The 230,686-nt window shown below is 34.7% G+C and carries 210 protein-coding genes, 7 tRNA genes, 3 rRNA genes, 1 other RNA gene and 2 pseudogenes (2 of these 223 cut by a window edge); 91 read left to right on the top strand and 132 right to left on the bottom strand.

What is annotated here, in order from left to right:
* The 4 genes from LNP04_RS15705 to LNP04_RS15690 form a co-directional block, all read right to left on the bottom strand.
* Window positions 1–287: the 5' end (the start) of an alpha/beta hydrolase gene (locus LNP04_RS15705; protein ID WP_229983847.1), read on the bottom strand. It extends 547 nt beyond the left edge of the window; only the first 287 of its 834 coding nucleotides appear in the window; its start codon is at window positions 285–287; its stop codon lies beyond the left edge, outside the window.
* Window positions 288–363: 76 nt separating this feature from the next.
* Window positions 364–2,694, bottom strand: coding sequence for an ATP-dependent helicase (locus LNP04_RS15700; protein ID WP_229983846.1), 2,331 nt, complete (start codon window positions 2,692–2,694; stop codon window positions 364–366).
* Window positions 2,695–3,114: 420 nt separating this feature from the next.
* Window positions 3,115–3,483, bottom strand: a complete 369-nt coding sequence (locus LNP04_RS15695; RefSeq protein ID WP_229983845.1) for a response regulator transcription factor — start codon at window positions 3,481–3,483, stop codon at window positions 3,115–3,117.
* Window positions 3,476–5,344 (bottom strand): ATP-binding protein, encoded by a 1,869-nt coding sequence (locus tag LNP04_RS15690; RefSeq protein WP_229983844.1) that lies wholly within the window; start codon window positions 5,342–5,344, stop codon window positions 3,476–3,478. Before LNP04_RS15690 ends, LNP04_RS15695 begins: the two co-directional genes overlap by 8 nt.
* 161 nt (window positions 5,345–5,505) lie before the next feature.
* Between LNP04_RS15690 and LNP04_RS15685 the strand changes: the two genes are divergently transcribed.
* From LNP04_RS15685 to secG, 3 genes are all read left to right on the top strand, one after another.
* Window positions 5,506–6,819 carry a pitrilysin family protein gene (locus tag LNP04_RS15685; protein ID WP_229983843.1) on the top strand — a complete coding sequence of 438 codons (1,314 nt, stop codon included), beginning with the start codon at window positions 5,506–5,508 and terminating at the stop codon, window positions 6,817–6,819.
* Window positions 6,820–6,871: 52 nt separating this feature from the next.
* A complete protein-coding gene (locus LNP04_RS15680) occupies window positions 6,872–8,905 on the top strand; it encodes a pitrilysin family protein (RefSeq protein WP_229983842.1) in 2,034 nt (677 codons plus the stop codon).
* A gap of 122 nt (window positions 8,906–9,027) precedes the next feature.
* The gene (gene secG / locus LNP04_RS15675) at window positions 9,028–9,375 is read left to right on the top strand and encodes a preprotein translocase subunit SecG (protein ID WP_229983841.1); all 348 of its coding nucleotides are present in this window, start codon (window positions 9,028–9,030) and stop codon (window positions 9,373–9,375) included.
* Between the two features lie 50 nt (window positions 9,376–9,425).
* On the opposite strand, the gene LNP04_RS15670 is transcribed toward secG, so the two are convergent.
* Window positions 9,426–10,265, bottom strand: a complete 840-nt coding sequence (locus LNP04_RS15670) for a glycosyltransferase family 2 protein (RefSeq protein ID WP_229983840.1) — start codon at window positions 10,263–10,265, stop codon at window positions 9,426–9,428.
* 1 nt (window position 10,266) lies between these two features.
* Window positions 10,267–10,878 (bottom strand): recombination mediator RecR, encoded by a 612-nt coding sequence (gene recR / locus LNP04_RS15665; RefSeq protein ID WP_229983839.1) that lies wholly within the window; start codon window positions 10,876–10,878, stop codon window positions 10,267–10,269.
* 177 nt (window positions 10,879–11,055) lie between these two features.
* Between recR and LNP04_RS15660 the strand changes: the two genes are divergently transcribed.
* The 5 genes from LNP04_RS15660 (at window position 11,056) to LNP04_RS15640 (ending at window position 15,208) form a co-directional block, all read left to right on the top strand.
* Entirely contained in the window at window positions 11,056–11,658 is a 603-nt protein-coding gene (locus LNP04_RS15660; protein ID WP_229983838.1) for a hypothetical protein, read from the top strand.
* Between the two features lie 89 nt (window positions 11,659–11,747).
* Window positions 11,748–12,239 (top strand): hypothetical protein, encoded by a 492-nt coding sequence (locus LNP04_RS15655; RefSeq protein WP_229983837.1) that lies wholly within the window; start codon window positions 11,748–11,750, stop codon window positions 12,237–12,239.
* Window positions 12,240–12,349: 110 nt separating this feature from the next.
* Window positions 12,350–13,795 carry an aminoacyl-histidine dipeptidase gene (locus LNP04_RS15650; RefSeq protein WP_229983836.1) on the top strand — a complete coding sequence of 482 codons (1,446 nt, stop codon included), beginning with the start codon at window positions 12,350–12,352 and terminating at the stop codon, window positions 13,793–13,795.
* Between the two features lie 197 nt (window positions 13,796–13,992).
* Window positions 13,993–14,574, top strand: a complete 582-nt coding sequence (locus LNP04_RS15645) for a TIGR00730 family Rossman fold protein (protein WP_229983835.1) — start codon at window positions 13,993–13,995, stop codon at window positions 14,572–14,574.
* Window positions 14,575–14,602: 28 nt separating this feature from the next.
* Window positions 14,603–15,208, top strand: a complete 606-nt coding sequence (locus LNP04_RS15640; protein WP_229983834.1) for a hypothetical protein — start codon at window positions 14,603–14,605, stop codon at window positions 15,206–15,208.
* A 58-nt stretch (window positions 15,209–15,266) separates the two neighbouring features.
* On the opposite strand, the gene LNP04_RS15635 is transcribed toward LNP04_RS15640, so the two are convergent.
* Window positions 15,267–15,596 carry a ferredoxin gene (locus LNP04_RS15635; RefSeq protein WP_229983833.1) on the bottom strand — a complete coding sequence of 110 codons (330 nt, stop codon included), beginning with the start codon at window positions 15,594–15,596 and terminating at the stop codon, window positions 15,267–15,269.
* Window positions 15,597–15,671: 75 nt separating this feature from the next.
* A complete protein-coding gene (locus LNP04_RS15630) occupies window positions 15,672–16,727 on the bottom strand; it encodes an NAD(P)/FAD-dependent oxidoreductase (protein WP_229983832.1) in 1,056 nt (351 codons plus the stop codon).
* 154 nt (window positions 16,728–16,881) lie between these two features.
* Here LNP04_RS15630 and LNP04_RS15625 point away from each other — a divergent pair, with 154 nt between their 5' ends.
* The gene (locus LNP04_RS15625) at window positions 16,882–17,652 is read left to right on the top strand and encodes a DUF3108 domain-containing protein (RefSeq protein WP_229983831.1); all 771 of its coding nucleotides are present in this window, start codon (window positions 16,882–16,884) and stop codon (window positions 17,650–17,652) included.
* Between the two features lie 570 nt (window positions 17,653–18,222).
* Here the strand turns inward: LNP04_RS15625 and LNP04_RS15620 are convergent.
* The 4 genes from LNP04_RS15620 to LNP04_RS15605 form a co-directional block, all read right to left on the bottom strand.
* Window positions 18,223–18,864 (bottom strand): response regulator transcription factor, encoded by a 642-nt coding sequence (locus LNP04_RS15620; protein WP_229983830.1) that lies wholly within the window; start codon window positions 18,862–18,864, stop codon window positions 18,223–18,225.
* Window positions 18,861–20,465, bottom strand: coding sequence for an ATP-binding protein (locus LNP04_RS15615; RefSeq protein WP_229983829.1), 1,605 nt, complete (start codon window positions 20,463–20,465; stop codon window positions 18,861–18,863). Before LNP04_RS15615 ends, LNP04_RS15620 begins: the two co-directional genes overlap by 4 nt.
* Window positions 20,466–20,679: 214 nt before the next feature.
* A complete protein-coding gene (locus LNP04_RS15610) occupies window positions 20,680–21,690 on the bottom strand; it encodes a phenylalanine--tRNA ligase subunit alpha (protein WP_229983828.1) in 1,011 nt (336 codons plus the stop codon).
* Between the two features lie 126 nt (window positions 21,691–21,816).
* On the bottom strand, window positions 21,817–22,476 hold the full coding sequence (locus LNP04_RS15605; RefSeq protein ID WP_229983827.1) for a YceI family protein: 660 nt from the start codon (window positions 22,474–22,476) through the stop codon (window positions 21,817–21,819).
* A 73-nt stretch (window positions 22,477–22,549) separates the two neighbouring features.
* Here LNP04_RS15605 and LNP04_RS15600 point away from each other — a divergent pair, with 73 nt between their 5' ends.
* A complete protein-coding gene (locus tag LNP04_RS15600) occupies window positions 22,550–23,485 on the top strand; it encodes a sulfate/molybdate ABC transporter ATP-binding protein (protein WP_229983826.1) in 936 nt (311 codons plus the stop codon).
* 266 nt (window positions 23,486–23,751) lie between these two features.
* Here LNP04_RS15600 and LNP04_RS15595 read toward each other — a convergent pair whose 3' ends face one another.
* Window positions 23,752–24,096 carry a zinc ribbon domain-containing protein YjdM gene (locus tag LNP04_RS15595; protein ID WP_229983825.1) on the bottom strand — a complete coding sequence of 115 codons (345 nt, stop codon included), beginning with the start codon at window positions 24,094–24,096 and terminating at the stop codon, window positions 23,752–23,754.
* Between the two features lie 205 nt (window positions 24,097–24,301).
* Here LNP04_RS15595 and LNP04_RS15590 point away from each other — a divergent pair, with 205 nt between their 5' ends.
* The 18 genes from LNP04_RS15590 to LNP04_RS15505 all read left to right on the top strand — a co-directional run bounded on the left by LNP04_RS15590 (window position 24,302) and on the right by LNP04_RS15505 (window position 42,017).
* A complete protein-coding gene (locus LNP04_RS15590) occupies window positions 24,302–25,507 on the top strand; it encodes an RsmB/NOP family class I SAM-dependent RNA methyltransferase (protein WP_229983824.1) in 1,206 nt (401 codons plus the stop codon).
* Between the two features lie 99 nt (window positions 25,508–25,606).
* Window positions 25,607–27,271, top strand: coding sequence for a GLPGLI family protein (locus LNP04_RS15585; protein WP_229983823.1), 1,665 nt, complete (start codon window positions 25,607–25,609; stop codon window positions 27,269–27,271).
* A gap of 320 nt (window positions 27,272–27,591) precedes the next feature.
* Window positions 27,592–29,259 (top strand): asparagine synthase B, encoded by a 1,668-nt coding sequence (gene asnB / locus LNP04_RS15580; RefSeq protein ID WP_229983822.1) that lies wholly within the window; start codon window positions 27,592–27,594, stop codon window positions 29,257–29,259.
* 143 nt (window positions 29,260–29,402) lie between these two features.
* Window positions 29,403–30,218 (top strand): hypothetical protein, encoded by an 816-nt coding sequence (locus LNP04_RS15575; protein WP_229983821.1) that lies wholly within the window; start codon window positions 29,403–29,405, stop codon window positions 30,216–30,218.
* An 84-nt stretch (window positions 30,219–30,302) separates the two neighbouring features.
* Window positions 30,303–31,706, top strand: a complete 1,404-nt coding sequence (locus tag LNP04_RS15570) for an MFS transporter (protein WP_229983820.1) — start codon at window positions 30,303–30,305, stop codon at window positions 31,704–31,706.
* Window positions 31,707–31,909: 203 nt separating this feature from the next.
* On the top strand, window positions 31,910–32,785 hold the full coding sequence (locus LNP04_RS15565; protein ID WP_229983819.1) for a pirin family protein: 876 nt from the start codon (window positions 31,910–31,912) through the stop codon (window positions 32,783–32,785).
* 219 nt (window positions 32,786–33,004) lie between these two features.
* Window positions 33,005–33,322: a GNAT family N-acetyltransferase gene (locus LNP04_RS15560; protein ID WP_229983818.1), complete on the top strand. Its 318-nt coding sequence runs from the start codon at window positions 33,005–33,007 to the stop codon at window positions 33,320–33,322.
* A 78-nt stretch (window positions 33,323–33,400) separates the two neighbouring features.
* Window positions 33,401–34,300, top strand: a complete 900-nt coding sequence (locus LNP04_RS15555) for a pirin family protein (RefSeq protein ID WP_229983817.1) — start codon at window positions 33,401–33,403, stop codon at window positions 34,298–34,300.
* A 33-nt stretch (window positions 34,301–34,333) separates the two neighbouring features.
* Window positions 34,334–35,209, top strand: a complete 876-nt coding sequence (bla, locus tag LNP04_RS15550) for a subclass B3 metallo-beta-lactamase (RefSeq protein ID WP_229983816.1) — start codon at window positions 34,334–34,336, stop codon at window positions 35,207–35,209.
* A gap of 44 nt (window positions 35,210–35,253) precedes the next feature.
* Window positions 35,254–35,787 carry an NADPH-dependent FMN reductase gene (locus LNP04_RS15545; protein ID WP_229983815.1) on the top strand — a complete coding sequence of 178 codons (534 nt, stop codon included), beginning with the start codon at window positions 35,254–35,256 and terminating at the stop codon, window positions 35,785–35,787.
* 3 nt (window positions 35,788–35,790) lie between these two features.
* Window positions 35,791–36,009 (top strand): (4Fe-4S)-binding protein, encoded by a 219-nt coding sequence (locus LNP04_RS15540; protein WP_229983814.1) that lies wholly within the window; start codon window positions 35,791–35,793, stop codon window positions 36,007–36,009.
* Window positions 36,009–36,407, top strand: coding sequence for an OsmC family protein (locus LNP04_RS15535; protein WP_229983813.1), 399 nt, complete (start codon window positions 36,009–36,011; stop codon window positions 36,405–36,407). The genes LNP04_RS15540 and LNP04_RS15535 overlap by 1 nt, the downstream gene beginning before the upstream one ends.
* Window positions 36,408–36,409: 2 nt before the next feature.
* Window positions 36,410–36,691: a GNAT family N-acetyltransferase gene (locus LNP04_RS15530; RefSeq protein ID WP_229983812.1), complete on the top strand. Its 282-nt coding sequence runs from the start codon at window positions 36,410–36,412 to the stop codon at window positions 36,689–36,691.
* A gap of 112 nt (window positions 36,692–36,803) precedes the next feature.
* Complete coding sequence (locus tag LNP04_RS15525; RefSeq protein ID WP_229983811.1) at window positions 36,804–38,378, top strand: sodium:solute symporter; 1,575 nt, start codon at window positions 36,804–36,806, stop codon at window positions 38,376–38,378.
* A gap of 131 nt (window positions 38,379–38,509) precedes the next feature.
* A complete protein-coding gene (locus LNP04_RS15520) occupies window positions 38,510–39,103 on the top strand; it encodes a transposase (protein WP_229983810.1) in 594 nt (197 codons plus the stop codon).
* 342 nt (window positions 39,104–39,445) lie between these two features.
* Window positions 39,446–40,297 carry a transketolase gene (locus LNP04_RS15515; RefSeq protein WP_229983809.1) on the top strand — a complete coding sequence of 284 codons (852 nt, stop codon included), beginning with the start codon at window positions 39,446–39,448 and terminating at the stop codon, window positions 40,295–40,297.
* Window positions 40,298–40,366: 69 nt separating this feature from the next.
* A complete protein-coding gene (locus LNP04_RS15510; protein WP_229983808.1) occupies window positions 40,367–41,314 on the top strand; it encodes a transketolase family protein in 948 nt (315 codons plus the stop codon).
* A gap of 148 nt (window positions 41,315–41,462) precedes the next feature.
* Window positions 41,463–42,017: a hypothetical protein gene (locus LNP04_RS15505; protein WP_229983807.1), complete on the top strand. Its 555-nt coding sequence runs from the start codon at window positions 41,463–41,465 to the stop codon at window positions 42,015–42,017.
* A gap of 71 nt (window positions 42,018–42,088) precedes the next feature.
* Here the strand turns inward: LNP04_RS15505 and LNP04_RS15500 are convergent, their stop codons facing one another.
* The 3 genes from LNP04_RS15500 to LNP04_RS15490 form a co-directional block, all read right to left on the bottom strand.
* Window positions 42,089–42,478: a hypothetical protein gene (locus LNP04_RS15500; protein WP_229983806.1), complete on the bottom strand. Its 390-nt coding sequence runs from the start codon at window positions 42,476–42,478 to the stop codon at window positions 42,089–42,091.
* 68 nt (window positions 42,479–42,546) lie between these two features.
* Window positions 42,547–43,017, bottom strand: coding sequence for an Lrp/AsnC family transcriptional regulator (locus LNP04_RS15495; protein ID WP_047446659.1), 471 nt, complete (start codon window positions 43,015–43,017; stop codon window positions 42,547–42,549).
* 134 nt (window positions 43,018–43,151) lie between these two features.
* A complete protein-coding gene (locus LNP04_RS15490; RefSeq protein WP_229983805.1) occupies window positions 43,152–47,939 on the bottom strand; it encodes a translocation/assembly module TamB in 4,788 nt (1,595 codons plus the stop codon).
* A gap of 4 nt (window positions 47,940–47,943) precedes the next feature.
* On the opposite strand from LNP04_RS15490, the gene tsaD reads away from it, so the two are divergent.
* The 3 genes from tsaD to LNP04_RS15475 all read left to right on the top strand — a co-directional run bounded on the left by tsaD (window position 47,944) and on the right by LNP04_RS15475 (window position 50,185).
* Window positions 47,944–48,960, top strand: a complete 1,017-nt coding sequence (gene tsaD, locus LNP04_RS15485) for a tRNA (adenosine(37)-N6)-threonylcarbamoyltransferase complex transferase subunit TsaD (RefSeq protein ID WP_229983804.1) — start codon at window positions 47,944–47,946, stop codon at window positions 48,958–48,960.
* A gap of 75 nt (window positions 48,961–49,035) precedes the next feature.
* On the top strand, window positions 49,036–49,446 hold the full coding sequence (locus LNP04_RS15480) for a hypothetical protein (RefSeq protein WP_229983803.1): 411 nt from the start codon (window positions 49,036–49,038) through the stop codon (window positions 49,444–49,446).
* Window positions 49,447–49,486: 40 nt separating this feature from the next.
* Window positions 49,487–50,185: a 16S rRNA (uracil(1498)-N(3))-methyltransferase gene (locus LNP04_RS15475; protein ID WP_229983802.1), complete on the top strand. Its 699-nt coding sequence runs from the start codon at window positions 49,487–49,489 to the stop codon at window positions 50,183–50,185.
* On the opposite strand, the gene LNP04_RS15470 is transcribed toward LNP04_RS15475, so the two are convergent.
* The 3 genes from LNP04_RS15470 to LNP04_RS15460 form a co-directional block, all read right to left on the bottom strand.
* On the bottom strand, window positions 50,178–50,627 hold the full coding sequence (locus LNP04_RS15470; protein ID WP_229983801.1) for a hypothetical protein: 450 nt from the start codon (window positions 50,625–50,627) through the stop codon (window positions 50,178–50,180). The genes LNP04_RS15475 and LNP04_RS15470 overlap by 8 nt on opposite strands.
* A 149-nt stretch (window positions 50,628–50,776) precedes the next feature.
* The gene (locus LNP04_RS15465) at window positions 50,777–51,436 is read right to left on the bottom strand and encodes an XAC2610-related protein (RefSeq protein ID WP_229983800.1); all 660 of its coding nucleotides are present in this window, start codon (window positions 51,434–51,436) and stop codon (window positions 50,777–50,779) included.
* Window positions 51,436–52,110, bottom strand: coding sequence for an RNA methyltransferase (locus tag LNP04_RS15460; RefSeq protein WP_229983799.1), 675 nt, complete (start codon window positions 52,108–52,110; stop codon window positions 51,436–51,438). Before LNP04_RS15460 ends, LNP04_RS15465 begins: the two co-directional genes overlap by 1 nt.
* 81 nt (window positions 52,111–52,191) lie before the next feature.
* Between LNP04_RS15460 and LNP04_RS15455 the strand changes: the two genes are divergently transcribed.
* From LNP04_RS15455 to LNP04_RS15445, 3 genes are all read left to right on the top strand, one after another.
* Window positions 52,192–53,208, top strand: coding sequence for an asparaginase (locus LNP04_RS15455; RefSeq protein ID WP_229983798.1), 1,017 nt, complete (start codon window positions 52,192–52,194; stop codon window positions 53,206–53,208).
* A 60-nt stretch (window positions 53,209–53,268) separates the two neighbouring features.
* Window positions 53,269–53,355, top strand: a tRNA-Ser gene (locus tag LNP04_RS15450).
* A 306-nt stretch (window positions 53,356–53,661) separates the two neighbouring features.
* Window positions 53,662–54,666, top strand: a complete 1,005-nt coding sequence (locus LNP04_RS15445) for a hypothetical protein (RefSeq protein ID WP_229983797.1) — start codon at window positions 53,662–53,664, stop codon at window positions 54,664–54,666.
* Window positions 54,667–55,191: 525 nt separating this feature from the next.
* Here the strand turns inward: LNP04_RS15445 and LNP04_RS15440 are convergent.
* From LNP04_RS15440 to LNP04_RS15420, 5 genes are all read right to left on the bottom strand, one after another.
* Complete coding sequence (locus LNP04_RS15440; RefSeq protein WP_229983796.1) at window positions 55,192–55,890, bottom strand: hypothetical protein; 699 nt, start codon at window positions 55,888–55,890, stop codon at window positions 55,192–55,194.
* A gap of 398 nt (window positions 55,891–56,288) precedes the next feature.
* Window positions 56,289–57,731, bottom strand: coding sequence for a TolC family protein (locus tag LNP04_RS15435; RefSeq protein ID WP_229983795.1), 1,443 nt, complete (start codon window positions 57,729–57,731; stop codon window positions 56,289–56,291).
* Window positions 57,718–60,912, bottom strand: a complete 3,195-nt coding sequence (locus LNP04_RS15430) for an efflux RND transporter permease subunit (protein ID WP_229983794.1) — start codon at window positions 60,910–60,912, stop codon at window positions 57,718–57,720. Before LNP04_RS15430 ends, LNP04_RS15435 begins: the two co-directional genes overlap by 14 nt.
* 74 nt (window positions 60,913–60,986) lie before the next feature.
* Window positions 60,987–62,069, bottom strand: coding sequence for an efflux RND transporter periplasmic adaptor subunit (locus LNP04_RS15425; protein WP_407928662.1), 1,083 nt, complete (start codon window positions 62,067–62,069; stop codon window positions 60,987–60,989).
* Window positions 62,070–62,216: 147 nt separating this feature from the next.
* Complete coding sequence (locus tag LNP04_RS15420; protein ID WP_229983792.1) at window positions 62,217–62,606, bottom strand: hypothetical protein; 390 nt, start codon at window positions 62,604–62,606, stop codon at window positions 62,217–62,219.
* Window positions 62,607–62,851: 245 nt separating this feature from the next.
* Here LNP04_RS15420 and LNP04_RS15415 point away from each other — a divergent pair, with 245 nt between their 5' ends.
* Window positions 62,852–63,229, top strand: a complete 378-nt coding sequence (locus LNP04_RS15415; RefSeq protein WP_229983791.1) for a hypothetical protein — start codon at window positions 62,852–62,854, stop codon at window positions 63,227–63,229.
* Window positions 63,230–63,268: 39 nt separating this feature from the next.
* On the opposite strand, the gene LNP04_RS15410 is transcribed toward LNP04_RS15415, so the two are convergent.
* The 8 genes from LNP04_RS15410 to LNP04_RS15375 form a co-directional block, all read right to left on the bottom strand.
* Window positions 63,269–64,300 carry an FAD-binding oxidoreductase gene (locus LNP04_RS15410; protein WP_229983790.1) on the bottom strand — a complete coding sequence of 344 codons (1,032 nt, stop codon included), beginning with the start codon at window positions 64,298–64,300 and terminating at the stop codon, window positions 63,269–63,271.
* Window positions 64,301–64,354: 54 nt separating this feature from the next.
* Complete coding sequence (gene gldN, locus LNP04_RS15405) at window positions 64,355–65,293, bottom strand: gliding motility protein GldN (protein ID WP_229983789.1); 939 nt, start codon at window positions 65,291–65,293, stop codon at window positions 64,355–64,357.
* Between the two features lie 22 nt (window positions 65,294–65,315).
* Window positions 65,316–66,908, bottom strand: a complete 1,593-nt coding sequence (locus LNP04_RS15400) for a GldM family protein (protein ID WP_229983788.1) — start codon at window positions 66,906–66,908, stop codon at window positions 65,316–65,318.
* Window positions 66,909–66,948: 40 nt separating this feature from the next.
* Window positions 66,949–67,641: a gliding motility protein GldL gene (gldL, locus tag LNP04_RS15395; RefSeq protein WP_129536209.1), complete on the bottom strand. Its 693-nt coding sequence runs from the start codon at window positions 67,639–67,641 to the stop codon at window positions 66,949–66,951.
* 64 nt (window positions 67,642–67,705) lie between these two features.
* The gene (gene gldK / locus LNP04_RS15390) at window positions 67,706–69,118 is read right to left on the bottom strand and encodes a gliding motility lipoprotein GldK (RefSeq protein WP_229983787.1); all 1,413 of its coding nucleotides are present in this window, start codon (window positions 69,116–69,118) and stop codon (window positions 67,706–67,708) included.
* 107 nt (window positions 69,119–69,225) lie between these two features.
* Window positions 69,226–71,079: a glutamine--fructose-6-phosphate transaminase (isomerizing) gene (gene glmS / locus LNP04_RS15385; protein WP_229983786.1), complete on the bottom strand. Its 1,854-nt coding sequence runs from the start codon at window positions 71,077–71,079 to the stop codon at window positions 69,226–69,228.
* A 25-nt stretch (window positions 71,080–71,104) separates the two neighbouring features.
* Complete coding sequence (locus LNP04_RS15380; RefSeq protein WP_229983785.1) at window positions 71,105–72,652, bottom strand: DUF4270 family protein; 1,548 nt, start codon at window positions 72,650–72,652, stop codon at window positions 71,105–71,107.
* A gap of 24 nt (window positions 72,653–72,676) precedes the next feature.
* Window positions 72,677–73,447, bottom strand: a complete 771-nt coding sequence (locus tag LNP04_RS15375; RefSeq protein WP_229983784.1) for a glycogen/starch synthase — start codon at window positions 73,445–73,447, stop codon at window positions 72,677–72,679.
* Window positions 73,448–73,616: 169 nt separating this feature from the next.
* Here LNP04_RS15375 and panC point away from each other — a divergent pair, with 169 nt between their 5' ends.
* Window positions 73,617–74,465 (top strand): pantoate--beta-alanine ligase, encoded by an 849-nt coding sequence (gene panC, locus LNP04_RS15370; RefSeq protein ID WP_229983783.1) that lies wholly within the window; start codon window positions 73,617–73,619, stop codon window positions 74,463–74,465.
* A gap of 98 nt (window positions 74,466–74,563) precedes the next feature.
* Here the strand turns inward: panC and LNP04_RS15365 are convergent.
* The 3 genes from LNP04_RS15365 to LNP04_RS15355 form a co-directional block, all read right to left on the bottom strand.
* Window positions 74,564–74,636: transfer RNA gene (locus LNP04_RS15365), tRNA-Lys, on the bottom strand.
* A 70-nt stretch (window positions 74,637–74,706) separates the two neighbouring features.
* Window positions 74,707–74,789: transfer RNA gene (locus LNP04_RS15360), tRNA-Leu, on the bottom strand.
* A gap of 35 nt (window positions 74,790–74,824) precedes the next feature.
* Window positions 74,825–74,897 (bottom strand) — tRNA-Lys (locus LNP04_RS15355).
* A 116-nt stretch (window positions 74,898–75,013) separates the two neighbouring features.
* Here LNP04_RS15355 and LNP04_RS15350 point away from each other — a divergent pair.
* The gene (locus LNP04_RS15350) at window positions 75,014–75,529 is read left to right on the top strand and encodes a shikimate kinase (RefSeq protein WP_229983782.1); all 516 of its coding nucleotides are present in this window, start codon (window positions 75,014–75,016) and stop codon (window positions 75,527–75,529) included.
* Here the strand turns inward: LNP04_RS15350 and LNP04_RS15345 are convergent.
* Window positions 75,524–75,967, bottom strand: coding sequence for an RNA-binding S4 domain-containing protein (locus tag LNP04_RS15345; RefSeq protein WP_229983781.1), 444 nt, complete (start codon window positions 75,965–75,967; stop codon window positions 75,524–75,526). The two genes, LNP04_RS15350 and LNP04_RS15345, sit on opposite strands and share 6 nt — an antisense overlap.
* Before the next feature lie 54 nt (window positions 75,968–76,021).
* Between LNP04_RS15345 and LNP04_RS15340 the strand changes: the two genes are divergently transcribed.
* The gene (locus tag LNP04_RS15340) at window positions 76,022–76,732 is read left to right on the top strand and encodes a hypothetical protein (RefSeq protein ID WP_229983780.1); all 711 of its coding nucleotides are present in this window, start codon (window positions 76,022–76,024) and stop codon (window positions 76,730–76,732) included.
* A 70-nt stretch (window positions 76,733–76,802) separates the two neighbouring features.
* Here LNP04_RS15340 and LNP04_RS15335 read toward each other — a convergent pair whose 3' ends face one another.
* From LNP04_RS15335 to LNP04_RS15320, 4 genes are all read right to left on the bottom strand, one after another.
* Complete coding sequence (locus LNP04_RS15335) at window positions 76,803–78,305, bottom strand: FMN-binding glutamate synthase family protein (protein ID WP_229983779.1); 1,503 nt, start codon at window positions 78,303–78,305, stop codon at window positions 76,803–76,805.
* Window positions 78,306–78,362: 57 nt separating this feature from the next.
* Window positions 78,363–79,709, bottom strand: coding sequence for a tRNA (N(6)-L-threonylcarbamoyladenosine(37)-C(2))-methylthiotransferase MtaB (gene mtaB, locus LNP04_RS15330; protein ID WP_229983778.1), 1,347 nt, complete (start codon window positions 79,707–79,709; stop codon window positions 78,363–78,365).
* Window positions 79,710–79,775: 66 nt separating this feature from the next.
* The gene (locus LNP04_RS15325; protein ID WP_229983777.1) at window positions 79,776–80,417 is read right to left on the bottom strand and encodes a hypothetical protein; all 642 of its coding nucleotides are present in this window, start codon (window positions 80,415–80,417) and stop codon (window positions 79,776–79,778) included.
* 4 nt (window positions 80,418–80,421) lie between these two features.
* Window positions 80,422–80,937, bottom strand: coding sequence for a DUF1572 family protein (locus tag LNP04_RS15320; protein ID WP_229983776.1), 516 nt, complete (start codon window positions 80,935–80,937; stop codon window positions 80,422–80,424).
* A 70-nt stretch (window positions 80,938–81,007) separates the two neighbouring features.
* On the opposite strand from LNP04_RS15320, the gene LNP04_RS15315 reads away from it, so the two are divergent.
* Complete coding sequence (locus LNP04_RS15315) at window positions 81,008–81,367, top strand: nuclear transport factor 2 family protein (protein ID WP_229983775.1); 360 nt, start codon at window positions 81,008–81,010, stop codon at window positions 81,365–81,367.
* A gap of 48 nt (window positions 81,368–81,415) precedes the next feature.
* On the opposite strand, the gene LNP04_RS15310 is transcribed toward LNP04_RS15315, so the two are convergent.
* A complete protein-coding gene (locus LNP04_RS15310; RefSeq protein WP_229983774.1) occupies window positions 81,416–83,518 on the bottom strand; it encodes a T9SS type B sorting domain-containing protein in 2,103 nt (700 codons plus the stop codon).
* Between the two features lie 136 nt (window positions 83,519–83,654).
* Complete coding sequence (locus LNP04_RS15305; RefSeq protein WP_229983773.1) at window positions 83,655–84,452, bottom strand: hypothetical protein; 798 nt, start codon at window positions 84,450–84,452, stop codon at window positions 83,655–83,657.
* 155 nt (window positions 84,453–84,607) lie between these two features.
* Here LNP04_RS15305 and glgP point away from each other — a divergent pair, with 155 nt between their 5' ends.
* Window positions 84,608–86,272: an alpha-glucan family phosphorylase gene (gene glgP, locus LNP04_RS15300; RefSeq protein WP_229983772.1), complete on the top strand. Its 1,665-nt coding sequence runs from the start codon at window positions 84,608–84,610 to the stop codon at window positions 86,270–86,272.
* A 72-nt stretch (window positions 86,273–86,344) separates the two neighbouring features.
* Here the strand turns inward: glgP and LNP04_RS15295 are convergent, their stop codons facing one another.
* A complete protein-coding gene (locus LNP04_RS15295) occupies window positions 86,345–86,818 on the bottom strand; it encodes a hypothetical protein (RefSeq protein ID WP_229983771.1) in 474 nt (157 codons plus the stop codon).
* A 117-nt stretch (window positions 86,819–86,935) separates the two neighbouring features.
* On the opposite strand from LNP04_RS15295, the gene LNP04_RS15290 reads away from it, so the two are divergent.
* Window positions 86,936–89,065: a S9 family peptidase gene (locus LNP04_RS15290; protein ID WP_229983770.1), complete on the top strand. Its 2,130-nt coding sequence runs from the start codon at window positions 86,936–86,938 to the stop codon at window positions 89,063–89,065.
* Between the two features lie 58 nt (window positions 89,066–89,123).
* On the opposite strand, the gene LNP04_RS15285 is transcribed toward LNP04_RS15290, so the two are convergent.
* Both LNP04_RS15285 and LNP04_RS15280 read right to left on the bottom strand, forming a co-directional pair.
* Window positions 89,124–89,426 carry a type II toxin-antitoxin system RelE/ParE family toxin gene (locus LNP04_RS15285; protein WP_229983769.1) on the bottom strand — a complete coding sequence of 101 codons (303 nt, stop codon included), beginning with the start codon at window positions 89,424–89,426 and terminating at the stop codon, window positions 89,124–89,126.
* Window positions 89,416–89,661, bottom strand: coding sequence for a hypothetical protein (locus LNP04_RS15280; RefSeq protein ID WP_229983768.1), 246 nt, complete (start codon window positions 89,659–89,661; stop codon window positions 89,416–89,418). The genes LNP04_RS15285 and LNP04_RS15280 overlap by 11 nt, the downstream gene beginning before the upstream one ends.
* A gap of 87 nt (window positions 89,662–89,748) precedes the next feature.
* On the opposite strand from LNP04_RS15280, the gene LNP04_RS15275 reads away from it, so the two are divergent.
* The 8 genes from LNP04_RS15275 to LNP04_RS15240 all read left to right on the top strand — a co-directional run bounded on the left by LNP04_RS15275 (window position 89,749) and on the right by LNP04_RS15240 (window position 99,550).
* A complete protein-coding gene (locus LNP04_RS15275) occupies window positions 89,749–91,401 on the top strand; it encodes a peptide MFS transporter (RefSeq protein WP_229983767.1) in 1,653 nt (550 codons plus the stop codon).
* Window positions 91,402–91,535: 134 nt separating this feature from the next.
* The gene (locus LNP04_RS15270; RefSeq protein WP_229983766.1) at window positions 91,536–93,254 is read left to right on the top strand and encodes a peptide MFS transporter; all 1,719 of its coding nucleotides are present in this window, start codon (window positions 91,536–91,538) and stop codon (window positions 93,252–93,254) included.
* A 138-nt stretch (window positions 93,255–93,392) separates the two neighbouring features.
* Window positions 93,393–94,904, top strand: coding sequence for a peptide MFS transporter (locus tag LNP04_RS15265; protein ID WP_229983765.1), 1,512 nt, complete (start codon window positions 93,393–93,395; stop codon window positions 94,902–94,904).
* Between the two features lie 31 nt (window positions 94,905–94,935).
* Window positions 94,936–95,469, top strand: coding sequence for a thioredoxin fold domain-containing protein (locus LNP04_RS15260; RefSeq protein ID WP_229983764.1), 534 nt, complete (start codon window positions 94,936–94,938; stop codon window positions 95,467–95,469).
* Window positions 95,470–95,599: 130 nt separating this feature from the next.
* Window positions 95,600–97,684 (top strand): ATP-dependent DNA helicase RecG, encoded by a 2,085-nt coding sequence (gene recG / locus LNP04_RS15255; protein WP_229983763.1) that lies wholly within the window; start codon window positions 95,600–95,602, stop codon window positions 97,682–97,684.
* A gap of 203 nt (window positions 97,685–97,887) precedes the next feature.
* Window positions 97,888–98,343 carry a hypothetical protein gene (locus LNP04_RS15250; protein ID WP_229983762.1) on the top strand — a complete coding sequence of 152 codons (456 nt, stop codon included), beginning with the start codon at window positions 97,888–97,890 and terminating at the stop codon, window positions 98,341–98,343.
* Complete coding sequence (locus LNP04_RS15245; protein ID WP_229983761.1) at window positions 98,340–98,540, top strand: helix-turn-helix transcriptional regulator; 201 nt, start codon at window positions 98,340–98,342, stop codon at window positions 98,538–98,540. The genes LNP04_RS15250 and LNP04_RS15245 overlap by 4 nt, the downstream gene beginning before the upstream one ends.
* A 119-nt stretch (window positions 98,541–98,659) precedes the next feature.
* Window positions 98,660–99,550, top strand: coding sequence for a DUF72 domain-containing protein (locus tag LNP04_RS15240; protein ID WP_229983760.1), 891 nt, complete (start codon window positions 98,660–98,662; stop codon window positions 99,548–99,550).
* Window positions 99,551–99,667: 117 nt separating this feature from the next.
* On the opposite strand, the gene LNP04_RS15235 is transcribed toward LNP04_RS15240, so the two are convergent.
* From LNP04_RS15235 to LNP04_RS15205, 7 genes are all read right to left on the bottom strand, one after another.
* A complete protein-coding gene (locus tag LNP04_RS15235; RefSeq protein WP_229983759.1) occupies window positions 99,668–100,273 on the bottom strand; it encodes a hypothetical protein in 606 nt (201 codons plus the stop codon).
* Window positions 100,274–100,311: 38 nt separating this feature from the next.
* A complete protein-coding gene (locus LNP04_RS15230) occupies window positions 100,312–100,956 on the bottom strand; it encodes an HD domain-containing protein (protein WP_229983758.1) in 645 nt (214 codons plus the stop codon).
* 97 nt (window positions 100,957–101,053) lie between these two features.
* Window positions 101,054–101,896: a serine aminopeptidase domain-containing protein gene (locus tag LNP04_RS15225; protein ID WP_229983757.1), complete on the bottom strand. Its 843-nt coding sequence runs from the start codon at window positions 101,894–101,896 to the stop codon at window positions 101,054–101,056.
* A 90-nt stretch (window positions 101,897–101,986) separates the two neighbouring features.
* A complete protein-coding gene (locus LNP04_RS15220; protein ID WP_229983756.1) occupies window positions 101,987–102,877 on the bottom strand; it encodes a ribokinase in 891 nt (296 codons plus the stop codon).
* Window positions 102,878–103,014: 137 nt separating this feature from the next.
* Window positions 103,015–103,656: a DUF4241 domain-containing protein gene (locus LNP04_RS15215; protein ID WP_229983755.1), complete on the bottom strand. Its 642-nt coding sequence runs from the start codon at window positions 103,654–103,656 to the stop codon at window positions 103,015–103,017.
* Between the two features lie 38 nt (window positions 103,657–103,694).
* Window positions 103,695–104,171, bottom strand: coding sequence for a hypothetical protein (locus tag LNP04_RS15210; RefSeq protein WP_229983754.1), 477 nt, complete (start codon window positions 104,169–104,171; stop codon window positions 103,695–103,697).
* Window positions 104,172–104,267: 96 nt separating this feature from the next.
* Entirely contained in the window at window positions 104,268–106,880 is a 2,613-nt protein-coding gene (locus LNP04_RS15205; RefSeq protein WP_229983753.1) for a valine--tRNA ligase, read from the bottom strand.
* A gap of 216 nt (window positions 106,881–107,096) precedes the next feature.
* On the opposite strand from LNP04_RS15205, the gene LNP04_RS15200 reads away from it, so the two are divergent.
* Window positions 107,097–107,564: a DUF1573 domain-containing protein gene (locus tag LNP04_RS15200; protein WP_229983752.1), complete on the top strand. Its 468-nt coding sequence runs from the start codon at window positions 107,097–107,099 to the stop codon at window positions 107,562–107,564.
* Window positions 107,565–107,693: 129 nt separating this feature from the next.
* Complete coding sequence (locus tag LNP04_RS15195) at window positions 107,694–108,563, top strand: polyphosphate kinase 2 family protein (protein WP_229983751.1); 870 nt, start codon at window positions 107,694–107,696, stop codon at window positions 108,561–108,563.
* Between the two features lie 12 nt (window positions 108,564–108,575).
* Here LNP04_RS15195 and LNP04_RS15190 read toward each other — a convergent pair whose 3' ends face one another.
* The 3 genes from LNP04_RS15190 to rnpB all read right to left on the bottom strand — a co-directional run bounded on the left by LNP04_RS15190 (window position 108,576) and on the right by rnpB (window position 110,368).
* Complete coding sequence (locus LNP04_RS15190) at window positions 108,576–109,166, bottom strand: hypothetical protein (RefSeq protein WP_229983750.1); 591 nt, start codon at window positions 109,164–109,166, stop codon at window positions 108,576–108,578.
* Window positions 109,167–109,228: 62 nt separating this feature from the next.
* Window positions 109,229–109,726, bottom strand: coding sequence for a hypothetical protein (locus LNP04_RS15185; protein ID WP_229983749.1), 498 nt, complete (start codon window positions 109,724–109,726; stop codon window positions 109,229–109,231).
* A 319-nt stretch (window positions 109,727–110,045) separates the two neighbouring features.
* Window positions 110,046–110,368, bottom strand: an RNA gene (rnpB, locus tag LNP04_RS15180) — RNase P RNA component class A.
* 176 nt (window positions 110,369–110,544) lie between these two features.
* Between rnpB and LNP04_RS15175 the strand changes: the two genes are divergently transcribed.
* Both LNP04_RS15175 and LNP04_RS15170 read left to right on the top strand, forming a co-directional pair.
* A complete protein-coding gene (locus LNP04_RS15175; protein WP_047442405.1) occupies window positions 110,545–111,036 on the top strand; it encodes an RNA polymerase sigma factor in 492 nt (163 codons plus the stop codon).
* Window positions 111,029–111,703 carry a beta-carotene 15,15'-monooxygenase gene (locus tag LNP04_RS15170; RefSeq protein WP_229983748.1) on the top strand — a complete coding sequence of 225 codons (675 nt, stop codon included), beginning with the start codon at window positions 111,029–111,031 and terminating at the stop codon, window positions 111,701–111,703. The genes LNP04_RS15175 and LNP04_RS15170 overlap by 8 nt, the downstream gene beginning before the upstream one ends.
* A gap of 61 nt (window positions 111,704–111,764) precedes the next feature.
* Here LNP04_RS15170 and rpoN read toward each other — a convergent pair whose 3' ends face one another.
* The 11 genes from rpoN to LNP04_RS15115 form a co-directional block, all read right to left on the bottom strand.
* On the bottom strand, window positions 111,765–113,228 hold the full coding sequence (gene rpoN, locus LNP04_RS15165; protein ID WP_229983747.1) for an RNA polymerase factor sigma-54: 1,464 nt from the start codon (window positions 113,226–113,228) through the stop codon (window positions 111,765–111,767).
* Window positions 113,229–113,416: 188 nt separating this feature from the next.
* Window positions 113,417–113,575 (bottom strand): hypothetical protein, encoded by a 159-nt coding sequence (locus LNP04_RS15160; RefSeq protein WP_229983746.1) that lies wholly within the window; start codon window positions 113,573–113,575, stop codon window positions 113,417–113,419.
* Between the two features lie 812 nt (window positions 113,576–114,387).
* Window positions 114,388–114,495: ribosomal RNA gene (gene rrf / locus LNP04_RS15155) — 5S ribosomal RNA — on the bottom strand.
* 142 nt (window positions 114,496–114,637) lie between these two features.
* Window positions 114,638–117,398: ribosomal RNA gene (locus LNP04_RS15150) — 23S ribosomal RNA — on the bottom strand.
* A 349-nt stretch (window positions 117,399–117,747) separates the two neighbouring features.
* Window positions 117,748–117,820: transfer RNA gene (locus LNP04_RS15145), tRNA-OTHER, on the bottom strand.
* A gap of 70 nt (window positions 117,821–117,890) precedes the next feature.
* Window positions 117,891–117,964, bottom strand: a tRNA-Ala gene (locus LNP04_RS15140).
* A gap of 89 nt (window positions 117,965–118,053) precedes the next feature.
* Window positions 118,054–118,127: transfer RNA gene (locus tag LNP04_RS15135), tRNA-Ile, on the bottom strand.
* A 222-nt stretch (window positions 118,128–118,349) separates the two neighbouring features.
* Window positions 118,350–119,866: ribosomal RNA gene (locus LNP04_RS15130) — 16S ribosomal RNA — on the bottom strand.
* The 16S, 23S and 5S rRNA genes sit together here with 3 tRNA genes alongside, the layout of an rRNA operon.
* 1,128 nt (window positions 119,867–120,994) lie before the next feature.
* A complete protein-coding gene (gene asnS / locus LNP04_RS15125) occupies window positions 120,995–122,443 on the bottom strand; it encodes an asparagine--tRNA ligase (protein ID WP_229983745.1) in 1,449 nt (482 codons plus the stop codon).
* A gap of 286 nt (window positions 122,444–122,729) precedes the next feature.
* Window positions 122,730–123,329, bottom strand: coding sequence for a CDP-alcohol phosphatidyltransferase family protein (locus LNP04_RS15120; RefSeq protein ID WP_229983744.1), 600 nt, complete (start codon window positions 123,327–123,329; stop codon window positions 122,730–122,732).
* A gap of 19 nt (window positions 123,330–123,348) precedes the next feature.
* Window positions 123,349–123,819 carry a hypothetical protein gene (locus LNP04_RS15115; protein ID WP_229983743.1) on the bottom strand — a complete coding sequence of 157 codons (471 nt, stop codon included), beginning with the start codon at window positions 123,817–123,819 and terminating at the stop codon, window positions 123,349–123,351.
* Window positions 123,820–123,927: 108 nt separating this feature from the next.
* Between LNP04_RS15115 and LNP04_RS15110 the strand changes: the two genes are divergently transcribed.
* The 3 genes from LNP04_RS15110 (at window position 123,928) to LNP04_RS15100 (ending at window position 127,368) form a co-directional block, all read left to right on the top strand.
* Window positions 123,928–124,857, top strand: coding sequence for a helix-turn-helix domain-containing protein (locus tag LNP04_RS15110; protein WP_229983742.1), 930 nt, complete (start codon window positions 123,928–123,930; stop codon window positions 124,855–124,857).
* Window positions 124,854–125,660, top strand: a complete 807-nt coding sequence (locus LNP04_RS15105; protein WP_229983741.1) for an AraC family transcriptional regulator — start codon at window positions 124,854–124,856, stop codon at window positions 125,658–125,660. Before LNP04_RS15110 ends, LNP04_RS15105 begins: the two co-directional genes overlap by 4 nt.
* Before the next feature lie 64 nt (window positions 125,661–125,724).
* Window positions 125,725–127,368 carry a serine hydrolase gene (locus tag LNP04_RS15100; RefSeq protein WP_229983740.1) on the top strand — a complete coding sequence of 548 codons (1,644 nt, stop codon included), beginning with the start codon at window positions 125,725–125,727 and terminating at the stop codon, window positions 127,366–127,368.
* Window positions 127,369–127,431: 63 nt separating this feature from the next.
* Here the strand turns inward: LNP04_RS15100 and rimM are convergent, their stop codons facing one another.
* The 5 genes from rimM to LNP04_RS15075 all read right to left on the bottom strand — a co-directional run bounded on the left by rimM (window position 127,432) and on the right by LNP04_RS15075 (window position 130,934).
* The gene (rimM, locus tag LNP04_RS15095) at window positions 127,432–127,974 is read right to left on the bottom strand and encodes a ribosome maturation factor RimM (RefSeq protein ID WP_229983739.1); all 543 of its coding nucleotides are present in this window, start codon (window positions 127,972–127,974) and stop codon (window positions 127,432–127,434) included.
* A 136-nt stretch (window positions 127,975–128,110) separates the two neighbouring features.
* On the bottom strand, window positions 128,111–128,677 hold the full coding sequence (locus LNP04_RS15090) for a 30S ribosomal protein S16 (RefSeq protein ID WP_229983738.1): 567 nt from the start codon (window positions 128,675–128,677) through the stop codon (window positions 128,111–128,113).
* Window positions 128,678–128,970: 293 nt separating this feature from the next.
* Window positions 128,971–129,483 carry a nitroreductase family protein gene (locus tag LNP04_RS15085; RefSeq protein ID WP_229983737.1) on the bottom strand — a complete coding sequence of 171 codons (513 nt, stop codon included), beginning with the start codon at window positions 129,481–129,483 and terminating at the stop codon, window positions 128,971–128,973.
* Between the two features lie 194 nt (window positions 129,484–129,677).
* Window positions 129,678–130,433: an ATP-grasp domain-containing protein gene (locus LNP04_RS15080; RefSeq protein ID WP_229983736.1), complete on the bottom strand. Its 756-nt coding sequence runs from the start codon at window positions 130,431–130,433 to the stop codon at window positions 129,678–129,680.
* Between the two features lie 51 nt (window positions 130,434–130,484).
* Window positions 130,485–130,934, bottom strand: coding sequence for a hypothetical protein (locus LNP04_RS15075; protein ID WP_229983735.1), 450 nt, complete (start codon window positions 130,932–130,934; stop codon window positions 130,485–130,487).
* A 75-nt stretch (window positions 130,935–131,009) separates the two neighbouring features.
* On the opposite strand from LNP04_RS15075, the gene LNP04_RS15070 reads away from it, so the two are divergent.
* The gene (locus LNP04_RS15070; RefSeq protein WP_229983734.1) at window positions 131,010–131,516 is read left to right on the top strand and encodes a hypothetical protein; all 507 of its coding nucleotides are present in this window, start codon (window positions 131,010–131,012) and stop codon (window positions 131,514–131,516) included.
* 30 nt (window positions 131,517–131,546) lie between these two features.
* Here LNP04_RS15070 and LNP04_RS15065 read toward each other — a convergent pair whose 3' ends face one another.
* On the bottom strand, window positions 131,547–132,077 hold the full coding sequence (locus LNP04_RS15065; protein WP_229983733.1) for an SRPBCC family protein: 531 nt from the start codon (window positions 132,075–132,077) through the stop codon (window positions 131,547–131,549).
* Window positions 132,078–132,096: 19 nt separating this feature from the next.
* On the bottom strand, window positions 132,097–132,447 hold the full coding sequence (locus LNP04_RS15060) for a nuclear transport factor 2 family protein (RefSeq protein WP_229983732.1): 351 nt from the start codon (window positions 132,445–132,447) through the stop codon (window positions 132,097–132,099).
* A 216-nt stretch (window positions 132,448–132,663) separates the two neighbouring features.
* Between LNP04_RS15060 and LNP04_RS15055 the strand changes: the two genes are divergently transcribed.
* On the top strand, window positions 132,664–134,721 hold the full coding sequence (locus LNP04_RS15055; protein ID WP_229983731.1) for a M3 family metallopeptidase: 2,058 nt from the start codon (window positions 132,664–132,666) through the stop codon (window positions 134,719–134,721).
* Window positions 134,722–134,955: 234 nt separating this feature from the next.
* Entirely contained in the window at window positions 134,956–135,162 is a 207-nt protein-coding gene (locus LNP04_RS15050) for a hypothetical protein (RefSeq protein ID WP_229983730.1), read from the top strand.
* Between the two features lie 156 nt (window positions 135,163–135,318).
* Here the strand turns inward: LNP04_RS15050 and LNP04_RS15045 are convergent, their stop codons facing one another.
* From LNP04_RS15045 to panD, 3 genes are all read right to left on the bottom strand, one after another.
* Window positions 135,319–135,894, bottom strand: coding sequence for a TerD family protein (locus LNP04_RS15045; protein WP_229983729.1), 576 nt, complete (start codon window positions 135,892–135,894; stop codon window positions 135,319–135,321).
* A gap of 124 nt (window positions 135,895–136,018) precedes the next feature.
* Window positions 136,019–137,050 carry a lysylphosphatidylglycerol synthase transmembrane domain-containing protein gene (locus LNP04_RS15040; protein WP_229983728.1) on the bottom strand — a complete coding sequence of 344 codons (1,032 nt, stop codon included), beginning with the start codon at window positions 137,048–137,050 and terminating at the stop codon, window positions 136,019–136,021.
* 3 nt (window positions 137,051–137,053) lie between these two features.
* Window positions 137,054–137,404 (bottom strand): aspartate 1-decarboxylase, encoded by a 351-nt coding sequence (gene panD, locus LNP04_RS15035; RefSeq protein ID WP_129536154.1) that lies wholly within the window; start codon window positions 137,402–137,404, stop codon window positions 137,054–137,056.
* 398 nt (window positions 137,405–137,802) lie between these two features.
* Between panD and LNP04_RS15030 the strand changes: the two genes are divergently transcribed.
* Window positions 137,803–138,093, top strand: a complete 291-nt coding sequence (locus LNP04_RS15030; protein WP_129536153.1) for an HU family DNA-binding protein — start codon at window positions 137,803–137,805, stop codon at window positions 138,091–138,093.
* Window positions 138,094–138,174: 81 nt separating this feature from the next.
* Here the strand turns inward: LNP04_RS15030 and pdxH are convergent, their stop codons facing one another.
* The gene (pdxH, locus tag LNP04_RS15025; RefSeq protein ID WP_229983727.1) at window positions 138,175–138,816 is read right to left on the bottom strand and encodes a pyridoxamine 5'-phosphate oxidase; all 642 of its coding nucleotides are present in this window, start codon (window positions 138,814–138,816) and stop codon (window positions 138,175–138,177) included.
* Window positions 138,817–138,840: 24 nt separating this feature from the next.
* Between pdxH and LNP04_RS15020 the strand changes: the two genes are divergently transcribed.
* Window positions 138,841–139,389, top strand: a complete 549-nt coding sequence (locus LNP04_RS15020; RefSeq protein WP_229983726.1) for a YqgE/AlgH family protein — start codon at window positions 138,841–138,843, stop codon at window positions 139,387–139,389.
* Window positions 139,390–139,492: 103 nt separating this feature from the next.
* Window positions 139,493–140,071, top strand: coding sequence for an N-acetylmuramoyl-L-alanine amidase (locus tag LNP04_RS15015; RefSeq protein WP_229983725.1), 579 nt, complete (start codon window positions 139,493–139,495; stop codon window positions 140,069–140,071).
* A 79-nt stretch (window positions 140,072–140,150) separates the two neighbouring features.
* Here the strand turns inward: LNP04_RS15015 and LNP04_RS15010 are convergent, their stop codons facing one another.
* The 11 genes from LNP04_RS15010 to LNP04_RS14960 form a co-directional block, all read right to left on the bottom strand.
* Entirely contained in the window at window positions 140,151–140,966 is an 816-nt protein-coding gene (locus tag LNP04_RS15010; RefSeq protein ID WP_229983724.1) for an aminotransferase class IV, read from the bottom strand.
* 77 nt (window positions 140,967–141,043) lie between these two features.
* A complete protein-coding gene (locus LNP04_RS15005; RefSeq protein WP_047444457.1) occupies window positions 141,044–141,430 on the bottom strand; it encodes an START-like domain-containing protein in 387 nt (128 codons plus the stop codon).
* A gap of 197 nt (window positions 141,431–141,627) precedes the next feature.
* A complete protein-coding gene (locus tag LNP04_RS15000; protein ID WP_229983723.1) occupies window positions 141,628–142,809 on the bottom strand; it encodes an aspartate aminotransferase family protein in 1,182 nt (393 codons plus the stop codon).
* 106 nt (window positions 142,810–142,915) lie between these two features.
* On the bottom strand, window positions 142,916–144,655 hold the full coding sequence (locus tag LNP04_RS14995; RefSeq protein WP_229983722.1) for an OstA-like protein: 1,740 nt from the start codon (window positions 144,653–144,655) through the stop codon (window positions 142,916–142,918).
* A gap of 3 nt (window positions 144,656–144,658) precedes the next feature.
* Window positions 144,659–145,132: a Fur family transcriptional regulator gene (locus tag LNP04_RS14990; protein ID WP_229983721.1), complete on the bottom strand. Its 474-nt coding sequence runs from the start codon at window positions 145,130–145,132 to the stop codon at window positions 144,659–144,661.
* Between the two features lie 89 nt (window positions 145,133–145,221).
* Window positions 145,222–147,204, bottom strand: a complete 1,983-nt coding sequence (locus LNP04_RS14985; RefSeq protein WP_229983720.1) for a KUP/HAK/KT family potassium transporter — start codon at window positions 147,202–147,204, stop codon at window positions 145,222–145,224.
* Between the two features lie 108 nt (window positions 147,205–147,312).
* Entirely contained in the window at window positions 147,313–148,296 is a 984-nt protein-coding gene (locus LNP04_RS14980; protein ID WP_129536145.1) for a pyruvate dehydrogenase complex E1 component subunit beta, read from the bottom strand.
* Between the two features lie 102 nt (window positions 148,297–148,398).
* On the bottom strand, window positions 148,399–148,992 hold the full coding sequence (locus LNP04_RS14975; protein ID WP_229983719.1) for a hypothetical protein: 594 nt from the start codon (window positions 148,990–148,992) through the stop codon (window positions 148,399–148,401).
* Between the two features lies 1 nt (window position 148,993).
* Window positions 148,994–149,491: an RNA polymerase sigma factor gene (locus LNP04_RS14970; protein ID WP_229983718.1), complete on the bottom strand. Its 498-nt coding sequence runs from the start codon at window positions 149,489–149,491 to the stop codon at window positions 148,994–148,996.
* A 100-nt stretch (window positions 149,492–149,591) separates the two neighbouring features.
* Window positions 149,592–150,008 (bottom strand): DUF2147 domain-containing protein, encoded by a 417-nt coding sequence (locus LNP04_RS14965; protein WP_229983717.1) that lies wholly within the window; start codon window positions 150,006–150,008, stop codon window positions 149,592–149,594.
* 150 nt (window positions 150,009–150,158) lie between these two features.
* On the bottom strand, window positions 150,159–152,087 hold the full coding sequence (locus LNP04_RS14960) for an LTA synthase family protein (protein ID WP_229983716.1): 1,929 nt from the start codon (window positions 152,085–152,087) through the stop codon (window positions 150,159–150,161).
* 163 nt (window positions 152,088–152,250) lie between these two features.
* Between LNP04_RS14960 and LNP04_RS14955 the strand changes: the two genes are divergently transcribed.
* The 5 genes from LNP04_RS14955 (at window position 152,251) to LNP04_RS14935 (ending at window position 155,737) form a co-directional block, all read left to right on the top strand.
* The gene (locus LNP04_RS14955; protein WP_229983715.1) at window positions 152,251–152,964 is read left to right on the top strand and encodes a phosphatidylcholine/phosphatidylserine synthase; all 714 of its coding nucleotides are present in this window, start codon (window positions 152,251–152,253) and stop codon (window positions 152,962–152,964) included.
* A gap of 94 nt (window positions 152,965–153,058) precedes the next feature.
* Entirely contained in the window at window positions 153,059–153,823 is a 765-nt protein-coding gene (locus tag LNP04_RS14950) for a 3'-5' exonuclease (protein ID WP_229983714.1), read from the top strand.
* A 126-nt stretch (window positions 153,824–153,949) separates the two neighbouring features.
* Window positions 153,950–154,351: a DUF2007 domain-containing protein gene (locus LNP04_RS14945; protein WP_229983713.1), complete on the top strand. Its 402-nt coding sequence runs from the start codon at window positions 153,950–153,952 to the stop codon at window positions 154,349–154,351.
* A gap of 278 nt (window positions 154,352–154,629) precedes the next feature.
* A complete protein-coding gene (locus LNP04_RS14940) occupies window positions 154,630–155,235 on the top strand; it encodes a fumarylacetoacetate hydrolase family protein (protein ID WP_229983712.1) in 606 nt (201 codons plus the stop codon).
* Between the two features lie 64 nt (window positions 155,236–155,299).
* Window positions 155,300–155,737, top strand: a complete 438-nt coding sequence (locus LNP04_RS14935; protein WP_129536136.1) for a universal stress protein — start codon at window positions 155,300–155,302, stop codon at window positions 155,735–155,737.
* Window positions 155,738–155,807: 70 nt separating this feature from the next.
* Here the strand turns inward: LNP04_RS14935 and LNP04_RS14930 are convergent, their stop codons facing one another.
* Window positions 155,808–156,041, bottom strand: a complete 234-nt coding sequence (locus LNP04_RS14930; RefSeq protein ID WP_129536135.1) for a DUF6341 family protein — start codon at window positions 156,039–156,041, stop codon at window positions 155,808–155,810.
* A gap of 42 nt (window positions 156,042–156,083) precedes the next feature.
* Here LNP04_RS14930 and LNP04_RS14925 point away from each other — a divergent pair, with 42 nt between their 5' ends.
* Window positions 156,084–156,989, top strand: coding sequence for a DUF6427 family protein (locus LNP04_RS14925; RefSeq protein ID WP_229983711.1), 906 nt, complete (start codon window positions 156,084–156,086; stop codon window positions 156,987–156,989).
* Between the two features lie 10 nt (window positions 156,990–156,999).
* Window positions 157,000–157,584, top strand: coding sequence for a DUF3109 family protein (locus LNP04_RS14920; protein WP_229983710.1), 585 nt, complete (start codon window positions 157,000–157,002; stop codon window positions 157,582–157,584).
* A gap of 122 nt (window positions 157,585–157,706) precedes the next feature.
* On the opposite strand, the gene LNP04_RS14915 is transcribed toward LNP04_RS14920, so the two are convergent.
* The 8 genes from LNP04_RS14915 to LNP04_RS14880 all read right to left on the bottom strand — a co-directional run bounded on the left by LNP04_RS14915 (window position 157,707) and on the right by LNP04_RS14880 (window position 170,298).
* Window positions 157,707–160,559 (bottom strand): pitrilysin family protein, encoded by a 2,853-nt coding sequence (locus LNP04_RS14915; protein ID WP_229983709.1) that lies wholly within the window; start codon window positions 160,557–160,559, stop codon window positions 157,707–157,709.
* A 316-nt stretch (window positions 160,560–160,875) separates the two neighbouring features.
* Complete coding sequence (locus LNP04_RS14910) at window positions 160,876–161,562, bottom strand: hypothetical protein (RefSeq protein ID WP_229983708.1); 687 nt, start codon at window positions 161,560–161,562, stop codon at window positions 160,876–160,878.
* A 542-nt stretch (window positions 161,563–162,104) separates the two neighbouring features.
* Window positions 162,105–163,439, bottom strand: coding sequence for a trigger factor (locus LNP04_RS14905; protein WP_229983707.1), 1,335 nt, complete (start codon window positions 163,437–163,439; stop codon window positions 162,105–162,107).
* A gap of 141 nt (window positions 163,440–163,580) precedes the next feature.
* Window positions 163,581–164,141 carry a hypothetical protein gene (locus LNP04_RS14900; protein WP_229983706.1) on the bottom strand — a complete coding sequence of 187 codons (561 nt, stop codon included), beginning with the start codon at window positions 164,139–164,141 and terminating at the stop codon, window positions 163,581–163,583.
* 27 nt (window positions 164,142–164,168) lie between these two features.
* Window positions 164,169–166,553 carry a TonB-dependent receptor gene (locus tag LNP04_RS14895; RefSeq protein WP_229983705.1) on the bottom strand — a complete coding sequence of 795 codons (2,385 nt, stop codon included), beginning with the start codon at window positions 166,551–166,553 and terminating at the stop codon, window positions 164,169–164,171.
* Window positions 166,554–166,986: 433 nt separating this feature from the next.
* Window positions 166,987–167,343 (bottom strand): hypothetical protein, encoded by a 357-nt coding sequence (locus LNP04_RS14890; protein ID WP_229983704.1) that lies wholly within the window; start codon window positions 167,341–167,343, stop codon window positions 166,987–166,989.
* A 322-nt stretch (window positions 167,344–167,665) separates the two neighbouring features.
* A complete protein-coding gene (locus LNP04_RS14885; RefSeq protein ID WP_229983703.1) occupies window positions 167,666–169,600 on the bottom strand; it encodes an ABC-F family ATP-binding cassette domain-containing protein in 1,935 nt (644 codons plus the stop codon).
* Window positions 169,601–169,680: 80 nt separating this feature from the next.
* Window positions 169,681–170,298: a DUF5715 family protein gene (locus LNP04_RS14880; protein ID WP_229983702.1), complete on the bottom strand. Its 618-nt coding sequence runs from the start codon at window positions 170,296–170,298 to the stop codon at window positions 169,681–169,683.
* Window positions 170,299–170,534: 236 nt separating this feature from the next.
* Between LNP04_RS14880 and aqpZ the strand changes: the two genes are divergently transcribed.
* Entirely contained in the window at window positions 170,535–171,251 is a 717-nt protein-coding gene (gene aqpZ / locus LNP04_RS14875; RefSeq protein WP_229983701.1) for an aquaporin Z, read from the top strand.
* A gap of 52 nt (window positions 171,252–171,303) precedes the next feature.
* On the opposite strand, the gene LNP04_RS14870 is transcribed toward aqpZ, so the two are convergent.
* From LNP04_RS14870 to LNP04_RS14855, 4 genes are all read right to left on the bottom strand, one after another.
* Entirely contained in the window at window positions 171,304–171,849 is a 546-nt protein-coding gene (locus LNP04_RS14870; RefSeq protein ID WP_229983700.1) for a hypothetical protein, read from the bottom strand.
* A 256-nt stretch (window positions 171,850–172,105) separates the two neighbouring features.
* Entirely contained in the window at window positions 172,106–173,101 is a 996-nt protein-coding gene (locus tag LNP04_RS14865) for an acyl transferase (RefSeq protein ID WP_229983699.1), read from the bottom strand.
* A 197-nt stretch (window positions 173,102–173,298) separates the two neighbouring features.
* Window positions 173,299–174,072 (bottom strand): UDP-2,3-diacylglucosamine diphosphatase, encoded by a 774-nt coding sequence (locus tag LNP04_RS14860; protein WP_229983698.1) that lies wholly within the window; start codon window positions 174,070–174,072, stop codon window positions 173,299–173,301.
* A 24-nt stretch (window positions 174,073–174,096) separates the two neighbouring features.
* A complete protein-coding gene (locus LNP04_RS14855) occupies window positions 174,097–174,543 on the bottom strand; it encodes a 6-carboxytetrahydropterin synthase (RefSeq protein WP_047445211.1) in 447 nt (148 codons plus the stop codon).
* Between LNP04_RS14855 and LNP04_RS19605 the strand changes: the two are divergent.
* The 3 genes and pseudogenes from LNP04_RS19605 to LNP04_RS14845 all read left to right on the top strand — a co-directional run.
* Window positions 174,457–174,696 (top strand): annotated as a pseudogene (locus tag LNP04_RS19605) (hypothetical protein); the annotation flags it as partial. The gene LNP04_RS14855 and the pseudogene LNP04_RS19605 overlap by 87 nt on opposite strands.
* A gap of 93 nt (window positions 174,697–174,789) precedes the next feature.
* Window positions 174,790–175,293: a phosphoribosyltransferase family protein gene (locus tag LNP04_RS14850; RefSeq protein WP_324292098.1), complete on the top strand. Its 504-nt coding sequence runs from the start codon at window positions 174,790–174,792 to the stop codon at window positions 175,291–175,293.
* Window positions 175,294–175,336: 43 nt separating this feature from the next.
* Window positions 175,337–176,026, top strand: a complete 690-nt coding sequence (locus tag LNP04_RS14845) for an alpha/beta fold hydrolase (RefSeq protein WP_229983697.1) — start codon at window positions 175,337–175,339, stop codon at window positions 176,024–176,026.
* On the opposite strand, the gene upp is transcribed toward LNP04_RS14845, so the two are convergent.
* Both upp and der read right to left on the bottom strand, forming a co-directional pair.
* A complete protein-coding gene (upp, locus tag LNP04_RS14840) occupies window positions 176,027–176,677 on the bottom strand; it encodes a uracil phosphoribosyltransferase (protein WP_229983696.1) in 651 nt (216 codons plus the stop codon).
* Window positions 176,678–176,782: 105 nt separating this feature from the next.
* A complete protein-coding gene (gene der / locus LNP04_RS14835; RefSeq protein ID WP_229983695.1) occupies window positions 176,783–178,093 on the bottom strand; it encodes a ribosome biogenesis GTPase Der in 1,311 nt (436 codons plus the stop codon).
* A 227-nt stretch (window positions 178,094–178,320) separates the two neighbouring features.
* On the opposite strand from der, the pseudogene LNP04_RS14830 reads away from it, so the two are divergent.
* From LNP04_RS14830 to murA, 4 genes and pseudogenes are all read left to right on the top strand, one after another.
* Window positions 178,321–178,785: pseudogene (locus LNP04_RS14830) on the top strand (heme-binding domain-containing protein).
* Window positions 178,786–178,793: 8 nt separating this feature from the next.
* Window positions 178,794–179,207 (top strand): thiol-disulfide oxidoreductase DCC family protein, encoded by a 414-nt coding sequence (locus tag LNP04_RS14825; protein WP_229983694.1) that lies wholly within the window; start codon window positions 178,794–178,796, stop codon window positions 179,205–179,207.
* A gap of 116 nt (window positions 179,208–179,323) precedes the next feature.
* The gene (locus LNP04_RS14820; RefSeq protein ID WP_229983693.1) at window positions 179,324–179,989 is read left to right on the top strand and encodes a DUF4290 domain-containing protein; all 666 of its coding nucleotides are present in this window, start codon (window positions 179,324–179,326) and stop codon (window positions 179,987–179,989) included.
* The gene (murA, locus tag LNP04_RS14815) at window positions 179,989–181,296 is read left to right on the top strand and encodes a UDP-N-acetylglucosamine 1-carboxyvinyltransferase (protein WP_229983692.1); all 1,308 of its coding nucleotides are present in this window, start codon (window positions 179,989–179,991) and stop codon (window positions 181,294–181,296) included. Before LNP04_RS14820 ends, murA begins: the two co-directional genes overlap by 1 nt.
* A gap of 165 nt (window positions 181,297–181,461) precedes the next feature.
* Here the strand turns inward: murA and LNP04_RS14810 are convergent, their stop codons facing one another.
* The 7 genes from LNP04_RS14810 to LNP04_RS14780 form a co-directional block, all read right to left on the bottom strand.
* Window positions 181,462–183,456, bottom strand: a complete 1,995-nt coding sequence (locus tag LNP04_RS14810; protein ID WP_229983691.1) for a DUF2207 domain-containing protein — start codon at window positions 183,454–183,456, stop codon at window positions 181,462–181,464.
* Window positions 183,457–183,466: 10 nt separating this feature from the next.
* The gene (locus tag LNP04_RS14805; protein ID WP_229983690.1) at window positions 183,467–185,404 is read right to left on the bottom strand and encodes a DUF2207 domain-containing protein; all 1,938 of its coding nucleotides are present in this window, start codon (window positions 185,402–185,404) and stop codon (window positions 183,467–183,469) included.
* Window positions 185,405–185,491: 87 nt separating this feature from the next.
* Window positions 185,492–186,043, bottom strand: coding sequence for a LemA family protein (locus LNP04_RS14800; protein WP_229983689.1), 552 nt, complete (start codon window positions 186,041–186,043; stop codon window positions 185,492–185,494).
* 107 nt (window positions 186,044–186,150) lie between these two features.
* Entirely contained in the window at window positions 186,151–186,456 is a 306-nt protein-coding gene (locus tag LNP04_RS14795) for an NIL domain-containing protein (RefSeq protein ID WP_229983688.1), read from the bottom strand.
* Between the two features lie 170 nt (window positions 186,457–186,626).
* Entirely contained in the window at window positions 186,627–187,280 is a 654-nt protein-coding gene (locus LNP04_RS14790; protein ID WP_229983687.1) for a YiiX/YebB-like N1pC/P60 family cysteine hydrolase, read from the bottom strand.
* Window positions 187,258–187,713 carry a DUF1801 domain-containing protein gene (locus LNP04_RS14785; RefSeq protein WP_229983686.1) on the bottom strand — a complete coding sequence of 152 codons (456 nt, stop codon included), beginning with the start codon at window positions 187,711–187,713 and terminating at the stop codon, window positions 187,258–187,260. Before LNP04_RS14785 ends, LNP04_RS14790 begins: the two co-directional genes overlap by 23 nt.
* A 99-nt stretch (window positions 187,714–187,812) precedes the next feature.
* Window positions 187,813–190,320 (bottom strand): fibronectin type III domain-containing protein, encoded by a 2,508-nt coding sequence (locus LNP04_RS14780; RefSeq protein WP_229983685.1) that lies wholly within the window; start codon window positions 190,318–190,320, stop codon window positions 187,813–187,815.
* 283 nt (window positions 190,321–190,603) lie between these two features.
* Here LNP04_RS14780 and LNP04_RS14775 point away from each other — a divergent pair, with 283 nt between their 5' ends.
* From LNP04_RS14775 to murB, 3 genes are read left to right on the top strand one after another with little or no spacing between them, the layout of a single operon-like run.
* Window positions 190,604–191,809 (top strand): pyridoxal phosphate-dependent aminotransferase, encoded by a 1,206-nt coding sequence (locus LNP04_RS14775; protein ID WP_229983684.1) that lies wholly within the window; start codon window positions 190,604–190,606, stop codon window positions 191,807–191,809.
* A 15-nt stretch (window positions 191,810–191,824) separates the two neighbouring features.
* A complete protein-coding gene (locus LNP04_RS14770) occupies window positions 191,825–192,304 on the top strand; it encodes a hypothetical protein (RefSeq protein WP_229983683.1) in 480 nt (159 codons plus the stop codon).
* A 50-nt stretch (window positions 192,305–192,354) separates the two neighbouring features.
* Window positions 192,355–193,368 (top strand): UDP-N-acetylmuramate dehydrogenase, encoded by a 1,014-nt coding sequence (murB, locus tag LNP04_RS14765; protein ID WP_229983682.1) that lies wholly within the window; start codon window positions 192,355–192,357, stop codon window positions 193,366–193,368.
* 37 nt (window positions 193,369–193,405) lie between these two features.
* On the opposite strand, the gene LNP04_RS14760 is transcribed toward murB, so the two are convergent.
* Window positions 193,406–193,882: a hypothetical protein gene (locus tag LNP04_RS14760; RefSeq protein WP_229983681.1), complete on the bottom strand. Its 477-nt coding sequence runs from the start codon at window positions 193,880–193,882 to the stop codon at window positions 193,406–193,408.
* 174 nt (window positions 193,883–194,056) lie between these two features.
* Here LNP04_RS14760 and proC point away from each other — a divergent pair, with 174 nt between their 5' ends.
* Window positions 194,057–194,860 (top strand): pyrroline-5-carboxylate reductase, encoded by an 804-nt coding sequence (proC, locus tag LNP04_RS14755; protein ID WP_229983680.1) that lies wholly within the window; start codon window positions 194,057–194,059, stop codon window positions 194,858–194,860.
* A 71-nt stretch (window positions 194,861–194,931) separates the two neighbouring features.
* Here the strand turns inward: proC and LNP04_RS14750 are convergent, their stop codons facing one another.
* On the bottom strand, window positions 194,932–195,357 hold the full coding sequence (locus tag LNP04_RS14750) for a VanZ family protein (RefSeq protein WP_324292097.1): 426 nt from the start codon (window positions 195,355–195,357) through the stop codon (window positions 194,932–194,934).
* A 52-nt stretch (window positions 195,358–195,409) separates the two neighbouring features.
* Between LNP04_RS14750 and lnt the strand changes: the two genes are divergently transcribed.
* A complete protein-coding gene (gene lnt / locus LNP04_RS14745; protein WP_229983679.1) occupies window positions 195,410–197,050 on the top strand; it encodes an apolipoprotein N-acyltransferase in 1,641 nt (546 codons plus the stop codon).
* A gap of 116 nt (window positions 197,051–197,166) precedes the next feature.
* Window positions 197,167–199,470 carry a GAF domain-containing protein gene (locus tag LNP04_RS14740; RefSeq protein WP_229983678.1) on the top strand — a complete coding sequence of 768 codons (2,304 nt, stop codon included), beginning with the start codon at window positions 197,167–197,169 and terminating at the stop codon, window positions 199,468–199,470.
* A gap of 76 nt (window positions 199,471–199,546) precedes the next feature.
* Here the strand turns inward: LNP04_RS14740 and LNP04_RS14735 are convergent, their stop codons facing one another.
* Window positions 199,547–200,719 carry a Pycsar system effector family protein gene (locus tag LNP04_RS14735; RefSeq protein ID WP_229983677.1) on the bottom strand — a complete coding sequence of 391 codons (1,173 nt, stop codon included), beginning with the start codon at window positions 200,717–200,719 and terminating at the stop codon, window positions 199,547–199,549.
* A gap of 26 nt (window positions 200,720–200,745) precedes the next feature.
* Here LNP04_RS14735 and LNP04_RS14730 point away from each other — a divergent pair, with 26 nt between their 5' ends.
* Window positions 200,746–204,459, top strand: coding sequence for a metallophosphoesterase (locus tag LNP04_RS14730; RefSeq protein WP_229983676.1), 3,714 nt, complete (start codon window positions 200,746–200,748; stop codon window positions 204,457–204,459).
* A gap of 66 nt (window positions 204,460–204,525) precedes the next feature.
* On the opposite strand, the gene LNP04_RS14725 is transcribed toward LNP04_RS14730, so the two are convergent.
* The 8 genes from LNP04_RS14725 to LNP04_RS14690 form a co-directional block, all read right to left on the bottom strand.
* Window positions 204,526–205,311 (bottom strand): hypothetical protein, encoded by a 786-nt coding sequence (locus tag LNP04_RS14725; RefSeq protein ID WP_229983675.1) that lies wholly within the window; start codon window positions 205,309–205,311, stop codon window positions 204,526–204,528.
* Between the two features lie 205 nt (window positions 205,312–205,516).
* Entirely contained in the window at window positions 205,517–206,389 is an 873-nt protein-coding gene (locus LNP04_RS14720) for a hypothetical protein (protein ID WP_229983674.1), read from the bottom strand.
* A 7-nt stretch (window positions 206,390–206,396) separates the two neighbouring features.
* Entirely contained in the window at window positions 206,397–207,170 is a 774-nt protein-coding gene (mazG, locus tag LNP04_RS14715; RefSeq protein ID WP_229983673.1) for a nucleoside triphosphate pyrophosphohydrolase, read from the bottom strand.
* A 234-nt stretch (window positions 207,171–207,404) separates the two neighbouring features.
* The gene (gene deoC, locus LNP04_RS14710) at window positions 207,405–208,145 is read right to left on the bottom strand and encodes a deoxyribose-phosphate aldolase (protein ID WP_229983672.1); all 741 of its coding nucleotides are present in this window, start codon (window positions 208,143–208,145) and stop codon (window positions 207,405–207,407) included.
* A gap of 5 nt (window positions 208,146–208,150) precedes the next feature.
* Window positions 208,151–208,621 (bottom strand): Lrp/AsnC ligand binding domain-containing protein, encoded by a 471-nt coding sequence (locus LNP04_RS14705; RefSeq protein WP_229983671.1) that lies wholly within the window; start codon window positions 208,619–208,621, stop codon window positions 208,151–208,153.
* A gap of 32 nt (window positions 208,622–208,653) precedes the next feature.
* Window positions 208,654–209,586, bottom strand: a complete 933-nt coding sequence (locus LNP04_RS14700) for an endonuclease (RefSeq protein ID WP_229983670.1) — start codon at window positions 209,584–209,586, stop codon at window positions 208,654–208,656.
* A gap of 286 nt (window positions 209,587–209,872) precedes the next feature.
* A complete protein-coding gene (gene trmD / locus LNP04_RS14695; RefSeq protein WP_229983669.1) occupies window positions 209,873–210,547 on the bottom strand; it encodes a tRNA (guanosine(37)-N1)-methyltransferase TrmD in 675 nt (224 codons plus the stop codon).
* Entirely contained in the window at window positions 210,544–211,806 is a 1,263-nt protein-coding gene (locus LNP04_RS14690; RefSeq protein ID WP_229983668.1) for an NAD(P)/FAD-dependent oxidoreductase, read from the bottom strand. Before LNP04_RS14690 ends, trmD begins: the two co-directional genes overlap by 4 nt.
* A 64-nt stretch (window positions 211,807–211,870) precedes the next feature.
* On the opposite strand from LNP04_RS14690, the gene LNP04_RS14685 reads away from it, so the two are divergent.
* A complete protein-coding gene (locus LNP04_RS14685) occupies window positions 211,871–212,734 on the top strand; it encodes a glycoside hydrolase family 25 protein (RefSeq protein ID WP_229983667.1) in 864 nt (287 codons plus the stop codon).
* A 1-nt stretch (window position 212,735) separates the two neighbouring features.
* On the opposite strand, the gene LNP04_RS14680 is transcribed toward LNP04_RS14685, so the two are convergent.
* The 3 genes from LNP04_RS14680 to LNP04_RS14670 form a co-directional block, all read right to left on the bottom strand.
* Window positions 212,736–214,382, bottom strand: coding sequence for an alpha/beta fold hydrolase (locus tag LNP04_RS14680; RefSeq protein WP_229983666.1), 1,647 nt, complete (start codon window positions 214,380–214,382; stop codon window positions 212,736–212,738).
* Between the two features lie 126 nt (window positions 214,383–214,508).
* Window positions 214,509–215,639 carry a peptidogalycan biosysnthesis protein gene (locus LNP04_RS14675; RefSeq protein WP_229983665.1) on the bottom strand — a complete coding sequence of 377 codons (1,131 nt, stop codon included), beginning with the start codon at window positions 215,637–215,639 and terminating at the stop codon, window positions 214,509–214,511.
* Window positions 215,640–215,682: 43 nt separating this feature from the next.
* Entirely contained in the window at window positions 215,683–216,201 is a 519-nt protein-coding gene (locus tag LNP04_RS14670; RefSeq protein WP_229983664.1) for a DUF1761 domain-containing protein, read from the bottom strand.
* A 113-nt stretch (window positions 216,202–216,314) separates the two neighbouring features.
* On the opposite strand from LNP04_RS14670, the gene LNP04_RS14665 reads away from it, so the two are divergent.
* Window positions 216,315–218,213: an ABC-F family ATP-binding cassette domain-containing protein gene (locus LNP04_RS14665; protein WP_229983663.1), complete on the top strand. Its 1,899-nt coding sequence runs from the start codon at window positions 216,315–216,317 to the stop codon at window positions 218,211–218,213.
* Between the two features lie 58 nt (window positions 218,214–218,271).
* Here LNP04_RS14665 and LNP04_RS14660 read toward each other — a convergent pair whose 3' ends face one another.
* Both LNP04_RS14660 and LNP04_RS14655 read right to left on the bottom strand, forming a co-directional pair.
* Window positions 218,272–218,430, bottom strand: coding sequence for a hypothetical protein (locus LNP04_RS14660; protein ID WP_229983662.1), 159 nt, complete (start codon window positions 218,428–218,430; stop codon window positions 218,272–218,274).
* Between the two features lie 7 nt (window positions 218,431–218,437).
* Complete coding sequence (locus LNP04_RS14655) at window positions 218,438–219,496, bottom strand: Gfo/Idh/MocA family oxidoreductase (RefSeq protein ID WP_229986310.1); 1,059 nt, start codon at window positions 219,494–219,496, stop codon at window positions 218,438–218,440.
* Window positions 219,497–219,677: 181 nt separating this feature from the next.
* Here LNP04_RS14655 and LNP04_RS14650 point away from each other — a divergent pair, with 181 nt between their 5' ends.
* From LNP04_RS14650 to LNP04_RS14640, 3 genes are all read left to right on the top strand, one after another.
* The gene (locus LNP04_RS14650; protein ID WP_229983661.1) at window positions 219,678–221,957 is read left to right on the top strand and encodes a TonB-dependent siderophore receptor; all 2,280 of its coding nucleotides are present in this window, start codon (window positions 219,678–219,680) and stop codon (window positions 221,955–221,957) included.
* Between the two features lie 98 nt (window positions 221,958–222,055).
* Entirely contained in the window at window positions 222,056–222,571 is a 516-nt protein-coding gene (locus LNP04_RS14645) for a PepSY domain-containing protein (RefSeq protein WP_229983660.1), read from the top strand.
* A 160-nt stretch (window positions 222,572–222,731) separates the two neighbouring features.
* The gene (locus LNP04_RS14640) at window positions 222,732–223,322 is read left to right on the top strand and encodes a hypothetical protein (RefSeq protein WP_229983659.1); all 591 of its coding nucleotides are present in this window, start codon (window positions 222,732–222,734) and stop codon (window positions 223,320–223,322) included.
* A 103-nt stretch (window positions 223,323–223,425) separates the two neighbouring features.
* Here the strand turns inward: LNP04_RS14640 and LNP04_RS14635 are convergent, their stop codons facing one another.
* Complete coding sequence (locus LNP04_RS14635; RefSeq protein WP_229983658.1) at window positions 223,426–224,061, bottom strand: peroxiredoxin; 636 nt, start codon at window positions 224,059–224,061, stop codon at window positions 223,426–223,428.
* A 99-nt stretch (window positions 224,062–224,160) separates the two neighbouring features.
* Here LNP04_RS14635 and LNP04_RS14630 point away from each other — a divergent pair, with 99 nt between their 5' ends.
* Window positions 224,161–225,048 (top strand): mechanosensitive ion channel family protein, encoded by an 888-nt coding sequence (locus tag LNP04_RS14630; RefSeq protein WP_229983657.1) that lies wholly within the window; start codon window positions 224,161–224,163, stop codon window positions 225,046–225,048.
* 245 nt (window positions 225,049–225,293) lie between these two features.
* Here LNP04_RS14630 and gap read toward each other — a convergent pair whose 3' ends face one another.
* The 5 genes from gap to LNP04_RS14605 form a co-directional block, all read right to left on the bottom strand.
* Window positions 225,294–226,304 (bottom strand): type I glyceraldehyde-3-phosphate dehydrogenase, encoded by a 1,011-nt coding sequence (gene gap / locus LNP04_RS14625; RefSeq protein WP_229983656.1) that lies wholly within the window; start codon window positions 226,302–226,304, stop codon window positions 225,294–225,296.
* 31 nt (window positions 226,305–226,335) lie between these two features.
* Window positions 226,336–227,322, bottom strand: coding sequence for a 6-phosphofructokinase (pfkA, locus tag LNP04_RS14620; protein ID WP_229983655.1), 987 nt, complete (start codon window positions 227,320–227,322; stop codon window positions 226,336–226,338).
* A 267-nt stretch (window positions 227,323–227,589) separates the two neighbouring features.
* Window positions 227,590–228,348, bottom strand: a complete 759-nt coding sequence (locus tag LNP04_RS14615; protein ID WP_229983654.1) for a TIGR03915 family putative DNA repair protein — start codon at window positions 228,346–228,348, stop codon at window positions 227,590–227,592.
* Window positions 228,349–228,448: 100 nt separating this feature from the next.
* On the bottom strand, window positions 228,449–228,880 hold the full coding sequence (locus LNP04_RS14610; RefSeq protein WP_229983653.1) for a hypothetical protein: 432 nt from the start codon (window positions 228,878–228,880) through the stop codon (window positions 228,449–228,451).
* Window positions 228,880–230,139, bottom strand: a complete 1,260-nt coding sequence (locus LNP04_RS14605; protein ID WP_229983652.1) for a putative DNA modification/repair radical SAM protein — start codon at window positions 230,137–230,139, stop codon at window positions 228,880–228,882. Before LNP04_RS14605 ends, LNP04_RS14610 begins: the two co-directional genes overlap by 1 nt.
* Before the next feature lie 357 nt (window positions 230,140–230,496).
* Here LNP04_RS14605 and LNP04_RS14600 point away from each other — a divergent pair, with 357 nt between their 5' ends.
* On the top strand, window positions 230,497–230,686 hold the start of the coding sequence (locus LNP04_RS14600; RefSeq protein WP_229983651.1) for a hydroxymethylglutaryl-CoA reductase, degradative. The gene runs 1,139 nt beyond the window's last position; 190 of the gene's 1,329 nt are visible here — the first part of the coding sequence; it begins with the start codon at window positions 230,497–230,499; its stop codon lies off the right edge, out of view.

Here is a 230,686-nt window from a genome sequence, read left to right as displayed (position 1 = left end):
GACAATCTGTAATTAACGGCAATGATAGCAACTCCTTTATTTTTCAGTTCTTCCGGAATATGTTTTTCTCCACCCGTGATTCCGCCACCATGAAACCAAATGATGGTGGGAAAATTTTTCACATTCTTTGGAAAATAGATATCTAAAACACATCTTTCATTGATATAAACATCGGACTTATTTGTCTGTTCATCATAATATTTAACATTAGTGATAGTTTGGTATTCTTGACAAAAAAACAGATTTAAAATAACTGTTATAAAGAGAAAGATGAGAAGTTTTTTCATTTTATTATTTTGGAATTTAAAGATATGAATTTATAAAAAAACAGACCTTCAAAGAAAGCCTGTTTAATTATTTTTTTTAAATCTTCGTCAGCTTAGCATACTTTAAGATCAAATTCTTCTCGCCTTCATGTAAGAAAACAACTTTAGCTTTGATATTCTGCGGATCGGTTCCATCCAAAAATTTCACTTCACCAATTCCGAAACGGTCATGTCTTACCTTGTCTCCAACTTCAATATCTTGCGAAGAAGCCCCACTTGGATTGATGATTTTCGCCGTAGCTACAGGTTTTAATTTTCTCGGTTCAGCAATTGGCTTATCATTTTCGGTTTTCGTGATGGTTTTCTTTTCTATTTTTCTGAAACTTTTCATTTCAGAAGGATGCTCATCAAAAATATTCGAAGTAATGCCTGCGTTGTTGATAAATCTCTTTTCAATTGCAGGATTTAAAAACTCAATATACTCTTCGTCAACTTCGCTCAAAAATCTCGAAGGTTCGGCATCGGTAATTTTCCCCCACTGAAAACGAGAAACTGCGTACGAGAAAAATGCCTGCTTTTCAGCTCTTGTTAAAGCAACATAAAACAAACGTCTTTCTTCTTCCAAATCTTCCCGGGTTGCCGAACTCATAAAACTAGGGAATAGATTTTCCTCTAACCCAACCAAGTGAACAACCGGAAATTCTAGACCTTTTGAAAGGTGAATCGTCATCAGAGAAACCATGTCTTCATTATCATCTTTCCTTTGAGTATCTGCAGAAAGTGCAATATTTTCAAGGAAATTTGGTAAACTAGGATCCCCATCCTCGATTTGCTGCTGTTCTTCAATAAAACCCTGCATCGAGTTCATTAATTCCTGAACGTTTTCTACACGGGAAATTCCTTCGGGAGTCTGATCGTCTTTTAAAAATTTAATCAAACCGCTTCGCTTTGCCACTTCCATTGCGACACTGTAGGCGGTTTCGGTTTTAAGCAAAACCTGAAACGCTTTGATCATTGACCAGAAATCGCTCAATTTTGTTAAAACTCCGTTATTGAATTTCAATTGTGGCGCATACATTCCCAAATTATCTAAAACTTTAGACACCGGAAGATTTTGTGAATCGGCAAAAACGATTAATTTATTCTGAGTTGTCTCACCAATTCCTCTTGTTGGATAATTGATGATTCTCATTAAAGCTTCAGAATCATTTTCGTTGACCAAAAGGCGTAGGTAACCGATCAAATCTTTCACCTCTTTCCTTTGGTAGAAAGACAAACCTCCATATACTTTATATGGAATATTTTTTCTTCTTAAAGAGTCTTCAAAAGCTCTTGTTTGAGAGTTGGTACGATATAAAATCGCAAAATCACTAAATTTCTTCTGTTCTCTGTTACTTAGTTCCCAAATATTTCCTGCCACGAAATTGGCTTCATCAGCATCAGAAAGCGAACGGTAAACCTTGATTTTTTCGCCTACTTCATTTTCACTGAAAACATTTTTCTTAAACTGCTGAAGGTTTTTGGCAATCACCACATTTGCGGCATTTACGATATTTTGTGTTGAACGGTAATTCTGTTCTAAAGAAACCGTAACTGCCTCCGGATAATCTTTTTTGAAATTTAAAATATTATAAATATTCGCACCACGGAAAGAGTAAATCGACTGTGCATCGTCTCCCACCACACAAATGTTTTCAAATTTAGAAGCTAAAGCTTTCACAATCAAATATTGAGAGTGGTTGGTATCTTGGTACTCATCTACCAAAATATATCTGAATCTGTCTTGGTATTTTGCTAAAACTTCCGGAAATCTTGTCAACAATTCATTGGTTTTCAATAGTAAATCATCAAAATCCATCGAGCCGTTTTTATAACAGGCTTCTACATATTTTTCATAAATTTTTCCGATAAATTTCATGTTGGCTTTTTCGTCAGCTTCCATTAATTCAGGATTATTGTAATATGCTTTTACCGTGATCAGGTTATTTTTGTAATTGGAAATTCTTGCCTGAACTTTTTTAGGTTTGTATAGATCGGCATCGATATTCATGTCTTTCAACACTTTTCTGATGACGTTCAGAGCATCCTGCTGATCGTAAATCGTAAAGTTTGATGGATACCCCAAATAATGCGCTTCACTTCTCAGAATTCTTGCGAAAACCGAGTGAAAAGTTCCCATCCAAAGGCTTCTCGCATTGCTTTGTCCTACAACTTTTGCAATACGCTCTTTCATTTCTTTTGCCGCCTTGTTGGTAAAGGTTAATGCCAGAATATTGAAAGGATCTACCCCATTGGTAATCAAATGGGCAATACGCATTGTCAATACACGTGTTTTGCCGGAACCTGCTCCTGCAAGCACCATCAAAGGCCCTTGTAAAGTGGTAACGGCTTCATATTGTGATTCGTTGAGTCCTTTCAGATAATCCATACAGCAAAAAAATTTGGGAACACAAAATTAGTGTATTATAAGGAGAATTCAAATTGTGAATTCGGAACTTGGAATTTTTTAAGTTTTTAATTGTTTTTCGCAACTAATTCGCAAATTTTAATTTTTAGAAATGATTTTGGTTTGTTATATTCTATAAAATTTTCAAAAAACTTCTTGAATGTCAGCTTTTAATTATAATGTCTTTTTTTTAACGCAAAGTCCGCAAAGATTTTTTATTACTAACTGCTTTTAAAGTTAGCAAAGGCGTTTCACTCAGAAAAGTACACAAAGCTTTTTAAATTCTGATAGATTATTGACAATCAGAACAAACTTAAATGATAGGACTGTTTTATTAAAATTAAACAAAAAAAAATCAGCAAAATAAAATTCCGCTGATTGATATCTATTTTAGCATTCAGTTTATTTAGCGTAAGTTTTCAATCTGTCAACCATATCACCTAAGTCGAAAGGTTTTGCAATAAAAGCATCCGCCCCCGCATCTAAAGCTGACTGTTCCAGACCACGACTCGCTGACATAATCAAAACCGGAATATCTTTTAAATTTTCATCGGCTTTGATTTCTTTGCAGATATCACGTCCGTCTTCGCCGGAAAGCCACATATCCATTAAAATTACGTTAGGTTTAGAATCTGCATTTAATGTCTTCAGCATATCTGAGCCTTTATAAAATTTTTCAATCTCAAATCCTTCAAAATCAAGCATCATCTCTATTGAATCTACGATTGCAGGACTGTCATCTACCACTAAAACTTTTGTCGCGTTAGGCATTTTGTTGTACGTTTTTACTTTTGGGGATTTCGAAGCAAAAATCAGACCCTTTTTCTTCTATTGACGACACATAAATACGACCGCCAGACCGTCTGATGATCTCAGATGAAATATAAAGCCCCAGCCCTAATCCCGGAAAAGTATGCTCTTTTGAGCCGCTCACTCTATAATATTGTTCAAAAACTTTCTTGTGTTTATCTGATGGAATTCCTATCCCGAAATCTTTCACGGTGAACGTTACTTTATTGTCTTTCACTTCTGTAGAAACAATCACTTGGTCTGCATCAGGAGAATATTTTATGGCGTTACTAATCAGATTACTCATCACTTGAGAAATGCGATGACGGTCTGCGTAAACAGTTCCTATTATGGAAGGATGTAGAATAATTTTGTGTCTTGAGGTCATCTGCTGTTCGGCAACAATTTCTTCAGTGAGCTGATCAAAATCAAACTCAGATTCATTCAGCTGTATTTTACCGTTTTGTATTTTGGTAACATCAAGCAAATCGCTGATTAAAATTGTCAGCAAATCGATTTGACCATCCATTTTTCTGGCAACTTCAGCATTCTTCAAATCATCTTTTTTAACGAGATTTTTCTCAATAAATTGGGTATAGATTTTTAAACTCGTTAACGGAGTTTTCAGTTCGTGGCTGGCTATTCCAAGAAAATTATCTTTTTGGGTCTGCAGTTGTTTAAAATCGTCAATATCAGTAAATGTTCCGATCCATTGTTTGATATCACCATTTTCGTCAAAAGCGGGAGCCGCTCTTCCTAAAAACCAGCGGTAAACATTGGGATTATCAGGATCTAAAAACTGATATTCCATTTCAAAAGAATTTCCGGTTTTCAAGCTTTCTTCCCATACTACCTCTACCTGCTCATAAACCTCAGGCTTAATAATCCTTTTTACTCCATCTGCAGGATCTTCATTTTTATCAAAACCTGTGTATCTGTACCAGTTTTCGTTCATGTAGGTCATTTTACCGTCTTTATCGCAAGTCCAGACAAATTGTGGCATCAAATCTGCCAAATCTCTGAATCTTTCTTCTCTTTTCTGAATTTCTTCACGGGCAATAACAAGATCTGTAACATCAACTGCCATATTATGAATGGCGTACACCTCACCATTGGCATTTTTCAGCGGTTTATAAGAAAAATTAAAATAATACGTCTGAAGTTTTCCGTCTACAACCAAATCTACCCGATCTTCAGTTGCCGTGTAAGTTTCACCAGTTTTAAAAATATCTTTGAGAATACCTATAAAGGGCTGACCTTCCAGTTCGGGCAAAGCATCTTCCAATTTAAGTCCGATGACCGAGGCATCTTTCCCCCAGGTTTTCAGCATTAAATCATTTGCTAACTCTATATATAATTCGTCTGAACGATAAATTGCCGTGGAGTAGTCTGAATTTTTAATTAAGTCTTCAAATCTGTACTCACTTTCTTTTAATTTCCTTTCTGAGATTACCTGATTGGTTACTTCTGTTGCGACAACACTTACTCCGATGATTTTCTTAACATCATTGTAAACGGGAGAATAGATAAAGTCAAAAAAATGCTCTTCAAAATTTCCAAATTTTTCTAAGAAAATGGAAAGTTTGTTTCCATTGAACACCTCTCCTTTTCTATATACATTATCAAAGATCTCAACGAAGCCCTGAGATTTTACTTCGGGCAAAGCTTCAAATAAAGGTTTTCCAATTACCGATAAATCTCTTCCCCATAGTTCTAAAATCTGCGGATTGGCATTTTGTATAATCAAATCGTCACCGATTAATAAACACATTGCAACCGGAGCTTGGCTAAAGAGTGTAATCAATGATTCCGGTGAAACATTTTGTTCTAAAAAACTTTTCATTGCAGGAGAGCTTTTACAGGCATCAAATTTAATATATAATAGCTGAAAACTATATGATTTCAGTCAAATCCTAATTCCAACTTTTAAAACTACAAAAATTTATTAAAAATTTGTAACAATTCATGTATTTTTGGCACTCATTGACAAAACAATTTCTATTTATGAAAAAACGACTTCTTAGTGTTGCAGCTGCTGCTTTTTTTGGAGTAATGCTGAATGCACAACAAATCAAATTCGAAGAGTATGATTTACCCAACGGTATGCACGTAATTCTTCACCAAGATAATTCTGCTCCCGTAGTTACTACAGCAGTAATGTACCACGTAGGTGCAAAAGACGAAGTTAAAGGAAGAACTGGTTTTGCCCACTTTTTCGAGCACCTTTTATTTGAGGGAACTCCCAACATCAAAAGAGGAGAATGGTTTAAAATCGTATCTTCAAACGGAGGACAAAACAATGCCAACACGAGCATGGACAGAACGTATTACTATGAAACTTTCCCTTCAAACAATGAGCAATTGGGTCTTTGGATGGAAGCTGAAAGACTTCGTCATGCAGAAATTAACCAAATAGGTGTAGACACTCAGAGAGAGGTTGTAAAAGAAGAGAAGAGATTAAGAATGGATAATTCACCTTATGGAAATCTTTTCAACACGATTCAGCAGAATCTTTTCACCAATCACCCATACCACGGTTCTGTAATTGGTTCTATTGAAGATTTGAACGGTGCTAAACTAGACGAGTTCAAGGCGTTCTATAAAAAATATTATGTTCCAAACAACGCTACTTTGGTGGTTGCAGGAGACATTAAGCCTGAACAAACTAAAAAGTGGATTCTTGAATATTACGGAAGCATTCCTAAAGGAACTGTTACCCCTAAAAACTTCCCTAAAGATGAGCCTATTACAAAGGAAAAAGAAGTAACTGCTACAGATGCGAACATTCAGCTTCCTGCGTATATTTTTGCTTACAGAACGCCAAGCAACAAAGAAAGAGATGCTTATGTTTTAGATATGCTTTCTTCTTATTTGAGTAACGGTAAATCTTCAGTTTTATACAAAAAATTGGTAGATCAGGACAAAAAAGCACTTCAGGTAGCAGCTTTCAACCAAGGTATGGAAGACTACAGCGTTTTTGCATTCTTTGCAATCCCAATGGGAGCTACAACGAAGCAGGTTTTACAAAATGACATCGATGCTGAAATTAAAAAAGTACAGACTACTTTGATTTCAGATGAAGATTATCAAAAACTTCAAAATCAATATGAAAATCAGTTTGTGAATACCAATTCTAGTATTCAGGGGATCGCTTCTTCATTGGCGACAAGCCACGTTTTGATGGGAGATACCAATTTAATCAACAAAGAAATAGACATCTACAAATCTATCACGAAGCAAGATTTGCAAAATGCTGCTAAAAAGTATCTTAATTCTAACCAAAGAGTAATCATCAATTACGTACCTGAAAAAAAATAATCTCTTTTAGACCTTACGTTTTAAAAGAATGATTACAATTAAATTTTTACAAATGAAAAAGCAATTAACCTATATAGCAGTAGCATTTTTATTCACAGGAATGCTTTCTGCACAAAAAATTGATCTTAACGCAATGCCAAAACCAGGACCAACTCCTGCGATTAACATTGCTCAGCCAAAAACTTTCCAGTTAAAGAACGGTTTAACGGTAATGGTAGTTGAAAACAACAAGCTGCCAAGAGTAAACATGAGTCTTTCTATGGACAGACAACCTTACTTCGAAGGCAATATTGCCGGAGTGAGCGAAATCATGGCTAGCCAGCTTGATAACGGAACAACAACTCTTAGCAAAGACGAATTTAACAAGAAAATAGATTATCTGGGAGCAAGTTTAAACTTCTCTTCTGCCGGAGCTTCTGCCAATTCTCTTTCAAAATATTTCCCGCAGGTATTGACTTTGATGTCTGATGCCATCATCAATCCTAAATTCTCTGCAGACGAAATTGAAACAGCAAAACAAAGAACCATCGAAGGATTAAAATCTGAAGAGAAAAACGCTTCTTCTATTGCTTCAAGAGTTTCTAATGCATTAGCTTACGGAAAAAACACTTCCAGAGGTGAGTTTGAGACGGAAGAATCTATCAAAAAAATCACATTGGCAGACGTACAAAACGTTTACAAAAAATACTATGCTCCAGACAACGCTTATTTGGTAATCGTTGGTGATGTAAAGTTAGATAAGATAAAGCCATTGGTTGAAAAAGCATTCAACAACTGGAAAAAAGCAAACACAACTTTCGCAGCTCTTGAGCCTGCTAATAATGTTGCTAAAACTGAAATCAATATCGTAGACGTACCTTCTGCTGTGCAGTCTGTAGTTTCTGTAGGAAACCTTACTACACTGAAGATGAGCGATCCTAATTACTTCCCTGCAACAATTGCCAACTATATCCTTGGTGGTGGTGGTGAAGCAAGACTTTTCATGAATCTTCGTGAGAAAAACGGTTTCACTTATGGTGCTTATTCAAGCATGAGCGCAAGCAAATACTCTCCTGATTTCTCAGCTGAAGCAAGCGTAAGAAACGAAGTTACAGATAAGGCTGTTAAAGAATTCATGAATGAATTAAATGGAATCTCTACGGTAAAACCTGAAGAATTGGCCAATGCTAAAGCTAAATTGAAAGGAAGCTTCATCATGGCTCTTGAGCAACCTGCAACTATCGCAAGATTTGCTGTAAATCAAAAGGTAAATAATCTTCCTGCAGATTTCTATACCAACTATCTGAAGTCAATCGATAAAGTAACAGCTGCTGATGTTTCAAATGCAGTTAAAGCGAATATTTTACCAAACCAAAGCAGAATTTTCATTGCTGGTAAAGCGTCTGACATTTCTGAAGGCTTAGAGAAATTAGGATATCCTGTAAAATATTTTGACACCAACGCAAATCCTGTAGGAAAACCAGTTGCTCAAAAAGTTGACGCAAGTGTGACATTATCTTCAGTTGCAGATAAATACATCAACGCAATAGGAGGCTTAGCGGCAATTCAAAAAATCAATACGATTACAAACAATTCTACGGCAAAAATCCAAGGTATGGAAATGACCATGAAATTGATCCAAGGAAAAGGAGGAAAAATGGCAATGGATATGAAGATGATGGGTAATACTGTACAAAAAATTGTATTTGACGGTAAAGATGGATACATGGAAGGCCAAGGACAAAAGGCTCCGTTAACTGCTAAGCAAAAAACCGAAATGGCAAAAGATACTGAGCTTTTTCCAGAAGTTAACTTTGCGAAGTCTACCGATTACAAATTGGCTGGAATTGAAAAATATAACAATGAAGACTCTTACGTAATAAAAGGCGCTGAAGACACTTATTATTATAGTGTAAAAACTGGTTTAAAAACAGGTGAAGTAAAGGCTAGTGAAGGTGGCTCAATACCTACATCTTATAGTGACTACAAAGATGTATCTGGTGTTAAATTACCATATACTATTTCGCAAAATATGGGAGGTATGGATGTAACTTTCAATGTAAAATCTTACGAAGTAAATCAGGCAAAAGACACTGATTTCAAATAAGATCATAGATATTATTAAAAAAGCGGCGACAATTGTTGCCGCTTTTTGTTTTTAGTGAAATCTTATTTTGCGGTTCTGTAAAAAAACATTAAATTTGCCCATTCAAAAAGATATTAGAATTAATGGATACTATATTTACACTATTGATGGTTCTTATTATGATTGCCAGCATTTTATTGGTAATCGTTGTTATGGCTCAAAACCCCAAAGGTGGAGGTCTTTCAAGTACATTCGGAGGTGCATCTTCTGCACAGTTCGGAGTACAAAGAACTAACGACTTTATGGAGAAGTCAACCTGGACTTTAGGAACGGTGATCATCGTTCTTATATTAATCAGCGTTGTTGTTACAGGGAAACCTAAACAATCAGCACCAGCAGTTCCACCTATGCCAAAAACTGAAGTTCCGGCTAAACAAACAGCACCAGCTTCTAAAACTACAGCTCCGGTAAGTGTTCCGGCAACTAAATAAGAAATATTTTCTTTAAGATAAAACAAAAGCAACTCCATTGAGTTGCTTTTTTATTTGAGTTTGATGAGTTCTATTTTGTGTCTTAATTTCAAGCCCGCTTTTAAAAACGAATATTGCAAAGGTTTACTTTCTCTGTAATATTTATCAATAAAAATCTGCATTGCACCGTAAAACCTTTCTAGATAAACCTCATCTTTTATTGTACTTTCGCCTTTGTGGTGAAGGATGGAAGCTTTTCCGTAGTAATAATTTTTGAATCCGTTTTTCAATAAAGTGTAGCACAAATCAATGTCTTCGCCGTACATAAAATACTTTTCATCAAGCCCTCCCACTCTTTCATAAATTTCTTTTTTAACAAGGAAAAATGCTCCGGTGATTACTTCTACTTCAGCATTTTCAAATTCTCCCACATCATTTCGGTAATAAGATTTTGAATTTTTCTTTTTAAAGCTGGTAAACAGTTTTTCAAAAGAATTGAACATATCAGGAACCGAACGTTTGCTTTCTGGCAGGAAATTTCCGTTAGCATCATGCATTCTTACCCCTAAACATCCGAAATTGCTTTTAGAATCAGCGAAATTTAAGATTTCATTTAAATAAAAACCTTCCAGCTCAGTATCCGGATTTAAAATTAAGAGATACTCTCCTTCGGCAGTTCTTATCGCTTTGTTATTCGCAATCGCAAAACCTTCGTTTTTTTCTGAAGGAATAAATTTCATCTTTGGAAATTCAGGAATGAGGTCGCCCCAAGAACTGTCGGTAGATTTGTTGTCAATCACAATAACTTCATAATCGACATCTTCCACATATTTTTCAATAGAAATGAGACAGTTTCTCAGAAGTTGAGTCACATTATAATTAACGATAATGATCGAAAGCTTTTTAGTCATTTTAATCTTTTTCGTTATATGGGAGTCGGTTAATAATTGATCTCCCCAAAGAAATTTCGTCAGCATATTCCAATTCATCTCCTACGGAAATCCCTCTGGCAATACTAGAAAACTGAATGCCTGAGTTTTTGAATTTTTTATAAATATAGTAAGCGGTCGTATCACCTTCCATCGTAGCACTCAAAGCAAAAATAAATTCTTTTGCCTGACCCTTCTGCAACTTCTTTTCAATACTCGGAATATTTAATTGATGAGGTCCTACACCTTCCATTGGAGAGATTTTTCCGCCAAGAATCAGGTATTTCCCTCTATACTTTCCGGTATTTTCTATAGCGATGACATCACGTACATCTTCTACAATACAAATCAGCTCGTCACTGCGTTTTTCATTGCTGCAGATTTCGCAAATATCAAAATCTGAAAAGTTGTGACATTCTTTGCAGTATTTAATTTCATTCACCAAATTGATGATTGAAGTTCCCAAACTTGTCGCTCTGGAATTAGGTTGTTTAAGCAAATGAAGCGCAAGACGCAAGGCGGTTTTCTTCCCAATACCCGGAAGTCCGGAAATTTCCTCAACCGCTTTTGCCAATACTTTACTTGGATAATCCATAAGACAAAAATAAGAATTATAGTTGTAAAATTTGAATAGTAAACAGTCAAATACTATGATAATTTATGAATTAAAATTCAGTTTTTTATCCAAATCAGAATTATCAACTTATCATTTAAAAATATGAAAAAACCATTATCTTTGATCATCAAAATATTAAACAGAAAAATAAACTAAATGGTACTCAACAACCTCAACTATCCGCTGGATTTTAAATTTAAAATCACAACTCTTGCCAGCGATTTCAACATCACAGATAAAAACGGAAGCTCTGTCGCTTACGTACGTCAAAAAATGTTTAAACTGAAAGAAGACGTGATCGTTTTCAATGACGAAAGCAAAACCAAAGAACTTTTCAGAATTCAGGCGAATCAGTGGATTGATTTTAATGCATCTTATTCTATCAAAGATACCATCGGGAAAAACTTTGGAAGATTGGCCAGAAAAGGAATGCGTTCTATCTGGAAGTCTTCGTACAATATTTTAGACGAAGCGGATCAGCAAAAATTTACCATTACAGAAGATAATGCTTGGGTTAAATTCTTCGACGGAATGGTTGGAGAAATCCCTATCATCGGAATGTTTACCGGATATTTCCTAAATCCATCTTATACAGTAAAAGGTATGGATGAAAAAGAATATTTTAAGCTAAAAAAAATGCCGTCGATGTTCGGAAGAAGATTTCAGCTTGACAGAATGGTTGATATTGACGACGAAGACGAAAGTTTAGTGGTTTTATCTTTATTGATGATGGTATTGCTTGAAAGAGCGAGGGGATAATTGTGCTTTTAGCAACTGACTTTTGGCTGCTGGCTTACATTTTGAAGTAATAATTATTCAAAAATATTATAATTAAATTATCTCAACAGATGAAATATCTAATCATTTTCTTTTCAGCAATCTTATTAGTTGCGTGTAAAAAGGAAAAAGAAACCGTTTCAAATTCGACACCTAAAGATTCTTTGAACATTGTTCAGGACTCTGCGAAAACAAATGCTAAACCAGCCAACATTATGGTTGATGTATTTCCGTTCCCGAAAGAAATAAAAGAATGCTCTTGCTACTTTGCAAAAAATAAAGCAGATTTCGAAAACGAAAAATATATCTACGCCGATGATGCGGGAAAAACGGCTTACATGAAACTCGACGGAAAAAGAATCGCTATGAATTTGATTTCTTCAAGCGATATGGAAGTTGATGAAGAGTTAACTAAGGAGATTGAAAATGAGAACTACAAAATCTCAGTAAAAGGTAAAAAAATAAAAAATGAAGAGGTTTTACTGTTTGAAGGTATTTTAACCATTGAAAAACCAGATGGAAGCATCACTACAATGCCAATTTATGGTGAGTGCGGATGCTAAAAGCTTCTAGCTTCTAGCTTCTAGCTTCTAGCTTCTAGCTTCTAGCAAAAATACTGCTCCTGAATTTCGGGAGCATTTTTAATTTCGTAATTTTGATAAAAATAAATTTTATGGAACTATCAAACATAGAACCGCAGATTATCTGGAAAAATTTTTCCAAATTGAATGCTGTTCCGAGACCGTCAAAAAAAGAAGAAAAAGTAATCGCTTTCATCAAAGAATTTGGTGAAAATTTAGGATTAGAAACCACGGTCGATGAAGTAGGAAATGTCATCATTAAAAAACCAGCCACTCCGGGAATGGAAAACCGTAAATCAATCGTGATGCAATCGCATCTGGATATGGTTTGCCAGAAAAACAACGATGTAAATTTTGATTTTGAAACCCAAGGAATTCAGATGGAAGTTGATGGAGACTGGGTAAAGGCAAAAGGAACGACTTTAGGTGCAGATAATGGTTTAGGAGTTGCAACGATCATGTCGATTCTTGAAAGTTCAGACATTCCGCATCCTGATTTGGAGGCGTTATTTACCATCGATGAAGAAACGGGAATGACAGGTGCTTTAGGTTTAAAACCAGGACAATTGACGGGTCAAATCCTTTTAAATTTAGATACAGAAGAAGATGACGAAATTGACATCGGATGTGCCGGTGGAATTGATGTAACAGTAAGCCAAAATTATTCTACAGAAGCATCTAACGGGCAAATTGTAAGAATTGAAATAAAAGGTTTGCAAGGCGGTCATTCAGGAATGGATATTCACAAAGGCTTCGGAAATGCCAATATCATTTTGGGCAGAATTCTTTACAAAGCTTTGGAAAATCAAAACGTTCAGTTGGTTTCTATCGACGGTGGAAGTTTGAGAAATGCGATCCCGAGAGAGGCTGTTGCTTTGATTTCAGTAAGAAATTCAGGAGAGTTTATTGAGAATGTGACAGAGGGAATTAAAAAAGAAATTTTAGAAGAATTTGCTTCCATCGAAGCCGGACTTCAGATCAATATTGAAAATTCTACAAGTTCTGACAAAGCACTTTCTGAAGAAGATTCAAAGAAAATTATTTTGGTTTTAAAGTCACTTCACAACGGCGTTTACAGAATGAGTCCTGATGTGCAGGATTTGGTGGAATCATCAAACAATGTAGCGAGAGTAGAGTTAAAAGAAGGAGGTTTGAAGATTTTAAATCTTTCAAGATCATCGGTCGATTCGTCTAAAGATTCTGTTGCCGAACAATTGAAGTCAGTGTCAGAATTGGCAGGAATGAATGTAGAATTCAGCGGATCTTATCCTGGCTGGAAACCAAAACCGGGTTCTGAAATCGTTCAGATGATGGAGAAAATCTACACTGAAAAATTTGCAGAAAAACCACACGTTGTCGCTTGTCACGCAGGTTTAGAATGCGGAATCATCGGTGCCAATTATCCTGAAATGGAAATGGTAAGCTATGGACCAACTATCAGAGGAGCACACTCACCTGATGAAAAAGCAAATATTTCTTCAACACAGAAATTCTGGAGCTTTACGAAAGATATTTTAGCGAATATTCCTTTGAAATAAGAAGATAAATTATCAAATTGAAATATCCAAAGTCTTTTGATTTTGGATATTTTTTATTTAAACCATTAAGGCGATTTAAGAAGTTAAGAAATATTAAGTTTGCTTCGCTTTAGATTGAAAAACTAAAAATCAGAATAATTATTCTTAACTTCAATTTAAATCTTTTAAAATTTTAGTAGTAAAAAAAATTAAAATTAATGAAAAGTATTACCGTATTCTGCGGATCGAGTTTCGGTTCAGATGAAAAATATAAAGAGCAGGCAACTTTGCTCGGACAGACTTTAGCACAACAAAACATTCAACTGATTTATGGTGGTGCCAATGTCGGATTGATGGGCGCAGTCGCTGACGGCGTTTTATCTAAAGGCGGAAAGGCCATCGGTGTTCTTCCCCACTTTTTGCAGTCAAAAGAAATTGCGCACAACAATCTAACCGAGTTGATTTTGGTAGAAAGTATGCACGAAAGAAAAACCAAAATGAATGACCTATGTAATGGCGTTATTGCACTTCCCGGAGGTTTTGGAACTTTGGAAGAATTATTTGAAATGATTACTTGGGCACAGCTCGGGCTTCATAGAAAACCCATTGCCGTTTTGAATATTGACGGATTTTATGATGATTTGATTAAGCTAGTTCAAACTATGGTTGCTAAAGGATTTTTAAAACAGATCAATCAGGAAATGCTTTTAGTAAGTGATAATATTGATGAACTTTTGGAAAAGATGAAAAACTATCAAGCTCCGACGGTTGGGAAATGGATTTCGAAGGAGGATGTTTAGTGCTATAAAATTTTTAAAACCTTTAATTATGAAATTTAAATATATTCTAATATTATATCTAATTATACCAACTTTTATCTTTAGCCAAAAAAATTATAAATATTCTTACAACGAGGGTTACTTATTTTTAAAGAAAGCACAAAAGCAGATCAATAAAAACAATATAAAAAATGCTAGAACTTTACTTAACAAAGCAAAAGATACAAATTATGGATTTTGTGGCAATGCTTGGGCGAGTGCAAATTCTGAGATAAAACTCATTGAAGCCCAAATCCTAAATATTAATAAAAACTATGATGAATCTTTAAAAATATTAGAATCAATAGATGGTTGTAGTTATGGTGGCAACTGCATTAAAAGAGATTCTTTAAAAGTAAAAACATTAATCCTTAAATTTGGAAAAGACAAAGTCAAAAATGCTTTTAAAAATGTTAATATGATCTCTAAAATTGAAAATGAAGACGATGATGAAATTTATTCGGCTTTCATTAAAGATCTTAATTATAAATTTAATTTTATAAGATTAGACATTTTAGTTTTAGACAAAAATGGTAAATCGCTTGTTAAAAACAATACTGATAATGAATTTTTAGATATTATTCAAAATCAAATTTTCTATACTTTATTAGAATAATCAAAACACCCCTCGAATCCAATTCAAGGGGTGAAATTATATGATCTTTGAAATTTCTTTAAGGATAAGGAGCAATCTCCACTTCAAGACCTTCCATCGCATCTGCAATGTGAAGCTGGCAACCCAATCTGCTGTTTGGCTCTACATGGAATGCTTCACCAAGCATCGCATCTTCTTCGTCGCCCATTGGCTCAAGTCCGGGATCTTTAATTACATAAACCTGACAGGAAGCACACATCGCCATTCCGCCACAAACTCCAATGGTTCCTTCTTCCGCCAATTCGTAAGAACGGATGATTTCCATTAAATTCATCGACATATCGGTAGGAGCTACAATATCGTGAGTTAATCCTTCCCTGTCTGTGATTCTTATATTTATATCGCTCATTTTGTTGATGCTTAATAATTGATGGTTGATGGTTGATGGTTTCTGTTTTAGTGATAACCAACAATTGACAATTGATTAATCTATTTTCTTCACAACCGCTTTCTCAGCTTCTTTACGGCTACCGTCAAACCCATCTACTCCACTTACCGTTGTATATTTCAAGACGAATTTTTTACCCGGATTTAATCTGTTATAAACGCTCTGGCACATTAAAGTTGCCTCGTGGAAACCACAAAGAATCAACTTTAATTTTCCCGGATAGGTGTTGATGTCGCCAATTGCGTAAATTCCTTCGATGTTGGTTTGGTAATCTAAAGCATTGTTGACTACGATGGCATTTTTCTCGATATTCAAACCCCACTGAGCAATTTCTCCCAACTTTGGTGTCAACCCAAAAAGTGGAATGAAATAATCTGTTTCGATGTCAAAAGCTTCTTCGCCATCTCTTACAACAGTGATGGCTTCTACTTTTCCGTCACCTTTGATGGCAGTAACCTCAGCTGGAGTAATTAATTTAATTTCACCTTGATTCTTTAAATCCTGAACTTTCTCTACAGAATCTAAAGCTCCACGGAACTCATTTCTTCTGTGAATCAACGTCACTTCACTTGCAACATTTGACAAGAAAACGCTCCAGTCTAAGGCAGAATCTCCACCTCCTGCGATCACTACTTTTTTATTTCTGAAATGTTCAGGTTCTTTTACGAAATATTCCAAACCTTTTTCTTCATAGTCAGCCACATTATCCATCGTTGGTTTTCTTGGTTCGAAAGTTCCTAAACCTCCAGCAATTGCGATAGCTTTACATCTGTGAATAGTTCCTTTGTTGGTTACAACTTCAAACCACTCTTCATCAACCTTAGTATAAGAAACAGCAGTTTCTCCCAAAGTAAACCCAGGTTGAAATTGCTTTATTTGTTCCATTAAATTATCTACCAATTCACCTGCATTTACAGACGGATAACCAGGAATATCAAAAATCGGTTTCTTAGGATACAACTCTGCCAATTGCCCTCCCGGCTGAGGAAGTGCATCGATAATGTGACATTTCATTTTAAGCAAACCAGCTTCAAATACAGCAAAAAGTCCGGTTGGTCCCGCTCCGATAATTAATATATCTGTAGTAATCATAATATGATGATAATTTAATTGTATGTAGCTGCAAATTTACTAATTTTAATGCGAAGCATATTTAATCGAACTTAAATAAAAAACTGAGATTTATCAAATCTCGTACTTAAGAAAACTGCAATTTATTTGGCAGTGTTTTTGTAAAATTTATAACATGAAGAAATTTTTTAATATTATAGCAATATTTGCTTTCTTTTTCAGCTATTCTCAAATCACTAATATTGCGAATGGCGAATCGATTACATTGCGAATTCATTATGGATTTTTAAATGCAGGAAGTGCTAATTTGTCTGCACGCACTGCCAATTTTCAGGGAGCACAACATCTCTATGTGAGAGGAACCGGACAAACCACAGGTGCTGTAAAAGCTTTCTTTAAAGTGGAAGACGTGTATGAGAGCTATATCAACATGGCAACTGAACTTCCTACTTACTATGTAAGAAATGTGAAAGAAGGTAGTTATTCTCAGCATTTGCAGACTGTTTTTAATCACGATAATCAAACGTTGCTATTAACAGATAAGAAAAATCCTGCTAATGGAGTAAAAACCATAAAATCAGTGAAAGGCGTACAAGATATGCTTTCATGTTTTTATTTTTTGAGAAGTAAAACTCCCGCAGAGTTAAAAACCGGAACTATTTTTAATATGAACGTGTGGATTGATGATGAAATGTTTCCGTTTCAGCTAAAAGTAGTCGGCACAGAAAACTTAAAGACAAAATTCGGAACAATCAATGCGCTGAAAATCATTCCGTCTGTAAAAAGCGGAAGAGTTTTTAAAGAAAAAGAAGGCGTGACGATGTGGGTTTCTAACGATAACAATCATATTCCTTTACTCCTGAAAGCGGAATTGGCGGTGGGATCGTTAAAAGCGAGTATTGATGATTACAAGAACGTGAAATATCCTCTGAAGTTTTCTAAGTAATAATTAAAAAAATAAACCAAAGCAATAATATTGCTTTGGCTTTTTCCTGTATCGGTAACAAAACTTTGTAGTTTGTAATTATACTAAGGATTCATCACTTGTGTCTAGAAACTTTTTCTCAATTTGTGTTTTTAGTATCTCACACAGAGCCTTTCGACTCTGCATGGCGATACTTTATTTTTTCATCGTTGGTGTTACTTGATATAAAAATCATCATTTGCGGCTTCTAAGCCATCATGAATTTGTGTTTCATTTTTTAGTATCTCATACAGAGCCTTTACGGCTCTGCATTTTGATACTTTTTTTTTATCACTTGTGTTTCATCTGAAGTTTTAAATCATCATTTGTGTTTTTTGAACCAAACCTCACATTATTTTTCGGATATGATTATATAATCGATTATCTTGGTACAAAAATACCAACATATTGAAATATTATTAGCATAAATAGCTTAGATATATATCGATAGGTTTGTAGATATTTATCTACAAAAAACAGAATCGTTGATGATTCTGTTGATTATTTATCGCAAAAATGAGCTGCAAATAGTAAATGTGACCTTAAAAATTATCAATTATTTTTGATCAATTCAATAAGCTCAACAATATTTTCAATTTCCAGCTTTTCAAACATTCTTTTTTTGATGGTGCTGATGGTATTTTGTTTTACATCTAATTTATTGGCAATTTCAAGATTCCCAAAACCTTCGGCGTACAATTCTGCAATCTGGAATTCTCTTTCCGTCAAACGTGACAATGGGTTTGCTCCTTTTGGATTACGCAAAGAATTCAACAATAAACTTTGCGTTAGCGGAGAAATATACTCCCCGTACTGTAGCATTTTTTGCAACGCATTTTCTATCTCATCCTCTTCACTCATTTTGCTAAGAAACCCATTAGCACCAGCATTAATGTATTTTAATGACTGCGTGCTTTCCTCAATTCCTGTAAAAATCAGAATTTTAATTTCTGGTCTTATCTTTTTTATCTCTGGTAAAATCGTAAGGCTGTTTCCGTCAGGAAAATGAGCATCGATGATTGCGATATCAATTTCATGAGTTTTTACCGATTCCAAAGCCTGCTGAAGATTAGATGCCTGAAAAATCTTGCTGCCTGGTGAAATATCTTCTATCACAAACAGAAGTCCCTGCCTAATCAGGCTATGATCGTCTGCAAGCAAAAAAGTAATTGGCTTTTGATCTGATTGACTCATTGATTCAGTTTTAAATTAACAACAAAAGACACCGTCGTTCCTTCGTTTTGCTCGCTGGTTACAGAAATATTTCCACCATACAATTCTACAATTTCCTTACACAAACTCAGTCCCAAACCAGCTCCGAGATTTTCTACCTCATTAGACAATACACCTTGATAATAAGGTTCAAATATTTTTTCTAAATCAGATTTTGAAATTCCTGCACCAGTGTCACTTATTTTAGTGGTTAAAGCCACGGTATTTTCATCTGTTTTTTCTGCGGAAGTATCAACACTGATTTGCCCGTTCTCTGTAAACTTATTAGCATTACCCAGAATATTCATAAAAACCTGATTGATTTTCGTATTATCAGAAAAAACGACAATATTCGAATCAATATTTTCCTGAACAATAAATCTGTTGTTTCTGGTTTCTATATAGGGTTCAATCGAAGTTAAGATAGATGTAATTTCATTTTTAAGATTAAAAACTACTGGAATCAGTTTATTTTCAACGTGCTGATTTTTTGTATACTCCAAAATTTGATTGGCCTGCATGAGTAAAGTATTATTGGTAAAGCTTATTGACTTTAAATATTCTTTAATGCTTTGGTCGGTTGTTTTTTTATTAATTCTGTTGATGAAAATTCCAATAATTTTCAAAGGAGATCTCAATTCATGACTGAGCATTCCTAGAATTCTGTTTTTAAAATTGAGATTTTCTTTAATTTGAACATTAGCCGCATTAAGCCTTCTTTCGTAAATGAAAGCAATTCGTGTAAAGTACATGATCAAAATAGAAACAATAAACATTAAAACCATCAGCCCTATCACAAGATTTTTTCTAATCTTGTTGCTGTTTGAGTTTTGAAGAGCATATTCTTTCTCAAGCTCTGTTTTAGAATCCCGTACCGCAAATTCATAGATATTCATCAACTCATTGCTGTAGATTAACAAGGAGTTGAAAGTTGTAAAGAATTTATTGCTTTCAATTTTACTGCTATTTTTGTTCTTGTTGACTTTCACGTGTATCCTCTGAACTTCTTTTATATAGTGATTATTGATAGAGTTTACAATGCTATCAAACTCATTTTTAACAGTAGGAACATCTAAAACCTTTCCGCCTTTCACTGTTACCACCACACTATCTTTTCGTACATTTTCTTTTCCAGAAATAGCATCTCCCAGACGGCCAAAAAGACCTTTCTTTTTGACGGTATCTGAGTATTTTTTTGTTTGTACTTCAAATTTATCGAAGTCATAATCAAATTTATATTTTGTAAGTTTAGGAAGCTCATCTGGAATTCTTACCGCAGAACTGGTAGAAAATTCATAGGTAGAATCTACCAGCTTTTTCAAATTTCTCGTTTCACCAGCTTCTTTTTGACGGGATGCCAAAATGCTTTCCAATCGTGGATTCTGATATTTAAAATGATTAATGCTGTCAATATTTTTGGTTAATTTATTAACAGAATTAAAATAAGATTTCAAATACTCATCATCCTGAGTAATCACATATTGTTGGAAAAAATTTTGTGCATTGTTCAGTTCTTTTCTAGAATCATCGGTAAGATTCTCAAGCTGGTGAACTTCTTTGATTTGTTTCTCAATGAAAGTCAAATTTTTATTATTAACAAACTCGTTATAAAAAAATCCAGCTATGATACACTGTATTAGCAAAATGCAAAAAATAAGAGAATATTGTACAACTTTTCTCAATCTGAAACTCATTGATTTTCTAATCATTCTTGTGTGTAATTATAGTATAAATTTAATAAAAAATCCTGTAAAAACTTAATTTACAGGATTTGAATTTATTTTAATTATAAATCGATTATAATGACTTAAATTGTTCTAGTGTTCTTATATCGTTTTCGAAGAACATCCTGATGTCGCTCATTTGATAAAGAAGCATGGTAATTCTTTCAATCCCCATTCCGAAAGCATAGCCTGAATATTTTTCAGAATCTATATTGACGTTCTTCAAAACGGCAGGGTCTACCATTCCGCAACCCATAATTTCCAGCCATCCTGTTCCTTTTGTGATTCTGTAATCTGTTTCAGAGTTTAATCCCCAATACACATCAATCTCTGCACTAGGCTCAGTAAAAGGAAAATATGAAGGCCTCATTCTGATTTTTGATTTTCCGAAAAGTTCTGTCGTGAAAAACTGAATCGTTTGTTTTAAATCTGCAAAACTCACTTTCTCATCAATATACAAACCTTCAATCTGATGGAAAATACAATGCGAACGTGAAGAAACAGCTTCATTTCTAAACACTCTTCCCGGAGATAAAATTCTGATCGGTGGCTGATTTTCTTCCATGTAACGAATCTGAACCGAAGAAGTATGCGTTCTTAACAAAATATCAGGATTTTGCTCAATGAAAAAAGTATCCTGCATATCTCTCGCCGGATGATATTCCGGTAAGTTTAATGCAGTGAAGTTATGCCAGTCATCTTCAATTTCCGGTCCGTCTGCTACAGCAAAACCGATCGATTTAAAAATATCGATAATTCTGTTCTTCACGATATTAATCGGATGTCTCGAACCCAGTTCTAAAGGAAAAGCAGGTCTTGTAAGGTCTTCTTTTTCAACAATTATAGAAGACTCAGAAGATGCTTTAAAATCTTCCAACTTGGCAGCCACAGCTTGTTTCAAAGAATTGATTTTTTGTCCAAAATCTTTTTTCTGGTCATTCGGAACAGTCTTTAATGATTCGTAAAAATCATTTAAGACTCCTTTTTTACCATTATACTTAATTCTGAAGTTCTCAATCTCATCTTTGGATGTTGCGCTGAAGCCGTTTACTTCGATTAGTAATTCTTCTATCTTTTCTGTCATTGTTTTAACCCTTTCAAAAATGTATCTGCAAAAATAAGGTTTTCCAATTAAAAAAGTTTTGAATTTATCATAAAAAAACTGTCTTTTTATAGAGACAGTTTTAATTGGTTTATTTAGTTTAAATAATTATTTCTTTTCCAGCGCTTTCACATTAATCTGAAGGCTTACCTCATCTTTAATCACGCCATTCTCAGCAGGACTTTGAAATTTCACCCCAAATTCTTCTCTCATAATATCTTTCGGCTCTGTCGCAATGCTTACAACACCTTCGTTTATCGAAACATTTGCTTTAAACTGAACAGGTTTTGAAATACCTTTTATGGTTAAATTACCATCTAAAATCGTATTGTAATCACCTTCTGCAGACGGAGTTACCTTTGTAATTTCATAAGAAGATGTTGGGAATTTTTCTGTTTCGAAAAAATCTCCGCTCTTTAAATGACCATTTAATTTACCTAATTGCTCTGCATCGTCTTTTAAATCAACAGATGTGAGAGAATTCATATCTGCTACGAATTTTCCGCTTTCAAGCTTTCCATCTTTTACCGTAACGTCACCACTTTCGAAAGTAATCGTTCCGAAATGGCTGGTATTTTCAGATTTAAAAACTTTATAACCCTTCCACTCTACTCTACTATTCAAAGTATCCAGCACATATTGATTACCATCTTTTGTTGTAGTAACTTCGGTTCCTTCACTTGTCACAGGTTTTTCCTTCTGACATGAAACAAAAACGACTGCAGCAAAAATTGCGGGAACTGCCAGGGAGAATAATTTTCTATGCATGATTATAAATTTTAAGTCACTGCAAAATTACTAAAAATATGCCAGTGTTTTCTAAAAACCGTATTTTTGCGTAATGCTATTAGAGATAAACAATTTATATTTTTCACACACAAAGGAAAAACCTTTGTTCCAAAACTTCAACCTCAAATTGGGCGAAGGAAAAATAATTGCATTGGCAGGTGAAAGCGGTTGCGGAAAGTCTACTTTATTGAGCCTTATCTACGGACTTCTCAATTGGGACCAAGGTGAAATTATTTTCGGAGGCACAAAATTGATGGGTCCAAAAGGAAATCTCGTTCCTGGTGAAGCAGAAATGAAATTCGTAGCACAGAATTTTGACCTGATGCCTTATGCAACCGTGGCTGATAATGTGGGAAAATTTCTTTCTAATATCAATTTAGCCAAGAAAAAAGAAACGGTCTATGAACTTTTAGAGGTTGTAGGATTGGTAGAATATGCCAATGTTTTACCTAAAAATTTAAGTGGCGGACAACAACAAAGGGTTGCTATCGCAAGAGCGCTTTCAGTTTTACCTAAATTACTTTTGCTGGATGAACCTTTCAGCCATCTCGATTATGCAAGAAAAATTGAACTTCGGGAAAAGCTTTTCAGATATGTAAAAGAAAAAAATATTTCGCTAATTGTTTCTACTCACGAGTTGCAGGATATTATTCCTTGGCTTGACCAGATTGTAATTTTGGAAAACGGAAGACTCATACAGAATGACCATCCGGAAGAAACCTACAAAAATCCTTACAACACTTACGTTGCAAAGCTTTTCGGAGAGGTCAATATTTTTACAGAATCTGAAATGAACGATTTTGGACTTTCAAGTTTAGCATATTACCCGCAGCAGTTACAAATTTCAGAAAATGGTTTTGATGCAAAAGTTGTAGAAAGTAGATTCGCCGGAAATCATTACTGGAATAAAATTATTTCAAAAAATAAAGAGCTCATCATCCAGACCAACGAAAAAATCGAAGGTTCATTGAAAATTTCATTCAAATAATTAACAATTCTTTAGCATCCTTAATGTTAGTTTGTGGATAAATTAAATAGATTTATCTATCTGATTTTCAATATTATTAATACATTTGAGTAAGCAACAACATAAGGAAACTTTTGGTTCAATTCTCTTCCGCCAAATAGACTGAAATTAGCTTTCTCCTGCAATGAAGTCTTGGAAGTTTACACTGTCCAATCTTTTCCTTTTTTTTATTGGCATTTCGCCTCTAGCTTTTAGCAACTTGCCAAAAGCTAAACGCCAGATGCTGATTACGCTTTTTTCACAAATTCAGATTTCAGAGCCATCGAACCAAAACCGTCAATTTTACAATCGATATTATGATCGCTGTCTGGTCTTAAACGGATATTTTTAACTTTAGTTCCAGCTTTTACTGGTTTCGGAGCACCTTTTACCGGCAAATCTTTTACAACCACTACCGAATCTCCGTCTTGCAACTCATTTCCGTTAGCATCTAAAATTTTTCCTGAATTGTCATTTTCTGCCGCCATTTCTTTAGGATTCCATTCGTAGAAACATTGCGAACAAACCATCAAATCATCCTGCTCGTAAGTAAATTCCGAACTACATTTCGGACAAATAACCGTATCACTCATATTTTTAAATTTTTGCAAAGGTAATTTTTTTGAATTACAAGTTTTAAATTGAAATTTAAGTAAAAAGAAATTCATTTTATAAAAGATGAATTGAATGAATGCTCAAATTAAATTCAAAAACTACACTAATATAACTCATACGTATAAACTCTTAACTCTCAACTTAAATTCGTATTTTTGCAAGTTCAAACAGCATACTGCAACAATGGAATTAATACACAGAAACTTGGCCATCGGAATTCACGATGCTTTACAAGAAACTTTTTTTGAGAAAAATAAATATGCCGATAAAGTAATCGAAAGACTTTTGAAAGCTCACAGAAAGTGGGGAAGCCAGGACAGAGCAGTTGTTTCGGAGATTTTCTACAACATCATCCGTTGGAAAAGACGCCTTGAATATTATATGGGTGAAAGTGTAAAACCTAACAATGTTTATAAATTAATTGTTGCTTACTGTCTTTATAGCAAAACCAATTACAAAAGATTTGAAGAATTTGAAGGAATCAAAATCGCTGATATTACCACCAAACTGAAAAAAGGAACCGTTCCTACAAAATCTATCGAACACTCAATTCCTGAATGGTTGGCAGAAACTTTAGAAAAAGAACTAGGTCCGATTTGGGAAAAAGAGATGAAAGCTTTGAACGAGCAGGCTCCGACAGTTTTAAGAGCAAATTCATTGAAAACCTCAGCAAAAGAATTGATTTCAGACCTTGCAGATGAAAATGTAGTAGCCTACACCGTAAAAAACTATCCCGATGCAGTGCAGTTGGAAGAGAAAAAGAACGTTTTTCTTACAAGTGCGTTTAAAGACGGATTATTTGAAGTTCAGGATGCAACGTCTCAAAAAATCGGTTATTTCCTTGATGTAAAAGAAGGTCAGAGAGTGGTTGACGTTTGTGCAGGAGCAGGTGGAAAAACTCTTCACCTAGCGGCATTGATGGGCAATAAAGGTCAGATTATCGCTTTAGATATTTACGAATGGAAATTGGCTGAATTGAAACGTCGTGCAAAAAGAGCCGGAGCTCACAATATCGAAACGCGTATGATTTCTGACAACAAAGTCATCAAACGTCTTCACGAAACAGCAGACAGATTGCTAATTGATGCGCCTTGTTCAGGTTTGGGAGTTTTAAAAAGAAACCCAGACAGCAAGTGGAAAATAGATCAGGCATTCATCGACAGAATTAAAAAAGAACAACAGCAAATTATCCAAGATTATTCTAAAATCCTTAAAAAGGGTGGAAAAATGGTATATGCTACATGCTCTATTCTTCCTTCTGAAAACAACGAACAGGTTGCTGAATTTTTGAAAAACAACCCTGATTATAAATTAATCAAAGACGAAAAAATAATGCCAAGTCAAGGCTACGACGGATTCTATATGGCTCTGATCGAAAGATTGGCTTAAATTTATTTTAAATACAATAATATCAACTACTCTATTTTCTGGAGTAGTTTTTTTATTATCTAAATCAAACATTATCTTTGTAAAAACCATCAACACATTATGTTTAAGACAATTTTAGCAAGTTTTTTTATTTTCTTATCTATTTTAAATTTCGCCCAGACTTACGAAATTCAATACGAAAGTTCTTACAACGGAAAAGTTCAGCCTAATCAAAATCCCACAATTGTTTGGGTCAACGAAAGTGAGAATTACATTTTAAATTCAAAAACAAAAGAACAGAAAAACGAATATCCATTTGAAATCAGCAAGATAGAAAAACCTTCCAATACGATTGTTTCTTATGGATTTTTAAAGCCCGGCGAAATCATTTCAACTTCCGATTCAGAAGCAATCGCCAAGCAAAGTTTTGAATTTACAGATAAAACCAAGAAAATATTAGGTTATACCTGCAAACAGGCGGTTACCAAGATCAATTCAAATACGATTGAAGTTTGGTACACGAATGATCTGAAACTGAAAGGTGGACCGTCAAGTCTCGGACAAAATCTAGGTTTAGTTTTAGAAATCGAACGAAACGGAAATTCTGCAACGACCGCAACGTCTCTGAAAAAAATTAAAAAATCAGGAATTGAAAATATTATCAACAAACCCATTACTACGACAGACCTTTTAAGCTACAAAGATTTACTTTGGAAGAGCAGATTTACCACATTAAAGGTTTTTGAAAATGAAATCATTAATTTTTCAGACCAGTCAAAATCTGACGAAAACATAAAACGCTTTGCTAACGGAACCATTATTTTAAAGAAAATCAAGTTTCCAAAAATTTTGCAAGGCGAAAATATTTTTGCGGAACTAAAACAACAATCGAACGGTGATGCTTATGACAGAACAGGAACCGTATTTTTTATTCCCGAAGATAAATCGCAATCTTTTTTTGACGGATTGGAAAAAGGAGTGAAAACACTCCCAGTTTATGAAAACGGAAACGGGAAACAATATTTTGGAGTTATTTCAAATGAAAATTATCAGCCGACAGTTGAACTGATGAGATTTTTCACCGCATTCGGAATCAATAAGTTTAATAATTTAGAATTAAAAGATAAAATCTGGCAAACGGTTAGTCCGTTTCGTCAGGATATCACTGAGTTGAAACCTGCTCTTTCTGAAAAAGAAATTTGGGTAGGAACTTTCATCGGAAATTATGATAAAGGCGGTCACAAGGTAAGTTTAGACATTACCATCCACAAGAGTGATCAGATCGTCAACAAAAACAATAAAGTAATTCCGCTTTTTAACACGACCAATATTATGGAAATGGCGGGACAGGATTATGCAACGATGTTTAATAATGACAAAGGTTTATTTGTAGAATTTACTTTGGAAAAAGATTTAAAAGATGCGCAATTAAGATATATCACAACGGGGCACGGTGGCTGGGAAAATGGTGATGAATTTATTCCGAAAGCCAATTCTATTTATTTGGATGGAAAAATGACCTTTTCATTTACTCCCTGGAGAACAGATTGCGGCTCTTACCGTTTGTACAATCCAGCATCGGGAAATTTTCCGGACGGACTATCGTCTTCAGACCTCAGCAGATCCAATTGGTGTCCGGGAACGATTACCAATCCTAACTACATCCAGCTTGGAAATTTAAAAGCCGGAAAACACACCATTCAGGTGAAAATCCCTCAGGGAGAACCAGAAGGAACAAGCTTCAGTGCATGGAATATTTCGGGCGCTTTACTTGGAGTTGAGTGAAAACAAAACCTCCTTGCAATATTATTACAAGGAGGTAAAAACACAAATGATGAAAAAAAATTATTTCGAGCAACAAAGGAATGAAAAATATTTGAATTATTAATTATCATACATCAAGATTTTATAACTTTTTTTAATATTCGTGAATTAATCATAAAAATCTGATCCGGAAAAAAATCAAGCATGAGTTCCAAAACCATGTTTTAATAATTATATTTTAAATCAAAATAGTAAAATTAATTTAAAATATTAACTTTAATTAAAATTTTATTTTATAATTTATTTATATTCTTTAGTTTTGATTTCAAATAAAAAATAATATGTGTGGAATTGTATGCTTGTTTGATGCCAAACAGCCAACTGAAATATTAAGGCCTCAGGTCTTGGAAATGTCTAAAAAAATCCGTCATAGAGGTCCCGACTGGAGCGGTGTTTTTCAAAACGAGAAAGTTTTATTTTCTCATGAAAGATTGGCTATTGTTGACCCGACTTCAGGAAAGCAGCCTTTGTTTTCTAAAGACGGCAAATTAGTTTTAGCTGTAAATGGCGAAATTTACAATCACAGAGAACTCAAGGAAGAATTTCCAGACTATGAGTTTCAAACTCAGTCTGACTGCGAAGTGATTTTGGCACTGTATGAAAAATACGGAAAAGATTTTATCGAAAAACTGAATGGAATTTTCGCTTTTGCACTGTACGATATAGAAAAAAACATTTATCTGATCGCTCGTGACCACATGGGAATCTGTCCGCTCTACCAAGGCTGGGATAAAAACGGAAATTATTATATCGCTTCTGAACTGAAAGCTTTGGAAGGTGTTTGCAAAAAAATAGACACTTTTCTTCCGGGACATTATGTGTACAGCGTTGAAGGCAGCGAACCTCAGCAATGGTACAAGAGAGATTGGGAGGATTTTGATGCTGTAAAAGATAACGTAACAGATATTCAGTCCATCAGAAAAGGCCTGGAAGATGCTGTTCACAGACAGTTGATGAGCGATGTACCGTACGGAGTTTTACTTTCAGGAGGTTTAGATTCATCCATTATTTCTGCGGTTACTGCAAAATATGCAAGACAGAGAGTTGAAAGTGGAGATACTCAGGAAGCCTGGTACCCAAGACTGCACAGCTTTGCGGTCGGATTGGTCGGTTCTCCGGATTTAGCTGCAGCGAAAAAAGCTGCTGAACATATCGGGTCTGTTCACCATGAGGTTAATTTTACCGTCCAAGAAGGTTTAGATGCCATTCGGGATGTGATTTATCATTTGGAAACTTATGATGTCACTACTATCAGAGCTTCAACGCCAATGTATCTTTTGGCAAGAGTGATTAAATCAATGGGAATCAAAATGGTGCTTTCAGGCGAAGGTGCGGACGAATTGTTTGGTGGATACCTGTATTTCCACAAAGCTCCGAATGCCAAAGAATTTCATGATGAAACGGTAAGAAAATTAGGAAAACTTCACCTATATGATTGCTTGAGAGCCAACAAAGCTTTGATGAGCTGGGGAATCGAAGGACGAGTTCCGTTTTTGGACAAAGAATTTATGGATGTTGCGATGAACGTAAATCCTCAGGATAAAATGATCAAAAAAGAAGAAGGGAAGATTGAAAAATGGGTTTTGAGAAAAGCTTTTGAAGATCTTTTGCCAGAATCTATCGCTTGGAGACAAAAAGAGCAGTTCTCAGATGGCGTCGGTTATTCATGGATTGATACCTTAAAAGATGTTGCAGAAAATTATGTAACTGATGAGATGATGACGAATGCAAAATTCAGATTTCCGTTAAATACTCCTCAAAACAAAGAAGAATACCGTTACCGAACGATTTTCGAAGAGCATTTCCCAAGCGAAACGGCGGCGGCAACTGTTCCTTCAGTACCTTCAGTAGCTTGTTCGACCCCCATTGCATTGGAATGGGATGAAGCATTTAAAAAAATGAACGACCCAAGCGGAAGAGCAGTAAAAGTACACGAAACCTCTTACTAAAATTAATAAATTTATCAATCCTGTATTCGTACAGGATTTTTTCTTGAATAAAATCAATAATATTTGCATAATTTAACTAAGTATTAAACTTATTATCTAATAAATAATTATATTTGAAAAATTAAAAAAATCTTTGCTGTAAAATGAAAAGAAACATTACTATTTTATTTGCTTTACTATCTGTAAGCTTCGCTTTTGGACAAGGTAAATATGGAAAATATCTTAATTCTAAAAAGCTGGCTCTTACCTATAAAAGTGTAAAACCTGTTGATAAAGATGATTACTATCAGCAATATTACTGGTTGGTAAAAGCTGAACAGCTGAAAACCTTCCCTCACCTTGCGGATATCAAGCCTGTAGTTCTTTACAACTTTGTGAAAAAAGTAAACCCTCAGAACCCGACAAAAAAACTGGATGACAGAGGTAAAGAGCTAAGAAAAACAGCAGAATTATCTTTAGATCAATACTTCAAAAACAAAAACTTCCAAAACAATCAGGTATTATTGTATAATTTGGAAACTTATGTTGATCCTTCTCAAGGTGAATACTTCACTAAAGTAGATGCAGAAAAAATCAAAGAATTGGTACCGAAAGAATTTTTCGGATTCGCTTCTCTGAACAAAAAGACGATGGAAGAAACCATCTATTATCTTTGGGTTGACAAGAAAAAAGACGAATTCAAAATTGTAGACATTGTTCCTAACGAAAAAGAAGACAAAAAGTTCTATGCTTCTTTAAAACAATATTTACCAAAATATAAATTCAACAGAAAATATATGCCAACGGTGAAAAAAGGAACTAAAGCTGATAAAACAGACAAAGAGTTCTTCTACATTATGCCGTTCGAGCAAAACTTAGATAACATCGAATACAAAACAGACGATTTTAAAACTTTCACACTAAGCCAAGTCAAAAGAGAAGGTGAAGCGTGGATAGGAGTAGAAAAGCCTAGAAAATAAACCCAAAAGTCCTGTGATTTCTCGCAGGACTTTTTTAATGTTATAAAATGGTTTTAAAATTGCTTTTAAAATCATTTCTTGATTATGCCCACAACAACATCACCACGCCAGACCGTAAAAAAAGTTCTTCCATTAATCTTAGCAACTGCCATTTTCATGCAGATGCTAGATTCAACCATTCTGAACACTTCCCTGCCATCTATTGCCAGAGATTTAAACGAATCTCCGTTGAATATGCAAAATGCCATCATCAGTTATGTTTTGACATTAGCTGTTTTCATGCCTGCAAGCGGATTTTTAGCAGACCGTTTCGGAACGAGGAGGGTTTTTATTTTTGCTTTGGTACTCTTCAGTTTGGGATCTGTATTTTGTGCGCTTTCGCAGAATTTGACACACTTGGTTATCTCAAGAGTTATTCAGGGAGTCGGTGGAAGTCTGATGACGCCTGTGGGAAAATTAGCTTTAATTAAAACTTTCAACAGAAACGAATTGCTCAAAGCCATGAATTTCGCAATTGTTCCAGCTTTGATTGGCCCTGTCTTAGGACCTTTGGTCGGAGGTTATATGGTAGATTATCTTTCTTGGCATTGGATTTTCCTCATTAATATTCCGATTGGTGTTTTAGGAATTTTTTTAGGCTTAAAATATATGCCGAATTACAATTCTCGAGAAACAGATTTTGATCTGAAAGGTTTTATGATTTTCGCAGCAGCCTCTCTTTTACTTTCAGTTTCATTGGAATTATTCGGAGATATGCAGAATATCACACCGGTTTTATTGGTTTTCATCTTAGGATTTTTATTTCTTTTCTATTATTACCGACATGCTAAAAGAGGCAACAATCCTATTTTTCCATTAAACTTATTTCAGGTTCGTACGTTTCGGGTAGGAATTGTCGGAAATCTTGCGACAAGATTAGGCATTAGCTCCGTTCCGCTCTTACTTCCTTTGATGATTCAGATTGCTTACGGTGAATCAGCTGTTATGTCAGGTTGGATTATTGCCCCGATGGCTTTAACTGCAATGTTTGGAAAATCTTCTGTCATCAGAATTTTAAATAAATACGGCTACAAAAAAACTTTGATGGTGAATACTTTTGTGATTGGAACTTTAATCTGCTGTTTAGCAATTCCCAATATTCATGATTCCATATTTTGGTTTGTTCCGGTGATTGCCATTTTAGGATTTTTCAATTCGATACAGTTTACATCGATGAATACGATTTCCATTGCAGATTTACGAAACTTTCAGACAAGCAGCGGAAATTCTCTAATTTCAGTTAATCAGCAACTAGCTATCGGTTTTGGGATTGCATTTGGTTTGATTGTTTTAAAAATTTATGAAAACAGCCCCGAACTTATTCAGCACGAAACCCACAACGCATTTCGTTACACCTTTTTAACGGTTGGAATTTTAACTATTTTATCAAGCTTAGTTTTCAGGAGACTTCATGTATCAGACGGAAGAAATATGAAATCCGAAGCGTAGTAGAGTATTAGAATATTAGAGTACTAGAGTACTAGAGTACTAGAGTACTAGAGTACTAGAGTACTAGAGTACAAAAATACTCCAACCTTAAAAGACTCCGACACGCCTACTCAAAAACTCTCCCACTCACTACTACTTACCACACATCAATGTAATTCTCTTCTTACTGTCCTAAATTTGTTCAAAATTAAAACAAACATATTATGACAACTAAAAAAGTAGAAATCGTAATTCCACCGAAGGCTGCACATTTCGTAGGCGATGGTTTTAGGGTGCATAATTTTATTCCGAGCATTCAAAAACTCGATATGAAAAGAATGGATCCGTTCATCATGCTCGATTATAATTCTAAATTTCATTTTAATTCTTCCGAAACCCCAAAAGGGGTCGGCGTTCATCCACACCGAGGTTTTGAAACTGTAACAATTGCTTATCAGGGAAAAGTAGAACATCATGATAGTGCAGGTGGCGGCGGAATTATTGGTGAAGGCGACGTTCAGTGGATGACCGCAGCGAGTGGCGTTCTTCATAAAGAATATCACGAAAAAGAATGGTCAAAGCAAGGTGGAATTTTTCAGATGGTTCAGCTTTGGGTAAATCTTCCGGCAAAAGATAAAATGAGCAAACCAAAATATCAGGCTATTTCTAATTCAGAAATGAAAAAAGTAGATCTGGGCGACAATGGTTTTATTGAAATAATTGCAGGAGAATACGATGAGAACAAGGGTCCTGCGTCTACCTTCACAACCATCAATTTGATGAATGCTAAATTAAAATCAGGCGGCAAGGCAGAATTTAACTTTCCAGCCAATTTCAACACAGCAGCTCTAGTCATTGAAGGAAATATTATTGTAAATGATGAAGAAAAAGCACCCACCAACAATTTTGTTTTGTTTAAAAATGAAGGCGAAAGCTTTACCATCGAAGCAACCGAAGATTCAATTGTATTAATCATCAGCGGCGAACCCATTAATGAACCAATCTTTCCACATGGCCCTTTTGTAATGAATTCAAGAGAAGAAATTATGCAGGCATTTGAAGATTTCAATACCGGAAAATTCGGCTATTTGGAAGATTAAATTAATTATATTTGGTTAAAATAAAGGCGCAATCTGATTACTATTGGTTCCTTTTTAAGACGCAAAGATTTCATCTGTGATAAAATTATCTTTATTATTAAATGAAAATCATTGATTTTCTTGCCCCTTAAAAACAGAGGTAATAAAAAATTGCGCCTTTGCGATTAATAAAAAAACGACTCATTAAGGTTAACAATCAAACTTTAAAATATAAAAATCATGAAACCAGAATTTGAAAACATTCCGTTAGTAAAAAACGAAGAAAAAAAGAGATTTGAAATTGAATACAACGGTCATTTTGCATTTATCGACTGCAAAGAAACCAGTCATCAGATTGCATTAATCCACACCGAAGCAGAGCCTGAATTAGCAGGAACCGGAGCAGCTGCAGCTGTCGTTGAAAAAACATTGATTTACATTGAAGAAAGCGGTAAAAAACTCCTTCCTTTCTGCCCGTACGTTTTCGCATTTATCAGAAAACATCCGGAATGGAAACGCATTGTTGATGAAAGATTTGAAAGTTACGACAAACTTTAATTTTACTTAAAGTACTGCAAATAGTAGAAATTTTTTAATTAAATTAGCTTTACACAAAAAGCTAAAATCACAATCATTATGTCAAATATCGGACTTATCATAGAAGAAAAATCAGCAGATATCGGAAATTTTTTAGTCGGAAGATTATTGCCTTTCCGTGAAAAAAGAGCAGTCGGACCTTTCGTTTTTATCGATCACATGGGACCTGCCGAGCTGAAAGATTATCAGAATCTTGATGTTGCTGCACACCCTCACATCGGTCTTTCCACACTAACTTATCTGCTTGAAGGATCAATTTTTCACAGAGACAGCATAGGAAGCGCACTTGAAATAAAACCCGGAGCCGTAAACTGGATGACCGCCGGAAAAGGCGTTGTACACTCAGAAAGAACTCCCGAATATTTAAGAACAACAGATAAAAAACTTCACGGATTTCAGATTTGGGTGGGACTTCCAAAACATTTGGAGCAAACAGAGCCTACTTTCCATCACATCGAAGCCACCGAACTTCCGGTTTGGGAGGAAGGTGAAGTTCAGTATAAACTCATAGCAGGGGAAGCTTTCGGAAAAAAATCTCCGGTTCCTGTGCACAGTAAATTATTTTTTATTGAAATTAAAACCAAGACTGCACAGAAAATCAGCATCGGACAAGATCTTTACGGAGAAGCTGCAATGTATGTTTTAGACGGAACAGTCAATATTGAAGATAATTCTTATGGTTCAAAACAGCTATTGATTGCCAAAAACACCAAGCTTTGTGAGTTTGAAATGAGTGAAAATGCCACCGTTTATCTTTTTGGAGGTGAACCTTTTGACGAAGAACGTTTCATTTTCTGGAATTTTGTCAATTCAGACAAAGAAGCAATAGACAAAGCAAAAGTAGACTGGAATGACCAGAATCACGAAGCTTTTCCGCTAATTCCAGGAGATGACAAAGAATATGTTCCGTTGCCGAAAGCAATTTTGAACAGAAAATAAACCTCATTTTAATAGCTAAACCAATCTTTATAAATGAAAAACCTTGTAGTTTTATTCTTATTATGTACATCTTTTTTTGGGATTGCACAGACAGCCGTCACAGAGCCTAAAAACAATCCTTCTGAATGGTCAAAAGACTATGAGTCTTTCAAAATCGTTGGAAATTTGTACTATGTAGGAACCTATGACCTTGCCTCATACTTTATTGTAACTGATAAAGGCAATATTCTTATCAACACAGGTTTGGCAGATTCTTATACTACTATTAAAAGAAATATCGAAAAGCTCGGTTTTAAATATAAAGACATTAAGATCCTGACCTTAACACAGGCTCATTTTGATCATATGGGTGCAATGGCTCAGATAAAAAAAGAAACCGGCGCAAAACTTTATGTAGACGAAAAAGATGCAACAGAGCTTAAAAGTGGCGGAAAATCTGACCATGAAATGGGAAAATACGGAGTCACTTTTGAACCTGTAAATCCTGATTTTCTCTTAAAAAACAAGGCTAAAATAAAATTAGGAAATACGGTGTTAACATTGCTTCACCATCCGGGTCACACAAAAGGATCATGCAGTTTTTTGCTTGAAACCAAAGATGGAAATAAAATTTACAAAGTTTTGATTGCCAATTTACCTTCGATCATTATTGACCATAAATTTTCGGATGTAAAGAACTACCCTACCATTCAAAAAGATTATGCACAGACTTTTGAAGACATGAAAAAAATAGATTTTGATCTATGGGTTACCTCACACGCAAGCCAGTTTGACCTTCATAAGAAACGAAAAGAAGGAGATCCCTACAATCCAAAATTGTTTATGGATAAAGAAAATTATTTTAAAAGGCTCAAAAATCTGGAAGAAGATTATTTAGAAAAGGTAAAAGAAGATTCAGTGAAGAAATAATCAATTCAGGAATATCCTTTTTGATAATTTAACAATAAATAAACATGAAAATACTCGCATTTGCAGGAAGTACATCTTCCACATCCATCAACAGAGAACTGGTAAAATTTGTTCTGAAAAGTTTTGAAGAAAACGAAATTAATTTAATTGACCTCAACGATTTCGATATGCCTGTTTTTTCCGTTGATCGTGAAAAGAAAGGTTTTCCTGACGGAGCACATAACTTTTTGAAGCAGATTGAAGATTGCGATGTGATCATCTGTTCTTTGGCAGAGCATAACCGCTCTTATTCTGCAGCTTTTAAGAATGTTTTCGATTGGGCATCAAGAATCAATGTGAAAGTTTTCCAGAATAAACCGATGCTTTTAATGAGCACTTCACCCGGTGGTTTCGGTGGTGGAAATGTAATGAATACAGCAAAAACTTTCTTCCCGCAATTTGCAGCAGACGTGAAAGAAACTTTCTCATTACCTAAATTTTATGAAAATTTTGATTTAGAAAGTGGTGTCATCAATCCTGAAATGCTGAAAGATCTTAATGATAAAATTGAAAACTTTAAAAATCAAACTAAATCCTAAGTCATGGAAACACATAAATATTCTAATGGTAACATTAATGTAATCTGGCAACCTAAGAAGTGTATTCACGCAGGAGTTTGTGTAAAAATGCTTCCAAAAGTTTATAATCCTAAAGATAGACCTTGGATAAAAGCAGAAAATGCAACTTCTGATGAACTACAAAATCAAATCAATCAATGTCCTTCCGGTGCATTGACTTACGAATTAAATATTGAAAAATAATGGCTGTAATCGTAAAAGCAAGTTTAGGCAAAACAAAATACTACACAGAAGTTGTCGCAGGTGAAAACACTCTGATTACTGATGAACCCGTTGATAAGGGCGGACAAAACAAAGGCTTTAATCCTTTTGAAATTCTGGCTACGTCTTTAGCAAGTTGTACTGCGGCGACTTTAAGAATGTACATTGACAGAAAAGAATGGAACGTTGAAAAAATCGACGTAGAAGTAGAACTGGAAAATTTCCCGCTGACAAAATTGGCTATTTTTAAAAGAAATGTTAGTTTTGAAGGAAGCAATCTGAGCGATGAGCAACTGAAAAGACTTCATACCATCGCAGACGCTTGTCCGGTACACAAAATATTACTTAACGAAATAGAAATTCAAACCAAATTTTCATAAATATGATAGAAGTAAAACAAAACAACGACGAAAAACACGGAAGCTTTGAAGCTGTAATCGACGGAAACAGAGCGGGATTAATGACCTACACCTGGGCTGGTGAAGACAGATTAATCATCGATCACACCGAAGTAGAAGATGCTTACAACGGAAAAGGTGTTGGAAAAGAAATGCTGATCAAAGCTGTAGAATTTGCAAGAGAAAACAACAAAAAAATCATTCCGCTTTGCCCGTTCGCAAAAGCTACTTTTCAAAAAAATGAAGATTTGAGAGACGTTTTGTAGTATTACAATCAGATTTAAAATCTTAAAAACCTTTCACGAAATCTCGCTGAAAGGTTTTTCTTTTTCAACAGAAACAAAAAAAACTATATTTGCTAAAATTTAAAATCTTAGCATGAATCCAGGAACTGTCCTTTTGCTGTTTGTATTTGTTTATTTCGTAGGCCTTTTGGTAATCTCGTATTTTACAAGCCGAAATTCTGACAATCAATCATTTTTCATCGGAAATAAAAAAAGTAAATGGTGGCTTGTAGCCTTCGGAATGATTGGTACCAGCTTGAGTGGCGTAACATTCATTTCTGTTCCGGGAACTGTGGGAAAAATGACCGGTAGCGAATATATTTTTGGAGGTTTTGAATATTACATGATGGTGATTGGTTTTTTCATCGGATATTTTATTGTGGCAGCGGTACTTCTTCCACTCTATTACAAGATGAATCTGACCTCGATTTATACCTATTTAGGCAGAAGATTCAATGTTGAAGCTCATAAAATCGGTTCGGTATTTTTCATTGTTTCACGAGCGATTGGCGCAACGGCAAGATTATATCTTGTTGTCAATGTTTTACAGATATTTTTATTGGAAGGTTTGGGCGTTCCGTTTTGGGTCACGGCTTTGGTACTTTTATTAATGGTACTTCTATACACTTTTGAAGGCGGAGTGAAAACAATTGTCATTACTGATACCTTGCAGACATCATTTATGATCATCAGTTTAATTGCATGTATCGTTTATATTTTATCTAATTTAAATCTATCTTTTGGCGAAGCCTACACGATATTAGAGCAGAAAAACTATACCCATTTTATCAATTTCGATCCGAATTCCAAGACATTTTTTCTGAAAACCATTTTGGGTGGAATCTTCATTACCATCGCTATGACAGGTTTGGATCAGGAAATGATGCAGAAAAATATTTCGGTTGATAACCTGAAAAACTCCAAGAAAAATATGTTGACTTTTGCAGGAACATTACTTTTTGTGAATCTTGCCTTCTTGTTTTTAGGAGGTTTGCTTTATCTTTTTGCCTTGCAAAATGGCGCAGGATATTCTGAAGTAACTAGCATTGTAGACGGAAAAGAATTTGTTTCTAATGTTTTCGGATTCAAAGATGCAGCAGGAAATGTGAAAAACATCATGGGAGACGATTTATTCCCGGCTTTATCATTGAATGGGTATTTTCCGATGACGATTTCTGTCATTTTTATTATCGGATTGATTTCAGCTCTATTCCCTTCTGCAGATGGCGCATTGACGGCAGTGACAAGTTCTTATTGTGTAGATTTATTAAATTTAAATGAAGACAAAACCAGAACAGAAAAGCAAAAGAAGCATCTTCGTATGAAAATTCACTTGACATTCACGGTGGTTTTCTTTATTTTAATTATGGTTTTCAAGGCGATGAATGACAAGTCGATTGTTTACCTTATCATGGAAATTGCAGGTTATACATACGGACCACTTTTAGGGCTTTTCGCTTTCGGAATATTTACCAAATTTAAAATTTCAAAAAAATATTCAATTCTTGCGGTGACGCTTTTAGCACCGGTTATTACTTATCTAATTAATTATTTTGTAACCACTTACTCCGATTACAGAATTGGTGTGGAACTGATTATTTTAAATGGTTTGCTGACGTTTATTGGGTTGTGGCTGGTGAAGAATAAGAATTATTTGAAGTTGGTTTAAGTTTGTACGATATTAAACTTTGCACTGTTCCTAACCATGTCAAGGTTTAAAACCTTGACATGGTTAATCAGAATCTGTAAAAAAATCACTAAAAAACTTAGTGTAATCAAAGTTAAAAAAATAAAAACACAATGGATATTAGAATTACTCCCATAGAGGCTGATTACTTTTATCACATTTACAACCGTGGAATTAATGGAGAAGTCATATTTAAAACTGAAAGAAACTATCAATTTTTTCTAAATAAACTTAAAGAAAATCTTTTGACTGTTTCTGACATTTATGCATACTGTTTAATGCCAAACCATTTTCATTTGCTAGTCAAAATTAAGGATGATAAAGATTTAAACGAAATTAAAATTCACAAAGAAAAACATTTTGAAAAAGGATTACATGCTTCTCAAAATTCATTTTCAAAACAGTTCGCAAAGATATTTAATTCTTATTCGCAGGCATTTAACAAAGAAAATAACCGTCACGGCTCATTGATTGAATCGCCTTTTAAAAGAAAACTGATTACTTCTGAAGATTATTTAAGACAATGTATTATTTATATCCATCAGAATCCCAATTCGGGAGGTTTTCAAAACTATAAGTATTCTTCTTACAAAACAATTCTAAGCAATTCCTTAACCTCATTAAAAAGAAATGAGGTTATTGAAATGTTTGAGGATAGAGAAAATTTCATAATATGCCATCAAAAAGAAACAGATTATCAGTTTTAATTTTGGGCGATATGAACCTTGTCAAGGTTTAAAACCTTGACAAGGTTGAGCACACACAAAACCATTCTCTTTATCAAAAAAAACAACAAACTATCAACTGAGAAATACCTAAGAAGTCTACATTGGAAAATAATTTCAATAGTAAAAAAATAATCGATCTTTTTAATTTTTTGGTTAAAGCAAATACATTATCACGATAATTCAAAACTTTGTCAAAAATTATAAATTTTGACAAAGTAAATAACAAAATCTAGAACTCAAACTCCGGATTTTTCCATTTCCGTAAGCCGACAAAAAATCGTAAATTCGCATGTATCAATTCTAATAAATAAATCCTAATATATGAGTAAAAGTATTGAAGAGCTGAAATCTCTTACAACACAAATCAGAAGAGACATTTTGAGAATGGTTCACGCTGTCAATTCAGGGCATCCCGGTGGAAGTTTAGGCTGTACAGAGTACTTCACTGCACTTTACGGTAAAGTTCTGAACTACAAACTGCCATTCACCATGGAAGGTAAGAACGAAGATCATTTCTACCTTTCAAACGGACATATTTCACCGGTTTTCTATTCTACTTTGGCAAGATTTGGTTTCTTTCCGGTAGATGAGTTGAAGACTTTCAGAAAATTAAATTCAAGATTACAAGGTCACCCAACCACTCATGAAGGTTTGGAAGGGATTAGAGTCGCTTCAGGATCTTTAGGTCAGGGACTTTCTGTGGCACTTGGTGTTGCTCAGGGTAAAAAATTAGACGGTGACAATTCTTTGGTATATACCCTTCATGGTGACGGAGAATTGCAGGAAGGTCAAGTTTGGGAAGCTTTGATGTATGCTGCAGCTAAAAAAGTAGATAATGTGATCTCTACAATTGATTATAACGGACAACAGATTGACGGAAGCACAGAAAATGTACTTTCATTAGGAAATCTTCATGCAAAATTAGAAGCTTTCGGATGGATCGTTTTGGAAGAGAAAAACGGTAACGACCTTGAGGCCGTAATTGCTATTCTTGAAAGAGCAAAAGCAGAAACAGGAAACGGAAAACCAGTTGCAATCATCCTTCACACAATTATGGGTAACGGTGTTGATTACATGATGGGAACTCACGCTTGGCATGGTAAAGCTCCAAATGACGAGCAGTTGGATACGGCTTTCAAACAATTATACTTAGAAGCTCCAGCTGACTATTAATTATTATTAATGAATAATTAGAAATAAGTAATTATTCAATCTTTAAATATTATAATCTTTAAATTCAAAATGAAATATACATATACAGAAAAAAAAGATACACGTTCAGGATTTGGGGCTGGATTAGCTGAATTGGCTGATAAAAATCCTAATGTTGTAGCACTTTGCGCAGACCTTATCGGTTCTTTGAAAATGGAAAAATTCATCGAAAAAGCTCCTGAAAGATTTTATCAGGTTGGTATCGCAGAAGCTAACATGATGGGATTGGCTGCAGGTTTGAGCATCACAGGAAAAATTCCTTTTACGGGAACTTTTGCTAACTTCTCTACTTCAAGAGTGTATGACCAAATTCGTCAGTCGATTGCATACTCCAATAAAAATGTAAAAATCTGTGCTTCTCACGCAGGTCTTACTTTGGGTGAAGACGGTGCAACACACCAGGTTTTGGAAGATATTGGAATGATGAAAATGCTTCCGGGAATGACCGTAATCAACACTTGTGACTACAATCAGACAAAAGCTGCAACTTTAGCGATTGCTGACTTTGAAGGTCCTGTTTACTTAAGATTCGGAAGACCGGTAGTGCCAGTTTTTATTCCTGAAGATATGCCTTTTGAAATCGGAAAAGGGATCCTCTTGCAAGAAGGAACAGATGTAACGATTGTTGCAACGGGTCACTTGGTTTGGGAATCTTTGGTTGCGGCAGAAGAGCTTGAAAAAGAAGGCATCTCTTGTGAAGTAATCAACATCCACACAATTAAACCATTGGATGAGGAAATTATCTTAAAATCTGTTGAAAAAACTGGTAAAATTGTTACTGCTGAAGAACATAATTACTTAGGTGGTTTAGGAGAATCAGTAGCAGGAATGTTGGCTAGAAAAAGACCTACAAGACAAGAATTTGTTGCAGTAAATGATACTTTCGGAGAATCTGCAACTCCTGCCGAATTAATGAAAAAATATAAAATCGATTCTGCAGCTGTCATTGATGCTGTGAAAAGAATTTTAGATAAATAAATTTCTTTGAAATCATATTTAAAACACGCTTTCGGGCGTGTTTTTTGTTTTGCATATACCGGAAGCTACAGATTGTAATGATGGAGAAATACTTGGTTTGGTAATTGCTGTTCTATTTTTAGTGAATAAAAATATTCAATACAAAAACATGAAAAAATTATTACCCGTACTACTTGGAATCATCTTTATCTTAATGGGAACGGATTCTGCCAAAGCTTGTTCACCGGTTCACACGCCGTTTAATCAACTTTTAGATAATTTTGACCCAACATTAAATACGGCAGTAGAAGGTTATTTTATTTCTCCAAATACTTTTAAAGTGACAAAATCATACAATCCAGCAATCAAAGTTGGGAGCGAAAATAAGGTTTTCGAATATGGACCGTTCGGAAGCCAATGCGAAATGTACGAAATGGAAAGCGGCATTGACCCAAGATTTATTGGAGCAAAAAACAGCAGAATATTATTTTCAAATAAAGACCGAAGCAAAAATGGAAAATTAGTAACCCCCATTTTCCATGGAGAAGGAGTAGCAATCAATGGCTCAAAAACAGTAACGTTTAATCATTATGTTTCCTCAGATAAAGCACCCTACTCTCAGGAATATCGCTTTTCTGCAACTTTAAATGAAGTAAGAAAACGTTTTATACAACAGAAAACAACAACTCATTTAAAATGGAATAAGAGTGTTATTAAAAGATAAAATTTCACTGTAAATAACTAATCCACCGAATATTCAGTGGATTTTTTTTGTAATAAATATTTTAAAATTAATTATCTAAAAAACTTCCACTTCGGAATAATGGCCAGCATTCCAAAACCTGTAAAAAGGAAAAGATTGGTAACGTCTGAATACAAGAACGTAGACAAATAATAATTGTGCATAAAGAAATGCAGAACAAGCATCACCGGAAAAAGAATGATGCCTATTTTTCTGTAAAAAAACATGAGCACAATTCCTGCAATCATTAAAATATCGATTGAGAAAATAAAATAAAAATATCCTGAAGGAATATTCAGGGTTTCGTGTTGCAGATACTCGTCAAAATCGAGCCCGATTCCCATGAAAGTAAATAAAAGCAGAGACGCCAATGCCAAAATAAAACCCCATCCTTTTTTCGGATCTTCATCAAAATAACTGTATTCTTTATATTCCTTTTCCATAGTGCAAAAATAAAGAACTTATGAATTACTTCATAAGTTCTTTGGTATTTATATCGTCTAAAATTTGATTAAATCGAGATCGCATTGATCAATCTGTTTTTATCGCTCAAAAACTCTTCCATTGAGATCATACTCTCAGTTCTCATCACATCCTGGATGTCGTCGATCTGATAAATAATCTTTTTAGCGTCTTCAGTATTTTTAGCTTTTACCTTACAGAAAATGTTGTATTTTCCAGAGATTACGCTTGCTTCTACTACGTTTGGAATGGTTCCTAACTCCTTCAAAACCTCTTGAGTGCGGTTTGATTTTGTTAAAAGGATTCCGATAAAAGCTGTAAAGTGGTAATCTAACTTACCATAATCTAAATTAAGAGATGATCCTAAAATAATACCTGCATCTTCCATTTTCTTCACTCTTACATGAATTGTTCCTGCAGATACGTCCATCTGTTTTGCAATTTCTGTAAAAGGCATTCTTGTGTTTTCTACTAAGAAATCAAGAATTTTCTTGTCTATTTCGTCCAGTTGATAGTTCATATTAGTGAAATTATATTTTTCCTAAAAAATCGATAAATTTTTTACAAAATTAAGAAAAATATATTAACTAAAAAAAATATATCAAACATTAACAATAATTAACACGGATGATAAAAATCATTCAAGGATTCAGATTATTTAACCGTTGATTTTACGGAATCTGTTTTTATTTCCTTACTAGCAGGAGGCTGTTTTTTATCTTTTCTCTTCTTTTTAAAGAAAGAATTGAAGCTTTTACTCCATACAATACCACCACCATACGCCTGATTTGCAGAACCGTTGGTGCCAACCGTCCCAACACCCATTCCGATATTGGTTGGTTTAGAGTACCCTCTTAGAAGTAAAGTCCCGTCATTCTTTTTAGAAATATCATACTCTATACTTCCTTCTCCGGAGAGATAGTTGGTTTCTGTAGCATCTGTTTTATTTAAAGGAATACCCAATCCGGTTTTCACGGTAACTCTTGGTGAAAGATCAAAACTCACTCCAGCATTAGCACGGTCACCCAAATTTGAATTCTGATCAGCTTTTACATAATTTAAATCAATCTGAAATTCATTACTCATTGTATTAAGCACTGACCCTAATTGTTTAAGCAACATATTGTAACCCGAAGATTCTGCTACGCCAGCCGCATCAAAATTTAAATTCCCTGTATTGGAAACATTAAAACTGTTTAATAGTAAGATAGAACCAAACTGCAAAACATTCTCTCCTTCTGTCTGGTTTATCCTTGCTGCTAAAGTTTCTTTTACCTGACTCGATACATCAAGCGCAGTAACATTCAGTGCTATTTTAGGATCACTTAAAGTATTGGTGATATTTGCCTGCAGAAGAATACTGATTGGCTGCAACTGACCCATGTTCAGATACTCCCCTGCATTAGAAACCATTCTCACATAATTTGCTGTAATATCTAGCATCGGCTTCATCGCATCACCGTCCCAGCGTATGCTGCTGTTTTTCTGAATCTGGAAAGTCCTGTTTAAGATTGCTTTAGACACAAACGTTCCACTATCCACCATATAAGATCCGTTCATTGCAATGGCACCCTGTCTTCCCATCTGGAATCTCAAATCATCAGCAATCCCTTTTACCGTAATATTTCCGACATCATCACCCACCAGAACGTTTACCGTAGTTCCTTTATCAACATCAAGACTGAAATCGATATTCATATTGGCTCCGGATTTTTTCTTCTCTTCTAAAGTTACCAGACCGTCTTTTCCCTCTTTCAGGAACCTCAGCATTTTAAATTCTTCAACATTTGAAGTTGAACTTGAATTGAAAGTAAATGTACTTCCGTTCAATGCTTTCATATTTGGAGTTGATAAATTTAATGCAGAAACCGGACCGTCGACGTATAAATCTCCCTGACCATAAACTCTTCCCCAGAAAAGATCATATTCTTTCTGAGTGGTATTCAGCATTAATAAATTATCGGCTCTCATTACCAGGTTGACCCCCATCGATGATAAAGTTTCAAACTGAATCGCCCCGGAAATTGTTCCTTGTGAATTGGTTCTTCCGTCATGTACTCCAATATTGTTCAAAATCGCCAAACCTTTAGAAAGCGGAATCACTGTATCGTCAAAAGAATAATCAACTCCCGTGAACAATAGTTTTAAACCAAATTCCTTTAAAGCAATGTCGCCACTATAATCAAGATTTTTAAGCGTTCCGTTTATTTTTAAATCTCCGGTTGCTTTTCCTCTTAAATTTCCAAAAATGGTTTGTACAAACTGTTGGGTAAATGCTAAATCGAAATCTCTCAATTCAGTAACCAAATCGATTGTTGGAGATGGTGTATTGTTATTAACCGTACCCGTTAGGTGAAGATTATTATTTCCAATCACACCTGCTGATGTTACTTTTACATCGACATCATATACATTTAAAGAAAATCCGTTGACCGCAGAAATGGTAAGGTCACCCATATCATTTCCGTTCATCATAATATCATCAACCGTTAAATCAACCAATGGCTGCAACGTGCTTTTATCCATTTTGATTTTCACACTTCCGTTGGCCAAACCTTTAATATCCATCGGGTTTCCGCCTGCCTGCATCTCCAAAAGCTTTTCTATCGCAAAATCCTGAACTTCAGCATCCACATAGAAATCTTTCGCAGATTTAAATATCGATTCATTAATCAATAAAGAACTGTTATCTGAATAAATCTTAAGATTTCTGACTTCAAAATCTTGTGTTTTCTTACGATAACTAATGTAATGATCAAGCTCAGGACTCGTATCAATCGACCATTTTACATTATTGAAATTAACTTCAGTCGGCTCAAATCTGAAGATATAATCTCCCGCCGGATTTGTTGACTGATTAAAATTAATTGCATAATTCTTCAGATTATCATCCAACTCATCTTCCGGACTTCCATGTTGGAAGCTGGTTGCGATTCTGAGCGTCGAGTTATTTTCGTTTTTCCCTGTAAGAAGGATATCTTTGAGGATATTTTTATTGTATTCTACCCTTTTAATTTTTGCATATAACTGCTGGTCAAGATTTGCAGTATTGATTCTCACGATGACACTATCGACTAAGGCACTGTCTCTGGTAATCACCTCTCTTGGATTGACCGTATAAGCTGGGTTTGCATCTGCCAAAGCCATGTCCGCATCGGTGATTTCCTCTTTTTTGGTCATCACATATTTCAGAGAAGCGGCATCAAGATTTAGAATTAAATTATTTGAATTCCCATCATACTCGCCTTCCACCGTTGCGCCTTGAGGAAGTTTTAAATCTGGCATAAAATAGCTCACCAAACCTTGCTGAACATCGAAGTTCATCATAAAATTCTGTCCGCGGTACAGTTTTCTTGGTGGCGGACCGACTAAAATTTTACCTAAGCCGTTTTCTACCATTCCAGCTAAATCAGCAAGATTATATCGTCCTGAAATTTTACCATCCACTGCGCCCGGAGCATTGACATCGATCACCCGATTTCCGCTTTCAATGAAAGTTTTCACTTTAGCATTCGGAATCTGATAGCGTTGAGCTGCCGTTGCAAAATTGATATTATTGGCTTCAACATCAAGATTTAAATCGTTCAGATTCGTCATCGACATTTTCCCATTGACTTGACCGCTTATAATCTGACTTCCCGGTTTATCGGTGAAATAATTCATATTCAGATGCGTAACATTGGCATCAACATTTGCGGAAATTCTTTTTGTGCTGAAATCAATCAAACCTTTTACGGTAGCTTTTGCCTGTTCATCATTTACGGTAATTAAACCATTGTATTTTCTATGATCAAGCAGACCGTCCAGATTCAGATTATTGATTTCTTTGTTCATGATCTCAATGCTCGAAATCTGAGATTTTGTTCTGATTTTCATCGTATTGACATCAAAACTTTGCCCGTCAATATTGAATTTTCCTGAAATAAGACCCACTGTTTTACTTTTGGTAATCACCGAGGTATTTAAATCTCGTACTTCTGCATAGCCTTTATATTTAGGCATCGTCGTGCTGAAATCTGTCAGTGAAAAATTGGTAATTTTTGCCTGTCCGATTCCCGTCATCAGGTTTCCTGAAGATACATAAACTTGTTTTGGAGTAACTTTTACGTCTCCGTTGTATTTTAATTTTCCGAAATCATCTGCGAAGTTTTTCATTTTGATTGAAATGAAATTCGGCATCATCGCTTTCAGATCTTTGTAGGTGAAATCTGCGGAAAGATTATTGGTTTCAATTAAGAAATTACCTTTCAACAGATTGGTAATGTTCATTTTTTGCGTGGCAATATTTACCGAAGGATTTCTAATCAGGAAATTATCTAACCTAAATTGATTTAACGGACCTGTCATTTTTCCGCTGATATTGAACGGAACAAAATTATCCCAATTGGTGACAAAATAAGAGATATCATAACCGCTCAACTGACTTCCCAGCTTAAGATTCATATCCCATTTCACCTTATTGGTAAAATCTGCCCACGAACCTTTATTTAAATTAAATTTAATATCACCCTGAAGAAGTGAATGATCGGTATTTAAGGTTAAATCTTTCAGAAAAAGATAATCTTCAGTCATGGAGAAATCAGTAGAAAAAGTATCTACAAAATGCGCTTTTCCCCATCTTTTAGTCGTGAATGTAAAATTATTGATGGTCGCATTAATATTCACACCGTTAACTTTCAATTTTGGAGCTATCAGATTGACATTGGTTGCTGTAAGCCATTTTCCGGGCTCACCGGGCGAATTCTGATTAACGATAGAAACTTTTGAATTTAAAATCTCCAATCTTGAATTTAGCTGAAACGGCGGTTTCGTCGGATCTTTTTTCTTCCCACTGTCAAATAATTGAGTAAAACGGATGAAGTTTGAAATACTGTCACCTTTATAGGTAATCACTTTTATATCCGCATCGATAAGGCGTAAGCCGTTAAAACTTAATGAATTGTTTTTGCCAACATTCGTAGCCAAAGAAAACCAATCTGAATTGGCTTTGAACTCTCTTGCCTTAATGAAGTCTAAATCTTTATAATCCTTAATTCTTAAACCTTTGATCGTAACGTCTCCAAAGAAATCTACTTCTACACTTTCGGTAGACATTTTTGCTTTGAAATCTCTGTTGACAATCTGCAAAGCCTGATCTGCAGCCCATCTTTTAGTTACCGGAAGATTAATCGCAATAAAAACAAAAGCTACAATACCAAGAACTGTCCAAAAAAGAATCAGTAAAAGTTTTGCCCACCAAGAGTAACTGACAACATCTTTTGCAGCCTGTTTTCCGAATTCCTGAGCGGTATCTATCGGATGATGAATGGCATCAGAAGCAAGCTCAGAAGCCTCTTTCACAGTCTCCTGAACATTATCAACCGTCTTCTGCACCTGATCACCTAAGTTTTCAGCTACCGATTTTTTATGCTCATTTTCGTTATTATTCTCTAACTTTGCCATTACTATGAGTGACTCTATAATTTTAGGTATCGAATCGTCTTGTGACGATACTTCAGCAGCCATTATCAAAGGAAATTCTATTCTTTCAAATATTGCCGCAAACCAGGAAATCCATAAAGAATATGGAGGCGTGGTTCCTGAGCTTGCGTCACGAGCTCATCAGCAGAATATTATTCCCGTAGTAGAAAAATCCTTTACCAAAGCAAATATACAACAAAATGCAATCTCTGCCATAGGCTTTACCCGTGGCCCAGGACTTTTGGGTTCTCTCCTCGTAGGAACCTCTTTTGCTAAGTCTCTGGCTATGAGTTTAGATGTTCCTTTGATTGAAGTAAATCACCTTCAGGCGCATATTTTGGCGCACTTCATCGACGATGCAAATCCTGTGCCGCCTAAATTCCCTTTTTTGTGTCTTACGGTAAGCGGCGGACATACCATGATTGTCCTGGTGAAAGATTATTTTGACATGGAAATTATCGGAAAAACCATCGATGATGCGGCCGGTGAAGCATTCGATAAAATCGGCAAAATTTTAGATTTGGATTATCCGGCGGGACCGATTATCGACCGTTTGGCAAAAGAAGGAAATCCTGATGCATTTAAATTCAATAAACCAAGATTAGAAAATTACGATTATTCTTTCAGCGGAATTAAAACTTCAGTTCTTTATTTTATTCAAAAAGAAGTAAAGAAAAATCCTGATTTCATTAAAGAAAATATGAATGATCTTTGTGCTTCTGTACAAAAGTGCATCATTGAAATTTTAATGAATAAACTGGAAAAAGCTGCGAAAGATTTAGATATAAAAGAAGTTGCGATTGCGGGTGGAGTTTCTGCCAATTCCGCTTTAAGACAAGTGATGCAGGACAATCACAAAAAATTAGGCTGGAACATTTACATTCCGAAATTTGAATATACAACGGATAATGCCGCAATGATTGCAATGGTAGCCCAACTGAAATTTGAAAGAGGGGAATTTACAGATCTGAGAACTACAGCAACATCAAAATATGATTTATAAAAGATATTTTCTTTCCCCAACTCTAAAAGGATAGAAAATCTCCTAAAAAATAACGACTTAAATAAACATCTACAGATGAAAGTATTATTAGAAGAAAAAGTACTGGGAACGCAATCTAAAAAAAACTCAAAATATTATTGGGTTTTGGAAACCATTACTGGAAAAAATGAAGTGACAGAAAAATCTGAAGACGACGATTATTTGATGGCGAGTTCAGAAATAGGATATGTTCAAAATGTAAAGGATGAGATTATTGAGAAAATCAATTCAGAAAATGTGTTTAGTTTTGCTTACGAACCCAAAGAAGGAGATTATTTATCGATCAAAAATAATTTAAGAAAAAACGAATATCTGAATTTGATTTTTATGAATAATAAGTGGATTGAAGAAATTTACACTTGTTCGTACAGAGATTGTGAAGGCGATATTTATACGACGATAAAAACCGGAGTGGCTTTTTTGAGCGATAATGAAATTACGTTTTAAAAATCACATAATTGTCTAATTTTCTTTTTAAAGTATAAAAATGAAACTTTTTTTTGGAGAAATCAATAACGGAAAATCAATCATTAACGACGAAGAGCAGCAACACATCGTGAAAGTTCTCCGCATGAAAAACGGTGAAGAAATTCATGTAACTGATGGAAAAGGAAATCTTGCTTTCGGAACATTGATTATTGAAGGTAAAAAAGCAGGAATTGAGGTTTTAGAAATTAAAACGGAAACTCCAGATTTCAGTCCGAAACTTCATATTGCGATTGCTCCAACAAAAAATATTGACAGAATTGAGTTTTTTGTTGAAAAAGCTGTTGAAATGGGAATTTCTGAAATTACGATTCTTCAAACCGAAAAAACAGAACGTAAAAACCTGAATATTGATAAATTAAGAAAACAGGCAATTTCAGCCTCAAAGCAAAGTCTTAGATTTCATTTTCCTGTTATCAATGATTTAATTAAAATTCAGGACTTTCTTAAAACGGTTGATCATGAAACCACTTTTGTTGCGCATTGCAATGAAAATTTAGAAAGAATAAATTTAAATCAAATTCCAAAATTAGAAAACTACACTTTTCTGATTGGTCCGGAAGGAGATTTTTCAGATAAAGAAATTTTGTTTTTAGCAGAGAAAGGAATTAAAGCAGTTTCTCTTGGAAATCAGCGCTTAAGAACAGAAACCGCGGGAGTTTTTGTTGCAGCCTGGAATTATAACAAGATGATTAAATAGATTTTTCTTTAAATCTTTTTATTGGCCAGGTTATTCCAATTTGAAGAGTATTGATTGGAAAATTTTCGACTTTCAACAGTCTAAAATTATATCCAACAGTGAGTTTTCCACCACCGCCGCCAAATCCAAAATAAGGCATTATTCGTGGAATTACTTTTTCAAAATTGGTCTGAAATTGCACTTCTGCACCCAAAGACATTCCAGCATTGGAACTTACTCCTACTTTTGGTGCCATAAAAAATCCATGACGGTTATTGATAATGAAATCACTTCCTGCATAATACACTTTTGCGGCGCCGTGATTTCCACCATAACTAATGATTTTAGCAAGAACAACTTCGATGATATGCATTTGTGATGCCCTAAAAGTTTCCGTATTATCTTTTGCATCACCTGCATAATGATAGCCAACTAATATTGCTGGAGTAACTGTTGTTTTCAATTTTCTTTGAGATAGTGTATCAAATTTCAGTTGCGAAAACAAACAGGCTGATAAAAACAAAAACAAAACAGGCAATAATCTCACCATGATGATTTAAAATTTTAATTATAACTTTAAAAAGCTGAATTTATTATTTAGTCAATCTTTTTTTAATCACCCTCACCCTCTACTTCAGAGTGTGTTTGGATATATTTTCCTTTTTTGAATTGATAAGGTGAATAATAATAGGTTGAAGGACCGGCATGATAACTTGATGTAATTTCTTTACTCTTTTTATGAGCAACAGGATTTATAATTTCACCAAAAGAAGGTGAAAATTTATACTTTCCTGACTTTTTATCATAAAGCCATAAATAATACGATTGATCAACCATTCCCACCCACTTGATCAGTTTAAAATCATTATAGCCATCAAAATTCCAGTCTTCGTCAGAAGAAAAATCGACTTCGTAGTCATGAAATACAATTGTAGAATCTTTATCGATTTTTAATTGTTGAAACAACTTGCCGGATTTCAAAACGTTTACTTTTGTGAAATTGATCATCCCACTTTTCTCTTCTTCGCAAAAAACCTTGTATTCAAAACCGTTTCCTTTTTTTGAAAGTGTATATTTTCTTACAATTTGCGATCTTTCTTTCTCTTCTTCTTCCTGAATCTTTAAAATTTCTTCGTCAGTCAGTTTAACTTCTTTCTCCTTTGAAATTACTGAAGAATCTTGTGGCATTTTAGGAGCAACAAATTTTGATTTATTCTCTTTTTTACAAGAAAAAATCAAAAGTAAAACAATCAAGAAAAAGATGTTTTTCATCAGCTTAAACTAATATTATTTTCTCTTAAATATTTAGCTAAAATCTGCTCACCGCTTTTTATAGAATTTACAGTCCAGCGAATTTTCATTCTCATTAGCTTTTCTTCATTTAATTTATAATCAATATTAGATTTTATCAGTTTTTGTTTTAATTCATACATACAAATGGAAGCCGCAACAGAAACATTAAAACTTCTCGTAAAACCATACATCGGAATCGCCAAAGTTTCATCAGCAAAATCTAAAATTTCTTGAGAAACACCTTCCATTTCAGTTCCAAAAACAAGAGCAATAGGTCCTGTAATTTCGTAATCTGGTAAAAATTTCGCATTTTTTTCGAGCGAAACTGCCACCATTTTATAACCTCTGTCTTTGATATTTTGAAAAGATTCCATATTCCGAGGAAGTCTTTCTACTTCAACCCAAGTATCTGCGCCTTTTGTCACTCTTAAATTGGGCTCAAAACTATGTTCTTCCTGTAAAGCAACAACTTTATGAAAACCACAAGCTTCAACGGAACGCACAATTGCCGCTGCATTTCTGAACTGATAAATATCTTCAATCACCGGAAGGATAAAATCTGAACTTTCAGGGGCAAAATGCTCAATTTTTCTTAATCTTTCTTCCGTCAAAAACTGCTGTAAATACTCGTAAGTTTGCTCTAAATCTTTCATCTTCTTTCAAATCTTTGCAAATTAACGTAATTTTGAAATTCTGAATCTGAAAATGATTTAAATCTTTTAAGAAAAGTTCACATGAAAAGAAAAGTCCTGCTTATTTATACCGGTGGAACGATTGGTATGGAAAAAGATTACGAAACCGGAAGTCTCCGTGCCTTTGATTTCGGAAATATTTTTGAAAAAATGCCAGAAATGAAGCTAATGGAATGTGAAGTTTTCGTTCATCCTTTCGCACAGCCGCTCGACTCATCCGATATGGGACCTGAAGAATGGAGAATGATTGCTAATTTGGTATTCGATAATTATAAAAAATACGACGGATTTTTAATTCTTCATGGAACAGATACCATGTCTTACACCGCTTCTGCATTGAGTTTTATGTTGAAAGGTTTGACAAAACCAGTTATTTTAACAGGTTCACAGCTTCCAATCGGTGATTTAAGAACGGATGCGAAAGAAAATCTTTTGACAAGCTTATATTATGCAAGTCTGTATGAATTTAATGATGCGGTGATTCAGGAGGTTGCGATTTACTTTGAGTATAAATTATTGAGAGGAAACCGTACTTTGAAATATTCTGCAGAGTATTTTGATGCTTACGCAAGTCCGAACTACCCGATTTTGGGGCAATCCGGAGTTCATTTAAAAATTAAAAAGGATAATCTTTTCCGTTGTGATGGGAGAATCGAGTTTCATGTAGACGAACATATTTCTGAAGATGTTTTGTTTTGGCGAATTTTTCCGGGAATGAAACTTAATCATTTTAAAGAAATTCCAAAAATGAAAGTTTTGATTTTGCAGGTTTTCGGTTCTGGAACAATTTTTAGCAGTGAAAAAACTTTGGAAACTTTACAGCAAATCAGAAATAACGGAACTGAAATCGTAGTGGTAAGTCAGTGTATTTCAGGCGGAATTTCTTTTGGAAAATATGAAAATAGTAATATTTTCTCAAGAATCGGAGCCATCAGCGGAAGAGATATGACTGCTGAAGCTGCGATTACCAAAGCAATGCATTTGATTGACAACCCTAATTACAGCGGAAGTTTTGCTGATAATTTCTCGTGGAATCTTTGCGGAGAAATAAGCGGGTAATTTTAAATTAAGAATTTGTTAATTCAATAAAATAGCCTATTTTTGCAGTCTTCAAAACATAGAGAGGTGTCCGAGTGGTTGAAGGAGCTACCCTGGAAAGGTAGTATGCGGGTAACTGTATCGAGGGTTCGAATCCCTTCCTCTCTGCAAAAGCGTTGATTTTCAACGCTTTTTTTATTTTTAAAAATTCTAGTCTTTTCCCGTCTGCATGACTTATGTCGGAATATATAAATTGCTCTATCAGTTTTTCATTTATCATTGTTGCGTTTATCCACATATAAATAAAATTAATGAACTAATTTACAAATCATTATATAAAATCCACACAAGATAAGCGCAATAATACATATTTTATATTGGCTTAATGCGTAAATTTAGATGTTGGCAGAAATGCTGCAAAGCTGTATGAATAACTAAACAAATTAATAACAACCAATAAAATTATTTTAAATTATGAAATTTACAAAGGTATTATTTTTAACTTTTGGACTATTTGTTTCAGTCTGTAATGCACAGGATGTAAAAGAAATTGAAAAACAAAAATCAAAATTAAAATTATTTGAAGGAGAAAAACTTGAAGGAGATTATGCAAATCTTCACAATAAATATGCAGGGAAAGTTGTATTCTCGAATTCTGAAATCGAAAAATCAGATACTGATTCAAAATTCATTACATCCTACACATTCGGAGACAAACTATACATTAAAGGTTTCTTTTCTCAATCCATGATGAATAGTATGTTCTTGCAGATGACGGAAAATGGCGTAAAAGCAAAAGATATTAATGCTGGTACTGATTCCAGAATATGGGATTCCGGATACAAATTATATTTATATTTAGATGGAAAAGGGATTGCAATTGATGATGATTCTAAATCTGAAATTAAAACATCTTTGTCTCTAAAAGCTACTCTATATAGTGGTGATAATAACAGTGAAAATTTCGGTGAAAGACTTTTTAAAACATTAAAATCAAAATCTAATTTGTTGACACCTGGAGGACATAAACTAAAATTAGTTTATATTCCTTATATAACAAATTCTATTGCGAATAATATAGATTTCAAACCAATTTCAGTGGGAGAAATAGATATGGTAATTAAAGATCTAAAGTTTGATAAAAATGACCCTGTTTTTTGTATGCCCGCTGCAAAAATGAATGAAAAAGGCTTGGAAGCTAAAATTATTAATTTTATTAAATCAAAAGGATATAATATTGAGCCAAAAATAGTACGAGTAACCTCGGATAAATGGACTATCAAAAGAAATAATTACGGAATAATAACTAAAAGATATATTGAAACATATGTTGGGTATACGCAGGATGGAAAGTGTAAATATCTGTATTTAGATATTAATCAAGATTATGATGGAGCAGGCTATCAAGATGACATTTACTTTACTACAGGAATTGATTTTACAAAAGATAAAGTAATAAGCTGTGAATGTTTAAAATAATAAAACTAGCATAATAATTCTATTTTATTATATTTTATACAACAAACAATATAATTGAATAGATCTCTAATGGAAATTATTATTTTAGATTGTTAAAAAGCACATCTGCCAACAGGGGTTTACAAAAAACGGGGATGAAGTTCTTCGATTGAACATTTGTGCAAGGTTCAACAGCAGTATTTTTATTGAACTTTTGCGCTAAAAACCCCTGCCTTCGGCAAGCCCCAAAAAGTTAGATAGAATAACGAGCTTAGTCCGAGTAAAAACACCATAGTTAATAATTTCATTTTTATAAATTTATAAAAAACAAAAACCAGATCAATCGATCTGGTTTTTTGCTTGAAATGCAGTTTCAAAAATGCACTTCGACAATATAATGAAGTATGAATGTTGGTGTTTACTTGGTTGAATTACAGACTTCCTTCCTAGCCCGGATTGCAACGACATCCTTTTTCTGGATTAGCTTTGCAAAAAAAGCGTGGGCGAAAAAGATACAGCGGAAAGCCGGATTAAGCTCCTAAAAAATCAATTGCAAACCGTGAGAAAATTCTGATTTCTCATATGAATTTTCATCATTGCTTCAGAGCGGAGTTCGCTGTAAATACTTTGTTCGAAATTTTCAACCGCTTTCAGTTTGTAATCGATGAAATCTGCAATTCTCACGACTGAAAAATAGAAATTTCTGTACAAAGCCATATCGACTGTACTTCCAAAATGAGGCAGAAAAGCCTTTAAAAACGGAAGTTTTTTCTGATGTAAATTATAGTCCAGGCAATATCCTGTCTTCTCTTTTGCAGTGATGATTTCGTAATGATTGATATAGTTTAAAATTGTCTCATTTTCTTTCATTGAAATTTTATTTTTCTGAAAGTAATGATGAATTCTGTCTAAAATATGTTGGGCATATTCCATCATGCTGATGGTTTTCAACTCAGAAATGTTGTTGATTCCCGTTTTGAAACTTTTTGCATTGGCATGATTCATATTAAATGAAATTCCAAAGTTTTCATGATATGGAAAAAAACAGTTTTTCACTTCAATCACAGCATCTGCCTGTAACTTGTCTTCTGAAAAATTATAACACAAATAAGGTTTGTACATCTCTTTTACATGAAGTAAAAAATCTGTTTCACTCGTATTTTTGGCATTTTCAAACCACTTTTCAAGATTGTTATAATATTGATTTTCGAATTCTCTGAAACTTAAATAAAACGGAATTTCCATAGCTCTTAATATTTTATAGAGCAAAGCTATAGGTGTAAAGCGTCAAAACTTGACGTGTTTTATTTTGGATTAAACTATTTTTAGAAAAATCTTCGACTGAAAAAACTCAAAAAGTTGATTTGTTACAAACAAAGTGTTGGAGACTTTCTACGAACGCATGAGGTTTCCCGCAAGTTGCAGGAGACTTCCTGCGTTTGCAGTTGGTCGTAAACAGGGTTGTTTTAAATAAAATGCGAATGCAGGAAGTTACAAACAAGGTTGTTTTAAACCTCCGTCGCTCGAAGAAATTTACAAACAGAATTGTTTTTCAATTACGATATTATTTATAAAAAAGTTCGGCTCTGAAAACAGAGCCGAACCCAACGATTGAAATAATGATATATGAATATAAAAAAAAATTATTTCCAGCCGCCGCCTAAGCTTTTGTAAATGTCGACAACGGTGCTTAACTGTTTTTGCTTTGCTTCGATAAGTTCCATTTTTGCATCTAAAGCATCTCTTTGGTTTAACAAAACTTCCAGATAATCCGCCCTTGAGTTTTTGAAAAGCTGATTCGCAATATCAATCGATTGGTCTAAAGCCTGAGTTTCCTGAGATTTCAACTGATAATACTGATCGATGTTTTTCACTTTCGACATCAGATTTGAAATATCTAAATAGGCATTCAAGATCGTTTTGTCATATTCGTACAATGCCTGAATCTGTTTTGCATCTGCTGTTTGAAAATTAGCTTTGATAGCACTTTTGTTAATCAGCGGTCCTGCCAATTCTCCAATCAAATTGTAAGCAATGGATTCCGGCATCTTAATTAAATAAGATGGTTTAAAAGCTTCCAATCCTAAAGTTGCAGAGATTTCCAAGCTTGGATAAAACTCTTTTCTTGCGGCTTCAACATCTAATTTTGCTGCTTTTAATTCTAATTCTGCCTGCTTAATATCAGGACGATTAGCCAATAATTGAGACGGAATTCCCGTATAAACCGTTTGCGGAATGGTAGACATAAAACTCTCTTTCGTTCTCACAATGGGTTGCGGATAACGACCACAAAGTGCATTGATCTGATTTTCTTTTTCAGTAATCTGCTGACGAATTGTGTATTCTGTAGCTTTAGATTTTGCCAATTCAGCTTCAAATTTTTTCACCGCCAATTCCGTTGCTGCAGCTGCCTGTTTCTGGATTTTTGAAATTTCTAAAGCTCTTTTCTGCAATGTGATGTACTGCTGTATAATATCCAACTGATTATCCAGCGCCAATAATTCGTAATAATTATCAGCAACTTCCTCAATCAGATTTGAAAGAACAAAATTCTTTCCTTCAACTGTCGAAAGATAATGTGCAACTGCGGCATCTTTCTCATTTCTAAGTTTTTTCCAGATATCGATTTCCCAGTTTGCCATCAAACCGCCTTCAAAATTTCCAAGCGGATCAGGCATTTCTTTTCCTGGCTCAATTTCTGTGGAAGCATCACCTGCTCCTTCACTTGTGTAACGACCTGCTTTTTTTACTCCTGCTCCTAAACCAGCTCTCACATTGGGAGAAAGTTTTCCTTTTTTGGCAACGACTCCACTTTTGGCAATTTCAATTTCCTGCAGCGTAATCATCAACTCCTGATTATTTTTAAGAGAAGTTTCAATTAAACTTACCAGATTCGGATCGGTAAAAAATTGTCTCCAGGGAGTTGTTCCGCTGTTATTATTTACATCCTGTTGTTCATCTTGCTTAAAATTCTCAGGAATATTATTTTTCACTTCGTCTTGAATGACAGTTGCCATCGGCGCTTTACAACTTGCCAATACAAGCGATACAGCTATAGCTACAATATATTTATTATAAATCTTCATGTTTATCATCGTGTTGGTAAGGTTCTGTTTGTTCTGTTAAAGGATTTTCTTCTTCGTATTTTGCTAATCTTGTTTTGTCGGCAATAGTTCCGAAAATGTAGTATAATCCAGGAATAATCATCAGTCCGAAAACGGTTCCCAAAAGCATTCCTCCAGCTGCAGCCGTTCCGATGGTTCTGTTACCAACAGCTCCTGGTCCGGTTGCCATTACTAGTGGAATTAATCCTGCTACAAATGCAAATGAAGTCATCAAAATGGGTCTGAAACGCACTGCAGCTCCTTCAACTGCCGCTTTCGCCACAGAAATTCCTTCTTCTGCTTTTTTCTGAACGGCAAATTCAATAATTAATACGGCATTTTTACCTAAAAGTCCGATCAACATAACCATTGCAACCTGTGCGTAGATGTTGTTTTCTAAACCTAAAAGTTTTAAACATAAAAACGCTCCGAAAATCCCTGTTGGCAATGAAAGAATTACCGGTAAAGGAAGAATAAAGCTTTCATATTGCGCAGAAAGAATTAAATAAACAAATCCTAAACAGATTAAGAAAATATAAACTGCTTCGTTTCCACGACCTACTTCATCTTTTGAAATTCCCGCCCAGTCGATTCCGAAACCTCTCGGTAAAGTTTTATCTGCCACTTCCTGAATAGCTTTAATCGCCTGTCCGGAACTGTAACCAGGAGCCGGAGTTCCACTCACTTCAGAAGAATTATACATATTATGTCTCGTGATTTCCGAAAGACCATATACCTTTTCTAAATGCATAAAATCTGAATACGGAACCATCTGATCTTTATCATTTTTCACGTACAATTTCAACAAATCACTTGGTAAAGCACGATACTGCGGACCTGCCTGAACAATTACTTTATAAGGTCTGTCGAAACGAATGAAACTTGTTTCGTAGTTTGAACCAATCAAAGTAGAAAGATTGTCCATTGCTTTCTCGATACTTACGCCTTTTTGTTCGGCTAAATCATTATCTATTTTAAGCATATATTGAGGGAAACTTGCCGAGTAGAATGTAAATGCAGAACCTAATTCGGGACGCTTTTTTAATTCTTTTACAAAATCCGTACTCACCTGTTCCATTTTCTGGTAATCACCACTTCCTGCTTTATCGAGAAGTCTTAATTCAAAACCACCTGCAGCTCCATAACCAGGAATAGAAGGCGGCTGGAAAAATTCAATATTCGCTCCCGGAATATTTTTGGCTTTTTCTTCTAGCTTTTCTATAATTTCGGCAGCAGATTCAGAACGCTCTTCCCAACTTTTAAGGTTTATCAGACATGTTCCAGAGTTTGAACCTGTTCCTTCCGTTAAAATTTCGTAACCTGCCAATGAAGAAACAGACTGTACCCCATCAATATCTTCAGATTCTTTCAATAATTCTTTTGCAATCTGATTAGTACGTTCCAACGTTGAACCCGGTGGCGTCTGAATAATCGCATAAATCATTCCCTGATCTTCACTCGGAATAAATCCTGAAGGCAATGAGTTGCTTAAAAAGTAAGTACAGGCACAGAAGATCAATAACAAAGGAAGTGTAATGAATTTTTTAGTTACTGTTTTATTCAATAACTTTTCATATTTCCCAGCTCCTTTGTTGAATAGACCGTTGAATTTATCTAAAAGGATAGTGATAGGACCTCTCTTTTTCGCTTTTCCATGGTTATTTTTCAGAATTAAAGCACATAAAGCCGGAGTTAAAGTTAATGCAACAATCCCAGAAAGAATAATCGCAGAAGCCATTGTAATCGAAAACTGACGGTAGAAAACTCCAACCGGTCCCGACATAAATGCCACAGGAATAAATACAGCCGCCATTACCAAAGTGATTGCGATAATTGCTCCACTGATTTCATGCATTGCTTCTTCAGTTGCTTTTAATGCTGAAAGTCCTTTTTCTTCCATCTTGGCGTGAACTGCTTCAATCACAACAATCGCATCATCGACGACGACCCCAATTGCCATTACCAAAGCGAAGAGCGAAATCATATTTAAAGTAATTCCAAATGCGGACATGACAGCAAAAGTTCCTACCAAAGAAACAGGAACTGCAATGGCAGGAATCAATGTTGAACGCCAATCTCCCAAGAATAAAAATACTACGATTGCCACCAAAATAAAGGCCTCGAATAAAGTATGAACTACTTTTTCTATTGATGCATCCAGGAATCTTGAAACGTCATAACTGATGTCGTAATGCATTCCTTTCGGAAAGTTGGTTTTCTCCAACTGAGCCATTAAGGTTTTTACATTTTTGATAACATCACTTGCGTTTGATCCGTAAGATTGTTTTACGGTAATTGCTGCGGAAGGTTTTCCGTTTAATGTAGAATAAATATCGTACATCGAAGAACCAAACTCAATATCGGCAACATCTTTTAATCTTACAAATTCACCGGCAGATTTGGCTTTAAGAATAATATTTCCGTAATCTTTTTCATTATTAAAACGTCCGGAATATTTCAAAATATATTCAAAAGACTGAGAACGTTTACCCGAACTTTCACCTGTTTTTCCAGGAGAAGCTTCTAAACTTTGTTGGTTTAAAGCTTCCATTACTTCATCAGCTGAAATATTGTAAGCCGTTAATCGATCCGGTTTCAACCAAATACGCATTGCATATTCACGAGTTCCCAAAATATCGGCAAAACCAACTCCGCTCACCCTTCTCAATTCAGACATTACATTGATATCTGCATAGTTGAAAAGGAATTTCTGGTCAGCTTTAGGATCGTCACTGTATAAATTGATGTACATCAACATATTCGGTTCTTCACGGGTGATTTTCACCCCTTCTCGAACTACCAAAGGTGGAAGTTTATTTACCGCAGAAGAAACACGGTTTTGGACATTTACCGCTGCAACATTGGGATCAGTTCCCAAATCGAAAACTACCTGAATAGAAGTTTCACCGTCATTTCCTGCATCGGAAGTCATATATTTCATTCCAGGAACACCATTTAATGAGCGTTCCAAAGGAATTACTACTGCTTTTACCAACAATTCGTTGTTCGCTCCGGGATACGTTGCCGTAATATTTACTTTTGGCGGAGAAATCGCAGGAAATTGTGTGATTGGAAGTTTCATTAACGATAGAACTCCCATAAAAACGATAATCAAAGAGATTACAATCGACAGAACAGGTCTGCGTATGAATTTTTTAAACATAAAAAAATTATAAATGATAAATTATTAATGATGAATGATGGATCAATGATCGCTTATCAATTATCATTTATTTTTTACTCTGCTTTTAATTTTAAAGACTGAAGAACTTTCTTCGGATCCTGGAATTTCACTTTTACTTTTTGGTCGTCTTTCACTTTCTGAACTCCTTCCAACAAGATTTTATCACCACCTGAAAGACCAGATGCAACAACGTAAATATCCGGAAGTTCATAGGCAACTTTAATATTTCTAGATTTTGCTACCCCATTTTTATCAACAACAAAAACATATTTCTGATCCTGAATTTCGTACGTTGCTTTCTGAGGAATAATTAAAGCATTCTTCAGAGGTAAAGTCATACGTACTTTTCCGGTTTCACCATTTCTCAACAGTTTTTCAGGATTTGGAAATTTAGCTCTGAAAGCAATATTTCCTGTTTCGTTGTCAAACTGACCTTCAATGGTTTGAATTTCACCTTGCTGATTAAACATCTCGCCATTTGCCATCATTAAGCTTACATTCTGGCTTCCGCGGTCTGCAATATGGGTTTGATAATTCAAATATTCAGGTTCGGAAACGTTGAAATAACTGTAGATGTTGGTATTATCTGAAAGTGTTGTCAAAAGATCACCTTCATCAACCAAACTTCCTAATTTCAATGGAATTCTATCGATAATCCCTGAGAATGGTGCTTTAATATCCGTAAATGAGAGATGAATCTGTGCTAGTTTCATTTCAGCATTTGCTGCATCTAACTTAGCTTTTGCCATTAATCTTTCATTTTTTGAAACAATGTTGTTGCTGGCAAGAGTGCTTGCATTTTTAAGTTCGATAGAAGCCTGTTCAACTTCAGCTCTTGCTTTTAGTAATTCTGCCTGATAAATCTGCGGCATAATTCTGAACAAAGTTTGTCCAGCTCTTACATATTGACCTTCATCAACGTAGATTTTCTCAAGGAAACCTTTTTCCTGCGCACGAACTTCAATATTTTTCACAGACTGAATCTGGGCGACATAATCTTTGTTAATAATCGTATCCATTTTCACAGGTGACGTCACCGGATACACTGAATCTTCCTGTTTTTCTTCTTTTTTCCCATTGCAGCTTGCAAGCAAAAGGACAGCGCTTAAGACAACGCCTGGGAGAACTCTTTTCATCATAATCTAGAGTATTATTAAAATCGTTAAATGTTAGTTTGAATAAATAATTCTGGGGAGTATTTACATTATGAAATCAGAATAGACACAATGCAAGGCTTTTTCGTTCCTGTTTTGGAACAAAAAAGATAATCGGAAAATGAAATTTTAGATTCTGATTGAACGAATCAGAATGAATGTTTTTACAGAATGAACATGCTGTAAAAATTCAGAAATAGAAGGTTTAAATCTTTTCTTAAATAATAATCCAAATGAATAAATCAATCCAAAAACACTCGCAAAAAAGATAATTGCCTGTACAGTATCAGATAACTGAAAATCATCTTCTGTCAATTCTAAAGTAAAATTATCAGCAGTATCAGTAATCTGCTGAACAGAAAACTTCGCAGCAGACAGATTCGATTGTTCAGCTTTATTTGGATAATTGTGAGAAATATGACCAGAAAAGTCGCTTCGCAAAGTTTTGACATTAAGCTTGCTTTCCACTACAAAAAGCAGAAAAAGGCTAGTCAAAAAGTATACGATGTAGTTTCTCATTTGAAGAGGCAAAGGTAAGTTTAGATTTTAATACTCAATTCACTATTAACAAAATTTAACTCTTCTTGAATTTCGCTGAAAACTGAATGACAGAAACAATAAATTACACATACCCTTAAAAAAAATCCATAAATAGACTCCAAATTCTTTAAATTATTAAAAATTAACATATTTTAAAGAAAAATAATTGTAATTTTACACAACCAAATCAATATTATTGAAAACCATAAAAATCACAATTACAAATGAAAAAATTACTACTTGGATTCTTTATAATCCTCACATTAGCAGCATGTAAGCATTCTGCAAAAGACCCTGATTTAGCCGTAGTAAATACCGAAGCGGAGTCTCAAGACGATATTACAAAAGAAACTATTTCTGATCGTCATGGCGATGAAATGGAAGTCATTACCAACAATACAAGAGATATTATCACAGTACATCTTAACGGAAAGACGTATGAATTGAAGAAAAATCACTCTACTCCCGGATTTTCTACTGAGGATAATAAATATTTGTACACTGAAACTAAAAATGAAGTAACCTTTCTAAAAAAAGAAATGGATATGGTTTTATTCCATGGGAAAAGAAATCAGGCTGAAACCAAAATGGCCTCACAATAAAAATACAAAAGACGCTCGAATTGAACGTCTTTTTTTTATTTAAAACCTATCTAAAGAAATTTCCGCAGGCAAATCAATCTTGTTTTCAATAAAATCATAAATACTTTTGGAGAAATAGCAACCATTCAAAATTCCTCTTGCACCCAAACCGTTGAAAACATAAAAATTCTGATGTTCAGGGTGTCTCCCAACAATTGGTCTTCGGTCTTTTACAGTGGGCCTAAAACCAAAGTGAACTTCTTCTGTATCAAAATCATTTGGATAAAATTCAGACAATCCTTTTTGTAATTGCTCTACTGCAGACTGATCAATATGCTCATGCAACTGCTCCCGGTCGTATGTTCCGCCATAGAAGTACAGTTCATTATTTAACGGAAATAAAAAGTGTTTCTTTTTGATAGTAATATCTTCCGGAATTGGCTCAGAAAGCTTTACTCTGATGTGATGTCCTTTATTTGGGATTACCGGAATGTCTGAAAAAAAAGGATTATTTTTTACACCCATTCCTTCGCAGAAAATAATATTTCTAAAGTGGAAATCCTGATACGTCGAGTTTTCAGCATTCACTTCATTATAATTAAATTTTTCTTTGATTAATTGAGCATTACTCTCATGAAATCTTAGTAAATCATTAAAAAATCCATGAACGTTTAATCTGGCAGACTGATTAACCATTCCTGAACTAAAATCGTTTTTAACGCCCTCCAAATGCTTAAAATTCTCGTCTAAAAATTCGGCAAGTTCTTCCGATTGCGACTTTTTAAGCCATAGTTTCTGTTCGTTCTCATCATGAAAAATTCTGTGAATGGAAGCGTCAATTAGATAATTTGTTCCGGTATATTTTTCTATTTCATTGAGTGAGGTTTTGAGAAAATCTAGCTGTTGCTGAGCGAGCCAAAATGTAGTAAATTTCTTAAGCACAACAGGATTGATGATTCCTGCGGATATTTGAGATGCGCTTTTCCTTCCCTCAGAAAAAATAACGAATGACTTTTTGTTTTTTGTCAATTGATGGGCAAAAAATAATGCGGCATAACCGTCACCAACAATAATATAATCTACATTTTGCATAATAAAAAAACCTGAGTAAAAGTACTCAGGTTTTTTATAAATATCAAGTGAAATTTAGTAATTCCACATATCATTTTCCATTTGAAGAATTTGTTCTTTGATTCTGTCACTTTCTTCTAATTGCTCCTCAGCATTTCTAGGAATGTAGTCTTTAATAATACCATCACCTAAACCAGTTGAAGATTTATAAATAATTGAAGAAAATCTTCTTGCATTAATTATATCGTCAAAAGATAAGTCTGCAGATGAATTATTTCTGTTGAAAACATAGTTGTTTGCTAAGATCTCTCTAGCTTTTGGATAGTAAATCCAAAATAAATCAACTAATTCATCAGCTCCAGCCATAGGTTGTCCATCTGGACCAATTCTTCCTACAGAAGTTGGATCTGGACCCATTGCTGCAATACCTAATGGTCTGTATTTCATTTGACCATCTCTCTTGTCAACGAACCACATCCCCATGATTTTCAAAACCTTAACCTTATCAGTTGTCGTTCTAATTAAATCAATATATTGCTTTTTTTGAGCTTCTGTTGGAGTTACACCAGAATTTATAATTTCAATTAATTCATCATCAATTCTTTCACTTTCCAACTTCTTTTTAATTCCTTCAGGAGTTGATCTAGTCGCAAAATTTTCATCTTCATATACTTCCTCGATTTTCCCTTCCAAAGCTGCGTCTAACAAAATTTGATATAATGATCTTGTAGTCTTTGAAAGTAAACCGTCTGGATTATCATAATAGAATGGCTGATTAATTTTATCATTCATGTCTATTATCTCCCATACCATCATACTTTTTGCGATGTCTTTATCATCTACAAAACCGTACTCAAGTGGTTTTACTTTATTGCTAATAACAGTATCTCCCACTTTTCTCATATTTTCAGCTCTCATCTGTCTGAACTCTTCCGGAGAAGAAGCATTTAGAATAGTCTGGGAGAATGCAAACCCAGTAACTAAAACTAAAACACTGCTAATATATTTTTTCATAATATGAATTTACAAATTAATCTTATTGAACATTGATAATAACTGGTGAAATCTCTTTTAACCTCTGATTACCAAGTCCTGTAGCTGTAGCTTGGATATCATAAATTTGAACAACATCACCTGGTCTAAGACCTCTTAAAACTCCCTCAGCAGCAGATAAAGAACTACCTTGAATCATTGTTCCTGCTCTTCCTGGAATTTTTAATATAAAGCTGTTAACAGTAAATGACACAGGGAAATCAAAGTCTGGTAATGTAGCAGCTACAACCTGATTAGGAATTGATGCAGCCGGCATAAAGTTAACTGCTTTTCCTCTAATCTGACCTTGTGGTCTCGGAACACCTTTAATTCTATATTCAAATACCTGAGAAACAGATTTACCTGTAGGATCAGTTCCAGAAAGCGTTAATTTCACAACATTCCCTGTAGAAGGAATAACATTCCATTTACCTTTTCCTGTGCTCTTAACAACAGCTCCCGGAGCAGATAGAGATAATTTAGCATTGTCTGCACCAAGGATAGATCCTGTCACAGGGTTTTCTAAACCTCTATACATTACATTCATCTTATCAGCTGAAAGTAATAAACCTTGTTCAAGTTTTACTTGTTGAGGACCCGCAATTACGTTATAAGTATGCGTGAAAGGATATTGCGTAGCTTTTCCTGTAGCATCTGTTAATGTAATAGTTCCACCGATTTTTCTTTCACCAAGACCTCCGGTGTTTAAAGGAAGATATCCTTTACCGTTTTCTTGTCTGCTTACACCACTAATGCTGATTTTATTGCTGTTAGAATAAGTTCCTAACATAATCACTGCTTCAGCTTTCTTTCCAGATTGGATATCAGCAGGAGCAGAAACAATTGCCTCATATTGGTTAAATTTGATGCTCGCATCTACTTTTTCCTGAAGCATTAAAGCTAATGCATCAGACTGCACGTTTCTCGCATCATTCTGAATAATTTCTAAGTTAGAAATCGCAGCAATAAGCGGTTGGTGATAGAATTTATTCTGAAACCAAGTTTTACCATTTGGAGATTTTCCATTAGCATACTCTGCAGATAATGAGGTGTTTGCTCTATCAACTAATTTCTTAAGTTGTTGGTTACCACCGAATTTGGCGTTGATGTAATTTTTCACATCATCCATCTTCTTCTTTAACTCTAAAGCACCTGCTGATGGGCTATTCTCCTCACCTTCTTTAAAGAAATACTCTGTAGTTGCTTCGTTATTATTCAATGCTGAGAAGTTCTCACTCACATCCATATCCTTACCGGTTTTAGGATCTTTATCAAGAAACTCAGATTGTTTTTTAAGCTTTATTTTAATTTCTTCAGTAGAAGATACCAAAAGATCAATTTTAGCTTTAAGACCTTTATAATCTTCCCAAGGCTGAGCATATGTATCTGGTACCTGCTGAGCTTTAGCTTCTAAAGTCTTCTCAAAAATATCTTCATTCTTCTGTTCTGTCAAGAACCTAGTTTCCTTAAGAGCTCTTGTAGAATCATAATATGATCTAATGATCTCAACATCAATGTTTAGGGCCATCATTGCGATGAACACCAAATACATTAGGTTGATCATCTTCTGACGTGGAGTCTGTTTTCCTTTTGCCATTCTCTTTTCTTTAGTTTTTTATTAAATTAATGGTTGGGGATTACGACTTCATTGCAGTTAACATACCACCATAAACTCTGTTTAAGCTGTTTAAGTTTGTTGTTAAACCTTGTAATTCTTGATTAAACTTCTCAGAGTGCTCAGCTGACTTCTGCATATCTTCAACATATTTTTTAGCAAAATCAGACTGTCTCTGACCACTTTCTAATTGCATTGCATATAGAGCGTTCATGCTTTCCATGTGTTGAGCAGCTTTGTTTAACTGATCGTTATACTTATGAGTAGAAGCAGATACATCAACAGTTTGGTTGATTTGATCTACTGAACTTGAGAATTTATCGATTCCTGTTCTTAATCTATCAAATAATTGTACATCTAATTTTGCATCCTGAAGCATCTTGTCTAATTTACCAGATAGAGAATTTTCTAATTCAGCAAAATGATCGATTGTATTTTTAGAAGAAACATTTGAATGTAATGGGTTTGGGTTTGCATGTTTATCTAATAATTCAGGATAAACATTTTCCCAATGGTAAGACTCTTCAGCTGCCGGAGGGTCAAAAGCGAAAATAATAAAGATAATTGCCTCTGTAACAAGCCCTACTGTAAGTGCGATGTTACCGTTGATTGGGCCAAATGAAATGTGAGTAATTTTAAGCCAAGCTCCAAGAATTACAATTGCAGCACCGAATGAATAGAAGAAATTCATCCAAGCATCTTTAGTCTTAAACATATAAGTTAGTTTTTTTTAATGTTAAATAAAATAGTTTCTGAAAATAATTTAATTGAAGCAATTCTTATCTGGTAACTCTTTTTACCTTCACAGCTGCTTCAGGAATATCCTGTACTGTTCTGAATCCGATGTAACTTCTTGCAGAATCTTTACTTTCATAATCTCTAGATCCGTTCATCAACATATACCCAACATCTTTCCAAGATCCACCTCTTACAGATCTCTTAGCATCCTCTCTATCTTTAGTAGAAGGATTTAGCGTAGAAGAGAAACCATATGATGAATTGTTGTATGCAGAAACTGTCCATTCAGAAACGTTTCCAGCCATATCAAATAATCCGAATCCGTTTTTCTTAAATTTCTTTACTGGAGCTGTATACATGTAAGTACCTTTTTTAGCATCTTCCATATAATCACCTCTTTTTGGCTTGAAGTTTGCAAGATAACAACCTCTATCATCCATTAAGTAAGGACCACCCCAAGGGTAAGTAGCATTTTGCTTACCTCCTCTTGCAGCATATTCCCACTCTACTTCAGTTGGAAGACGGAATTCTATAGGTCTTTGTTTCTTTCTTTTCATGCTCTCATTGTAATCAGACTTTAACTTTGATCTAAAGTTACAGTATGCTCTTGCCTGATCCCAAGTTACCCCAACAACAGGATAATCTTTATAAGCTTTGTGCCAGAAATATTGTTCGAATAATGGCTCATTATAAGTGTAGTGAAAATCTTTAACCCAAACGGTTGTATCTGGATAGATTGCAATACTTTCGCTTCTCAAGAAGTTAACACCTCTATCGTTTTCAGCAAGAGCAGTATTCATATCTCCCCATCTATAATTATATTTTAATTTACTAACGTCAAGAAGTCTTTCGCTACCAACTCTAGAAGAAGCCGGTAAATACATAGATTCTAAAACTTCAGCATACTCTACATCTGGATATTTAGATGTATTCCAATGCAATGGAATTTTCCAGTCTAATTTTTTAGTATCATCAAAACCGTCTCTACCACCTGCACCTTCAAGATATTCTTGATACGCAGTAAGGTTTTCTTCTTTTTTTGCAAGGTATGCATAATCTCCGATGCCCGTACCTTTACCACCACCTTCACCACCTTCTCCGGCAGCTTCAGCAAGCATGGTTCTTGCAATAGAGTCTCTTACATAATTAATAAATACCCTGTACTCTGCATTAGTAGTTTCTGCTTCATCAATAAAGAATGAAGATACAGTAACTGTTTTCAGTGCAGCTTTCTCAGGACTTCCCGTAGGATCCCAATCAGCTAAACCTGCAACAAAAGATCCACCAGGAATGGCAACCATACCAAATGGTCTTTCTGCAACAAATGATTTTGTTTTTTCTCTAGGTATCAATTCCCCTTTTGTTCCTGGCTTCCCAACAGAAGAAGATCCACCACCTGAACAAGATACCGATGCTACCGACGCAGACAATAATAAAAGAAATATCCTTTTCATGTTAATTTTTATAATTAAGCCGTAAATATATAATTTTTTTAAGAAACTTTTAAGATTTTTTTTAGAATAACGAAAAAAATCTAAATTTATTTTATTTGCAAGTATTTTTACTCTACAGTTACAGATTTTGCAAGGTTTCTCGGCTGATCAACGTTTGCACCTCTATAAACTGCTATGTAGTAAGCAAGTAACTGTAAAGGAACAGAGGCAACAATGGGTGAAAAACACTCAGAAGTCTCAGGAATCTCAATAACGTAATCTGCCATAGCACTTACCTGAGTATCACCTTTATTGACAACTGCAATAACTTTCCCTTTTCTAGCCTTAATTTCCTGTACATTGCTTACAATTTTATCATAATGACCTTTTTTAGGAGCAATGATTACAATCGGCATATTTTCGTCAATTAACGCAATAGGTCCGTGCTTCATTTCTGCTGCCGGATAACCTTCTGCATGGATGTAAGAAATTTCTTTCAATTTCAATGCACCTTCTAATGCTGCAGGATAATTGTAACCTCTTCCTAAATAAAGGAAATTGGTTGCGTTAATAAAATCTTTGGCAATGCTTTGTGTTAATTCGTGAGTAGATTCTAAAACTTCCTCAATCTTTTTAGGAATAGCATTTAATTCAGCTGCTAAGCTCATGAATTCTGCATTTCCTAAGTTCCCGTTATGCTTTCCTAACTTCAATGCGATGAGCGATAAAATCGTAAGCTGAGCAGTGAATGCTTTTGTAGAAGCAACACCAATCTCAGGCCCTGCATGCGTGTAAGAACCTGCATCGGTAATTCTTGCAATTGAAGAATCAACTACATTACAAATACCGTAAATAAATGCACCTCTCTCTTTTGCCAATTTTAAAGCTGCCATTGTATCGGCAGTTTCTCCTGACTGAGAGATTGCGATTACTACATCTTTATCTGTAATAATTGGATTTCTGTATCTGAACTCTGAAGCATATTCTACTTCAACAGGAATTCTTGCAAATTCTTCAATTAAATATTCGCCAATAAGACCTGCATGCCATGATGTACCGCAAGCGATAATGGTAATTTTGTTTGCATTTTTGAATTTCTCAAGGTGATCCCAAATTCCGGCCATTTTAATAATTCCTTCTTCCACAAGGAGTCTTCCTCTCATGGTATCGTGAATTGATTTTGGCTGTTCAAAGATTTCTTTAAGCATAAAATGCTCATATCCGCCTTTTTCGATTTGCTCCAAATTTAATTTAAGCTCCTGAATTTCAGGAACGATTTTAGAGTTATCGTTGATTGTTCTGATGTCCACTCCATTTTCTAAAGAAAGAATTGCCATGTGACCTTCTTCTAAATAAATGGCTTCTTTTGTAAACTCTACGAAAGGAGAAGCATCTGAAGCAATAAAATATTCCTGCTCGCCAATTCCGATTGCTAGCGGAGAACCTAATCTTCCCACAACCAAAACTCCAGGATAATCTTCGTGCATTACCGTAATTGCGTAAGCACCATATACTTCATTTAAAGCATATCTTACAGCAGTAGGAAAATCTGTTTCTGTATTTAATTCTGTAAAATATTGAATCAAATTAACCAAAACTTCAGTATCCGTTTCTGATTTGAAAGTATATCCTTTATCAGTAAGCATTATCTTGATGGTATCATAATTTTCTATAATACCATTGTGAACGATTGCTATTTTTCCGTTATTAGAGACATGAGGATGAGAATTTCTATCACTAGGAATACCATGTGTTGCCCAACGTGTATGCCCCATACCTACTTTTGCAATTCCTTTTAGCTGACCAGAGATATTAACAAGGTCATCAACTTTACCTTTGGTTTTTTCTACGTTAAAACTATTGTTTTCACCTTCTAAAACAATTCCGGCACTGTCATATCCTCTATACTCTAATCTTCTAAGACCATTAATGACAATTTCATAGGCGTCTTGAAAACCTGTATAACCAACTATTCCGCACATAACTTAATCAAGTGTTTTGTTTTTTTTATTTTGTACCGTAAGTAACTCTTAACTGAATCTTCTTAGCATTTAAAGGGTCAGATCCTATAAATACTGCCCTATCTGTAGAGAAAGGTCTAGATGTAAATTGATATCCTGCTAGAGTATTTCCTGTAGAAGACTGCAAGAAGTTCCCCATATCAATTTTGAAATATTTATTAGCATAATTTGCCCCAGCCTCTACAATTTCTTTCAAAGATTGAGTGACTGTAAAATCATAATATGCAGGATTTTTATCTAAATCGTAAGCTCTTAAATAAGCAAAGTTAGGTGTTGCTGACAATAATAATAAATCATTTGTAAAATTAGTCGTCTCTTTATTATCAGTATCTTTATCTTTTTGTACAATCGTTAATAAGGTTGGTTTTTTATACTTATTATTCCAAGCAACATTATCTGTGTACATTCTGATTTTAGCAGAAACAATAGCTGCTTTTTTATCATTATATAATTTTCTCAAATTATCTATTTCTGTAGGAGAAAATTTAATTCCGATAGAATTACCTCCCATTCCTTGAGCGAAAAGCTTAGCGTCACCAGTTGTTGTATTGGGTACTACTTTTTCAACTTCAGATCCGATTCGATTATATACATAATTTCCAATATGTGCGTTTCCGTTTCCTATTGAAAATGCATACTTTGTCTGTGGTCTTGTAGTGGTACCGTTTTCTACTTTGTCAGATTTATAGTACATAATCAATTCAACCGATGAAGGCGAAAACTGCACTAAATATCCGTCATTTTCCTCAACTGAAATTTTCAAACCTCTGAAATATCTGATGAAACTTGCTACATCTTTCAACTCAGGCTGACCTTTTTTATTAATGATCTTTGTTTGAAAGAACTCTGGTTTCAACGGTATTCTAAAACCAGCTTCTGAAGAAAACAGCGAGCTGTTATCTGAATCTTTTGTTATGGCAATAGAATTTACAGAACCATTAAAGGTTTTAGAACCCAATTGCTCACTTGCATTTAAATTTACTGCGTAATTTTTATTAGAATAGGCAATATCACTATAACCATTTAAAAACTCAGTAACTTCTTGTACTTTAACCGTTAGATTTCCACCATTAGCCTTAGTTCTTCCATATTTGGTTGCACGATAAGTATTCACTACTTTTTTAGCAGCTACTGCGCCATCAGGATAAACATAACTTTCGTCAGTTGTAGTTGTCAAAGAATCTGATGCATAAGTAGGTTTTATAACCAATACTACAGAGTCTACTACTGCATTCGTTCCGAAATCAGGATCATAAGCAGCCAATCTCAACTGTGTGTAATAAGATGCTTTCTGCATCCCAAACTGACCTTCATTAAAGGCTCCTAAAGTAGCGAGCCCTAATTTCGAAGCATCACTTCTTACACTGTCATTATTACTAATATTATAGGCGATAACGTCGTAAGGAACTTCATTACCCTCTGCAGCGCCATCTAAAAATAATTGTTCACCTAAAGAATCCGGATCAGGTTCGCAATTGTAAACCAACATTCCTCCAAAAATCACCATTGAAAGTATAGTGAAGGCTTTTTTCATATTATAAATCATCAAAATGTTCTTTTAATATAGTTTATTGATAGAATCTATGTCTAAATATTCGGATTTTGCAGTAGAAGTTTCGTTAAAAGCTTTATCTAGATCTCCTTCTAAGAATTCATCACCTTTTACAACCTCATCTACATACTTCATACTTTCAATCACAAAACTTTGAAAGCTTGGAGTATTTAACGCTTCTAATCCCGAAATATTATCAAACTGTAATTTTTCTACGATACTTTTATCCAAAGGAGCATCCTTCTCATTATATAATGAAAGAACAATTTTTGCATCTTTGAAATAAGTGTCAGACTGATAGAATGTTTTTAAATAAACAGGAATGAAAGAAGCCATCCAACCATTCAGGTGAATAACATCTGGTACCCAGTTTAATTTTTTGATTGTTTCGATAACGCCCCTTGCAAAGAAAATTGCACGCTCGTCATTATCCGTGAAACCTACGCCCTCGTCATCAAAATAGTATTGTTTTCTTTTGAAGTATTCTTCATTATCGATAAAATAAACCTGAAGTCTTTCTCCCGGAAGAGAAGCTACTTTTATAATTAGAGGCTGATCAAGATCGTTGATGATAATATTCATCCCAGAAAGACGGATTACCTCATGCAGCTGAAATTTTCTTTCACTTATTTGTCCAAATCGTGGCATAAAAACTCTTACATCATTGCCTTCTTGGTGCATTTTAAGTGCCATTTTGTTTACCACTGTTCCTAAGTTTGTATCTTCCTGATAAGGGTACATCTCTGTGGTAATGTACAGTATTTTCTGATTGGGCATATAATTTTTATATAATTTTAAATAATGCTATAAGTTGCAAAATTACAAAAAAACATCCAACATTATTGTAATTAACATTTTTTTACGATAATCACTATGGTTGAGCTACTAATTCCTGAAAATTAATACAAGATATTTTAGTATTTTTGAATTACTATTAAAATAAATTATGGAAGTTCTAAAAAACAAAAAAACGCTTCAGGATTTTATTGAAAGACAGAGAGAAATGGGTAAGAAAATAGGTTTCGCTCCCACCATGGGTGCGCTACATAATGGTCACCTCTCCTTATACGAAGCTGCCAGAGCAGAAAACGACTTGGTTATTTCTTCGATATTTGTGAATCCTACACAGTTTAACAATGCTGAAGATTTGAAAAAATATCCTCGAGACACCAACAGAGATATCAAGATCCTTGAAACATCTGGTTTGGTGGATGCCGTTTATATTCCGGAAGTACAAGATATTTATCCTGAAAAAGCAGAAAGTCAGCATTATGATTTTGACGGTTTGGAAAATGAAATGGAAGGGAAATCACGTCCCGGACATTTCGATGGTGTGGGAACCGTGGTTGAAGAACTTTTCAGACAGGTAAGACCAGACAATGCGTATTTTGGCGAAAAAGATTTTCAGCAGCTGGCGATTATTAAGAAAATGACCGAAAAGAAAAAACTCCTCATCAACATTCACGGAGTTGATATTTACAGAGCAGAAAACGGGTTAGCACTGAGCTCAAGAAATCAAAGACTTACTGAAAAACGAAGAGAAGATTCAAAAGTAATTTATGAAACTCTTGTAAAAGTGAATGATTGGTTCAGAACAGTTTCGATTCCTGAGATCAAAGAAAGAGTGAAAGATATTTTTGACGACCAGGTTGGAATGCAGATGGAGTATTTTATGATTGCGGATGAAAACACTCTGAAAGAAACCGATTTCTTTTATAAAGATAAATCGTACAGAGCATTCATTGTAGTGATGGTAGACGGAGTGAGATTAATCGATAATATACATTTAGATTAACCGATTCCACAAAAAAATCAAAGGCTTCCGGAAGGAAGCCTTTGAACACCAAATCACAAAATATTAATATGAAAAAAATTTACTTTTCAGTAAACTTGTGACCCGGCTGGGATTCGAACCCAGGACCCATACATTAAAAGTGTATTGCTCTACCAGCTGAGCTACCGAGTCGGTCTTGTTTTGTTTTTTAGATTTGATAAATTTAAAATAAATTTTAGAATTACCAAACTTTTTTTTGCAGTGCCTGCGACTGGACTCGAACCAGCACATCCTTAGGAAACCACCCCCTCAAGATGGCGTGTCTACCAATTTCACCACGCAGGCAAAAAAATTATAAAAAAATATAACATTTTTGCTAGTGACCCGGCTGGGATTCGAACCCAGGACCCATACATTAAAAGTGTATTGCTCTACCAGCTGAGCTACCGAGTCGGTCACTTTATTATCAAGTTTCAGTGTTAAGTAATGTCCCTTGTTTTTAGTGGTGCAAAGATAGGACTTTTTTCATTATCTCAAAACTTTTTCGCAAATTTGTTCAAAATAAATTCATGATAATTTCACTAGTCGGATACATGGGAAGTGGCAAATCTCACATTTCCAAAATTTTAAGCGAAAAAATAGATTTTAAATTAATTGATCTCGATAGAGAAATTTCTAAGCGAAATAAATTAACGATCCCTGAAATCTTCGAAAAAAAGGGAGAAATCTACTTTCGTAAGCAGGAAAGAGAAATTTTAGAAGAGTTATTAGCTACAGAAGAAAATATTATTCTGAGCTTAGGAGGAGGAACGCCTGTTTATTACAATAATATGGAAATCATCAACCATAATTCTAAAAGTATCTTCCTTAGAACGTCTATCAATACTTTAATTGAAAGAATTTCTAAACAAAAAGAAAAACGACCTTTGATTGCCAATATTTCAGACGAAAATCTCCCCGAGTTTATTGCCAAACATTTATTTGAAAGAAATGAGTTTTACAGCAAAGCTCAGTTCATCATTGGTACTGATTCTAAAGAACCGGAAGAAATCATGAACGAGATTATCGAAAAACTGTATTTATGATTCTTTCTCCTCTTCTTTTTCTGAATCGCTCTCTCCAAAAAAGTCGTCCCAATCTGTAAAATCTGAATCTATATCATTTTCTGTATAGCCGTCAATCTCTCTCCTATCCTTTTTGGTAGGTCTTCCTTCACCTCGGTCTCGGTAATAGCTCTGAGACATTTTTCTCAATTTAAGCAGCTCATACTGTTCTTTATCTGTGACATCTTTGATATGAAGCGAAACTAATTTAGCCCCAATTCTACTTTTTGGGATTTGAATGACTTTTATTTTATAGTCAATTTGATTTTTACGGATTTTAATGACATCTCCTTCTTTTACCTCTTTAGACGACTTTACAACCGATGCTCCTATTGCTACTCTGTTCTTTTTGATCTCGTCGGTAGCAATACTTCTGGTCTTGTAAAAACGAATACTCCATAAAAATTTATCTATTCTCATAATTTTTTATACTTTTGCCGTTATATTATTTGTAAAGTAATTAAAGTTTTTGAAATGAAAAAAATATTTTTGTATATCCTTGCTGGATCTTTGTGTTTTTCAGCTTGTAAGAAAGATGATGAAGTGGAAACATTTGTAGAGCCAGAAAACATTGAGGTAAGAAACTCACTTGATGAGCAGGCTATCCAAAAATTTATGGATAACAACTACCTAGACACTCAAGGAAACATCAAAGCATTTACGGCTGATGCTGCTGATGATAATTTTAAAAAATTATCTGAGCTTAGTCCTCAAAAACTTCCATCGGGAGTTATTTATATTAAAAGAGACGGCGCACAACCTACTCCGGGCAAAGCAATAGGAGACAACAGCCTTATCAAAACAATGATGAGAGGAAGTTACTACCGCGCTACTGATATCGATGGAAACGTTGCGCTAACTTCTGGTGGAACATTGATCAATACAATTGATTTGGAAGCTTCTCCGGTAACTGACCCTACTTTTTACTATGCTAAAAAGAGCATGATAACAGACGCAAGACCTCGTAGCTATTTTGAAATCGAAGGACTTAAAGAAGCATTAAAATACTTTAACGGATTTGAAAATCTTCCAAACGAGACATTACCTAATTTACAGGGAGTAATTATTATCCCTTCAAAAGCTGCTTTTGCAAGAGATGCTAATTATTACAATCTTCAAAATGCAACTTTTGTATTTAATTTTCAAATTTATCACACAGAAACAAGACCTGCCAATCAGGAATAAATAGAACAAAATAAAAAAATCTGCTTCAAAAATTCTGAAGCAGATTTTTTTTTGCCTTTTTAAATTTGAACTATCTCACATTCCCTAAGATATCCGGGAAATATTTATCTGAAAGATGCTCAAATTCGTCACCTCGCATAAACATTGAGGCATCAACTTCGTCGTAGGAACTTCTTCCTGCAGCTGCAATCAATTCATTACAAGTGTGCAACGTATTTTTGTGGAAATGATACACTCTCTCCGCTTTATCCGTCACATCAAGACCTTTAATCAACATTTTATCTTGCGTTGCGACACCTGTCGGGCAATTGTTATTATTACATCTCAACGCTTGAATGCAACCTAAAGAAAACATAAATCCTCTCGCATTATTACACATATCAGCTCCCATTGCAACTGCTCGTAAAATATCTAAACTTGTCAGAACTTTTCCGCTGGCAATCACTCTAAGTTTATTTCTGACATTATAATTCTTCAATGTTTTATTTACAAAAATCAAAGCTGGTTCTAAAGGCATTCCTACTCCATCAGAAAATTCCGGCGGTGCTGCTCCTGTTCCACCTTCTGCTCCGTCAACTGTAATAAAATCAGGATAAATTTTCAATACATTCATCTGAACGCAAATATCTTCAAACTCTTTGGTATCACCGATACATAATTTGAAACCAACAGGTTTTCCGCCTGAAAGTTCTCTTAAATGCTGAACAAATTTCAATAAACCAGCAGCATCAGAAAATGATGAATGTGATGGAGGTGAAACTATCGTTAAACCAGGTTGTACGTGACGGATTTTTGCAATCTCAGGTGTGTTTTTCACTCCCGGTAAAACTCCACCGTGACCAGGTTTTGCGCCTTGAGACAATTTAATCTCAATCATTTTCACATTTGGAAGTGTTGAATATTTTGTAAATAATTCCGGGTTAAATTTTCCTTCATCATCTCTGCATCCGAAATATCCCGTACCAATTTGCCAGCATAGATCTCCGCCTTCCATGTGATGCGGAGAAATTCCACCTTCACCAGTATTATGATAGAAATTTCCTTTTTTTGCGCCTCGGTTTAAAGAAATTTGAGCTCTGTCGCTTAGTGCACCAAAACTCATTGCCGAAATATTAAATAACGATGCATTATAAGGCTGTGTACACTGTTCACCACCCACTAAAACTCTTGGAAGCTCTTCTTTAGGAGATTTAGCATAAATTGAATGTTTAATTCCCTCATACTTTCTGTGATTGACTTCTAACTGAGTTCCGAAAGGTACAGTATCACTCAGGTTTTTTGAGCGTCTATAGACTGCCGAACGTTGATTTCTTGGAAAAGGCTTCCCATCAGTTTCTCTTTCGATAAAATACTGCTGCATTTCGGGAGAAATGTCTTCAAAAAAATACCTGAAATATCCCAGAACAGGAAAGTTTCTAAGAATTGCATGTTTCGTTTGATAGGTATTGTAAACTCCCAATGCATAAACTGCCGTTAAAAGTATTGGAATCCAATAATGTGCTTTGATGAGTAATGCTACGACCCATGTCGCAACAACCAACACCAATCCCCAAGATAAAAACTTATCTCTCATAAGAATGTAGATTTAAAATCGTTAAAGAATAAATTTAGTTGAAATAAAGCAAACAGACTATGCTTTTGCTAAAAAACTTTCGTAAGACGATTGCACAGAAACCGTGCCATCTGACAGGATTTTTTCTAAATTCAGAAATTCTATTTGATTGACAGACGCCGCATCAAAATCTTTTTGTACTCTCACATAATTTTCTGTGAAACCGTACATTTTTCCATCTTTATTTTCGTGCTCCCAAAGTACCGGAAGGGTTTGCCCAAGCTGAGTTTGGTAGAATGCCATTTTCTTCTTTTCAGAAAGAATTCTCAGCATTTTGTTGCGCCTTTTTCTTTCAGGAATCGGAACTGCGCCATCCATTTCAGCGGCTTCGGTATTTTCTCTTTCAGAATAAGTAAAAACGTGCAGATAACTGATTGGAAGTTCATTCAGAAAATTGTAGGTTTCCATAAACAATTCTTCAGTTTCTCCCGGAAAACCAACGATAACATCAACGCCAATGGCTGCATGAGGCATCACCTCTCGTATTTTATTGACTCTGTTGTTATATAATTTCGTTAGATAACGGCGCTTCATTTTTTTCAACAATTCATCGCTTCCCGATTGCAAGGGAATGTGAAAATGCGGAACAAAGCTTTTGCTTTTAGAAACCAATTCGATGCTTTCATCTTTCAAAAGATTCGGCTCAATCGATGAAATACGGATTCTTTCAATACCGTCAACTTGATCTAATTCTTTAATTAAATCTAAAAAAGTATGCTCGTGTTTTTTGTTTCCAAATTCACCTTTTCCGTAATCACCAATGTTTACACCTGTCAAAACAATCTCTTTTATGTCTCTGGCTGCAATTTCTTTCGCATTTTTCAAAACATTATCGATGGTGTCTGAACGAGAAATCCCTCTGGCTAAAGGAATGGTACAGTACGTACATTTATAATCGCAGCCATCCTGAACTTTAAGGAAAGCTCTGGTTCTGTCTCCGATAGAATAACTTCCGATAAAGAAATCTGTTTCTTCGATTTCACAAGAATGCACAACACCTTCACTTTCAGATTTTTCTAAATCATCAAGATAACTCAAAATATTGAATTTTTCTTTGGCTCCGAGAACCAAATCTACTCCTGTAATTTGTGAAATTTCTTCAGGTTTTAGCTGAGCATAGCAGCCAACAATTACTACCAGGCCTTCCGGATTGGCTTTCATTGCACGCTTTACGTGAAGTTTACATTCACGGTCTGCATTTTCTGTAACCGAACAAGTGTTAATTACATAAACATCTGCTTTCTCATCAAAACTTACCTTATCATACCCAGCATCTGTCAATTGACGGGCAATGGTAGATGTTTCCGCAAAATTTAATTTGCAGCCAAGGGTGTGGAATGCGGCAGTTCTGTGAAAGTGAGACATTTATTGTTCCTGAATTTTGTGGGTGCAAAGATAATGATTTAAAAATGAATACTAAATTGATTAAATCTATACTTTGTAATCGTCACTTGCTTCCGGACTATTCGCAAAGCAAACTGATGAAGAATTCTGAATTTCAACCTCATCATTTTTTTGAAGATCTTTGATGCATTGCTCTCTTATATTCCAAATTTCATCTAAGCTATAAGGAATATTCTCGTCAGCAATCCATTTTTTAAGAAAATCTTTATGAAATGAAATTTTTTCATCAACGATTTCATTATATTCTATTTCTTTTTCAATCAGCAATTTAGATTTAAAGTCAGCATAATCTGAATTGGGTTTTGTAAAATCAAAATATTCATCTCCAATTTTCAGATAATTATGCGCTTCTGGAATATATTTTACATTAAATTTTTCTAATGTGCTTTTAATTTTCTGAGTGTATGCTGCATCCATCTTAAAAATACCGAGAATTAATTTTACATCTTTCTGATCATTTTCAAGAGCCAATTTTCTTAAAATGGCATGTTTTGTACTGCAGGTTCCGACTAAATCTTTAAAAACGCATTGAATATTATTTTTATCTGAATTTCGTTTATACGGCAATTCTGAAACATATTTGCTGGCAGAATGAAAATCTGTGATATTTTTGTTTAAAAATTCATTAGAAATAATGCCTTTGTCTTTACGAATTTCAAAGTTTTTCATGAATTTATCTGAAATTATTTTTCATTTCATTATTAAAATCCTCAGATTTGTTTCTTGCGATAGACAGTGTTTTCCAGTCTTCATTTTTAATCATTTTCGCAATAAAAACTATTTGACCGATATGATAGGGGTAATGTGCCAATTGTCTAAAAACCGCATCAATCACCGAATGTGGTTGATTTCTGATGTAAATGATAGTATCTAAATTCTCCTCATTAATTTGATGTAAAGCATTAAAAAGACATTTCCACCCTTTTTCCCAATAGTCAAGAACTTCAGATTTTGTTTTAAAAGTATTTATAAATTCTTCATCACGATTTCTCCACGATTTTTCGCCATCTTCTGTTAAAAAATTCGTCCATCGGGAAAGCATATTTCCAGCAACATGTTTGATAATGATAGCGATAGAATTACTTCCTTCATTAAACTGCCAAAAAATCTGTTCGTCTGAAAGCTGCTCAAATGATTGGTCACCAAGCATCTTATAATATTCAAACCTTTTGATGAATAAATCTGTCATGGGATTGATGTTTACTATAATTTAAAACCAATTTAGTGTTTTTCACGTATATAAACGTAAATTGCAGCCTATGAATTGTAAGATCAGCCATTTTATGCAGGATTTGAACTCCTTAAATCTTCAAGAACTTGAAAAATGGTTTACTGATGAAACTGTAATCTGGATTCCTCCAGCGAAAGAAATATCAGGGAAAACCCGCATTTTGGCGTTATTCAGAGCTATTTTCAGACGATATGAAAAAATAGAATGGAATGTTTCTGAAATTTTCCATTTGGGGAATAACAAATATTTTTATCAAACTGATTCTTTAGGAAACCTTTTGGGAAGAGATCCTTACAGAAACCAGATTTGCACGATTATCCAGTTTTCAGAATCCGGAAAAATCCTTTATTTATCAGATTATTTTAAGGATACCGAAGCATTCAATTAAAAAGCCATCCTTTTCAAGATGGCTTTCATTATATTTGGTCACTACTTATTATTCTCTGTTTTTCACCAGCACCCAGCCTGTATATTTGAATAAGGTTTTATTTTTATCATTCTCATTCCACGTTACAGAATACCAATAGTTTCCGGTTGGCACTTTTTTATTCCCTGCAGTTCCATCCCATTTGTAATTGTTCATTTTATCTGCCTGGAAAATTTTATTTCCGTAGCGATCAAAAATATTGAAAACCAAGTTCTGTTTGTGACCTAATGCAGAATAATCTATAAAGTCATTGATTCCGTCGCCGTTTGGAGTGATTACGTTGACTAGATTAGGAACAACTATAGCTATATCTATAGGTTCGCAATCATAAGAATCTTTTACATAAACTATGTGATCACCTCTTTTTATATTGGTGAATACATTAGAATCCTGCCAATTAATATTATCAACCGAGTATTTGTAGGGTGCATTACCGCCATTTGCATTCACTGTTACGGTAGTATTAGAAATCTCTACACTTGAAATAACTGGTTGCTCAGAAGGATAAACTTTCACTGTCTGATACGAGATACATGATCCTGTTTTTAATTTAACCCAGTAAGTTCCCACTCCAACATCCGTAATTGTTTGTGTAGTTGTACCGGTACTCCATTCATAACCATCAAATCCTGCGCCCGCATCGAGCGTCGTTCTATCTTCCATACAGATAGTTTTATCTTTTAGAATGGTAGAATAAACAGGAGGAATAACCTCTAAAGTGATTTTAGCAATACCATAACAACCATTTCCATCTGTTACTTTCACATAAACTACTCCGTTTGGAGACACATAAGATGCGGCCATGGTAGCAGATATTTCATTCGTTCCACTGATGGCATCCTGTAATGATTTATAATATTTTTTAGTTGTGCCTGTTTGTGACGTTACGTTTGCAGTTGTAAGATTAAAGGATGCCGTCACAACATTTTCCTGTAGTGCACAAAAACGTAAGATAGCATCATTTACTACAACTTCAGGATAGAAACTCAATGTGATAGCTGCTGTATCAGAACATCCTTCTGTTGTTTTCACAAAAGCGTAAACTACTCCGCCTGCCGATACATACTGGGTAGGGTTTGTAATTTCAGCAGTTCCGGCATTCAGATTTGCCATTGTAGGATAATATTTTATCGTCACATTATTACCTGTAAAAACACCTGCAGTTGTTAAATTGAATGTTGCAGTACCTGCTTTGTTATTATTACAGGCTAACAATGTTTTGTCGAGAGCAGTAATATTTCCCTGTTTGAATTTGAACGGACTAATCTGTCGACAGAAATTCAGAGGATTGTTAGGATTAGCAGGATCCTGATAATGAATACTGTAATAATAAATTGTTGTTATATTTACTGTAATTGGGGCAGTAATCGGACTTGTTCCTGCCAAAGCATCATTTTGTGTAGTGTGATAAGAGATTACAAAATTCGGATTTCCATTTAAAATGCCTGTAGATAAAGTTGAAAAATCGAAAACTGCCGGACTTACGCATATCAAAATCTCTCTGGGATCTAAAGGATTTGCAGATGGTAGTCCCGGCGGAACAAACGGCTGTGGTTGTAATGCGGGATCAGTAAATGGTGAAGCCAAAGTTGCGGTTCCTCCCCACGTTAATGAGAATGGAGCCACTGTACTACTTCCTGCTCCCACCCAATTATCAATGTACAAATAATAGGTTTGCCCAGGCAAAACATCCATATATTGACAATAAGGTGTTAACGAGCCACCTGCTGCATTGGTAATCGTACTTGTCATATTCAACCCGGTTGCAGCACCTACCCCAATTACTGTTGCAGCATTACATCGAATGGGTGCACCTAAAGCACCGCAAGTAACATTGGGACCATACACTGCCCAATCATAATCTGCATCGGGATCAGTTGGAACTAAATTAAAAGTCAAAGTTCCTCCGGTAGCAATCGTCAGTTTATACCAGATCGAATTATGTTCACCCGTAATCAAGCAGCCTCCCAAAGACTCATTGACTAGGCCAATTCCTGTGGGGCTGTATGTAATATTTGAATTTCCACAAACCGACAATGCAGTCGCACAATCTGCCTGAGAATAGAACATCTGCGAAATGCAGAAAAGAACAAAAAGTAGAGTTTTTTTCATATTCAGTTGGTTATTAGGATTTAATCTTCACCAAATATAACGAAAATTAAATTATAATCACCAAATAATGATAAAGGCAAACTTTTTAGCAATGAAAATATTATTTATTTAAATTTTAAACATCGAAATCAACAAACTACTTAATACTAGTCATATTCCCACAAAGATTTTCAAGATGAAAAATTTTATGAAACGGGCTTTCCACTTCATTTAAATGTTCTTTATCCTGAATAAAAGTATATCTAGATGCTAAAGAATTCATATCGGAAACAATGACCAGCCAACATTCATCAACCGATCTGTCGTAATATGGAAATTTCTCGTTTTTCTTATCTATTATTTCTAAAATTTTCTCAGAACACAACTCGTCAAAAAGATTCATATTGTATTCGTGGGTGATAAAAACATTTCTGCGGTGAGTAGATTTTCGGATACTTTTCACACATCCAATGGCTTTATTTTTTTTTATGCTTTTGTAGATATTAAGAATGATTTCCTGTTGCTCTTCGATGCTTTCAAATTTTAAATGCGTGTGAAACGACAAAAAATAAACACCACGATATTTCGTAGTGTCTTCCTGTTCTAATAATATTTCTGCCTGACGGAATATTTTATTCAAATTGCTCTCAACCTTCTTCATTTCAAGATGATTGATGACTTCGGTCAATTCTATTCCAATCTTTTTGTTGTTAAATTTTGCGATAAAGTCTGGACTTTCGCAGGTAAGATTTTCAAAAGTAACTTCGGGGAAATGATGCATAAAAGAATTGAGCAGCAAAATTTCTGCTTTCTTCTTATATTTTTCCCTGTCATGAAGCGGAGATTCGTCTATAGTGCGATGATATTTCTCCATCGGCTTCTTTTTCAGATGACGATTCAGGTAATATAAGCTCAGATTCTTGATTAAATCTTCATCAGAAAAAACCTTTTTCATATTTGGAAGTTTTTGATTATCAAAAATTTATACTTAAAGGTAGGTAAAAAAACTATTCAATAGATATATTTAAAAATATTTATTATATAATTAATGTAAAGTTTATTTTCTTAATCAATATCTTTGGTTCTTTAAACACAAAAATTGAATTTTTTATGGATTTTAAAAATTTTAAAATACCTTACAGCGTCAACGAAAAATATTCTAAAAAAGTTGCCTATTTTTCAATGGAATTTGCCCTTGAGCAGGTTTTAAAAATATATTCTGGCGGACTAGGTTTTCTGGCAGGTTCACACATGAGAAGTGCTTACAATCTGAAGCAGGACTTAGTAGGAATCGGGATTCTCTGGAAATTCGGATACTATGATCAGGCAAGAAACCACGATCAAACATTACAGCCGACTTGGACGAAGAAAATGTACAGCTTCCTTGAAGATACAGGAATAAAATTTCAAATAGAGATTCACAGTGCGCCAGTTTGGGTAAAGGTTTGGTATCTTGATCCTGAAACTTTTCACACCGCACCTATGTTTTTCCTTTCTACAGATGTTCCGGAAAACGATCATATCTCGAAAACCATCTGTCACAAGCTTTATGATGCCAACGAATCTACAAAACTGGCTCAATATATTTTGCTCGGAAAAGGCGGTGCAAAATTGCTCGACGAGCTTAATCTTGAAAGAGAAGTATATCATCTGAATGAAGCTCATGGGCTTCCGGCAGCTTTTTATTTATTAAAAAAATACAACGGAAATGTTCAGAAAGTTAAAGAAAAATTAGTTTTCACAACACATACTCCTGAGGAAGCCGGAAACGAAAAACACAATCTGAAATTATGCTACGATATGTCGTATTTTTCAGGTTTAAGCATGGAAGAAGCCAAACAATTGGAAGGTTCAGACGGTGAATTGTTCAATCATTCTCTTTGTGCTTTGAAAATGGCAAGAATTGCAAATGGAGTATCTCAGCTTCACGGCGTAGTTTCCAGAGCAATGTGGAGCAAATATCCGGGAATTTGTGAGATTAAATCAATCACCAATGCTCAGGAATTTAAATATTGGGGTGATAAAAATCTTTATATCGCAAAAGATGAAAATAACGATACCATTTTTGATTATCGCAAAAAGCTTTTGAAGAAAAGATTATTTAAAATAGTTGCTGATCAGACCGGAAATTTATTTGATCCGAATATTTTCACTATTGTTTGGGCAAGAAGATTTGCAGGTTACAAAAGAGCAGATTTGCTTTTGCATGATAAAGACAGATTCAGAAAATTATTAAACAATCCTAAATATCCTGTGCAAATTATCTGGGCAGGAAAACCTTATCCGATGGATTATTCCTCAATTTCTACCTTTAATACTTTGGTTGAAGAAAGTAATAATCATAAAAACATGGCAGTTTTAACGGGTTATGAGCTTTCTTTAAGCAAATCTTTGAAACAGGGTTCTGATGTTTGGTTAAACAATCCGAGAGTTCCGAGAGAAGCTTCGGGAACATCGGGAATGTCTGCTGCAATGAACGGATCTGTCAATTTATCAACCGATGACGGATGGATTCCTGAATTTGCTAAACACGGAGAAAACTCTTTCGTAGTGCCAAAATGTGATTACGAAAACATGAGTATTTATGAGCAGGATAATTATGATTTAAATAAATTATACGAAATTCTTGAAAACGAAATTCTCCCAACCTATTATGACGACCAGAAAAAATGGAGAAATATTCAGCAAAATGCTATGAATGACGTTAAAGACAAGTTCAACAGCGACCGAATGGCTGATGAATATTATCAGATTTTATACAATCAAAATAAATAAATTAAAAATCGTCCGTGAAAATATTTTCACGGACGATTTTTTGAAAGTAATAATTATAATTGAGTCTGAAATTTAAGATTTAGCTGTAGAAACTCCGATCTCATAAACACTGGCGTGTTTAAGATACTTTGAGCGCTCTCTTGAAGTAACAGATTCTAAGTGGTCGTTTTTAATAACGATAATCGGGTCTTCTGTATTTTCAATTTCAAAACTCGCTAAATATCTTTCTTCGGGACCTGTTTTATCTTGGTTGGCTTTAATTTTTTGTAATTCGTCAGCATACTGCTTAAATCCCGGATCTGAAGAATGAATAAATTTATATTCTGAACCTGCATCTACATAATAGTGTAATTTCTTCTCAATCAAACCAGCTTCTGAAGTTATTTGCGGATTATCATTTCCATCTTTAAAAGCAACTTCTATCAAAGTTCCGTTATGTTCTTGGGTGTATCTTTCAGCATCAGTAAAATTTGAAAAACCAGTATAAACAATTTGATCTTCAAGTTCATATTTGTTTAATTTCTTATCATGTGCATTCGTTTCCATAATTATTTAATTTTATATTAAAGAATATATTCAATTTTACTGCCAAATTACATTCACAAAAAGCTTTTTACTACAATTTGATAAAATTGTTATCTTTGGATTTCTTTAAATTAAGCAATGAAAAAATTCTTACTAACCCTAACTGTTATCGCAGCATTTCATAATGCAACAGCTCAGGAAATCACTTTAGATAAAATATACTCAGGATATTACCGTGGGAAAGGCATTGCCGGAATCACATCCATGAAAAACGGTGAAAATTATCTGGTCATCGAGCAAGGTGGAATTGCAAAATATTCTTACAAAACTTCTCAAAAAGAAGGAAATTTAGTCGATGGAAATTTTGAAAGCTATGAATTTTCTGATGATGAGTCTAAAATTTTACTTTTAAAAGAAAGTCAGCCTATTTACAGACATTCTTTTTTAGGAAAATATGATATTAAAGATTTAAAAACCGGAAAAACGACAAGTCTGAATGAAGGAAAACCTGTTCAGGAACCAAGATTCTCTCCAGATGCAGCGAAAATTTCTTTCATTGTTGATAATAATTTATTTTATCAGGATTTAAATTCAGGAAAAATCACGCAAATCACGGAGCATGGCGTAAAAAATAAAGTGTTGAATGGTTTAGCAGATTGGGTGTATGAAGAAGAATTTGGCCATGCAAGATTGTATGAATGGACAAAAAATTCTGCTGATATTTTGTTTGTAAAGTTGGTAGAAACTGACGTTCCTGAAATTTATATTCCAGTTTACGGAAAATCGCTTTACCCAAGTGAAATGCGTTACAAGTATCCAAAAGCAGGAGAAAAAAATTCTGTTGCAACAGCACACATTTATCATTTGGCGGACGGAAAAAAGACAAAGGTCAATTTAGATCAATTCAAAAATTATTACATTCCAAATGTTATTCAAACGTCAAATGCGGATGAAATTGTTTTGATTACTTCACAAAGAACACAAAATGCTTCTGATGTGTTGAAAGTCAATACAAAAACCGGAGAGGCAACAAAACTGTTCACAGAAACGGATGATAAATGGATTGATACAGACAATGTAACTCTGGAATTTTTAGAAGACAACAGTTTTCTTTGGGGATCTGAAAGAGACGGAAACCGCCACCTGTATTGGTATGACAAAGACGGAAAGCTAAAAAAACAAGTTACCAAAGGAAATTGGGAAGTGACAGATTACTATGGTTACAACCCAAAATCTAAAGAAATCTTCGTTCAGACAACCGAAAAAGGAAGCATCAATAAAGTAGTTTCTAAAATTAATATTGAAAACGGAAAAACGCAGTTGATTTCAAATCCGGAAGGAAACAACTCGGCGAACTTCAGCAAAAACTACAATTATTTCATTGAAACTTCTTCCACAGCTTCAAAACCTTACACTTTTATTTTAAAAGATGGCAGCGGAAAACAATTGAAACAACTTCAAAACAACGATGATCAGCTTAAAAAATTACAGGCTGATAATTTTGCAGTGAAAGAATTTATAACGATTCCAAATGCAGCAGGAGATCAGATGAATGCCTGGATCATTAAGCCTAAAAACTTTGACCCGAATAAGAAATACCCTTTATTTATGTTCCAATATTCAGGTCCGGGATCTCAACAGGTTGCCAACTCCTGGGATAACGGAAATGCACTATGGTTTGAAATGTTAGCACAGAAAGGTTACATTATTGCTTGTGTTGACGGGCGTGGAACAGGTTTTAAAGGCGCTAAATTTAAAAAAGTAACGTATAAAAACTTAGGAAAATACGAGATTGAAGATCAAATCACAGCTGCAAAATGGTTTGGAACTCAAAAATATATCGACAAAACAAGAATCGGAATTTTCGGATGGAGTTTTGGGGGTTATATGGCGAGTTTGGCAATGACCAAAGGCGCTGATGTTTTCAAAACAGGAATTGCTGTTGCACCGGTGACCAACTGGAGATATTATGATTCTGTTTACACCGAAAGATTCTTATTGACACCCCAGGAAAATCCGGCTGGATATGATGATAATTCGCCAACAACGTATGCTAATTTATTGAAAGGTAAATTTTTGCTAATCCACGGAACTGCTGATGATAACGTACATTTCCAGAATTCTATGGAGTTTTCTGAAGCTTTAATTCAAAACAAAAAACAGTTTGAATTTATGGCTTATCCCGATAAAAACCACGGAATTTATGGCGGACAAACAAGACCTCAACTGTATCAGAAAATGACTGATTTTATTTTGGAGAATCTGTAATTTTAAGATTAAATTTAAACTATAAAAAATCCGAATCTCTGATATGAGATTCGGATTTTTATTTTCTTTCTTTCCAATTTTCGGGATTTCTCGAAGTGTGGAAAACAGAATATATCTCAATTAAATTTTTCTCTTTGTTGTAGAAATAGTGAATTCCGAAAGGAAATTTCTTCAGAAAAACGATTCTGTTTTCATCATATTTAAGTTCAAAAGACAAAGGGTTTTCCTTTATAAAATTGATTTTTGAACGAAAATCTTTAATAAATTGAGAGCAAAGTTTCTTATCTATCTTACTGTACCAATTATTAATTTCTTTCAAATCCCATTTTACAAAGTGACCGTAAATCAATTTAGTCGCCACTTTCTAAATCATTTAAATAATCATCCATTTCAGACTCAGAAACAAAACTTTGAGGGTTATTTCGAGAATAGCTCATCCTTCTTTTAGTCTCTTCTATTTGCCATTCAGGAACTTCATATTGTTTTTCTTTAAGATATTTATATTTCAGAAAATCAATAAAATCATTTACATCATGCAAAAATTCTTTGGGCAAAGTTTTTAAGTTAATCTCGATATCTTTTATAGTTGTTTCCATTTTTCATCTTTTATTTTACTCAAAGTTAATAAAATTCAATTATTATATTAAAAATTTTATATTTGTGAAATTGTAAAAATCTGATTCATGAAAACCAAACATCCAAAAGGCCTTCCCTATTTATTCTTCACAGAAATGTGGGAGCGTTTCGGCTATTACCTTATCCTCGGAATTTTCGTTCTGTACATGATTGACAGTGAAAAGGGAGGACTTGCTTTTGACGACAAAAATGCCGATGATATTTTCGGAACTTTTATCGCCTTAACCTATCTGACTCCTTTCTTGGGTGGATTTTTAGCCGACAGAGTTTTAGGATACATCAAAGCCATTTACATCGGAGGTTTTCTGATGGGATTGGGTTATCTCGGGGTTGGTTTGTTTAAAGAATTGCCGCTTTTTTACGCTTCGTTAGCTTTAATTATCATCGGAAATGGTTTTTTCAAGCCAAGTATTTCAACTCTTTTAGGAAATTTGTATAACGAAGAACCTTACAAAGTCAATAAAGATGCTGGTTACAATATTTTCTACATGGGAATCAACATCGGAGCCTTTGTCTGCAACATTATCGCTGCATTTATGCGTAACAAATACGGATGGGGACCTGCTTTCATGACCGCTGGAGTCGGAATGTTTGTCGGGCTTTTGGTTTTCACCATTGGAAGACGACATATTCTTCAGGCAAATATTTTAAAACCAGCACAAGAAGGTGACACAAAAATCTCTGATGTTTTGGTAAAAGTATTTTTACCAGCCATTATTTTCGGACTGATTGGATGGTTTATTCCGAATAATGTTTTCGGAAGCGATAGTACAGATGCCTTTATTTTTGCGTGCGTTCCTGTTATTTATTTCTACGTAATGCTTTATGTAAAAGCCAATGCGGAGGATAAAAAACCAATCGGCGCACTGTTGGCAATTTTCGCAGTGAGCTTAATGTTTTGGGCAGTATTTAAACAAAATGGAACAGCATTAACACGTTGGGCAAATTATTATACCGACAGAACAGTTCCTGCGCCTTTAGAAAAGCCTTTGGAAGCTATTTACTTAGTCGATAAAAAAGATTTTCAGGATAAGGAAGTTTCTGTTTATGACGACCAGTATCAGGTAAAAAAAGATGACGAAGGGAAGCCTATAAAAGAACAAGGTAAAGATGTTTATTTCAGAAATATTTCTCAATCTGATCGCACAAAGCTTGAAGCAAATCCTACAGAGAAAGTAAATCTTTATAATACAGAATTATTCCAATCCATCAATCCAGGTTGGGTAATTTTACTCACACCGGTCGTTGTAGCATTTTTTATGATGCTTCGAAGAAAAGGAAAAGAACCAAGTACACCTTCAAAAATCGTCTTAGGATTATTTATTTCAGCACTATCTTGTTTGGTGATGGTGGGCGCAGTATACGCTGGGCAAAACGGCTTGATAAAAGTATCTGCTTTATGGCTGGTTGCAGCTTATGGAGTTATTACAGTTGGTGAACTTTGCCTTTCTCCGATGGGATTATCATTAGTTTCAAAGCTTTCTCCACCAAGATTAACCGCATTAATGATGGGAGGTTTCTTTCTTTCGACATCAATCGGAAATAAACTTTCAGGTGTTTTAGCAAGTTTTTGGTATGATTACGATAACAAAGCCAATTTCTTTATCGTGAATTTTGGTTTGCTACTTTTAGCAACACTTTTAGGCTTATCGATTTTAAAAAGATTAAATAAAATAATGAAAGAAAAAGGAGTTAATTAATTCTTCTGTCATTCAATATAACGAAAGCTGTAGATTCTTCTGCAGCTTTTTTGTTTAAAATAAAATTAAAACCTTGTCAAAAACCCAAAAAAAACTATATTTGTGGGTCTTAACAAAAAATTAACAATTAATATATGGATACAGCAGTTCAGTCGAAGACTAAACACCCTAAAGGTTTATGGGTTCTATTCGGAACAGAGATGTGGGAGCGTTTCAACTTTTACGGAATGAGAGCATTGCTTACTTTATTTATGGTAAACTCTCTCCTAATTAAAGAAGCAGATGCAGCAATTATTTACGGTGGTTTCTTGGCTTTATGTTATTTAACTCCCCTTTTAGGAGGTTTCATAGCAGATAAATACATTGGAAACAGAAATGCAATTTTGGTAGGCGGTAGTTTAATGGCTCTTGGGCAGTTGCTATTATTCTTTAGTGCTTCAACGTTTTCGTCTGATCTCGTAAGTGCAAAAACACTGATGTGGTTAGCTTTATTCATTATCATTTTCGGAAATGGTTTCTTTAAACCGAATATTTCTTCAATGGTAGGAAGCCTTTATCCAAAACAGGAAAAATCTAAATTAGATTCTGCTTTTACTATTTTCTACATGGGAATTAATATTGGTGCATTCTTAGGCCAGTTTATTTGTCCATATTTAGGAGATGTTAAAGATTCTGAAGGAGTTAGAGATATTTTCGCATTCAAATGGGGATTCTTAGCGGCTTCAATCGCAATGCTTATAGGTACGGTAACATTCTTTATTCTTAAAAATAAATATGTTGTAACACCTGAAGGAAGACCAATCGGTGGATTACCAAAGAATAATACAACTGATGATTTTGAAGAAGGAGAAACTCAGACAGCAGTATTTTCTGGTAAAAACATGGGAATTGCAGCAGTATTATTCGTTGCGCTTTTCTTTGTATTTAGATATATCTTAGTTGGAGAATTCGGATTCAGCTCTGTAGGAATGGGGCAATTGATTAAAGGTATCATTTATCCATTTATTTACGCAGCGGGAATTTCATTAGCATTTTTAATTATGAGTTCTGCTGAAAACAAAGTAGAAAGACAGAGAATTTGGGTAATTTATATCGTTTCATTCTTTATTATTTTCTTCTGGGCAGCTTTTGAGCAAGCAGGTTCATCATTAACATTTATTGCAGATAACCAAACTGACAGAGATATTTTTGGTTGGAATATGCCACCATCAATGGTTCAGATTTTCAACGGTTTATTTGTTGTAGCTTTAGCTTTACCTTTCAGTTTACTTTGGGATAAATTAAGAGCCAAAGGAAAAGAACCAGTTTCTCCAATGAAACAAGCAATGGGTCTTGCTTTAATTGCTTTAAGTTATTTTATCATTGCTTACAATGTAAAAGATCTAGGAAATACAGGTCTTTTAGCAATTAAATGGTTAATGTTATTATACTTAATCCAAACAATGGGTGAGCTTTGTTTATCTCCTATCGGATTATCGTTAGTTGGTAAATTAGCTCCTAAAAGATTTGCTTCTTTGTTATATGGAGTTTTCTTCATCTCAAATGCAGCTGGTTATGCTTTAGCAGGCTCATTAGGGGCAATTATTCCTGCAACAGGAGATAAATTTGTGAAAGCTGAAAAGTTAGGGGTAAACCTTCAGGACGTTTTAGATAAAAAAGTAACCCTTACTCCAGAGCAGGTTGCATTATTTGAAAAAGAACAATTACCTATTGCAAACACTACATTTGCAGGAGTAGAAATTCATAATTTATTTGAATTCTTTATGGTCTTTGTGGTCTTGTGTGGAATTGCAGCTGTAATTCTTGCCATTTTATCACCAAAATTAAAGAAGATGATGAATGGCGTAAGCTAAAAATCATTTTAAAAATAATATTCAAACCTCTGATTTTTTCAGAGGTTTTTTTTTACATTAGTAAATTCTAAAAATGATACTTAATTTTAACAGATTACTTATCAAATTAATCATTACTTCAAACACCATAATTTATCAATGAATCTAACTTTAGACGAAATCCAAAACTTCAAAGGAAAATATCCAAAACAAATCTGGTCACTCTTTTTCTCAGAAATGTGGGAACGTTTCTGCTTCTACGGAATGCGCGGAATGCTTGTCTTCTTTATGATTTCACAATTGAACTTTCATGAAAAAGAAGCAAACCTACAGTATGGAGCAACTCAGGCTTTCGTTTATGCTTTTACCTTTGTAGGCGGACTTTTTGCCGATAAAATTTTAGGTTTCAGAAAATCACTTTTTTGGGGTGGGCTTTTAATGATTATTGGAAGTTTAATTTTAGCCACAGATCCGCATCAATTTTTCTTTTTAGGAATCGCTTTTACAGTTGTAGGAACAGGTTTTTTTAAGCCAAATATTTCTTCTATGGTGGGTCAGCTTTACAAGCCCAATGATTCTAGAGCAGATGCAGGATTCTCACTTTTTTATGCGGGAATTAATCTTGGGGCATTACTTGGTGGTTATTTATGCATCGCAATCGGTAAGGGCGAACTATTTGGAAGTATTATTTCAGAAAGTATGAGATGGAATGTTGCTTTTGGTTTGGCTGCAATTGTAATGGTCATCAGTTTAATTAATTTCGTATTTACTCAAAGAAGTTTAGGAACAATCGGGCTTCAGCCAGGTCATCCTGACAACGAAGTCAAATCTACACCTATGCCTAAATACAAAGAGTATGGAGTGTATATCTTATCATTAATATTTATTCCGATTATAATGACGATGGTTTCCGTTCCGGAATATACAGATTATTTCATGTGGACTGTCGGCCCATTGACGCTAATTTATTTATTTTATGAAATGTCTAAAGTAACACCAGCCGAGCGTAAAAAACTTTGGGCAGCTTTAGTTTTCATTTTATTTTCAATCTTATTTTGGGGAATTTATGAGCAAAGTGGAGGTTCACTAAGTATTTTCGCTGCAAAGAATTTAAATAAAGACCTTTTAGGACTAGACCCGAATGGCGTTAATAATTCCGGAGGAGCATTTTTTATTATTTTCTTAGCACCACTTCTTGGATTATTATGGATTTGGATGAGCAAAAGAAAAATAGAACCCAATACCATCATTAAGTTCGGTTTAGGATTTATTTTCCTCGGATTGGGTTATTATGTACTTTTTGCCACAAGATTTTTCGCAGATTTGCAGGGAATCACCTCATTGAATTTCTTCACAATAGCTTTATTGGTCATTACTTTAGGAGAACTTTGTCTCTCTCCTATCGGATTATCAATTATGACCAAACTTTCCACCAAAAACCTTCAGGGAATGATGATGGGAATGTGGTTTCTTGCTTCAGCTTACGGACAATACGTTGCAGGAATTATTGGGGCAGGACTAGCAACAGCTAAAGAGGGTTCCACCAACTACGATGCATTGATTACGTACACAGAAGGTTATAAACAATTGGCTCTGTATGCAGTAATTGCCGGAGTGGTACTGATTTTGATATCACCATTAGTCAAAAAGCTCATGCAGGAAGTAAAATAGAATCTCTGTAACTTGTACAAAACATCAAATCATGAAAAAAATATCAACCATACTTTTCCTTTTTTTTATCAGTTTAAATTTTGCACAGGTAAAATGGATGACCATTGAAGAAGCATTAGCTGCTCAAAAAATTCAGCCAAAAAAAATCCTGATTGACTTCTATGCAGACTGGTGCGGGCCATGCAAAATCATGGACAAAAAAACGTACGGACACGCTGTGATCTCAGACTTTTTAAATCAAAATTATTATCCTGTAAAATTTGATGCAGAAGATAAAAGAACCTTAGAAATATTTGGAAGAAGTTTTTCTAATGAGAATAAAGCACACAAAAAAGGAAGAAACTCACTACATGAATTTACACAGTTTATGAATGTAGGAGCAGTTCCGAGCACCGTATTTTTAGATGAAAACGGAGCACCGATTACCATTTTGCAAGGAGAACTTTCAGCAAAAGAATTAGAACCTTATCTTTCATTAATTTCAAACGACTTATATAAAAAAATAAAAACCCGTGAAGAGTGGGAAGATTATCAGAAAAAGTTTAAATCGAATATAAAGGATTAGAAATTGCGATTTGCTTTTGGCTTCTGGCTTCTTGCAAATCTACAGTGTTAAAAAAACAAAGTCTAAGCTTTCAAAACTGAAAGCTTTTTTTATTTCTAAATTTTCCCGAAATTCGTGCCTTTCATAAACCTTGACTTTAGAAACCTCTATAGAATTTGTAAAAGGAATCGGTCCTGAACGAGCCAAACTCATCAAAAATGTGTTGGGAATGTCTACTGTGGAAGACCTTCTGCACTTCTATCCTATCCGTTACATAGACAAAAATAAGCTGTACAAAATAGGAAGTCTTCAGGAAAGCAATATCGAAATTCAGCTAAAAGGAAAAATCTCTAATGTACAAGAAATTCACAACGGTAAAATAAAAAGACTGACCGCAAAATTCAATGACAGTACTGGAAGTATGGATTTGGTGTGGTTTCAGTATTCAAAATGGCTGAAAGAACAACTTCCGGTAAATCGTGAGGTTTTTATATTCGGAAAAATTAATGCTTTCAACAATCAATTCTCGATGCCACATCCTGAAATTGAACTGGATGAGAACAAAGAAAAAGACAACAGATTAAGACCCATTTATTCAAGTTCAGAGAAATTAACGAAAAGAGGTTTGAATCAGAAATTTTTTCAGGTGATTTTAAGAAATATCTGCAAAGAAATTCCAAACCTAATTCAGGAAAATCTACCGGACTATCTTATCAAATCGATGAAATTCTTATCGAGACAGCAAACTTATCTGAACATTCACTTTCCGGAAAATTTAGAATATTGTGACAAGGCTAATTTTAGATTAAAATTTGAAGAATCTTTCTTTTTTCAATTGGGTTTTGGTTTAAAAAAAGCTCACCACAAAACAAAATCACAAGGAAATCCGTTCCCAATTGTTGGTGATTATTTCACTGACTTTTATGAAAATCATCTTCCTTTTGAACTCACCAATGCACAAAAAAGAGTTTTAAAGGAAATCAGGTTGGATATGAAAAAGCCCATCCAGATGAATCGACTTTTACAAGGTGATGTAGGTTCCGGTAAAACTATGGTCGCTTTACTGACGATGCTGATTGCTCTTGACAATGGTTTTCAAAGCTGTCTAATGGCTCCGACAGAAATTCTTGCTCAGCAACATTATAACGGCATCAAAGATTTACTGAAAGACACAGAAATCAAAGTTAATATTCTTACAGGTTCTGTAAAAGCTTCTGCCCGGAAAATTATTCACGAAGAATTGGAAAATGGTGAACTTTCAATTTTGATAGGAACTCACGCCGTTTTGGAAGATAAGGTTAAATTTAAAAATCTTGGTCTTGCCATCATCGACGAACAACACCGATTTGGTGTGGCACAAAGAGCAAAACTTTGGGCAAAAAATAAAATCCCGCCTCATATTCTTGTAATGACTGCAACGCCAATCCCAAGGACTTTGGCGATGAGTTTTTATTCTGATCTGGATGTTTCTGTGATAGACGAAATGCCTGTTGGGAGAAAACCGATTATCACCGCTCATCGTAGAGAAAAAGACCGAGCTTACGTTTACAATTTCTGTCATGAAGAAATTCGCAAAGGCAGACAAATCTATTTCGTTTATCCGCTAATCGAAGAATCTGAAACGTTGGATTATAAAAATCTAATGGAAGGTTTAGAACATGTAATGGAAAATTTTTCAAATTACAACGTCACCATGCTTCACGGGAAAATGAAACCTGACGAAAAAGACGAAGCCATGAATTATTTTGCATCAGGAAAATCTCAGATTATGGTTGCTACGACAGTTATTGAAGTCGGGGTCAATGTTCCGAATGCTTCTGTGATGGTCATAGAAAGTGCCGAGAGATTTGGTTTGTCACAGCTTCATCAGTTGCGTGGTCGTGTAGGAAGAGGTGCCGAACAGAGCTATTGTATCCTAATGACTTCGGATAAACTATCGACCGAAAGCCGTACCAGAATTAAAACGATGACCGAAACCAATGATGGTTTTAAAATTTCTGAGGTTGATATGCAGTTGCGTGGTCCCGGTGATATTTTGGGAACTCAGCAGAGCGGGGTTGTCGATTTCAAAAAATTGGATTTGGTAAATGACTCTGCCATCATTAAAAACACTAAAAATATGGTTGAAAAAATTCTGGAAGCCGATCCTTTATTGACAAGAACTGAGCATCAGATTATTAAGAACTACTATCTTCAGTATTATAAAGGAAAAAATAAGTGGAGTAAGATTTCATAATAATGTTTCTCATTTATATTTTATCATACATTTTCATTCGAATAAAAATTTCATAAAAACGTCTGCAAAGCTGTTTAAATAGTAATATTTTTTAACGACACAAAACAACATCCATAGTGGGATATTTTTAAAAAAAAACAATGTAAAATAAACTTTACATATTGTAAAATATTTTTTACATTTGGACAATTAAAAATAACAACATGAATACATTAAAACTTTTTCCAAACCGTTTCAAAAAAATAGGCTGGCTTATTTTCATTCCATCATTAATTTTAGGAATATTATCATTGACTGATATTCTTACTTTACCTGAAGTTTCTGTACCTGTATTTTACAATTCAGGATTTCCATTGAGTAGTGAAGAAAACGGATTATTTAAAAACGCAGAAATCGCAATTTTCCCAAATCTGTTTGGAATGCTCATTATAATAGGCGGGATTTTAGTAGGTTGTTCAAAAGAAAAAATAGAAGATGAATACATTTCAAGCTTAAGACTAAAGTCCGTATTTTGGAGTTTAATTGCTACCTATTCTATTATTCTTATTTTATTTTTAACCATTTTTGGAAGCCTTTTTTTCACAGCAATGATTCTGATTATGTTTTTACCTTTGGTTCTGTATGTTTTCAGGTTTAATTATTTATTATTAAAAAAATGAAAAACACAATCAAGATAGAAAGAGCAGTAAAGAATATCACACAAGAAGATTTGGCAAAAAAAATTGGCGTCTCAAGACAGACCATCAATGCCATGGAAGCTGGAAAATATGTTCCATCAACAGTTTTAGCTTTAAAGATTGCGAAATATTTTGACAAAAAAGTGGAGAATATTTTTGAGTTGGAGGATGGAGATTAGCTGATCATTCATAAGAAATGAACTGCTAATATTAAAATAAACTGTAGAAATATCTGCAGTTTTTATTTTATATTTGTTAAATACTAAAACTTTCCACTAATTCCTAAAACCTAAGCCCAATGAAATTCGGACAAGTAGAAGACCCATCAAAGATAGATTTTACGTTACCAAAAGATCATTCGAGAACCAAAGAAATTTTGAAGCAAAATAAAAAAGGGCTTGAAAACATTTCCATTGGCTGTGCAAAATGGAATAAAACTGACTTGAAAGGTTTCTATCCAAAAGGAACAAAAGATGAGCTGACTTATTATGCAACACAGTTCAATTCAATCGAACTGAATGCAACATTCTACGGAATGCCGACTTCAGAACAGGTTTTGACATGGAAAGAAAAAACACCGGCAGATTTTAAGTTTTTCCCAAAAATCACCAATACGGTTTCGCATTTCAGAAGACTTTTAAATATTGATGATGTCGTGACGCAGTTTGCAACGGCAGTTTTAAATTTCGATGAAAAATTAGGAATGGTTTTCTTACAGCTTCACGATAATTTTAAACCTAAAGATTACGAAAGACTTGAGCAATTTGTGAATAAATGGCCTAAAGAAGTTCCTTTAGCCATCGAACTCCGAAATACCGAATGGTTTACTGATGAAGAGATTTTCGATAAAACCTGCCAGCTTTTTGAAGATAATAACATCACAAACATTATTGTAGATACTGCCGGAAGAAGAGATATGCTTCACATGCGTCTTACCACTCCGAATGCGTTTATCAGGTATGTTGGTGCCAACGCTGAAAGCGATTACGAAAGATTAGATGATTGGTTGAAACATTTAACAAAATGGAAAAAAGAAGGTTTGCAGAATTTATATTTTTTTGTACACCAAAATCTTGAAAAAGCTTCACCTTTGCTTTCTTCTTATTTTATTGAAAACATGAATAAAGAATGGAAAACTGAGATTATTGTACCAAAAATGGGACAGGAAAAGATGCCAAGTTTATTTTAATCTGAATTCTAGAATACTTTGACTTTAATAAAGATAGCACTCCTACGGAGTGCTTTAATTTTGTGGATTAATCATGCTACACAGACAGATATTGTTCCTTTCGAGTAACTATAAACTTTATTTTATTTGCTTTGACTTAGTTCTAACGATCAAAGCAACATTTAGAAAAATCAGGAGAAAGCAGAGCGTTACCCAAATTCCTAACTGCATATTTTCGAAATTATAATTTTCTACGTGCTTTTTTGCCTGTTCGGAAAGCTTTTCACTTTGAATAATGTAGTTCTGGACTTCAACAATCTGATCCATATTTTTATTGGGAACAGCGTGCTGCGAAAAGTAAACCATATTTTTCTTTCCAAGATAACCGACAATCCAATATTGATCAGATTTGGTTAGTTTAAGATACTCAATTCTGTAATATTCAGGGCGAACTTTTCCGATGTGTTTTGTCTCAAAAGTTCCGCTTTTATCTAAATTATTTACAGTAATTACATAAAAATCCAGCGGCTGTGGAAGTTTATTGATAACCTGCAGAGAAACAGAATTGCTCACAATCCCAATCGAACTTTTTTTGATAAACCAATACGTAAACAGCGAAATGGAAAAAACCAAAGTAAAAATCCGAAAGATTTTCGCCCATTTGGCAAACTCTCCAGACTTCACTTTATACAAGAAAAGTGAAAGGATGAGTGAAAAAAAGATGATTGAAATAATGAATCCCATGCTGCAAAGATAATCATTAGAGATGTTTTGAGGGAATCTTAATCAACATTCCACTCTTTATAAAACTGGTCGAGAAAACTCAGCATAAATTGATGCCTTTCTTCGGCTATTTTTTTACCTTCTTCAGTATTCATCAAATCTTTTAACAGCAACAGTTTTTCATAAAAATGATTAATGGTCGTACCGTCTGATTTTTTGTATTCATCTTTTGACATATTCAATTTTGGCTCAATATCAGGATGATACATCAGGTTATTTTTAAAACCTCCGAAATTGAATGTTCTCGCAACACCAATAGCTCCGATGGCATCAATACGGTCCGCATCTTGTACAATTTTAAGTTCAATGGGTAAATCTTTTTGAACTTCTCCTCTATTTTTAAAAGAAATATTCTGAATGATAAACAAAACCTGCTGAATAATCTCCTCCTCTACATTTTGGCTTTCAAGAAACTCTCTTGAGATTTTTAAGGCTAAAGTTTCGTCACCGTTATGAAATTTCGGATCTGCAATATCGTGTAATAAAGCAGAAAGTTCAACAACTTCAAAATTGCAGTTTTCAGTTTGTGCGATTTTTTGGGAAAGTTTCCAGACTCTTTCGATATGAAACCAATCGTGCCCTGCTTCTGCACCCTCTAGTTTTTCTTTAACGAATTTTACTGTGTTTTGTATGATGTTGTTCATTTTTATTTTTTGATTTAACCTTGCTTATTTAACCATCCCGTCAAAAATTCTTTGAATTTTCGCCACCCCTCCAGAGGAGGGGAATTTTTGCTACGTTTTATCGTTGAATTTCGTTTAAAATAATTTCCCAAAGGTTTTTATTATAGCTTCTAAAAAAATTGATGTGTCCTATTTCACCTTTTTTAGATTCTGAAGTTTTAATTAGTCTGTAAGAGGGTTTTAAATTCGGATATGTATCATTTAATAATGATTTCACCCCTTTTTCAGTTAACCAAGCGTCATCTTCAGCCTGAATGACGAAAACTTTTTGATTTAAATCTTTCGAAAAATCATTCGTTCTAAGCAATAATTTATTGGTGGATTTCCTGTTCAAAATTAAGATTCTCCAGTCATAAGCGCAATTTTTTGGCAGACTTTCTCCTAACCCAAACCAATGCGCTGGAAAATAACCGAATAGTTCAGTGAATACAGGCTGAACAATTCCGAATCCTAAAACAGCTTCAATTTTCGTCCGCCATTTTAGGTTTCCGACGAATGCATTTTGAGTCCCGACAAAGAAAAATTCGTCAAATATTTCAGAGTCTTTGTTCATCCCGAGAATCAAAGCACCAACCGAATGTCCCAGACAAAATTTCTTATAATGTGTAAAATTATTAAGGATAAATTGTGTCAGTGTTTTGTAATCTTTACTTCCCCAAATTCTCATAGATGCATTAAAGTTTCTCATCTTTTGAGGCTTTGAAAGACCAATTCCTCTATAATCGTAAGTGATAACGGTAAAACCTTTTGAAGCAAAAAACTGTGCAAATGAGAAATAAATCTGCTGTTTCACACCGGTCGCCGAATTAATCAATAAAAGTTGATGATTGCTTTTTTCAGGTTTAAAAAGATGGGCGGCAAGTTGAATTCCATCATCAGTTTGGAGAAGCAGTTTTTCCATAGGATTACAATAAAATATCCACTGTCAAAAGTGGATATTTTTATGCTGAAATTTAATTGATTTTCGAAATTTCGATATGCGCTAAATAATTTACTTCAATATTTCTGAAAGCTTTGGAAGTGCTGTCTGGGCACCTCTCCCCAATGAAACTTTTGATGAAACCTCATTCCCGAATTTTACACATTCTTCAATTGAATTTCCATGACATAGTGCGATGGAAAAACCCGATGTAAATGCATCGCCCATTCCCATTTTGTAGACCATATTTTCGTCTTCGTTCCTGAAATATTTCATTTCTGTACCATCAAAATATATGGTTGAATTGGTTTCGTCACGAATAAAAACTTTATTAAAATATTTTTTGAGGACTTTCTCTTTTTGATCTTCACCGAAAATGATTTCCAACTCGTTGCTTTTAGCTATAATAAAATCAACATTTTCTATCACTTCATTGCTTAAAGGTCTTCCGGGAGAGGCATATAAACCCACTAACTTACCGTAGTTTTTTGCTTTCTTAATGGTAAATTCTACAACATCCATCGGAATTTCCAATTGCAAAAGAACCATGTCTGAGCCGTTGATATATTTATCGGCTTCTTCAACATTCTGAGTCGTCAGATATTTATTTGCTGCCGGAACGACTACAATCGCAGCATCTCCATCAGAGCTTGTAACGTAAGCTGTGCCTGTAGAATCTTTGTCTGTTTCTGTTACAAAACCAACATTCACGTTTTCACTGACAAGATTTCTCATGATTTGCTGTCCCAGCGGGTCAAGGCCTACACAACCGATGAAATAAACACTAGCACCCAATCTCGCAGTTCCAACTGCCTGATTTGCGCCTTTTCCGCCAAAATAATTATCGCAATGACTTGCCATCACCGTTTCATTGGATGATGGTATTTTTTCGGTATATAGAACCAAATCTAGTGAGCAACTTCCAACCACAATGATTTTGGGTTGTGTTGAAGAAAAATTCATATTTTGTAATTTTAGCTTACAGTAAATTTAAACAACTTACTGTTACAAAAAATAAAAATTTTAAATCTTGATTAAATTAAATCAAATTTAACTTTAATTGTATGAATTAATTTATTCGAATCGAGCTGAAGAGCTTTTTAATTTACCAAAATTTCAATAAATTCAGTTACAATTTTCACTGGTGCATTTGCTTTATCATAACCGACATAACTTGCGTAAAAGCCTTCGCCGTAGCCGGTTTCAAAACCAAAAATTGTTCCTGGAAGTTCGTCAGACGGTTTTAGAAAAGCATACTGATCGATTGCTCCTTTTTCGTCAAAAAAATGCTCATGGAAAAACTCTTCGTAAATTCCCATAAAATCATCTCCTTTTCTATGATATAATTTTTGTTCTAAATCATTAAGACTTTTCTGCGTCTCTACATCCATAAAGCAGCCCATTCCGCTTTCTACGGGATAACCAAAAACTTCACCTTCTGCTAAATCTTTGATATTTTGACTTTCGGTTGTGGCTAATTTCCATGATGTAATTTCTGCATCAGTAAAAACAATTTCTGCATAAGCAACACAATTGCTTTCTCTTTCTTTATGAAGTAAAACGGAAAAATCACCTTTAGGAAAAACATTAATGAAAGCCTGCATATCATTGGTAATCAAAGGGTCGCACGCAACCAGTTTTCCGGTTGGAAGGTATATTTTTCCCACATCAAAACTTTCAAGCAACGGACTTTCTACGAAGTTTTTTGAGAATAATTTTTGTATGTTTTCTAGGTGTGTCATTTATTATCAGGCTAGGGTTTTAGATTAAATCTAAAACCTTATTTTAATGTTTTTAATTCAGTTTCTATTTTCAGCTTTTTTTCGCTCCAATAATTTATCCTTTCTATTTTATCAGGATATTCTTCAAGAGTAACATTTTGATAAAACTTAATAGAATTTTTATAATCTGTGAAAACTCTTTCCAAATAATCTTTGTAATCTTTTTCATTTTGTGGAATATATCCAATCCCGTCACATCCGCAACTGAAAAAAGTTTTACCAATTCTATAAAGTCCTTCTATAATTTCCCATTCTTTTTTGGCAGATATTTTAGGAGCTTTAAAGTCATGTCCCAAATTAGCCATTACATTCGAACATTCAGGGCATTTTACAGTTCTATTTTCAATTTCATCACTTAATTCTTTTAAACTGATCTTTTCTTTTTTTGTAAATACTTGTCCAACTTTTCTGATAGACTTTCCGTTGAGTTCATGATATACTTTATCTTTCTTTATTCTTAACAAAATATCATCCACAGGAGTTTGTTTAAATGTTTTTCTACATCTAAAACAAACATAATGGAATTTATATGTCTTAAAAGCATATCTACACACCTTCTGAAATATAAAATATTAAAGTGTCTTCAATTTTTCTTCAAGAATTGCAATCTTATCCTGCGCATCTTTTTGTTTCTTTCGCTCAACTTCTACCACTTCCGGTTTTGCGTTGGCAACGAATTTTTCATTAGAAAGTTTTTTGTCAACAGAAATTAAAAATCCTTTCAGATATTTCACTTCTTCTTCTGTCTTCTTTTTTTCTTCTTCTAAATCTAATTTTTCACTTAAAGGAATTGAAACTTCAGTCGATCCAACCAAGAAAGTGAAGCTTGGCTTATCCGTTTTTTCATTAAAATGAATTTCTGAAATACTTGCTAATTTTTTAACTACAGCTTCGTTTTCAAAATTTGTCGCGTTCGTATAAACTTCAACGGCTTCTCGTGGTGAAATTCCCTTTGTCTGACGGTAATTTCTTATTCCTGAAATGATCTCTTCAGCAGTTTCAAAGTTTTTTATAATCTCTTCATTAAATCCTTCTGCTTTTTTCTGCTGAGCGATTACCAAAGCTTCTTCAGGTTTTCTTTCTGAAATCAACTGCCACAATTCTTCTGATAAGAATGGCATAAAAGGATGTAGAAGTTTCATCAGTTCTTCGAAGAAAACAATCGTCTGATCGTACACTTCTTTCGAAATTCCTTCTCCATAATTTGGTTTAATGGCTTCAAGATACCAACCACAGAAATCGTCTTTCACCAATTTTTGAATCAAATGCAAGGCATCAGAAATTCTGAATTTGTCAAATTGGTCATTGATTTCAGCAATCGATTTGTTTAACTGATTTTCAAACCATTCAATCGCCTGAATATCTGAAGCAATCAATGGTTTATCTTCTTTAATCCAGTTTTGGGTCAAACGGAACGCATTCCAGATTTTTGTCATGAAATTTCTTCCTTGTACCATCAAATCTTCGTCAAATAACAAATCATTTCCGGCAGCCGAACTCAATAAACTTCCAACACGTACTCCATCAGCACCATATTGAGAAATCAAATCTAAAGGATCGGGTGAATTACCTAATTGCTTAGACATTTTTCTTCTCTGCTTATCTCTTACAATCCCTGTGAAATAAACATTTTTGAAAGGAACTTCACCTTTAAATTCTAATCCGGCCATAATCATTCTGGCAACCCAGAAGAAAATAATATCCGGACCTGTAACCAGATCTGAAGTTGGATAGTAATAATTGATGTCTTTATTATCAGGATCAAGTAAGCCGTCAAAAACCGACATTGGCCACAACCATGATGAGAACCAAGTATCAAGGGCATCTTCGTCTTGTCTTAAATCTTCAAGTTGAGCTATAATTCCTTTTTGCTCTTCTAAAACTACTAAAGCTTGGTATTTATCTTCTGCAACTACAAAATCATTTTCGCCATCACCATAGTAGAATGCAGGAATCTGCTGTCCCCACCAAAGCTGACGAGATATATTCCAATCACGGATGTTGTCCATCCAGTGTTTGTAGGTATTTTTAAATTTTTCAGGATAGAATTTCACTTCATCATCCATCACAACATCTAATGCAGGTTTTGCGATATCAGACATTTTTAAAAACCACTGAACAGAAACTTTAGGTTCAATAACTGCACCTGTTCTTTCAGAAGTTCCTACTTTATTGACGTAATCTTCTGCTTTTAGTAAAAGATCATTTTCTTCTAATTCTTTTGCTATTTGCTTTCTTACATCAAATCTGTTTTTTCCGGCATAATGAAGTCCCTGTTCATTTAAGTTTCCATCATCATCCAAAACATCAATCATTGGAAGATTGTGCTTTTGTCCGATTTCGTAGTCATTAATATCATGAGCAGGCGTAATTTTTAAAGCACCTGTTCCAAATTCGATATCAACATATTCGTCTTCAATGATAGGAACGATTCTGTTGACAATCGGTACAATTACATTTTTGCCTTTTAAATGAGCATATCTCTCATCATTAGGATTGATACAAACGGCAGTATCTCCGAAAATAGTTTCAGGACGCGTTGTAGCAACTGATAGGAACTCTTCTGTACCTTCGATTTTATATTTAAGGAAATATAATTTCCCGTTTTGCTCTTTAAAGATTACTTCTTCGTCAGAAATATTGGTTTTTGCCTCCGGATCCCAGTTCACCATTCTGTATCCTCTGTAGATAAGACCTTTGTTGTATAAATCAACAAAACTCTTAATGACCTGCTGAGACATTTTATCTTCCAGAGTAAAGCGGGTTCTGTCCCAATCACAAGAGCAACCTAGTTTTTTTAATTGCTCTAAAATTGTTCCTCCGTATTTATCAGTCCAGTCCCATGCGTGTTTCAAAAATTCTTCACGGGTGATATCAGATTTATTGATTCCCTCAGACTTCAGTTTAGCAACAACTTTCGCTTCAGTAGCAATTGAAGCGTGGTCTGTTCCCGGAACCCAGCAGGCATTGAAGCCCTGCATTCTTGCACGACGTACCAAAACATCCTGAATGGTGTTATTCAACATATGCCCCATGTGAAGAATTCCTGTGACGTTTGGCGGCGGAATTACGACCGTATACGGCGGCTTCTCGTTGGGTTCTGAGTGGAAATATTTGTTTTCCAGCCAGTAGTTGTACCATTTCTGTTCTGTTTCCTGTGGATTATACTTTTCTGAAATCTGCATAAATTCTGGTTTCTTTATCTTATAATCTGCAAAAATAGTTTAAAGTAAAAAAATGTAAGCATTAATTAAAATAATTTTTAACTTTGTTTCTCAAAATTTATCTAACAAACATATTAACATTCAGGAATATGAAATCGCCAAGGCCGACTTGTGAAACAAGCACTAGTAAAAATAGGCGATAACATAAGACCTTAAAAATTTAATAAATATCTACTTATGAAAACATTACTTGCAGGAATTGCATTATTCGGAACTATTGCTTTAGCATCTGCACAAACAATTACATTCGACAAAACTACTTACGAATATGGTGCAATTAAACCAAATTCTGACGGTACAAGATTTTTTACTGTAACTAACACAGGTGATAAGCCTTTGATTATTTCAAACGTAAAACCTGCTTGCGGGTGTACAACTCCTGAATTTAGCCAAGACCCAATTTTACCAGGTAAATCTGCTAAAATTAAAGTAGGATATGCTACAGCTAACGCAGGTCCTTTCAACAAAATGATTGAAGTATTTTCTAATGACCCTGTAAACAGCAGAAGTATCATCTACATCAAAGGTGATGTAAACGCAAACGCTCCTGAACCTAAAGTTTTGACACCTGCTGAACAAAAGGCGGCTGCAAAAGCTGAAAAGAAAGCTGCTAAAACTGCTAAGAAAGTAGCTGCAAGAAACTAATAATATTTTAAAATAATATTAAACCGTCTCACATGAGGCGGTTTTTTTTGTTATATTTATATAAGGTTAAATTCTTAAATGATATCTTCAATATTTAAATTTTAAAACTTTCACTTAAATTATTACAATATGACAAATAATTTTTCAGACGACTTCATCATAAAGGACAAATTTTCAATAAAAAAAACTGATACAGAATATAAAGGGAAACTTACTAAAGAGGAAGGTGTTCAGATCTTAATTCAAGAAAAAGAAAAACTTCGTGAGTTGCAGGAAAAACTATATGCAGATGGAAGTAAATCTCTTTTGGTTGTGCTTCAAGCAATGGATGCGGCAGGCAAAGACAGTCTCATAGAACACGTTTTTGGCGGTGTAAATCCTCAAGGCTGTAATGTGATGAGTTTTAAAACACCGAGCTCAAAAGAATATGCTCATGACTTTTTGTGGAGACATTATTTAGCAGTACCCCAAAAAGGAATGATAGGAATTTTCAACCGCTCACACTATGAAAGTGTTTTGGTTTGTAAAGTACATCCCGAGTATAATTTAAGCGAGAAAACCTGGACTTCTGTAAAAGATTTTGATAAAGAATTTTGGGATAATCGTTACGAAAGCATTAGAAATTTCGAAAAACATTTGGCTCAAAACGGAACTACTATTATTAAAATTTTCCTTCATGTTTCTAAAGACGAACAAAAGAAAAGATTATTAGACAGAATCAACGAACAGGAAAAAAATTGGAAATTCTCTGCAGCAGATCTACCCGAAAGAGCTTTGTTTGATGAATACATGAATTGCTACGAAACCGCAATCAATGAGACTTCTAAAGATGAAGCACCTTGGTATGTGATTCCGGCTGACAATAAATGGTTTGCAAGATTATCTGCAATACAAATCATTATTGATACTTTAGAAAAAATGGATTTGAAATATCCTACACTTTCAAAAGAAGATCGAGCAGGTTTGGATGATGCTAAAAAGCAGTTGGAAAGCGAATAAAGTCAAAAACCATCATCTCAAGCGAGATTTGTCACGAAAATAATTGAAGGCTTTTGAATACCAATTTTTAAAAGTCTTCTTCCAACTCAACTGCCTTATATAATTTTCATCAGCAATTGAGTCTGGCTGTAAAAATGGAATAATTTGTTTGGGAATTTTCCAAAAAGCTTTTGGCGGATTTTGTTTAAATACTATAATGTATAACTTTAAGGTTTCTAAATACCAATCTTGATGTTTGTTGAAGGCAGTAACTCCGCCTAAACTAGGGAAATGATGGAGCTCTCTTTCTAAAATATTAGGACAAAATTCTTTCCAATATTCGGTAGTGTAAAGTAAATGCATGTGCCAAACTTTATCTACCATCATTGAAGGTGAAGCTCCATTTTTAGATACGCAGCACAAATAAATAAATCGTTTATATTCTTCAATGGCTAAAAGACAGAATCTCCTCGTCCAACCTTCCGTCTGCCCCAGTTTTCTGGAAAACGGAAGTGCCGCATTGGGCTGATCGATTTGATATTCGGCAATTCTTTTCCACAAGGGATTTTCGGAATAATTTAATTCGTTTGAAGTTAACAGTACAGGGTTTAATTCCGGTTTCATAATGTAAGCTAATAAAGATTATTATATTGTTTTTAAAACAGTTTTCATAGCAAATAACTGAATTAACAGCATCCGCAAGATGGCGATGAAGTGTAGGTATAAATATCTTTTTTATAATAACAATTAATGATTTTCACAAGTTCATCGACTGTCATTCGTAGCGTATAAAAATCTGTAATATTTAATTTAAGTTTGAAATCTTTTTCCGGATCTGAATCCACAGTTACAGAAATTACATTATCAATAATCTGGATTTCCGAGATCTGATCCCACTGAATTTGAACATTTTTAAGATGATAATACAAACCATTTTCTGTAATGCTTAATAATTCTTCGGGTTCGCAACCACCTTCATGAAAAGCTACTACTGAATACGTAAAAACAGCTCCAATTAAAGGCAGAAAAATAGTAAGAAAAGTTAAATTGGCCTCATTTTCATAACTCATATATATACCATCGATAACAAGCATTATAAATAAAATGACAAAAGCAACTAAGAATGTCGAGCATCCCGCTGCGTTAGATTTAAAACCTTCTTTTAAAATAATTTCTTTTTTCATCTTTGTTTATTTTATTACAAATCTGGAACAAATCAGAAATACGAAAATCTTACAAAAATCTCATTTGGTTTTAATTAAATCTTAAAAACGTCTTATCTAAATATTTGAAAAAATCAATTTGAAACAAATACTTTGGAGAAAATGATTCTACAATATCATAAATTATCTGAGGAGGACAAATTGAGTTTGGATGAAGCAAAAAAATAATTGGAAAGCGAGTAAAAAGCTCAAATAATATAAAAATTGCCACGAATCCACGAATTAATTTTAAAGAAAATCTCTAAAAACATTAGTGTATTCGTGGCAATTTAATTTAAAAACCACGAGAAAATCTATAAGCCGGATTTTGTACTTTAAAAAAGTGCCTGTTATTTATCTGCGTCTTACATTGCTGCAAAACTTGAGCTGATTACCCCTCGGCTTTCAGGACGAGCCGCCCCTATTTTCATTGCTGAAAAGAACCGATATACTTATCATTGCACCGCAAAGAGTTTACCTGGTTTCACTACAGCCGAACTGTACCTGCTTTCTGTTGCACTTGTCCTATCCTCACGGATGACGGATGTTATCCGCTTTGCTGCTCTATGGTGTCCGGACTTTCCTACCCTTACCGAAATAAGAATCAACAAGCCGACTTTCTCGTGGGTGCAAAGATACGTGTTAATTTGAAAATTTGGTAATGAGATAATTTGAAAATTTCTAACAGCATGATAATTCGTCATATTGTTTACAAAAAGGCTTTTATTCATTCATTTTCAAATTATTAAATTTTTAAATTTTCAAATTATATCATATCTTCGTGGCAATTATACATCGTTTTGATTTCTAAAGAGAAAGAATTTGCACAGCTTATAAAAGATAATCAAGGTTTGATTATAAAAGTGTCGCGGCTATATACCAATTCTCTCGAAGATGAAGAAGATCTTTTCCAGGAAATTGTACTGCAATTGTGGAGAAGCTACGATTCATTTAAAGGAAACTCAAAAATATCTACATGGATGTATCGTGTGGCTCTTAATACCGCGATTACACTTTTCAGAAAAAAAAGCAAAAGCCTACCAACCAACGAATTGGATATCAATCATCGAGATTTTATTGAAGATGATGACGATAAGCAACAGCAAATATCGTTATTGTACACTGTGATTAAAACCCTTCCAAACGTAGAAAGAGCAATTGTGATGATGTATTTGGATGATCTTCCGTATAAAGACATTGCAGAAAACCTTGGGATTACCGAAGTGAATGCACGTGTGAAGATGAATAGATTAAAGAAAGTCCTTAAAGAAAAAATGGAAAAAAATGCCTGAATTTGATTTAGATAGCTTTAAAAAAACCTGGCAGGAACAACCTGTTCAGCCAAAATATGATAACGATGAAATTCTTCAGATGTTGAATAAAAAATCACGCAATTACGTGAAATATATATTATGGATTAGCATCATCGAGTTTTTATTATTTACTGCTTTCGGATTATTTTATATTATACAAAACAAAGAATCAAATACTTTTCTTGCATCTTTACAAAAATTAGGTGTTGAAAAAAACGAGCAACTACAAGATATTTTTGATAACATTTATTTAATTATAAAAGTCCTGACATTATTTGTCACTGGTTATTTTGTTGTAAAATTTTATGAGAATTACCGTAAAATAAAAATTGAAGAAGATTTAAAAGAATTCATTTCCCGAATCATCAGATTCAAAAAAACGGTTAATGCATTTATTTTAATTAATATTTTAATTGTTGTAATATTTACCTCTGCTCTCACAATTTTCGGGATGTATGCTATTCATAATCAAAATACCGCTCTTGCAGACTCTTCAATGATTGCTTTTACAGTAAGTTTTATTATCAGTACAGTTCTTTGTGTTCTGCTAATTTGGGTATATTACAGACTTGTTTATGGAATTCTTATCAAAAGGCTTGATAAAAATCTGAATCAATTAAAAGAAATAGATTCTCAGGAAGATTAAATATTTCTAAAAAATATCAACATTAAAAAAAGCATTTCAAATTCTGAAATGCTTTTTTGTTTTATAATTCTTTCCTCAATCTTGCGACCGGAATGTTTAACTGTTCTCGATACTTTGCAATCGTTCGTCGTGCAATATTATAACCTTGTTCTTTCAGTATCACAACCAAAGCATCATCCGTAAGTGGTTTTCTTTTATTTTCTTTGCTAATGACTTCCTGTAAATGCATTTTGATCTCTTTCGTAGAAACTTCCTCACCATCATCATTTGTTAAGCTGTCAGAAAACAAATCTTTTAAGTAAAGAATTCCGTTTGGCGTATCTGCATATTTACTTTTTACAACTCTTGAAATCGTGGAAATATCAAAACCTGTAATATCAGCAATATCTTTAAGAATCATTGGTCTCAGAGATTTTTCATCACCAGTAATAAAATAATTATGCTGAAATTTCACAATCGCATTAATCGTTTGCAGCAAGGTATTCTGACGCTGGTTAATTGCATCAATGTACCATTTTGCAGCGTCTAGCTTTTGTTTAATGAATAATGCAGCTTGTTTATGTTCAGATGATTTTTTATCATGAGAGTAAGTCGTTAAAATATCTTTATACTCTTCGGAAACCCTTAATGTCGGTGCATTTTTACTATTCAACATCGGAATTACTACTCCTTCTTTCACAGATATTACAAAATCCGGAATAATTTCCTGATTGATAGTAATCGTTTGTGTATCAAAATTTCCACCAACTTTCGGTGAAAGTTTTGAAATTTCTTCCAAAGCATCCTTCAAATCTTCCTCTTCAATATCATACTTCTGAATAATCTTATTGTAATGCTTATTCGTCAAAGCATCAAACTGAAATCTCAAAATATTGGCAGCCAAAGAAATTGCTTTATCCGAACTCACTTTCTTCTCAATCTGTAACAAAAGACACTCTTGCAAACCTCTCGCCCCAACCCCAGAAGGATCTAACTTTTGAATATAATTTTCTAAAATATCTTCAACCTTATCAACAGACGTATATATCCCTTGAGAAAAAGCCAAATCATCTACAATAGACTTTACTTCACGTCTCAAATAACCATCAGTATCTAAATTCCCAATAATATATTCTGCAATTTTCAAATCATCTTGGTTGATATTGATCAAGTTGATTTGCTCCATTAAATAGTCATATAAAGACTGCCCTTCAGTCAAAAGACTTTCATTATCGAAATCTTCATCGTCTGCAGAATAGTTGCTTGATGCGGTTTTGTAATTAGGTTCGTCATCATAGATGTAATCATTCACATCAAAATCAGTTTCAATGCTTTCTGTACCTTCAGTTTCGTAGGATTCATCCAAAGAAGAATACTCCTCTTCTTTAGACTCTTCCTTTACCACTTCTAATGCAGGATTTTCTTCTAATTCCCTTTCCAATTCTTCTTCAAACTCTAAGGTATGAAGCTGAATAAGCTTCATCAGTTGAATTTGCTGAGGAGCAAGTTTCTGTCCTAATTTAAGTTGTAAATGTTGTTTTAGCATATCTACTGTGATTTAACATAACGTATTCTACGAATTTAGGAATTTTTTTTTGATAAAAACAATTTTTAGCACGATTTTTGTAGTAGTTAGTTCATATAAATATTATTCACATATATCTCATGCATTTTGCATGAGATATTTTTTTGAAATCTATTGTTTATATACATTTATAAGGATATGATTATGATTTATTGGGATTTATTTAACCATTGATTACCAGAAGCTTCATCCAGCTCTTCACTGTATCTTTTTTGTGTCTGTGCTTTGTCCTTGCAACAAAAAAGGATGCCGTTGCGATCTGGGCTAGGGGTGACTGCATTCTTTTGATTATCTGTCAAAACAATCATTTTTTGTATTTTCGCTGGCTTTAGGCTTTAGGCTTTAGGCTTTAGGCTTTAGGCTTTAGGCTTTAGGCTTTAGGCTTTAGGCTTTAGGCAAAATTACATTTTCTGGATATATTTTAAAGCCACTTAATGATTTCTTACTATTTCATTATAACCGAGATTTTGCAATCATCTTAAACGATTCAAAATACGTACAGCAAATAGTTCTGCAATAAGTACAACTGCTTGAAAAGCCGCAGAGCGGCAGACTGTTAATAGAAAAAGAATACAGCTCACGGATGGAGAAAGCTCCTTAGGAGCGACCTGTACATTATTTCAATTCCCTGATGACAAATCACTTCTTAGATGATAAACAGATATCGATCCGACGGAATGCACTTTTGCCCGTATTAACTTTTCCTACACAAATATCGCTCCTACGGAGCGACCTGTAATGTCGTTACAAAAATATAAATGGTGGAATAGATAGCGTTCATCTAGAATACGCGTGACCACTTCAGCTTTTTTATACACAGATACTGGTCCTCTAGAGCAACAGCATGGATTTTTTGATTTTAATTACCAAATTTGAATATTGCAAAGTAAGTTTTGAATAGTAACTTTTTCATGATTAACTCTAAATTTCAAATTCCGCAATTTCCATATTAAATATTCAACTTGAACTTTCATCAACTTCTTTCCCCAAACCGGATCTCAAACCTTGAATATTGGAGGTTAAATTTGATTTATGGATGGCGGCTTCGTTGCTTTTTAAACGTTGAGTTGAGAGCAAAAAAAAGTCTCATACAACTGAATGTATGAGACTTTTAAATAAAAACTGGCGGCGACCTACTCTCCCGCTTTCGCAGTACCATCGGCGCTGGTGGGCTTAACTTCTGTGTTCGGAATGGGAACAGGTGAGCCCCACCGCTAAAACCACCCTAAAGGCTGTATATGGTTGTCAGTTTTGGTTGATTGCTGATGGTATAATACTATCAACTGTCAACTCCTTACTGTCAACTGTTTTATCGATAAAAATGTTCACAAAGAGAGAACCTTGAATGCGCAATTAAGGCTTGCCAATTAGGCAATAAATCTACGGGTAATTAGTACTACTCGGCTATGCTGTTACCAACTTTACACCTGTAGCCTATCAACGTCGTCATCTCCAACGACCCTTAAAAGATGTCTCATCTTGAGGCGAGTTTCGCACTTATATGCTTTCAGTGCTTATCTCTTCCAAACGTAGCTACTCAGCGGTGCACCTGGCGGTACAACTGATACACCAGAGGTTTGTTCAATTCGGTCCTCTCGTACTAGAATCAAGCCCTCTCAAACATCTAACGCCCGCAATAGATAGAGACCGAACTGTCTCACGACGTTCTGAACCCAGCTCGCGTGCCACTTTAATGGGCGAACAGCCCAACCCTTGGGACCTTCTCCAGCCCCAGGATGTGACGAGCCGACATCGAGGTGCCGAACCTCCCCGTCGATGTGAGCTCTTGGGGGAGACTAGCCTGTTATCCCCGGAGTACCTTTTATCCTATGAGCGATGGCCCTTCCATACGGAACCACCGGATCACTATGTCCTGCTTTCGCACCTGATCGACTTGTAGGTCTCACAGTCAAGCACCCTTATGCCATTACACTCTACGCACGGTTACCAAGCGTGCTGAGGGTACCTTTGAAAGCCTCCGTTACTCTTTTGGAGGCGACCACCCCAGTCAAACTACCCACCACGCAGTGTCCTTGATAAATCAAGTTAGGCTCCAAGTAAGTAAAGGGTGGTATTTCAACGTTGACTCCACAAACACTAGCGTGCCTGCTTCAAAGTCTCCCACCTATCCTACACATTACTTACTCAAAGTCAATACGAAGTTATAGTAAAGGTTCACAGGGTCTTTTCGTCCCATTGCGGGTAAACGGCATCTTCACCGTTACTACAATTTCACAGAGCTCATGGTTGAGACAGTGCCCAGATCGTTACACCATTCGTGCAGGTCGGAACTTACCCGACAAGGAATTTCGCTACCTTAGGACCGTTATAGTTACGGCCGCCGTTTACTGGGGCTTCAGTCAAACGCTTCGCATTGCTGCTAACGCCCTTCCTTAACCTTCCAGCACCGGGCAGGTGTCAGACCCTATACAGCATCTTTCGATTTAGCAGAGTCCTGTGTTTTTGATAAACAGTCGCCTGGGCCTCTTCACTGCGGCCAGCATTGCTGCTGGCGTCTCTTCTTCCGAAGTTACGAGACTATTTTGCCTAGTTCCTTAACCATGATTCACTCTAGCACCTTAGGATTCTCTCCTCGACTACCTGTGTCGGTTTTGGTACGGGTTGCTTCACTTCGGCTTTTCTTGGAAGCACTTTCCTTACAGCAACTTCGCCCGAAGGCTAGGTCTTGACTATTCCGTCAGTCTCCAGTAAGTACGGCACTCCGTCCCCTTTTTAGTGTGAGCAAGTATGGGAATATTAACCCATTGTCCATCCACTACCCCTTTCGGGTTCGCGTTAGGTCCCGACTAACCCTCAGCTGATTAGCATGGCTGAGGAAACCTTAGTCTTTCGGTGAGCGGGTTTCTCGCCCGCTTTATCGTTACTTATGCCTACATTTTCTTTTCTGTACGCTCCACCAAGCCTCACGACTCAGCTTCTGTGCAAACAGAATGCTCCCCTACCAGATACAACCCTAAGTTGTAAATCCATAGCTTCGGTACTCTATTTATGCCCGATTATTATCCATGCCGGACCGCTCGACTAGTGAGCTGTTACGCACTCTTTAAATGAATGGCTGCTTCCAAGCCAACATCCTAGCTGTCAATGCAGTCCAACCGCGTTGCTTCAACTTAATAGAGATTTGGGGACCTTAGCTGTTGGTCTGGGTTCTTTCCCTCTCGGACACGGACCTTAGCACCCGCGCCCTCACTGCCGTGGAACATTTATTAGCATTCGGAGTTTGTCAGGAATTGGTAGGATTTGACTCCCCCGCATCCAATCAGTAGCTCTACCTCTAATAAACTTATACACGACGCTGCACCTAAATGCATTTCGGGGAGTACGAGCTATCTCCCAGTTTGATTGGCCTTTCACCCCTACCCACAGGTCATCCGAAGACTTTTCAACGTCAACCGGTTCGGTCCTCCACTTTGTGTTACCAAAGCTTCAACCTGCCCATGGGTAGATCACAAGGTTTCGCGTCTAATACTACTAACTAAGCGCCCTATTCAGACTCGCTTTCGCTCCGGCTCCGTACCTGAAGTACTTAACCTCGCTAGTAACATTAACTCGTAGGCTCATTATGCAAAAGGCACGCCGTCACCCAACTTGTGGGCTCCGACCGCTTGTAGGCGTACGGTTTCAGGTTCTATTTCACCCTTCTATTCGAAGTGCTTTTCACCTTTCCTTCACAGTACTTGTTCACTATCGGTCTTTCAGGAGTATTTAGCCTTGGAGGATGGTCCCCCCATATTCAGACAGGATTTCACGTGTCCCGCCCTACTCATTTATCATCTAAATATACCTTTCATGTACGGGGCTATCACCCTCTATGGCTGTTCTTTCCAGAACATTCTATTAAATATATAAAGACTTTTGGGCTAATCCGCGTTCGCTCGCCACTACTTACGGAATCTCTTCGATTTCTTTTCCTCAGGGTACTTAGATGTTTCAGTTCTCCTGGTTTGCTCCTCTTACGAGGTGACATGTCTTCAACATGCCGGGTTGCCCCATTCGGACATCTGCGGATCAATTCGTGTGTGCCGATCCCCGCAGCTTTTCGCAGCTTACCGCGTCCTTCTTCGCCTCTGAAAGCCTAGGCATCCGCCATACGCCCTTAACGATTTCTTTCCTAATTATTAATTAGTTCAGTATTTTTTGTCTAACATCGCTGTTAAACTATTTTGTAAACTCAAACGCTTAATTGCGCTCGGTTTTCTCTTTGTGATATTTTTACCGTTAATGTCAATGATCTTATGTCTTTCTGCTTGTCTGATAAATGAATATTTGTTTTGGCTCTATTCATCTTACTTTTAAATCAAACTCGCAAAACTGTGGAGAATAAGGGAGTCGAACCCTTGACCTTCCCGATTCATCGGGACGCTCTAGCCCCTATCGGCTAAAATCCTTTGTTTCTTTTTTTAATAACTTCTATTCTTGTTACATCGCTGTAATCTTTTTCATTACTTTTCAGTAATTGTGGAGAATAAGGGAGTCGAACCCTTGACCTTCCCGATGAATCGGGACGCTCTAGCCCCTATCGGCTAAAATCCTTTGTTTCTTTTTTTAAATAACTTCTGTTCTTGTTACATCTCTGTAACCTTTATTACTTTTCAGTAATTGTGGAGAATAAGGGAGTCGAACCCTTGACCTCCTGCGTGCAAGGCAGGCGCTCTAGCCAGCTGAGCTAATTCCCCTCTAGTTGAGTTGGCGAGTGATTGTGTTGGAGGGTTTGAGCGTTAACTCATTATCTCTTATACTCTCAAACTCCTGTACTCAAAATTAGTAGTCTCGGGCAGGCTCGAACTGCCGACCTCTACATTATCAGTGTAGCGCTCTAACCAGCTGAGCTACGAGACTTCATTAGACTTAAAGATAAAAGAACCAAGAATCAAGACTGTAACGTCTATATCTTTCTTCTTTTCTCTATCCTCTTGTCTCTCTCTCCCTCTGATACTAATTTCTAGTGGGTTTTGTATTTTTATAATATAAGCAACCGAGTAAAAAACTAAAACGTTTTCTTAAAGTAAGTACATGGTACAGTAAAGTACCTTTATTTGTTTAACGTCGAAAGACGCTCTAAAATGAGATGTTCCAGCCGCACCTTCCGGTACGGCTACCTTGTTACGACTTAGCCCTAGTTACCTGTTTTACCCTAGGCAGCTCCTGTTACGGTCACCGACTTCAGGTACCCCAGACTTCCATGGCTTGACGGGCGGTGTGTACAAGGCCCGGGAACGTATTCACCGCGCCATGGCTGATGCGCGATTACTAGCGATTCCAGCTTCATAGAGTCGAGTTGCAGACTCCAATCCGAACTGAGACCGGCTTTCGAGATTTGCATCACATCGCTGTGTAGCTGCCCTCTGTACCGGCCATTGTATTACGTGTGTGGCCCAAGGCGTAAGGGCCGTGATGATTTGACGTCATCCCCACCTTCCTCTCTACTTGCGTAGGCAGTCTCACTAGAGTCCTCAACTGAATGTTAGCAACTAGTGACAGGGGTTGCGCTCGTTGCAGGACTTAACCTAACACCTCACGGCACGAGCTGACGACAACCATGCAGCACCTTGAAAATTGCCCGAAGGAAGGTCTATTTCTAAACCGATCAATTCCCATTTAAGCCTTGGTAAGGTTCCTCGCGTATCATCGAATTAAACCACATAATCCACCGCTTGTGCGGGCCCCCGTCAATTCCTTTGAGTTTCAAACTTGCGTTCGTACTCCCCAGGTGGCTAACTTATCACTTTCGCTTAGTCTCTGAATCCGAAGACCCAAAAACGAGTTAGCATCGTTTACGGCGTGGACTACCAGGGTATCTAATCCTGTTCGCTCCCCACGCTTTCGTCCATCAGCGTCAGTTAAGACATGGTAACCTGCCTTCGCAATTGGTGTTCTAAGTAATATCTATGCATTTCACCGCTACACTACTTATTCCAGCTACCTCTACCTTACTCAAGACCCGCAGTATCAATGGCAGTTTCATAGTTAAGCTATGAGATTTCACCACTGACTTACGAGTCCGCCTACGGACCCTTTAAACCCAATAAATCCGGATAACGCTTGCACCCTCCGTATTACCGCGGCTGCTGGCACGGAGTTAGCCGGTGCTTATTCATACTGTACCTTCAGCTACTTACACGTAAGTAGGTTTATCCCAGTATAAAAGAAGTTTACAACCCATAGGGCCGTCGTCCTTCACGCGGGATGGCTGGATCAGGCTCTCACCCATTGTCCAATATTCCTCACTGCTGCCTCCCGTAGGAGTCTGGTCCGTGTCTCAGTACCAGTGTGGGGGATCACCCTCTCAGGCCCCCTAAAGATCATTGACTTGGTGAGCCGTTACCTCACCAACTATCTAATCTTGCGCGTGCCCATCTCTATCCACCGGAGTTTTCAATAAAAAACGATGCCGTTTCTTATATTATGGGGTATTAATCTTCCTTTCGAAAGGCTATCCCCCTGATAAAGGTAGGTTGCACACGTGTTCCGCACCCGTGCGCCGCTCTCAAGATTCCGAAGAATCTCTACCGCTCGGCTTGCATGTGTTAGGCCTCCCGCTAGCGTTCATCCTGAGCCAGGATCAAACTCTCCATTGTATGTTTGTCTGACTCACTCAAAGTTTTGACGCTTTAGTTTTTCCTTACTTGGTTGTTATATCTATTTTTCAATGATCTCTCTTCTTCCGCTTCCTCAGCTGCCTTTTTCTGTCGTTGGGCGTTGCCGTATTTGCGTGTGCAAAGGTAATAACTTATTTCTAATTGACCAAATGTTTTTGAAAGAAATTTTAAAGTTTTTTAAGTAACCCTAAACCCTTTTCTCAAACACTTAATCCACTACTCCTGCGCTCCCCGTATTGGGATTGCAAAGATACAAATCTTTTCTAAACTCACAAATTTTTATCGCTAAAAATTTTAATGAATGTTTCTTGATCTACATCCTATTAAGTAACTTAAATTATCTGCCCGAAGGCGCTCCTGCGCTACTGATATACTCTCGTTTTCAGTGGGGCAAAGATAGGGCAGATACCTAAACGAAACAAATAATTAATAATCAATTATTTTGATTGTGGAAAAGTATTAAAGTAAAACATTGGTTTAATAGGCGTTAAATAACATGATAGAGTTATCCACAATGTTCATATTATTTTAATACTGGGTAAACATGTAGTTTTATTCGGGTATCATTGGGAAATTCAGTAAACAAAATACCGATTTTGTATATCGAAAATACTGTTAATGCCATGTTTTGGAGTAGAAATAACATCAACGAGTGTACTGTTTACAAAGATTAGGTCAACAGATTATTAATATTTATCCATTGATGAAAGGTGTCGCTCCTACGGAGCTCTCTGGATACCGGGATAATAATTACTACAAACATATTGCTCCTCCGGAGCAAAAGAGAAAAATAAGATCTTCAAATGAGCAATAATGCTAGTAATGGAAAGATTGAATTTAGAAAAAATATAATTAGACTGAAGCTAAACAATTGAAAAAATATTTATTTTTTGGCGAATAATCATCTACCGACTACTCCCCTAGCCCAGATTGAACGGCATGCTTGAGCTCTTTTTGCAAAAAAGGGAGAGCCAAGGCGCAAAAAAGCGAGCAGTGAAAGCTGGATGAGCTTCTGAAACAAACTATAGGATTAAAGAATAACACTTATAATTATAGAACAAAAAAATACCTCTGAAAATTTCAGAGGTTCTATATATATGGTGCAGATTAAAATTCTGCGTTCTTTGGAGTTCTTGGGAAAGGGATGACATCGCGAATATTGGTCATACCTGTTACGAAGAGAACCAGTCTTTCTAAACCAAGGCCGAAACCTGCGTGAGGAACCGAACCGAATCTTCTGGTATCCATATACCACCAAAGCTCGTGCTCGTCTACGTGCATTTCTGCCATTTTAGTTTTCAGTACATCTAATCTCGCTTCTCTTTCTGAGCCACCGATGATCTCGCCGATTCCCGGGAAAAGTACATCCATTGCAGCAACGGTTTTATTATCGTCGTTCAGCTTCATGTAGAATGCTTTGATTTCTTTTGGATAATCGAAAAGAACAACCGGACATTCAAAATGCTTTTCTACCAAAAATCTTTCGTGCTCAGACTGAAGATCAGTTCCCCAGCTTTCAACCGGATATTGGAATTTTCCTTTTTTGTTTTCTTTCGAATTCATTAAAATCTCAATCGCTTCTGTATAGCTTACTCGTTTGAAACGTTTAGCAATAACATTCTCCAATTTTTCGATCAGCCCTTCTTTTGCTCTGTCTTTTTCTGGTTTTGATTTTTGTTCTTCTTCGAAACGCTTGTCTAAAAATTCAAGATCGTCTTTACAGTTGTCTAAAACATATTGAATCACATATTTTAAGAAATCTTCTGCCAAATCGATGTTATCTTCAAGATTGTTGAAAGCAACTTCAGGCTCAATCATCCAAAATTCAGCTAAGTGACGCGTGGTGTTTGAATTTTCTGCACGGAAAGTCGGTCCGAAAGTATAAATTCTTCCCAATCCCATTGCTGCAGTTTCACCTTCAAGCTGTCCAGAAACCGTTAGGTTGGTTTTCTTACCAAAAAAATCCTGAGCGAAATCAATATCACCCTGCTCGTCTCTTGGAATATTGTTTAAATCAAAGTTGGTTACTCCAAACATTTCACCAGCACCTTCTGCATCAGCTCCCGTTACAATCGGCGTGTTGATGTAGAAAAACTGGTTTTGGTTGAAGAACGAGTGAATTGCAAAACTCACTGCATGGCGTACTCTGAAAACCGCCCCAAATAAATTGGTTCTGAATCTTAAATGCGCCTGCTCTCTCAACACTTCTAATGAGTGTTTTTTTGGCTGAAGAATGGTTTTATCTCTTTCTTCTGTAAAGTTATCTCCTAAAATGATAATTTTTTTAGCGATGATTTCTACAGTTTGTCCGGCTCCTTGGCTTTCTACCACTTCACCAACAACTTTAAGAGAAGATGCTGTACTTATTTTGCTTACAATTTCAGGATCGAAATTTTCGAAATCAACAACAATTTGCAAATTATTAATTGTAGAACCATCATTTAGCGCGATAAAGCGATTTGAACGGAAGGCTCTTACCCAACCGTAAACTGTAATGTCATGATGTAATACTTTTTTGTAGTCTTGTAGGACTTCTTTAATCGTCTGCTTTTTCATTTGTTGATTGATAAATTTTTGTATAAAAAATTAATGTTTGCAAATCTACAAAAAACAGTGTAATTTTTCTAAGATTACATTGTTTGATTTAAAAATGATTCTGATGACCCGTTATCTATCATATTGCGATTTTTGAACACAAAGCACACCAAGTTTTCTTATACTTTAGCCGCTTTTAAGGTTCACAAAGCCGTAAACTTGTAAAAGCATCCCGATTTTTTTTAAGTTTTCATCAATTACTTACAATCAGAAAAATGATCATTTAATTCTGATAATTGATTTTTATTTAATTAAAAAGCGTACTCTTTTTTCTCTGCTTCCCTTTTCTGATATTCCAGGCATGGTAACAACTCGGAACGTCATATTGCCATTTTGGAAGAATTAAAATAATCAGAATAACATCCACATGAGAAATAATCCCCAGAATAATGGTAAGATGAAATGCCCAGCCCGCCTGTTGAAACCCTATTAAATAAGTGAACGCAATGAGTAAACTCAAGCCCCATAATTTTGAAAGCCATGCGTGAGTACAAGTTTCCTTTTTAAATTTAATGATACTTATTATATAGCATAAAGCTTCCATGATAAAAATTAGCGCAATACTTTGCCAATGGTTTTTTATCACTTCTGGATTGATGAAATATGCTGCGAATCCTAACGAGAGCCAAAATACCAAATCGACCTGACTGTCTAATCTTCGTAGTTTTTCTGATGAAACGCCTACTTTTCGGGCAATGATTCCGTCGAAAATATCTGTGAGTAATCCGATGAACATTAAAGCTAAGATTAAAAATCTTGATTCTTCTCCTATTAAATATGACAAAAAGAAAATTATAGGTGCGAAAAGAAAACGAACTGCTATTAATATGTAAGGTATATTTTTCATTGTAATTGTTTTTTAAGATTTAGAAGACTAAGTTGAATCCCAAAGAAAATCTGAAACCTGAGGTAGAAAAATACTTATAAGGTTCGTATTCAAAATTATAACCTGCTTCTGCAGAAATAAAATGGTAAAAAACTATCCCAAATTTTGGCGACACCGCATTGGGAGTAATTCCAGCGCCTGTATATAAATTGGTAATCATACTTTTTTCCTTGAAATCTGCAACTTTGTAAAAATAATCTAGTTCCGGGATAACAATAAATTTTCTTTCCGGTGTATCCCACCAATTGAAATACCCTCTTAAACTCACATAATTATTTTCATTAAGAGGGATTTTCGGACCAAAAGAAAGAAAAGATTTATCATTCATTATCGTTAATTCGAGACGAGTGCAAATAATTGCTCCCAAAATTGCCCAGTCTTTTTTGTTGCCGATTTGTGCATTTACAAAACTGCAAAAAGACAGTGCAATGATTAATATAAAATTTTTCATGATTTCTTATTTTTAAATTATACCTCAAAGCTATAGTTGAAAAGCTGTTTGATAAATGCGAAAAAAAATTAAAATAAATTTCTACATTTGTGAAAATCACAAATCAGTATGAATCAGGAAATTCTACTCAAACAAATCAGAAAGAAAATCGGAGACAAATCTTTGAACGACGAGATTGCCAATATTCTCAATATTAGTTATGACGCGGCTCACCGAAGAACTTCTATGAAAGCGAAATTCAGTTTTGAAGAAGCTGTAGAATTGGCTAAATACTATCAGATTTCGCTCGATCAGTTTTTAGGAACGGAAAACCAATTGGTGGTGAAACGAACAAAACCCGTGAAAACCCAGGAAGATCTATTATATTTTTTTGAAAGTTCACTGAAGATTTTGAATGTTTTTCAGAGCATCAATCAGTCAAAAGTATATTATTCGGCGAAGGATATTCCTTTTTTTTACACGATTTCAAATACAATCCTTTCACGCTTCAAATTTTATGTCTGGATGAATTTGCTGAACGAAGATAAATTTCTAGGACCATTCGAAGATTTTGATCTTCCTTATCATTCGCCGAAAAATGAAATGCTGAAAGATCTTTACGAAAGTCAGAATGTAACCGAAGTCTGGAATGACACCACGATTATGAGTATTCTGATGCAGGTTTCTTTTTACTCAGAAATGGGACTTTTAAAATATAAAGACATCGTGCTTATTTTGGAGGAAGTGAAAAGTGTTCTGCAAAATATAGAATATAAAATTCAGCATAATCCTGATTTTAATTTTTATGTGAATGATTTAGTCATTTTAAGCAATAATATTTTGTTTAAAAATGAATATCAATCTTCATTTTTTATTCCATTTAATATGTTCGGATACATGATGACGAACGATGAGAATACCTGTAATGATACGCTGATTTATTTTGAACACGAAATAAAAAATTCGAAATCGCTGAATACTTCAGGGAACAGAGAGCGAAAAATGTTTTTTAATAAAATGTATGACCAAATTGAAAATTTAAAACAAAAATTAAAATGAACACACTGTATAAGGGTGAATTTTTTGGTCAAACCAACAAAACGCTGCACTTCGATGGCCTGATAATCACAGATACAGAATACACTCATTCTTATGTCGACTGGCATTACCATGAGAATGCTTATTTCACTTTTTTGATTCAGGGAAATGTGATTGAAGGAAACAAAAAAGAAATCTACGAATGCTCTGCCGGAACTTTACTCTATCATCAATGGGAAGATCCGCATTATAATATAAAACCAGATGGTTTTACACGAGGTTTCCATATTGAAATACCCCAAAAATGGTTTGAAAATCTGAATATTTCAAAAAATCAACTCGAAGGAAGCTTTAATATAAAGAATCCCGAAGTAAAACTTTTAATGTATAAAATCTTTAAAGAAAGTAAAATAGATGACATCTCTTCTGAAATCTCTACGCATCAGCTTTTGCTCAATATTTTCAGTCACATATCTACTCAAAAGTCTAAGTTAGAAAAGAAACCAGTTTGGGTTAAGCAAATTGATGAATTGTTGCACGAAAGATATACTGAAAAATTCAGCTTAACAGAGCTTTCTCAAACATTAGACATTCATCCAATTCATCTGAGTAGGGATTTTCACAAATATTTTAATTGCAATCTGGGAGATTATATTAGAAAACTAAAGATTAATCAATCTCTATCTTTTCTTACAGCCAACGAGAAATCTTTAACCGAAATTGCATTAGACTGTGGTTTTGCAGATCAAAGTCATTTTATCCGTAGTTTTAAAGAAAATATCGGAATGACACCTTTGAAATACCGGAAAATTCTGGAAAAATAGTCACGTTAATTCTATTCTATTTTTTTTAAACTAAGCTGTTTATTTTTGTCATATAAAATTTAAAATGAAATCAAACTCAATATTTATTCTGTTTTTACTATTTAATTTTTCCTTTGTACAATCTCAAAATATCATCAATCCTGAAAAAATTGAAAATTCCGTTCAAAAAAATCATTTGAATACAATTGTTTTTATGGACAAAGCAGTTTCTGAGGAAAATCTAAAAGAGTCAGATTTTCTTTCAACGATGATTTTTCAGGAAGATAAAGATCTTGCGATCCGTATTTTTCAAGATAATTCTTTGATTAATTATTTGCATCAGCTTGATCCTTCTTTAACCGCTGATGAGTTACTAAAAAAAGGGAATTTTCAGTTTTCATTTTATGTTGACGGAAAATTAATTTATGTAGAGAATCTTAACTCAGGAGCAGGAACAAAAGAAAGTAAAACTTTAAAAACAACTTTCGGAATTCCTTTCATCAGTTCAAAAAATGAAGATTCATGGGGAAGATTTTTGTGGATGCGATTTTATTTAGCAAATGGCGGAATCGATGCTTTAGAAACCGGAAGCCATAATTTAAGCATTGAAATAAGACCTTATTTAAAAACTTCAACCTTAAAAACAGGAAAAGTAATCGCAAAAGGGAATATAAATCTGGTTATTCCTAAAAAGAATATTCCTGAAAATCAAATTGCCGTTCAAAAAATAAAAACCAATAGCGGCTGGAAAGTTTCGAGTGAAAAATTTAATATCGAAAAAATAAAAGGTTTAAACCAAAAAATTGCGGAAAACAGATTCAAAGATATTACAGGTATTGTTGTGATCAAAAACGACAAGCTTATTTTGGAAGAATATTTTAATAATTATGAAAGAGACAGCCTTAATGACACCCGTTCTGTAGGAAAATCTTTCGCTTCTGCTTTAATGGGAATTGCTTTGAAAGATGGATATTTAAAAAATGAAGATCAAAAAATCAACGAATTTTATGATTTAAAAACATTCAAAAATTATTCTCCTGAAAAAGAAAGTATTACGCTAAAAAGTTTGCTGACGATGAGTTCAGGTTTTGATGGAAATGACGAAGATGAAGATTCTCCCGGAAATGAAGAAAATATGTACCCGACCGATAACTGGATAAAATTTGCGTTAGACTTACCTATCACCGACAATAAAATTGGAGAAAAATGGTCTTACTTTACAACCGGAGTCGTTTTAACCGGAGATATTTTAGATAAATCTATTGAGAATGGATTGGAAAAGTATGCAGATCAAAAACTATTTCAACCTCTTGGAATAAAAAATTACAAATGGCAATATACACCTCAGCATAAAATCTCGCTTGCCGGAGGATTAAGAATGAGTGCTCTGGATTTTGCAAAATTCGGACAGTTATATAAAAATAACGGCGTTTGGAATGGCAAAACTATTTTAGATAAAGAATGGATTAAAAAATCTTTTACCAATTATTTTTCCGACAATAAAGATTTTGAAGGGTACGGGTACTTGTTTTGGAGAAAAGTATATAAAGTAGGAAATAAAAGTTTTGAATCTTACCAATCTAGCGGAAATGGCGGGAACAAAATTATCATTTTCACAGAGCTACCTGTCGTTATGGTTATCACGGCAAAAGCTTACAATAAGCCATATTCGCACTCACAAGTCGATAAAATGGTACAAGACTATTTATTGCCAGCGGTTTATGAATAATAGATAAGTGAAAATTTGTGAAAGAACAGATGTCTTACTATAGTTTTTTGTTAACTATTTGTATTATTCATCTTTCTTCGAAGGAACCAAATAAACATCAATCAAACCTTCAGGAACCTGCATTTTGATAAATCTTTCCTCACGATTAACTTCAATAATCCAATCTTTGATCAACGGAATTACCACTTCTTTACCATCCAGATTGGTCACGAAATAGTTTTGTGCCGTTTGGTCATTCACAGATCTGATGACACCACAATTATTATCATTCTGATCAAAAATTTCGTAGCCGATAACTTCGTGATAATAAAACTGATTTCCGGTTAATTTTGGCAAACTCGTCAACGGAAGATAAACGTCTTTATTCAAAGATTGATCTACCAAAGCTTCGGAAGAGTTTTTAAAAGAAATATTCACAGCATCTAGTTTACTCCAAGATGTTTTTTCAATAAAAAAAGGAACCAGCAAACCATTGATTTCTACAAAAATAGAATCCAGGTTTCTGTAAAGTTCGGGTTGATCTGTATCTAATTTAAGGATTACATTTCCGGCAAGACCGTGTCTGCGGGTGATTTTTCCTAATAAATAGCAGTCTTCTTTTTTCATAATGATGTAGAATCTTAAAAATTGGTTTTCTCTTTTAATCTTATTAAGGTTAATAACAATAACAAGATTGCTTATTTCAGTTTAAACAACAAAGACACGAAAAAATCGTGCCTTTGCTTTGTATTTTTTAGAAGAACTAAGCCTGAGTTTCTTCAGTACCTTCTGCTTCAGCAGTTGGTTCTTCTGTAGCTTCAGTAACAACTTCTTCAGCAGGTGCGTTAGCAGCCTCTTCAGCAGCTTTAGCATCAGCTTCTACTTGAGCAGCCGCAGCAACTCTAGCTTCGTTTACTTTAGTTTCAGCTTCAAAAGCAGCTTTCTTAGCATCAGCCTGAGCTTTAGTCAATCCTTCTACTTTACCTTGTACTTTTTGTTCTTTAGATTCTACCCAAGCAGCAAATCTTTTTTCAGCTTCAGCCTCGTCAAAAGCACCTTTAGCAACACCACCTTGTAAGTGTTTTTTGTAAAGTACACCTTTATAAGAAAGAATCGCTCTTGCAGTATCAGTTGGTTGAGCACCGTTGTTTAACCACTTTACAGCAGAGTCAACGTTCAAATCGATAGTCGCAGGGTTAGTAATTGGGTTGTAAGTACCTAGTTTTTCGATGAATCTACCATCTCTTCTAGCTCTAGCATCTGCAACCACGATGTGGAAAAAAGGTCTCCCTTTTGATCCGTGTCTTTGTAATCTGATTTTTACTGACATAATGTATGAATTTTAAGGGAACTCGTCCCGATTAAATATTTAAGTGTGCAAAGATAGTAAAAAATTTCTATTCTGAAAATATTTGTTGGAAGTCAGGTGCAGGAAGTTGGAAGTTTTGCAATATTCTCGCTTTCTCCTTCATTTAAAATATTTTTCAGGAGCTGGGAACCTGCTGTCCACTATATCTTTTTTGTTTTCCTTTTGCTTAGGCATCTAAAAAACAAAAAAAGGATGCCGTTTCCATCAGGGCTAAATCAAAAATTCGTTACCAATTTTGATTAAAAATTATTACATTAATCGACATTTCCCATATAGAAAAGCCCCAGACATTTCTGGTTTTCTTCGATGGTCAAAGACTCTTTCAAATGATCAACAATTTTTGGTGAACTCCAATAACAACCTACTCCATTTGCGGTACAAGTGAGATACATATTCTGAACCGCCATAGAAACTGCAGCGATTTCTTCCCACTCTGGGACTATTCCACTGAAATTGACAACGATGGAAACTACTGCATCAGCTTTATTGATTTTAAAACCAATATCCTGATATTTTTTCTCTAAAAAAACTTGGGGAGCCTGCATAGACTTATAAATTTCCTGCATTTCGAAAGCTAATTTTGCTTTTTCTTCGCCTTCGAAAATTTTGAAACGCCAAGGTTTTGTTCTCTTATGATTGGGAGCTAATGTCGCTGAATGCAGGATTTCTTCTATAATTTCCTGTGAGATCTCTGTCTCAGCATAATCTTTGGGAAAAATACTTCTTCTTTGCTCTATGATTTCTTTTAAAACTTCTGCTTTATTCATGAAGACAAAAATACAGAAAAAGTGGGAAGCGCTAAGTTTATGATTTATAAAAAATAATTGGTCAGGTTTTCGATTCCAAGTTTTTTTAAAAAAAATTCAGGAAAATATTTTTGCAAGTTGAAATTTGAAACATTTTATGTTGCATGGTCCGAATTAGGAAAAAACCATTTATAATCTAATTGTTTTACCTGTAGCTATTGTAGTTCAGCCAACTTTAATATCTCATTCCATCTCGTGAGAATCAATTCTGTGTAAATTTCTTTTTGAAGACCGTACGAACCCAATGCAAAGCCATCATTCCATTCTATCATTGCAGTTGAGCCATTATCTAAAACCCCGAAGTCAATTCCATAAGCATCAGTCCTCTGATTTGATTTCTCAAAATCATTAATTGCATTTTCTACAACTTCCATATTTAATTTTAAACTTTCATCTCCATCATAATTTTTAATATCAACAATTTTAGATTTGTTTACGAAAACCCTATATTCAGAAAGCCAGCTAACAACTGATGAACAATACAAATCCGTGTCTTTAGCTATCCCTTCAAAACGATTTAAATCAAGATTTGAGTTTATAACAAATCCTGTAAAAAGTTTAGCTTTTGATTTAGGTTTCACAAAAATGTTCATTACGTCATCGCTATTACTTATCATTAATAATTTTTTAATACTACTTTCCCAAACGTTTCGATGCATATATTTTCTCAGACTTTCCGGATAAGAGTCATTAATCAATTTAATTCCAAGCCTCTTAAAAACATTCAACATTATCGGATGATTGCCAATAACTATAGTTTGGTTATCTATAACTATTTGGTTTCTTAATAATTTTTTATTTGTAAAAAGTTGACATTCGACTCCTATTGATTCTAAAGTTTCTTTTATATCCTGATGTTCAGGCTCAATTATACCGTTACCATATTCATGAATGTATGCTTTTAAAATCATAATTGTGAATTTTTGAAAATCGACGAATACTTTTCTCCTTTTTCTTGGTTCTTACAAAACCTCAATAATCTCCTGATGAATGTTATTCAAAGTAAACGAGCTTCCGGATTGCATTCCCATCATTTTCTTAGCCATCGGGCTTTCTGCCGAGATGGCATAGAAACGGTCGCCTTCAAAAAAGAATTCGCCCAAAGAAACCGAAATATAAAATCTCGCTTTATTGGTAATTACTAATGATCCCAGCTGTACCTTTTCTGTGAAAGCAGGTAAAACTCTTGCCATATTTATTCTTAAATCATGCAAAGCTGCGAGCTGTCTTTGCATTTGATAGATTTCCTCTTGCATTTCTTCGCGCATGCTGTCGTACTTTGGAGTTTTTTTAATATCCCGGCTTGCTTCTAAAGTAAATTCTATAAAGTTTTTTAGTTTTTCTATTTTTTCTGAAATCACGGTTTTTACATAATTTCTTATGTTATTTTTCTCAAATACTATCTTCTCCATGTATCGTAATCTTTAGATAAAGATAATATTTTTTTAAATAAAATGATACTTTTGTGTTAAGCACAAACTAAATCTATGTATGACTATAAGAAGGTAGATAACTTTATTGAAAAAGCCGAAAAAATCAGTAAAGAAAAAAATAAAGAAGAAGCGTTTGATTTAATAACATCAGATTTAGCGTCTTTAGATAAAAAATATCTCAACGAATGTATCGGAGCTTTAAATTTCATTCAATATGAAAAAACACTAGATTGGATTGAAGAAAACTGTGAAAAGATAACCGATATTTCTTTAAGCTGGGGACATTTGGCAGCAGTTTCTAAATTTGATTGGCAGAGAGCTAAAAAATGGTTAGACTCAAAACGCCCTTTGAGCCTCGTAGCTTTAGATGCATTAAATTTTTGCACTACAAAAGGTGCTAGATTAAATGAATCACTAATGATGCGTAAAATTAGTCCATCACTTCTTAACAATCCTGGAGAGGAAATAATCGCAGTGAAAATCAATCAATATCAATTAATAGATAATACTCCACGTGTAAAAAAAGTTGTAGACAAAATCATACAAAATATATTTAATTAAAAAGCCTTGCAAAATTGCAAGGCTTACACTTTATTTTTCTACCAACGTCTTTAGATTATTGAGGCCTTCTTCGTAAGATTTTCCCATTTGGTAATCCATCATCGGTCGCATAATTTTCATAAAAGTTGATAACTCAAAATTAATATCCCAAGTTACTTTTGTATTATTTCCATCTCCAGACAATACTACATTAGAGTTTGCATTGCTTTCAAAAGGTTTTATAAAGTGAATTTTTGTAGACATTTTTTCGTTTGGAATAATGGCTGTAATTTGCTGTTCTCCTTGTCCGACCTCATCATTTCCTTTCCAGCTGTAAAAATCGCCGACTTCACCAGTTTTTCCTTTATATGTAATCACAGAATTTTTATCCAATCTCATCCAAGGATTCCATTCATTAAATCCTTTCATAGAGTTGGTATGTTGCCATACTTTTTCTATCGGTGCATTGATGGTAATTGTTTTTTCGTAATGATAATTCTTATCAAAAGCCAATAATGCTACTAATGCATAGCTTACAATTAATAAAATAATTACTCCGATAGCTTTTAAAATTGTTTTCATGTTTTATAATTTTTTTTGGTTATTTTTTTTGCATTAAGTAGGAAACCAGCTTTTTGATGAGTCCGTTTTCCATTTCGAAAACATCACAGAAATCAGCGTTGAGAATGTCTCCGTTTTTGAAACTTCCGATCACATTTCCTTCCGCAATGACAACATTATTTTCTTCTGTCATTCTGAAAATTGTAATTTTTGGCTTTCCTGTAAAATTTTCGTTTTCTATTTCTTTGTCAAATTCTTCTTTCCCATGATGCAGATAAACTCCCGGCATTTCCCAAATGACATCTTCAGTAAGGCAGCTCAGGATTTTTTCATGATCACTTTCCTGAAAAGAATCCATGTATTTTTGAATTGTTTCTTTGTTTTTAGACATCGTTATGTTTTTTTCAATTATAAATTATTTTAAACGTAAAGTCATAATAACTCAAAAGTAAAATTAGCAATTTGCTATGAAGCAAATCTTTTCTTATGACAAGAAAATTAGTGAATGATGCATTTTGTCATACAATTTGTGGTGGGCATTGTTTTTGAGAATTCAAACATCATTACATTCAAATTAATTAAATTTACATCAATTAAAAATAATTCAATGAGTATTTTAACAGAAAAATTCAATACACCATATCATTCAGCTCCATTCGATAAGATTAAAAATGAAGATTACCTTCCGGCTTTTAAAGAATTAATTCAAAAATCTGAAGAAGAAATCGACGAAATAGTTAATAATTCTGACGAAGCTACTTTTGAAAACGTCATTGAAGCCTTAGCTTTTTCCGGAGAGCAATTGGACAGAGCTTCTAATATTTTCTTTAATTTAAATTCAGCCGAAACGAGTGACGAACTGCAACAAATTGCGCAAGAAGTTTCTCCGATTCTGACAGAATATTCTTCAAAAATTTCTCAAAACGAAGCTTTATTTAATAAAATTAAAAAAGTGTATGATGAAAAGGAAAAATACAATCTGAATGAAGAACAACAAATGCTTTTAAATGAAACCTATAAAGGTTTTGTAAGAAGCGGAGCCCTTTTGAACGAAGAAGACAAAGAAAAATTAAAGAAAATCAGTATGGATTTATCTTTAAAATCTCTTCAGTTCGGGCAAAACGTTTTGGCTTCAACCAACAATTATTTCAAACACATCACCAATAAAGAAGATCTAGCCGGAATTCCCCAAGCGATTATTGAGCAATACGCAGAAGAAGCTAAAGAAAGAAATCTGGAAGGCTGGGTTGTCACCTTGCAGTACCCAAGCTATATTCCTTTTCTGACGTATGCGGAAAACCGTGAACTGAGAAAAGAACTGGCTTTAGCAAATGGCAAAAAATCTTTTGACGGTGGCGAATTTGATAATCAAAATTTAATTAAAGAGCTTTTAAATTTAAAACAACAAAAAGCTGAACTTTTAGGCTATGCAAACTATGCAGATTTTGTTCTTGAGGAAAGAATGGCAAAATCTCCGACTAAAGTTTTAGACTTTTTAAATGAACTTTTAACGAAAGCAAAACCTTACGCAGAAAAGGAAATTGAAGAATTAAAATCTCTAGCAAAAGCCGATGGAATTGACGAAATGCAAGGTTATGACCACGCTTTTTATGCGGAAAAACTTCGTAAAGCAAAATACGATCTCAATGATGAAGAACTGAAACCTTATTTTCCATTGGAACAGGTTCAGGAAGCTGTTTTCGGTTTATCAAAACAACTTTTCGGATTGACTTTTGAGGTAAGAAATGATATTCCTAAATACCATGAAGACATAAAAGTGTATGAAGTTTTCGAGACAGGAAGCGTGAAGCTGGAAGCTGGAAGTGACAATCCTGAAAAAATATTTAAATCTTTACTATACGTCGATTATTTCCCAAGAAAAGGCAAAAGAGCCGGAGCCTGGATGACGAGCTACAAAAATCAGTATCAAAAAGATGGTGAAAATTCTCGCCCACACATTTCTATTGTTTGTAATTTCAGCAAACCGACGAAAGATACGCCGAGTTTATTGACGTTTCAGGAGGTGACGACTTTATTCCACGAGTTTGGTCATGCACTTCACGGAATGATGGCAGATACGCAATATCCTAATCTTTCCGGAACTTCTGTGAAATGGGATTTTGTGGAATTACCTTCTCAGTTTCTGGAAAATTTCTGCTACGAACCTGAATTCTTAAAAACTTTTGCTAAACATTATAAAACCGGAGAAGTTCTTTCCGACGAAAAAATCGAGAAAATCGAACAGTCGAAAAACTTTATGGAAGGTTATCAGACAATGAGACAGCTTGGCTTTGGAATTTTAGATATGAACTATCATACGAAGGTTGCTGAGTTGGAGAATTTGAGCGTAAAGGAGTTTGAAGATAATTATACCAAAGCAACCCAACTTTATCCTTCGAATCCTGAAACTGCGATGAGCCCGAGTTTTTCACACATTTTTCAGGGTGGGTATTCTGCCGGATATTATTCTTACAAATGGGCAGAAGTTTTGGATGCCGATGCTTTCCAATTTTTCAAAGAAAACGGAATTTTCAATGCTGAAACGGCAGCAAAATTTAAAGTTCTTCTTTCTTCAGGCGGAACAAAAGATCCTATGGAATTGTATAAGAGTTTCAGAGGAAGCGAGCCAAAAGTTGAGAGTTTACTGAAGAGAGCGTTTGGGTAGAATTTAAAATAATATTTAAATACTCCAAAAGGTGAAAGCTTTTTGGAGTATTTTTTACAAGTATTTCATCTCTTTCGGGACTTAAAAATACCATTGAGACAACCACTTTATTAACAAATAGCGTTTAAGTTAGTTAAGAATAAGACAAATTTTTGAATCACAAATAATTTTCTACATTAAAATATTTTTTATAATTTCACGCCGGTTTGAGATAACACCAAAAAACAATTTACCATGAAAATGAAACTTACCAACTTATTAATTTTTTCATTGATCCTTACAACAATAGGTTTCTTGATGGATGGAGACACCAAAGAACCAAGTATGGTTTTGAGATTTACCGAATACTTTGCAATGACGGCTTTAATTTTCACAGCAACTTCAATCCTTTATTTTTCTGCAAGCTTTACAATGAAAAAATTCCAGAAGATTCGCAGCTAATTTTTTATAAATGCCAAAAGTAATACGTAAGTTTTGCTATATCTAAAAAATGAATTGGGTTTGAAGATTAGTTTAAAGTAGACTAAGATTTTGAATATATAGATTGATCATTTTAGATCTAAAACAAAAAAGTATGCATCTCAGCATACTTTTTTGTTATTTTATAATCTGTCCGTTGTAATATTTCTCTAAAAAGAAACCCAGATCTGCACGATAGCCGATTCCTGAAGCTTCAAATTTCCAGCTTTCGTTTTTTTTGTACAATCTTCCGAATTCAATTCCTGTTTCTATAGAAAAATCTTCGTCTAATTCATACTTTGCAATTTCTTGATTATTACTTTGGTCAACAATTCGGATGTAAGAATTTCTTACCTGACCAAAATTTTGCCTTCTTCTTTCAAAATCTTCAATCGTTACCACAAAAAGAATCTCTTCAACTCTGGAATCTACTTTTGCAAGATCAATCATAATAGCTTCATCATCGTCTCCGTCACTGTTTTTACCGCTTGGATCATCGCCAGTATGAGTCAAAGCACCATCGGGAGAATTCAGGTTGTTATAAAAGACAAAGTAATCTTCACTAACCAACTTTCGTTGAGAATCAATCATAATCGCAGAAGCATCCAAATCAAAATCGTAACCCGTCCCTTCGTTAGGATCCCAACCCAGCCCGATAGTCATTTTTGTGAGTCCTATATCAATTCTCTGTCCTTTTTGTAGGTTAATTGCCATAATTCTGTACTTTATGTCTAAGATAGTTTTGATTTGTCATTTTTCCAAATATTCAGATTAAAAAAACATTAAAAAAGCCCGATCCATAAGATCCGGCTCTATATTTTATATTAAATTTTAAAACTTATTTGTTGTTAATTTCAGTTTCGGCTGCCAGTTTATTTCTCGCTTTAGCCAAAATAGGAATAGATAATAAGCCCGTCGTCAACATGATTACAATTTGTAAGGGAAGAGAGATAAATGAATAAGTCAATCCCATTTCACCGCCAAATTCTGCACTTTTTCCCATAGAGATAAACAATGCCATGAAACCATATTTCATCGCTAAATTAAAAGCTCCGATACCACCACTCGCCGGAACGATCATTCCTAAAGTTCCCACCACAATGATGAAAAAGCCGTCTGCGATAGTAAAGTCTGAAGTTTCCGGTAAAGCAAAACAAACAAGATAAGCGGCCATGAAATAACAAATCCAGATTCCGATGGTATATAAAATGAATTTTACTTTTTGTTTTAGTTTAAATATGGACGTTAAACCTTGGAGTATCCCATCTATGAAACCTATAATTTTCCCTAAAATCGGAACTGTCGCCAATTTTCTTTTAAACACAAAAAACAAAATCGCTCCTAAAACTAATATGGAGAGTATTAAAATTACCTTATTCGGATTAAATTTAATCCCTGAATTTTCGTAAAATGAAAGGATTGCTTCATATTTAAATATGAAAGTTAGTCCCAAAAACGCCATCATACAAATCAAATCTACTACCCTTTCCAAAATAATTGTTCCGAAAGATTTGTCTACAGGCACTTTTTCAACACCATACAAAGCTGTTGCTCTGGCTACTTCACCACTTCTGGGAATGGTTAAATTCATTAAATAACCAAAGGAAATCGTCCAGAATGCATTAGAACTCGAGATATTATAACCCATTGGTTCCAGTAAAAGATTCCAGCGGACTGCTCTTAGCCAATATGCCAAAACACCGAACACTCCTGCAATGGCTACCCAAAGATAGTTGGCTTTTGCCAAAGATTTCTGCACTTTTTCAAACTCAAACCCCTTGAGAGCAAGCCACAGAAAAAAACCTGCAAACGCAAGCGAAATGACAATCGTAAGGATTGATTTTAAAGAATTGGCTGATTTCTTTTCCATGAATTAGGTAAGCAGGTTAGTTTTCTCATCCGGGAAAACGATTTTTGGCTGAAACTCTCTTGCTTCTTCAGGCGTCATTTGAGCATAGGCAATAATGATAATGATGTCATCACGCTGTACTTTTCTCGCCGCCGGCCCATTCAGACAAACTTCTCCAGACTTTCTCTTACCTTTGATAACGTATGTATCAAAACGTTCTCCGTTGTTTACATTAACGATATAAACTCTCTCTCCCACTACCAATCCTGCCGCATCAATAAGATCTTCGTCTATGGTAATACTTCCGATATAATTAAGGTCTGAAGCCGTAACTCTCACCCTGTGAATCTTCGATTTGAATACTTCTATTAACATGGTGCAAATTTATTAATAATATTTAATAAAATGATTTTAAAATTGATTTAAGAAAGCGCACCATAACTACGTTTGAATTTCGTAGAAATTAATATAATTCATGACTGATTATCAACTTAATAAGCATATCAACAAAAAAATCAAAAGTAAGCATTAAATTTAGGATTTAATAAATACAAAATTCAATGTTAAATTTTCAACAAAGCCAATAAACATAAGTAGTTGGCATGATTTTAGTATCTCGAAACGTAGATTTTTCGTAAAAACTTAAATTATGATATATTGATTAATTTAAGAGTAAATCAAAAAATATCCACAAGTTTTTAGAAAAAATTTGCACAATTTGAAAATTGTTTTATATTTGCTACAATTACTAACTAACTTTTAATATAAAAATTATGAACAAGTCTGAATTAATCGACGCAATCGCAAAAGACGCAGGTATTACTAAAGTTGCAGCTAAAGCTGCTTTAGAGTCTTTTATCTCTAACGTTACAACAACTCTAAAGGCAAAAGACGGAAAAGTGTCTTTAGTAGGATTTGGTACTTTCTCAGTATCTGAGAGAGCTGCAAGACAAGGTATCAACCCTGCAACTAAAAAACCAATCAAAATCGCTGCTAAAACAGTAGCTAAATTTAAGGCTGGTGCTGACTTGGCAACTGCGGTTTCAGGTGTGAAAAAGAAATAATCAATCAGATTATAAAAATGCAAACCTCATCAGAAGATGAGGTTTTTTATTGCGTAAATATTTAATTAGGGATCTCTTTGTTTATGGTGCCAATCGGGAAATTTTCCAGTCTAAATCTTTTAGTGAATAGATGATTCTGTCATGAAGCCTGTTTGGTCTTCCCTGCCAAAACTCAATTTCGTAAGGTTTTGCGATATATCCACCCCAATTTTCAGGTCTTGGAACCTCAGAATTTTCAAATTTTTCTTCTAATTCTTTTAATTTAATTTCTAAAAACGCTCTATTAGGAATCACTTCACTTTGTGGCGAAACTGCTGCACCAAGCTGACTTCCTTTTGGTCTAGAATGAAAATATCCATCGCTCAGATTTTCAGCAATCTTTTCTAAATCAGCTTTAATAATAATTTGTCTTTCTAAACCCGGCCAGAAAAAATGAAGACAGGCTTTGTGCGTTTTTTCAATCGCTTTTCCTTTTCTGCTATCGTAATTGGTATAAAAAATAAAACCTTCGTACGTATATTCTTTAAGCAAAACCATTCTCGTTCTTGGGCAACCATCATCTTCTAAAGTAGAAACCGCCATTGCATTGGCTTCAGTAACTGTAGGATTTGCTGATGCATCTAAAAACCAATCTCTGAATTGCTCAATAGGATTCTCTTTAATCTCACTTTCAATAAGTTGAGATTTTTCGTAGATTTTTCTCTTGTCATGAAGGTTTTCCATAAATAATTTTTATTAAATTTGAGTATGAATTACTCATACAAAGGTAAAATATTAATTTCCACACCTGATATTTCCGGAGATATTTTTTCCAGATCAGTAGTGCTTATCATTGAACATAATGAAAGTTCAGCTTTTGGTTTGATTTTGAATAAGAAAAATTCAAAAATGAGTAACAAATTCAAAAATTTCTTCGACTTTAAAATTGAAGTTTATGATGGCGGTCCTGTAGAAAATGACAAAGTTTTTTTCATCATTAAAGGTAAGAAAGTCAGCGAAAATTATACTGAAATTAATAATGAATTTTATGTAACAGAAGATATAGAGACTGTTATCAGTGCGGTTATCAGCAATGAATTATCAATTGATGATGTTAAAATATTTTCAGGCTATTCCGGTTGGGGAGCTTTGCAGTTGGATAGTGAAATTAAACGTAAATTCTGGACAGTTGTAGATGTTTACAATCTTGATTACACCCTTCCAAATGACCAGACCCTTTGGAAATCTATTATGCAAAACCTTGGCGGTGAGTATCTTTTGTGGGCAAACTCTCCGGAAGACATTTCTTTAAACTAATCATTACTTCACAAAGAAGCGATATACTTTAACAAACTTTTAAGTTATTCTTACATAATTTTTAACATACTTTTCACGTTCTTTGATAAACTAAACCTAGGATATGAAAGCATTTAAATTATTGGTTTTATCTCTTGCATCTGCTGCTATTGTATCGTTCTCACCTACTAATAAGAAAATCATCGTCATTGATGCCGGACATGGCGGAAATGACATGGGCGCAACTTATAACCAGGCCTCAGAAAAGCAAATCGTTTTGGGAGTGGCTTCAAAAATCAAAAATCTAAACAAATCTGAGGATTACGAAATCATCTTGACCAGAGATTCTGATCAATATGCCGATTTGAGTAACAGAACAGCAATGATTAATAAGCTAAATCCCGAAATGGTCATCTCACTTCACATCAACAGAACACCGGGAAGCGAGACCGATAAAAAAGGTCATGAGATTTTCACACAGAATTCTGATGCTTCAAAAGCATTTGCAGAAAAAATTTCAAAAAAATTAGGTTCTTGTAAGATTGAAGAGAAGAATCTTCATATTTTAAGAGAATCAAAATCTCCTGCTGTACTGGTAGAATTGGGATTTATCAACAATAAAGAAGACAGAGATTATCTGAGCAGTGAAGCTGGGCAAAAAGAACTTGCACAGAAATTCATTGAGATCATCAACGAAAAATAAAGTGGAAAAAACACTTTTCTGATTGTATCAGAATAAAACCCGGTAAAGGACGTCATTGTTGTTTACCGGGTTTGTCAATTTAATTTGAAAAACTATTCTTCCAGCCTTCTACCAATATGGTGAAACGAGTATTTTCAAACGTTTTATTTCTAATTTTTCCAACCGAGAAAACTCCTTTCTCGTCAGAGATCATTAATATTTCTTCAGCTTTCTGAGATTCAAAAGCAATGATTTCATGCTCCTGAATATCTGCTAAATTATTTGTATGCAGATAAGTCACAAAGTTCTCAAGCAGAGGCGAAATGTATGCTCCTTCTGAATGCTTTGGAACTTTAATAATATTTCCTTCCAGAAAAAGTAAATTTCCTGAAGTAGAACGGGCAATTCTCTTATTTGGATTTAAAAGAATGACATCATCTAAATCATTTTCCTGCGCATAAATCCCTGCATAGATATTCTCCGGACAATGAACTCTGATGTTGCTCAGAAGATTATTATTAACGTTGATTTCTTTAATTAAATCTAATTCTAAAGGACGCTGATGCACATTCAGAATATCATCCATCTCATCAACCTCAAAGAAATAAGAAATGGTAGATTTTGATAAGGTAATTCCATCAGAATTTCTGTACACCAGAAAATTAATGATTCCGTTTTTCACAGCTTTTTCCTGAATTACTTTTTCGTTAAAAAGATTCTGAAAAAACTCCAAAGTATAGGTTAGAGGAATATTCATCCTCATTTTTCGCATAGAAGCCATCAGGAAGAAATAGCATTCTTCATCCATAATAAGCTTGGAATTTCTTATAAAAAATGAAACTTTCACAGCATCTCCCAAAAGAAACGCTCTGTTTTTCAGCTCGAGCTCTTCTGAAGTAAAATATGTATTTTGCAAAATATGATTGTTTATAAAAAAATAATGAACGATAAATCGTTCATCAGTTTTACCATTAAGTCAGCACCGCTTATGAATTAAGCAGCACCTAATTTTATTCTAAGGTTTTCGATTAGATTCTCCCAGTACAAAGCATTTTCTTCTTCGTCACCTTCTTCACAGAAATCTGTAATATTAAGAGCTAAATCTTCTGTAATATCGTCAATTGTGATGGTCATTTCAAAGAAGTTTTTGGTACCTTCATCTTCTTCCCATCTGAAACGTACGAAACCTTCAGGTTTATATCTGATCAAAGTTGCTTTTTCTTCAGAACCTCCACCCCAACTAAAATAGAAATCGTCACCTTTCTCTATCACATCATCTGCAAACCACTCGGATAACCCCTCAGCACTAGCCAAATATTCATACAAAATCTCTGAAAGACAATGCATTGGGAATTCGTAATGGACTTTATGTTTCGCCATATAACTTATTTTTAACGTCACGCAATATATAAATTAATTTTTTTATTACACAAAAAACTAAACAGATTTTTATGCAATATGAATGATATTTATCAGAAAAATTAATAAAAGTTTTCGTGATTTATTTTTTGTTTTTCATTTTGAAGCAATAAAAGACAAAACCTCTTCATTATGAGAGGTTTATTTTTAAGTTTTTATTAATTTTCATTTTCATTTAGTACGTCAAGAATAATCTTACAGCCTTCAGCAATTTCATCTTTTGAAATCGTCAGTGGCGGTGAAATTCTTAAATATTCGTTTCTGTACAATTGCCAAAATACAATCAAGCCTTTCTCCATACATCTTTTGGCTACATCTAATGTGTAATCGGGAGTACCGAGGTTGACCGCTAGCATTAAACCTTTTCCGTTGATATTTTTGATTTTCGGATGTACTAGAAGTTTTCTGAATAGCTCTTCTTTTTCTGCTACTTCATTCATCAGTCCGCTTTCTAAAACTTCTTTTAAAGTTGCGTGAGAAGCTGCTGCAATTAACGGGTTTCCTCCGAATGTGGTAATATGACCTAATTTTGGTGAATGAGATAATGTTTCCATTATTTTTTTTGAACTCATAAAGGCTCCCACAGGAACTCCGCCACCCATTCCTTTTCCCATGACCAAGATATCAGGAACGATACCGAAATGTTCGAATGAAAATAGTTTTCCTGTTCTTCCGAAGCCGGGTTGTATTTCATCTAAAATTAAAAGTGCACCGACGTCTTCGCATCTCTTTTTTAGTTTAATTAAATAATCATCGTTCGGCACTAAAAAACCGGCTGCTCCCTGAATGGTTTCGAGGATTACGCAAGCTGTTTTTTCTGTGATGTTATCGAAGTCATTTTCATTATTAAATTCAATGAAAGAAACCATTGGCAATAATGGGCGGAATTCTCTTTTGTGAAACTCGTTTCCGGAAACGCTCAAGGCTCCATGTGTATTGCCGTGGTAAGAATTTTTAAAGGATACGATTTCTTCTCTTCCGGTGTATCTTTTGGCCAATTTTAAACTTCCGTCGATGGCTTCAGCGCCGCTGTTGACCAAATAGGTAATTTCTAATGGATCTGGTGTTGCTTCTGCCAATAATCTGCATAACTCAACCGGCTTCTCTTGAGCATACTCTCCATACACCATGACGTGAAGATATTTGTCTGCCTGCTCTTTGATGGCATTGACGATTTTTGGATGAGAATGCCCCAATGTATTTGCTGAAACTCCTGCCACGAAGTCAAGATACTCTCTGCCGTCTTTCCCGAAGATGTATGACCCTTCTGCTTTTTCTACTTCAAAACCTGCTGCAAACTGCGTGGTCTGTGCCTGATATTTAAAAAAATCTTGTTGCATTTTTATGGATGAAAAATTTAGGCAAAGCTAAAGAAGATTCGTTGAATTTTAAAGCTAATGAACAAGAAAAAAGACTAGCTTAAAAAACTAGTCTTTACATTTTAAATTATTTTCTAACCCTTTTCGGTTTTTTCGCTTCTTCTGCGGCTTTTGCTTTATCGATAACTTCCTGAGCCTGATTAAAGAGTTCATCGCCTGATTCGTATTTTATCTCTTCATAATTTGGAGAATCTACGAGGATGTCCTGCCATTTTTTGATGCGGTCTTTGGTATTCCAGTTGAAGTCGGGGAACTTCTTTCTGTCGGGACCAATTTTACTCATCGGATATAGGGTAGATTGAACTCCTATGCTGCAAGAGAGAATCTGCATTATCTGATCTTCAAAATTTGCATGGATGATTCCGCAAGATGAAAGCCTGATTCCTATTCTTTCTTTTTCTTTGGTTTTCTCGTTGACGTCATCAGCGTACGCGATGTATTGTGCGTTTCCGATTACTTTTACCTCCTTAATGTCTTTTCCTTGGTAATAAACGGTCATCAACTTACCTTTCACCTGATTAAACTCATCTTTCATATTCAGAGAGTCAACTTTGCTGATTGCATAGCCGTTTCCGATGACTTTCAGAGAGTCTATGTTTTCGGTTTCAGTATTAAAATAAGCTTCCACTTTATCTCCTGTCACCTGCTTTTCTCCGCTCCATAAGATTGGATTGGTGTACATGTGCAACACACCATCGGTTTCGTTGAATGCGATAGAATCTGCTCTTCCCTGAGCGTTAGATTTGTAAATTCTTGCTTTTCTAAAAGCTCGTAAATAGCTTTTTTTAACGTTGGCTGAATCTAATTTCTGGTATGAAAGTATCTTCTCCGAAGCGAAATAGATAGAATCTTTTTCAAGAATTTTCACTGCATAAGGCCCTTTGGTCATCATGGCAGAATCTTTCTTTTCGAATATTTCTCCATAACCGCCTTTCAGATATCTTTTTTCTAAAGGATCATCTAACGTTACATTTCCCGTCGCTGTACCAAAACCGCTGAGCTGGTTGTAATACATTGCATCTCCAGTAAGAATTTTATCGTTGTAATAAATCCTTGAATTTTTATTCAGGAAAGATTCTTTCGTATTCAGATTGTGCGTTCCTCTTTCTGTAAAGATTCTGTTTTTAGGATTTTTTCTGTTGGTAATTGTAGTTGGACCGTTGATGTCAACAATGTTGGTGTTTTGATTTTGGACTACATTAATACCATCTAAAATATAATCTTTATCCTCAATCCTTACATTGTCCGTCAGATTGATCGTTCGGTTGGTCAGATTATATGTAGCAGACTTCGAATAAGTAGTACTTTTTCCATCATTGATCGTTCCTCCGGTGTTGTAATAGGCAAGATTTGAAACTCTGTCATAGTACATCGTTTCAGTTTTAATCACTGTACCTTTTGGATCATTCAGAACCACATTTTTTCTGGCTATACCTTTTTGAGAATTTCCATCGTACTCCATTTCTGACGCAGTGATTACTGAGCCGTCCGGATTTTGAAGTTTGGTATTTCCAATTGCTTTAACGAAGTTTTCTGCTTCATACACAATTACTTCGTCCGCATACAATATAGAACCCTGATGTTCCAGCACAACATTTCCTTTAAAAAACTGGTTACCATCGTACTTCAGAGGATCTTTTGAAATCTCATCAGCATGCTTGATGTTGATTTTATTGTTTGTATTCGATTTCTGTGGCTGATTTTTTACCGAATTCTGTAAAAACGGATCTCTTTGCACAAGCTTAGGTTTGTCTTGCGCAAAAGTGAAAGTAGAAAATAAGAGGAATAGAAAGAAGAATATTCTCATCGACTAGTCATTCTTTTTACCATAAAAATACAGCGAATGAGAATCTATTCTTACGCCAAAAGCTTCTTCAATTGCTTCTTTAATACCCTGAATTCTAGGGTCGCAAAACTCAATAATCTCTTCAATTTCCTTATCTGAATCTTTTTTGTAAATCACCAAATGGTCATGCTGCTTATCAAAATATGATTTCTCATAAGACGAAGAAGTCAATGTTTTTTCACCAAACTGATGTTTACGGATCAATCCTGCATCCAGAAAGATCTCTATGGTGTTGTAGATCGTAGCTTTAGAAACATGATATTTCTTCTGCATCATCAAAAGATACAGGTCATCTACATTGAAGTGATGATCCATACTATAGATTTCCTCTAAAATAGTGTATCGTTCAGGTGTGTTACGAAAGCCTTTCTCTAAAAGGTAATTTCTTAAAACATCTTTTATTAAAGTAATATTTTTTTCTTTTTGTAAAGTATCCATCAAAAAATTTATACTACAAATTTATCGATTTTTATTTAAATACAATATACCACTTCAGAGAGTATATCGCTGATATTCTAAAAATTATATCACTTAAAATTAGACTGCTGAATCCTGTTTGCAGAAATGGTCTCTTCAGTCAAAGGTGCCGATTCTACTTCTACGTTGTGCATCGTAACTCCCCAGGCTTTAAAATCATCACTACCGATATACTTTACAAAGTTGTATAAACTCAGGGTAATTTTCTGTTTTACCGTTAAAAGAATATCGTTGATATAGGTATTGTCTATGACAACATATTTCAGATCCGGTGGAATATTGTGCGCTCTCAGTGATGGATGACTGCTTCGTGAAGGAATTGTACCTTCTGCCATCAAATCTTTCAAAACCATACTGAAATAATCGTTAATTCTTCTGTCAACTTTAAATCCTAAGAGAAAATTCACTTTATAAATTGTTCCCGGCAAAATTTCCTCGACTGTATATTTGAAAGTGTATGGGTCTTCTTGATTGATTATGCTCAATATAAAGTAATGATCTGCCCTTTTGGGCTGCTTTTTAATGATAGAATAAATAATCTTTGATTCTATCTCATCATTGTACTTTGCTCTGCTCAGATAAGCGAGGTTGGTACAGTATTTTGGTATCGTCTCATCTAGTTTCATGTCTTTGATGATAGAAACATATTTACTTATTTTAACAAAATTGATGAATTTAGCTTTTATCTGTCTTCCATTATACCAAGAGTACATACACACTCCTATAAAGCCAGCCAGAACCACTGTGATCCAACCTCCATCAAAGAACTTAATAATGTTGGCGCTAAAAAACCCAATCTCAATCGCTCCATACACTAAGAAAAAACTTAGAATTAGAAGTTTATTCACTCTTTTCTTAAGCAACCAGAATGTGAGCAAAATAGTTGTCATAAACATCGTTACCGTAATGGAAAGACCGTATGCTGCTTCCATTTTGTGAGATTCTTTAAAATGTAAAACGACGATGATACAGAATAACAATAATCCCCAATTTATTCTTGGGATATACATTTGGCCTTTTACACCGGAAGGATAATCAATTTTTTGATTTGGCCATAAATTAAGCGACATTGCTTCTGAAAAGATGGTAAAAGAACCTGTGATTAATGCCTGAGAAGCAATAATTGCAGCTGCTGTTGCTAACACAACTCCTGGTAAAATCATCCATTCCGGCATAATTCCAAAGAAAGGATTTACGCCGTTCCCTTGTACAACTTGATAATTTTTTAATAACCATGCGCCCTGTCCAAGATAATTTAATATTAGCATTACTTTCACAAAGATCCAGCTTATTCTGATATTTTTAGCTCCACAATGCCCCAAATCCGAGTATAAAGCTTCAGCTCCTGTAGTACATAAAAAAACAGCTCCCAAAATAATGATTGCGCTTGGAGAGTCTGCAATTAGTTTATATGCATAATATGGATTAAAAGATTTAAGTATAGAAAAATCCTGAAACAAATGTAAACAACCTAAACCACCTAAGACCAGAAACCAAACAACCATCACCGGCCCAAAAAACTTGCCTATGAAAGAAGTTCCAAACTGCTGAACTACAAAAATAACAACCAAAATACCACAAGTAATCAGCACAACAGGAGTATGAGGATTGTAAATTTCTAAACCTTCAATGGCAGACATTACGGTAAGTGAAGGTGTAATGACACCATCAGCTACCAAAGCAGATGCCCCTATGATAGCGATTAAATACAGCCAGCGTTTTTTAAGATTTTTAATTAATGAAAAGAGAGCTAAAATACCACCTTCACCTTTATTATCTGCACGAAGCGCAATGATTACATATTTTAGTGTGGTTTGAAGTGTTAAAGTCCAGATAATGCACGATAAAGCACCTTCTATATATTGGTCAAAAGGCATCGTTGCCCCTGCTTCTCTCGCACTCACAATCGCTTTCATTACGTAAAGCGGTGAGGTACCAATATCACCGAAAACAATTCCGAGTGAAACAAGAACTCCCACAAATGAAAGTTTTTTAAGGTCTATATGATGACCTCCTTCTGTAACTTCTGCCATGTCAGCTAATTATTTTTTGAAAGCGCAAATGTATACTAAATTTATGACCCTCAGCTCAAATAGTGATGCATTGTATAAATGAAAAAACTTCCTTTCGGAAGTTTTTTTCTATGACTTAACGTACATTGCTTTTTTGATTTCTTCTTTTACTTTTTCAAGTTTCGGGAACCAATCCGCAAATAATGCTGCTGAATAAGGTGCAGGAGCATCCGGAGTCGTAATTCTCTTAATTGGAGCATCTAGATAATCAAATGCTTTTTGCTGTACCATATAAGTGATCTCTGAAGATACAGAACCAAATGGCCAAGCTTCTTCTAAAATAACCAATCTGTTTGTTTTCTTCACTGAAGCTAAAACAGTATCGAAATCTAAAGGACGAACCGTTCTTAAGTCGATTACTTCAACAGAAATACCTTCTTTAGCCATATCTTCAGCGGCCTGAATGGCTAATTTCATGATTTTTCCGAAAGAAACCAAAGTTACATCTGTACCTTCTCTTTTTATTTCAGCTTTTCCTATTGGTAAATAATATTCTTCTTCAGGAATTTCCATTTTGTCTCCGTACATCTGCTCAGATTCCATGAAAATTACCGGATCGTTATCCTGAATTGCAGTTTTTAATAATCCTTTCGCATCATAAGGATTCGAAGGAACTACTACTTTAAGACCAGGAATGTTTGCATACCAGTTTTCAAATGCCTGAGAGTGCGTTGCCCCCAACTGACCTGCAGAAGCTGTAGGGCCACGGAAAACAATCGGACAGTTCCACTGGCCACCACTCATCTGACGGATTTTTGCCGCGTTGTTGATGATCTGATCGATCCCAACAAGGGCAAAGTTGAACGTCATATATTCTACAATTGGTCTGTTACCATTCATTGCAGCACCCACGGCGATACCTGTAAAACCAAGTTCTGCAATAGGTGTATCGATTACACGTTTAGCACCAAACTCGTCCAACATTCCTTTAGAAGCTTTGTATGCACCGTTATATTCTGCTACTTCTTCTCCCATTAGAAAAATGGATTCGTCTTTACGCATTTCCTCGCTCATTGCCTGCGCAATCACTTCACGAAAAGTATATTCTGCCATATTTATTTGAAAAATTTAGAGTACAAAAATAGTAATTATTTATTATTTACGTCACAAAAAAGACAACTCATTGAAGAAACGCTTTCATTAATCTTCAAGATATTAAGATTTGTTTAATTCTTGATAATTGTTTTTGAGATTAACCAAAATTTTACCATAGGTATTTTTATAAATCCAATACAAGAAAAACACAACCATAATCAATGCAATTGCAAAAGCAATATAATTAATTAATCCAGGAGTTAAAGAATCAGGATTGGTTGCATTAAAAGTTCCGTTTCTTTTTCCATCTAGATAACCTGCCATAAAATCCTGTGTATTATGTTTAAAATTAATAATATTACCTACAACAATCACTAAAAATGAAATTAGGGCGTAGCCCAAAACCATTTTTCTTAAATTTAAAATATTCCTCATCAATGAAATAGAATTTTGACTAACCCTTATTTTTTTGAATGAATAAATAATTAAAATAAAAAACACAGTAAATAATCCAATCCTTAAATAAGGAAACTCACTGTCTATATAACCAATTATAAACCATAAAATCACTTCTATCAAGCCAATTATAAGTAAATTTTGGGTAACAGAAATAGATTTTTCTTTAATCATTGAATATATTTCTGTTGTAGAGTAGTTTTTAAATTCATTTTTGTTTTTACTCCAATCTTCTTTTAAAAGTTCTAATTCATCCATCTTATTTTGCATTTATTTTTGATTTTAAATTATTCTTAGCCCTATTCATTTTCACTCTTGCGTTTCCTTCTGTAATTCCCAAAATATCACCTATTTCTTTAAAAGGTTTATTGTCAAGATACATCATGATTAATGCTTTTTCAATATCAGATAAGATATAAATGTGCTCATACATTTCTTTGAGTTTATATTCATCATCTTCATAAGTTTCTTCTTTTATTTTTAAAGACGCAACATTGACATCAACTTGCTGGAATTGATGTTTTTTAGGTTTCTTAGATAATGTCATTGCTGTATTTAAAGCCACCTGATACATCCAGGTAGAAAATTTAGATTCGCCTCTGAAACCTGAGTAAGATTTCCACAGTTGTATCGTTATTTCCTGAAAAAGATCTTCATGATCTTCAGAATTATTTGTATAAATCCTACATATTTTATGTACAATTCTTTGATTCTCTTTAAAAACATCAATAAATTTTTTCTCCAAATCTGAACTCATACTTTATATGTATAAAATTTTATTTTTCGTTACAGATAATTATATAAAAAAAGACAACTCATTGCTGAGTTGCCCTATAATTAATATTCTTTTAAACTGATTAATCGACTTTATGCCAAGTTTGAGTTTTCATTGCAATTCCCATGACAAGAGCCTTCACTTTAAGCGTGTTGCCTTCTCTCACTATTTCCGTCTTATAACTTTTACCATCTTTTGGGTTGGTAATTGTTCCGCCTCCAAATTCGTTACCATCTTTTGACAGTCCTCTGATGATTTCTAAGCCCAATAGTGGTTTGTTTTTACGATCATCTTTACATTTTACACAGTTATTGTTTTCTGGTTTTATCAAAAGCTGTACAATTTTACCGTAGTATTTACCGTCGCTTTTTTTAAATACTTCAACAATAGATTTAGGTTTTCCGGTTTCGTCATCAATTGTTTTCCATTTTCCTTCGATTTGTGCAAACGACATGACACTGAATAGAGAAAGTACAAATGTTGCTAATAATTTTTTCATTATAATTAAGTTTAATTTTATTTATAGATTGTTTAAATGTTGATTAGTTAAAAATAGAAATAAATTTTAAATAGGCAACAATTTTTATTATCCTTTGCATACATTACAATAGAGAGACCATTTTTTAAAATTAAACAGTTTAAAAAAAAATCAATTCAGCTTTCTATTCATCACTCTGTTCATATAGTCCTGATACCAGGCTTTTGCGATGAGTTTTCCTTTTTCGATTTCCGGAGTTTTTAATTTATCGTTTAAATTATTCTCAAATCCTAAATCACTTTTAGCATAAATTCCGGTGATTTCTTTTCCGTCAAAACGATAAATGTAATTTCCAATGATAAACTGCTCCGAAGAACCGTCTGAATTCACAATCAGGGCAGGATATTTTTTCTCACTTAACAAACTTCTTCCCCAGCTTCTTATTTTTTTATTATATCCTATTAAATCTGCTAAAGTCGGATAAATATCAATCTGTTGCGCCACTTCATTATTCACACCTTTTAAATTAAATTTCGGGTTGGGTGAGTAAAAAATCAACGGCACGGCAAAACGGTTCATCGCTTTTTCATATTCAGGATAATAAATCTGATTGGGATGATCTCCCGTAAAAACGAATATGGTGTTATTGAACCAAGGTTGTTTTTTAGCAGTTTCAAAATACTTTTTAATTGAATAATCTGTGTACTGCATTGGCTCATGCATTTCTACATTTCCTTTTTTGAATTTGCCGTTATATTTCTCAGGAATTTTAAATGGATGATGTGATGAAGCGGTAAACACTGTTGCCATAAAAGGTTTTGTTTTTCCTACATTTTTAGCAAAATATTGCAGGAACGGTTCGTCCCAGATTGCCCACATTCCGTCGAAATCTTCATTGTGATTGTATTCGTCTTTGCCGAAATAATGTTTAAACCCAAGAATATTTCCAAAGCCTAAAAATCCCATCGAACCATTCGGAGCACCGTGATAAAACGATGTATCGTAACCCATATCGTTACAAACTGACACAATCGACTGAATTTTCTGATTAGAATATGGCGAACTCGTAAAAGCATCCGTCAGACTAGGAATTCCTGCTAGAATACTGCTCATCCCGTGAATCGACTGTCTTCCGTTCGCAAAAGTGTTTGGAAAGATTAAACTTTCATTCGCCAGACTGTCGATAAAAGGCGTGTAAGAAACGTAATCTTTAATGTTTTTGTCTTTATTAAATGCTCCTGAATATTCTCTCCCGAAAGATTCTACAATAAAAATAACAACGTTGGGCTTATCCTGAACCTGTCTGTCGTAAATTTTGTAGGGCTGAATATTTTCGTCGATAAATTTCTCATCCACAAAATGAACCTCTTTAAAATTATTAGTCCCCAAGGTTCTGAAAAACGAGAACGTACTGTTCAGAACGACATTTCCCTGAAGCGGAGTTTTCACAAATTTGTTGGCATCAACCAGATTGATTGGTCTTGTACTGTGTTTGAAATCTCCACGAATTCCACCAACAATCAAAACTGCAGAAAGGCAAATTGTAACCACAGAAAGAATGAAATAAGGAATCAGTTTTGAAGGTTTTCTCTCCTGAATTTTAAATCTTTTATAAAGGAAAACCCACAAAGCCATCAATGCAATGAACCAAAAAATCACAAACGGATGTTCTTTTGTGGAAACTGTAAATACTTTTAAAATATTCGTTTCATGTTTTGCGACCTGAAAAGCTGCAGAAGTCAATCTTGTCTGCGAAAATTTATAATAAATAAAATCTCCGAAATTCATCGAATACGCAATTCCGTTGGTGATAAAATACAGCCAGAAAAGAACTTTCTGATAGACTTTTTTTGTATTAATTATAATCGGAATCAAACTCAACAAAATAAACAGTGAGTTGACATACAAAATCGCCGTAAGATCAAACGCTATCCCATGAAAAGCGAGACTGAGATAATCTGCTACACCATCTATTTTTATTAAATCTTTATTGAAAAACCAAAACAGAAATCTGGCAAACTGATAAAAAATAAAAGCCAAAAAAATCCTGTAACATAAAATCAGGACTTCTTGTTTTCTAAATTCTTTAAAAAATTTCATTTATACTATCATGTTTTAAAGGTCAAAATGTAATCGTAGGCTATGAAATATCATTTTTCCATGCCGATTTTCAAGATGCAAATTTAAGTTAAATTCACAGTATTGTAATTTTTAGTTCATATTAATTAAGGTTAAAATTTTTAAAAAATGTAATTTTGCTTCCATGAATTTCATAAAGAACAATCTCGCAAATGCCATCACACTCGGGAATTTATTTTCAGGCTGCGTCGGAGCTGTACATTTGATTATTGGCGATTATCAGACGACTGCGATCTGTATTATTTTGTCTTTGATACTCGATTTTTTCGACGGATTTGTAGCGAGAGCTTTGAAAGCGAATTCCAATTTGGGAACTCAGCTCGATTCTTTGGCAGATATGGTAAGCTTTGGATTGATTCCCGGTTTGGCAATGTTTAAAATGCTTGAACCTTTCGGAAATGAACTCTTTGGAATGACACTTCCATTCGAAATAAAATATTTAGGATTTTTTATCACGCTTTTTTCTTGTTTAAGATTAGCGATTTTTAATTTAGATGAAGACCAGAAATATTATTTTAAAGGATTAAATACTCCAAGTAATACTATTTTGATTTTCGGATTGTATTATGCTTTCAAAGAAACTCAAAATTTTAGTTTTCTTTTTGAAAATGGAATTTATTTATTAATTCTGACAGCCATTTCGTCATGGATTCTTATCAGCCCAATTAAGATGATTGCAATGAAATTCAAGTCAATGAAACTGCAGGATAATTATCCGAAATTAGCCTTGTTGATTGGTGCAGTTCTTATTTTAATTATATTTAAGACTGCCGGAATTCCGTTGATGATTTTATATTATATCTTAATTTCATTAATCTTTCAGAAACATTTAAAATAAAGATTCAACGTTAGTACACTCAACCTTGTCAAGGTTTTGAACCTTGACAAGGTGAAAATTTAAACAAAAACAATTTTATACTTGCAAATAAAAAATGAATTTAAAACTACATAAACCGCTTTGTGTTTTCGATCTTGAAACAACCGGAACAAACGTTGGGAAAGACCGAATTGTTGAAATCTGTATTTTAAAAGTAAATCCTGATTCTTCGAGAGAAAGTAAAACATGGAGAGTAAATCCTGAAATGCCGATTCCTGTTTCGTCAAGCGAGATTCACGGCATTTATGATGAAGACATTAAAGATGCGCCGACTTTCAAAGAAATTGCTCCGAAAATTGTTGAAATGATTACAGGAACGGACTTGGGAGGTTTTAATTCAAACCGATTCGATGTGCCTTTGCTGGCTGAAGAGTTGCTTCGTGCAGATTTCGATTTTGATTTGAGTAAATTTAAATTAGTCGATGCACAAACGATTTTCCATAAAAAAGAACCAAGAAATTTAGGTGCAGCGTATCAATTTTACTGTGGAAAAACTTTAGAAAATGCGCATTCTGCTGAAGCTGATGTTTTGGCAACGTTTGAAGTTTTGGATGCTCAAGTTGGAAAATACGATGATATTTCTAATGAAGTTGCTGAGCTGAGTGAATTTTCTACTCAGAATAAATTTGCCGATTTAGCCGGAATGATACATTACAATGCAAAAGACCAGGAGATTTTTGCTTTCGGAAAATATAAAGGACAAGTTGTGAAAGAAGTTTTCCAGAAAGACATGGGATATTTCGGATGGTTACAAAACGCTGATTTTCCTTTGTACACAAAAAAAGTTTTCACAAAAATTCAGCTTTCAAGTAAGTTTTAATTTTTTTTAACCAAAAAGCGATAAAGATTTTAATTCATTTTTAATAAACCTTTGTTTCTTTTCTAGTAAAAACTTTTTAATTGTCTATAAGGTATGAAAATTGGAGTTATAAAAAATTAAAAAAGAATGAGCAATTTAGTTAAGTTTAAATTTTATGAAACTGCACTTGAAGCCAATCGCGACAAACAGATTCTTGCAGAAAACGACATCAATAGTTTTATAGCAAACGAACAACTGATACAGTCGGATTGGTTGCTTTCACAAGCTGTAGGTGGAATTCAGTTGCAGGTTTTCGAAGATGATTTTGATAATGCTGAAAAAGTTTTAACCAATTATCACGAAAATAACAAATTTTCTCTGGAAGTTGAGCACACCGTTGAAAATCCAAAGTTTGATTTTGTCTGCCCGAAATGTGGCTCCAACCATATTTATAAGGATGACAGCGCAACGAGTTTCTTTGGGATTTCTCTGCTTTCAAGCGATAAATATGTTTGTTATTATTGTGAGAACGAGTTTACTCATGAATAATTGAAGCATACTTTGTCATTCTGAAATAGTGTTTAAATATACTCTTAGATTCATCCGGAATTACAAACATAGTGCCGAATACCTAATCTTAAAAAGAATGGACAAAACTCTTAGCCCCGATTGCAGTGGAAATCCTTTTTTGAAAAAAAAGATTGCAACGGAAAGCGGGAAATAGCTCCTAAAAAATAATTGTAAAAATTGTCTCATTCTTCGTAATGACAATAAATTTAATTCAATAAAAGATTGCTTCGCCTTTGGCTCGCAATGACAAAAAAAATATGAAAATAATCTGCATAGGAAGAAACTACAGCGAGCACGCAAAAGAATTGGGAAACGCAATCCCGGACAAGCCTGTGATTTTTATGAAACCCGACACTGCGGTTTTGAAAGGAAATGACTTTTATATTCCGGAATTTTCTGACGACGTTCACTACGAACTGGAAATTGTGGTGAAAATCTCAAAAGGCGGAAAATACATTCAGAAAGAAACGGCGAATAAGCATTACGACGAGATTGGTTTGGGAATCGATTTTACAGCGAGAGATTTGCAAAGTGATTTAAAATCTAAAGGTCTTCCATGGGAATTGGCAAAAGGGTTTGATGGCTCTGCAGTCGTGGGAAGCTTCTTCAAAAAGGAAAACTATGACCTTGAAAATCTGCAGTTTTCGTTATTAAAAAATAAAGAAAAAGTACAGCATGGAAACTCAAAAGACATGATGTTTAAAATTGACGATATTATTGCTTTTGTTTCGCAATATTTCACGTTGAGAGTTGGGGATTTAATCTTCACAGGAACTCCGGAAGGCGTGGGAAAAGTTTCTGAAAATGATGTTTTGGAAGCTTATCTTGAGGAAGAAAAGGCTTTAGATATCAGAATATTATAAGTATTTAACAAGCTGTTTTTATAAATTTTTCATACCTTTAAAAGACAAATTAAAATATGAAAATATGATAAACATTGTACTGCCAGTAGATTTTGGCGAAAAAACAGATCAGCTTGTAGATGGCGCAATAGAGTTTGCGAAGAAGGTAAACGGAAAGCTCAATTTGATACACGTAGCGCCCACAGACATTGGTTTTGCAATCGGAGATATGGGCTATCAGTATTTTCCGGAGATTGAAGAAAACGAAATCAGAGAAGAACTGGTTCTTTTAAATAAAATCAATCAAAAAATTCTTTCACACAACATCGACTGTGAGCATCTTTTGAAACAAGGTATTGCGAAAGATATTATTTTGGAATATGCTGACACCAAAAATGCCGACTTCATTGTCATGGGATCTCACGGTAGAAGCGGAATTTACGATGTATTTGTAGGAAGCTTAACTAAAGGGATTACCAAAAGTTCTAAAATCCCGGTTTTGGTATTGCCTATACATGATTAAATTTAATTAACAGCATAAAAAAGACCGATCAAAAAAAATTGACCGGTCTTTTTACTATATAACCAATTAATTAACCTTCTTTTTTATAGATCGTAGGATCGTAGTAAGGGTTTTTACCCTCAGTAGGAGAATAATATTCTTTGTCTTTGTCTCCTCCAAGTGTTACCACCAAGACATAGCACCAATATGTAAATAGTACGCAACAAACGATGAATAAAATCCAGTTGAGTACGTTTCCAAAGGTTGTGAAAAAACCAAAAGACCATTTGAAAACATCACTTAAGAATAGAAAGAAAGACGTCATTATTTTCCTTTTTTAAATTAACTTTGCACAAATTTATAAAAAATGTTTAGATTACTTTCAAAAGAAAGCAATATTTTTTCAATTCCTGTTTATATTGGTTTTCTTCTTTTAGTAGTTATTGTAATTAACAGCCTCAATTTCAACACGTATGAAGCAATTATTGCCATTATTACATTTCTTGGAATTTCGCTTGGTTATTTCTGTTTTAATGCAATTGCACTGAATTATCAGACGCATCTGCCATTATTGCTCTATACATTTTTTGTTTTCGGGCTGTATCCTGGGAAATTAGACATCGGAATTGCCGTAGCATTGCTTACCAATTCATTTCTTTTGCTTCTTCTGACCAGTACCGATGAAGACCTCAGAAAAAAATCTTACGTTTTGGTGGGTTCTATTTTAGCTTTAAATTTCATCTTTCTTCCTACGACTTGGCCGATGATTTTCTTTGTACTGATTCACCTCATCGTTACGTCAGAAAGAATAGGTTTAAATATCTTCAGATTCATTCTGGGAATGTCACTGATTGCGTTGAGTTATTTCTCTGTGATGTTCTTCTTTAGATTTAATCAGTGGAATATGGATTATTTACCATTCGGGAAGATCAAATTTGTAACAGATTATACCGAACTTTTACCACTCATCCCTATAGTATTAATGTTGGTCTACGCAATATATGATCACTTTAAACATTATAATAAGAAAAGCCCGATCAGCCGTTACAAATACACTTTCTTGCTGGTATTCTCATTTGCACAGCTGGTAAGTATTATTTTATATATGAACAACCGTTATGAATACCTTTTGCTGCTGGCTTTTCCGGCAACGATTATTATGAGCAGGATGCTGAGATTTTTGCCCAAATACTGGATGCAGGAAGTGAGCTTATGGGTCATCATTATAAGCTTGATTGGTTTTAATGCAGGTACTCATTTCGATTTATTTTAAAAAAAAGATTATGATTCAAATAGACGATAAATTAATTTCTGAAGATATATTTTCTGAAGAATTTGTATGCAATCTTACCAAATGTAAAGGCGCATGTTGTGTGGAAGGTGATGTGGGAGCTCCTTTGGATAAAGATGAGTTAGTGATTTTAGATAATATTTTCGACAAAATAAAACCCTACCTTACCCAAGACGGAATCAAAGCTTTGGAAGAACAGGGAACCTGGACAACCGACCCAATGGACGGAATGTATGTAACCCCGATGATTGAAGATGCAGAATGTGCTTACGTTACTTTTGATGAAAGAGGAATCACAAAATGCGGTATCGAAAAAGCGTATGAGGACGGTGCTATAGACTGGCAAAAACCAATCTCATGTCATTTATATCCAATTCGTGTAACAGAATATTCTACATTCTCGGCTTTAAACTACCATGAATGGCCTATTTGCAACGATGCCTGTACTTTGGGTAAAGAACTTCAGGTTCCGGTATATAAGTTCCTGAAGACGCCTTTAACACGTAAGTACGGAGAAGATTTCTATACGACCTTGAGCGAAGTTGCGGAGGAGTGGAAGAAGGAGTATGGGAAATAGTTGATTAGTTGATTAGTTGATTAGTTGATTAGTTGATTAGTTGATTAGTTGAAGTTACACATTTTATAAAACAAACAACCGCAGAAATTTCTGCGGTTGTTTTCATATATAATCGACTAAGATTATTTTACTGCGGTAGCTTTTACTGTTGCAGCAGCTTCTTTTTTAGGAGCACTTTCCCACCCATCTTCAGGCATTAAAGTTGCAACTACTCTGTTTTTAGTCAGATATTTCTTAGCAACATCCTGTAGATCTTTTACCGTCAGTGCTTTTACTTTCTCCTGATAATTTAGGATTTCATACTTATCGCTTCCGTCCAATTGGTTTTTAGATAAAGCATTCAACCAGTAATTGTTGTCTTTGATGTCTGTTTTATAATCATTCATCTCGCCTTCTTTGTACTTATCAAGGTCTTTTTGCTCAGGACCTTTATCAATCAGTTTCTGAAGTTCTGCGATAGCACTCTTCGTCAGTTTATCTGCATTTTCCGGTCCGCAAGGGAAGCTTAAACTGAAATTATAATTTCCGTAAGGAACTTTATACATTCCGCCTCTGGCTCCACCACCATAGATTCCGCTTTCGTCTTCTCTCAATTTCTCGATCACCTTGATGGTTGCCACTTCACCTAAAGCTGCAAGTGCTAAAGCCTCTTTCTCGTTGTAAGGAGTTTCTCCTGAGTAAACGATCTGAACCATACTCTTCGGATCTTTTCCTTTTTTGTAAACTTTGGTATGATCTCCGGTGATTCCTCTGTACCCTGTGTCTTTGAAGTTGGTCGTTTTTCCTGTTGTAGGTAAGCTTGCGATGTACTGTAAAACTTCATTCTTAAATTTGGCTTCATCAATATTTCCTACAAAATAGAAATGGAAGTTTCCTGCATTGGCAAATTTCTCTTTGTAGACATCGTACGCTTTTTTATAGTTCGTTGCCGCCCAGTCTTTCTCCATTGGAATAAGCCCAATAAATCTTGGATTTTTCTGATTCGTAAACTTAGCGTGCTCACTTGCAAAATACGTCTGTGGATTAGACAAAAGGTTATCCAACATCGCAGACTGCTTCATTTTATAAGCATTGAATGCTTCAGGATTGTAATTTAAATTAGTGAAATAAGCATATAACAACTCCATTGCAGTACCTAAGTCTTTTTGGCTAGATCTCCCAAAAACACCTTCCAAAGTACTGCTGATGTAAGGATTTACATTCACCTGCTTTCCTGCCAAGTAATTAGTCAATTCTGCCTTAGACGCTCCTGCTACACCCGCTTCACTTAAAGCCTGATAAGCAAACTGAGTATTATTATAATCTGAATCATTTAACAATGAATTTCCTCCCAAACTTCTTGCAGAGAAAACAATCTCATCATCTTTAAAGTCGGTCTTTTTGAAAGTTACTTTCGCACCGTTGCTTAACGTCCATGTAGTTGTACCCAATTTGGCATCGGTTTCAGTTTTAGCAATTTTACCTTCAGATTTGAATGGTTTTATTAAATTCTTGATGGTCGCTTTTTCTTCGTAAGGTTTAAGATCAGCCACTTTTACGTCATCAAAAGTTTTAAGAACCAAAGCCTCCGTAGGCATCGTCACATTATCTTTTTTTGGACCGGTAATAACGATTACCCTGCTATCTTCTTTCACCATTTTTTTGATGACCTCATTCGTCTGAGCCAGTGTCACCGTTGGTAAAAACGTCTTTGTATCTTCGTATTCCCAGGCAATTCCCGGCATCGGCTCCTGCTCCAGGAAGTTTCTCACGTACTCGTCTACCAACATATCGCTTTCCGTTTTGTCGCGGTTGTTGTAAGATCTTTCCATATTAGACATAATCTGAGACTTCGCTCTGTCTAATTCGCTTTGTGTGAAGCCAAATCTTTTTGCTCTTTCAGTTTCTTCTAAAAGTACTTTCAAAGCGCTGATTTGATTTCCTTCTTTTACCATTGCAAAACCCTGAAAAGCTTCCTTGGTTCTTCCAACTACTCCACCATGATATACAGATCCGAAAGTAAACGGTGGATTATTCGAGTTGATCAATTCTCTCAAACGGTTATTCAACATTGTAGTCGCTACATTTTCTACCATGCTTTGATTATACTGCTGTACAGTTACATCTGGTTGGTAAGACTCCGTATCTTTCATCATGAATTGTACCATAGAGTTGGTAGCGTCAGGATCGGTTTCTATTGCCACTAAAGTCTCTTGGTGATTCGGTAAATCATAAACCTTTCTTTCTCTTGGTTTTGAAGGATTTTTATATTTGCTGAAATTTTCTTTAATTTTCTTTTCAACCTCATCCACATTGATGTCTCCTACCACAACTAACGCCATCAAATCTGGTCTGTACCAGTCTTTGTGGAATTGTCTGATAACATCGGGCTTAAAGTTTTGAAGAACTTCTTTTGTACCGATAGGTAGCCTGTCTGCATAATGCGATTTGTAAAGCATTTTAGGGAAATATTTGTCCCTCATTCTTTTATCTGCCCCCAAACCTAATCTTAGCTCTTCCAATACAACTCCTCTTTCTTTGTTGATCTGCTCGTCAGTCAAAGTTGCGTTAAAAGCCCAGTCTTCCATTACTTTAAGACCCGAATCAAGGTTTCCCGGCTTGTCTAGAGGAACGGGAAGCATGTACACAGTTTCGTCAAAGCTTGTGTAGGCATTAAGGTGTTGTCCGAATTTCACACCGATTGATTGTAGAAAGTCTACTAGTTTGTTATCTGGGAAATTTTTGGTCCCATTGAAGTTCATGTGCTCCATAAAGTGAGCAAGACCTCTTTGGTTTTCATCTTCAAGAATAGATCCTGCGTTGATCGCTAAACGGAAATCTACCTTCTTTTCTGGTAATGTATTTTTTTTGATGTAATACTTCATTCCGTTTGGAAGAGTACCTGTTTTTACAGAAGGATCCAATGGGATATTCTGAGCGAATGCACTAGTAGAAGCCATAAAGATTACTCCTAATGACAATAGAACTTTTTTCATACAGTTGTTTATTAAATTTTGCGTGATAAAAATATAAATTAATCACAATTACAAAAAATTTTATCCCTAGAATTTTAGTTAAAGTTGAGTTAAAGTTTATTTCACAAACAGTTGTTTAATAATTTGAGGCTTTATTTAAACTGTATTTCGATGATTATAAGTCTATTTATTTTGGTAGATTTTGCTAATTATCCAGATCTATTTTGCAGTAATTTGTTTTATTTATGAAGCATTATAACTCTCTTCCCTGATGATCAACTATCAAACAAAAAAGACCGGAAAATTCCGGTCTTATATTGATTTAAAGATTTATTTTTTATTTGAAATCATCTTCAGTAACTCCGGAGTTCAAAGTAACTTTTGTGGTTCTGATACTCACTTTTTGTCCGCCTCCTTCAGCTTCGATCAGTTCAGGAAATTTAATTCCGTCAACCGTCATATAGCTTTTCATAATGGCATCGCCCTGACCGCTTCCTGCTTTGTAAAGTAATCCTGTAGCTGCATCAAAGTAGAATTTTCCTTTATCTGAAGACAATACATTGTAATCTTTACCATCTAACTTTTCAACCGCTACGGTCTGAAAGCTTGAAGGATCATATGCCAACGCATCAATTGTCTGACTTTTTTTCAATTCAGGAATTTTATCTGCAGGGAAATCAGTTTTTGTACCCATCTGATTAGAGTATCCTTTCTCACCGTCGAAAACCTGAGTCATTTCCTGGCCCATTACAGATTGTACGGATTTGAACTTATTCCCCATTTTCTTTGTGGTAGAATTGATTTCCATTCCCTGAGCGCTGATTACATTTTCTATTACAGTAGATTTTACAGCCATCAGTTTATCTTTCCCTCCAAGAGCGGTAAGATAGTTATCGATTACTTGTTTTGGAGTGATCTGCGAAGTTGAAGCAGTTGATTTTACGGTAGCCGTAGATGTTTTTTGTGCGACTGCTGATGTAGAAAAAAGTACAGCACAAAAAAACGGAACGATTATCTTTTTCATAATAATATTAAATTTTAATGATGTAAATATAAGAATTTTGAACGGTACAAAATCATCAAGTTCTATTCCGAAAAAAAACACCGTCAATAATACCACTTAAGAAACACTTTTATTGTACAGCGGGAATTCAAAAATTTAAAATAAATCAGCTACATTTTTATATGTGTTCATCTTTAAACTATCCCTTTTTCTTTCTCCGAAAGAATTCCACCCATTACCCAAATGGAGGAGAATTTTTTGTAGCGAATAGGTCTCTAGCAAATATTGAATTATAATATTTATAAACCAATATTTATTTTAACAAACAAATAACTTTTATTAATGATTTATTAACATTTCCAGGTACAGTTATTGCTTCTAATAGAATCGATTCTCATGTTTAATTGAGTTTTCATGGTTATTAGTTTTTACCCAGCTTCGGCTGGGTTTTTCTTTTTCATAGGTCACATTATTAAATTAATCTTTACTGCAAAAGTATTCATCACATAAAAACAACAAAACCCACCAAAAGCGGTGGGTTTTAATTTTATATGAAAAGTAAATTACTTCTTTAATTCTTCTAAAAATTCGTCGTGCGAAATTGCAGTTTCCTTTTTAGTCGCTTTTTCAAGAATTACATCTTTTAGTTTAGCCATAGCAACCTCAGAAGAGATTTGTCTTACCTGCTCTTGGTCTTTCAACATTTCAGCAGCATATTTCTGAACTTCTTCGTCTCCTAAGTGGTGAATTCCGTAGATCGCCAATTGGTTTCTTACCAACTGCTCAGCCTGAGCTAATACGTCTGCGTAATCTAATTTGATATCATTATCAGACATTAATTTACCTTCGATGATCTGATATTTCAATTGAGTTTTCTCAGCTTCAAGAATTTCTTTAGCCTGCTCTTCAGACTGGATGTTCTGGTTTGAGAATACCAACCACTTCGTCAAAAATGACTCAGGAAGCTTTACTTCTTCTTTTTCAGAAACCTGCTCCAACACTTTGTTCACAAAGTGTACGTCTGCATTCTGCTGGAAGTATTCGTCTAACTCAGTTTTTACTTTGTCTTTAAGCTCTTCTTCAGTTTTGATGTTTCCTTCACCGTAAACTTTATCGAATAATTCTTCGTTAAGTTCTGCTAAGTTTAAGCTGTAGAAATCTTTTACTTTCACTTCAACTTCAGCGTGGTGTAAGTGCTCAGCTTCTTCTTTAGTGAATCCTAATTCTTTAGCTAAGTTTTCGTCAGCAGCCAAAGTTTCTTTAGAAACTTTCACAGACTCATCCATTTTAAGACCTTTTACCAATTTGAAAGCATCTTTGTTTTCAGCAGTAATGGTCACATTTTTTGGATGGTGGTGGTGCTCACCTTCAGCATCTTCTTCTACAACCTGAGAAATCTCTAAGTTGATGTAAGAATCTTTAGTGATTTTGTCTTGCGGAACCTGCTCTGCAAAACGCTTCTGCATGTTCTCGATGCTTTTGCTGATTTCTTTATCAGAAGCTTCTACTTTGTAGTGTGGAGCTTCATATTTGGCCAAATCTATAGTAAATTCTGGTTCGTAACCTACTTCGAAAGCAACTTCCAACTTCTCTGCGTTATGATTGAAATCATTCACCGGCTGAGGTACTGGCTGACCTACTAGTCTTAGTTTGTTTTCGTTAATATAGTTATTCAAAGCATCAGAAACTTGTTTGTTGATTTCTTCGAATGCAATCCCTGCTTCATATTGCTTTCTAACCATACTCAAAGGCACTTTTCCTTTTCTGAAACCAGGAACCTGTGCGTTTTTAGCATAATTAATCAATTGCTTTTCTACTTTTTCTTTGTAGTCAGATTTCTCCAATGTTACTGTAAGCAATGCACTTACATCATCATGGTTTTTTGCGGTAACCTTCATTATTGATTAAAATTTTAGGTTGCAAAAATATGAATTTTTTATTAAAACAAGCCATTCCTTTTGTTATAATACGTTAAAATAAAAAAGACACTACAGAATAGTGTCTTTCGGTAATATAAAAAAAATTGTCTTTTAAAAATTCTAGTGCGCATCAACTGTAATATCAACATCGCTTTCTCCTCCTACAGTCTGTCCTAATTGGTTGGACGCTGACGGATAATTTTGGTTAACTGATGTAGGAGAATGAATTAATTTAATATTCATTTTACCAGTTGCCTGTGTAGAATTGATTTTCCATTCTGTTCTTAAACCTAACTTTTGACCGTCTGTTCTTACGATATCATTTGCAGCTCTGATCAAAGTGATGTCTGCATCTGCAGGATTAAATATGATAAAGTGATGATCTTTTTCTTCCTCAATCTCATCAGAAGAATGGTAATGGTCATCATGCTTAATCTGGAAATCGAGTACCGCAACGTAAGTATCGCCCTGATGCAAGTGAAGATGTGAGTCTGCGACTCCGCCAATTACATTTACGGTTTGAATATCTGTTGCATCAGCTTTATTGGTCAATGTTAAAACCACCTTACCAATTTCGTCATGCTCGTGGATATCTTCCGGGATATCATCATCTCCGTTTCTACATGATAAGATAAAAACTGTAGCTAAAAGTAATAGTGTTATGTTGAATATTTTTTTCATTTTAAATTTAATTTTAAGTATTAATAATTAGAAATTGTATTTGAGAGTAACGATAAAGTTTCTACCGGATTCCGGCATGAAATATCTCAGTCTGTTAAGATATTCACGATACTCTGTATTAAAAATGTTATTGATTCTGAAATTAAGATTCAGATTTTTAAGTAAGTCTGCACCTACTGATGCATTGAATAATGTGTATGCTGAAGGAGGCGTACTCAGGTCAAGTTCTTCGTTGAATGTAGTGCCATTTTCAATAAAATCAAGATTCTGATTTCTGATGGGGAACCGTTTCTGTCTAAACACATTTTCGTTTTCCACACGTACGTAAAAGTTTTTGGGTGTATTCAATTTAAACTCAACCGCATTTCTCAGATTAGCTGGCATCATTAAAATCAGAGGCTCGTCATGGGTAAGATCATCTCCTTTTAATGCACTGAAACTCGTATTCCATTTTAGATTATCAAGAATATTAAGCTCCGCATCGGCATCAATTCCGAAAATTCTGGCTTTAATCTGCTGATAGCTCCAAACCGGGAAAACACCTCTGTTTGAAGACTCAATACCCGTAGGCACCTGATTGATAAAGCTATCTGAAATCATATAATAAGGATTAACCTCAATATGTAGTCCCTTTAAAACATTGAATTTCCCAATCATCGAAAGATTAGCATTATAAACCGTTTCTTTCTGAATAGATAAATCTCCTTCCTCAATAATGGCAGCAGAATGATGAAGCCCATCAGAGAAAAGTTCCGCCGGATTCGGGGTTCTATCTGCTCTTGCAAAGTTTAATTTAAATTCAAAAGTAGCATTCGGCTTATAATTGAATCCTAGATTGGCAGAAAAATTATGATAATCTAAGATAGGACGCGTCAAAATTCTGCTGTCGGCTTCCTGTACAAAAAACTGCGGATAATGACTGGCAAATTTCTCATTCCAGTCTTTTGCATCATAATATTTGTACGCATCATATCTGCTGAAATCATATCTCGCTCCGGCTTCTGCATTCAGCTTTGAACTGAATTTATATTTAAATACAGAGAAAACTCCCGCATCATATCTGTAATAATCAGGAATTAAACGTCTAGCTTTCGTAGAAGGGTTCGGATAATTATCCTGAAAACCTGCCGAAAGGCCACTTTCTAAGCTCCAGTTTCCTCTTTCTAAAAGATGAGTAAGACTGGCAGAATGAGTAATCAACCTCAGATCCATCGAGGGAAGTTCATTGAGTTCTCCTCTTCTGATATCAAATTCCTTACGGCGATTTATTTGAAAACTATATTGAAAGCTGAGTTTCCCAAAGTTCTCAAAACGTTTGTAAGCAGACAGCTTTGCAATATGATGCTCAACTTCCTGTTTAGGATTCACAATATCATAGCTGAAATTATCTAAGTAATAAGGCTGTCCAAATTTGATAGCATTTCTAAAATCTAAATTATTTCCTAAATGCGCACCTTTAAAAATTCCAAATTCCTGATTGATTCCGCTGTATGAAACATCGAAACCCTGCATAAAACCATGATTTCCAAAAGAGAAATTAAAAGAGTTCACCTCCGCTCCGGTATTCTGCAGCGTATGATGTGGAATGTATAAATCTCCCAACTTCTTATAACTTCCGCCTGTTTTTACAAACCATTGGTTTTTCCATGTTTTAGCAACATTTGCTGCTATTTCACCACCCCAACCATTAGAAATACCAGAAAGCTTAACACTCCCCATGATGGTATCTCTTTTAGGCAAAACAGCAGGTTCTAAAACCACCGCTCCACCGACAGCATCGCTTCCATACTTCAATGCAGATGCACCTTTCACGACATCGATGTGTTCAAAATCATTCACATCTACATTGGGAGCATGCTCTACACCCCACTCCTGTTCAGCCATCTTAACGCCGTTGTTCACGATTGCAATTCGGCTTCCATATAAACCATGAATCACAGGTTTTGAGATATTATTTCCTGTTTTAAGTGCCGTAACTCCCGATATTTTTGATAAAAGATTACCCAGATTTTCAGTTGAATTTCTCTCAATATCCGAATGATTCAACGTCTGCATAATCACCGAACCTTTCGTTTTGTGATTTCCATGAACAGTAACCGATTCTATTTCACCAATGTGGTGCTCTAAAGTAATGGCTAAGTGAACATCCTTCGTAACTCCTACATTTTCAGTATAATCATTACAATCAGGATGCTTTGCAATGAGTATATAATTCCCCGAAGGAATTTTATTGAATGAAAACTTTCCATTTTTGTCTGTTTTGGCAGTGAAATCTCCCAATTTCACCACAGCATTTTCGAGCATGGTTTTATCGTGAAAATCCTGAACTGTACCCTGAACAGTGAAAGTTTTTTGTGCGTTTGTAAACACCAATCCACAAAGGATCAGCAGTACACTATAAATCAGTTTCATTGTAAATAGCTTGATTGTATACTTTTTTGCCATTGGCTACTTGCTTTTCGCTCATAGCTTTAAATCAACATCATTGATGATTTGCAACAACAGAAAGTATTGTTCGTTAAAAAAATTTGATTGGATTTTCTTTAATATTAAAGACAAAGAATTCAATTTTTGAATGCTCTTATTTTTAGAAAATGATGAATCATTGGTCTTAATTAAACTATTAAGATTCTTTATAAGGAGTTTAGAATAGTTAAGTCGAGCTTCGCTTTTAATAATGCTAGACAAAAATCTATTTGATATTATCTTAATAAAATTTAACTCCTTACATTTCCTTAATAGTTCAAAAACAATGTATCAATCCATTTTAAATACATCATGCATTTAAAAATCATTCAAATTCTAAAAAATTTAAACTAAAAAAATCCGGTAAATAAATCTGTAATTAAGAAATGATGGGTGGACCCCGAAGTTGAAAAGTGAATTTTGTCTGAGACCAAATTCTTTCCTGAACTGCAATAATTTGTTCTACCTCGTGCGTGTAGCTTTCGAAAGTAAAGTTAAATTCTTCAGGAATTAAAGTGTTTCCGGTAGCCAAAAAGTGACAAGCCAAACAGTCGCTGGCTTTTTCTTTGGCTTCAGATTTTGAAATACTATTTTCTGATTTTTTAAGATTAAAACCTATAAAAACATCAGAAGACTCATGACTGTGAAAGCTTGAAGAAAACAATGCAAAAAAGTAGATCCCAAACATCAGTTTTGAGATAAAGCTTTTTAATTGTCTGCTTTCCTTGAAAATCATTTGGCAAAAATAGGAATAATATTTTAAAGGATTTTAATTAAAGATTAAATTATGGTTATTTAATGATGATTATATTCATTTTTATAACAAACGTGTCGCTCCTACGGAGCTCAAAATTAGTGGTCGTCTATTTTTCTACAAACATTTCGCTTCTACGAAGCTTAGACTTTGGAAAGCTACTTGCCAAATTATTTCTCTTAAGAAGTTGAAAATCATGGAAGCTGATTTTTTTCAAAAACAATATTTCTTTGAAGCTCTAAAGCTTTCACAAAAAAAAGGATGAGTTTAAAAACCCATCCTTCATTTATATTTCGTTAAAAAATTAATCTAACTGCGTTCCCAAATGTTCCCATTCCTGTAATGCAAGATCGAGTTCTTCTTTGGTTTTATTGTATTTTTCTAAAGTTTCTTCAGAAGGATTTTCTGTGGCAAAAGAAGCTTCCATATTTTCAATCGTTGTTTCCAACTCAGAAATTCTTTCTTCTACTTTTTTGATTTTATTTTGAATATTCTTTTGCTCTTTGCTTACGATTACAGTAGATTTAACTTCCGCTTTAGCTTGTTTTTCTTCAGCTTTAGCTTTTTCCACAATTTTAGCGTCTTCATCATGAAGTTTTGCTTTTTCTGCAGAAATCTCACGGATACTTTCTTTCTGTCTAAACACAAGATATTCGTTGATATCACCTAAGAATTCTTTCATATGCCCGTCACGGAATTCATAAATTTTATCACAAAGTCCTTGTAAAAATTCTCTATCGTGAGAAATTACGATCAACGTACCTTCAAATTTCTGTAAAGCCAACTTGATAATCTCCTTAGACTGAATATCCAGGTGATTGGTAGGCTCATCCATAATCAGTGTGTTGAACGGACGAAGAAGCAATTTACAAAGCGCCAGACGGTTTCTTTCTCCTCCGGAAAGCACTTTTGTTTTTTTATTTACAGCTTCACCCTGGAAAAGGAAAGATCCTAACAAATCTCTTACTCTCGGTCTTGTTTCTTCAGTCGCCGCATCTTCAGCTTCTTCCTGAACGGTTTTATTTGGCGTTAAAACCTCTTCCTGATTTTGGGCAAAATAACCAATATTAACGTTGTGACCTAAGTTCCAGTTTCCTGAATAATCTTTAATATCTCCAGAAAGAATTTTCGCTAAAGTCGTTTTCCCTTGTCCGTTTTGTCCAAGAAGTGCAATTCTGTCACCTCGCTGAACGATAAAGTCTACATCGTCAAAAATTTGTTTCTGACCGTAAGCTTTACCAAGATTTTCAGCTTCGAAAATAACTTTGCCGGGAACCTGTGATTGCACGAAACGAATGTTGAATTTAGAAACGTCTTCGTTATCAACCTCAATACGTTCTATTTTATCTAATTTTTTAATCAACGACTGCGCAAAAGACGCTTTGGTCGCACTCGCACGGAATTTGTTGATGTTATCTTCCATCTGCTTGATTTCCGCATCCTGATTCTTCTTAGCCTGAATCAGTTTTTCACGGCGGTCTTCACGCATCACCAAATATTTAGAATAATTGGCTTTATAATCATCTACTTTTCTGTTGTTGACATCGAAAGTTCTGTTACAAACTGCCGTCATAAACTGTTTATCGTGACTTACCAGAAGGATCCCTCCAGGATAATCTTTCAAAAAGTTTTCGAGCCAAATGATCGATTCCATATCCAAGTGGTTGGTAGGCTCATCGAGAAGCATCAAATCATTCTTCTGAAGAAGCAATTTTGCCAATTCGATTCTCATTCTCCAACCTCCGGAAAATTCATCAGTGATTTTTTGGAAATCATCAGCTTTAAATCCTAAACCGAATAGAACCTTTTCAATATCACCTTCCAGATTATAGGCATCATGGTGCATCAAAAGGTCATTGAGATCAGTCATTCTGTTGATCAGATCGGTATAAGCATCACTTTCGTAATCGGTTCTTACGGTTAGTTGATGATTGATTTCCTCAAGTTCTTCTTTCCAAGCATTAATTTGCTCAAAAGCCTGCATAGTTTCATTCCAAACGGTTCTGCCTTTCACAAAATCAAGATCCTGTTTCAGGAATCCTATGGTAATATTTCCTTCAGGAACGATGTTTCCTTCATAGAAAGTAATTTCGCCGGAAAGCATTTTCAGAAGCGTAGATTTTCCCGCTCCATTTTTACCAACCAAACCAATTTTATCATCCTTTTTAATGGTGAAATTCACGTTTTGAAACAAGTAGTTTCCCGAATGATGTAAGCCTAAACCTTGAACCGAAAGCATCTTTATGAGTAATTAATAATGAATAATGTGTACTGAATATTTTTCGGGTGCAAAAATACGCAAAATAAAGGACTTTAAATTTAATAATTCCTAACGGTGATATGAAAACAGCTTTGCTGGCGTTCTTTGATGTAATAAATCCGTCCGGCACTGGCATAATATTTTAAAACTTTTTCTAAAGCAACCTCTAGTTTAGGGTTTGTTTTAAGTTTATTATTAAATCTCACGTAAGAAATATCGAAAGAATTACCATAATTGTGGGAACTGATTCCCAGCGATGCATTTGCATTAACTTTTCTTAACCTGCACTGATCTTCCAATGTTCTGGTGATTGATGAAACCGTAAAAGTATGCCCTTTGGTTTCTTTGCTGAATCTCGAACCTATTTTTTCTAAAGTAGTTTTTGCTTTTGAAACTAAATACGCTCTGCTGTAATCTAATTTTTGAACCTTATACCCTTTTCCTGATTTTTTGACCGTATGAAATTTCCCTTTATTGATATACTTCTGAACTTGCGAGGTGTTTTTGAGAATATTGACATTAAAACTTCTGGAAGCATCTAAATGCGGTTTGTACAGAGGTGTTGGCTCCACTTTTAAAACCTCAGTAAAATCATAGCACGGAACCGCTTTTTTTGATGCCTGACTATACGCAAGCTGATGAAATGCCAATGGAATGATATACAGAAATTTCCTCATACAGACTCTTTTGAAGATTTAAACGCAAAAATTACAGATTTTGTTGTTGCCAAAGATATTAATTTAATGAAAAGACATAATATTTTATGAATACATAAACAATCACAATTAAAGTTAATTAAATGAATTAAATATAAACAATATTAAAAAATGACAATATAATATTTATTTTATCTCCATTAATTTTGAATAATTAATTTTTGTACATTCGCTTTACATTTAAAATACATAAAAACATGATTTCAAAAACTTCAAAATTCGTTGCCGAGATGCTTGGCACAATGGTACTTGTTCTCATGGGCTGCGGAAGCGCAGTGATTGCAGGCGCAGACGGCACTACAGGCGTAGGACTTCTGGGGATTTCTTTCGCATTCGGTCTTAGTGTTGTTGCAATGGCCTATGCAATCGGCCACATTTCTGGCTGTCACATCAACCCTGCCATTTCTATAGCAATGGTTGCGGCGGGAAGAATGAAAATGGATGAAGCGATACGATACATTATTGCCCAGATCATCGGTGCAATTATCGGCGCAGGAATTCTTTACGTGATTTTCACTAACCATCCAGGAGCAGAAATGAAAGAATGGGCTTTAGGCTCGAACGGCTGGGGAACGGGATATCTTGACGCTTACAATACTACGGCGGCTTTTGTAGCTGAATTTGTATTTACATTTATTTTCCTGATGGTAATTTTAGGTTCAACTTCTACTAAAAACATCAACGGTGGTTTTGCTGGTTTAGCGATTGGTTTCTCATTGGTTCTGATTCATATTGTTGGAATCAAAATAACAGGAGTTTCCGTAAATCCTGCGAGAAGTATCGGCCCTGCAATTTTTGCGCAAGGTGCGGCACTATCTCAATTGTGGTTATTTGTAGTTGCACCAGTGCTAGGAGGTATTGCAGCAGCTTTTACTTACAATTTATTGATGGAAAGGCCAGAACAAGCAAAATAATTTCACAATACATATCAAAAAAAAACAAATCCTGTCTTTCGGCAGGATTTTTCTATTTTAACTTCTTGATTTCGAAAGGATTTTTGAAAATAAGTTCTTCATGCTTTCCTTTGATTTCTAATTTTCTTTGCAATAAATTGAGTGCCATTTTTCGGATAAAAAGATCTTTGTCGTTCAATGTCCAATAGGAATCCTCGTGTACTTTTTTCGGTTTGCGAATGAGATAGAATTCGGTATTCCAATTGTCGGCATTGTGATAGAATTCAATAATTCCGCAGTGTTCGGGAATTTGAGAATGCTCAATCATTCCCATCGGAAGTAAAAAGCTGAACGAATTGCAAACGTAATCTCCGCAACAGATTTTGTCATGTTTTAAAAATTTTTCGCCAGTTTTAGTATTGAGGTATGATTTTTTAAAATCATTTTTGAAATCACTTTTTGAAAGTTTAATTTCAATCTCATGACTGAAACCTTCAGAATCGATAATCAGCATATCCGCTTCCCAATCTGAATGGAAATGATTGCTGAGTACAATTTCCTTTTCAAAATCGCAATTTGCATGAATGTAAGCGTGAACGAGCTCTTCTATCTTTAACACTTTTTTGATGCTTTTTAATTTTTAACGCAAAGTTCGGTAAGGTTTTATTTGATCTTATTGAGCATATTTTTTGTTCGCTAAGGCGTTCCACTCAGCTAAGACTACAACGTTTTGCACTAACTAACTAACTAACTAACTAACTAACTAACTAACTAACTAACTAACTAACTAACTAACTAACTAACTAACTAACTAACTAACTAACTAACTAACTAACTAACTAACTAACTAACTAACTAACTAACTAACTAACTAACTAACTAACTAACAAGCTACAACCTCGAATATCCGAATGATCAATCCTTCCCAACACCTGAAATTTCTTTTCATCCTCGGATAACAATTTACCCAAATCCTGCGTTGCAATGAAAGAGCAGGAATGAATATTTGCCAAGTCAATAATATTGATTGCCCCGGTTTTCCCGGCAGTTTCATAACTAAAAGGATCTTCTACATTTCTGATCAAAACCCTCATCCACTTTGGACATTCGTAGACATTTTCACCTAAAGAATATGCCTGCGAAAGCAGTTCGGTCATTGAATATTCTGAATAAATTTTCTCAGTTTTAAAACCATTCTGAAGAATTTTCAGCAATTCATCTTTTGTCATTTCTTCTTTACGCCCTTTCATCCCTCCGGTTTCTATTACTACTAAATTCTTTAAAGAATTCGGAGATTCTTCACTTCGTTCAGAATTACAATAATCGAGAAAATCAAGAAGCGCAAAAGAAACTCCGAAAAGAATCACTTTTTTATCTTTTAATTCATTCAAAAGCTTGAATAAATCAACGTGATTGTACAGAAAATATCCATTTTCAGGCTTGTCTGATTTTTTCATCAAATAATCTACCATGTAAATCAGTGATGAATTTTGTTTTTCCAGATAACTTGGAAGCAGACCTAGAAAAATAAAATCTTCAGGTTTTCCGATGAACTGTTCGAAGCTTTTATAGATGCTTTCCTGGTATATATCTTCGTTTGCAATGAAATGTTTAGACAAATTCATCTGCGTCGTTCCCGAACTTTGAAAATACAAATCAGTGGAAATATTTTTGTCTAAAATCTGATGATTTTTAAACATTTCAATCGGCAGAAAAGGAATCTTTTCGATAGACTTAACTTTTTCTACGTCGATACTGAGGTAATCAACAAACTTTTGGTAGACCTCAATATTTCTGTATTGATACCGAAAAGTTGTCAGTGCCACATCCAGAAATTCTTGTTCGGTCTTTATGTCAAATATACTTTTCAATGTATTTTTAAAATATTTTTTTTAAGTCCTATTGATTCATTTTGAATCATTTAGGAAATCTGAATTTAATTTTAAGTATAATTAATATTAAAAAATAAAATTTGGTCAGCTTATTGCAATTCAATCTGCGGAATAGGGATTAGAAATAACAGCCTTAGAAACTGTTATTCAGAAATTACCTCTTCGGAGGTAATTTTTTATTTCTGCTCAAAAGTTTTCAATTCAAAATCATATTGAAAAACTCCGTAGGTGAAATAAGAAATCCAATCTCCGAGATTGATGTATTTTGAATTTTGATTTAAATCTAAAACCATCGGCAAATGGCGATGCCCATAAATAAAGTAATCAATTTTTTCAGCTTTCAGCTTTTCTTTCGAATAAATAATCAAAAACTCTTTATCTTCTCCCAAAAACGCTTTGTCTTCATCTCCGGAAATCATTTTATTTTTCTGAGACATATACAATGCAATCTTCATCGCAATATCGGGATGCAACCATTTGAAAAACCATTGTGCAATAGGATTTGTAAAGACTTTTTTCATTCTCTTATATCCTTTGTCACCTGGTCCTAAACCGTCTCCGTGAGCTAACAAAAACTGTTTTCCTGCGATTTCAAAATATTGCTTTTTGTAAAAAACCGTGCAACCAATTTCTTCTTCCAGATAATCTTTCATCCAGAGATCGTGATTGCCCACAAAAAAATACACCTGAATACCGCTATCTTTCAGCTCAGCTATTTTCCCAAGTACACGCACATATCCCTTGGGAATAACGTGTTTCCATTCGTGCCAGAAATCAAACAAATCGCCCATCAAAAACAAAACCTGAGCATCTTCTTTGATCTCATTCATCCAACGGATAAATTTTTCTTCCCGAATTTTGCTCTGCTTCACATCCGGCGCACCAAAATGTTGATCTGAAGCAAAATATACTTTTTTTCCGGGTTTTAAATTGATGGTTGTCTTTAGCACTTCTCTATATTAAATTCAGAAAAATTATTGATTATCTTCTGCAAACCATTCTCCGTAAGAGTTTTCAGTTTCGTGAAGCTTTAAGTAAGCTAAAGAAACATCTGCAGGAAGTTTTGATTTTATTTTTGCAGCGATGGCGTACAACATATTTTCACAAGTCGGCTGAAAGTTGCAATAGATAACTTTCTGACCTTTATTTTCTAATTCTTCACCCATTTCTCTGTGCGGAGAAACCCCGTTAATCAAAACCGAATGATCCCAAACATCAACAATTTCAGCTTTCACAATCGCTTTAATATCTCCGAAATCTACTACCATTCCGTTTTTAGGATTTTCCAGATCATTGATTGGTTTTCCTTTTACTGTAACGAAAAGTTTGTAAGAATGTCCGTGCATATTTTTACATTTCCCATCATAATTATACAACACATGAGCAGTCTCGAATGTAAAAATTTTTGTAATACGTATCATGGTGCAAAGATAGAGAATTTGATTAGAAAATTGGAATTTCAGTCATTGCGCTTTCGTAATGAATTTTTTATTAAATTTATCGTTAAACACACACAAATGATTTTAGATTTATTTTTTCCCAATCGCTGCATTCACTGTAACAGGATTATCGATGGCAATCTGCTTGTCTGCAATATTTGTTTTGAACAGATTCACTTTACTCATTTTGAGTATTTATCCGAAAACAACTTAAAAGAAAAATGCAAATTGCTTTTCCCAATAGAAAATGCCTATGCTTTGATGCAATTTGAACAGGAAAATCTCAGCAGAAAAATCATTCATCAATTAAAATACAAAAGTCGGGAGAAGACCGGAAAAACTGTTGCAGATTGGGTGACAGAAAGATTAGATTTTAAAAGCGAAAAGCCGGATTTATTGATAAGTGTCCCACTCCATCCGAAGAAAGAAAAGGAAAGAGGCTACAATCAATTACATTTGTTCACCAAAGCACTTTCTGATTTTTATGGAATTCCATTTGAGCATTATTTACTGAAGCGAAATCATTACTCAAAAGCTCAAGCGTTGAAAGATAAAAAACACCGTTTGGAAACTCAAAATACTTTTTCCCTGACCAAAAAGATTTCTAATCAACATGTTTTACTGATCGATGATGTTTTCACGACTGGAAATACTTTAGCTACAATTGCATGGGAAATTTTGAAAGAAGGAAATAATAAAGTGAGCGTCTTGGTAATGGCGATGGATGAATAGCTTAGATTAAAATATTTTTGTTAATTTCCCATAAACTAATTATATGGAAAACCTTATTTTATTACATGGCGCATTGGGTCACAGTGATCTATTTAATTCTTATCTTAATGCGCTTTCACAATCTTTCAATGTTTATACCCCATTGTTTTCGGGTCACGGAAACACAGAACAGCCAACGAACGGAATTACGATTGAAAAATACATTCAGGAATTAAGTGAATTTATCGAAGAGAAAAACCTGAAAGATGTTTGTATTTTCGGACACAGCATGGGTGGCTACGTTGCGCTTTGTTATGCTTTAGAAAATCCTGAAAAAGTAAATTCAGTAATGACATTAGGAACCAAATTTGACTGGACAGAAGAACATGCATTGAAAGAAAGTAAAATGCTTAACCCTGATATTATTATAGAAAAAATTCCAAAATATGCCGAATTATTAGAATCCCAGCATGGCTCAAATTGGAAAAAATTACTTCCTGCGATTGCCGAAATGATGATTTCTTTGGGTAAAAATCCGCCGTTACATGATGAAATTTTAAAGAATATAGAAATTCAGGTTCAGATTATGGTGGGAGATCAGGATCATATGGTTACGATTGAGGAAAGCACTGCAGTTTACAGAAAACTTACAAAAGGAAAATTGGCCGTACTTCCAAACACAAAGCATCCGTTAGAAAAAGTACGAGCAAATCTACTACTCAATCTGATGCAAGATTTCTGGGATCTGCCTTAATTATCTCTGCAGTTTTTCTCCATAGCTCAAATCTCCCGCATCACCCAACCCTGGTGTGATATAGCCTTTTGTCGTTAAATTTTCATCAATAGCTCCCACCCAGATTTTTGCCTGTGGATAGGCTTTTTCAATAGTTTCAACACCTTGTTTTGATGCAATTGCCGCAACGATGTGTAATTGGGAAGGCGTTCCGTTGGTCAATAAATCTTTTATAGCTTCAATCAAAGATGCGCCTGTTGCCAACATTGGATCTGCAACAATTAATGGTCTTCCGTCGATATTTGGGCAGGTTAAATAATCTTGTTTGATCGAGAAATAATCATTAGCGTCATGCTTCCTATAAGCAGCCACAAAACCACAATCTGCTTTGTCAAAATAATTCAAAATTCCTTCAAATAAAGGAACTCCGGCTCTTAAAATGGTTGTAATGACTGGCTGAACAGCAATTTCCTGAGCTTTTATGGTATCTAAAGGGGTCTGAATTTCAATTTCCTTTGTTTCTAAATCTTTCGAGATTTCAAAAGCCGCAATTTCTCCGATGCGCTCCATGTTTCTGCGGAATCTCATTCGATCGTGCTGAATTTCTACGTTTCGAAGCTCGTTAATCCACGAATTAACTAAAGAAAAAGTTTTAGAAAGTTCTACCGTCATAATTTTGATTATTCTGAAAACAAAACTATGAAATTTAAAATAAAATCCCTCTCAGAAAATTACTGAAAGGGATTATTTTATGATTTTAAATCGAAATGAATACGATTATTTTTGTCTGAAATACACTTCAATAGGAACTCCGGTGAAACCGAATTCTTTTCTCAACTGATTTTCCGTAAATCGTTTGTACGCTTCTTTCACATACTGCGGTAAATTACAGAAGAATACAAATTGTGGCGACGGCGTCGGAAGCTGTACACAATATTTGATTTTGATAAATTTCCCTTTGTTTGCAGGCGGCGGAGTACGTTCGAAAATAGGAAGCATTACCTCATTTAATTTTGAAGTTTTGATTTTCTTCTTACGGTCTTCATACACAACCATTGCCATTTCAACAGCTTTAAGGATTCTCTGTTTCGTTAAAGCGGAAACAAAAAGAATTGGAATATCACTAAACTGACCGATTTTTTCTTTGATTGACTGCTCGAAATCTCTAACGGTATTTGTTGTTTTATCTTCAATCAAATCCCATTTATTAACAACGATGACGATTCCTTTTCTGTTTTTCTGAGCCAAACCGAAAATATTCATATCCTGCGATTCCCAGCCCAAAGTTGCATCAACCATAATGATCACAACATCAGAAAATTCGATTGAACGAATGGATCTCATTACAGAATAGAATTCCAGATCTTCATTTACTTTAGATTTACGACGCATTCCTGCAGTATCTACCAACACAAACTCGTGACCAAATTTATTATAAAGCGTCTGAATACTGTCTCTTGTAGTTCCTGCAACATCTGTTACAATGTTTCTTTCAGCATCAAGCAAAGCATTCGTTAAAGTAGATTTCCCTACGTTTGGACGACCTGCAATGGTAATTTTTGGAAGACCTTCGAATGGATCTTTGTAATCCGTTGTCGGAAAATCATTAATTACAGCATCAAGAATCTCTCCTGTTCCGGAACCTGTAGCTGAAGATAAAGTGTAATATTTTTCAATTCCTAACTGATAGAATTCTGTAGCTGCCAATTCTTCTTTTGAAGAGTCAACTTTATTAATCACATGATAAACCGGCTTTTTAGATCTTCTCAACATCTCATGAATCTCATAGTCGGTATCTGTAAGGCCTTCTTCTACGTTCATCATAAAAATAATTGAGGTCGCTTCATCAATGGCCAGCTGAACCTGTTTTGAAATTTCTTCCTGGAAAACGTCTTCGCTATTCACCTCATAACCACCTGTATCAATTACAGTAAAGTCTACTCCACTCCAGTCAGATTTTCCGTAATGACGGTCTCTGGTAACACCGGAAGTAGAATCTACAATAGCTTCTCTTCTTTCAAGCAAACGATTAAAAAGTGTGGATTTTCCTACGTTGGGACGCCCAACGATTGCAACAATATTTGACATAAAAAATGTTTAATAACCCTTGAGATGTACTCAGGAGCAGATTATCAATGGGTTACTCCAACTATTGGAGCCCAATTTTTTTGCAAAGATAAGGTTTTATAATTTAACATTTAAATTCATATATTCTAAATAGTTAATCTACAATTGAATAGTCAATATTTTTTTCTAAATTTAAACTTTAGGCATGAGATGTGATTTAATTAAATGTCTTTCTAAAATATCATTGTATGAAGAAAATACTTATTATTTTTTTGGTTGCATTTATCATCATTCAGTTTTTCCCAATTGATAAAACAAATCCGCCCGTTAATGAAGGAATGGATTTTTTGAAAATTAAAAACACTACTGAAAATGTCGCTAAGATTATCAGAAGTTCTTGCTATGATTGTCATTCAAATGAAACAAAATATCCTTGATATTCTATCATTGCGCCATCATCCTGGTTTTTGAAAAACAACATTAATGAAGGCAGAAAACATTTAAACTTCTCTATTTTTGCAACTTACGAACCGAAAAGACAGATTCACAAAATGGAAGAATGCATTGAAATGATCGAAAAGAAAGAAATGCCTTTAGAATCTTATTATATCGGTCATCAGGATGCCAAGCTAACCGATCAACAAAGAAAAGAACTCGTTATCTATTTCAAAAAACAGATAGAAGACACACAAATAAAAAATGCAATAAAATAATTGAAATCATGGAGGAAAAATGGAAGGATAAACACATTGTATTTTTTGACGGCGAGTGCGGCGTCTGTAATTTTTGGGTACAATGGATTTTAGAAAGAGACAAAAAAGACCAGTTTATGTTCGCTTCACTGCAGTCTGACTTCGGTCAAAAATTCCTTTCCGAAAGAGGTCTTGAAACCAAACAATTCAACACCATGTATTTGTGGAAGCCTAATTCTTATTATTTAATTAAATCTCAAGCAGTTTTAAAAATCGCAGATTTATTAGGCGGAATTTACAAACTGTCTGTGATGGGAAAAATCTTCCCTTCATTCTTAAGAGATAAGATTTATGATAAAATTTCTGAGAACAGGATGAAAATTGCGAATCAGAAATGTTATTTACCAACTCCTCATCAAAGAAAGAAATTTATAGAAATTTGATTAATTTAAATTTTGGTATCTGATAAAATAGTGGAAAACTTAATTTTTTATTAAATTATAACAATCATTTAAGTTTTTCTGACTGATTTTTTTATTAATCCATATATTTGCATATTATGGAATATAACACCCAAAGAACTCAGCTTAATATGCCGGAATACGGCAGAATCATACAACAGTTGGTTGAGCGTTGCAAAGAGCTTTCTACAAAAGAAGAAAGAAACGAAATGGCAATGGCAATCATTGATTTTATGGGTCAAAGAAACCCACAACTACGAGACGAAGACAATTACAAACATAAACTTTGGGATCATCTGTATATTTTGGCTAAACATGATCTTGACATCGATCCTGTTTACCCTTTCCCAACCAAAGAAGAACTTGAGGAGAAACCCAAAAGAATGGAATATCCTAAACTTCAGGGTGATTTTAAATTTTACGGAAAAAGTATTCTTCAATTAATAGAAAAAGCAATCGAACTGGAACCGGGAGACGAAAAAGAAGCTCTGATCGAAGTAATTGCCAACAACATGAAGAAGTCTTACAATGTTTATAATAAAGAGCATGTAACTGATGATGTGATCTTCCGTCACCTGAAAGAATTATCGTCTAACAGACTTGATTTAACGAATATTGAATCACTTGACAAAAGTAAGATTTACTACGCTACCGCCAACCGTAATAATCTGAACAAGAATAATAACCGGAATCAAAGCAATACTAACAACAATATTAACAAAAGAAGATTCACAAATAACAACAATAATAAGAATAGAAGATAATGAGTGGGACATTTCAAATAAGAGGAGGAAAAAGACTGCAAGGTGAAATTACTCCACAAGGGGCAAAAAATGAAGCTCTCCAAATCTTATGTGCGGTTTTGTTAACAGATGAGGAGGTAAGAATTAAAAATATTCCCGATATTCATGATGTCAACAGATTGATTGAGATTTTAGGAGATTTCGGGGTAAAAGTGACTAAAAATGGTCACGGTGATTTTACTTTCAAGGCAGACAGCGTTAATTTTGATTATATTAAATCTGACGAATTTAAAAAAGATGGTGCCAAACTAAGAGGTTCAATTATGTTGATGGGTCCAATGCTGGCTCGCTACGGTGAAGCTTACATGCCGACTCCGGGTGGCGACAAAATCGGAAGAAGAAGATTAGATACGCACTTCCAGGGATTGGTAGAACTGGGTGCCGAATTTCATTATGATGAGAACGAATATTTCTATTCATTAAAAGCTAAAGAACTTAACGGAAAATTCATCCTTTTGGAAGAAGCTTCTGTAACGGGAACTGCCAATATCGTGATGGCAGCAGCTTTAGCAAAAGGAAAAACAAGAATTTACAACGCAGCATGCGAACCTTATCTGCAACAGCTTTGTAAAATGCTGAACAGAATGGGTGCCAATATTTCAGGAATTGGTTCAAATTTATTAACGATTGAAGGCGTTACAAGTTTGAACGGAACAGAACACACAATGCTTCCGGACATGGTGGAAATCGGTTCATGGATTGGTCTTGCAGCCATGACAAAATCTGAAATCACCATCAAAAATGTTAACTGGAACCAGCTTGGCGTTATACCAAATACATTCAGAAAACTGGGAATCGAGCTTGAGCAAAGCGGTGATGATATTTACATCCCATCTCAGGAACATTATAAAATTCAGAAATTCATCGACGGATCGATCCTTACGATTTCCGATGCGCCTTGGCCAGGATTCACTCCAGATTTGTTATCAATCATCTTGGTAGTGGCTACACAGGCAAAAGGAAGTATTTTGGTACATCAGAAAATGTTTGAATCGAGATTATTTTTCGTGGACAAACTGATTGACATGGGAGCGCAAATTATCTTGTGCGATCCGCACAGAGCAACAGTAATTGGTTTGAATCAAGAATCACCACTTCGTGGAACAACAATGGTTTCTCCCGACATCAGAGCCGGAAATGCACTTTTGATTGCTGCCCTTTCTGCTGAAGGAAAATCAATCATTCATAATATCGAACAAATTGACCGTGGGTATGAAAATATAGACGGAAGATTGAAAGCAATTGGAGCGGATATTGAGAGAATTTAATAAGAAGGAAGTTAGGAGCTGGATGATGGAAGTTTTTTGAAGTCTACAGAACCTGCGATACCTTTTAAACAAATGAAAAAGCGTTTAGAATTAATTTTCTGAACGCTTTTATTTTGTCAAATAGATTTGAGCCGTTGAGGTTTTTGATAATTTCTGTAAAACAAATTACCAGCCGCCACCTCCGCCACCACCTCCGCCGCCGCCAGATGATCCTCCACCAGACGAACCGCTAGAGCTGGAACCTCCTGAATAGGATGAACCGCTTGAAGATCGTGATGAGGAAGACGATGATGAAGAAGAAAAGCTGCTTACAGGAGCAACGGTTGTTCCTTTCAATGTTGTGGTAAATGAATTGGCAAAACCATAACTGAAATGATTTTGAATTTCTCTATACGGTTCGTCTGCATCAATTGTTTCTTGCATTTTATCTCTGAATCTTTTACCCCAAATTCCTTCAACGCCGAAAACAATGGCGTAGGGAAGAAACTTTTCATATACATCGGAAGTCATTTCAGGAGGGTTATGAAAATTCAATTGGTTTTCTTCAGCCGCACCGAGGTACATTTTAAACCCTTCAATTTCAGATTTCATTTTTACCTTTTCAACACTTGGCTGATTAATAAAATACCTGAATACAAATAGAGAAATAATTGAGAAAATTAAAAATTTAAAACAATTAGATTCAAATGAAGAAATATCGTCAGAACCTACAAATGCTAGAAAAAACATAGGCATCATAATTGTTGATGCAAAAAACAAAACCACCAATATTACAATTTTGTTTTTATCACTCCAAATAGCCACTAAAATCGCCGCAAAAATACCACCAAAGATTCCTATCACAATTGCCATCCCCAGGACGGTAAATTCCTGAGTAATTAAAGAATTAATAACAAGGGCAAGAAAAAAACTCACAAGAATAATTTTTAAAGCTTTATAAATAAGTTTATGATTAGACGTTTTCTCAACAAAAATCTTATTCTCTTTAGTGATCAATTTTTCAAAATCTTCAACCGCATTTTTGAGCTTTGAATTATAAGTACCATTGACGGAAACCTTTTCTTCTTTCACGAAAATCTTTTTTAAAAGCAGTTTTTGATCACTCTGCAAATCGTTTTCGCTTTTATCGAGTTTTTTTAATGTAAAAATTTTAGACAAATAAGTTTCCTTAATATCTTTCACCTCATCAATATCAACAAAACCTTTTACAGAAAGATCGACGAGATTTGCGGTAACCAGATTAGCATCAAATTCACCTTTATCAATATAACCCAAAGATGCAGGTGAAAGATTATTTGGCGCATTGAATTGTGGAATCACAACTGGTTTTTCAGGATCTCTACCGTATTTCTTCCAATTGTTATAGTAGAAAAACAAAAGATAAATTCCGATTAAAAACAGAGGAAAACTTTGCCAGTTTCGGTCAATCCATTTTAAAAAACCAGATGGCTCCTTTAAAATTCCTGCTTTAAAACCTACGGCAACGGTTAGATTTTCATGTTCTTTCAAATTATTAGCCTTAAAAACAATCTGTGTTGAAGATAATTTTTCGCTGGTGCAGTTTTTATCTGTGCTTCCGTGAATGCCTGTATAACAAGAATTTTGGAGAATATCTGCATTCTTTGACAGATGAATCGTAGCGCTAATTTTTTCCACCGGAAAAGACCAATCTGTACCGTTGACATTCCAGTAAAACTCGTCATACCCTTTGAAATGACCAATCTGATCCTGCGTTCTATAAACAATTTTGTAGCTGTAAAAACCCTCACTCAGCTGGTAATCTTTATCGCCAATATAAATATTAAAAACACCATTTTGCCTTTCGATGTGATAAGGCTCTTTTATACCATCTTTTTCTACAGAAATTATTTTGTAAGTAATTTTTTCCTTTCCTCCATTGATATTCCTAATGGTTGGCAAGGCACGGAAAATTCCCCGCCTGATTTCATTACCACGAGCATACACTTTTATAGTTTCCGTTACGGTAACATCAGCGTTTTCTGCAATTTTTATATCAGAATGAAAAGAAACAATTCTTTCTCCCTGGACATTAGTTTCCTCGGCAAATTCTGATGCATCAACCGGCAATTCAACGATGTTTTCCTGTGCAAAAGCAAGAAAACAAAAGAAGAAAATAATGATCTGAATAAATTTTTTCATATCTAAATTTTTACCAGCCGCCTCCGCCGCCTCCGCCACCGCCGCCTCCGGAAAATCCTCCGCCGCCCGATCCTGAACCAGAGCTGCTTCCCGAACTTGATGGTTGTGTAGCTGATGACTGTATTGATTGTGTCAAGCTGGAATTAAGAACACTTGCCATTGCAAAATGATTCATCGATGAGCCAACATACCAATTGCTTTGATATTCTGTAGACATTTTCGTCAGCAGTGCATCAAATTTCTTCCCCCAAATTTCATCAACTCCCAAAACCATTGCAAAAGGCAATAATTTTTCAAAGGATTCCGGGGTCATTGTGGGTGGATTGTGAAACTTCAGTTGTTCGTTTTCTGCCGCTCCCATGTACATTTTGAAACCATCAATCAGAGATTTCTTTTTTAGTTTTTCTTCGGAAGGTCTTCTGATCAGAAACTGATAAATAATTAATGACGTAAATCCTAAAACAATAAAAATATAACAGATATTGAAATTATTATCAATGGTAAATTCGTTATGATTGAACATCAACGCTCCCAAAATAATCAAAATGATTGCCGGAATAATCAGGAATATTTTAAATAAAACCGGGAACACTTTGAAAAGATACCCTGTGATTAAAAAACAGACCAAAAGAATAACGTACAAAAATCCGCCAACAATCACTTTCTCAAACTCAGGAAACATTTTAAAGCTTAGAAGCAGTCCTAGACCGTAAACCACAGTCATTAAAATCAATGGCAGGTATAATTTGTTGGTATTATTTCCTTCATTCAATAATTTGTTATGCTGATAGGTAAGCGAAGACTGAAAACTTTTAACAGTTTGTTCAATTTTAGAATTGTATTCTCCGTCAAATTTCACAGTGTCAACCGTTGTGAAAAGATTGTTCATCAAATTAATTTCCTCAACAGGTAATTTTTGATCTGCATTTTGTAGTTTTTTTACTGTAAACTTTTTTGATTTAAATAAACCTAAAACACCCGGATCTTTAGTTTCTATAATCTGAATATACCCTTTCACAGCTAAATTGACCAAAGCCGCCGTAAGATATTTATTTTTAAAAGTTTCGCTGTTGATAAATCCTAAAGAAGCAGGTGAAAGATCATCCGGCGAATTGAATTGTGGGTAAACAACAGGTTTTTCAGGATCAACACCATATTTTCTCCATGTTGAAATATAATAAATAACCATCCCTAAAAACACAATGATTCCGGCAATCAAAATCCCGAATCTTTCCAGAAAAGTGGGCGGCGGCGGCGCAATCATCACCCCTTTTTTGAAACCTACGGCAATCGTAAGACCTTCTTCTGAACCCAAATTTCCCGCATTCCATTTGATCGAATGTTCTGAAATAACTTTTACTGTACAGTTTTGATCAGTACTTCCCTGGCTGCCTGTGTAACAAGAATTTTGCAAAATCCCTGCACCTTGCGGAAGATTGACTGTTGCGGAAATCTGATCAACGGGAAAATCCCAGAAAGTTCCGTTGACGTTCCAATAGAATTCATCATACTTTTCAAAAAAACCGATTTGTTTTTCTGTGGTATATTTTATTTCATAATCATAGTCGCCCGGTTCGAGAATAATATCTTTGTTTCCAAAATAAATTTTCAGAAAGCCATCTTCATATTCCTCATGATAATCTTCATCGACGCCGTTTTTCTTTACAGAAACGATGTTGTACTGTACTTTCTGAGTCGTGTTATTGATATTTCTGGTCAGCGGAAGTGAACGAAAGATGCCTCGTTTTATTTTATCTCCCAGACTGTGAACTTTTATTTTTTCGGTAACCGTTATCGCTGAATTTTTATCAACATCAATATCGGCGTGAAAATTCATAATCCTTTCCCGCCCATCGATGATAGACAATTGATCTGTTCGGATCGGCTCTTCCTGAGCAAAATTTAAACTAAAGAATAAAAGGAAAAGTAACTGTAAGAAATTTTTCATACATAGATTTTATTATTTGGTGGTCGTATGGTATCGCCTTTCTACATTGGCATTCATCTTTAAAACCAATAAAAGCGATTTCATTTCTTAAAATTTCACTGTCGGAACTTCTCTGTCTGCAATATTTTCAAGCTCAAAGAATTTGGCTTTTTCAAATTTGTACATATTGGAAACGACATTGCTTGGGAAAGATTCTACCAATGTGTTGTTTTCTCTTGCCGTTCCGTTGTAGTATCTTCTTGATTTTTCGATATCGTTTTCTATAGAACTCAATTCTGCCTGCAATTGTTGGAAATTGGCATTTGCTTTCAAATCCGGATATTGTTCTGCTACTGCAAATAAATTCACCATCGCCTGGTTCAGATTTTTTTCTGCTGCTTCCTTACCTTCTACAGAATCTGCTCCAACAGCCAAATTTCTTGCTTTGGTGACGTTTTCAAGAGTTTCACGTTCGTGAGTTGCATATCCTTTTACCGTTTCAACCAAATTCGGAATCAGATCGTGACGTTTTTTAAGCATGACATCAATACTACTCCACGCTTCCTGAACTAAGTTTTTCAGTTTTACGAGACGGTTATAAATTGAAACTCCGTAAAGGACAATCAATACAAGAACTCCGACAATAATAAGTGCAACCATAATTTTGTAATTTATTTTAAAATAAAAATAAACTTTTTCTCGGAGAATTGAATAAAAAAAAGCGCTCAATAAATTGAACGCCCCTCAAACTATATGGACTTACAGCTTTATGAATACTTTCTGCAGGTATAATCGACAGTGGTATTCAGAAGTTTATTTTTATTCAGGAAAAATTCTAATTGCTCAGATTCTTCGTTTGTTGCATTAACGTGTAACTGAAATGAACCAAAATTTGCTCCGTTCATATACTCCACATTTGCGCTCAGTACTTTATAGCAAATTCCCATCTGTTGGTAAATTGCATTCAAAAGATGGTCAAACTTCATTTTTCCATTCAGTTCTACTTCGATGATCAAATCTTTTTTGATAAGGTGTACATTTTTTGGCAAAGCCTGCAAATTTGGCGTAATCATAACTAAAACAATTTTTGATTAAACAATACTTTCTGAATTACATGTTTTGAAATATTTATCCGTTAATTCTTTGACAAAAGTATAAAAAAATATTAGTCTACCAAATTAGTAGAGTAATATTTTTTAATTTTAACCTAAAAAAAAGAGAAACCTTTCAGTTTCTCTAGTATTTACAGTTCTTTTATACGTTGTATTTTATCTGAAGCGGCTAATCCGTTGGGATTACACCCGGGTTCACCTTCGGGAACTTTGAGATTTTTCTTAGCATAAAACTCTTCCCAAAATGTATTTATTTTTCCGGTTTTAGGATCAATGAAAGTCATGGGTTCTAATTTAAAAATATGATTTTCTCTAAATGACCTTTCGATATAATCTGAACAGTAATAAGAATTTTCGTCTAAAATATAATTGAAATTATAAGGTTTTCCTAACATTGAATTAGCTTTTACAATGGCGTCAGGAATTAGCTTTTGAAACTCAGGCTTTAATCTGTACACCACTACTTTTTGACCATCATTTGCCTGATCTTTTAGAAATCCATCGAAATTCTGTTTTTGAGAGCCTCCTTTTGGAGCAGCGTGTAATACAAAAATTCCTGTTTTGTCTTTTTGTAAAATTCCGATATGATCGAAGGATGCGTTTTTTTGTTTTTGAGTGACATTATTAATTGCGCCCGACAGTCCGCTTTCTTTTGCGGTGACGAAAAGTAAATCTCCATTCTTCAAACCTGAAGTTTGAGAATTTTTACAACTTAAAACAAAAAGAAGAATTGCAAAAAAAGAGATTAATTTCAGGAATGATCTATTTTTTAAAATTAGTTTCATAAATATTGATCCATTCATCTACAGTCATTTTTTTACTCAGTTCAGCAATTAATTCGAAAGGAATTTCATCCATTTTTTTGAAACGCACACAAGATTTCCCCATATCCAGCTTTCTTTTTGAGTGTTTCGGATATTCAGCAACAAACCAATCTAAAAACTCTGGTTTTGCATACATTCCCATGTGATACAGAGCGATAAAGTTCTTCTGTGAAGCCACGCTCATAAATGGAAGTGCTGTGCCTGGCGCACAATGGTAACCGTCAGGATAGGTTTCTAAAGGAACTTGCCAACCTACCATCCCATAACTCAATCCTTTTTGGAAGCCCTCCGGTAAATTTTCAGTGATGGTATCCAATAGTTTTTTGAAAACCTCTTGTCTCTCTTCAGGAATTTGAGAAATATAATCTTCTACAGATGTCGCAGGAATTTGCATGACTTTAAATTTAGATTTCAAATTAACAAAAATTGTAGCACATAAAAAAGCAGCCATACTTTCATATAGCTGCTAAAAAAAATAATTCAAAAAAATAGCTTATCTCTTAATTGCTTTAGTGACAGACTGACTTCCGTCCTTAAAGTTTACTTTTACTAAATACATTCCTTCTTTCAAGTCGCTTACACGAATCTCTTTAGAAGAATCATTTACTAGTTTCACTACACGCCCAGCAACATCATAGATCATTACAGACTTGATATCTTTTGTTTCTGAGATGTAAAGTACATCTTTGAAAGGGTTTGGATGAATAGAAAGTTTCTTTTTAACTAAAGTTTCTGTTGTGCTTAATGCGTTTTTGTCTTCCCAAATAACATCATCCCAGTAGTACGATTTACTGTCTGCAGTATTTTTGATTGCCAGTCTTGCATTTGCAGGAACTGTATTTGGAATCTCAACAATGTACTCAGCTCCAGAAGTATAGTTTGTATTAGCGAGACTTAATGTCTGAATATTCACAAATGTTGTAGCATCTGTTGCACTTGTAACATATCCCACATTTAATGATCCTGTCGCCGTACCCGTTCTCGCTTTAAATCTTAATCTATGAGTTCCTGCAGAGATATTTGAAAACTCAGGTAAAACTACCACTGATGGATTTTGAGAAGTCGTACTATACTGATAAATATTTCTGATCCCAGATGCCGGGGTCGTCGAGCTGATTTGCTGTGTGCCACTTGTTGTGATAATTCTTGCCCAACAATTTGGTACAATACTAACCGAAGATCCATACGATTCAAAATCTTCAAATAATGATGGCGTCGCACCGCATGTTGTTTTGAAACTTGCCTTGTAAGTCCAAGTACTTTTATCAGTACCACTACAGACCGACCGCATATATAAATCGTAAGAATGACTTGCATTTAATCCTGAAATAACACCAAAGACAGTGTTTGCAGGGAAAGTTCCGCTTGCAGGAGTCGAAGCATTAGGAACAAATGTACTTACAGGAGTGTAGAAATATTCATAACCATTCGCTGCACCAGTACTTGGAGCCGTCCATGAAACATCTACCGAGTTTACACCGGCATTAGCCAAAGTGATATCTGATGGAGGTAAACAAGAAGGTATAGGCTCCCAGACAACATCATCCCAATAATACCCTTTTCCATCCGCTGTATTTCTTATTGCCAATCTTGCATTAGCAGGAACCGTAGAAGGTATAACTACACCATAATCAAAATTTGTAATATAAGTGGTATTTGCTATACTTAGAGACTTTAATAACACAAACGTACTTGGATCTGTAGCATTTGTTACATAACCTACATTTAAAGTACCTGTTGCAGCACTTACTCTAGCTTTCAATTTTAGCCAACGAGTACCTGCATTAATATTACTTAATGCAGGCAAAACTGCAGTTGTTGGCACTTGTGATGTCGAACTCGTCTGATAGACATTTCTACTTCCAGATGCAGGAGAAGTACTACTAATCGATAAAGTACCCGTCGTAACAAGTCTACCCCAACAATCAGGCAATACAGCTGCTGCTGCATAGGCATCAAAATTTTCAGACAGTGATGTCACCGCACCGCAAGCTGATTTAAAATTTGTTCCGTATGCCCACTCTCCTGTTGTAGCACCACAGTTTGACCTTACCCATACATAGTATTGAGTATTAGGTACTAATGCACCAATTGATGTTGTTATCCCAGTAACTCCAGCGACAGAAGGTGCAGCAGTGCTACTTGGTGCAACAGTAGCAGAAGTATAATATACATCATAATTACTTGGTGGCGTTGACGGTGCAGTCCAACTTACAGTGGCAGAAGTTGCAGCAATTGCAGACGCCGTAATTGCAGTTGGTGCAACACAAGAACTGTATTTATCTGCGGAAATAGCAAATACACTAAGTAGTCCAGAACCAGATGTTTTAGTTATAGCAACACTTGTAATAGTTTTAGATTGATTAGCAGCATCTATTGCCATAGGAATTTGATACATCCTAGGATTTGTGCCACCAGCTGCATCAACTACATCAGTATCAATTTTCACTCTACCAATACCTTGTATTGCAAATCCGGTTGCACCGTACCAATCTGAAACAGCCAAGCCGGTAAATGTTTGAGTGGTACCATCACTAAAATTTACTACTGCACTCAAAACACCAGAGCCACCACCACCAGTTGTCAAGAGATATAAATTATATGCAGCAGTAGCTGTCGCAAACGAAAGAGTTCCCGTATCACCAGTAGCACTTAATTTTAAAGTATTTTGACCAGTGTAAGGAGCTAACTGATAAGTAAGTCCTTGCGTTGTGGTTACAGCACCCCAAAACTGACCAGTAATCGGAAGTCCAAAAGTAAGTACTGGACTTGCTGCTGTTGGTTGATAATCTTTGGACAAATAGGCATTATTTTCCGTTGTAGAACTCCCGTTGTCTATGGGGATAGTTGTACTTGATGCCGCTGGTCCAACGCCATTTGCAATTGCATCACCATTAAACCCACCTGATAATGCTACAGGATAATAGTACTGAGCCGATAAGCCTGAGGAAGCTAACACAAAAACCAAACTAGCAATTCCCAAAAATCGATTTATTTTCATATTATTAATTTAAACTTCGCAAATTTAAAAATAAATCACAATAAAACAATTTAATTTAAACAAATCACAAAACATTAATTTAATTTAACACAAATTAAATAATTTAAATAATTGGTTAAAAATAACAAAACAACACCAAAATAAATAAATGAAAAAGTTTAATTAACAAATAATAGTAAAACATTAAACATTATTTAATATTAAATTAAAATATTACATTCCAGCATTTGCATTTCACTTATTAAGAATTTAATCTTATTTTTGTGCATACAAATTTTAAACAATGCCGAACATCTCAAACAGAGCACAACAGATGCCACCTTCACCGGTAAGAAAACTGGTTCCATTCGCCCTTCAGGCAAAACAAAGAGGAACTAAAGTTTATCACCTAAATATCGGGCAACCCGATATCGAAACTCCGGAAACAGCTCTTAATGCTTTAAAAAATATTGATTTAAAAGTATTGGAATACGCTTTATCAGAGGGAAATATTGAGTACAGAAAAGCATTGACAGAGTATTATCACTCCTTAGACTTTACAGATTTAACGCCAGATAACTTCATTGTAACCAATGGCGGATCTGAAGCTTTGAATTTTGCAATTTCTACACTATGTGACGATGGTGACGAAGTGATTATTCCGGAACCTTATTATGCAAATTACAATGGTTTCACCAGCACCTTCAATGTAAATGTAGTTGCAGTACCTTCTACAATCGACACCGGATTTGCATTGCCTCCGATTGAAGAATTTGAGAAAAAAATCACTGCAAAAACAAGAGCAATCGTCATTTGCAACCCAGGAAACCCAACCGGGTATTTATATACAAGAGAAGAACTTCAGCAATTGGCAGAGATTGCTTTAAAATATGATATTGTCATTATTTCAGATGAAGTTTACAGAGAATACGTTTATGATGGGAAACAGCAAATTTCTATGCTGGCTTTTCCCGAATTAAGCGAAAACTGCATTATCATCGATTCAGAATCTAAGCGTTACTCAATGTGTGGGGTAAGAATCGGATGCCTTCTAACCCGCTCTAAAAAAATTCATGATGCAGCGATGCTTTTTGCACAGGCGAGATTGAGCCCTGTTCTTTTAGGACAAATCGCAGCAACTGCCGCTCATCAAAATGACGGAGCCTACATCAGAGCAGTAAGAGAAGAATACACTCATAGAAGAAATGTTTTGGTCGATCTATTAAACGCTATTCCTGGTGTGATTTGCCCGAAACCTAAAGGCGCTTTTTATTGTGTAGCCGAGCTTCCGGTGGATGATACAGAAATATTCGCTCAGTGGTTATTAGAAAAATATTCTTTGAATAACGAAACCATCATGATTGCACCAGCGGGTGGGTTTTACAGCAATCCTGAATTAGGAAAAAAACAAGTAAGAATTGCTTACGTTCTTAAAGAACAGGATTTAAGAAAAAGCGTTGCGATACTGCAGGCTGCGTTAGAAAATTACAATTCAGACAAACGTCATTAACAAACTTTACATATTATGTCAACAGTAAAAACAAATGCTTTAAGAGTAATCTTATCTATGTTTTCACTGTTGACATTTTTTTCTTGCAGCGAAAAAAGTTTTGAAAATAAACCCTCACCAAAAGATCCTGAAGAAATTACTTTCATCAGCTTATCAAATGTTGGCGGACAATTAGGAAACTATAGCAGCTACAAAATCACTCAAGATTCTATTCATTTTGAAAGCGGAATGACTGCCAATCAAAAACATAATGAATGGCACAGAGCAATTACTCCTCAAATCTGGAAGAACCTGATTTCTTCTATTAAAATCAAAGACTTGGGCTTAATTGAAAGTTCGCCCAGCATTCAACCGATTGACGGAATTGATGAAACTTTTCAGATTAAGACCACAAAAAAATCTCATGTTTTTGTGAATGCTTACAGCGATACCCATTACAGACAATTTGAAAAATTCAAAATCAAATTAGAAAACCTTTCACCTGAGCAACCCTAAATTTATAATCTACATTTTAGCTTAAATTAATTCTAAATATCTTCTTTTCAATGCACGAAAATTTTTCTTTAAAACCTTACAACACTTTCGGTGTAGAAGCAAACGCCAGATATTTTGCAGAAGTAAATTCTGTTGATGAATTAAAAGAAACGCTAAAACTCTCAAACATTAAAACTCTCCCACTGCTTTTTATTGGAGGCGGAAGCAACATTTTGTTAACGAAAGATTTTGAAGGATTGGCAATTCAGCTTCATTTAAAAGGAATTTCAGAAGAAATCATCAACGAGAATGAAGTTTTAGTAACCGCACAAGCCGGAGAAAACTGGCATGAATTCGTCATGTTTTGTTTAAATAAAAACTACGGCGGATTAGAAAACCTTTCTCTTATTCCGGGAAATGTAGGAACTTCACCGATGCAAAATATCGGAGCATACGGAACTGAAATAAAAGATGTATTTGTAGAATGTAAAGTTTTAAATTTAGAAACAATTGAACTCGAAACTTTAAGCGCAGAACAGTGCAGATTTGGGTACAGAGATTCTATTTTCAAACAGGAAGGAAAAGGAAAATATGTAATTTTGGAAGTAACTTTCAGATTAACAACAGACAATCATTTAATTAAAACAGAATACGGCGCTATACAATCTGAATTACAAAATTTAGATATTGAAAATCCTACCATTCAGGATATTTCAAAAGTTGTCATCAATATCAGACAAAGCAAATTACCCGACCCGAAAGTGATTGGAAATGCAGGGAGTTTTTTTAAAAACCCAACCATTCCCTTAACTCAATTTGAAGAATTAACGCAGAAATTTGAAAATATTCAAGGATATCCGAACAGAGACTTTGTGAAAGTTCCTGCAGGCTGGCTCATCGAACAATGCGGCTGGAAAGGAAAACAAATCGGAAACGTGGCTTCACACAAATTACAATCTTTAGTCATCATCAATGCAACCGGAAACGCAACCGGAAAAGAAATTTTTGATTTTTCGACGATGATTATTGACTCTGTGAAAGATAAGTTTGGGATTGAGTTGGAAAGGGAGGTTAATATTATATAAAAAATGCCTCGGTAATTTACACGAAGCATTTGGTCATTTAAAAGCTATCTTTCAACTTTTGTTTATCAAAAATAAACGTTTTGGGTGTACTGTAATCTGATATTTCTATAAATCCCCCGAAAGAAATATTTCTATCAGAATAAATATTTTTCAAAATCTCCTCTTGGTAGTAATAATTTTCTAAAGTAATATCATTTTTTATCCCAAATTTTTCAATGGCACTTTTTATTACTACAGAATCATTATCAGTAAAAATATTATAAACTATCTTGGTGCTATCTTTCATAAGTTCTTCATATCTCTCAATAGAATATGGACTATCTGATGTCAAAATATTTAGATAAATAGTTTTATTACTTGTAAGAACATCTTTATAGAAAGGAGATTCTTCATATTGATATGCCTTTATTGATGTTGAGGTTTGTTTTTTCACAGTTGTTTTACCAAAAAAAACCACAAACAAGACACCTAAAAAAACGAATATCACACAACAAATAATGATAGCTTTTTTCATAGAAATTATTTTAAATCACTAAAATATTTGCAAATTTTTATAAATTAGAATATTATACTAACTATAAATTTCAACATAAAAAATTAACTTAGCAATATGTAATGAGAAATTCTTGAAGAATCTAATCTAAAATCAAGAAACAATATTTTAAAAATACCATTAAACAACACACAAATGAAAATAGCCATCATCGGAGCCGGAAATATGGGCTTATCTTTTTCTAAATCTTTTCTGAAATACGAATTGATAAAACCTGAAAACCTTCATCTCATTACAAGAAACCAATCTAAAATTCAGAAGATTTCTGAAGAGTTCCCAAATTCAAAAATTTCAATTTTTGATAATGTTGAAGAATTAGATGCAGATTTAATTATCATCGCAGTAAAACCACAGGACTTTCAACAAGTTGCAGAAAATTTTAAATTTAAATTAAAAGAAAACCAGATGGTTCTTTCCATCATGGCAGGAATCAAAATCGGGAAGATTCAAAAATTACTCAACCATCAATCGGTTGTAAGAGCAATGCCGAACTCTCCTACTCTTTTGGGAATGGGAATCACAGGATACACCTCTGCAGAAGGAATTACTTTCAATGAATTGATGAATGTTGAAAGACTTTTAAACAGCACCGGAAGATCTGTTTATCTCGAAAATGAAGATTTACTAGACGGCGTTACCGCACTTTCCGGAAGCGGACCGGCTTATTTCTATTATATCGTTGACGCCATGATAAAAGCCGGAACTCAGATGGGAATCGATGAAAATCTTTCTAAACTTTTCGTGAAGCAAACCATGCTTGGCGCTTATCATCTAATCAATAATTCCGAAAAAAACTTGGAGGAACTCATCAAAGATGTAGCTTCTAAAGGCGGAACTACAGAAGCGGCTTTGAAGACATTTGAAGACAATAACTTCAAAGAGATTTTACAAAAAGGAATTTTAAATGCCGAAAAGAGAGCCAAAGAATTGAATGGATAGGATTTTCGTTTTAGCGTTTTAGCGTTTTAGCGTTTTAGCGTTTTAGCGTTTTAGCAAAATTAAATCATTAATTATACAACCAAAGATTTAAAACGAAATTCAATAAACCTGCACATCCGCCAACCCAAATAAACTCCAAAAGTATTGAGAATGACATCATCCACCTCAAAAATACCCAATCTTGAAAAGTATTGAAGAGCTTCTACAATAACAATGGCAGAAACAAATGTTATAAGAGTATTTTTCAAATCTTTTATCTGAGGAAATACCCACCCCAAAAACCCGAAAGGAATAAACATCACTACATTCCCCAAAACAACACGAATAATATCCCACCAGCGAATTGTATTTTCAATGTAGCTCAATGTTGAAAACAGCGGTTCTATCCTTATGACATTTTCATCATACTGAAATCTCCCCATCCCGAAAAACATCAGATAGAGCAGAAAAATGGTATACGGTAAAATGATGAATTTATAAAATTTCTTTAACATCATTTGCAAAGTTATTCATTTCAAAAGCATTAAATTTGTGTGTTAAAATAATTTAATGAAATACGTTCTACTTACGCTCATTTCAGCGATGCTTTTGTCCATCTCCTGGCCTACATACGGAATTCCGTTTTTTATATTTTTTGCCCTCGTTCCACTTTTGATGATGGAACATGGGGTTTCTAAATTTTCCAATTTCAACAGAAAAAGCTGGGTAGTTTTCGGGCTTTCCTACTTATGTTTTATCATTTGGAATATTGTCACCACAGGCTGGTTATATGGTTCTAAAAACCCCGACGGAAGCCACTCGATGATGGCTGTTCTGATTCCTATTTTAGCCAATTCGTTTTTATATTCTTTGGTCTTTCAATGTTATCATTGGTACAAAAATGCTCAAGGGAGTTATTGGGGATTGGCATTTTTCGTAGCAATCTGGATGAGTTTTGAAAAATTCCACATGAACTGGGAGCTCACATGGCCCTGGCTGAATTTAGGAAATGTTTTTTCAGATTATCCTGAACTAGTTCAATGGTACGACACTTTAGGTGCAACCGGTGGCAGCTTCTGGATTTTATTAATTAATGTTCTGATATTTTACACCATAAGAGTTTTTGAAGCTGGACGAAAAAGAAAAGATTTAATAAGAAATTCATCCATTGTTGCTTTACTGATCATTCTTCCGATGATTATCTCTTTGGTTAAATTTAATAATTTTGATGAAAAACCAATTGGCCAGGTCAACGTTTTGATGCTGCAGCCCGCACTTGATCCGTATGCAGAAAAATATTCCAAAGACAGCGTTACTATCGTCAAAGAACTTCTTGCCCTTGCCGAGCAAAACACCAAAAGAAAAATAGATTATTACATTGCTCCAGAAACTGCAATCCCGGGAAGAGGCTCTATTTCTGAAACCGCATTTGAAAAAAGCGTACTTCTGAATGACGTTAAAGGTTTTCTGGCAAAACATCCTGGTTCGGTATTCACCACCGGAATTTCATCGCATCGATTTTATAAAAGTGATAAAAATTTACCTAAAGAAGCCTATCAGCTGAATCCTCAGCTATGGGTTGAAAGCTACAATTCTGCAGTACAGATTATTCCCAATCAAAAAGTAGAGGTCTACCATAAAGGAAAACTGGTTCCCGGTGTTGAAATATTCCCTTATATGAGTGTTTTAAAACCGCTTTTAGGCGATGCGATGATTGATCTTGGCGGAACTGTAGCATCTCTAGGAATAGATGAAGAACGAGTTGCTTTTTCAAATCCTTTCAACAAAGGAAAAATCGCCCCGATTATCTGTTATGAAAGTATTTATGGCGAATTTGTAACTGACTATGTAAAAAAAGGAGCCAACTTTTTAGCAATCGTCACTAACGATTCATGGTGGGGCGTTACAGAAGGTCACAAACAGCTTTTATCTTATGCAAAACTGAGAGCGATTGAGACGAGAAGAGAAATCGCAAGATCTGCAAACAGCGGAATTTCCGCACATATCAATGCAAAAGGTGAAATTCTGGAAGATACTTTTTATGGTGACCAAACCGCATTATTTGCTAAGGTGAATCTTTATGACAACGAGACATTCTATGTAAAAGCTGGAGATCTTTTGAGCAGATTTTCCTTGTTTTCTTTAGGATTTCTTTTATTTTACTTTTTAATTAAACGGTTTCAGAAGAAATTAGAAAAAAAGAAAGCTTAGATTTTTTTGAACTCTCAACCAGTGAAATAAATTAATTTTAATTGATAATTCACTCCTGCGAATTCACCTTTTAAAAGACCTTTTTCATACCTTTACCTTCACAATTTTTTCACATTTTGGCAAATCTTTACAAGAAAGAAAGTCCGTTTCAGGTTTTTATATCGTTCAAAAAATATTTGGATGTGCTTGAGCATATCAGATATAACGACCGATTGGAGTATCGTGCCAATTACGCAGAATCTTTGATTGAAAAAACAAAGAATTTCAAGGAATTGCGGGATGGTTTTCAAGATCTTGCGGTGTTTGAAAAACATAAAGACCTCATAAGACTTTTACTGGCTGATCTCTTTCCGACAGGTTTGACGAAAAATGAAATTAAAGCCGCCGGAATTCCTTTAACGAATCTTACATTCAATTATACCGAGAGATTTCAGAATATTCTGAATGATGCCGGAAAAGATTTTGAAATAGAATTCAGAGACATCAGTGATGATGAATACTACGTTTTTTGTTGCTGTCTTATTCTGCAGACCTACCTTAAAAAAGATATTAAAACTAATATCCCTTTTTATTATGACATTCCCGACAAACAGGGAATTATTAAGCATTATAAAATCACTGTCAACTCAGATTTCAGCTACGTTTATCCCGCAGAAGGCACAAAAATTCCCACTGATGATGTTTTGGATATGCTGCTTGAAAATCTGGATGATATTCATCTTTGGAAAAAACATTTCCCATCAGAATCCTGGATTTTAAACGGATTCAGCATCATTTCACTCGTAGACTGTACTGCTGAAGTTGCTTTGTCTGATCTGAAATCTACGCTTATCAAAATTGATCTTGAAAACCCTTCACCAGACGAAAATCTGAAAGAAATTTTCAAATCCTATTTTGATGTTGCCGAACTCAATTTTGGGCTGATGCTTTTTAACAATAAAAATAAAAGGCTCGAAAAACTGCCAATCTATGACAGCGTTTTTACCAATTATCTCTTAGATTTTTGGTTAAACACATTTGACGAAGAGGTTCGCAAAACTGCCTTTGAAAACATCACGTACAACTCAAAGCCCGTTGTAATTTCTGATGTTGATAAAATAGATGAAGAAATCAAAAAATTACCTTCATTTAATATTTTGAAAAATCACCAGATCAACAGCTTTATGGTCATTCCGATTATGAAAGATGGTGAACTGCTGGCTATCATGGAGTTTACTTCACCTATTGCTAACAGTTTGAATGGTTTAAAACTGAAAAAACTCGAGTTCGTTGCAGACATGATTATTTTCTCTTTGAGCAGATTTTCTTACGAGAGAAATAATCAGATCGAAGCCATCATTCAGCGAGAATACACCACGATTCACGACAGCGTAATCTGGAAATTCAGAAATGAAGCTGAACGGTATTTTACTGCTTATTTATCTAAAAAAATATATACTTTAAAGGAGATTTCGTTTAAAAATCTTACCCCTTTATTCAGTTTTTCAGACATCCGCTCTTCGTCAGACAAACGTTTTAATCTGATGCTTGAAGATCTGAATCAGCAAATTGACGGACTTCATGAAGTGATAACTTTGCTCAATTCTTCAGACTCTGAAAAGTTTTTATTGGCTTTAGAAATTTTTGAAAATGAATTAAACAATGAAATAAAAGCAGATACAGAGCAACTTTTTCAGAGAATTTTACGGGAAGAGATTCACCCTTATTTACAAGGTCAGCTTGAGATAAAAAGCGATGAAAATATTAAAGATAAAATCAAAAATTATTTTAGTCAGGTTTTTACTCAGAACGATTTGTTTTATGCCAACCGTAAAAATTTAGATGATTCTATCACACTTCTAAACCGTAAATTAGCCGATATTCTGGATCAAAAACAAGTGATTGCACAGGAAATTTTCCCGCACTATTTTGAGAGGTTTAAATCTGATGGTGTCGAGCATAATCTTTACATCGGTCCCAATATCGCTCCCGAACTAGCCTATTCTACAAAAGTCGTTCACGAACTGAGATATTGGCAGCTGGAAACAATCTGCACGATGGAACATGAGTTTCATCTATTCAAAAAAGACCTTCCAATTTCTTTGGATATTGCTTCGCTTATTTTTGTTTATAATGAAAAAATAGACATCCGTTTCCGAATGGATGAGAAACGTTTTGACGTTGACGGTGCTTTTAACTCTAATTTTGAAATCATTAAGAAAAGACTTGAAAAAGCTCACGTTAAAGATTCTACTGAGAGGTTAACCCGCCCGGGAAAAATCACGATTGTTTATTTCGGAATGGAAAATCAACGTGAATATCTTCAATACATCAACAGGCTTCAAAAACTAAATGTTCTGAAAGCGGATGTTGAATTCTTAAAAGTTGAGGATCTTCAGGGAATTACGGGATTGTTGGCTTTAAGGGTTTCTTTTGTATGATCTAAATTATTTGTTACTTCTTTCGATCAAGAAAGTTCCTTCTTTAAATATACCCAAATTTAGAATTCTCTATTAATTACAAACTGAGAAAAGCATACGCAAAAGCAAGTACCGAAGAGATAATTCCTGCCATAAAAATGGTGTAGGTGATAGAAAGTAGTTTATATTTTCTGTCTAAAACTTTCCCAAGGAAATACAAATCTTTCACCATAGAATCGTAAATATAGTCTCTGTCCTTGATGAGATCATGCATTGAACTCAGATAATGGTCAAATTTCATCTGATGAAAATTCCCGAAGAATAAAAGATTCACTTTTCGGTCTTCGATATCCTGATTGGTAAAAGTAGTTTTCGTAACATTCGGTTTTGTAGAAAGAATGGCAAAAATGATCGTCAGAACACTCGAAATCAATAGAAAAAAAGTTGGGATAATCAAATGTGCATTCTTCGGAGTATCTAATTTCGGAACCAAAACAGACAAACAAACCGAAATGATAATCGCATTAACCGAAAGCAAAATATTTGCCTTGCTGTCTGCAATATCACTCAATCTCGTATGATTATTCAAAGTCACTCTGAAAAGAGTATCTACACTTCTGTCAGATTTTGGGTCTTTTTCTTTTTTTGAATCTGAATTTTCTTTTTTTGGTTTTTCTTCTTTATCAATTTTCTTTTCCAATTTTTTTACATTTTTCAGTTTCAGCGGTTCCCAGTTTTCTTTGGCGTAATCGGTAAAATATTTGTGCTTGTTTTTCAGAAAATCTACATTCATCACGTTCCATTCATCATTAGAAAAACACATTCCGCCGGTCAGTTCCCATTCTTTACGCAAAGCCTCAGCAGAATCATTATAAAACGGACTCGCAAAATGGCTAAAATCTGCATCTTTCATGATTTGCTCGAGAAAATTTTGTGGCTGATGATATTTTTCGGTAGCTAAAATCAGTTTAGAAACTTCATCAATATATTCTCGTGAAGCGTTCTCATGAAGAAGGAACTCTGTAACAATTTCTACACCTTTCTTTTCATGACCTTCAGCGTCACAACCTGTAAAACCTACGTCGTGAAACCAAAGTGCCAATAATACTTTTTCTCTGTCTGACTCAGAAACTTCAGAGTGACTGATGATCTCTTCAGCTTTGTTGACAGCGTATGTGGTATGAATAAAATTATGATAAAAATATACAGAAGATAACTTATCTTTGAATAAGTTTTCAACATAATCTTTGGCTTTGTTTAAAACGCTCATTTCTGAATTTTTCTTAATGTAAATGTATGAATTTATCCTTTAAATTTAATCGAAAAATATTCTCGGCGAGTGCGAGAACCATCCTTCTTTCCGGATTTCTGTTTTCGTGTGCAACCTATAACGTACAAAAAGGAAAAAACTTGCATGAAATACAAAATTCTGAGATAAAAACCGAAAATGATTTTAAAATCTTCCTTGTTGGCGATGCCGGAAACGCAGACGAACCGCAAGCGCAACAGACTTTAAATTTCATTAAAAATAAATTAGATTCAGCCGATAAAAATTCAATGCTGCTTTTCTTAGGAGATAATATTTATCCGTTGGGAATGCCAAAAGAAAGTGACAAAGGCCATCCTTTAGCAAAACAGAAACTTGAAAACCAATTAGCAATTACTAAAAATTTCAAAGGGAAAACGTTAGTTATTCCCGGAAATCATGATTGGTATCACGGTTTGGAAGGCTTGAAAGCACAGGAAGAATTTGTAAAATCTTATCTGAATGATAAAAAAGCTTTTTTACCTAAAAATTCTTGTCCGATTGACGATATCAATTTAACCAAAGACGTCAAACTAATCGTTATAGATTCTGAATGGGCTCTTATCAATTGGGACAAATATCCGGGAATCAATAAAGGCTGTGACATCAAGACAACAGCAGATTTTTATGCCGAGTTTAAAGATTTAATTACAAAAAATCAGGATAAGAGAATCATTGTGGCAGTGCATCATCCTGTCATCAGCTCGGGCGTTCATGCGGGTTTTAATTCTGCAAAATCTCATCTATCATCTTTTAAAGGGAAACTTCCTGTTCCCGGAGTTGCGAGTTTAATCAATGTTTTGCGAAGTTCTTCCGGAGCGAGTATGGAAGACATTAGCAATGCGCATTATGCCGAATTTGCCAACAGAATTAAAAGCATTATTCAGGATAAAGAAAATGTGATTCTGGTTTCCGGGCATGATCACAATCTTCAATATCATGAAAACAAAAATATCAAACAAATTATCAGTGGTGCGGGTTCTAAAACTGATCCGGCAACGATTGTTGAAAAAACAGATTTCTCCTATGGCGGAAGCGGATTTGCGGTTTTAAGTCTCAGAAAAGATTTAAGTTCAGATGTTGAATATTTTTCGACTAAAAATAATAAACTTGAAAAGCTGACTCAGATTGAAGTCCTTAAAAAACCAGAAGAGTTTCAAAATAATTATCCGGATACTTTACCTGCAACCGTAACATCTACGATTTACTCCGAAAGACAGACTAAAGCAGGAAAATTCTACACTTGGCTTTGGGGAAATCATTACAGAAAATACTACGCACTTCCGATTGAAGCCAAAACCAAAAACCTTTCAGACATGAATCCCGGATATTCTCCTGTCAGAGAAGGTGGCGGAAACCAGTCAAACAGCTTACGTTTAAGAACCAATGACGGACAGGAATTTGTGATGCGCGGAATCAAGAAAAGTGCAGTCCGCTTTCTGAATGCTCAGGCTTTTAAGAAAAACAGTTTCGGAAGCGAACTCAACAATACCTTTCCGGAAAGATTTTTGCTCGATTTTTATACAACGAATCATCCGTTTACAGGTTTTGCAGTTAACAATATGATCGACAAATTGGGTATTTTTCACAGCAATCCTGAATTATATTACATTCCAAAACAAAAATCTTTAGGACGTTACAATCAAAATTACGGTGACGAACTGTATATGATCGAAGAGCGATTTTCTTCAGATCCGAAAACTTTGCAATCGTTGAACAACGCTTCAGACATTCTTTCGACTTCTGATGTTCTGAAAAATATGCGAAAAGACGGTAAATATTCAGTTGATCAGGATCTTTACATCAGAGCAAGAATTTTTGACATGCTGATTGGCGATTGGGACAGACACGAAGATCAATGGAAATGGGCAGAATATAAGGTTGGCGACAAAGTAGTTTACAAACCGATCCCAAGAGACAGAGATCAGGCGTTCAGTAACTATGACGGTGCTGCTTTTAAATTGTTGATGAATATTCCTGCAATTCGTCACATGAAAACGTTTAAAGATGACATCAAAAGCGTACGATGGATGAATATGGAGCCATATCCAATGGATTTAATTTTCTTAAAAAATGCAAATCAGGAAGACTGGATAGCTCAGGCAAGATACATTCAGGAACATTTATCAGACAATGATATTGACAGTGCTTTTGATAATTTACCTAAAGAAGTTCAGGACGAAACCATTACAGACATTCAGAGAAAACTGAAGCTGAGAAAAGGCAAACTGGGAGATTATGCTACAAGATATTTTGATGTTTTGCAGGAAAAAATTCCATTGACAGGAACAGTTAATAAAGATAAATTTGTGATTACTAAAACCGGAAATTCTGTTGAAGTTAAACAGTATCAGCTAGACAAAAACAAAGGCGAAGAACTGGTTTTTGAAAAGAAATACGATGATACCAAAACCAAAGAACTTTGGATCTACGGTTTGGAAGAAGATGATATTTATGAAGTTTCAGGAGAAGGAAAATCTAAAATCAACATCCGTTTAATTGGCGGTTACAATCATGACACCTACAATGTAGAAAACGGAAGCAAGGTGAAGATTTATGATTTTAAATCTCAAAAAAACACCTACAATGCAAGATCAGCGACCAAACATATCTCTAACGATTACGATGTAAACACCTACAATTGGAAGCATCCGAAGTATAATTTCTTTGCAGGATATCCGATGGCTAATTTCAATCCGGATGACGGCGTGATTTTGGGAATCGTTGCTAATTATACAGTCAATAATTTCATCCGTGATCCTTTCACCCAAAAACATAGTTTAAGCGCTAATTTTTATACAGCAACTGGCGGATTTAATGTTGGTTACAAAGGAATTTTCAAAAAAGCAATCGCTGGTTGGGATGCTGGAATTGATGCGACTTATACCACTCCATTTTTCGCTAGAACATTTTTCGGTTTAGGAAATGAAACTTTGAATAATGCTGATGAAGACAACAGAGACTACAACAGAGTGCGTATTTCTCAGTTTAAATTTGCGCCTTCTATTTCAAAAACTAGTTGGCTGAATCTGAAGCATCAATTTCAGTTAAATTTTGAACATGCTAAAGTAGAAGTCAATGATGACCGTTTTGTAGCTGTTTCTCAATATGTTAATCCTGAAGTTTTTAACGGACAACAATTTGCGGGCGCAAACTATACGTTTAGTTTTAAAAATTTAGACAATAAAGCCTTTCCGACTTTAGGGTTGGAAATGATTTTAAATGCAGGTTGGAAAGCGAATATTTCAGAATTTAATCAAAACTTCGCCAATTTCAATGGAACGTTAAATGTCTTCCACAGAATTGATAAACGAGGGAAATTTGTGTTTGCCAACTCAAGCAACGCAATGATCATCAACAATAACAATTTTGAATTCTATCAGGCTGCTGCAATCGGCGGAAACAACGGAATGCGAGCTTACCGAAATGAAAGATTTGCCGGAAAATCATATTTCGCCAACAATTCTGAGATCCGCTGGAATTTCGGAAGAATAAAAAACAATATCGTTCCTACGAACTTGGGAATTTTAGTCGGCTATGATTTGGGAAGAGTTTGGAAAGATGGTGAACAATCCGACAAATGGCATCAAGGAGTCGGTGCAGGATTCTGGATGAGCCTTCTTGACACTTTTTCTGCACGAGTAGATTACTTCATTGGCGAAGATGGCGGAAGAATTTCCGGTGGTGTGGGATTAAGTTTTTAATGATATCGTTTCCTGTTATCAAATTATCGTAAAAAAATCCGCAGAAAATTTCTGCGGATTTTATTCTTATAAGGGGTGATGAAGTATTATCTGACCGTTGGAATCATATTGATAGGTCCATTCTGCATTTCCATTTCCTGGCAAAAATTGAGGATTCTGCAAGTTCTGAACTATATAATTTGTTTTTCTATAATTATTATTTGACAGGCTCTTCTCATAGAAATTATCATTTACTAAATATAATTTTTTAAACGGATTCTTAGAATTATCAAAATTTGAATATGTTTTCGTAGTTAGAGTTATATCGAACCCACCGGATTTTTCTAGTTTTTCACTTTTGATTAGATTATTATTTGAGTCAAAATAATAACTAAAGTAGGTTTCGGAAGTATAAGTTTTAGAATATATTTTTATTTTCCCCGGTTCGTAGGTATAATTTTTAACAGTAATTACTTGATTAAATTGATCGTACAATTCTGCTTTTTTAGGTTTATTATTTTCCATTGTATATACAATAGTAGGATAAATGTCATTTGAATGTTTAACTTCTATCTGATTACTATGATATGATAAGGTAGTAAATGAGTCCGGATAAAAATTATCTTGCATCCAGATATTTCCTGACTTTACATATTTACCCGTCATTTTGATTAACCTTCCATTTTCATAATTAAAGGTATAATACCAAGATGGCTTCATAAGTGCTGCAGCATTGGGAAACTCCATGTACAATACAAATGCTTTATTGGGTTCTAAATCTGTTGAACTTTCCTGATTCTCCAACAAATCATCCGAATTTGTACTACAAGAAATCATTCCTAAAATCAATAAAAAATAAAAAAGTTTTTTCATGGTTAATTTTAAATGCCGCAAAGATACAATTATTCACTATAATACCAATGAATACATTCTCATGTAAACCCGTTTGTTTATGAATGCTTATAATGATTCATCTATTAAAGTGAATATTATGGCTGAAAATTTTTGATACTGAAGCAAACGATTAAGATTTCTCCAGAAATCGAAGATTCGACGAAATGAATGATAAACTGAATATTTAATTTAAAGAAAACTCATACACATTTCCACCTTCATTCTTATCTTTTTCATCCGCAATCAACAAGGTTTTATCATCAACAAAAACGACCGCTTCTTTTTGTGAATTGTGATTTAAAGGTATTTTCTGAATTTTGGATGAACTAAAATCATTCGCTGTAAATCCTGAAAGTATGTTAATGTTTTTATGATTCAGAAGCACAATCTGATTTTTTGAATTGATGGTTGCTGAAGTAATTGCCGCATCACTGTAACCACCTTCCAGTTTCAGTTTACCAACTAATTTCGCTTCAAAATCTCCTTCTTTGTTTGGAATTTGGAAAACCAGAAAAGTCCCGTCAAAACCTTTGCTTCTGTTTTTTGTGAACAGGTAAAAACTGCCGTCTTTCTCTACAAAAGCTTCACAATCGTACAGTAAATTTGATTTTTTAGGAGGAAATTCAGTCTGTCCTTCATAATGAAATTTTGTTGTCTGAATAACCTTTGTCGATTTCTGAGAATCAGTTTTTAAATCTAATTTTAAAATGGAAAGATTCTGTCTGTCATTTTCGTTATTTCCAAAATCTCCGATGTAGATATTTCCGGCTGTATCTTTTGTAATATCTTCCCAATCATTGTTTTCAGCGTTTTCCACCAAAACGTCAGTAGTCAATTCGCCTTGTCGGTTTAATCCGTACACCACATTTTTATTTCCGGCGTCTTCGATGGCCCAAATGGTTTTCTGATCCTGCGAAAGAGCAATCCCGGAAACTTCTTTCAGTTTTTTGGGCAGAGAAAATTCAGTTTTCAAAGAATCTTGCTCCGTTTTTTCACTCGGATTTTTGGGATTACAGCTTAATAATAACATGGCAGAAACTGTGCAAAATATATTCATTTTCATTTTAGTTTTTATTTAAAAGTTTTACTTCATCCCAAAGTTCGTCCATTTCTTCCAACGTCATATTTTCCAATTTAAGATTTCTTTCTAAAGCTAAATTTTCCATCTTCTGGAACCTGGAAATGAATTTAAGATTAGTTCTCTCCAAAGCTGAATCTGGATTTAAACCTGAAATTCTTGCGTAATTGATTAATGAGAAAAATACATCTCCCAATTCCTGTTCTTTTTTATCCAAATCACTTTCCTCATGAAATTCCTGAATCTCTTCATCAACTTTTTTCCATGCATCATCCGCATCATGAAATTCAAAACCAATTCCTTTTACTTTTTCCTGAATTCGGTACGCTTTTACCATACTTGGTAATCCTTTAGGAACACCTCCCAAAATCGATTTGTTACCTTCTTTAAGCTTTAGTTTTTCCCAATTCTGTTTTACCTCCGCTTCATCTTTCACTTCCACATCACCATAAATATGAGGATGACGGAAAATCAGTTTTTCGTTTAAAGAATTAATAACATCAGCAATATCGAAACTCTCTTTCTCTGAACCTATTTTAGCATAAAAAACCAGATGCAGAAGTACATCACCGAGCTCTTTTTTAATTTCAGTTAAATCTTCCTGCAACAAAGCATCTGAAAGTTCGTACGTTTCTTCCAACGTCAAATGACGAAGTGTCTGAAGCGTTTGCTTCTGATCCCACGGACATTTTTCACGAAGGTCATCCATAATATCCAAAAGTCTTCCAAAAGCTTCGATTTTTTCCTGTCTGGTGTTCATAATTGAGAATTAAAAGGTGGTACAAATTTAATTATAATAATGTTTCTTTAATGTCTGTTCAAAATAAAAATCAATTTATTTCCCCGATCCTAAAGGGAGTAAATTGATTTTTAGACAATACCTTTGAAATAAATTTCTTCCTCCCTCTAGAGTTGGGGTAAGAAGAAATTTCCCCAAACAGGTTTTATAAATTAAAACAAAAAAACCTTATCGCTGATAAGGTTTTGTATAAATTCAGACTTCCGTAGAAGATTCATTTTTAATTAAAGCCAAAGCTGAGGAAGTACCTATCCGTTTGACACCGAGATTGATCATCTTTTCGGCATCTTCAGGAGTTCTTACTCCGCCTGCTGCTTTTACAGGAAGTTTTCCGGCATTGTCGAGCATAATTTTTACACCTTCAAATGTTGCTCCGTTGGGTTTTCCCTCTTTTGTTTCGTAAAAACCGGTGGAAGATTTCACGAAAATTTTAGCTAAATCATCCTCATGGAAATTTTCTACTGCCCAATTGGAAACATGCTTCGTCAGATCAGCGATTTGCTCATCGGTGAGAGCGGCAATTTCGATGATCCATTTGGCAACTTTTTCGTTCTGTATACATAATTGAGTGCATTTTAGAAATTCCTCTTTCATATACTCCAGATTTCCTTTTAGATATTCAGAATAATTGATCACGAAATCCAATTCATCAGCACCGTCGACGATTGCTTTTTGGGCTTCAGCTAATTTTGCATCCAAAGAATAAGTTCCTTCGTGAAAACCAATCACTGTCCCCAAAATAACATCAGCATTTTTCTCCAGAATATATTTTCTGATTCCAGCAACATAATCAGGACGAATCATGACCGCATACAAATGATGATCAATCGCTTCCTGAGTGAGTTGTTTTACTTTCTGCAAAGTTTCCTCTTCAGAAATCCCTGCCTGCAACGGCGTCTTTAAATAAGTTGAATCTAAATACTGAGCAATATTCATTTTTATTATACTTTGAGTTGTCGGTTGATCCCTTGCTCCAAAGATATAAAAGTTTCCGTTCTTGTCACTCCTTTCATTTTCTGAAGTTTATTTAAAATCTCCATCAGATGGTCGTTGTCTATGCATAAAACCTTTAAGAAAATCGTATAATTTCCTGTGGTGTAATGTGCTTCTACTACTTCATTTACATCTTTCAGTGCTTTTACCACATCCGGATAATGGCTTGGCTGATCGAGGAACATCCCGATGTACGAAACAACTTTATATCCTATTTTTCTTGGGTTCAGAAATGAAATAGAGTTTTCGATTACGCCTGCGTGCTCCAGCTTTTTGATTCTTTGATGCACAGCTGTAGTTGAGATCCCTACCTGCTTAGAAATGTATGCCAAAGAGCTTTTAGCATTATCCATCAACATATAGATAATTTCTTTATCTAAAGGGTCTAAATGATAGCTTGTACTGGTTGAGTTTTTCATCTTAGATTTATTACTTTTTTTTATATTGTCATTTATTTCTTTAATACTATAAAAACAGGAAAATGATCACTGTAACCGCCCAGATAACGACTTCCTGCATAGGTTCTGAAAGGCCTGTCACTAAACATTTTATTTCTGCTTCTCAGTTTTTCTGGCTTAAAAATTTTGGCATCGTAATAGGATAATGATTGATTGTCATCAAAAAATGATTTTGACAATAAAATCTGGTCAAACAAGAGGCCTGATTTATAGTGAAAAGCCGAATAATTTTTGGTAGAATACAATTCCTGAAAAGGATTGTTCAGAACTTTTTCATTTTTATCATCGAAAAGGATTTTCAGTAAACCTTCGCCGTCAGGATTTTCATTAAAATCACCGCAAAGAATTACATTTTCCTTTTCAACATTGACGATCTGAACAATTCTGTTTCTGATTTCGCTTAAAATATAATCGCGTTTCGGCTGATTGATATCTTTCTCTCTTTTTGAAGGAAGATGCGCTACAAAAACATTGATAATTTCTTCTTTAAATTTAACTTTCGAGAATAATACATCCCTTGTCGTATCGTAGTTTTCAGGATTATTGTCTACTATTTCAAAGAAAAATGTGATGGCTTCAGAATCTATGATTTCAATTTTAGATTTATCATAAAGTAAGGCTACATCCACCTTTCTTTCATCCATCGAGTTGTAATGAACGATGCCATATTGAGAATTGAAAGGGCTCATCTCCACAAGATCTTCCAGAACTTTTCTTCCGGAAATCTCAGAAAGACCAATCATGCACGGAAGAATGCCTGTTTCATCCTTCATCAGCTGAAAGACGTGTGAAATTTTGAAAAGTTTGTCTCTATATTTTCTTTCGTCCCAATTTCTAAGTCCCGAAGTTGTAGGATCTAGCCTATGATTAGGCGGCGGGTCTGGCAAAAATAAATTTTCTACATTATAAAAAGCAAACAATTCCATCTACACGTTTTTCTATTGGCATTCTGAAATTTTCAATTTTAATTTCAGAGTGTAAATTTATTGTTTTTTTTAGTATCATACCACTAATCATAATTAAATTTTCACATAAAACGCAAAAAAATTGACATAATCGTAAGCTTGTTAATTTATTTAAGCGAAAATTTTAATAAAAATGAATTTACATTCATAAAAACTCTTCTCTAAATGATTTCTAAATTTCAGAAATCGTTATTTGAAAACGATTGCGCTTACGTTCAATCGTAAAAATTTACAAGCAAATTACATATTATTGTAATAAATCAGGTCGTTTTTCTTCAGTAATTCTTAGTGCTTCTTCATGCCTCCATTCTTCAATTTTAGCAAAATTTCCGCTCAAAAGAATTTTTGGAACATCTAATCCTTTGTAAGATTCTGGTCTGGTATAGATAGGAGGCGACAAAAGATCATCCTGAAAACTGTCAGTCAGAGCACTCTGTTCATCATTTAAAACTCCGGGAACCAAACGAATAATTGAATCAGCCAATACACAAGCAGCCAATTCACCGCCTGTCAAAACAAAATCTCCAATTGAAATTTCTTTTGTAATATGAAGATCTCGCACTCTTTGATCAATCCCTTTGTAATGACCACACAGGAAAATCAGGTTATTTTTTATTGAAAGAGAATTAGAAATTTTCTGATTCAGCGTTTCTCCGTCAGGAGTCAAATAGATAATTTCATCATAATCTCGTTGAGATTTCAACTCAGAAATACATTTATCCAGAGGCTCAATCATCATCACCATTCCGGCTCCACCACCATAAGGCTCATCATCGATTTGTCTGTGCTTGTTGATTGACCAATCTCTCAACTGATGAAAATGTACTTCTACCAAACCTTTATCAACTGCTCTCTTCAAAATAGAAGTTCTGAACGGACTTTCCATCAATTCTGGAAGCACGCTTATTATATCAATTCTCATTGCTGCGTATTATTTTTTTTACTTGGCGAAATGATCAGACGTAGGGAAGAATCTTTGTTAAAGTAGCTCCACATCCAATTAAAAAATATCGCCAATTTATTTCGAACGCTCAAAATAAGCATTAAATGTAAAAACATCCAAAAATACCAAGCTAAAAATCCCTGAAATTTAATAAAAGGTAAATCGACAACAGCTCTGTGCTTTCCGATGGTGGCTAAAGAACCTTGATCTTTGTATTCATATTCCGTCCATTCGCCAGCATTTTTCTTTAAGAAGTTTTTGCCTAAATTTTTCGCCTGATTAATGGCAACATTGGCAACCTGAGGATGCCCCTGTGGATATTTCGGAGTTTCCATATACGCAATATCACCTACTGCATAAATATTTTCGTAGCCTTTAATTTTATTAAATCTGTCAACTATATATCTGTTTCTGATCAGTTTTTCTGTAGGAAAACCATCTATTACATTTCCCACAACTCCAGCTGCCCAAATCACGTTATTAGACGGGATTTCTTTTCCGCTTTTCAGGTAGACTTTGTCGCCATCATAATCTGTAACGATTTCTCCGCTCATAAATTCAACGCCAAGGTCTTTCAGATATTTTTCAGATTTCTCTTGTGCCTCGGGGCTCATCACCGCCAAAGGTTTTTCTGTAGAACTTACCAAAATGATTTTAAGATTATCAAAATTCATGTAAGGATAATCGCGGGGAAGAATGTCTTTTTTCATTTCAGAAAAAGCTCCCGCTAATTCTACACCTGTTGGTCCGCTTCCTACGATGACGATGTTCCAGTTTCCGTCGTCACTGCGGCTTTTTTCAAGAATCAGTTTTTCAAAAGTCATCAAAACATGATTTCTGATTCCGATGGCTTCCTGGGTATTTTTCATCCCAAAGGCTTTGCTTTCCAAATCTTTATTTCCAAAGAAATTGGTTTTGCAGCCTGTGGCGATAATCAGTTTATCATAAGTGAATTCTGCTCCGTCAGTAATGACTTTATTTTGAGAAGGAATAATTTCTTTAACGTCTGTCAATCGAAACTGTGTATTTCTGGATTCCTGAAAGATCTTTCGGAAGGGAAATGAAATATTGGAAGGCTCAATCCTGCCACATGCAACCTGATAAAACAGCGGCTGAAACATGTGATGGTTTACTTTATCGAGAACGATTACTTTTTTATTTTTATTGTTTAATGTTTTCGCAAGCTGCAGCCCCGCAAAACCTCCTCCGATGATGATGATCTTTTCGCGTGTTTCCATAGTAACAAATTTACTTATTTTATTTAGTATTTTATGGCTTAAAAAGTTAGTTTTGCAAAACTTTATGAGCCCAAAAAAGTACACCAAAAAAACTGCCAAAAGAGTGCATAAAACCCGTCGGAATAACTATTTTTTCCGACGAAAAATTCTTTTGGGAATATTGATTATTGCGTTGTTCGGAACGGGATTATATCTCAAGCAGTCAATAAGTTACTATTATGCTTTATATTTTAACAAATTCACTCATAAAAAGCTTCACAATAACGAAAAAGAAACTTTAAGAATCCAGAAAATTCTCAGCAATAATCTTGATAAAACATATGGTTTTGATATTTCACACTATCAAAATCGGGAAGATATCAAATGGGAAAGTCTGAGCATCGGAAACAAGACCATTCCGCTTGAATTTGTGGTAATGCGTGCAACTATGGGAAACCGCAGTGCCGATAAACATTTTGATGAGTTTTGGCAGCAGGCAAAAAAGCACAATCTTGTACGGGGAGCCTACCATTTTTACAGAGATGATGAAGATCCGGTAATTCAGGCAAATAATTTTCTTGAAAATGTGAAACTGGAAAGTGGTGACCTTCCTCCTATTTTAGATATTGAAAAAATCCCAAGACGGAAATCAAATAAAAATTTGGTTGCAGACTTGAAAATCTGGTGCAAAATTATTGAAGAAACTTATGGTGAAAAACCTATCATTTACACTTACTACCATTACTACAAAGATTTTCTGAAGGGCGAATTTGACGATTATCCGCTTTGGCTGGCCAATTACAATGACGTTCCTACTCCATCGCCTGATGACCAGTGGGATTTTTGGCAGTTCACAGAAAACGGAATCGTTCATGGCATCAACACTAAAGTAGATTTAGATGTCTACAATGGCGGAGTCTGGTCATTGAAAAGTCTGACTTTGGACTAAACTATTTTCTCAGAAATTCAACGATATCTTTATTCAGTTCATCTGCATTTTCAAACGGAATCATGTGCGTTGCATCTTTATAAATTTTCAGTGTTGCATTGGGAATTTGTTTTGATAATAATTCAGAATGTTCAGGCTTAATCACATCCTTTTCGCCGGCAATTACCAAAACTGCAGATTGAATTTTATTTAAATCTTTATGTGAAATATTCGGCTCGTTCAACATCAGTTTTAGCAATCTCCTTTCATTAAATTTTTCCGGTTTGTTTTCATAGTGCATGGCCTTCAGGCTCAATGTGAATTTACTTATTAATTCCTCATCTACCCCATCAACAGAGGAGTTGGCTCCGATCGTAATTAATTTATTTAAATTTTCAGGATATTTTAAAGCAAACTCTAGTCCTGTATTTCCACCGTCGCTCCAGCCTGCGACGTTTACTTTTTTTAAGCCTAAATCATCAATTAAAGCTTTCATATCATTTGCGAAAATTTTATAACTAAAATCCTTCTGCGTTTTATCAATGCTTTTACCTTGCGCTCTTGTGTCAACAGCAATTACTTTAAAATACTTTGCAAGTTCCGGAATTTGCTGATAAAAATCTCTGATGCTTCCTGAGTTTCCGTGGAGCAAAAGCAAAGGCTCACCTTCCCCGTAGGTTTCGTAGTATAAATCCGCATCTTTTAGTTTAAAAACTTTACCCGCAGATGCATTTTTACCGTAAATTGATTGTTCGGCTTCCATTTGATATTTGCTTACATCATGAAAAAGATTTGATACTCCACTATCATTATCATATTCTTCCTGAATTTCATTTTTTCCGTTTTTATCTACTTTCACATCAATATTAATGGCTGGTGCAGCAATGGTCATTTTTTTCCAGTCGCCATAAAATTTTCTCAGATAACCTGTTCTAAAAAGTGCGGCGCTGATGTTGAGCCTTCCCTCAAACTCCTTTAAAAACTGAATTCCGACAAAGAACTTACCCTGAACCCAAATATTTTTTTCATTGACATCTAAAGTAAAGGCATCATCTATAATTTTATCCTTCGTTAGTTCTACCGTTATTTCTTCATCCAAAATACTCTCTCCCGGCAAACCATTTTTCTCATTATAAATGGTGTAACGCATAATTATCGGTCGATCTGCGGTAATGCTTGCAATATTCAGGTGAATATTTTTGATTTTTGATCTTTTACTCGCCTTAAATTCCAATGCAGTTTCACCTAAAAAATCGTCTTTGCTTAATTCAGGTTTTACGGAATACATTACACTTTTCGTTTTCGTATTTACTCCCCAGTTTTTATCAACCAGTTTTTTAGGTGCAATTTTTACTTCCTGAATATTTTTGAATTTTTCTTTTAGATAAATTTTCCTGTCATTTTGTTTTACGAAATTCTGAACGGTTTCTGTGTAGCTCTCGTATCCTGGAACATCGATTCTTACTTTAGCAGAAGGATTTATTTTAGACAAATCGATAGAAAACTCTCCTTTCTCATCACTGATGATTCCCACATTTTCTTTTTCAACACCTACCTTCACATAAGCGATCGGAGTATTTTCTTCTTTGGACAAAACAGTTCCGGAAATTGCCTGAGCATGAAACAAAATTGCAGCAAATAACAGAACAAAAATATTGAGTTTTTTCATAATAAAAGTTTGATGCAAAAATCAATATTTGAATGTAAAAACATTCTTAATTTCTTATTAAATTTAAAGACGCTTTAGTTAAATTAATTTTAAAAAATCACAATTAAGTGAGCCAATTTATTAAAATCACTTAAACGGCTTTCGCTGAATCCATTCAACTGCCGGATTGAGTGATGTAAAAATCTTTTCCATGAATTGATTGATCAGAAGATTATTATGTTTAATTAATCCGAAAATTTCGACGGGCTGTGCGCCGATTGTTGATTTTATTTCCAATGCTGTTCTGCCGAAAATAATTCTGTTAAACTTTTCATTAATGCCGAATTCTACCATGTCTAAAAGCATATTCAGGTAGATTTGTTTTTCTTTTTGCAGCTCTTTGTCGTAACCGAGAAAGTACGTGTCAATATCTTTATTGTTCAGGATTAAAGTATAAAAACCAATCAATTTTTTATTTAAATAATATCCAAAAACTTTAAAATTATCTTCTAAAGATTCTTTCATGCTTTCAAAATGATTTTCGGTGAGAAAAAACGTATTGAAAGGAGCATTTTCAGCAACATTTTGATATAGAAGATTCATTTCTTTCTGATGCACTTTGATGTCTTGGAGATTCATTTCAGATTTTTCAATTCCGGCAATTTTCTTTTTTGCAGATTTAGCTCTCGTTCTATATTTTGTAGAAAATGCATTTAGATAATCTTCGAAAGTCAGCCAATTTTCTTTCAACCTTAAAAACATATTCGGCTGTACCGAAAATTTGTAAAATGACTGATGATTTTTGCCTTGAAAATATTTAATAAAACTTTCCTGATAATCTTTATAAATAATCAGAGAGGTCTTCCCTTCCTGTCTTTGCATTTCCTGAACAGCCTCATCCAAAAGCGGAATCACTTGATCAATAGTGATTTTCTCAGCATCAAAGTAAAATCCGTTTTGTCCGGTCAGCATATTATTCCCCAGAATCATTACGTTTTTACTAAATTTTTTAGCCACAAAATTTTTCACATTGCAAAAAGCTTCGTCTTTCTGAAAAGTTTTATGCTCGATAAAATTTAAATACTGAAATAATGCACCGCCAATTAATTTTTCATCAATAAAAAATCCAACATAAAAGCACCTCATATTTTCAGGACATGAAGTTTGTAAAGTCACGAAATATTCTTTAGACAACATGATATTATGTTGCCCGATTACCTCATTCCAGTTATTGGGAATTTCTGATGAAGATTTGTATTTTTTAAAAGTATAAGACATAAAAAAGGCTACAAATGTAGCCTATATTTTAGATTTCAAGTTTTTATTTTGGCGTCACTAGATTAAATCCGTCGATAGCGTACCAACCGCAGATGATTCCGCCCATTATGGTGATAGTAATCGTCCAATAACCGGTATTGATGAAAATGTACTTCCATGATTTTCTTTCAAACATTGCGTTGATAGCTATCAAAGGGAAAACGAAGAAAATTCCGGTCATAAATGAATGCAAAGCTCCATGACCAAATGATCTGAAAGCCGTACCATAATCATGCATAAATGCCATGTAAGAAGGTTTAGCTAAGTTTTCATCACCGCCAATCATTCCCATTGCGCCAAATTGATGAATGGTGACCAGCTGCAGAAAAAAACCTATCAAAATCGATAAAATAATGGAAACAATAAACACCATTCCCATGTTTGCGCCCTTCATTTTTTCTTCTGTCAGACCACATTCTCTCATCCAGGCTTTACCAAAAACTTTTGGATTGTACCAGATAAATCCCATGATCAACGGGACTAAAGAGGCAAAAAGTATTGCCAGAAAGTTAATTTGTAACATAGTTTTAAAATATAGTTTAGTTTCTCAAATCTACATTAAAAAAGTTTACGATGATATATTAACCTTAAAAGCTCTAATATTTCGTATTTTTGCACCACAAAATTTGGATATCAATGAATTACGTTGCGGCTGAGAATCTTACAAAATCTTACGGGATCAAAACTCTTTTTAAAAACATTTCTTTCAACATCAATGAAGGCGACAAAATTGCCATTGTTGCCAAAAACGGAAGCGGAAAATCTACCCTGCTAAAAATTTTAATGGGGAAAGAAATTGCAGACAGCGGCTCGGTAATCATTAATAAAGATATTCAGGTGGTTTTATTTGATCAGGAAATTGATTTTGAATCTGACCTGACAATCGAAGAATTTATGATGACTTTAGATTCTGCACCAATTTTGGCTTTAAAAAAATATCATCATGCTTTGCTATCTGGAAATCCAGATGAGATGGAAACTGCACTAGCTGAAATGGAAATTCACAAAGCCTGGGATCTTGAAAATGAAATGAGCCAAATTCTGTCTCAGCTTAAAATCACAGACCTAACTGCCAAAATGGGAATGCTTTCCGGTGGACAGATCAAACGTGTTGCATTAGCAAAACTTTTAACAGAAACCAGAGCCGAACACCGCCACACCCTTTTAATCATGGATGAGCCGACGAACCACCTTGATGTAGAAATGGTAGAATGGCTTGAAAGTTATTTGAATAAAGCCAAAATCACTCTTCTTTTGGTAACTCACGACCGATATTTTCTTGATGCAGTCTGCGGAATTATCTGGGAAATGGAAGATCAGAATCTATATTTTCACAATGGTTCTTACGCCACTTATCTGGAGAATAAAATGATTCGTGAGGATAATATGAACTCAACCATCGACAAAGCACAAAATCTTTACAGAAAAGAATTGGAGTGGATGCGAAGACAGCCGAAAGCGAGAACTACAAAATCGAAATCTCGACAAGACGATTTCTACGAAACTGAAAAAGTAGCCAAAACCGATACCCGAAAAGAATCTCTGGAGCTTGATTTTGAAATGAAAAGATTGGGTAACAAAATTCTCGAACTTAAAGACATTTCTAAAAGTTATGGTGATAAATTATTGCTGAAAGATTTCAGTTATTCGTTCCAACGTGGCGAGAAGGTAGGAATTGTAGGAAAAAACGGTGCAGGAAAATCTACTTTACTAAATATTATCCAAGGCTTTGAACCAAAAGATTCAGGAGAAATTGAAACGGGAGAAACGATCAAATTTGGATACTTTTCTCAAAAAGGTCTTAAATATAAAGAAGAAGAACGTGTAATTGATTTCATTAAAGATATTTCAGAAAACTTCCCTTTAGCAAACGGAAGAACGATTACGGCATCACAGTTTTTAAGATTATTCTTATTTGATGATCAAACACAGTATTCTCCGATCTCAAAGCTTTCCGGAGGTGAAAAAAGAAGACTGCATTTGATGTATATTCTGTATCAAAATCCAAACTTTTTGATTTTTGATGAACCTACGAATGATCTTGATCTTCCGACTTTGACGGTTTTGGAGAATTTCCTTTTAAATTTCCAGGGGAGTTTGATTATTGTTTCTCACGACAGATATTTTATGGACAGAATTGTTGATCATATCTTGGCGTTTGAAGGTGAAGGGAAAATCAAAGACTTTATCGGAAACTTCTCAGAATACAGAGAAAATAAAAAGCTGGAAGCAGGAAGTCAGAAGCAGGAAGAGAAAAAAGCTAAACCTGCGGTTGAAAAAGTTGCTGAAGTAAAAATTGAAACTCCCGCTTTAAATCCTCAGGCTCCGAAAAAGAAATTGTCTTTCAAAGAACAACGTGAGCTGGAAACGATTGAAAAAGAAATTCCTGAATTTGAAGCTAAAAGAGCAGCAATTTTGGAGCAACTTAATAACGAAGCTGATTACGAGAAAATTTCAAAACTTTCTGCTGAGCTGGAAAGTCTTTCCGAAAAACTCGAAAACCACGAAATGAGATGGCTTGAGCTTCAGGACTAAGATAAATTAAAATATGAGCTGTCCAGAAATTGAGCAGCTCTTTTTTTAAGATTTAAGATTATCTGTTCTTAACCATTGTAAAAATACTGTAAGAAAGAAACGCCATTCCTAATAAGAGAAAGCCATATCTCAAAAATCTATTATCATCGACTAATGTCAACCCAATCACGACAAACAAAAGGCCTATCACTGTAAAACTTGAACTTCTTTTTTTCATGATTTGATTAATTTAAATCAATAATTTTTCCTTTTTTGGAACTCTCCAAAGCAGCTTCGATGATTTTCATGTTTTGAACAACTTCATTTCCTAGTGAAGGCAAAGCGTATCCGAAAACAATATGTTCATAGATCTGCTGGTAATAATTCATGTAATTTCCAGGTTGGCTTGAGGTCAAAATCCTTTTCGTTTCTGAGTTTTCATCCAAATAATTCAGAATTCCGTCAGATTCTTTCAGAGGCTGCATCCAGTCTTTTCCGTAGGTCGGGATTGCTCCGGCAACCAGCTCATTTTCCTGATCATCCGTTCTTTCTTGTAAAAAACTTCCTTTATCTCCGTGAATTTTGTACGCAAAATGCTCTTCTTTACTAAAAACTGAAGATTTTAATCTCACCCTTACCTCATCTTTATAATACAGCAAAATTTCAAAATAATCATTGGCAAACTCCTCTCCTTTCATCGAAAATACGTCTGCAAACAACTTTTCAGGAAAACCGAAAAACTGTGTTGCCTGATCCACAAGATGCGACCCTAAATCATGAACGGAGCCAGAGCCGTTTAATTCAGGATTTTCTTTATGCTCTTTTGCACTTGGTTCGGTTCTGAATCTGTCAAAACGGATTTCAACCTCTTTGATTGTTCCTAATTTCCCTTCCGAAATTACTTTTTGCACCTGAAGATAATCACGATCAAATCTTCTGTTCTGATAAACACTTAAAAACAGATTTTTTGATTCGGCCAGTCTCACCAATTCTTCAGCTTCTGCAACATTTACTGTAAATGGTTTTTCTACAATAACATTTTTTCCGGCTTCTAATGCCATTTTTGTAAACTCAAAATGAGTCTGAACCGGAGTATTTATTACAACGACATCAATGTCGGCACTTTGGAGCATTTCTTCAACCGAACGATAGATGGTAGCATCAGGATATTTTTCTTTCGATTCTTCTTTTGACCTTTCTACAATTGCAGACATAAAAAATCCCGGATGTTCTTTTAAAAACGGAGCATGAAAAACCTTTCCACTCATTCCATAGGCACAAAGACCCACTTTTACCAATTGCATACTTTTAAATTTTAAACAAATATATTTATAAAAAGCATTAATCGCATTTTTTGGATACGGAAAAACACCTTCAATATCAAATATGATAAAAATCAAGAAAATTTATTTTTAATAATTCTAAATAATAATAAGTTTATTTTTACTTTTGCGCTATCATAATTCTATTCCAAAAATCTAAACTATGAAAAGAAGGATTATCTCCTTAGGTCTTATCGCTATCACATCATCTATTGGTGCTCAGATGAGATATAATTCTGAAAACGACACCATCAGAATTCAGACAATTGAAGATGTGAACCTTCATAAAACAGGGAATCCCAATACAGCGAAACCGGCTACTACAAAATCTAATCTTACGGTAATGGAAAATCCACAGGCGATTTCTATTGTTACCCATGAGATTATTGAACAGCAGCAGGCAAAACAGTTAAGCGATGTTCTTCAAAATGTAAATGGAGTTTACGTAACCTCTTCCAGAGGCGGATCACAAGACAGCTTCGGGGGTCGTGGTTTTATTTTCGGTAACGATAATATCTATAAAAACGGAGCCAGAGTAAACAGTGGAGTTTTCCCTGAGGTAAGCGGACTAGAGAGGGTGGAAGTTTTGAAAGGGGCAACTGCAATGCTTTACGGAAATGCAGCAGCAGGAGGCATCATCAATTTGGTTACTAAAAAACCTAAATTTAATTTTGGAGGCATGGTTGGATTAAATGCCGGAAGCTGGAATTCTTATAAACCTACGGTTGACATCTACGGACCTATTTCAAAAAACGTGGCATTCAGAATCAACGGTACTTACGAGTATGCAGAAAGTTTCAGAGATGTCGTAAAGTCTACAAAATATTATTTCAATCCTTCATTTTTATTCAATTTAGGAGAAAAATCACAGTTGATCATTGAGGCTGATTATCTTAAAAATGATTTTACTCCTGATTTCGGAATCGGATCAATTACTGAGAGAGATCAAAGTTACAAACTGATTGACTGGCTTCCTAGAAATACTTTTTTCGGAACCGACTGGCAATATCAAAATGTGCAGCAGGCATCAACCAACGTAACATTCAATCATCAAATCAATGACAAATGGACGTTGAATGCTTCTGCATCATATCAAAATTATACGAAAGATTACTTTTCAACAGAAAGAACACAATGGGCTTATGCATCTCCCACTGCGACAAGCTTATCCTGGAACAGTCCTTTAAACAAAACCTATAACGAACAAAACTATGGTTCTGCACAGATCAACGTAAATGGAGATTTCAATACAGGAAAGATCAATCATAAAGTTTTGATTGGTGCAGATGCAGACTATGGACAATCTGATGCGAATGCTTACAATTTGATAAAAGCTCCCACGAACATCTTGTACTTGGATGACCCGAGTTCTTGGGATAATGGAAGCTTAGCAATGCCCGATTCTAATTTAAATACTAAAACCAGAACAAAAACAAGAAGAGTAGGTGTTTATGCTCAGGATTTTATTAGCTTAACAAAAGAATTTAAAGTACTTGCAGGACTTCGTTGGTCATATATTGAAAATATGCCTAGTTTACTAACCCGTTTTACCACAAATGTAAAAACTGAAGTATTAAATTCCGCAACATCTGACAATGCTTTCTCGCCAAAAGTAGGTTTTGTTTATATGCCAAATGATCATTTTTCAGCATTTGCGACCTATACCAATTCATTTGCGACCAATGCAGGTTACACTTCTGATGCCGTTAACAACTTAGATACTTCAGGATCTCTAACACAGGTACAAAGCAGAGTAGCAATATTACCTAAACAAGGGATAAAGCCTACCACCGTAGATCAGTATGAAGTTGGTGTAAAGAAAAACATCTGGAACAATGCTTTAGCGGTTAATGTTACGCTTTATCAGATTCTATATCATAACTTTTATCAGAATTTCTTCTATACTGATGCTTCAGGAACAGTACAAACGCCAGACACCAATTTAAAAGAGTTCGCAGGAAAAATGAGAAGCCGTGGTGTGGAAGTAGATATTACAGGAAATCCTACAGAAAATATTTCGATCATCGGAGGTTTTTCATACAACAACTCTGTCTATTTAGACACACCTGAAAAAGGATTTGTAGAAAAACAAAGATTGGTGAGAACGCCAGCTACAACGGCTAATGCATCTGTATTTTATAAATTCACCAACTATGTTCCTGGTCTGAAAGCCGGAATCGGAGTTTATTATATTGGAGATAGAATTGCAGGTTGGAATGACTCAAAATCTACGAATATCACCAGAAAAGACGTAAGTAGAATGATGGATTTGAAGGACTACACAACCGTTTCATTATCTGTAGGATATGACTGGAAAAAATTCTCATTACAAGGAAGAGTCGGCAACTTGTTTGATGTAGTCAACTACAATGTTCACGAAAATTACTCAGTGAACCCGATTACACCAAGAAACTACTATTTCACATTAACATACAGACTTTAAAATTTAGAATTTTATAATCATCAAAATTTATATAACCAAAGTGGAAGTTGCATTTTTGCAGCCTCCACTTTTGAAATTTAAAAACAAAACCAATAGATATGGATAAGATAAAGGACACCAGAAGTTTTATGAGAATCACTCACCGCTATTTAGGATTCTTCATGGCCGGAATAATGGCGATTTACGCACTAAGCGGAATTCTTTTGGTTTACAGAGATACCGATTTTCTGAAAAAAGAAAAACTGTATGATAAAGTGATTGCTAAAAATCTTTCTGAAAAAGAATTGGAGAAAGAATTGAAGATGAAGAATCTTGAAATAAACAAGATTGAAAATAGTATTTTATATTTCAAAGACGGAACATACAATTCTGCGACGGGACGGGCAAAATACACAAAAAAAGAACTTCCTTTTGTGATCGATAAAATGACCAAGCTTCACAAAGCAAAATCTGCTGACACACTTTCACCACTGAATGCTTTTTTCGGAGTATGTCTTTTTTTCTTCGTCGTCTCAAGTTTTTGGATGTTTAATACGAAAAGTAAACCTTTCAAGCGAGGAATTAAATTCGCTGTGGCAGGTCTTATCGTTTCCATTATTTTATTGTTTATTTAAATTACATTTTTTTAATAATTTTAGTTAAAATCTCACTGTTTATTCTTAACACTTTTACATGACTTTTTCACGTAAATGAATACCCTCAAGCTTTGTGGCACATTTATTGAATTGAACTGCATATCAAAATAATTAACATTAACTATTAAAATTATAAATTATGAAAAAGCTAATTTTTACAGGAATATTAGCTGTTGCAGGATTGACAGCTACAGCAAACGCACAAATTCAAGAAGGAAACTGGATGGTTGGTAGTAGCTTACTTTCAAGCAACTTTGGATTAAATACAGGTGCTGGTTATGATATTAAACTTCAGCCTAGAGCAGCATATTTTATCAAAGATAATGTTGCATTAGGAGGTTATGTTACTTTAGGATTCTCTAAGCCGGGAGCAGGAGCATCAACACAGTTTGATTATGGAGTTGGAGCTTTAGGACGTTATTTTGTTTCACCAGGTGAAAAAGGTATTGACAATTTATTAAACCACGGTAGATTCTTCTTAGAAGGTAACGTAGGTGTAGGCGGATTCAATGTTGAAAATGGAATTTCTACTACAGGATTAGACTTCGGTGTAGGTCCTGGTTATTCTTACTTCATTACTCCAAACATTGGTGTTGAAGGTTTAGTAAAATACAACGGAGTGACAGGATTCGGAAATGAAGGTTTGACTTCTAGAATCAGTTTCAACGTAGGTTTCAGTATTTATTTACCTACATCAAAAGCAAAAGCAATTGCTAACGACGTGAAATAATCTGATATTTCATACAACATACAAAAGCGGCTCAGAAAAATTTCTGAGCCGCTTTTTCAAATTAAAACTAAACTATATATAATAAATAAAAAATCTAAGCCTATTATTGGTTAGGTTGAGGAGTAAAACGCAGATACGGTTTAATCTCAGTAACACCTTTCGGGAAAATATTTTTCGCATCTTCGGTAGAAATTGATGGCGGAATAATCACATCATCACCATTATACCAATTTGCAGGAGTTGCAATTTTGTGAGAATCCACCAACTGTAATGAGTCTAAAACTCGAAGAATCTCATTGAAATTTCTTCCCGTTGAAGCAGGGTAAGTAATAATTAATCTCACTTTTTTAGAAGGATCAATAATTAATAAAGAACGAACCGTCGCAGTTAAAGAAGCATTTGGATGAATGAAATCATAAAGCTCTGAAACTTTTCTGTCTTTATCTGCAATGATGGGAAACTGCACTTCCGTATTTTGAGTTTCGTTGATGTCTTTAATCCAGTTTTTGTGATCTTCTACTCCATCTACACTTAGTGCGATTACTTTTGTATCTCTTTGATCAAAATCTGATTTCAGTTTTGCGGTGTAACCCAATTCAGTCGTACAAACCGGAGTATAATCTGCGGGATGGGAAAATAAAATTCCCCAAGAATCTCCAAGATATTCGTAAAAGTCTATATTTCCTGCAGTAGATTCTGCCTGAAAGTTGGGTGCGGTATCTCCTAGTTTGATTGACATACGATGTTGTTTTTATTAGTCTACAAATTTAATAGACTTTTTGTAACTGGCAAAATTTTTGCTAAAGAATTTATTTATAATTTTGAAAAAAATGTTTTTATGGAATATGGATTAAGCTATGTAGATACCGTTTATAAAGTTTTACAGAATTGGTACATCGCTTTTGCGAAACTCACACCAAAGCTGGTAGTAGGGATTCTTGTTTTCACATTTTTCTTAATGACAAGCAAATACCTGAGTAAACTTGCGGTAAAAATAATGCACAAACTTTTTCCTAAAAGTAAAAATGAAGGATCTGTCATTACCATTATCAATGTTTTCAGATTTATCATTATCCTTATGGGAACCTTCATTGCTCTGGAAATCATGGGATTCAGCGGATTTCTCTGGAAATTTATCGGAAGTTTAGGGGTAGCAGGGGTTATTGCAGGGGTTGCTTTGAAAGATTTGGTTTCAAGTATATTTTCAGGAATGCTGATCGGAATTGATAAAGCATTTAAAGTCGGAGATTATATCACCATCGGAAATCATTCCGGAACGGTGCAGGATATTGGTTTTTTAACTACAAAGCTAATTACCGACGATGGAAAGAAGGCCTACATCCCGAATCAGGTAATATTTAATGCTCCTTTTTACAATATTACTGCATCGCCGCAGCGAAGAATTATTTTAGATTTTGAAATTCCGGCGGATGAAGATATCGTGAAAGCACAGGAAAGCATTAATCATGTTATTCTCAGTCAGGAATATATTGATAAGCAGGATAAAGTGGAAGTTATTTTTACAAGTTTAAAACAAGGAGTTTTTAATTTACAGGTGAAATTTTGGATGAAAGTCGGTGAAAATCTAGCTCACGTAAAAAGTGATATTTTAATGAAAATTAAAGGCAGCCTTGACGAGCAGGGAATTCCGTTAGTAACTCCGACGAGCATTAACATCACCAATACTCCGGCGCCTGAACCACCGAAAGAAAATATTGAATCGTGAAATTTTAATAAGATAAAACATACTAAAATTAAATAGGAATGTTACGACTAGATTTTTTGCCACGAATGCACAAATAATTTTAATCAACAAACAACGTTCAGATTTAATTCGTGCGTTCGTGGCAGATCAACCACTCAGAATTTGAAGCGAAACACAAATAATTTTCGATTTCCACTAATAATCATTCCAGCAATAAAAAAAACCTTCCAAATTGGAAGGTTTCATTATGTATAGCTGAGAGCTTATTATTTAGTTAAAGAAGAAGCGTGGATCAACATATCAACTAATTTGTTTGAGTAACCCATTTCGTTGTCATACCAAGAAACAAGCTTTACAAAGTTAGGAGAAAGCATAATACCAGCATCTTTATCGAAGATTGAAGTTCTCTTGTCTCCGATGAAATCCTGAGAAACTACAGCATCTTCAGTGTATCCAAGAATACCTTTCAATTCACCTTCAGAAGCAGCTTTGATCACTGCACAGATTTCTTCATAAGAAGCCGCTTTTTCGATTCTTACCGTTAAATCTACTACAGAAACATCAACAGTTGGTACTCTGAAAGACATACCAGTCAATTTTCCGTTCAATGAAGGAATTACTTTTCCTACTGCTTTTGCAGCACCTGTAGAAGAAGGAATAATATTGTTAAGAGCAGCTCTACCACCTCTCCAGTCTTTCACTGAAGGACCGTCAACCGTTTTTTGAGTCGCCGTTGTAGCATGTACAGTAGTCATCAAACCTTCTACGATACCGAAGTTATCGTGAATTACTTTAGCCAAAGGGGCTAAACAGTTTGTAGTACATGATGCGTTTGATAAGATTTTTATATCGTCAGTAAGTTCGCTGTGGTTTACACCCATTACAAACATTGGCGTATCATCTTTAGAAGGAGCAGAAAGAATTACTTTTTTTGCACCCGCGTTGATGTGTGCCGTAGCACTTTCTTTATCTAAAAATAAACCAGTAGATTCTACGATGTAATCTGCACCGATTTCGTTCCATTTCAAGTTGTTTGGATCTCTTTCTGCAGTAACTCTGATTTTTTTACCGTTTACTACAAGGTCATTACCTTCTACAGAAACTTCTCCTGGGAAAATACCGTGTACAGAATCATATTTTAACATGTAAGCCATGTATTCTGCATTGATAAGGTCATTGATACCAACGACTTCGATGTTGTCTCTTTCAGTCATTGCTCTGAAAACAAGACGACCGATTCTACCAAACCCGTTAATACCTACTTTAATTGTTGACATAATTGTTTTGATTTATTTAATTATATAATATTTAGATTGCTAAAATTTCTGAAATCAGTAAAAGGTCTTTATTGATTTCGTTATGCTTTTTGATGGCATCTTCAATAGGTGTGTAAACAATTTCGTTTGAACGCATTCCTGCCATCACATTGTTTTCTCCTACCATCAATCCTGTTACGGCACCAAATCCCAATCTGCTCGCTAAAACTCGGTCTGCACAACTCGGCGATCCACCTCTTTGAATGTGACCTAAAATAGCCACACGAATATCATAATCCGGAAACTCTTTTTTGGTCTGCTCTGCCAGTTCGTAGATGTTTGCCAACTTTTCACCTTCTGCAACAACAACAATGCTGGAAGATTTTCCTGTTTTCTCTGCGTTTCTGAAGTTTGTAAAAAGCTCTTCCATACTGTCTTTTCTTTCAGGAATGAGAATATCCAAAGCACCAGTAGCCAATCCGCTGTTTAAAGCAATAAAACCTGCATCACGACCCATCACCTCAACAAAGAAAACTCTGTTGTGAGAAGTTGCCGTATCACGAATTTTATCAATCGCATCCATTGCCGTGTTCAAAGCTGTGTCGAAACCAATCGTATTGTCTGTTCCGAAGATGTCATTGTCGATTGTTCCGGGTACACCAATTACACGGATTCCGAATTCCTCATTGAAAATCTTTGCTCCTGTGAACGTTCCGTCTCCTCCGATACACACCAAAGCTTCAATTCCGTATTTCACGCAATTGTCATAGGCTTTTTGGCGACCTTCTTTGGTCATAAACTCTTTAGAACGGGCAGATTTTAGAATAGTTCCACCCTGGTTGATTATATTTTTCACAGAACGAGGTCCCATTTTCAGGAAATCATCATGAATAAGACCATTGTAGCCTTCTCTCACTCCGTAACATTCGATATTATAATAATTTGCGGTTCTTACGACCGCTCTTAATGCTGCATTCATCCCCGGAGAGTCTCCTCCCGAAGTAAGAACTGCAATTTTTTTTACAGCACTTTCATTCATTTAGTAAAAAATTTCAAACACAAATTTACAAAAACAAGTTCAGATAACGGCAGTATCTTTATAATACTTTTCATCCTTTAGTATCCTGCAATTCTAAAGAGCCATGTCAAAAGTAAAAGAGCCAAGTAGATTCGGAATGTAAAAAATCTTATATGACCGAAGTTTGAATTTCTAAAAAAAATGCTGTGAATTACGTCATCCGTGGCTGGAATCGTAAAAATACTTTAAATAAAACCTGTGAAAATCTTTGCAATATGTACCAGAAGTCTAATGCTTTTCCGTCAAATACTTCCAGTATCTTTTCGGAACATGCTGAATATGCAATTTTAAATTTTTTCTTTCTACAATATTGGTTTTGAAAAAATACCGTTGCCATAGCTTTTGATACTGATTTTCTTCATCATGAAATTTCTCCTGATATTTTTTTAGATCCAATTTTTCTTCGGGATAAAAGAAATCACACGTTTCCAGATCATAAAGAAGTCCGTAGTTTCTTCTGAGATCATAAATCATCCATTTCTGATCCTGATAACGGTCTTTGAAATGTTTTCTGATTAAAGGTAACACATTAAAATCCGGATCTATCTTGGCAAAAAAAACTTCATCCTGCATTTTTTCAAATCTTACAAAAGCTGTCATCCGATGCCTTTCTCTGCTAACTGATTTTGAAATTTTAGCAATTCTCAAAATATCCTGATCTGCATAATTCTGGAGAATATTTTCGTTGGGATATTTTAGAGATTGCCTTACAGCAGACAAAATGATTTGTTCTAAATCGGTTTCTTCCGACAAAAAAACTTTCACCAATTCATGAATGCCCAACTTCCCGATATTTTCTTCTAATTTATTTAAAACTCGCTCAGATTTCGCTTCCTGTGTAATTACCTCATGAATTTCAGCAAAGATATTTTCTTGATGAAACCTTTCTTTACTTATAATTTCAACATCTTTATACTTATACTCGAAAACTTCGAATATTGCTGTAAAAAGTCCGTCGAAACTACCGTCGTAAAGTAAGGTGGTCATTTTGGGTTGAAGGGTTTTGGAGTTTTAGAGTGAACTGATTTTTCAAGTAAGAATTATTAGTGAAATTCGTGAAAAATATTTGTGCTATTTGTGTTTAAAATCATTCTTTATAACAAATCAGTTTTAATTCATCTTCATTAATTTCAAGATAAAACTGACCAACTTTCTCTATTATCAATTTAATTTCTTCTAAATTTTGAATGTTATTAGAATCAACAATTTTTGGGAAAATCAAATATTCAATTTCTTTATATTCAAGCCAGTCACCTAAAGAATTATTGCCCTCAAATCCTCTTTGCCAATAATCAAATTCAAAAATACTGTCTTCATTTAAATACAGCTCTCCAATTCTATTATTCTGAATTTTTTTAAATTGGATTTTCTTGAACTCATGGGCATTGTCTATAATTGCTTCAATTAATCTGATCCATTTAGAATTTGACATCAAATGTTGAGAGAATTGAGAAACTGCTTTTTCAATATCTCTAATTTTCTGTTCATCATATCTTAAGGCTTTTTTAGTTCTCATCATTAAAAAAGTGTTAACTGTTGCGAAAACTGATCCTGAAATTTAGAAGTACTTCCGCCAATCAACAATTTTTTCAAATTTAAATCAGTTAAATGTCTCAGGAAAACGTTTCCGGCATTAAAATCAATAAAATACTTCGCACGATTTACCGCTGCTCCTAATTTTTGTAGATTTTCAATCGTTAAAACCTGAAAACGTCTTGCAGAAACAATCTTCTTCGCTGTTTTTACACCAATTCCAGGAATTCTGAGAATCATCTGATAATCTGCACTTTGAAGATTGATAGGAAACTGATCAAGATGCCTCAAAGCCCAACTTAATTTAGGATCAACTTCCAAATCTAAAAACGGCATATGTGGATCTAGAATTTCATCAGCTTTAAAACCATAAAACCTCATGAGCCAATCCGACTGATAGAGACGGTTTTCTCTCAACATCGGTACCGCCGTCGTTAAAGCAGGCAATCTGGTATCTTCCAAAACCGGAACATATCCTGAATAATACACTCTTTTAAGATTATAATTTTTATAAAAATGATCGGCAACTTTGATAATCTGTAAATCATTTTCGTTGGTTGCGCCTACAATCATTTGTGTAGACTGTCCAGCAGGAGCAAACTTCGGAACTTTTCTGAAAATTTTCTTTTCTTCTTTATATTGGGTAATTCCACTTTGGATATATTTCATCGGATTGAGCATATCTTCCCGGTTTTTCTCCGGAGCTAATAATTTCAATCCACTTTCTGTTGGAATTTCTATATTGATTGACAATCGGTCAGCATACAAAGCCGCTTCCTGCATCAGAATATCACTTGCGCCAGGAATTGACTTTAAATGAATATATCCATTGAAATTTTCTTCGAGGCGAAGTTTTTTTGCCACACGCACCAGACGTTCCATCGTTGTGTCTGCATTTTTGAAAATTCCTGAACTTAAAAACAGACCTTCAATATAATTTCTGCGATAAAAATTGATCGTTAAATCAACTACTTCTTCTACTGTAAAAGCCGCTCTTTTAATATCATTTGAACTTCGGGAAACGCAATACGCACAATCGTAAATACAATGATTAGTCAAGAGAACTTTTAAAAGAGAAACACAACGACCATCTTCGGTATAGGTATGACAAATTCCGCTTGCAGAACTATCTCCCAAAGCGCCTTTCTTATTCTTCCTAGAACCTCCGCTTGACGAACATGACACATCATATTTCGCAGCATCGGCAAGAATTTCTAATTTTTCTTTTAGGCGGTCAAAATTCATAATTCAAATACTTTGTTAAAATTCCTTGAACACATAAATCACATTAGATTAAAGTAATTTTTGAAAACATTTAGAAAACATTAGAGAAAATCAAATATTTTCAAAACTTATGTATTCTTTTTTTACGAAGAATCAAAAAAACTAAGATGACTAATGTGTTAATAAACTTTTATGTCTTTTATTGTTTAAAGGTTTTTTATATTCAAAAGTAAATCCAAAATTGAGAAATATCACTCTTTTTTCAACGAACTTATCCACAATAGGCACAAACAAATTTACTATATTTACCATCATTAATTTATGCGTGAAATCGTAAACGGTCGGTTCCACAATTCTTCATCAAAAAATAATTTATCTATGAATCATCAACCGGTAGAAGGTTTCTCTAAACTGACCAAACAAGCAAAAATTGACTGGCTCGTCAATGAATATCTCGAAGGAAACACAGATTATCAAAATATACTCAATCAATATTGGAACGAAAATACTGATCTTCAGAAACTTCACGACGAGTTTTCTGAAAACACGATTTCCAATTTTTATATGC

This window comes from Chryseobacterium sp. C-71, from assembly GCF_020911865.1.
Taxonomy (GTDB): Bacteria; Bacteroidota; Bacteroidia; order Flavobacteriales; family Weeksellaceae; genus Chryseobacterium.
This window is presented reverse-complemented; position numbering and strand designations above follow the sequence as displayed.

What these genes read in the sequence shown, in the direction of transcription:
- LNP04_RS15700 (WP_229983846.1), bottom strand. Translation starts at nt 2,694, where the DNA reads ATGGATTATCTGAAAGGACTCAACGAATCACAATATGAAGCCGTTACC.
- LNP04_RS15695 (WP_229983845.1), bottom strand. Translation starts at nt 3,483, where the DNA reads ATGCCTAACGCGACAAAAGTTTTAGTGGTAGATGACAGTCCTGCAATC.
- LNP04_RS15690 (WP_229983844.1), bottom strand. Translation starts at nt 5,344, where the DNA reads ATGAAAAGTTTTTTAGAACAAAATGTTTCACCGGAATCATTGATTACA.
- LNP04_RS15685 (WP_229983843.1), top strand. Translation starts at nt 5,506, where the DNA reads ATGAAAAAACGACTTCTTAGTGTTGCAGCTGCTGCTTTTTTTGGAGTA.
- LNP04_RS15680 (WP_229983842.1), top strand. Translation starts at nt 6,872, where the DNA reads ATGAAAAAGCAATTAACCTATATAGCAGTAGCATTTTTATTCACAGGA.
- secG (WP_229983841.1), top strand. Translation starts at nt 9,028, where the DNA reads ATGGATACTATATTTACACTATTGATGGTTCTTATTATGATTGCCAGC.
- LNP04_RS15670 (WP_229983840.1), bottom strand. Translation starts at nt 10,265, where the DNA reads ATGACTAAAAAGCTTTCGATCATTATCGTTAATTATAATGTGACTCAA.
- recR (WP_229983839.1), bottom strand. Translation starts at nt 10,878, where the DNA reads ATGGATTATCCAAGTAAAGTATTGGCAAAAGCGGTTGAGGAAATTTCC.
- LNP04_RS15660 (WP_229983838.1), top strand. Translation starts at nt 11,056, where the DNA reads ATGGTACTCAACAACCTCAACTATCCGCTGGATTTTAAATTTAAAATC.
- LNP04_RS15655 (WP_229983837.1), top strand. Translation starts at nt 11,748, where the DNA reads ATGAAATATCTAATCATTTTCTTTTCAGCAATCTTATTAGTTGCGTGT.
- LNP04_RS15650 (WP_229983836.1), top strand. Translation starts at nt 12,350, where the DNA reads ATGGAACTATCAAACATAGAACCGCAGATTATCTGGAAAAATTTTTCC.
- LNP04_RS15645 (WP_229983835.1), top strand. Translation starts at nt 13,993, where the DNA reads ATGAAAAGTATTACCGTATTCTGCGGATCGAGTTTCGGTTCAGATGAA.
- LNP04_RS15640 (WP_229983834.1), top strand. Translation starts at nt 14,603, where the DNA reads ATGAAATTTAAATATATTCTAATATTATATCTAATTATACCAACTTTT.
- LNP04_RS15635 (WP_229983833.1), bottom strand. Translation starts at nt 15,596, where the DNA reads ATGAGCGATATAAATATAAGAATCACAGACAGGGAAGGATTAACTCAC.
- LNP04_RS15630 (WP_229983832.1), bottom strand. Translation starts at nt 16,727, where the DNA reads ATGATTACTACAGATATATTAATTATCGGAGCGGGACCAACCGGACTT.
- LNP04_RS15625 (WP_229983831.1), top strand. Translation starts at nt 16,882, where the DNA reads ATGAAGAAATTTTTTAATATTATAGCAATATTTGCTTTCTTTTTCAGC.
- LNP04_RS15620 (WP_229983830.1), bottom strand. Translation starts at nt 18,864, where the DNA reads ATGAGTCAATCAGATCAAAAGCCAATTACTTTTTTGCTTGCAGACGAT.
- LNP04_RS15610 (WP_229983828.1), bottom strand. Translation starts at nt 21,690, where the DNA reads ATGACAGAAAAGATAGAAGAATTACTAATCGAAGTAAACGGCTTCAGC.
- LNP04_RS15605 (WP_229983827.1), bottom strand. Translation starts at nt 22,476, where the DNA reads ATGCATAGAAAATTATTCTCCCTGGCAGTTCCCGCAATTTTTGCTGCA.
- LNP04_RS15600 (WP_229983826.1), top strand. Translation starts at nt 22,550, where the DNA reads ATGCTATTAGAGATAAACAATTTATATTTTTCACACACAAAGGAAAAA.
- LNP04_RS15595 (WP_229983825.1), bottom strand. Translation starts at nt 24,096, where the DNA reads ATGAGTGATACGGTTATTTGTCCGAAATGTAGTTCGGAATTTACTTAC.
- LNP04_RS15590 (WP_229983824.1), top strand. Translation starts at nt 24,302, where the DNA reads ATGGAATTAATACACAGAAACTTGGCCATCGGAATTCACGATGCTTTA.
- LNP04_RS15585 (WP_229983823.1), top strand. Translation starts at nt 25,607, where the DNA reads ATGTTTAAGACAATTTTAGCAAGTTTTTTTATTTTCTTATCTATTTTA.
- asnB (WP_229983822.1), top strand. Translation starts at nt 27,592, where the DNA reads ATGTGTGGAATTGTATGCTTGTTTGATGCCAAACAGCCAACTGAAATA.
- LNP04_RS15575 (WP_229983821.1), top strand. Translation starts at nt 29,403, where the DNA reads ATGAAAAGAAACATTACTATTTTATTTGCTTTACTATCTGTAAGCTTC.
- LNP04_RS15570 (WP_229983820.1), top strand. Translation starts at nt 30,303, where the DNA reads ATGCCCACAACAACATCACCACGCCAGACCGTAAAAAAAGTTCTTCCA.
- LNP04_RS15565 (WP_229983819.1), top strand. Translation starts at nt 31,910, where the DNA reads ATGACAACTAAAAAAGTAGAAATCGTAATTCCACCGAAGGCTGCACAT.
- LNP04_RS15560 (WP_229983818.1), top strand. Translation starts at nt 33,005, where the DNA reads ATGAAACCAGAATTTGAAAACATTCCGTTAGTAAAAAACGAAGAAAAA.
- LNP04_RS15555 (WP_229983817.1), top strand. Translation starts at nt 33,401, where the DNA reads ATGTCAAATATCGGACTTATCATAGAAGAAAAATCAGCAGATATCGGA.
- bla (WP_229983816.1), top strand. Translation starts at nt 34,334, where the DNA reads ATGAAAAACCTTGTAGTTTTATTCTTATTATGTACATCTTTTTTTGGG.
- LNP04_RS15545 (WP_229983815.1), top strand. Translation starts at nt 35,254, where the DNA reads ATGAAAATACTCGCATTTGCAGGAAGTACATCTTCCACATCCATCAAC.
- LNP04_RS15540 (WP_229983814.1), top strand. Translation starts at nt 35,791, where the DNA reads ATGGAAACACATAAATATTCTAATGGTAACATTAATGTAATCTGGCAA.
- LNP04_RS15535 (WP_229983813.1), top strand. Translation starts at nt 36,009, where the DNA reads ATGGCTGTAATCGTAAAAGCAAGTTTAGGCAAAACAAAATACTACACA.
- LNP04_RS15530 (WP_229983812.1), top strand. Translation starts at nt 36,410, where the DNA reads ATGATAGAAGTAAAACAAAACAACGACGAAAAACACGGAAGCTTTGAA.
- LNP04_RS15525 (WP_229983811.1), top strand. Translation starts at nt 36,804, where the DNA reads ATGAATCCAGGAACTGTCCTTTTGCTGTTTGTATTTGTTTATTTCGTA.
- LNP04_RS15520 (WP_229983810.1), top strand. Translation starts at nt 38,510, where the DNA reads ATGGATATTAGAATTACTCCCATAGAGGCTGATTACTTTTATCACATT.
- LNP04_RS15515 (WP_229983809.1), top strand. Translation starts at nt 39,446, where the DNA reads ATGAGTAAAAGTATTGAAGAGCTGAAATCTCTTACAACACAAATCAGA.
- LNP04_RS15510 (WP_229983808.1), top strand. Translation starts at nt 40,367, where the DNA reads ATGAAATATACATATACAGAAAAAAAAGATACACGTTCAGGATTTGGG.
- LNP04_RS15505 (WP_229983807.1), top strand. Translation starts at nt 41,463, where the DNA reads ATGAAAAAATTATTACCCGTACTACTTGGAATCATCTTTATCTTAATG.
- LNP04_RS15500 (WP_229983806.1), bottom strand. Translation starts at nt 42,478, where the DNA reads ATGGAAAAGGAATATAAAGAATACAGTTATTTTGATGAAGATCCGAAA.
- LNP04_RS15495 (WP_047446659.1), bottom strand. Translation starts at nt 43,017, where the DNA reads ATGAACTATCAACTGGACGAAATAGACAAGAAAATTCTTGATTTCTTA.
- LNP04_RS15490 (WP_229983805.1), bottom strand. Translation starts at nt 47,939, where the DNA reads ATGGCAAAGTTAGAGAATAATAACGAAAATGAGCATAAAAAATCGGTA.
- tsaD (WP_229983804.1), top strand. Translation starts at nt 47,944, where the DNA reads ATGAGTGACTCTATAATTTTAGGTATCGAATCGTCTTGTGACGATACT.
- LNP04_RS15480 (WP_229983803.1), top strand. Translation starts at nt 49,036, where the DNA reads ATGAAAGTATTATTAGAAGAAAAAGTACTGGGAACGCAATCTAAAAAA.
- LNP04_RS15475 (WP_229983802.1), top strand. Translation starts at nt 49,487, where the DNA reads ATGAAACTTTTTTTTGGAGAAATCAATAACGGAAAATCAATCATTAAC.
- LNP04_RS15465 (WP_229983800.1), bottom strand. Translation starts at nt 51,436, where the DNA reads ATGAAAAACATCTTTTTCTTGATTGTTTTACTTTTGATTTTTTCTTGT.
- LNP04_RS15460 (WP_229983799.1), bottom strand. Translation starts at nt 52,110, where the DNA reads ATGAAAGATTTAGAGCAAACTTACGAGTATTTACAGCAGTTTTTGACG.
- LNP04_RS15455 (WP_229983798.1), top strand. Translation starts at nt 52,192, where the DNA reads ATGAAAAGAAAAGTCCTGCTTATTTATACCGGTGGAACGATTGGTATG.
- LNP04_RS15445 (WP_229983797.1), top strand. Translation starts at nt 53,662, where the DNA reads ATGAAATTTACAAAGGTATTATTTTTAACTTTTGGACTATTTGTTTCA.
- LNP04_RS15440 (WP_229983796.1), bottom strand. Translation starts at nt 55,890, where the DNA reads ATGGAAATTCCGTTTTATTTAAGTTTCAGAGAATTCGAAAATCAATAT.
- LNP04_RS15435 (WP_229983795.1), bottom strand. Translation starts at nt 57,731, where the DNA reads ATGAAGATTTATAATAAATATATTGTAGCTATAGCTGTATCGCTTGTA.
- LNP04_RS15430 (WP_229983794.1), bottom strand. Translation starts at nt 60,912, where the DNA reads ATGTTTAAAAAATTCATACGCAGACCTGTTCTGTCGATTGTAATCTCT.
- LNP04_RS15425 (WP_407928662.1), bottom strand. Translation starts at nt 62,069, where the DNA reads ATGAAAAGAGTTCTCCCAGGCGTTGTCTTAAGCGCTGTCCTTTTGCTT.
- LNP04_RS15420 (WP_229983792.1), bottom strand. Translation starts at nt 62,606, where the DNA reads ATGAGAAACTACATCGTATACTTTTTGACTAGCCTTTTTCTGCTTTTT.
- LNP04_RS15415 (WP_229983791.1), top strand. Translation starts at nt 62,852, where the DNA reads ATGAAAAAATTACTACTTGGATTCTTTATAATCCTCACATTAGCAGCA.
- LNP04_RS15410 (WP_229983790.1), bottom strand. Translation starts at nt 64,300, where the DNA reads ATGCAAAATGTAGATTATATTATTGTTGGTGACGGTTATGCCGCATTA.
- gldN (WP_229983789.1), bottom strand. Translation starts at nt 65,293, where the DNA reads ATGAAAAAATATATTAGCAGTGTTTTAGTTTTAGTTACTGGGTTTGCA.
- LNP04_RS15400 (WP_229983788.1), bottom strand. Translation starts at nt 66,908, where the DNA reads ATGGCAAAAGGAAAACAGACTCCACGTCAGAAGATGATCAACCTAATG.
- gldL (WP_129536209.1), bottom strand. Translation starts at nt 67,641, where the DNA reads ATGTTTAAGACTAAAGATGCTTGGATGAATTTCTTCTATTCATTCGGT.
- gldK (WP_229983787.1), bottom strand. Translation starts at nt 69,118, where the DNA reads ATGAAAAGGATATTTCTTTTATTATTGTCTGCGTCGGTAGCATCGGTA.
- glmS (WP_229983786.1), bottom strand. Translation starts at nt 71,079, where the DNA reads ATGTGCGGAATAGTTGGTTATACAGGTTTTCAAGACGCCTATGAAATT.
- LNP04_RS15380 (WP_229983785.1), bottom strand. Translation starts at nt 72,652, where the DNA reads ATGAAAAAAGCCTTCACTATACTTTCAATGGTGATTTTTGGAGGAATG.
- LNP04_RS15375 (WP_229983784.1), bottom strand. Translation starts at nt 73,447, where the DNA reads ATGCCCAATCAGAAAATACTGTACATTACCACAGAGATGTACCCTTAT.
- panC (WP_229983783.1), top strand. Translation starts at nt 73,617, where the DNA reads ATGGAAGTTCTAAAAAACAAAAAAACGCTTCAGGATTTTATTGAAAGA.
- LNP04_RS15350 (WP_229983782.1), top strand. Translation starts at nt 75,014, where the DNA reads ATGATAATTTCACTAGTCGGATACATGGGAAGTGGCAAATCTCACATT.
- LNP04_RS15345 (WP_229983781.1), bottom strand. Translation starts at nt 75,967, where the DNA reads ATGAGAATAGATAAATTTTTATGGAGTATTCGTTTTTACAAGACCAGA.
- LNP04_RS15340 (WP_229983780.1), top strand. Translation starts at nt 76,022, where the DNA reads ATGAAAAAAATATTTTTGTATATCCTTGCTGGATCTTTGTGTTTTTCA.
- LNP04_RS15335 (WP_229983779.1), bottom strand. Translation starts at nt 78,305, where the DNA reads ATGAGAGATAAGTTTTTATCTTGGGGATTGGTGTTGGTTGTTGCGACA.
- mtaB (WP_229983778.1), bottom strand. Translation starts at nt 79,709, where the DNA reads ATGTCTCACTTTCACAGAACTGCCGCATTCCACACCCTTGGCTGCAAA.
- LNP04_RS15325 (WP_229983777.1), bottom strand. Translation starts at nt 80,417, where the DNA reads ATGAAAAACTTTGAAATTCGTAAAGACAAAGGCATTATTTCTAATGAA.
- LNP04_RS15320 (WP_229983776.1), bottom strand. Translation starts at nt 80,937, where the DNA reads ATGACAGATTTATTCATCAAAAGGTTTGAATATTATAAGATGCTTGGT.
- LNP04_RS15315 (WP_229983775.1), top strand. Translation starts at nt 81,008, where the DNA reads ATGAATTGTAAGATCAGCCATTTTATGCAGGATTTGAACTCCTTAAAT.
- LNP04_RS15310 (WP_229983774.1), bottom strand. Translation starts at nt 83,518, where the DNA reads ATGAAAAAAACTCTACTTTTTGTTCTTTTCTGCATTTCGCAGATGTTC.
- LNP04_RS15305 (WP_229983773.1), bottom strand. Translation starts at nt 84,452, where the DNA reads ATGAAAAAGGTTTTTTCTGATGAAGATTTAATCAAGAATCTGAGCTTA.
- glgP (WP_229983772.1), top strand. Translation starts at nt 84,608, where the DNA reads ATGGATTTTAAAAATTTTAAAATACCTTACAGCGTCAACGAAAAATAT.
- LNP04_RS15295 (WP_229983771.1), bottom strand. Translation starts at nt 86,818, where the DNA reads ATGGAAACGAATGCACATGATAAGAAATTAAACAAATATGAACTTGAA.
- LNP04_RS15290 (WP_229983770.1), top strand. Translation starts at nt 86,936, where the DNA reads ATGAAAAAATTCTTACTAACCCTAACTGTTATCGCAGCATTTCATAAT.
- LNP04_RS15280 (WP_229983768.1), bottom strand. Translation starts at nt 89,661, where the DNA reads ATGGAAACAACTATAAAAGATATCGAGATTAACTTAAAAACTTTGCCC.
- LNP04_RS15275 (WP_229983767.1), top strand. Translation starts at nt 89,749, where the DNA reads ATGAAAACCAAACATCCAAAAGGCCTTCCCTATTTATTCTTCACAGAA.
- LNP04_RS15270 (WP_229983766.1), top strand. Translation starts at nt 91,536, where the DNA reads ATGGATACAGCAGTTCAGTCGAAGACTAAACACCCTAAAGGTTTATGG.
- LNP04_RS15265 (WP_229983765.1), top strand. Translation starts at nt 93,393, where the DNA reads ATGAATCTAACTTTAGACGAAATCCAAAACTTCAAAGGAAAATATCCA.
- LNP04_RS15260 (WP_229983764.1), top strand. Translation starts at nt 94,936, where the DNA reads ATGAAAAAAATATCAACCATACTTTTCCTTTTTTTTATCAGTTTAAAT.
- LNP04_RS15250 (WP_229983762.1), top strand. Translation starts at nt 97,888, where the DNA reads ATGAATACATTAAAACTTTTTCCAAACCGTTTCAAAAAAATAGGCTGG.
- LNP04_RS15245 (WP_229983761.1), top strand. Translation starts at nt 98,340, where the DNA reads ATGAAAAACACAATCAAGATAGAAAGAGCAGTAAAGAATATCACACAA.
- LNP04_RS15240 (WP_229983760.1), top strand. Translation starts at nt 98,660, where the DNA reads ATGAAATTCGGACAAGTAGAAGACCCATCAAAGATAGATTTTACGTTA.
- LNP04_RS15235 (WP_229983759.1), bottom strand. Translation starts at nt 100,273, where the DNA reads ATGGGATTCATTATTTCAATCATCTTTTTTTCACTCATCCTTTCACTT.
- LNP04_RS15230 (WP_229983758.1), bottom strand. Translation starts at nt 100,956, where the DNA reads ATGAACAACATCATACAAAACACAGTAAAATTCGTTAAAGAAAAACTA.
- LNP04_RS15225 (WP_229983757.1), bottom strand. Translation starts at nt 101,896, where the DNA reads ATGGAAAAACTGCTTCTCCAAACTGATGATGGAATTCAACTTGCCGCC.
- LNP04_RS15220 (WP_229983756.1), bottom strand. Translation starts at nt 102,877, where the DNA reads ATGAATTTTTCTTCAACACAACCCAAAATCATTGTGGTTGGAAGTTGC.
- LNP04_RS15215 (WP_229983755.1), bottom strand. Translation starts at nt 103,656, where the DNA reads ATGACACACCTAGAAAACATACAAAAATTATTCTCAAAAAACTTCGTA.
- LNP04_RS15205 (WP_229983753.1), bottom strand. Translation starts at nt 106,880, where the DNA reads ATGCAGATTTCAGAAAAGTATAATCCACAGGAAACAGAACAGAAATGG.
- LNP04_RS15200 (WP_229983752.1), top strand. Translation starts at nt 107,097, where the DNA reads ATGAAAACATTACTTGCAGGAATTGCATTATTCGGAACTATTGCTTTA.
- LNP04_RS15195 (WP_229983751.1), top strand. Translation starts at nt 107,694, where the DNA reads ATGACAAATAATTTTTCAGACGACTTCATCATAAAGGACAAATTTTCA.
- LNP04_RS15190 (WP_229983750.1), bottom strand. Translation starts at nt 109,166, where the DNA reads ATGAAACCGGAATTAAACCCTGTACTGTTAACTTCAAACGAATTAAAT.
- LNP04_RS15185 (WP_229983749.1), bottom strand. Translation starts at nt 109,726, where the DNA reads ATGAAAAAAGAAATTATTTTAAAAGAAGGTTTTAAATCTAACGCAGCG.
- LNP04_RS15170 (WP_229983748.1), top strand. Translation starts at nt 111,029, where the DNA reads ATGCCTGAATTTGATTTAGATAGCTTTAAAAAAACCTGGCAGGAACAA.
- rpoN (WP_229983747.1), bottom strand. Translation starts at nt 113,228, where the DNA reads ATGCTAAAACAACATTTACAACTTAAATTAGGACAGAAACTTGCTCCT.
- LNP04_RS15160 (WP_229983746.1), bottom strand. Translation starts at nt 113,575, where the DNA reads ATGATTGTTTTGACAGATAATCAAAAGAATGCAGTCACCCCTAGCCCA.
- asnS (WP_229983745.1), bottom strand. Translation starts at nt 122,443, where the DNA reads ATGAAAAAGCAGACGATTAAAGAAGTCCTACAAGACTACAAAAAAGTA.
- LNP04_RS15120 (WP_229983744.1), bottom strand. Translation starts at nt 123,329, where the DNA reads ATGAAAAATATACCTTACATATTAATAGCAGTTCGTTTTCTTTTCGCA.
- LNP04_RS15115 (WP_229983743.1), bottom strand. Translation starts at nt 123,819, where the DNA reads ATGAAAAATTTTATATTAATCATTGCACTGTCTTTTTGCAGTTTTGTA.
- LNP04_RS15110 (WP_229983742.1), top strand. Translation starts at nt 123,928, where the DNA reads ATGAATCAGGAAATTCTACTCAAACAAATCAGAAAGAAAATCGGAGAC.
- LNP04_RS15105 (WP_229983741.1), top strand. Translation starts at nt 124,854, where the DNA reads ATGAACACACTGTATAAGGGTGAATTTTTTGGTCAAACCAACAAAACG.
- LNP04_RS15100 (WP_229983740.1), top strand. Translation starts at nt 125,725, where the DNA reads ATGAAATCAAACTCAATATTTATTCTGTTTTTACTATTTAATTTTTCC.
- rimM (WP_229983739.1), bottom strand. Translation starts at nt 127,974, where the DNA reads ATGAAAAAAGAAGACTGCTATTTATTAGGAAAAATCACCCGCAGACAC.
- LNP04_RS15090 (WP_229983738.1), bottom strand. Translation starts at nt 128,677, where the DNA reads ATGTCAGTAAAAATCAGATTACAAAGACACGGATCAAAAGGGAGACCT.
- LNP04_RS15085 (WP_229983737.1), bottom strand. Translation starts at nt 129,483, where the DNA reads ATGAATAAAGCAGAAGTTTTAAAAGAAATCATAGAGCAAAGAAGAAGT.
- LNP04_RS15080 (WP_229983736.1), bottom strand. Translation starts at nt 130,433, where the DNA reads ATGATTTTAAAAGCATACATTCATGAATATGGTAACGGTATAATTGAG.
- LNP04_RS15075 (WP_229983735.1), bottom strand. Translation starts at nt 130,934, where the DNA reads ATGGAGAAGATAGTATTTGAGAAAAATAACATAAGAAATTATGTAAAA.
- LNP04_RS15070 (WP_229983734.1), top strand. Translation starts at nt 131,010, where the DNA reads ATGTATGACTATAAGAAGGTAGATAACTTTATTGAAAAAGCCGAAAAA.
- LNP04_RS15065 (WP_229983733.1), bottom strand. Translation starts at nt 132,077, where the DNA reads ATGAAAACAATTTTAAAAGCTATCGGAGTAATTATTTTATTAATTGTA.
- LNP04_RS15060 (WP_229983732.1), bottom strand. Translation starts at nt 132,447, where the DNA reads ATGTCTAAAAACAAAGAAACAATTCAAAAATACATGGATTCTTTTCAG.
- LNP04_RS15055 (WP_229983731.1), top strand. Translation starts at nt 132,664, where the DNA reads ATGAGTATTTTAACAGAAAAATTCAATACACCATATCATTCAGCTCCA.
- LNP04_RS15050 (WP_229983730.1), top strand. Translation starts at nt 134,956, where the DNA reads ATGAAAATGAAACTTACCAACTTATTAATTTTTTCATTGATCCTTACA.
- LNP04_RS15045 (WP_229983729.1), bottom strand. Translation starts at nt 135,894, where the DNA reads ATGGCAATTAACCTACAAAAAGGACAGAGAATTGATATAGGACTCACA.
- LNP04_RS15040 (WP_229983728.1), bottom strand. Translation starts at nt 137,050, where the DNA reads ATGGAAAAGAAATCAGCCAATTCTTTAAAATCAATCCTTACGATTGTC.
- panD (WP_129536154.1), bottom strand. Translation starts at nt 137,404, where the DNA reads ATGTTAATAGAAGTATTCAAATCGAAGATTCACAGGGTGAGAGTTACG.
- LNP04_RS15030 (WP_129536153.1), top strand. Translation starts at nt 137,803, where the DNA reads ATGAACAAGTCTGAATTAATCGACGCAATCGCAAAAGACGCAGGTATT.
- pdxH (WP_229983727.1), bottom strand. Translation starts at nt 138,816, where the DNA reads ATGGAAAACCTTCATGACAAGAGAAAAATCTACGAAAAATCTCAACTT.
- LNP04_RS15020 (WP_229983726.1), top strand. Translation starts at nt 138,841, where the DNA reads ATGAATTACTCATACAAAGGTAAAATATTAATTTCCACACCTGATATT.
- LNP04_RS15015 (WP_229983725.1), top strand. Translation starts at nt 139,493, where the DNA reads ATGAAAGCATTTAAATTATTGGTTTTATCTCTTGCATCTGCTGCTATT.
- LNP04_RS15005 (WP_047444457.1), bottom strand. Translation starts at nt 141,430, where the DNA reads ATGGCGAAACATAAAGTCCATTACGAATTCCCAATGCATTGTCTTTCA.
- LNP04_RS15000 (WP_229983723.1), bottom strand. Translation starts at nt 142,809, where the DNA reads ATGCAACAAGATTTTTTTAAATATCAGGCACAGACCACGCAGTTTGCA.
- LNP04_RS14995 (WP_229983722.1), bottom strand. Translation starts at nt 144,655, where the DNA reads ATGAGAATATTCTTCTTTCTATTCCTCTTATTTTCTACTTTCACTTTT.
- LNP04_RS14990 (WP_229983721.1), bottom strand. Translation starts at nt 145,132, where the DNA reads ATGGATACTTTACAAAAAGAAAAAAATATTACTTTAATAAAAGATGTT.
- LNP04_RS14985 (WP_229983720.1), bottom strand. Translation starts at nt 147,204, where the DNA reads ATGGCAGAAGTTACAGAAGGAGGTCATCATATAGACCTTAAAAAACTT.
- LNP04_RS14980 (WP_129536145.1), bottom strand. Translation starts at nt 148,296, where the DNA reads ATGGCAGAATATACTTTTCGTGAAGTGATTGCGCAGGCAATGAGCGAG.
- LNP04_RS14975 (WP_229983719.1), bottom strand. Translation starts at nt 148,992, where the DNA reads ATGGATGAATTAGAACTTTTAAAAGAAGATTGGAGTAAAAACAAAAAT.
- LNP04_RS14970 (WP_229983718.1), bottom strand. Translation starts at nt 149,491, where the DNA reads ATGAGTTCAGATTTGGAGAAAAAATTTATTGATGTTTTTAAAGAGAAT.
- LNP04_RS14965 (WP_229983717.1), bottom strand. Translation starts at nt 150,008, where the DNA reads ATGAAAAAATTATTAGCAACATTTGTACTTTCTCTATTCAGTGTCATG.
- LNP04_RS14960 (WP_229983716.1), bottom strand. Translation starts at nt 152,087, where the DNA reads ATGAAATTTTTTAAAGAATTTAGAAAACAAGAAGTCCTGATTTTATGT.
- LNP04_RS14955 (WP_229983715.1), top strand. Translation starts at nt 152,251, where the DNA reads ATGAATTTCATAAAGAACAATCTCGCAAATGCCATCACACTCGGGAAT.
- LNP04_RS14950 (WP_229983714.1), top strand. Translation starts at nt 153,059, where the DNA reads ATGAATTTAAAACTACATAAACCGCTTTGTGTTTTCGATCTTGAAACA.
- LNP04_RS14945 (WP_229983713.1), top strand. Translation starts at nt 153,950, where the DNA reads ATGAGCAATTTAGTTAAGTTTAAATTTTATGAAACTGCACTTGAAGCC.
- LNP04_RS14940 (WP_229983712.1), top strand. Translation starts at nt 154,630, where the DNA reads ATGAAAATAATCTGCATAGGAAGAAACTACAGCGAGCACGCAAAAGAA.
- LNP04_RS14935 (WP_129536136.1), top strand. Translation starts at nt 155,300, where the DNA reads ATGATAAACATTGTACTGCCAGTAGATTTTGGCGAAAAAACAGATCAG.
- LNP04_RS14930 (WP_129536135.1), bottom strand. Translation starts at nt 156,041, where the DNA reads ATGACGTCTTTCTTTCTATTCTTAAGTGATGTTTTCAAATGGTCTTTT.
- LNP04_RS14925 (WP_229983711.1), top strand. Translation starts at nt 156,084, where the DNA reads ATGTTTAGATTACTTTCAAAAGAAAGCAATATTTTTTCAATTCCTGTT.
- LNP04_RS14920 (WP_229983710.1), top strand. Translation starts at nt 157,000, where the DNA reads ATGATTCAAATAGACGATAAATTAATTTCTGAAGATATATTTTCTGAA.
- LNP04_RS14915 (WP_229983709.1), bottom strand. Translation starts at nt 160,559, where the DNA reads ATGAAAAAAGTTCTATTGTCATTAGGAGTAATCTTTATGGCTTCTACT.
- LNP04_RS14910 (WP_229983708.1), bottom strand. Translation starts at nt 161,562, where the DNA reads ATGAAAAAGATAATCGTTCCGTTTTTTTGTGCTGTACTTTTTTCTACA.
- LNP04_RS14905 (WP_229983707.1), bottom strand. Translation starts at nt 163,439, where the DNA reads ATGAAGGTTACCGCAAAAAACCATGATGATGTAAGTGCATTGCTTACA.
- LNP04_RS14900 (WP_229983706.1), bottom strand. Translation starts at nt 164,141, where the DNA reads ATGAAAAAAATATTCAACATAACACTATTACTTTTAGCTACAGTTTTT.
- LNP04_RS14895 (WP_229983705.1), bottom strand. Translation starts at nt 166,553, where the DNA reads ATGAAACTGATTTATAGTGTACTGCTGATCCTTTGTGGATTGGTGTTT.
- LNP04_RS14890 (WP_229983704.1), bottom strand. Translation starts at nt 167,343, where the DNA reads ATGATTTTCAAGGAAAGCAGACAATTAAAAAGCTTTATCTCAAAACTG.
- LNP04_RS14885 (WP_229983703.1), bottom strand. Translation starts at nt 169,600, where the DNA reads ATGCTTTCGGTTCAAGGTTTAGGCTTACATCATTCGGGAAACTACTTG.
- LNP04_RS14880 (WP_229983702.1), bottom strand. Translation starts at nt 170,298, where the DNA reads ATGAGGAAATTTCTGTATATCATTCCATTGGCATTTCATCAGCTTGCG.
- aqpZ (WP_229983701.1), top strand. Translation starts at nt 170,535, where the DNA reads ATGATTTCAAAAACTTCAAAATTCGTTGCCGAGATGCTTGGCACAATG.
- LNP04_RS14855 (WP_047445211.1), bottom strand. Translation starts at nt 174,543, where the DNA reads ATGATACGTATTACAAAAATTTTTACATTCGAGACTGCTCATGTGTTG.
- LNP04_RS14845 (WP_229983697.1), top strand. Translation starts at nt 175,337, where the DNA reads ATGGAAAACCTTATTTTATTACATGGCGCATTGGGTCACAGTGATCTA.
- upp (WP_229983696.1), bottom strand. Translation starts at nt 176,677, where the DNA reads ATGACGGTAGAACTTTCTAAAACTTTTTCTTTAGTTAATTCGTGGATT.
- der (WP_229983695.1), bottom strand. Translation starts at nt 178,093, where the DNA reads ATGTCAAATATTGTTGCAATCGTTGGGCGTCCCAACGTAGGAAAATCC.
- LNP04_RS14825 (WP_229983694.1), top strand. Translation starts at nt 178,794, where the DNA reads ATGGAGGAAAAATGGAAGGATAAACACATTGTATTTTTTGACGGCGAG.
- LNP04_RS14820 (WP_229983693.1), top strand. Translation starts at nt 179,324, where the DNA reads ATGGAATATAACACCCAAAGAACTCAGCTTAATATGCCGGAATACGGC.
- murA (WP_229983692.1), top strand. Translation starts at nt 179,989, where the DNA reads ATGAGTGGGACATTTCAAATAAGAGGAGGAAAAAGACTGCAAGGTGAA.
- LNP04_RS14810 (WP_229983691.1), bottom strand. Translation starts at nt 183,456, where the DNA reads ATGAAAAAATTTATTCAGATCATTATTTTCTTCTTTTGTTTTCTTGCT.
- LNP04_RS14805 (WP_229983690.1), bottom strand. Translation starts at nt 185,404, where the DNA reads ATGAAAAATTTCTTACAGTTACTTTTCCTTTTATTCTTTAGTTTAAAT.
- LNP04_RS14800 (WP_229983689.1), bottom strand. Translation starts at nt 186,043, where the DNA reads ATGGTTGCACTTATTATTGTCGGAGTTCTTGTATTGATTGTCCTTTAC.
- LNP04_RS14795 (WP_229983688.1), bottom strand. Translation starts at nt 186,456, where the DNA reads ATGATTACGCCAAATTTGCAGGCTTTGCCAAAAAATGTACACCTTATC.
- LNP04_RS14790 (WP_229983687.1), bottom strand. Translation starts at nt 187,280, where the DNA reads ATGAAACTAATTTTAAAAAATAGATCATTCCTGAAATTAATCTCTTTT.
- LNP04_RS14785 (WP_229983686.1), bottom strand. Translation starts at nt 187,713, where the DNA reads ATGCAAATTCCTGCGACATCTGTAGAAGATTATATTTCTCAAATTCCT.
- LNP04_RS14780 (WP_229983685.1), bottom strand. Translation starts at nt 190,320, where the DNA reads ATGAAAATAAATCGATTTTTGGGAATTGCTAGTTTGGTTTTTGTGTTA.
- LNP04_RS14775 (WP_229983684.1), top strand. Translation starts at nt 190,604, where the DNA reads ATGCCGAACATCTCAAACAGAGCACAACAGATGCCACCTTCACCGGTA.
- LNP04_RS14770 (WP_229983683.1), top strand. Translation starts at nt 191,825, where the DNA reads ATGTCAACAGTAAAAACAAATGCTTTAAGAGTAATCTTATCTATGTTT.
- murB (WP_229983682.1), top strand. Translation starts at nt 192,355, where the DNA reads ATGCACGAAAATTTTTCTTTAAAACCTTACAACACTTTCGGTGTAGAA.
- LNP04_RS14760 (WP_229983681.1), bottom strand. Translation starts at nt 193,882, where the DNA reads ATGAAAAAAGCTATCATTATTTGTTGTGTGATATTCGTTTTTTTAGGT.
- proC (WP_229983680.1), top strand. Translation starts at nt 194,057, where the DNA reads ATGAAAATAGCCATCATCGGAGCCGGAAATATGGGCTTATCTTTTTCT.
- LNP04_RS14750 (WP_324292097.1), bottom strand. Translation starts at nt 195,357, where the DNA reads ATGATGTTAAAGAAATTTTATAAATTCATCATTTTACCGTATACCATT.
- lnt (WP_229983679.1), top strand. Translation starts at nt 195,410, where the DNA reads ATGAAATACGTTCTACTTACGCTCATTTCAGCGATGCTTTTGTCCATC.
- LNP04_RS14735 (WP_229983677.1), bottom strand. Translation starts at nt 200,719, where the DNA reads ATGAGCGTTTTAAACAAAGCCAAAGATTATGTTGAAAACTTATTCAAA.
- LNP04_RS14730 (WP_229983676.1), top strand. Translation starts at nt 200,746, where the DNA reads ATGAATTTATCCTTTAAATTTAATCGAAAAATATTCTCGGCGAGTGCG.
- LNP04_RS14725 (WP_229983675.1), bottom strand. Translation starts at nt 205,311, where the DNA reads ATGAAAAAACTTTTTTATTTTTTATTGATTTTAGGAATGATTTCTTGT.
- LNP04_RS14720 (WP_229983674.1), bottom strand. Translation starts at nt 206,389, where the DNA reads ATGAATATATTTTGCACAGTTTCTGCCATGTTATTATTAAGCTGTAAT.
- mazG (WP_229983673.1), bottom strand. Translation starts at nt 207,170, where the DNA reads ATGAACACCAGACAGGAAAAAATCGAAGCTTTTGGAAGACTTTTGGAT.
- deoC (WP_229983672.1), bottom strand. Translation starts at nt 208,145, where the DNA reads ATGAATATTGCTCAGTATTTAGATTCAACTTATTTAAAGACGCCGTTG.
- LNP04_RS14705 (WP_229983671.1), bottom strand. Translation starts at nt 208,621, where the DNA reads ATGAAAAACTCAACCAGTACAAGCTATCATTTAGACCCTTTAGATAAA.
- LNP04_RS14700 (WP_229983670.1), bottom strand. Translation starts at nt 209,586, where the DNA reads ATGGAATTGTTTGCTTTTTATAATGTAGAAAATTTATTTTTGCCAGAC.
- trmD (WP_229983669.1), bottom strand. Translation starts at nt 210,547, where the DNA reads ATGAGAATTGATATAATAAGCGTGCTTCCAGAATTGATGGAAAGTCCG.
- LNP04_RS14690 (WP_229983668.1), bottom strand. Translation starts at nt 211,806, where the DNA reads ATGGAAACACGCGAAAAGATCATCATCATCGGAGGAGGTTTTGCGGGG.
- LNP04_RS14685 (WP_229983667.1), top strand. Translation starts at nt 211,871, where the DNA reads ATGAGCCCAAAAAAGTACACCAAAAAAACTGCCAAAAGAGTGCATAAA.
- LNP04_RS14680 (WP_229983666.1), bottom strand. Translation starts at nt 214,382, where the DNA reads ATGAAAAAACTCAATATTTTTGTTCTGTTATTTGCTGCAATTTTGTTT.
- LNP04_RS14675 (WP_229983665.1), bottom strand. Translation starts at nt 215,639, where the DNA reads ATGTCTTATACTTTTAAAAAATACAAATCTTCATCAGAAATTCCCAAT.
- LNP04_RS14670 (WP_229983664.1), bottom strand. Translation starts at nt 216,201, where the DNA reads ATGTTACAAATTAACTTTCTGGCAATACTTTTTGCCTCTTTAGTCCCG.
- LNP04_RS14665 (WP_229983663.1), top strand. Translation starts at nt 216,315, where the DNA reads ATGAATTACGTTGCGGCTGAGAATCTTACAAAATCTTACGGGATCAAA.
- LNP04_RS14660 (WP_229983662.1), bottom strand. Translation starts at nt 218,430, where the DNA reads ATGAAAAAAAGAAGTTCAAGTTTTACAGTGATAGGCCTTTTGTTTGTC.
- LNP04_RS14655 (WP_229986310.1), bottom strand. Translation starts at nt 219,496, where the DNA reads ATGCAATTGGTAAAAGTGGGTCTTTGTGCCTATGGAATGAGTGGAAAG.
- LNP04_RS14650 (WP_229983661.1), top strand. Translation starts at nt 219,678, where the DNA reads ATGAAAAGAAGGATTATCTCCTTAGGTCTTATCGCTATCACATCATCT.
- LNP04_RS14645 (WP_229983660.1), top strand. Translation starts at nt 222,056, where the DNA reads ATGGATAAGATAAAGGACACCAGAAGTTTTATGAGAATCACTCACCGC.
- LNP04_RS14640 (WP_229983659.1), top strand. Translation starts at nt 222,732, where the DNA reads ATGAAAAAGCTAATTTTTACAGGAATATTAGCTGTTGCAGGATTGACA.
- LNP04_RS14635 (WP_229983658.1), bottom strand. Translation starts at nt 224,061, where the DNA reads ATGTCAATCAAACTAGGAGATACCGCACCCAACTTTCAGGCAGAATCT.
- LNP04_RS14630 (WP_229983657.1), top strand. Translation starts at nt 224,161, where the DNA reads ATGGAATATGGATTAAGCTATGTAGATACCGTTTATAAAGTTTTACAG.
- gap (WP_229983656.1), bottom strand. Translation starts at nt 226,304, where the DNA reads ATGTCAACAATTAAAGTAGGTATTAACGGGTTTGGTAGAATCGGTCGT.
- pfkA (WP_229983655.1), bottom strand. Translation starts at nt 227,322, where the DNA reads ATGAATGAAAGTGCTGTAAAAAAAATTGCAGTTCTTACTTCGGGAGGA.
- LNP04_RS14615 (WP_229983654.1), bottom strand. Translation starts at nt 228,348, where the DNA reads ATGACCACCTTACTTTACGACGGTAGTTTCGACGGACTTTTTACAGCA.
- LNP04_RS14610 (WP_229983653.1), bottom strand. Translation starts at nt 228,880, where the DNA reads ATGATGAGAACTAAAAAAGCCTTAAGATATGATGAACAGAAAATTAGA.
- LNP04_RS14605 (WP_229983652.1), bottom strand. Translation starts at nt 230,139, where the DNA reads ATGAATTTTGACCGCCTAAAAGAAAAATTAGAAATTCTTGCCGATGCT.